Consider the following 230,686-nt stretch of genomic DNA (forward strand, 5'->3'; position numbering starts at 1 on the left):
AGCCGGAGAAACAATTTGCTCGGAAACAAAGCTGCTTTGGGAAATCGCAGCATTCTGACACGGTTTGCAATGAAGATTGCAGCCGGCTGTGCCTACCGAAATAATTTCTGTTCCCGGCATAAAATGATAAAGCGGTTTTTTTTCAATAGGATCTGTCTGGATTACACATGGCCGGCCGTACGTGATGCATTGAATGCGGCCGTTAATGTTTTTCCGAACCCGGCAGTCACCGGTTTCATTCCGTGAAAGTTCGCACCCTTTCGGGCAGATCGTGCATCTGGTTTTAGTGTTCATCCTTTTCTGATTTTGAAAAAAGAGTATCCAGCCCCTCGAAGGCATTGAATCCCCCACCCTGAAAGGAATCATCGGAAATGGTATTGAATCCCTTCATCTTTTGTTTTTCATGTTCGTGGTCATGGCAGTAGACGCAGAGCAGTTCCCAGTTGCTGCCGTCGGGGGATTATTCTGATGGTTGTGGTCTTTATGGTGTACGGTCAGTTCTTTTAATCGGGCTCCTTCGAATTCACGTCCGCAGCTGGCGCAGACATGCGGATACATTTTCAGCGCCTTCGCGCGGTATCCTTTTTCGCGCTCCGCCATTTTCTGGTGGATTCGTTCAAGTTCGTCGCTTCTTTTCATTTCAATACAGCCTTCAGTGCAGATTTAAGATCCGGATGTTTAAAGTGATAATTATTTTCCAATAATACATTCGGGATCACGCGGGTACTGGAAAGAAGCAGTGCATTCGCCATTTCCCCGAAAAGCAGGCGCGCTGCAAATGCCGGGAGCGGCAGGATCGTCGGACGTTTCAGTACATTTCCGAGTATTCTGGTGAAACGGCGATTGGTTTCAGGTTCGGGGGCGGTCAGATTAACCGGCCCCTGAACTGTCGGGGTGTTCAGAATGTGGATGATGGCCCCTACCATGTCCTCAATGGAAATCCAGCTCATGTACTGCCGGCCGTTACCCATTATGCCGCCTGCACCTATTTTAAAAGGGGGCAGCATTTTTTTCAGTGCCCCGCCCTCGCTGGAGAGTACAATACCGGTTCTTATCAATGCTGTTCGTATACCGGATTGCGATGCCGATTCGGCCGCCATTTCCCATTCGGAGCATACATCTGCAAGGAAACCGCAGCCCGCTGTGCTGGTTTCGGTCAGCTTTTCATCTCCCCTGTCCCCATAATAACCTATAGCCGAAGCGGAAATAAAAACTTCGGGACGGTTTGCGGAAGAGCTCAGCTGCAGGCTGAGTGCCTGGGTTCCGTTGATCCGGCTGTCTCGAATGGCTGCTTTTCTGCGGCTGGTCCAGCGGCCGCCCGCAATATTTTCGCCGGCCAAATGAATAACGGCATCCACCCCCGTGAAATCAATGGATTCTGAAAAAACGCGGCCCAGTCGGATGACTTCATTTCCGTCAGATATAAGTCGAGACGTCAATGCATTGCCTATCAGACCATGTGACCCTGAAATCATTACTTTCATCAATACACCTCTTTCTTTTGAATTCGATATTACGCCTCAATATGGAGGTTCTGAATCTTTTTTTAGTATTGTTCGGAATGACCGGAAATAACTGGGATTATTCATATTTTGATCTGACCTATTCTATTGCGGAATATTCATTCTAACCGATGGTTTGTAGCAACTCCTTGTAGACAAAATGGTTGTATGGTGCGAGTATCGCCGCCCGTTAATTGGAAAAGAAAGTATATATTATGAATAAGTCTTTGTATAAAGTAATTGTTGTCGGTGGTGGTCATGCAGGCTATGAAGCGGCTTTGGCTTCCGCGCGTTTAGGAGTTAAAACCCTTTTAATAACGCTGAATAAATCACTTATAGGAAGACTTCCCTGTAATCCTGCTGTTGGAGGTATTGCAAAATCTCATCTTGTATCTGAACTTGATGCATTGGGCGGAGAACTTGGCCGGAATACCGATTATACCGGTATTCAATACCGAATGCTGAATACCCGGAAAGGACCGGCTGTACAGTCCAACCGGGTGCAGTGTGATAAGGATCTTTTTCCGGTTAGAATTCAGGCTGTTCTGGAAAGGCAGCAGAATCTTGATATTCATGATGATATCGTTACAGCAATTCGTACAAAAGGCACGTCAATCTGTGGAGTCACAACGCGTGGTGCTGGTGATATTGATGCCAATGCGGTTGTTATTTGTACAGGAACATTTCTTCGTGGACGTGTTCTGATCGGAATGAAAAGTATTAAAGAGGGTCGCATGGGAGAGGAATCAGCAGAAGAACTTTCGGCGTCCTTTGATCGTTTCGGATTTGAGCTGGCTCGGCTGAAAACGGGTACCCCTCCCCGCATCCATAGGGATTCTGTGGATTACAGTCGAATGGAGATTCAACCAGGCGATAATCCCCCACCCTTTTTCTCACGGATGGCGCGCATGGAGTGGAAAATGTTCCACATGGAACATAATGATCCGGATTCTTCGGTTATGAATCGAATGTTCCACGTGGAACAGGATGAATTGCACCCCTGGGTGCCGGGTTTTGACCAGATACCCTGCTGGTTAACGCATACCAATGAGAATACTCACCAGATCATCGCTGATAATCTTCAGAAAAGCGCTATGTACGGAGGGATGGTAGAGGGTACCGGAGTTCGGTATTGTCCATCGATTGAAGATAAAATTATTAAATTTTCCGGTCGTGATGCGCATCATGTGTTTATTGAGCCTGAAGGGCGTAATAATATCCGTCTTTATCCGAACGGAACATCCAATAGTCTTCCGGAGGATGTGCAGGAACAGATGATCCATTCGATAGAAGGTTTGGAAAATGCTGAAATTATCCGTCCAGGCTATGCAATCGAATATGATTATGCGAATCCAACGCAGCTTTTCCATACATTAGAAACAAAACGCGTGGAAAATCTGTTTTTTGCCGGTCAGTTGAATGGTACGACGGGTTATGAAGAAGCCGCTGGTCAGGGATTTGTTGCCGGAGCTAATGCCGCTTTGAAAGTACTGGGAGAAAATCCGTTTGTTTTAAGCCGAAATGAAAGTTATATCGGGGTGTTGATTGATGATTTGGTGACGAAAGGAACCGATGAGCCATATCGCATGTTTACTTCCCGTTCGGAGCATCGTTTGACGTTGCGTCAGGATAATGTCTATTTTCGTCTTCTGGAAAAGACCAGGCAGCTTAATATTGTCGATTCAGAGGAAATTAATGATATTTCAAGCCACTGGAAGGATATTCATGCAGAAATTGAGCGTCTTGAAAAAGTATTTCATAATGGAAAGTCGCTCGCACAGCTGCTTCGTCAGCCGGAAAATCTGTATTGTAATCTTCCGCAGGCGAACCGGAATCTCTCTGAAGAGGTTATTAAGCAGGTTGAAATTGAAGTTAAATATGCCGGCTATATTAAACGCGAGAAAGAACGTATTGATGCTGCGCGTCGTCAGGAAAAACAAATTTTGCCACCGGATTTCGATTATGATGCTATTCAGAGTCTGCGTTATGAAGCTCGTGAAAAGTTAAAGAAAATACGGCCGGAAAATCTGGGACAGGCAGGGAGAATTTCCGGTGTAAATCCATCTGATATTTCAATTTTAGGTATGTGGTTGAAACGGGAAGCTGCTGAAAAATAAAATATTTTGATACAATTAGCTGGTATCATACATAATGAAAATGAGCCGGGAAACAGGATGTTTCCGGCTTATTTTTTTTAGTCTATCAACGATGTATCAGAGAATAGGAAAATAATTGGGAGTAGCTGAATTCTTGAATCGGTGATATAGGTAGAATATTGCATGAACAGGAGTGAAATATGCTCATCATTGCTACTGTTCTTAACTGATTTTACATCAATTTCATAGATGTACTATGGATGTCATTTTCAGGAGTTATAGGGCGAATCTAGAGTAATTTTCGTTATTTTTACGAAATAGCTAAACTGGATATATAGCTACTAGTTATCTATAATCCGTTGGTTTGTAGATAGAACTGTTGGATAGTGTATATATCAATAAGGTAATCTATGTGCAATAGTATTAGGAACATAAGTAATCCTTTTTTTTAAGATAGTTGTAATACCATGTTTGATTACTTCTCTGTATAAATCCCGCAGTGCAGAACCTCCGAAGTTTCACTACGGAGGACACAGAGGAAGGACTCTGTGCTCTCTGAGTCCTCTAGCGAAGAGGGTGGTAAATATATACCAGTATGTTTTAGTACGTGCTATGAGCTGCAGGGAGATGGGATATTTTATGTAAAAGAATATTTAAGACTTTTTTTTAAAGATTTATATATTTATCAATTGTGGACAGGCAATGTAATAGGGAAATGAGGCTGCTTTTCTTTCGTAAGTTCCTTGAACAAAAAAGTATGAATGAGCACTATTCGCAGTTCCAATCATTGGAAGTTCCAAAGGTTGGAACGCTGGAGAACATATGAGTTTACAGGTTATTGCAATTATTCTTGGAGTATTGGGAACTGTCGGTGGTTTTACGGGGATTTTCCGACCTGATTTAGTTAAACGTTTTGCTGAGTTGTTTCCCCGAAGTACTGTACCGGCCTGGGTGTTGACAGCACTCTGTTGTTTTCTCGGGGCCAGAGAGGCCGGTGCCATGAATATGGGAGCTGTGGATGTGATCAAGCCGTATATTCCGTTTATTGCTGTCGGCGTTTTTGCGGCGAGCGTTATTTATATGAAAGAACTTCTGGCTCCGCGTGCACTGGGTGGATTTCTTTGTCTGATTGCAGTACCCGTTTGCAAGACTGCGGCACAGTCCGGATCACCTTTTTTTCAGGTTGTAACAGCAGTAATGTATATGGCGGTCATTTATGGAATTACCATTCTGATGTCACCGTGGTACTTCAGAAAAATTTATACACCTCTGGTTGAGAATGAGCTGTTGTTCAAGGTGACGGCCATTGCTAAAACGGCGGTGGGGCTGCTTATTCTTATCCTTGGTATTTTTGTCTATTAAGAAAATGGGGTAGGGCAGCTGTAGCTCGTTTATTTTTGGAAGATGATTGTCTTAAACTGAAACCGGGTATCATTCTTCTCCGTCTTCCAGCATTTTCTGGGTGTCCCAGGCGCGTTTACATTTCCGGATCTGTTCATTGTATGCATCAACCTGTTCTTTGGTAACACCCTGAGCATGTTGCGAGGCTTTCCGCGCCATGGTTGTGATCGCATTATAGGCGCGTTCATAATCACCATTAATATAATGGGCTTCCGAAAGTGTACTCCACACGTGGTGATCATCGGGCGCAATGGCCAGGGCCTCCTGCGCATAGCGAACCGCTTTTTCGCCATTGCGGTATTTTAAATCCTCTGCGGTGGCATACAGCCAGGCCAGATTATTCATGAGCTTGAAGTCATCGGGATTTTCATCGATCAGTTCGAGCAGTAAGGCTTCGGCTTTTCCATATTGTTTTGCGTTAATATAAACATGGGCCACCACATAGCGGGCCTGGAAATTTTCCGGATCAATCTCAAGAATGCGTTCATAGGCGTTTACAGCGGAATCATAATCTTCTTCTGCAAAATACGCCTGCGCGACATTGAGCAGAAATTCAATACGCTCTTCATTGGTTCGGTTATCCAGCGTTAAGCCGGATGAAACCTGCGAAACAGATTGTGTATTCTGAGCCATTGCGGTGGTGGCCAGAGAGAGGACACAGAGGTGAAGCGTAAGTTTTGAAATTTTCATACAGTTCCTACTTAACATTGGTAATTTCAACTTGAATGACACTTGGATCGGTTTTTATGGCCTGAACACCTTCAGGCAGATCAATTTTGACCGGTAATTCATAGAAGGCCGCTTCCGGAAGATCATGACAGTCGATATACGCAAACAGTTCTTCTTCGCTGAGTTTTTCAATCTGTTCTTTTCGTCCCTGCACGACAAGGCTTATATATTTCGGGTAGATGTCAATAATACGGTCTTCACCCGGGGATGAGACCACCCGGAGGGGAATTTTTTCAAATTCCGCCGTGCTGTTGCGTTCAACCAGTACCACTTCGATGGATACCCAGTCCGGGTCTACCGCCATTCGACCGACCAGCGGAAGAGCAATGGGTACACTTTCTTTAAAGGAGGCCTGTCGGTTCGTCAGATCGATTTTTTCAGTATGTATATTTTCCATACTGTCGAGCACCTGACGGGCACCTGCAACTTTTACCGATGCCGGTGTTGCTATAATTCTTTCTATTTCAATACCTTCGGGTAAATTTCCGGTGGTGGCCGCTTTTACCGGAAGCAGGCGTTCTCCTTTCTGGTCCATACGGACCACCATTTCGGAAGGACTGAAACTGACAATTTTCGCGCCTGTAGGATTGCGCAGAAACGCGCCTGTAAGTTTAATGGTCATCTCTTCGCCTTGAACGGGGTTCTGAACCGGAACCACAAGATGAAGCTGGTCGCTGTTCAGGTAGCGAATGTCCTCGCGCGAACCGCGGAATACAATATTCACCCGCTGCATCGATTTTTCCCAGACCGCCCAGCCTGAAGGGGCTTCCACATCCACCGGGATGCCGGAAACTGAAACTTCAAACCCAATAGTTTTCCGGATACTCTGCCAGCCCAGAAAAGCGAGGACAAAGCAGAGAAGGATCAGAAAACGATCTTTCCAGAACTGATGCCAGGCGTTGGAAATTCTATTCATCGTTTTTCTCCTCGCCGAAAGGCATCAGTACGGTATCGGAGAGATCCGCTTCACCGGTCTGGATCTTTTCACGGAAGCGCGAGAGGCCGGTACGTTCCCGCCGCAGCATGGACTGCAGAACCCGCCGCAGTCGCTCCTCGCCAAGGCCTCGCCGCAGTCGACCGTTATAGGCAAGGGAAACAGCACCGGTCTCTTCTGAAACCACCACCACAATGGCATCCGTCTCTTCGGTAATGCCGATGGCTGCGCGGTGGCGTGTTCCGAGTGTTTTACTTAATTCCTCTTTCTGGGATAGGGGAAAAAGGCAGCCGGCTGCACAAATCCGGTCTCCGGAAATTATAACACCGCCGTCATGAAGCGGGGTATGCGGGAAGAAAATGGTGGAAAGCAGCTCGGCACTGACCGAACTGTTCATTTTCGTTCCGGTGTCCTGAATGGTGCGTGTACCGATTTCCCGTTCAATAGCAATAAGAGCTCCGATCTTACGTTTTGAAAGCAGTTTTACCGTCTGCATAATAGGTTCAATCAGATTGCGCTGCGAAGCCATACTGTTGGTGCGCCACGGCTGACGGCCGAGCCGCGCCAGAACACGGCGTATTTCCGGCTGGAAAATCACCACAATTGCCAGTGTAATATAGAGCATCAGCTTCGAGAGAATCCAGTTAAGCACCTCCAGATGGCTGAGATTGGTGATGGCATTGAGTGCGCCGAAAAGGATGATAAGGCCGGTGAGAATGGCTGAGCCGCGTGTTCCTTTAAACAACCGGAAGATAAAATAGAGGAGGGCGGCGAGAATCAGAATCTCGACCCAGCCAAGCACATCAGGCAGTTCAAAAGCATCTTTCCATTGCATTATAAGTCACCGTTGCAAAGTGTATCCACGATACGACATACATCGCAAGTGTCTAATACGTCGTGCACCCGCAAAATATGCGCACCGAACGCCGCCGACCATCCGGCAACACCCAGGCTTCCTGCCAGACGCTGATTCGGATCTTCCCGCTCCAGAATTTTTCCGATCATGCTTTTACGTGATGCCCCGATCATAACCGGTGCTGTTGCTGCAAAGTCGGGAATACGGCGCAGTAATTGAAGGTTGTGCTCGAGTGTTTTGCCGAATCCGATCCCGGGATCAATCACGATGTTTTTCCGTTTAACACCACGATCAACGGCAAAAGCGATCCGCTTTTCCAGATAGTGGAACACCTCGCGTACGGGATCTTCATAATCCGGATTGGTCTGCATCGTCTGAGGGGTACCTTTCATATGCATCAGAACAACCCCTGCACCCGATCCGGCCGCAACATCCGCCATCTTTTCATCAAATTCAAATCCGGAAACATCATTAATAATATCCGCGCCGGCTTCCAGAGCCTGGAAAGCGGTTTTCGATTTCATGGTATCGATCGAAATCAGGACATCGGTTTTTGCGCGCAGTTTTTCAATCACCGGAACCGTACGCCGGATTTCTTCTTCCACAGTAACGGGCTGCGCGCCGGGCCGTGTAGATTCCCCGCCGATGTCAATAAGGTCCGCACCTTCAGCAATCATCTGCAGCGCGTGTTCAACCGCTATTTCGGGATCCATAAAAGTCCCTCCATCGGAAAAAGAATCCGGGGTGACATTCAGAATACCCATCACCAACGTTTTTTCACCAAGGCGGACCGTGCGGTTTCCACACCCCCATGAATATGTTTTTCGTTTAGTCACAGCTCAACCTCCAGGCCGTCCCACGGAACGGTAATGGCATCACCCAGCTGGGTCTGCAGCTGTTCGTGATCGGAATCGTGGGTGATGTGGGTGATGTAGGCTTTTTCCGCATCGATTTTATGCAGATGATCGATGCATTCACTGATCGAGAAATGGGTGGGGTGGGGTTTGGGGCGCAGACCATCCAGAATCATGACATTGAGATGCTTCAGAAGCTGAAATGTGGTTTCCGGGATGCCGTTGCAGTCAGGAATGTAAGCCATGCGTCTTTCATCACCCTCAATAAGATAGCCGTAAACCGGATCATTTCCGTGTGAGACAGGCAGGGGGGTAATCCGGGCTCGACCCACCGATACCGTTTCCGTCATCTCCGTAAACTGTACACGGGGAACACTTTCAAATCCATAGCTTGCCCGGTCCACATAATCGAATTTCTTGCGCATCTGTTTGATGGTGCGCGGCTGGGCGTAAACCGGAATGTGCTGTTGCTGCATGGTACTGAAACGGCGGACATCGTCGAACCCGTAAATATGGTCGGCATGCGGATGGGTCAGGAAAACCGAGTCCACCCGCCCGACACCGAACGACAGAACCTGATCGCGAAAGTCCGGGGGCGTGTCAAAAACGAGGTGCTTGTTTTCCGTCACAACATAAATACTGCTTCGCCGGCGATAATTGCGCGGATCGGTGGATGTGCAGACCGCGCAGGAGCATCCAATCATTGGAACCCCGTGAGAGGTTCCGGTTCCGAGAAAAGTCAATTTCATATCAGTCTACCACACAGTGTCTTACCAGAGCCTTGGAACGAGGAAAGATGATATCAAACCGTTCCGACAGTTTCTGATTGGTTTTGAGATTGAGGTCAGGTGAAAACTTCACATTCCGGATCAGAAGATATTTTCCGGAATATTCCTGCAGCAGTCCAGTGAACTCGAGCACCGTTTTATCTTCCGGCATTTCCACCACCACTTTCCGGCCGAGATATTTTTCAAGCACCGGTTCATAAGCACTGGGTACGGTATCGAGCAGGGTGTTTCCGATTTCACCGGCGCGTTTGTCGGCACCGGCAATTTTCCCCATTTTCGTTGTTTTTTTCATACTTCCGATAATGACGGTTAGCGACTGTGAGACCGCATCGCGCAGGGTGTTGAACACATTCCAGATCCAGCGGCGGAAGCGTCGCAATAGAGAGGGGTGGGCAATCGATCGGATTTCACGTTCCCATCGTTTATGTTCCGGTGTTCCCTCGCCGGGAACGGCCTGCAGGATTTTACGGATGCCTTCAATTTCCGGATCATAGAGCACATAGCTGGATTTTCGGATGCCGTTCTCATCTTTTTCCGGAGACTGGAAAACCAGTTCGAGGGTGGCGGGGTAGGCCATAAAGTCGCCCCAGAGCCACTTTCCGTTCTGCATAAGAATCAGGACGGGTTCGTGGTTGAAATATTTCAGGCAGCGGTCGCGCCGCCGCTGTGCAACAATTGCCGTGATGGTTGCCGCCAGAAAAATCAGCGCCATCGGCAGCCAGAAGTCGAGCATGGTTTTCCCTTCGTGTAAAAACTACTCTGGCAATACACGGAACCGGGAAAAAAATAAAGCCCCGTTTGAAAACTCAAACAGGGCGGAGGTTAACCTTATGCTGCATGTTCGTGTTTATAGTAGTGCACATCACGCCAGCACAAAGGCAGCGTTTCTCCCGAAGGGAACACCAGTTCCGTCTTCAGGAAGTTTTTCGGACGCTGGATGATCTCCCCGGTATGCGACCGGGCGCGAATCGTCGGAGAATTCGGATTGATGACATCCGGCAGGTCGATGACTTCGACCAGATCTCCGGTGGGTACATGTTTAAGAAACATTTCAACCTCCTGGTTTCATTTTCTCTCTTCCTACAAAACATTCGACCATGGCTGATGGAAAGAGTTCATTCCGGAGGATGGAATTTAAGACCGGGAACCTATGAAATTCCGAGAGGGATTTATACGTTCCGTGCGGTATCGTTTCCGGCTTTTTTCATCATGAACCATTTCATCGGAAGTCCCAGCGAAGCGGTAATCAGCCCGCGGCCAACGAAAAACATGCAGATGACGCCGATGGTGAACGACGCAATAATCAGCCGTCCGATACTGCGGAATCCGAAACCGTTGATAAAGCCGGCTGAAATCGAGGAGACAATCATGCCGCAGGTCAGCAGCAGGTTCACGACGGTGTCATAGACAAAATGACCGACGGTATAGGATGAGCTCTGTGCTTCGGCCGGATCGACCCCGAAGAAACCGGCCACCAGATTGAGCAGACCGAAAATCGTCGTCAGCAGCAGCAACGTAATCATCACATAGCCACTGGCAAACAGAAAGGCGGCGAACTTGGTTCGTTTCTGAATGGTCCGTGAAAGAAAGAGCTTTTTACCATGTGCCATAAACGCGCGCATCACGCCATAAGCCCAGCGCATCTGCTGTTTAAAGAGATCTCCGGGGGTATATGGCACTTCGCAACGGACCCGCAGGTCGTCAACATAGGCAATACGTTTTCCCGCAGTGATGACCCGCAGTGAATAATCCACATCTTCAGTCAGCGCGCCCATCGTCCAGCCGCCCTGTTCAATCAGCAGGCTCTTTTTCACCAGTTCACCTGATCCGCAGAAAACGCATTGATTGGTGGCGACTTTCAGGAAGGGCAGGATTACAGAGTGAATAATATTCACAATACCGGTTCCCATCAACGTACTTTGGTTGTTGTGGACATTGATAATGCGCCATGCGGCCTGGGCACCAGCCAGTTCCGGATTTTTGATGACCGGAACAACAAGGCGTTTCAGGAAATCCCGTTTCGGCAGAAAGTCGGAATCGAGAATCAGCAGATAATCGCCTTTTGCTTTCGGCAGCATAACATTCAGATTACCCGGTTTGAAACCGATATTCTCGCCACGACGGCTCAGCTCGCATTTCGGGTTGGCGGCAATGAAGGCATCAATCTTTTCAGAAACCTCCGGGTCGTTGGAGTCGTCGCCGATCATGACCTGGAGCTTATCCGCCGGATAGTCGAAATCCAGACAGCGGGCCGCACAGTTCAGTGCCGCCAGTTCATTATACGTTGGAATCTGGACGGTGACGCTTGGGTAGAGCGATTCATCGGCAATAATTTCGGGTTTATTCCGAAGTCTGGAAAGCGCCAAAGCAAAAGCGGTCACCAGGAAATAGCCCAAAGAGAGTATAAAAGCTCCCATCAATGCAGTTTCAAAAATGGTTTTAATAATGGAATGGAATCCCATGTTTTCCCCCGATTTTTTGTAACTCACGTTAATTGTGTGAATTGACGGCGTTGTTTATAGGGATTTTTAAGCCTTGGCAACCCTGCAAGTGAAATAAATTTCCGAATTAAAGGGTGAAAAAAACAGGTTTCCAACCCGTGAAAACCTGTTTACTAAGGTTTGAAACGCTTGAGCAACCGATCTATTTAGTGGTGATATGCAGGAGTTCCTGAATCATTGGCGAGAATTTGACCACCACCGGGGTGAAGACCACTGAAACCATGGTCATCAGTTTGATGAGAATGTTAAGCGACGGACCGGAAGTATCTTTACACGGATCGCCGACCGTGTCGCCGACCACCGCCGCTTTGTGTGCTTCAGATCCTTTACCGCCGTGCGCCCCTTTTTCCACAAACTTTTTGGCGTTGTCCCATGCACCGCCGGCATTGTTGAGCATGGTGGCGAGCACAAAACCGCAGACGAGCCCGCCGGCGAGCAGTCCCATAACACCGGGAACGCCGAGGATCAGGCCGGTTACCACCGGAACAATAATGGCCAGCAGAGAAGGAACCAGCATTTCTTTCTGCGCACCTTTGGTGGAAATGGCTACGCAGGAGGCATAATCCGGCTTGCCGGTTCCTTCCATGATTCCCGGAATCTCTTTAAACTGTCGGCGTACCTCTTCCACCATGGCACCGGCGGCACGGCCGACTGCTTTCATGGTCATGGCGCAGAAGACAAAGGCCATCATGCCGCCTACAAAAAGGCCGCAGAGTAGCAGGGGATTCATGATGTGCAGTTCATAGGCATTCACGAAATCCATGATTTCCGCATGTTCAGCCATCTCTTTAGTGAAGTTAACCACACCCACCGAAAATTCGCCGTCTTCCGCCAGTTTGGCAATCCAGAGTTTCACTTCTTCGATATAAGCGGCCAGCAGAGCCATGGCCGTGAGGGCGGCAGAGCCGATGGCAAATCCTTTACCGGTAGCCGCCGTCGTGTTTCCGAGTGAATCGAGAGCATCGGTGCGTTCGCGGACTTCCGGGGGAAGTCCGGCCATTTCGGCATTTCCGCCGGCATTGTCTGCAATCGGACCATAGGCATCCGTCGCCAGGGTGATGCCCAGTGTCGCCAGCATTCCGACCGCCGCAAAGCCGATACCGTATAGACCCATCGACATATTGGAAAAACCGCCGGCAAAACCGAAAGAACAGATAATAGCGGCCACGATGGTAATCACCGGAATGCCGGCTGAATACATGCCGGTTGCCAAACCATCGATAATGGTGGTGGCCGGACCCATTACCGCCTGATCGGCAATGCCCTGTGTCGGTTTATATTCATCCGAGGTATAGTATTCGGTTGCCTGACCGATGATTACTCCCGCCGCCAGTCCCGCGATAACGGAACCGACGAGTCCCCAGTTCGGGATAATGCCGAAGATTTTCATGATAATCAGTGCAATCACAATGGCAATTGAACTGCCGAGCGTTCCGGTGAGCAGCGCATTCAGGAGGTTTTTCTGAGTGGCACCTTCCTTACATTTCACCATAAACATGCCCATGATGGAGAGCAGGGTTCCGATGCCCGCCACAATCATCGGTGCAGTCACCAGTTTAATGGCATCGGCTTCAGTTCCCGAGCCGTTCATGACATTGTGTGCGCCCACAGCCGCGCCGAGGGTGGCGGTGGCGAGAATCGAGCCGCAGTAGGATTCATAAAGATCGGCTCCCATGCCGGCGACATCGCCTACATTATCGCCTACATTATCCGCAATGGTGGCGGGATTGCGCGGATCATCCTCCGGAATTCCGGCTTCCACTTTACCCACGAGGTCAGCACCGACATCCGCCGCTTTGGTGTAAATACCGCCGCCGACACGCGCAAAAAGCGCCTGGGTGGAAGCTCCCATGCCGAAGGTGATCATTGTGGTCGTGATATGCACCAGTTTTTCAGAAACCGTGCAGCCTTCCTGAACCAGGTTCATGCCCATAATTGAAAAACCGTTGGTCATATTGGCATCCGTATAAACCACTTTATCCAGAATCAGATACCACAGACAGATATCAAGCAGGCCGAAACCGACCACCACCAGGCCCATTACCGCTCCGGACCGGAAAGCCACCTGCAGACCGCGGTTCAGTCCTTCCGAACAGCCCTGTGCCGTCCGTGACGATGCGGCCGTGGCTGTTTTCATTCCGATATAACCGCAGAGGCCGGAGAAAAATCCTCCGGTCAGAAAAGCAATCGGAACAAACGGGTTCTGAATTCCGGCCAGCGCCAGAATCTGAAAGATAATCAGCAGTACTACAAAAACGATGATCACCACCTTATATTGGCGGAACAGGTAAGCCATGGCTCCTTCGCGCACATGGCCCGCAATTTCAATCATGGTTTCATTGCCTTCATTGGCCGCCATCATCTTTCGGTAGAACAGAATAGCAAATAAAAGTGCGAATACGGATGCAACAGGTGCAATCCACCACAGTGTAGTAATAACAGTCATATAACCCCCTGGTTAAACTGGAAAAAAGTTTAAACAGGATACGGAGCGGGGGAGATTGAATCAATGGTAAAGAAGGGGCATTCAGAAAAGGCTGCAGAGTTCATGCGGTAAATAAACCGTTCATCCGGACTTGTTCGACTGCGCCTGATTATAGGAAGGTGCGCGGATGGATTTTACACGGGTTATGGATGTTCTGGTAATCTGCGTTCCGGTGTTTGCTGTACTGGGGCTCGGGAAACTGCTGGGTATTAAGGGAAAGATCAACGAGGACCACTGCCAGTTTATTAACTGGCTGGTGTACACGTTTTCACTGCCTGCACTGATTTTCAATGAAGTGGTTCGGCAGCGTTTTGATATGTTTCTGGATCCGGCCCTTCTTCTTATGCCGCTTCTGGGAATTGCCGTGCTGGTGGGGGGCACGATGGGGATTGCGAAAATCAGTGGCTACCGGGGCGGTTTTGCGGCAGCCTTTGTTTTCGGGACCTTCTGGCCGAATGCCACTTATGTCGGCCTGCCGCTCTGTCAGAATGCATTTGGTTCCGAGGGGCTGGCAAAAGCGGCGATTTATAACGGGTTCGTTCTGCCGTTTGTGATTGTTGCCGGTTATCTGCTCATCGGGTTCTACGGAGCCGGTGACGGCAATATCAGGATCGGCGAACGGATAAAAAACGCGTTTATCAATCCTATCCTGCTTTCCGCAGTGGTCGGTATTGTGATTGCTCTGATCGCGGAACAGTTCCGCACTCTGGAAGGGGATCTGAATCTTCCGATGCCGGTGCTGGCATCGGCTGAGCTTTGCGGATCGTTTCTGAAACTGATCGGCACTATGGGGCTTCCGCTGGCGCTGCTTTCTATCGGCGCCTCGCTGAAGTGGGAGCAGACCCGGTCTCATTTGGGGGCATTAAGCTGGTCGGTGGGTTGTAAACTGCTGGTGCACCCGTTGTTGACGCTGCTGCTCATCCTTTTTCTCTGCCCGGAGGCCGATGCGGCAACAAAAGGGGTTGCTGTGATTCTTTCGGGAACTCCCAGTGCGGTGGCGATGTATGTAATCAGCTGTCAGCTTGGTGTGGAACGCGGATTTGTCTCTTCTATGCTGGTGCTCAGTACCGCGTTGAGCGTCATCACCATTCCGTTATGGGTTTATGTGGTGACGGGGTTGTAGATCACTTAGGTATCTGTCGCGACCGGAAGATCCAGACAGTAGAATTCCGGTGTAGATGAATTTTCCCATAAAAAGGCCAGATGCCCGGAATATACGGTTACATATTGTCCATTGGCCTGTAGCAGATCACAGATGCAGGGCTCGGGCATAATACCGTTTTTTGCTCCAAGTTTGATGGTATCACGGACATATTTCCGCATCTCCGGCGGGATGATGAGTTCAACCAAATCCTTGTTGATGGCCTCTTCGAGGCGATGGCCGTAAAGCGTAACGGATGCATTGTTCCAGTAGAAGATTTTACCGAAGCTGTTATAACCCTGCACAGCAACATGCGGATTCATGGCCAGCATGTCCATAAAGGATTCACGGGTCGGAAATCTGTTTTCCTCATTAAAACAGCACAGTTTTTTTATGATGGTTTTGGCTTCATGAATTGAAAACTGTGTCATCTCTAAATCCCGTGCAAAAGATAGGGATATTAATAGAGGATCAGGCGGTATATTTCAAAAACTTTTATACCCTTAAATCCGTGGTATAATCTGCTGGATAAAATTGCAGATCTAAGCCTTTGTTTGGCGGAAGGAGCGGGGCGATTCGCCCAGAATACGGCGGAACTGACGGGTGAAATAGTTGCTGTCGTTGAAGCCGACCTCCAGTGCAATTTCTGTTATCGTCAGATCCGTATTGCGCAGCATTTCCATGGCTTTCTGGATCCGAAGGCGCACCAGATATTCAATCGGGGTCTGTCCGGTGGCTTTCCGGAAAACGCGCATCAGGTTACTGCGCGACATATGGGCGATATCCAGCAGTTCATTGAGTTTCCAGTCTCTGGCATAATCATTTTCGAGTGCTCCGATGACATTGCCGACGCGGAGCAGGGCATGGGCTTCAGTGGTGTCTGAACTGGTATAGGCTCGCGAAAGAAAAACCATCATTTCGAGCAGTTTGGCCCGCAGGGCGACTTCTTTTCCGGCTTCATCGCGTTCGCACTCGTTCTCCATCTCTTCGGCAAGTCGTTCAACCCGGGCGAGCGGTACGCGCTTGAGATGCAGGCGGCTGGCAAAACGATGCTGCCGGCGGTAGGTCGGTTCGAGCATAAACATGGCGCAATAGCCCGGCATACGGCGAAGCTCCCCTTCCGGCAGTTCGATTTTATCCGGATCATACATGATGTTGATCAGATCGAGGTTATGCCGTTCATAAAAATAGTGTTTCTGGCGGCCCTGCAGCAGAAAAACATCGCCAGCCGTGACCGGAAAGGGGGAACCTTCGAGCATGTGCATGGCACTGCCTTTGGTCACAATCACGAGTTCGCAGAAATCATGACTGTGTTCAATTTCGGTTAGATCGTGCGGGTGTGAGGGGGTGCATTCCGTATCCGTTCGCACACGACGAACTGCCAAAGGAAAGCCTGTAAGGCCGAAATAGTGTATTCCATCTGCAATGGTCGATTTCATAGTTATGGGAATATAGTGCTTAAAATTGGGATGATATTCAAGGCAATCGTTGCTGAACTTTGAAACATTCACCCTAGATTTTTAGCGAGGAATACAGGAATGAGTTACTTACTGGGCATAGATATCGGCAGTTCGTCTGTAAAGGCCTCACTGCTCGACAGTAAAACCGGGAAATGCGCTGGCGACGCACATTATCCGAAAACGGAACAGATCATTGAATCCCCCGAGCCGGGATTTGCTGAACAGGATCCGCAATGCTGGTACGATACGGCAAAACAGTCCATTGCCGATGCCATGGCCGAAGCCGGTGCGAAACCGGATGATGTTAAAGCCATCGGTATTGCCTATCAGATGCACGGACTGGTGTGTGTGGATAAAGATCAGAAAGTACTGCGTCCGGCCATTATCTGGTGCGATTCCCGTGCCGTACCGTACGGTGAAGAAGCATTTAAAACGCTCGGTGCGGAACAGTGTCTGGGTCATCTTATGAATTCACCGGGGAATTTCACCGCTGCAAAACTGGCGTGGGTGAAGGAACATCAGCCGGAAATTTACGGAAAAATCGATAAAATCATGCTGCCCGGCGACTGGATGGCGATGAAACTGACGGGCAAGGCCAGCACGACAGCATCCGGTCTTTCCGAAGGGATGCTCTGGGATTTTAAGGACGAAGCGCCGGCAAAGTTTCTGATGGATTATTGGGGGTTCGACGAAAATCTGCTGGCTGAACTTGTTCCAACCTTTGGAATTCAGGGCACGGTTTCTGCGGAAGCTGCGGCCGATCTCGGTCTGGCGGAAGGCACGCCGGTTGCATACCGCGGCGGCGATCAGCCGAATAATGCGCTTTCGCTCAACGTGCTGAATCCCGGAGAAATTGCCGCAACCGCCGGGACATCCGGTGTAGTGTACGGGGTGACCGAGCAGAAAAAATATGATCCGCAATCGCGCGTTAACACCTTTGCCCATGTGAATCACCGAGCAGAAGATCCGCGCCTGGGCGTGTTGCTCTGCATTAATGGAACCTCCAGTTTTATCGCCTGGCTTAAACGCACGCTCGATAACATCTCCTATAAGGAAATGGATGAAATTATCACAGATATTCCCGTCGGTTCTGAAGGCCTGATTGCGCTTCCGTTCGGAAACGGAGCGGAGCGCGTGCTGGGCAATAAAGAGGTTGGCGCGCAGTTTGCCAATATTGATTTTAAACGACACACCCGTGCCCATATGTGCCGTGCGTTGCAGGAAGGCGTCGTTTTTTCCTTTATTTACGGCATGGAGGTGATGGAACAGGCCGGGATTGAACTGAAAACCATTCGCGCCGGATTTGCCAATATGTTCATGAGTGATGTCTTCTGTGAAACACTCGCAGGCGCCAGCGGAGCTTCTATTGAACTGTATAAAACCGACGGTGCGCTCGGCGCGGCGCGCGGAGCCGGTTACGGGGCCGGTATTTTCCAATCGCTGGAAGAAGCCTTCTCCAATCTGGAACTGAAGAAAAAAATTGAACCGACGGTAGGTCCCTATAAAGAGGCCTACGCCGCATGGAAAGCCCATTTAGAGAATGTGTTAAGTCATTGATTTAAGGAGTTGAGACGCCGGTGCTTAACCCCTAAGTACGTAAAACTTAACGCCGCTATATTAACCTAACGGAGGTACGTGAAATGAGTATTGTAACGGGAAAAAAAGAATATTTTCCGGGCATTGGAAAAATCGCCTATGAAGGAAAAGACAGCGACAATCCGCTGGCATTTAAATGGTACGATGAAAACGCCGTAGTCGGTGGAAAAACCATGAAGGAAGCTCTGCGTTTCGCCGTAGCCTACTGGCATTCGTTCTGCGGTGGCGGTGCAGATCCGTTCGGGGCAGCCACACGTCCGATGCCCTGGAACGAAGGTTCCGATGTTGAAACCCGTGCGAAAAATAAAATGGATGCCGCTTTTGAATTTATTACCAAGCTCGGTGCTGAATATTTCTGTTTCCACGATTTCGACCTGGTTGAAGAAGGAGCGGATCTGGCGGAATCCACGAAACGTCTGGATATGATCACTGATTATGCCAAAGAGAAAATGGATGCTTCCGGTGTTAAACTGCTTTGGGGTACGGCCAATCTTTTCTCTAATCCGCGTTATATGAACGGTGCCGGCACCAATCCCGATTTCAATACGGTGGCTTATGCCGGTGCCCAGCTGAAAAACGCACTCGATGCCACGATCAAACTCGGTGGCGAAAACTATGTTTTCTGGGGTGGACGCGAAGGTTACATGAGCCTCCTTAATACCAACATGAAGCAGGAACTTGATAACTTCGGGAACTTCCTGCGCATGGCACGCGATTATGCCCGCGCACAGGGATTCAAGGGAAATTTCTTTATTGAACCCAAGCCGGCGGAACCGAGCAAACATCAGTATGATGTGGATGCCGCTACCGTGATCGGATTTCTGAATGCACAGGGATTGGCAGACGACTTTAAACTGAATATTGAAGTCAACCATGCAACCCTGGCACAGCACACCTTCCAGCACGAACTGCAGGTTGCGGCCGACAACAATATGCTCGGCAGTATCGATGCAAACCGCGGCGATTATCAGAACGGCTGGGATACAGATGAATTCCCGGTGAATATCCGCGAAACGGTGGAAGCCATGCTGGTGATTCTCGAGGCCGGCGGTCTGCAGGGCGGAGGTACAAACTTCGATGCCAAAGTCCGCCGTAATTCCACTGATCTTGAAGATCTGTTTATCGCGCACATCAGCGGCATGGATACATTTGCCCGTGCACTGGTGATTGCCGACAGAATCCTCAACGAATCTCCCTACCGCAAACTGCGTGCAGACCGCTATGCCAGCTTCAGTGAAGGCAAAGGCGCGGAATTCGCTGCCGGTAAACTGACGCTTGAGGAACTCGCGGCGATTGCGGCCGAAAACGGTGAACCGGCACAGATCAGCGGTAAGCAGGAGCTCTACGAAGCACTGATTAACCGATACATTTAAGATACGGTGCAATAAAAACAGGGGATACCTTTGTGCCGGTATCCCCTGTTCTGTCTTTATCGGGGAGATCGTCTGCTGACAGCATAAAAGGAGAACGTGTAATATGAGTGAAAAACAAGACACAACGAACATGGGCTTTGTCATCCTGATCAGCATTGTTGCCACTATCGGCGGTTTCCTGTTCGGTTTTGACAGCGGTGTGATTAACGGTACGGTTGACGGTCTTTCCGAGGCTTTCGGTTCCAATGCAGCCGGGACCGGTTTTGCAGTGGCATCGATGCTGATCGGTTGTGCCATCGGGGCATTTTTTGCCGGAACGCTGGCCGATAAAGCCGGGCGCCGTGCCATCCTGATTGTTTCGGCGGTTTTCTTCTCGGTCAGTGCCTGGGGATCCGGTATTGCGGGCGGAACTACCGAGTTTATTGTCTACCGGCTGCTGGGCGGTCTGGCGGTAGGGGCGGCTTCGGTTCTGGCACCGGCCTATATTTCGGAAGTGTCGCCGGCAAAATACCGGGGGACCCTTTCCTCTATTCAGCAGATTGCAATTATTTCGGGCCTGTTTGCGGCTGCATTAAGTAACTACATGATCGCAAAATCCGCTGGCGGATCCACCTCCGAATTTGCCTGGGGGTTCCATGCCTGGCGCTGGATGTTCTGGGTTGAGCTTGTTCCGGCGGTCACTTTTTTCTTCGCTTTGCTGGCTATTCCGGAGAGTCCGCGCTTTCTGGTGGCATCGGGTAAACGCGAGAAATCAATCGGGGTTCTCACCCGCCTGATGGGGGCCGAGAGTGCAGAATCCAAATATAACGAGATCAATGATTCTCTGGCTGGGGACCATCATAAGCCGAGTCTGAAAGATATTGTGGATCAGAAACATGGTATTCGCCCGATTGTCTGGGTGGGTATTGGTCTGGCGACATTCCAGCAGTTTGTCGGCATTAACGTGGTATTCTACTACAGCGCGGTCGTTTGGCAGGCTGCCGGATTTTCGGAGGGACAGGCTCTGTTGACAACGGTGATTACCAATGCGTTCAGCATTGCGGCCTGCGTTGGTGCCACCGCACTCGTGGACCGTGTCGGCCGCAAGCCGCTGCTGCTGGTGGGTTCCATCGGAATGTCGGTTTCGCTGGCCATTATTGCGGTTGTATTTGTTACCGCCGGAGTGGTTGATGAAAAACTTGCACTGACGTCCACCACAGGGCCGATTGCACTGGTATCACTTATTGTCTATACCGTTTTCTTCAATATTTCCTGGGGACCGATCATGTGGGTCATGCTTGGGGAAATGTTTCCGAACCAGATCCGCGGTTCCGGACTCGCTATTGCCGGCCTGGCCCAGTGGGGATCCAACTTTCTGGTTACCTGGACGTTTCCGATGCTGCTGGCCGGAATCGGATTGGGCGGTGCATACGGAATCTATACTGCCGGTGCAGTAATTTCGGTTTTCTTCGTTATGAAGTTTGTGAAGGAAACCAAAGGGGTTGAACTCGAGGATATGAAAGGCTGAGTCCTTCAGATCTGGTAAATCTGTAACGTATTACGCCCCGGATTTCCGGGGTGTTTTTTTATTTCCGGGTTTCAATGAATGCATCCCAAAGGGTGCGGTCGATGTGCAGAGAGAGCAGGGTATCCTGGCGGAGTGAGTAGAATTCAGTCAGAAACTCTTCGGGGTCGCTTTCAAAATCCGGTCCCGCAATAACGAGGGACGGTTTGATTTCACCGGGGACTTCGGTGGCATCAGTCCAGTATCCAACATTCGGGAAACGGCGGAGATAGAAAGGTAACGGCCAGGTGGAATCCGGCGCGGCAATCACCTGTACATACATTTCTTTTCCTTCGGGACTGACTGCAGCCATTTCATCGATCCGTCTGATCAGATTCTTGAAATCCGGTGCGGTGTGGGCGTAGACGTAGGGATTCCGGTAGTCTGCTGCATAACGGAAGACCGTGTTTTCTGCAAGGCGATAGGTTTTATATACCGGCCAGCCGAGTAACAGAAAAAGGACGATCTTCACAGAACGAACGGCACTTGGAATGGTGATTTTATCGGCACAGCAGTTGAGGATGGAAGCTACAGCGATGCCGGCCAACAGAATCCAGCCGTGCAGAAAAGAGAGAATACACCATGGGGTTTTGTACGAAATCACAGAATAGGCCAGCGTGAGCAGAATCGTATAAAACATAATGAACCGGGCGAGGCCGAGATCGATTTCCGGCGGAAGTTTTTTCCGAAGAATGGCAATACAGCCCAGAAGGCCCAGACCGAAAAACAGACCTTCGCTCCAGCGGGGTCCGCCATCGAACTGATACCGCGTCAGCATTCGAAGATAAAAATTCCAGGGGTGTACATGATCGGTATCCATACCCGTTCCGCGCGCAAAATAGCCTTTGAAAGCCAGAACAGCATCAACAGGCCCATTCATGTTGGTCATAAAGGAGGAGAACAGCAGAAAGGCGATAAGAAGCGCGAAGATCAGACCAAGCGCCATGTTTTTCAGGGGAAAATGGGTCGTATGCGCCACTAGAGCGCAAAGCAGAGCGGCTCCGAACATGGCGGCATAGGCAATGATAGCCGTCTCTTTGGTGGCAAACATTAAACCGATGGAAAGCCCGGCGACAATGGCCCAGAACCGGGAGCCGATCTGAATGGAGCGCCATCCGCCGGCAATCGCCATAAAAGTAAAAAAAACGAGGAGCGATTCCTGGATATAAAACCGGCTGTAATAGGCCATACCCGGCGAGATCGCGGTAAAAAGGGCGGCGGTGCATACGGATGTTGTTCCGAGTCCGCACCGCAGCAATGGAATGGCAAGAATCAGCAGCAGACCGAATACAACCGGTACTGAACGATAGGTACCCTCAACAGAATCGGCAAAGGTTTTGACACCGGTTATCCAGCTGACCGGCAAGGTGAGATAATAGAGCGTCGGACCATGGTGATCATCGGCATCGTATTCATACACACCGTCTTCAAGAAGCAGACCGAAACGGTAGGCCTGGTTGGCTTCATCATGATGAAGCGGGCGTTCCGCCAACCGTGGAATACGCAGGGCCATACCGGCCAGCAGGATCAGCAGCATGACCAAGGGAAACCATTTATTCATAAAGTAAGCATAGTCCTTTACCGGGGATTGAAAATAAAAAACCCGGAGGGGGATCCTCCGGGTCTACATGCTGAACACTCAGCCGGTTTATTTACCGAAGACTTCCACTTCGATGTAGTGATTCATATCAGATCCGGTCGATCCATTGGAATAAAGGCGAATGTACTGTCCTTTAATACCTTTAGCGTCAACCAGTTTTCCTTTGTAGGTCTCGATGTATTCTTTGCCTTTTCCAACCCCAAGGCCGGCAGAGTTGTCATGGTCGTTATTAAAGATGGTTGTAACACCTTCAACAAACTCAGCATCGTCAGAAACCTGAATGATTACATCGCGGTAAGCGCGGGCCTGTGCATGATAGTGCCACAAAGCAACGGCATAGATTGTTTTGACTTCACCGAGATCAATCTGCACCCACTGAACCCCGGGGCCGAGTTCAACATAGGAACCGTCTGCTCCGTCTTTGTCGCCATCGGTGATGTACTCCAGTTCGCCGATGACCGGAAAGTCGTCCGAACTGGTGACTTCTTTGCCTTCAGCGATATTGACCGTGCCTTTCGGAACCATAATTTCCGGCGGAGGCGTACCCGGCTTTTCAAGATTACGGGTGCGGATCTGTTTCGGGGTACCGGCAAACAACGGTTTCGGCAGCTCGAGTTCGAGTTTTTCCATTTCTTCAGCAATAGCGGATCCGGTGAACAGAATGGCAAGTGCTGCAACAGTTACTGTTTTCAATTGGTTTTTCATTTATATTACCTCCATAAATTCGCGGATAACCTATACCGCATATTGGTTGGTTGTCTTGTATATAAAACGAAGGGGGTTGTACATTTCAGACACCGATTTTAATTAACGATTCATCGGGTTCAACGACATAAGCCGTAATTTCGGGGTGCATTTTACAGAGCGCTTCAATTTTTTTATTCTCCATCATCATAAAGGCTGTTGACAAAGCATCGGCTTTTGCTGCGGAGGGATGAATGGCCCAGGCAGCAAGGTGCCGTTGAGCGGGTTTTCGGGTTTTCGGGTTGATAATATGTGCTCCTTTCACCTCGGTTCCGGAACCGCTCAGTGCCCGGTTTTTAAGGGTGACTTCCGAGAGCCCGACTTTTTCACCCCAGGGGCCGCCGACGCCCAACGTCCATTCACGGCCGAGGGCCAGCACTGTACTTCCGCCGCCGTTGAGCACGACTTCGGTCATATCCCAGTCCTCCAGAATTGTGGTTACATCATCCAGGGCATAGCCTTTTCCGACTCCGCCGAGATCAAGCGAAGCCTTACCTTCGGATTTCCAGCCGACCGTGAAATTTTCGCGGTCGATTTCCAGCCATTGGATACCGGCTCCCAGCGTCGGGTCAAAAAGTCCGCCGGTAACGCTGTGCGCCCATAGGGCCGCTTCAAGGCATTCAATCACTTCGGTTCCCACGCGTATGGATTCTCCGGCATCAAGCAGGTTAATCTGTCCAACATCACTGCCGGCATTATATCGGCTCAGCAGATTTTCAAGATGGTCGATACGGCGGAAAACAGCGTCAGCGGTCTGCCGGGCATATTCCCGGTTTTCAGAATCAATGATGACCTCAAACGAAGTGGTCATTGCTTCATGAGAAAAACTGTGGACGTTTTCGTTCATCGCAGATTAAAGTTCGCGCACCCAGATGTTACGGTAACGAATCGGATTGTTGTGGTCCTGCAGCAGGAGAGGACCCTTTTCAGGATGGGGCCAGTATTTCGGTAGTTTTTTATAGGTTGAAATCCCCAGGAATTCGGTGTTGTTCTGAACCACCACACCATTATGGATCACGGTGGCCGCTGCCGGGGAAATCACTTTGTCGCCTTCAAAGCGCGGTGCCCGGAAAATAATGTCATACGTCTGCCATTGACCGGCCGGTCGGCAGGCATTGGCCAATGCCGGATGCTGGCCGTAAAGCGCAGCGGTCATACCGTCGGCATAGGAGGTATTTTCAAAACAGTCGAGTACCTGAATTTCATATCTTCCCATAATGAAAACACCGCTGTTGCCGCGGCCCTGATCTTTTTTATTTAAACTTTCAGAATCGTTCGGGGTCATCCATTCGAGGTGAATCTGGCAGTCACCGAACTGTTTTCTGCTGATCAGACTGCCGGTACCATTGACTTCCATATATCCGTCCTGCACCTTCCACAACGCTTTTCCGTCCGGATTGTAATATTTCTTTTTATTGGTACTCACCGTACCGACCCATTCTGTCAGATCGGTACCGTCGAACAGGACATAGGCATCAGAAGGAGGCAGGCAGGATTTTTCGCCCGGTGTAACCACAGGAGGAAGAGGCCGACTGTAATCATGCACGCGATATCCGTCCGGCAGGAAAGGATTATCGGCGTGAGGGTTCTTTTTTTCGGCGGCGTTTACAGCAAACGCTGCAGCAACTGCTGTGAAAGTAAGGATTGTTTTTTTCATCTTATCTTTTCCAGTAAAAAAATACCGTCCGAAAAATCGGAATTCGATTTATCGGACGGTATTCAGTTTCAATCCATCAGCCCTTCGTTTTTTTAGCGGACAGACAGCCCATACCCGCAGCAATCAGGCTGATGACCGCAGCGGTTCGGTGTACCACAATCGCGGTGTGCTGCCCGTGTGTTCCCAGAACAGGGAACATTGCCAGCAGTACGCTGAGAATGAGCACAATACCGCTGATCAGCAACACCCAGAACCAGGGGCCGCCGCTTTTTGCACGGACAACGGCATAAACGACCAGAGCAACGGCATAAAGGGCTCCGAAGCCGGTATGGCTCAGCAGCGGGAAGCCGTTCAGCGGATACGAAAACGGCCAGCCGAACAGGAAGCCGGTCAGAGCGAGCACCAGCATGCACACCATCAGCACGATTTTCACCGGGCGGGTGTTGATCTCTTTTTCGCCTGCAATGTTGACGAGTTTATAAACCAGCGGCAGTCCTGCCGCCAGTGCAATCAGCACCAGCAGCAGTGAAAGATTGCTCATGATGCATTTGAACAGACTGCGCACTTTGAACGAGTTTCCGAACAGCTTATTGAAGCCGGCGCTCACGTTCTGGAATTCATGCATCGAAACCGTTTTCGCCTTATCCGTAAGCAAAGGACCGGTGGCGGTTACAGTACCGAACAGGAAGTTTGAATCTTCTGCATGACACTCCGTGCAGGATTTAGCACCGAGAGCCTGTGCCGTACCGCGTACATCATGACCCAGTGGCCAGGAAACCGGTTCGGCGGATTCATGGTCTGAATCCACCAGTGTATCGCCGGAAAGATCAAATTTCCGGCCGTTGGAAATATAGGATGCACCATTGCCGAGTTTTTTCAGCATTTTCACAACCTGCTCTTCGTTGAATGCTTTATCGGTACCGACGATATCGGTCACTGCTTTTTCCACAAACGGATCAACCAGTTTTTTACCGTCTTTGGTGTACCAGCCGTCAACGAGTGTCGTGTTGGTGCCCACCAGCCAGCCATCCTGAACTTCAAACAGTTTTCCCTTTGAAGCCAGAATAATCTCGGTCGGCTCGAAGGCCTTCATGATTCCGAGAATCCGTTCTTCCGCATCGAAATCAAGCTGCTCTGCATTGACGTCAAATTCCGGAATGGTGGATACGATATTACTCGGTGTTTTCCAGGCCCAGGTAACCGGCAGATCGGTCTGGCCGATCAGATCCAGTCCGCCATCGGCATTCTGCACATAGGCATTGCCGGCGGCAATATAGACCGGTTCGCCGATCGGGAACGGCGTGGCATCATCAATACTGCCCCAGATGGCGAGTGTTGAAGCCACCTGCTGAGCGGTATCGAGAATGCCTTCAGCGGCTTCAGCAACCACCTCTTCGGGAAGCGGATTACCTTCGGCATCGGCCCAGAAGGCCGGCCACATCATCCGGCGGGGTTCAATCCTGCCTTCATCGTTCCGGACATAGACCGGCTCAACAATGAATGGCGATTCGGTGTACCATTGTGCACGGCCGTAAATTCCAAGCTTGTTCGCACGTGATGTACGAATCAGCTGAGGTTCTTCCCCCGGTTCCAGACCGGAATGGCAGGCGGTGCAGGTCAGTTCATCGAAGTGCACCGGCGGAAGCCCTTTATGATGGGCAACCGGGGCGCCGGCCTGACCGGCTATCAGCCCGTCTTCCGTATGACAGGCCGCACAGCTCATGGTTTCCGTAGTACCGCGCAGCATTTGATGATCTTCACCGTTGCGGTGGCAGTCCACACACGACAGTCCGGCCGCCGCATGGACATCACCGGGAACATCCATACGGGCTGCCGTTACAGGATGCGTAGAGTGGCACTGTACACAGTTACGGTCCTGCGGTCGTCCGATGTCGAACCACATCCGATGCTTGGAATCGAACAGGGTTTCGTCAAAATCAGCGGAAGGCGGAACCCGGTAGACTTTATCGTCCGGACTGCCGCCCATATACATATTCCACCATTCCGGCATGCGCGACGCCATACCGCTCACCTCGGCCATACCGGATGCTGCAGTGGAAGCCCAGCGGAAGTTTTCGCGGGCAATCTGTTTTGCCCACTCGGTCATATCCTGACGGTGGGAGTTATTATGACATGCCAGACAGTTCATTTCCAGCCCGCCGGAAATTTCCCAGCGTGCATCCGGATCGGCCAGCTTATCTTCCGGATCACTGATGGACCCGCCGGGAAGGTGACTGCCGAACTGTTTGGTGAATTCCCAGGCCGAAAGGCTCATGCGTTCAGCCGGAACCTGAACCCCGATGGTTTCATCGACCACAATCCAGGGTTCTGTTGCCCGACCCTGGCCGGCACCCTTAAAGTGCGATCCGCCATGAATTTTCTCATAGTCATGGCACGCACCGCACGTCATTTTCGACGAAAACGGCAGGTTTTCCGGCAGGGAGGTGTTGATGGGCTGACCATCTTCCGAAAAAAGCGGAATGCGATGAACAGGCGTCGTTCTGCTTCCATCAAAATGATTTGCGAAAACAGATACCGCTGTTCCCAGCAGGGATAGTATCAGATATTTTGTTTTCACACGTGGAAGTCCGATTTCTTGAATTCAATTTTCTGGCTGGTTGCAACAGCCTGGTTTACCGACAGAACAGCAACTGCAGTTTCGTATCCTTTTTCAGCGGGACAGTTCAGCGGGGTTCCGTAGCGGATGGCATTGAAAAAGTTTTCCAGATGCGGCTGGTGGGCCGGTTTTGAAAGGTCAATCGGCAGCGGCCATCCGGTGGCGGCTTCCGTAACACGGACATCGACCGCTTTATTCTTTGTGGCTGTTTTCTTAATGGCCGTCGGTTTGGCTTTGATCAGCCCTTTGGCCGCCAGCTCTTCCCACTGGGATTCCGGAGCGTGTGCTTCACGGAAAACCGCATTGCCCTGAGCCGGGACTTCCGCAATTTCAAGATAGCCGTTGGTTCCGCGGAATGCCTCGGAGAATCCGCCGCGCCCCGTGGTCGTCTGCGTTTCATAAAAAGCACGGGCCGTGCCGGTAGGTGTGTCAAATTCATAAATGGCCATAACATTGTCATACCATTCCCGGTGGGCATAGAAATCGTTGCCACCGGAGGCAATGACGGATTTAGCGTTGGTTTCCCAGACCCATTCAAAAATATCAATCTGGTGTGAACCCAGGTCGACAATCGGACCGCCGCCGTATTTTTTGTACCAGCGCCAGTTACGGAACTCCATCATGGAGTTATAGCCATACTGATCCAGCACTTCCGCCGGAACCGGGTATTTGGCCGGGAAGCCGATATCATCCGCTTTGGCACGGTTCCACTGTGCGGTTGCCGTGGTCACCTGACCCAGCAGTTGTTGTTCGTGAATCAGTAGATCAATGGCATGGAGATAACGCGGATTGGAACGGCGCTGGTGACCGATCTGCAGCAGTTTACCGGTGGCTCGCTGGGTTTTCACCATTGTGGCTGCTTTTTCCAGCGAGTTGGACATTTCCTTTTCGCAGTAAACATGGAGGCCTGCTTCCATGCACGCATTGGCATGTTCGGCATGCATCCAGTCCGGGGAGGCAACCACGACGGCATCAAGCTCATCTTTGTGGTTCGCCAGCATTTCTTTGTAGTCCACATAGCCTTTGGGCATTTCACGCTGCTGACTGTAAATATAGCGTGTTCCATAGCGCAGATTGTATTTTTCCCAGATATCACATACCGCTTTAATACGGATGCCTGGAATACGAACGCAGGACTGCATCAGAATCTGGCCCTGTGCGCCGGCACCGATAAAGGCGATGTTCAGCTGATCCGGATTCTTCCGGGCTGAAAGCTCGGCATTTTCCACCGCACGCGCCTTCAGCGACGCCAGAACGGTTCCGGCCGCAGCCGTTTGCATAAATTGAGTTCTATTCATTATGATCCCCCGACTAATTTGTGTAATAAATTAACAAATAGCGTTTCTACTTGGTCTTATTCTCATCATCAAACAAAAAACACTTCCTCAGCTGTATTTTTCATACCGCAGATCGTTTCTTGTATTTATGCCGGAGAATATATCTCTCGTCCCGGCATAAGTCTTGTAGAATCAACGCCGGGACTTGTACAAAACGGACAACAGACCCTGTGAATAAAAAACAAAAAAGCGCCCCGGATGGAGCGCTTCTCTTCGATCGGCAGCAGAATACGGTTTAATTCATCACCGATTCAATGGTCTGCAGTGCATAGGACTTCATCTGTTCATTTTGGGTGCGTTCTGCATAGTGTTTAAGGTGCGGAACCGCCGGTTTTTTAGTTTTCCAATGCCAGGTCTGTTCGATCATGGCCTGACCGGCTTCATCCACCACTTCGGGATTATCGATGTACGGCGCAATAAACTGAATTACGTCTTCACTTTTGTACCGTTTCACCGTTGAGAGAATCATACGGATTTCCTCGGGCCGCGAGGCCAGGGCCGCCGCATTTCTGCACATCGGCAGCGCTTCCGCCTCCGTATTAAAGGTTCCGGCCAGGCGAATATAACCGCGAAGAGCGAAAAGCTTGTATTTATCTTCCGGCGCATTTTTCGCGAGTTCCAGCAGCTGGTCCGCCACATCCGCATTCGGCCAATTACAAAGTCCACGGATTGCCGCATCCCGCGCCAGCGGATCTTCACTGCTCATGGCCTGTTCAAGAACGCCACGCGCATTTTTTCCTCCGATACTTCCGAGTGAGCGGATAATGGTATAAAGTACTTCGCCTTCCGCTTTATTATAAGCAGCGATCAGTGTTGCTGCACAGGCGTCCGGGTCAGGCATACGCTGGGCGGCCTGGGCAATGGATTTTTCCAGTGCCCCTATTTTCTTTTTACTGTCTGTTTTCAGCAACAGGTCGGCATAGGTACCGAATGTATCCACGTTAACCAGATTGGCCATGCCACTGATGGTCGCCGCGCAGGTGCGGCTCCAGTCTTTGGAAGCCAGTTTCACAAATTCCGGAAGAGCACCTTCGGCCTGACGGGCGGAAAGACAGTTGATATATTGAACTTTCACCTTTTCGTCTTTGGCACTTTTCAGTGCATCAAGAATAGCGGCATCAAGCCCCTCGGCATTTGCAGCACACAAAGCATCGAAGGCGGTCTGATCGGATGCCGCCGCCGGAATCAGCTGAAAAGCCGATGTGCCGCCGATCTGACCCAGCGCATATATCGCCGCTTTCCGAACCGCATCGTTTTCCCGCTGCATTTTTTCAACGGCAAACGCCTCGCCGGCCGCTTCGCGGCGGACCGCCAGTTCATGAAGTACGAGCAGTTCAATTTCAGGATCTTCTGATTCAATATCCGTCAGTGATTGGGTCGGCAGCTGAGGCAGCAGCGAGTATGCAGTTTTCCGAAGATCGGAATTTTCATTTTCCAGGGCCTGGAAAACAGCATCGGCCGCGTCGGCAGGATCGGTCTTCACCATGGCGCCGAGTGCAGCGGAACGGATTGCCGGATCTTCATCCGCCAGCATAGCGGCGTATACCTTTTTATCGGAATTCGCCGAAAAAAGCCCGAAGAAGGAGGGCTTTACACCTTCAACGGCGGCCAGCTGCGCTTCCTTCAAAACCTTCGAAAACTGTGGATTGACCGTAGCCTGAGCCAATGCTTTTACCGCTTTTTTACCACCGATATTTCCCAAAGCACGGATGGAGGAAAACTGGAGATCGGCATTTTCCGATTCCAGGAACGGTATAATTTCAGAAACCGCTTCCGTTGTTCCGCGGGCACTGAGTGTACTGATTATTCCGATTTGGAGGTCAGCCGGAGCCTCCGGCAGGGCGGCCAGCAGGGCGCTGTCCACCGCATCGCTTTCCAGTCCTTGAAAGACCATACGGACGAACGCGGACAGATCCGGGTTCAACAGTTCCTTTTTCAGTACCGGAACACAGGCCTCAGATGCACAGTGGCGTAGCAGACGGCAGGTGTACCGTTTGCCTTCGAGCGTCGTTTCCGGCGATTGGAAAATTTCCAGGAGTTCATTTTCAAGTTTCCGGAAATTTTCCGGTTCCGTTCCAAAAACCCGAGCTTCGATCGGGCGGCGTATTTTCTGATCCTGATCCGGAGTCAGTGTACGGAGTGCTTCGAGCTGTGCACCGGCAACGGATGCGGCGAAAACGAGGCAGAGAGTTGATAAACGTACATTCATATGGTGTATCCTTATTTAATTTCATCCGGGACATCGTAATCGCCGAGGGCATACTGGATTCCGGCGAGATAGTGCTGAAGAATGCGGTTATCCCAGAAGATGTGGTGGTTGTGTCCCATGGAGCAGTAGAACACACGGCCTTTTCCTTCCTGCCGAACCCAGGTGACGCCAAAATCGCCATCCGTGCGGCTCACCTTTGCCGGTTTTCCGCCTTTCACGGCTCTGGTGTCCGGATCATTCATATCAAGGCTCACAAGTACACGTTGATTTTCACGGGAATAGGGTTCTTTAAACTGATAGATCTCGTCTTTCACTTTAAAGGATTCCCCATGAAAGCATTGGTTGATCGGATGGTTTGGTTCATCGAGTTTCATCTGAACCGTGCAGCCGGCCGTCCACGGATGGCCGCAGAAGAGACCGCCCATCATTTCAGCACCTTCCGACCACCCGTAGAAATTATCCGTGGCGGCATGGATGCCGATGATGCCTTTGCCTCCGCGTACAAACTCCAGCAAAGCCTGCTGCTGTTCGGGGGTCGGTTTCAGCTGGGTGGTACTCAGAAACAGGACGGCATCAAAACGGGCCAGATCCTTGTCGTTGAACAGATCAAGTTCCCGTGTTTCCTCCATGGTATAGGCACCGGTTTTTTCCCCCATCAGCCTGACGGCCTCCGTACCGATGGCAATCGAGTCGTGCACAAAACCTTCACAGCGGGTAACAACCAGAATTTTCCGGTTTTTTCCCGGGAGGGCCGGTGCTTTTTCCGGGAGAGCCTTTTTGACCCTGGCCACATGTTCCGGTTTGGCAGGACCCTGATGGTTTTTATTTTTCTGTGCCGCCGCGCCGGCGGAAATGACGGATGCCGTAATGAGTGTAATCCATTTTTTCATCATGAAATTCCCCGCTTGTTAAAGAATCCAGGGTTCGCGAAACGACCGGGTAAGCAGGCCGTTGGCTACCGAATCGTTCGTGATGATCTCGTTTTCCGGATCCCACTTAAGAGTGCGACCGGTGTAGATCGCGAGTTCTCCAAGCAGTCCGGCACTGATGGAGCGGTGTCCGGTTTCGGCCGGGCAGATGCATGGTCGGCGGCTTTTCACGCAGTCGATAAAGTTCCGGTGATGATCCCGGCTTTCATAAAGCCGGATTCCGTTGCTGGGAATCGGATCTTTCAGAATGCCGGGTTTGCTGGCTTCGATTTTTTCGCGGGTGACGAGTATTTCGCCCTCTTCGCCCACAAAACGGGCGCCGGGACCGTATTTACTGGTGACTTTGATCAAAGAGCCGTCGGCATATTTCAGATCGAAATCAAAAGAGGTGATGACATTGAACAGATCGCTGTCTGCAAAGCCTCCGGTTCCGCTGATTTCCACCGGGCCGGTTTCATCGAGCCCGAGTGCCCAGTGGCAGATATCAATATTGTGTCCGGCCCAGTCGGTAATCTGTCCGCCCGAAAAATCGCGCAGCCAGCGCCAGTTCCAGTGCATGGAACCGCCACGGCCCAGATCACGGTGGGGTTGCATCGGGGCTGGTCCCAGCCACATCTCATAGTCCAGTTCCTTCGGAACCGGAACCGTTTTTGCGGAACCGCCGCCATAACCGCCCGGCAGGCGGGCTTCAGCAAACTTTATTTTTCCCAGCCTTCCGTTGCGCACCAGTTCGCAGGCCATCCGGAACCGTCCGTCAGAGCGCTGCTGTGAACCGGTCTGCCAGATTACCCCGTTGCGTTCAACGGCTTCGACAATGGCACGTCCCTCCGGAATGGTACGGGCGAGCGGTTTCTGGCCGTAGATATCTTTTCCGGCATTGGCGGCCGCCACGCAGATTATGCCGTGCCAATGGTCGGGCAGGGCATGGAAAACCGCATCGATGTCATCGCGGGCGAGCAGTTCGCGGAAGTCATTGTATTCAGTGCAGTCGGTGTTTCCGTATTTTGAATCGATGGTTCGTTTGGCATTGGCGCGATGGCGGGAATCCACATCGCACACTGCCAGCAGGCGGGTATCCGGCTGGTTGAGCAGTCCTTTGAGGTTGCCCATGCCCATCGAGCCGGTACCGATACCGCCGATGGTGATTTTATTGCTGGGAGCTGTTGCGCCCAATACAGTAGAAGGGACAATAGCCGGGAATCCGGCCGCCGCTCCGGCAAGGGCTGAGGTTTTCAGCAGGTTACGTCTGGAAAGTTTCGATGTCATAGCAATTCCCATTGTTCCGAAAATCAGAGCCCGCCACGGCGGAACCGGGCGGGCGTTTTCATGAACGATTATCGTTCGAACTCAGTTGTCAAAGGCTTCGTCGAAGACACGGTCGGACTTCTCGAAATCCACTTTTTTGGTGAATGCACAGGATTCGGTTGCGCCGGCAATACGATCCATCGCGGCATCTTCCCACTCAATGGAGAGCGGCCCCTGATAATTCTGGGCATTCAGCGTACGGATAATCTCCTCGAATTTCACATCACCGCGGCCGACACTGCGAAAATCCCAGCCGCGGCCGGGGGTACCGAAATTGAGGTGGGAGCCGAGAATGCCGCTTTCGCCGTCCAGCGTGACCGCTGCATCTTTCATGTGCACGTGGTAGATGCGGTCCGGGAAGGTTTTCAGGAAGCGGACCGGATCCACGCCCTGCCAGACCAGATGCGAGGGATCGAAGTTGAAACCGAATGCTTCACGGTGACCGATGGCTTCGAGTGCGCGTTTTGCGGTGATGATATCGAATGCAATTTCGGTGGGGTGTACTTCGAGGGCAAAACGAACGCCCTGTTTATCGAACACATCCAGAATCGGATTCCACATTTTGGCAAAATATTTAAACCCGTTTTCGATCATCTGCTCGGAGGCCGGCGGGAACGAATACAGCATGTGCCAGATCGAGGAACCGGTGAAGCCGTTTACCACTTTTACGCCCATATTGGCAGCCGCCTTTGCGGTGTTTTTCATGGTTTTAACCGCCCATTTGCGCTGTCCTTCCGGATCGCCGGCAAGTTCCGGCGGTGCAAACATATCGGAGCGTCCGTCGTTGTTGAGATCGCAGACCAGCTGACCGGCGAGATGGTGGCTGATGGCGTAGCATTCGAGCCCGTTGTCTTTCAGCAGTTCTATTTTTTCCTGACAGTATTTTTTGGAACGTGCGGCTTTATCGACTTCCATATGATCGCCCCAGCAGGCGAGTTCAAGACCGTCGAAGCCCATTTCCTTGGCCAACGGGGCCAGTTCTGCGAGCGGGATGTCCGCCCATTGTCCGGTGAAAAGTGTTACAGGTCTTCCCATTGATCTTCTCCTAGGTAATTACCGATTTCCAATTGATGATTGCCGACTGAAATGCAGCAGAACGCGTGCGCTTCAATCGGCAATCGCGAATCATCTATCAGTAGGGGTTAAAGTTTCGTCCATTCGGCATTGTTGTTGGAACTTTCCACAACCGCCTTGATAAATTTCATACCGATAACGCCTTCTTTCACGCCTGGGAAATCTTTTTCCAGGTCGGTGGGTTTGCGTTTGGCTTCCTTTGCCAGAATGGTGTCGGCAAAGTTGCAGTAGTTATTCGCAAAGGCTTCGAGGAAGGCTTCCGGATGACCGAAGGGCAGGCGTGTTGCGCGGCCGGCAGCTTCAGAACGGGCTCCGACATAGTCATTACCGCGTTTCCAGATCTGCGTAGGCTCTCCGAGTTTGTCGACATAGAGCCAGTTCGGATGTTCCTGATGCCATTCCAGCGAGCCGTCTTCTCCGTGAATCCAGATGGCAAGGTTGTTTTCCTGTCCGATGGATACCTGAGATGCATGCAGCAGACCTTTGGCCCCTTTGGAGAAGCGCAGCAGGCAGTTGCCGTCGTCGTCGAGGCGGCGGCCTTTAACAAAGGTGGTCAGGTCGGCAGCCACTTCGCGGATGGTCAGCCCGGTGATGTATTCCGCCAGATTTGCGGCATGTGTTCCGATGTCGCCGATGCAGCCGGCAATCCCGGATTTTTTCGGATCGGTGCGCCAGGAGGCCTGCTGATTGCCTTCTTTTTCGGTGGCGCGCGCCAGCCAGCCCTGCGGATACTGTACGATGACTTTGCGGACTTTTCCGATGTCGCCGTCTTTCACCATGTCTTTGGCCAGTTTGACCATCGGGTAGGCGGTGTAGTTATGCATCAGGCCGAAGACCTTTTTCGATTTCTGGACAATGGTTTTGAGCTCTTCCGCTTCTTCCACGGTAAGGGTCATCGGTTTTTCGCACATAACGTTAAAACCTGCTTCCAGAAACGCTTTGGCGATCGGGAAATGGGTGTGGTTCGGGGTGCAGACGGAAACAAAATCGATCCGTTCATCGGCGGGCAGGGCCAGTTCGCCTTCAATCATCGACTGGACGTCATTGTAGGTACGGCTTTTATCGATGCAGAGTTCTTGGCCCATTGCCCGCGATTTTTTCGGATCGATGTCAAAGGCACCGGCCACGATGTCGATTTTACCGTCGAGGCGCGCGGCTTTTCGGTGTACGTCGCCGATGAAAGCGCCGGGGCCTCCGCCGACCATTCCCATTTTGAGTTTTCTATCCATGATTGACCTCCTGTGTTAGTTAAAGATTATTTAAGGAATCCGAGCGCAACGGCAAGGATGATAAGAAGTAGGCAGGCCGGAAGCAGAAGCTTGAGGCTTTTCTGAATGGTTGAATTGCCGGCCATATTACCGATGGTTTTCGGAATGATTACGCCACCGAGCAGGCCGACCGCGAAAATGATGCCGAAGATGCTGCCGTAAAGTTCCGGTGAAAACTTGGAAAAGGTGACCCCGACGGTGGTGGGGAAACAGGGTGCAAATGAGAACCCGGCTGCTGCGGCGAGAAGATTTGCCGTTTTTGCGCTTTTGCATCGAGTCATCGCCAAAATGATCAGTCCGGCCACCAGGGCCGCACCGGCGATGTAGTAACCGCCGAAAAAAGTGACTTTCGGAAGGGCACTGAAAACAAGACGACCGACCATCATGGCGATGGCGAACATGGAAAGCAGATTCTGAGCAGATGCATCCGCTTTGGTTTCATCCGTATCCGGCGTTTCGTTCATGATCACTTCCTTGCCGAAAGCCGGCAGCCAGTTGCAGAACGAGGATTCGAGCGCGATATAGCAGAACAGAACAAATGCGGCCAGAAGGACGGCCGGCTTGGCCAGTAGGGCGACCGCATCGCCAATGGCGAAAGCGTTGGCGGATTCGGGATACGTTGCCGTTGCCGCGAACACTACGGGAATCAGAATAATGACGCCGAGGGCGGAAACCGCTTTTTCATAACTGGTTTTACGGAAAAGAAAACTGACGATCATCGGCGTCAGGAACAGGCCGAGGCCGAAAAATACATTGCCCATATTGCTGGCTTCCGCCGGTTTTTCACCGCCGAAAAGCACCTGAGGAATCAGCGTGTTTCCGGCCGTGTTGAGCGCCATGGCCCCGAAGCCGAGCAGCAGACAGGCAATGAGCGTAGTGGTATAGCTTTTAGCGTAGGCCAGCAGGAAAATGACCACCGCAGTAACGGCAAAACCGAATATGGCCACCGGTTTATACCCCAGCTGATCGGTTACGACTCCCATAATCAGTGATGCGACCAACGAGGTGAACATGAAGGCAGAAATCAGAGAGCCGAATCTGCCCTGATCGATCTTCAACCGGGGCATCAGTTTAACACTGACCGATCCCAGCAGGGCAAAGCACATACCCAGTCCGAACACACCCAGCAATGCTACAATTTTCACCATCATTTTCTCTCTCCTTATCCCTTAGCTTCCCCTGAAAAGGCACTGTGCCTTTTTATAATTGTTAATCACAATGCAGGTTACGCAAAGAAGAGTCTTGTAAATGCTGGGTACAGATTTGTATATTCTGCGCACTCTGGTGGAGTAGGATGCATGGATAAGGAAAAGTTTAAATCAGAATTTCTCGCGAAGATGCATAGTCCGGAGCAGGTAAAGCTCCTGTTTAATCATCTTCCCGATGTCTGGTATTTTTTAAAGGACAGTCAGGGACGTTTCATTCTCGGAAATGATCAGTTTGTGCGCCAGTGCGGAGTTGAAAGCGAGGAGGAGATTATCGGTAAAACCGACTTCGATTTTTTCCCGCTCGGCCGCGCCGAGAGTTATGTGAATGACGACCGGTATGTGTTTAAAACCGGGCAGAGTATTATTGACCGGGTTGAACTTGCACCGGACCCGGGAAACTCCATCAATTGGTTTATCACCACCAAAGTACCGGTTTTTTCTGCCGACGGTGAAATTATCGGTCTCGCCGGCACCGCTCGCGACATCACGCGTGCGGGTCTGGCACTGCAGCCCTACACCGAAATGCGCGTTGTCCTCGAATATGTACGCGACAATTATGCCCAGCCGATTGAAATTAAAGAGCTCGCGTCACTTGTACACCTTTCCGTCAGCCAGTTTGAACGCCGATTCCGTAAGGTATTTCAGATTTCGCCGCTCAAGCACATCATGCGCGTGCGTATCCGTGCCGCCAGTCTGCGCCTGACCACCACCAATGATACCATCGCCGCTATTGCCCTTGACTGCGGGTTCTACGACCACTCCCATTTTACACGGAATTTCCGTAAAATTATGGGCACTTCCCCCAAGGAATACCGGAAGCAGTATATGGCATAGCAAGCTAGGTTCCGCGGTGTTCAGAAACGGATGACGCTGGTGGGGAGCTCCGTTTCTTTTGGCTAGCTGACCGATTAAAAATCCAAGGTCACTACTGTAAAGTCCAACCCCTGATCCGGTTTTTACCATAGGATTACAGCGATTATTTCAAGAGCCACCAGAAGATGAATGAGAAGGAACAGTGTTGCTGAAAGAGGAATCTATTGAAAAATAGGCAGAACTTTTCTGCTGTGAAAATAAGATATTAAGTTTCGTCCGGATTCAGCTGCGGGCCGGGCGGCGTTTCCCGGGAATTGGAAAAAGGGGCGGGGTTCAGAGGCCGAGAAACTGAATGGCCATGCCGGAGAGGCCGATAGCGGCGCCGGCCAGAGCATGGGTATATCGTTCGAGCATGCCGAGGGGTACAAAGCGAATCCCCCAGCTGGCGCCAAGCACCACGACCATCATGGTTCCAATGGTTGAAACCGCAAAGATTCCGGCAACCAGCAGCATCCCCCACCAGCTGTGCTCTGCCGCCGGATACATGATCAGCGGAATAAGCGGCTCGCATGGACCCAGCACAAAGATGGTGAAGAGAATCCAGGGGGTGACATTGCGTGATTTGAGGCCGTGTGGATGCGCATGTTCTTCGACATGTGAATGGTTATGCGCATGGATGCTGCCGTCCTCATGAACATGTGCATGGGAATGCGACTTGTTTTTAACGGCCCGGTGAATGCCCCAGATACAATAGGTGAAGCCGAAAATGATCAGCAGCTGGGCGGCGAGGTTGCCGCGCCAGGCTTCGAACCATTCCAGTTTCCCGAGGGCAATGCCCAGCGCAGCGCCGATTAAACCGAGCGCAATGGAGCCGACAACGTGGCCGATGCCGCAGAGAAAGGTGATTCCCATGGTTTTACCGATGGACCAGTTGCGCGCTTTGCCCATGACGATGAACGGGAGATAGTGGTCGGGACCGGCGAGGGTGTGGCCGAGTCCGATCAGGGCGGCGGTGCCGGCTAGAATGGATATGGCGTCTGTCATATGCCGGCGTAGATTGAAGATCTCGAAATTGAAAGTCGATTACATAATTCACTTTGCGATTTGAATAAAATCTCTTTAATGTGCGCCCATGCCAACAGGGAAAACAGTTCAGGTCGGGCTGATCACCGATATTCATTACGATGGATCTGCGGTGGCGCTGAATCGTTTATATAATCATATCAACCAATTAAATGCGGGTAAGGCCGAGGCGCTGGTGCTGATGGGGGATCTGGTCAACGGTACCGGGGAAACCAATGCGAAGCGTCTGCTGCGCGAGGTTTCCGCTCTGTGTGATGCCTTCAAGGGTAAAACTTATTTTATGCCCGGCAATCACGACCTGGACCATCTCTCGAAACCGGAATTTTATAATGCACTTGGGCGGGCGGGAGATCCGTCGCGTTTTCATTTTGAGGCCGGCGGTTATACCTTTATCTGTGTTGACTGCAATTTCACGCCCGATGGAGAGGAGTATGAACTCGGGAATTTCAACTGGGAGGAATCGTGTATGCCGCTGGAGGAGATCGAGTGGATGCGCGCCCGTATTGCGGCTTCGCTGAATCCTGTGATTCTGATCAGCCATCAGCGGATCGATAAAGAGACCCGTTTTGCGATCCGTAACCATGATCTGGTGCGTGAAACCATTGCGATGTCTGATAAAGTGAAGGCGGTATTTCAGGGACACAACCATACGGATGATCTGCTCAGTGTGGATGGAACGTCCTATTATACACTGAGCGCCCATATTGATGATGCCGGTCCGGCGATGCTGGAGCTTGCTCCTGTAAAGGTGCGCCTGATCCGGGATTTCCAATCTTTGGAAACGGTATAAATGACGAGCTGCGATTTACATGGGCATAATTTTCTGCATGCGCAGGAGCACGGGGAGCGGCGCATTTTTATCGTGTTGGCGTTGACGCTGATCACCATGGCCGCCGAAATTGCGGCCGGACTGCTGTTCAATTCCATGGCCCTGACAGCCGACGGCTGGCATATGGGCACGCACGCCGCCGCCTTCGGGATCACCATTTTTGCCTATCACTATGCCCGGAAGCATGCTCGAAATCCGCGCTTCAGCTTTGGTACCGGTAAAGTCAGTGTACTTGGTGGTTTTGCCAGTGCGGTAGCACTGGGGGTTGTGGCACTTCTGATGGCGGCCGAATCGATTCACCGTATCATCGATCCGCAGATCATCCGTTTTAATGAGGCCATTCTGGTGGCCGTGATCGGTCTCCTTGTGAATCTGGCATCGGCTTTTCTGCTTAAAGGAGAGCATCACGGGCACGACCACCATCACAGTCACGATGAAGATCATAATCTGAAAGCCGCCTATTTTCATGTGCTCGCCGATGCTGTCACTTCGATTGCCGCCATTGTGGCACTGATCTTCGGGCGGGCCTTCGGTTGGACGGTGCTGGATCCGGTCATGGGTATTGTCGGTTCGCTGGTGATTACAAAATGGGCTGTCGGGCTTATGAAGGAAACCAGCGGCATTCTGCTCGACGGCAGTGTGGATCCCGCCTTCTGCGATAAAATTCAGCAGACGGTTGAAGATGAAAAAAGCCTGAAAGTCACCGATCTGCATGTCTGGGCTGTAGCCCCCGGGCACCATGCGGTTATTCTTTCCGTTGATTCCTCCAACGATTGGAATCCTCAGCGGGTGAAAGCTCTTTTGGTCGGTATCAGACATCTGGTGCATGTGAACGTGGAGGTACATCAGGTATGATGAAGGTGCTCCGATCTGCGATTGCGGTTTTGATTCTGGGAGGGTTGGCCTTTGTGGGCGGTACTTTTTATTTCGGCACCAGAACCGTTCACGATCTGCTGGCTGAAAGTGAAGAGCTCAAGGCCGCCCTTTCAACGCTCACACACGAAGACCAGATCGGGTTTGCTAAAGTGGTTAAACAGGAAGAGCGTGACGGCACGCTTTATACAACCGTTAAATTTGTCGAAACCGCGCGCGACGACATGCTGAACCGTGTACTGGAAAAGGAATTTGAAATCGAAGGCGATGTGGTGCACTTCGATGCGCTGATTATCACGTTTTCCGATCAGGCGGTGCTGGATGGAAAAAAGCGCTCGCTTTATCTCTGGCGGCGCGTTTACGGCGAAACCATGAATCCGGCCGAGGGCTTCGATATTACCACCCCGGGGTCACACCCCGAACGTTATGCCGATCTGCTGCGCAACCTGAAACAGTCTGAGCAGGATCTGTTCTGGGAGGCCATCTGGAATCTGTCCAATAACCCGAATGCCCTGCAGGAACACGGCGTGAAAGCCATCTACGGCAACGACATTTACAAACGTCTGCGCCCCGGCTTCATCTATGTTTTTAAAATCGGCACTGACGGCCAGATCTATCCCGAAACCGTGCTGGATATGTGAGGGGGTGGGGTTGAAGGCCGCTTACTGAACGGGGATTATTCGTTGTTTATTGAACGGTATCCGTATGCACTGAACAGGTGCACTCCATACCGACGGGGTTGATGGAATAGGTTCCGCCGTTCGGGCAGACCAGCGCGTTGAAACCGCCCGGGATATATTCGGAAATATCGGCTTCGGTCACCGGGGTGCCTACCGGTTTTCCGTTTTCCATGGCCCATTGTTCTTTGGCGGATTCAATAATGCGGCGATTGTTCCGGCAGGTGCTTTCCTGCGCAGTGCTCCGTGCTTTCTGGAAGCTGGGGATTGCGATGGCCGAGAGCAGGCCGAAATAGGATGAAGCTGCAAGTTCCAGGGGGTTTGCGCTGCCGTAGTTGATATAGGATTCTGAATAGAATCCGGTTGGTGTTTTCAGCGTATAACTGCCGAAATACAGATTTCTAAAGGATTCCGTCGTTATGTCCATCATGGATTCAAGTTCCGGATCGCCGGTGCCGATTACGATTTTTTTGAGCACATCGAGATAGGTGGTCATGAAACGCGGCGAGATAAATTCCAGTGATGTGGTTTCGTCGGGCGCGTTATTCAGCAGTTGTTTATAGAGCGGGGTTGCAACGAGACCGGTTTTATTTTTCGCGCAGCCGAGGGCTCCTTTAACGAGATCGAGGGTAGAGCCGATCAGCAGATAATCGTCGGTCATCACGAGTGTAGGAGAAAGCGGGAAGGGGGAGGAAGCGCTAAGATGTACAGTATAGAGCTCGTTTTCACCGTGCATGGATTTTACGGGGTGCAGATTGGCCTGTTGCAGTTTCTGCAGTATAATATTTCCTGCCAGAGGATCATTAATGCCGAATCCGATCAGGAGGCTCGGTTCCGGAAAATTGAAGTCTGTTCCGGTGTGTTGCGGAAGGGTGACGGTTTTAGCGTTCGAAAGCTGAAGCGAAATCAGGATGTCGTTTTCAATGGATTCTGTGATGGCACTGATGTTGGTGCCGATCAGCATCTGGGCCATCATGATCTGCTGATCAAATGCCGCCGCGGCTTCCGGTCCGCCGAATTCGTTGACCGCTTCGTTAACGATTTTCCATGTTTCATCAAGACTTATGCTGGAGTTTGCGGTGTAGACGGCGTTGGATGGAACAAATTCAATACCTTTGAGTTGGTGCGGTGCGGAACCCAGCAGTCGCCAGATTGGTTTGCCGGCATCTTTTTCTGCATGCTGACCGATGGAAATGACGCGGCTCAAACTTTTTTCCGCAGGGGCCATACTCATGGCATATGCTTTGAGTGAGAACAGGCCGCTCCACTCAATCGTTTTTTTGATGGTTTCAACGCCGTCTCCCACAACCCGGACATTTTCCGGGGTGGAACCGGTCATTGATTTCATCACCATTTGGCCCATCTTATCGATATGATCCAGAATACGCTGTTCAAGGGTTTCGGTATTCAGAAAAAGGACCATGTCGCCATCGAGATCGAGCTTTTCGACCGCCGGGTGCATCGGTTTTTCTGCTTTTACCGAAATCGTGAAAATTCCGGTCAGCACGATGAAAAGTAAGAAGATAGAAATATTTTTCCGGCTCATAACGGTCCTTTTGTTATTATATTCTTTCTTAAAAGAAGATTAAATAAACCGTAATCCGACGATGAAATCGATCTCTATTTTTCTGATTATTGGAATCGTTTGATCCTTCCGGCTTCGGTATAGCTTTTCCAATGTTGGATATTGTATTTCAGGATGAAGCACTTGTTGCGGTGGATAAACCGACGGGTCTGTTATCGGTGCCGGGGCGGGGGCCGGATAAGCAGGACTGCTGTTTCAGTCGCGTGAAAAAAGTGTTTCCGGAGGCGCTGATGGTGCACCGGCTGGATATGGATACGTCCGGTCTGATTCTTTTTGCGCGGTCGCCGGCCGTACAGCGTGTGCTTTCGCTGCAGTTTGAAAAGCGTGAAATCTGTAAAACCTATACGGCGCTCGTGGAAGGGATTGTTGAGCAGGATGAGGGATTGGTCGATTTTCCGATGCGCAAAGATATGGAGCAACGTCTGCCGCCGAAACATATAGTGGACTGTGTGCGTGGAAAGAAGGCTGTTACCCGGTGGAAAGTGCTGGAACGGGGGAGCATTCAACGCGTGTAGCGCTGTTTCCAGAGACCGGACGTTCGCATCAGCTTCGGGTGCATATGAGTGCAATCGGTTTTCCAATCGTTGGAGATAATATCTATGGTACAGCCGGTGAACGGCTGATGCTGCATGCACAGCATCTGACGCTGGCTCATCCGGTTTCCGGAGAGCCGGTCAGATTTGAATGTCCGGTTCCGTTTTAGGGAGTGGTCATGCCTTCGGTCATGATGGCCTGAATTTTGGCCTGGAATACAGCCTGATGTTTCATCGCCACCTGTTGGCCGACCATGGCTCCTTCCTGCATGAGCCGGGGCAGTTCTTCGAGGGTTTTCTTGCCGATCGGTGTTTTATAAAAAGCAATCAGTTCTTTCAGTTCGGTTTCGCTGAAAGCACCCTGATAAATGGTGATCATCCGGGCGGTCAGTTCGGGGTCGTTGGCGACTGCGGAACCGAACTCTTTGGATGCGACAATGATTTTATCAATTTTTTCCTGATCCAGCCCCATCTGTCTGAACTGGTCAACCTGTGCTGCGAAAACCGAGTTGAAACTTTCCATGAACATTTCTTTCGGAGCAACCATGGAAATGAGTTCTTCGGCGGCCGCCTTGTGGCTTTCAGCATCTGCGAATCCATTGGTAATACAGGTGGTCAGTGCGAGCAGTGCGATCAGTTTTTTCATTTTGTATTCCTTTTGAGGTTATGTATGCCTGTATGATTTTCTGACAAACTTTTAAACAGTTTTGTGTTTAATCTGCGGAAGGGCAAGGCGAATCCGCTTGAATGTGCCGCCCGATTCTGAACAATCCGGTGCCATGGACGATTTACTCTACAAAGGACATTTCAAGGGACTGGACATTGCGTTCACCTATGTGGTTGCCACGAAAGCCGTGAATGAAAGTGTGGTTCGGCACGATTGCGATCCGGCCGGTGCGCATATACTGGGTCGTGCAACGGCGGCCGGACTGCTTGCGGCGGCACTGCTGCCGGAACAACGCCGGCTTAACGCCTGCTGGAAATATGAGGGCGGACTGAAAACGGTGGTGGTTGATGCGGGGAACGACGGTACGGTACGGTCGCTGATTTCGCCGAATCATCTGCATGAATTTGAAGATGCGCATGAAGCGCTTTACGGAAATGAAGGGCAGCTTCAGGTCATTACCACGGAAAAAGGCGGTATTGTGAATTCCGGCACGACACCGATTGCACTGCATGATGTGGTGAATGATCTGGCGTATCACTATTCAATTTCCGATCAGGTGGAAACCGGGATGAGTGTGATGATCGGGTTTGATGCGGATCCGGAGAAGCCGGTGGCACTGTGTCAGGGCTGGATGATTCAGGCACTGCCGAATACCGATCTTGAACGGTTCGACCGCATCCGCAACCACATGGGCGGCCATGGATTCCGTGAATTACTGGGCCATGAAAGCGCGGCGGAGAGTTATTTTGAGCAGATTGCTCAGGTCCTGGTCGGGAATGAGCAGGATTACGAAGGTGTACATATGGACGTCTGTCCGACTCCGGAATACCGATGTACCTGCAGTCGGGAGAAAATGGCCGCCGTTTTGCGCTCCATCCCGATTCCCGACCGCATGACCATCGTAAAGAAAAATGAGCCGCTGGGGATCAGCTGTCAGTTCTGCAACAAACGCTATGAACTCTCCATTCCCGAATGCATTGCGGCCTGGAATGAGAAGATTCAGGGTTGAACGGTTTCCGGGAGGGAAGCGTTTCGCACAGTCATATGGATATGCCGAAGGCCATACAAGGCACTTTAATTAAACGATATAAGCGCTTTCTGGCGGATGTGAAACTGGATGATGGAACGGTGATTACCGCCCACTGTCCGAATACCGGCCGGATGACGACGTGTGCCGAACCGGGATACCGCGTGGTTCTTTCCGACTCGGAAAATCCCAAAAGAAAATACCGCTATACCTGGGAGCTGGCGCATAACGGCGATTGCTGGATCTGCGTCAATACCGGTCGCGCGAATGAAATGGCGTTTGAAGCGGTTTCTGAAGGCCGGATTCCGGAACTGACCGGTTATGAAGAGGTGGTCCGTGAGCGGAAATTCGGAAACAGCCGCTTTGACCTGTTTTTAAAAACAGGTGATAATCTATGCTATGTGGAAGTCAAAAGCGTGACACTGCTGGCGGATGACGGCCGGTATGCGTTTCCGGATGCTGTTACCGAGCGCGGCCGCAAACATTTGAATGAACTGATCGAAGTGGTGAAGGCCGGACACCGCGCCGCTATGCTTTTTGTTATTTCCCGCTCAGACGGTTCCGGCTTTCGGGCTGCGCACGAAATTGATCCGGCATATGCGGAAATGCTGAAAATCGCAGCAGGAAACGGCGTGGAACTTCATGCCTGGCAGGCCGATCTGTCGCCGGAAGCGATCCGGCTGAATCAGGCGGTTCCTATTATTGCTTAAAAACTTTAGGTTATCCGGCTGAGCGTTATTATCTTCCTCCAAAGATGTTGAGTAATAGGAGCTCCATTGAAAGAGGATAAGACGATGATGTATCGCAGAAGAATTGTTCTTGGTGCCGGGATCGTTCTGGGCCTTTTGTCCGCAGTTTATCTGTTTCGCTTACGGGAAACCGGAGTACTGCGACCGCCGATGTCTTCATCTTTTTCCGTTTCGGCAGAAGTTCTGTTAAAACCTTCCGGAAAGTGGATTGAGCAGGTTTCGGCAGCGGAACCGGATGAAGCCATGGAGCTGGCAAAATTACGCGGCCGGCAAATGAAGGAACTGATTCGGACCGATCCGGAAAAGGCCTTGTCTCTGGCCTTATCGTGGGCGGAATGGCAGGCGCTTTCCCCTGAACTCCGGGCACATGTGGAGCAGCCTTTCAGTATGCAGGCTGATGTTGAAGTACTGGTGGCCTGCGGCGAACAGAGCCGATCTTTCATCGAAACCGATTTCCCCGGTCTTGGGAAAATGGAGACGTATGTGTACGGCCGCCGCAATGAGGTGAATACCAAAAAAGGGCTTCCGGTTCAGGGGATTCGTGTGGGAACAGTGGGTGCGCTTCGGGAGGAAACATTCCAGCTGTTGAAACGCAACGATGAAATTGCAGTGCTTAATCTGTTCCCGGTTGCGGGGACCAAGCCGGCATCGGATGCGGTTGCGGCCCTCGCCGGCGGATACCTTTTTTATTTTGAAAACGAAGCCGCACTGGAAGCGGCGAACCGTAAACTGGCGGAGCTGGAGGCCCTGCCTGGTCCGGATGCGGGCCTGCAGCAGCTTTTCGAGAAACTGGACGCCTATCTTTACGACGAGGGCGGAATCGATTTCGAGGCGCTGGAAACCGCAGTGCGTTCTGCTTCAGCCGAATGGACCGGAACGCCGCGCGAGGTCTATGTGATTCTGGTCGATTTTCCTGATATTTCCGGCCAGCCGGTGGATCCGGTTGAATTTTCGAACCGGCTGAATAATGCGGTATCGGAGCAGATCTGGGAAATGTCCTATAAAAAAACGCATATTGTCGCCGAGGTGAATCCAAAGACCTATCGCCTTACCCAGACAAGTATGAATTATACGAATAAAACGAGTGCTTTGCACAGCGAAGCGAAAGCTCTTGCTGAAGTGGAGGTGGGTTCGCTGGACGGCTATGACACCATTTGCGTCGTATTTCCTCACGTGGCGGGCATGGGGTTTGCCGGACTCGCCAGCGTCGGCGGACAGAATCTGTGGCTGAACGGAACCATGAATAACGATGTAGTGATCCATGAACTGGGGCACAACTACGGTTCGTATCATGCTTCATTCTGGCAGGTGGCGGGCAGCGATCCGGTCGATCCGGCCGGTGAAAAAATCGAATACGGCGATTTTACGGATATTATGGGGGGTGGTGACTCGCCGGAGGGGCACTTTAATCATTGGCATAAAAAGCACATCGGCTGGCTGGAAAGTACCAACTGGACGGCGGCAACGACCTCCGGAACGTATCGTATTCATCGTTTTGATCATCCGGATACCACGGCCGCCATTCGGGGACTTCAAATCCCGAAAACGGGAAATGATAATTACTGGCTCGGTCTGCGGCAGGAATATACTGCATACGATGCCTTCGGTCGCGGGGCTTATCTGCTCTGGAAAAAATCGGTTGACAACCGCTCCTATCTGGTCGACACCACGCCGGACTCCGCTGATGGAAAATATGACGGCGGTCTCGCGCTGGGCCGGACCTATTCCGATGTTGCAGCCGGCGTGCACATTACGCCGGTTGCGCGCGGCGGACGGTCGCCGAATGAATGGATGGATATTCGGGTGAACTTCGGCAGTTTCCCCGGAAATTCCGCGCCGATGGCATCAATCAGCGGACCGGCGACCGGTTCCGTTCAGGAGAGTATGATTTTCAGTGTTTCCGCTTCCGATGCGGACGGCGATGAGTTGGCCTATTATTGGAACACGGGCGATGGCCTGGTGAAACCGAACAGCCCGACGATCGCCACCGCCTGGCTTTCCGGCAGTACCGTGACCGTCAGTTGCGTGGTCTCGGACATGAAAGGCGGTACCGTTGAGGTTTCTCAGGAGGTCGTTCTCTCCAGTCCGCTGGATAACTGGACGCAGCGGACGTCGGGGGTGACCGCTCAGTTAAATGATCTTGCTGTCGGGAACGGCCGGGTGGTGGCTGTTGGGGAAACAATGGAACTACTGCATATTCAGACGATGGTATAAACTGGACTGTTCATACCAGCGGCAGTCATTGGTTGGGCAATGTGTATTTATCCGGAGTAATATATGATGGATCTCAGTTTGTTGCCGTTGGTATGGATCATGACGAAAGCGGATGGGAGCAGGTGATCTACACTTCTGCTGATGGTACGTATTGGACAAAAAGGTACGAGTCAAATTCTGCCAGTACCAATAACATTCGGCTGTATGATGTTGCCTATGGAAATGGCGTTTATGTGGCGGTGGGTGATAATGGAACCATTGTGCGGTCTACGGATAGTGTTACCTGGAGTCCTGTTGTCTCCGGTACAACGACCACCCTAGCGGGGATAAGCTATGGAGACGGTGTGTTTGTTGCTGTTGGACCAAAATATTCCGGAGCTTCAGCCATTGCTTTGACTTCTTTGGATGGACTTTCATGGACGAATAATGCATCGGGAATAGATCTTGATAGCTGGAAGCTATTGAGTGATATCGAATATTTTAACGGACAGTTTCTGGCTGGAGGTTTTTATGCTCGGATTCTTACTTCTAGGGATCAGGGACAGACATTTACTACGACTATGGCGGATGATCGCTATACCATTTATGGTTTGGCTCATGGTGGAGATATCTTTTTCGCTACTGGTATCAATGAAGATACCGGAGGAGTCGATATCAACCTGATTTCGGCGGATGGAGTGAACTGGTCGGAACTTTTCACGGCCCAGAAGGATAATCAGAATGCGGCTGTTTATTTTAACGGAACGTTTATCACGGTCGGCGATAACGGATCGATCTGGCAGTCGGGTGCGGTGGAAGGTTTGGCGCAGGGATTTGCCGGATGGCAGCTGGAACACGGGGATGATCTTGGTTTTAACCGGGATCCGATGGATGATGCGGATTTTGACGGGGAAGTGAATCTGGTGGAATATGCACTGGGTTCAGTGGCGACCGATGCGGAGTCCCGTCCTTCGGTCCGGTCGGAGGTGAACGCCGGGTATTTTCAGGTGAACTATCCGCGCACCGCCAAACGGGATGATATTGCCTACACGGTTGAGCGTGCCTCCAATCTGATTTCCAATGACTGGAGTGCGGCGGAAGCGGTGGTGGTGGAAAATTCGGAGACGAATCTGGCCGCCCGGTCTGTTTACACGATTGATGCACAAACGAATGAATATCTGCGTCTGAAGGTGGAACTCTCCGATTAAGCATACTTAACGACAGCGTTATTCCGCGCAGCGACGCAGAGAGCGCGGAGCCGTTTATGACTGAATTTCTCTGCGTCCTCAGCACCTCTGTGAGGGATCAAATTTATACCGGATAGCTTTAACGTTTGGTATTACATGCTATTGGGTTTGGTTTGTGTACAAAAAAGTCGTAATTTATTACCTTATTGTTAATGCATTATAATGAGTTGCTTATAAAACCGTTCTGAAAAATCCACCGTTGAATATGGGAAAATTCACCGAAACCGGTGGGCGCGTCCGCGATCCATTTCAAACCGTATCGGGAAAACAGGCTGTGTGAATGCTGCATTTCAGGTAGTTTGACGATTATGACGAAAATTTCAGAACAAATGAGGGTCGTGGTGCTTGGGGCGAGTCCGAAGCCGGAGCGGTATGCCAATAAAGCTGTGCACCTTCTGCTCGAACATGGTTATTCAGTATTGCCGGTGCATCCGGCGGCGGCGGAAATTGCAGGACAGAACGTCTATGCCGGGCTGCGGGATATTGAGACCGCCGTTCATACGGTTACGGTTTATCTTTCAGCTTCTCAGTCCGCATTGCTGGCGGCGGATCTCATGGCATTGCGGCCCCGCCGGGTGATCTTCAATCCCGGTGCGGAAAATCGGGAACTTCAGCACATGCTGCAGGAGAACGGGATTGAAGTAGAGGAAGCCTGCACGCTGGTATTGCTGAATACAGGACAGTTTTAATGAAGGATTCCGGGTACTGGAAAAAGGAAATCGGTCTGGAACCGCATCCGGAGGGCGGATGGTACCGGCGTGTTTTTGAGTCGGATATCCGACTGGAAAACGGCCGCCCGGCCATGACCTCCATTTATTATCTCCTGGAGGCGCCCGGTTTTTCTGCGCTGCATCGGTTGAAGTCGGATGAACAGTGGCATTTTTATTATGGACAGCCGATCACCATTCACGAGCTGACCGCCGGCGGAGTGGTGCATACCCGGCTGGGCGGGACCCGGTTCCAGCATAGCGTGAAAGCCGGAACGGTTTTCGGGGCAACGGTTGAAACGGGATATGCCCTGGTGGGCTGTGCGGTGGCTCCCGGCTTTGATTTTTCGGATTTTGAATTGCCTGCGCGTGAGGAACTGCTGAAAGAATTTCCAGATCAATATGACTTTATTGTAAGCCTATCTTATTGAATGTTAATCATTTATTTAAAATTTGACATCGATCGTTATCGGCATAAAATTCTTTCAACAGCGAAAGGAGCATCATATGCCATTCAATCAGACGAAGGATGTATTCGAGCAGGCCTGTAAATTCCACCACAAGCTGAGTGAGTTTTATGAAAATCTCAAGGACTCGGCTGCAAAAGAACGGACAAAGGCACTGCTGGATTATCTCAGCCGGCATGAACAGTATCTGGAGGACTGTCTCAAGGAATTTATGCAGGATGTTTCCAGAAATGTTGCAGATTCTTTTCTGCAATACGGACCGGATGCGTCGACACTTAAGGAAATTAACGATTTTCAGATCAAGTCCTCCATGGAGGTGGAGGATGTGGTGGCCGCCGCGATGCATTTCGACGCGTGCCTGATCAAATTCTACCGCGAAATGGCGGAAAAGACACAGAACAGTAAAGTGCGTGAGATTTTCGAAAATCTCCTGATTATGGAAGAGCATGAGCAGATCGAGCTCAGCAAAACCACGATGGAGTTCGGCCTGCTGGATGAAAAACTGGTGGTTGATGAGACGATATGATTTCCAATGCCAGGAACTTTCAGTAGTTTTCCGGGCATGATATATCAGTTCAAAGAGGTAAAACCGTCACTGCCGGATGAATATTATATTGCGGAAAACGCCACGGTGATCGGTGATGTGGTGCTGAAAAATCAGTCCAGCGTCTGGTTTGGAACGGTGTTGCGGGGCGATATTGAACCCATCGTTCTGGGTGAACGTTCCAATATTCAGGATAATTCCGTGGCCCACACCGGAAAAGGAGCTCCGACCATTATCGGCGACGATGTAACCGTCGGCCATAAGGTGACTTTGCATGGCTGCACTGTTGGAAATAACTGCCTGATCGGCATGGGAGCCATTCTTCTTGATAACTGTGAGATCGGCGATAACTGCATTATCGGTGCAGGTTCGATTATTACGCAGGGTAAAAAAATTCCGCCCGGTTCGCTGGCTGTCGGTTCGCCGGCGCGGGTGATCCGTAAACTGACGGAAGCTGATTTTATCAATATCCGGAGTTATGCTGAGCGGTATGTTGAAAACATGCGGCGGTACCGGGGCGGGATCATTAAGCCATGCTGAACGTGCTGAAAGATTTCAGCGAGCGGATAGGGCTGGGGGGTGGAAAACCGGTTTTCAATCCGGAGGTGTTTAACGATCCCGTTGCTCTGCAGACCGCCTGGTCACCGTTGAAAAAAGGCGGAGCCAGTTTCAGAACACAGAAACTGGTGGAAATTGATCCGGATCGCCTGGAACTTAGAACAACAGCGGGAGCGATTCTGTTTTCCGTGTTGTTTGCGGGAATGGGGCTGCTGGCTATCGGCGGCGGGATTGCAATTTATATTCAATCGGACTTTTCTTCATTTAAAAGCATACTGCCGGTACTCATCGGGCTGGTCTTTACCGGCGCGGGGGGGTGTATGCTGTATTATTTTTCCACACCGTCGGTGTTTGACCGGCGCAATGGATTTTTCTGGAAAGGGCGCAAATCACCCGACGAAGTGGTGAACCGGAGCCGTCTGAAGCAGTTCGTTGAATTTGATCGGATTTATGCGCTGCAGCTGATTTCGGAATACTGCAGGAGCGATAAAAGCAGTTTTTACAGTTATGAACTCAACCTGATTTTAAAGGACGGCAGCCGGATCAACGTTTTCGACCATGGGAAACTGGACGCCGCCCGGGCGGATGCGGAGAAGCTGTCGGCTTTTCTGAACCGGCCATACTGGGAAGGTCCGGTCGGTTAGTCTGCTCAGGCGGATTCCAGGGTTGTGCGGATGGCCTGGCTGAGCGTGGGGGAAAAATAGGGTTTGTGCAGCAGGTTGCAGCGGCCGGTGGAGAGCAGGGGTTCCAGATCGGATTCCACGGAAAATCCGGTGGCGATCAGAATATGGATATGCGGATCAATTTCGCGCAGTTTCCGGAAGCAGTCGCGGCCGTTCATTACAGGCATCATCATATCGAGAATCACCAGATTGATTTCATGCCGTCCGGCTTTGAATTTTTCGAGGGCATCCGCACCGTTTTCGGCGCAGCGCACCCGATAGCCGAGTCTGCCGAGCAGTTCCCGGGTGGTTTGCAGCACATGAATGTCGTCGTCTACCAGCAGAATGGTTTCATTGCCGCGGAAAACGCTGACGGAGGTTGCGTGCTCTTCTTCGGCTTCGGTGATCGGCAGGTAGAGATGAAAACATGTTCCGGCATTTTCCACGCTCCTGAAATCGATTGCACCATGATGCTGCTGCACGGTTCCGAGTACGCTGGCGAGACCCAGACCGGTACCTTTTCCGATATCCTTGGTTGTGAAAAAGGGTTCGAAAATACGGCTTTGTAAATCGGCGGACATTCCGCAGCCGGTATCGGCGATGGAGATTTTAAGAAATGTTCCCGGAGTAATATCAAACGTTCCGCATTGGAATACGGCTTCTTCGAGTTCCACAAGCTCGGTTTTAATATCAATGGTTCCCCCTTCCGGCATGGCGTGGTCGCAGTTGATGCCGATATTGAGCAGGGTGTTTTGCAGTTGGGAGGCATCTCCGTATACGTTGGCTTCTTCGGCATCGAGATGAAGTTTCACCCGGCTTCGCTTATCGATGGAACTGCGTAGCAGAACCGCGGCATCGCAGATCAGTGAATGCAGATTGATGACCTGTGAGCTTAGCTGCTGTTTTCTGGAAAAGGATAGCAGGTTCTGTGTCAGTTTAGCCGCCCGTCGGGTGGTTTTGAGGACAATGTTATGATATTCGAGGGCTTCGGGGTCATCCTTGATGCGCATGCCCAGGAGTTCGGTTGCGCCGGATATTCCGCTGAGCATATTGTTGAAGTCGTGTGCAACACCGCCGGCGAGCTGACCGATTGCCTTCATTTTTTCAGATTGATGAAGTGATTCCTCCAGCTGAATGCGCGGGGTGATATCCTGCAGAATGCCGACCAGATGGGCCGGATGTCTGTCGGATATTTGAATAGGACGGCATTGCAGATGTACGTGCCTGATGGAGTCATCGTGGCGTATAATACGGAAATCCCCGGACATGGCTTCATTTTCATTGCGCGCTTTTGCGCAGAGGTGCTGAACCAGCAGGGCATCATCCGGATGAGCGAGCGTCTCAAACAGTTTGCTGTCGGCAGGCTCCTGAGCGGGGTCGAGGGCAAGAATTCTGTAGACTTCATCGGAGAATGTGGTGATCCCGGTTTTCAAATCCACCTTCCAGTGGCCGAGCGAGGCGATTTCCTCCGCTTCTTTAAGCAGCAGTTTTTCAGATTCCAGTGCAAAGGTCCGGCGTCTCACCTCCCGCTTGAGCAGAATATTCCAGGCAATCACCCCGAGGGTCAGCAGAGCACCGGGAAGAGAGATTTTCCAGAAGATGGAATAATCGTAAGGTTTGGGGGTGCGCGGCACCCACCGGGCATAAATCTGTTCCTTCTGGTGGGGATGGATAAGGCCGAGTGCTTTTGTAAGGACAGAAGACAGCATCGGCCAGTCTTCGCGGGAGGCCATTGAGAGTGACGTGATATAGGGAGAAACTCCGCCGGGTTTTATGGTGTGCAGATGGAGTTCGGCGATCTGTTGACCGACCTGGAGAGCATCTCCGGCCAGTGCATCAATGCGGCCGGCATCAAGCGCCTTGACTGCTTCGGCGGGCGATTCGAATTCCGTCAGTTTTAACAGCGGAAATTCGCGGTGGAGTTCTTCAGCATAATACCGGCCGTTCAGCAGCCCCACCGTTTTGCCGTTCAGGTCGGACAGGCTGCGGATATAGACGTCGCCTTCACGAATATAGATTTTAATATCCTGAGAAAAATAGGGCGGGGTCAGATTGAGTGCGGCCTCGGTTTCCGGAGCCCGGTAAACACCGGGAACCAGATCGACGCGGCGCTGTCGGAGCAGGTCGAGGCTTTCGTCGGGCCCGGATGACGGAACAAACTCAAGATTCATGCCCAGATTTTTTTTAAGCAGATCGAGATAGTCGATGTTCAGTCCGCGCCAGCGGCCTTCTGCATTTTTCCAGGAAAACGGTTTTCGTTTTTTTTCCACAGCAACCCGGAAAGTCAGGTGTTCGGCCAGCCATTCGCGCTCTTCCGGCGTCAGTTCCATGGCCAGCAGTTGATAATGCGGATCTCCGGGGGAAATGTTCCATTTTTTGAGCAGTCCTGCCCGTTCTTCCGGGGTGAATGTGCGCAGGACTTTGTTGAGCATGTCGTGAAATGGCCGGTAGTCGTTTCGGGTGAGTACCGTAATCGGCATGCCGTATGGCGATACCCGGATCAGGCGCATATCATTCAGCTGATGATTAAGAATGACAAAGGACTGCAGTGCGGCGACTTCAAAAACCGCATCAGCCCTTCCGTCGATGACCATTTTTGCGCAGTCAAGATCGGTTTCCCCGAAAATAAGCTCACATCCGCCGAGGGAAAGCAGGGCCGGATGTTCGGCTTCCCATCCTTCGATAACCGCCACTTTTTTTCCTGCCATATGCTTCGGGGTAAATTCATCCGGATCGCGGTGACTGAGTGCAAAAAGGGCAAAAGGCAGAAAGGTGATGTCGTCGGATTTATAATAAACATTGGTGTAGGCGGGATAATCCGGCGGGTCAAACCCGGTGATAACCGGGCGGTCCGCATGTGCAACATGCATGACAATATCGTCGTAAAGTGCCGGTTCATAAATGATCTCAGTGCCGGTCAGCGTTGAGAACCGGTCCAGAACATCGCAAAGCAGGCCTGCAAATTCTCCGCGATCATTCATATGCGTGTAGGGCACACCGTCCGGATCGGCCACAACCGGAAGCTCCGGATGAGTACGTAACCAGTTCTTTTCTTCCGGACTCAGATTCAGCGGCGGTATTTCCGCTGTATTGATTCCGTATACTGCCGGTCGGGATAGGACGGTTAACAGGAGGATCAGTCCCGGTTTAAGGACGGGGATACCGTTGGAGGGGAAGTTCATGGATGGGGGGATCAAGGGCGGTTATGTTCAGTATGAGCTTTTATCACGGATGAGAGGGTATTATGACCGGGGGAATAATCAAGTTTAATGTGATCATTAAAACAGGGTATAGCGCGGGGATGCTGCGGGATTTCAGAATGTATGCTGCAGGGCGTGCCTTGAGACCTTTAAATCAAATTCCGGCCGTAATTTTGTTCTATTATAAATTGTGGCTTCAGCCGGTATCGCGGCCGATTTTGACCCCTAATTGATTTTGAGGCACATTATGAGGGATTTTGACGGCTTTTGCCCTTTTGAGGACGCAATGGTTCTGGTAGTGTTTTCAGATTAATTCCCATGAAAGGAACAGGACAACTATGTCTGATGCAGAAAACGATTTAAAGGCTGATGAAGCAACCAGAAATCGCGCCGCCGATAATCCCGATGCCGCCGGGTATGGTGCCGACCACATTACCGTTCTTGAAGGTATTGAAGCAGTTCGTAAACGCCCGGCCATGTATATCGGTGATACGGGTACGCGGGGATACCATCACTGTGTATACGAAGTGGTTGATAACTCAATCGACGAAGCACTGGCGGGCTACTGCTCGAACGTCGAAGTCTGTATTAACGAAGACGGTTCGCTGAGCGTCATCGACGACGGCCGCGGCATCCCGGTGGATATGCATCCGACCGAAGGCAAGCCGGCGGTAACGGTAGTGATGACCGTACTGCACGCCGGCGGTAAATTTGATTCCGACACCTATAAAGTGTCCGGCGGTCTGCATGGCGTGGGGGTTTCCTGTGTGAATGCGCTTTCGGAATGGCTCGAAGTGGAAGTGAAACGCGACGGCCAGATCTATCATCAGCGTTTCGAACGCGGGGTCGAAGTGACTGAACTGGTGACTATCGGGAAAACCGATGAAACCGGCACCAAGGTGACGTTCATGCCCGACCACAGCATCTTCACGCATGAAGGCGGTTTTCAGTGGGACATTCTTTCCGCCCGGCTGCGCGAACTGGCTTTTTTGAACCGCGGCGCAAAAATCACGCTGAAAGAGGAAGCCACCGGCCGGGATGAGGTGTTCAAATATGACGGCGGTATTCTGGAGTTTGTTCAGCATCTGAACCGGAACAAAGCGCCGATGCATCCGGAAGTCATCTATTTCGAGCGTGAAAAAGATGATGTCGTGGTTGAAATCGCGATGCAGTATTCCGATGCGTTCAACGAAACAATTTTCAGCTTCGCCAATAACATCAACACCATCGAAGGCGGTACGCATCTTTCCGGTTTCCGCTCGGCCCTGACCCGTACGGTCAATGCCTACGCCAAGCAGAACAAACTGATCAAGGATGATAAGCAGACGATGGGCGGCGACGATATCCGCGAAGGACTCACGGCGGTCATTTCCGTCAAAATTCCGGATCCGCAGTTTGAAGGACAGACCAAAACCAAACTGGGCAACGGTGAGGTGGAAGGTATTGTGCAGCAGATTGTCAACGAGGAACTCGGCACCTGCTTTGAAGAAAATCCGACCATTGCGCGTACGATTATTGATAAAGCCGTGGTTGCGGCACGTGCCCGGATGGCGGCGCGGAAAGCGCGGGATCTGGCCCGCCGTAAAGGTGCGCTGGAGAGCGGGGGACTTCCCGGTAAACTGGCCGACTGTTCCAGCCGCGATCCTTCCCGTACCGAAATTTATATTGTGGAGGGCGATTCCGCAGGCGGTTCGGCCAAGCAGGGCCGGGACCGGGAATTTCAGGCGATTCTTCCGGTGAAGGGTAAAGTGATCAATGTGCAGAAGGCCCGTCTTGATAAGGTGCTGGCCAACGATGAAATCCGCACGATGATCACCGCCATCGGTACAGGCATCGGTGAGGATGATTTCGATATTGAAAAAGCCCGTTATCATAAAATCATTATTATGACCGACGCGGATGTTGACGGTGCACATATCCGTACACTGCTGCTGACGTTCTTCTATCGTCAGATGCCGCAGCTGATCGAACACGGTTATATTTATATTGCCCAGCCGCCGCTCTATAAGGTGACGCGCCGCAAGCGTGAAGAGTATGTTGAATCCGACGCGCATCTTACGCAGATTCTGCTCGACCTTGGTGCCGACGGGCTCCAGCTGGAAAAAGCGGACGGCACAGAACTGCTCGATACCAAGGGATTGCGGGAGCTGCTCGATAATCTCGTGAAGATTGAGGATATTGCCGACAAATTGCGCCGTCGCGGTATCCTGCCGATGAACTATCTGGCTGCACGGGACCCGGAAACCGGGAATTTCCCGCAATACTGTGTCTACATGAATGAGGTCGGCGAAGAACTGGATATTCGTTTCGCGTCGGATGAAAAAGGGCTGCGCGCCATTTTTGACGAAGTGCAGGCCGGTATTGAAACTGTCGACGGTGAAGTGCCGGAAGAGAAAAAGGTCCGCTATAAGGAGCTTTATTTTGCCAAAGAGCTGAAGGCTGTTTTCCACACGCTCAAGGAAAACGGTTATACGATTGAGCAGCTTGTTGGAACGGAAGAGCCGCAGTTCAATATCAATGATAAAGGCTCCCGGATCCCGGCGAATTCGCTGATGGATCTGCTGGGCATTGTCCGCGATCTCGGCCGTAAAGGCATGAGCATTCAGCGCTATAAAGGTCTGGGGGAAATGAATCCGGAACAGCTTTGGGAAACCACGCTTGATCCGGAAAAGCGCCGCATGACCAAGGTGGTGCTGGAGGACGCGGTGAAGGCCGATGAAATGTTCACCATCCTGATGGGTGATGAAGTGGAACCCCGCCGCGAATTCATTCAGGAAAACGCACTGAACGTCACCAACCTCGACATCTAACGAAAGCGCATTATGGACAACATTCTCAACGAACGCATTGACCTGATTAATATTGAAGATGAGATGCAGCGCGCCTACATCGACTACTCGATGTCGGTGATTGTCGGCCGCGCACTGCCGGACGCCCGCGACGGTCTCAAGCCGGGCAACCGCCGTATTCTCTACGCGATGAAGGAACGCGGCTGGACGCACAACAAAGCTTTCGTGAAATGCGCGAAGGTGGTGGGTGAAGTGATCGGTAACTACCACCCGCACGGTGATACGGCGGTATACGATACGCTGGTCCGTATGGCCCAGGAGTGGGCGATGCGCGGCATGCTCATCGATGGTCAGGGTAACTTCGGTTCAATCGACGGCGACCGCGCGGCGGCCTATCGATACACCGAGTGCCGTCTCCGCCCGCTTGCGGAAGAGATGCTGGCCGATATCGACAAAAACACGGTTGATATGCGTCCGAACTTCGACGAATCGCTCATGGAGCCGTCGGTGTTGCCGGCACGTATTCCAAACCTGCTGGTCAACGGTTCAACCGGGATCGCGGTCGGCATGGCCACCAATATTCCGCCGCACAACCTCGGCGAAGTGATTGATGGAACGATTCGACTGATCGACAATCCGGATGCCACCATCGATGAACTGCACGAACTGATCAAAGGGCCGGACTTTCCAACCGGTGGTACCGTCTACGGTCTGAATGCCGTACGTGAATTCTATACCACTGGTCGCGGGAAAATCAAAGTACGCGGTAAAGCCGAAATCGAAGAGGAAGATAACGGCAAGGCGCGGATCATTATCACGGAAATTCCGTATGCACTGAATAAAACGCTGCTTATTCAGAAGATGGTTCATCTGGTGCGGGATAAAAAACTGGAAGGTATTTCCGATATCCGTGACGAGTCCGGTAAAGAGGGCATTCGACTGGTGATTGAGCTGAAGCGCAATGCTGTGCCGAATGTGCTGCTCAACAACATTTATAAACACACGCAGATGGAACAGACCTTCGGCGGCATTATGCTGGCGATTGACAAAGGTAAACCGCGTGTGATGAATCTGAAAGAAGCACTGCAGTGCTTTATCGATCATCGTTTTGAAGTGATTACCCGCCGCACGCAGTTTGATCTGGAAAAAGCGCAGGCCCGGGCCCATATCCTGGAGGGTTATCTGCTCGCCATGGACAACATGGATGATGTGGTTCGGATTATCCGCGATTCCAAAAACCGGGAAGAGGCACAGGAGCGCCTGATATCTAAATTCGGATTTTCCGAAATTCAGGCCAAGGCCATTCTCGATATGCGTCTGTATCAGCTGACCGGCCTGGAACGTGAAAAGGTGGAAGCTGAATATGCCGAGCTCAAGAAGCTGATTGAATATCTCGAGGATCTGCTGGCTCATCCGGCAAAAATCTACGGAGTCATTAAAGAAGACCTTGAGCAGATTCGCGCAAAATACGGCGATCATCGTAAAACCGATCTTTCCATTGATGAGGGGGAGATCGACATTGAAGATCTCATTGCGGATGAACCGTGTGTGATCACCCTTTCCAATACCGGATATATTAAACGGGTGCCGACCGATACCTATCGGCAGCAGCGTCGCGGTGGTAAAGGCGTGGTTGGAATGAGCACGAAGGATGAGGATTTTGTGGAGCACATTTTCTCGGCTTCGACGCATGATTATCTGCTCTGCTTCACCGAAGAAGGACGTATGTATTGGCTGAAAGCCTACTATGTGCCGGAAGGTACGCGTCAGAGCCGCGGGCGTTCGCTGGCTAATGTGCTGCAGATGGGCCAGGATGAAAAACTTGCGGCGATTCTCTGTGTTCGTGAGTTGGATGATGATTCGCACAACCTGATCATGGCAACCAAAAAAGGCACTGTGAAAAAGACCGTGCTTTCGGCCTATAAAAATGTCCGTGCCGCCGGAATCAATGCCATCAATATTGATGAGGGCGACCAGCTGATCGGTGTGAAAATGACCAGCGGTGATGATGAAATCATCCTGAGTATGCGCAACGGTAAAGCGATCCGGTTCAACGAAAAAGATGCGCGTCCGATGGGTCGCGTAGCCCGCGGGGTTCGCGGGGTCCGCCTGGAAGGTGACGATGAAGTCGTGACCATCGAAATTGTGAATAATGAAGCCACCATGATGGCCATCACTGAAAACGGCTACGGTAAACGTACAAGTTTCGATGAATACCGTACGCAGTCCCGCGGCGGTAAGGGTATCATCAGTATCCAGACCACAGAACGGAACGGCAAAGTGGTCAGTGCGCATGCCGTGACCGATGAGCATAAACTGATGCTGATTTCCGAAGGCGGGCAGATGATCTGTATTGGCGCCAGCGATCTTCGTGTCATCGGCCGTAATACCCAGGGCGTTCGACTCTTTAATTTGAAAGAGGGCGATAAGCTGGTTTCGGCGGCGGTTCTGGAGCCGGAAGAGGAACTTCCGGCAGCCGAGGAAAATACGGAAAATGCCGAAGGTCAGGCTCCGGCCGAAGCCGTGGAAGGTGAAACCCCTGTTGCGGATGATACGCCGGAAAATGATATGCCGGATCGCCCAGACGAAGATTAAATCCTGTACAGGAGATCGACGGCCACGAAAAGGCACAGAATACATGAAGGCTGATGGGAATCGGCCTTCGTGTTTTTGAGCTGTTTTGCAGCCGGTTTTTGTTCCGATGAAAACCACGCTTAAACAGATTGGATGGATACTGTTGATGAGTGGTTTTCTTGCATTTGCGGCAAACTCTGTGCATCCCCGGAAGCTACCCTGGGTGCAGAACTGGTCGGATCAGGTTGAAGCAAAAGCGAAGAAAGCGGGCCTCCGGGTCATTCCCTTTTCGACGGCACTGAAAAAGTTCCGGTTTTCGGAAGCCCTTTTTATTGATGCGCGTCTGAGGAAGACGTTTGAGGAGCGTCATATTCCCGGTGCACTTTCCATTCCCTTCGAATCGCTGGAAGATCAGTTTTCTGCGATTGGAGATCTTCTGGATTCCGGGAATGAGCTGATTGTCTATTGCACCAATCGCAACTGCGACGATGCGCTGCTGCTGGCCATTGAATTAAAGGCCATGGGTGCGGAAGATCTGAGTCTGTTTATTGACGGCTTCGAAGTCTGGGAAACATATGGCGGGAGCGTGGAACCGTGACGAAGGATCGGAAAATATACCGCCTGGCCTATTGGTGCTGTTGTGCAGTGCTGGCGGTTACATTTTTATCGGGATACCACAAAATCCTTTATCCGGACCGTTTTGCATTGGCGGTTTACCGGTTTCATCTGCTGCCGGATGCGCTGGTCAATATCAGCGCGCTTTTTGTTCCGTGGTTGGAAATGGTGTGTGCCGCCTGTCTTCTGCTGTTTCCGAAATTCCGGATTGCCGCACTCTGGATTACGTTGTTTCTGCTGGCTGCCTTCACGACAGCCATTGGCATCAACCTGATTCAGGGTACTGCGTTCAGCTGCGGCTGCTTCAGCAATGCGCCGGATGCCGAACCGATGAACGGAATGAGTATTGTGCGCAATTTTATGTTGATGGCACTGACGGGGCTGGCGTTTGCTGCTGAAAAAAGAAGCCGGCCGAGCGCCGGCAATATGATGGTTTAACCGTATTCTTCGATGTAGTCTTCCATCGATGCGGCAATAACTTTAAGGGCGTGTTCGCGGCCGTAGATTTCAGGAATGTTGACATCGGACGGCTGCCCGGGAACCAGTTTGTAGGTTTCAAAATAGTGGCGCATGCGTTCGATGAGGGCGTGCGATACATCCGCGATGTCATTTGCATGTTCCCAGAACTGATCGTTATCGAGTACGGCAATGATTTTATCGTCGGCTTCACCGCTGTCGACCATTTGCATGCCGCCGATGACGCGGGCACGGAGGATCACTTCGCCTCGATTGATCGGGCGCTCTGTGATCACGCAGATATCGAGCGGATCACCGTCACCCTTTTCGGATGAGGGGGAGAGTGCGTGAACCCGGCTGGAGCAGTAGGTCTGCGGAATAAATCCGTACAGTGTAGGGGTTGTGGATGACGTCAGCTGAGGGCGGTCCACACGGAGATAACCGGTGGTTTTGTCCACTTCATATTTTACCGCATCGAATTCGGTCATTTCGATATATGCATTAACCACACCTTCAATGCCTTCATGGGCTTCAAGTCCATGCCAGGGGTGCGGCCGCCAGCGGTAGAATGTTTTCGGGAATGCCATATTCTCCTTCTTTCCTGTTAGTCTTCTCGAATGATATCTGCTCCGAGTGCGGTTAGTCGATCTTCAATTGTTTCGTATCCGCGGTCAATCACCTGGGCGTTGTGGACCACGCTTTTTCCTTCGGCACAGCAGGCGGCGATGAGCATGGCCATGCCGGCGCGGATATCCGGGCTGGTCAGGTTTCCGCCGCGCAGTTCGGTGGGGCCGATGACGACGACGCGGTGGGGGTCGCACTGGATGATGTTGGCGCCCATGCCCATGAGGTGGTCGACGAAATACATGCGGCTTTCGAACATTTTTTCAAAGAAGAGTGCGGTGCCCCGAGTCTGTGTTGCCAGCACAATGCAGACCGACATCAGGTCGGAGGGGAAGGCCGGCCATATGCCGTCTTCAATTTTCGGGGTGGCGTTCCCTTCGTCGGGAAGAATGGTCCGGTCGGGCTGTTCCGGAACCATCAGGTTTCGTCCGTCGCGGGTCCATTCGACGCCGAGTTTGGAGAATGCGCGCTGCATAACCTGCAGGGTGCGCGGTTCGCCGGCATCTGGAATGGTGAGCGATCCGCCGGTGACGACGGAGGCGGCGATGTAGCTGCCGACTTCAATATAATCCGGTTGTACGGTGTATTCCGCGCCGTGCAGTTTTTCCACGCCCCGGATGGTGATGTTGTTGGTTCCAATACCTGTAATTGCTGCTCCCATGGCATTGAGCAGTTTTGCGAGGTCCTGCACGTGCGGTTCGCAGGCGGCGTTGTAAATGGTGGATTCGCCGGCGGCGAGCGTGGCGGCCATCATGACATTTTCGGTTGCGGTTACGCTGGCTTCGTCGAAAACCATGGGCCAGGCGGTGAGCGGACCGGCTTTAAAACGGTAGGCGGTGTCGGTGGTAATTTCGGCACCGAGCGAGCGCAGGCCGTAAAAATGAGTGTCGAGGCGCCGGCGGCCGATGACATCGCCGCCCGGCGGATGAATGACGGCACTGCCGTGTCGGGCGACAAGGGGGCCGGCGAGCAGAATGGAGGTTCGGACTTTTGAGCAGAGATCTTCGCTGAGTGCTGTGGTTTTCAGCTTTTCAGCACACAGCGTTACGGTGTGACCGCTGAGTGAAACCGCCACGCCGATGCTTTCCAGCAGCTGGAGCATGACGTTGACGTCGTTAATGCGCGGCACATTATGGAGAATCAGGGGCTCGTCGGTCAGCAGACAGCTGGCGAGCATAGGGAGTACTGCATTTTTATTGCCGCGCGGATGGAAGGTCCCGCCGATGGGGTTTCCGCCTTTGATGATAAATTTTGCCACTGCTTTTCTTTCCTCAAAACGTGAAAGATTAATGTTCCAGACCTTGGAGGGAATAGAAAGCATTTTCCAAGGGCTGAAAACAGGAATGATGAATAGGTGTTCGAATATAGTGGTATTTTGGTTCCATTTTATTATGGTGTGCGCATAGGCTGAAATAACCTGTTGGTAAAATGCGAATGATCAGATCTTTTAAAGAAGATGGCGCTTCATTTGAGGAGCGCAGGCGGACCGGTGCAGCCGTTGGTTTCGGGACCTCGTTTGCCGCCGGCATGGTGATTTTCGGGCTGGGCGGGCATTGGCTGGATACAAAATCCGGCAGGGAACCGCTGTTTACACTGATCGGAATCGGGCTGGGTCTTTTTTACGGAGCGTATGAAATCTGGAAGCTGATTCTGATGATGAACCGGCAGAACGATGAGATGGAAATGAGCACAAATGATGAAAAGGAATGCCGGAAATGATTCATCCGATAGATCCCATGACGCTGGTCTGGACACGCGCTTTGGCGGTCTCAATGGGCCTTTTTTTAGGGGTGACGGCGTTAATTGCAGGAATAGATGATCAGAATACCCCTAGAAAAGAGTTATTTTATAGTTGGATACTCGTTTTGGTTAATGCATATATCGGTATCTTTATAGCGAATAAGGCCATAAAGCAGCAATTCGGCGGTTTTTTTGTGTGGGGTTTCCTGCTCAACGGCGTCCGGGCGGCTGTTTTTCTTTGCGCACTGCTGGCCATTGTGGAATGGCAGTGTGTGGAAGTAACGAGTTTTGTGCTGATGTCAAAGTTCGGATATATGGCTTTTATTGCGGCGGAAATTTATGGATGGCACGTTTTTACGTTGAAGGGCGGGTTGCCGGCAACCGGTGAAAAGAACGGATGACGAACGATTTGCATATAGTGGAGGATTTGCAGCATGCGGCGCATGAAACCGCTGATCGCGCGCATTATGTAAACCAGTGGGTGATGCATCACGTAACGGATTCCGGGGAATGGCATACCCCGCTGTGGAGCCTGCATCTGCCGCCGTGGATGAGTAATAACGCTGTCATGCTGATTGTTGCCAGCCTTCTGCTTATCGTGAGCTTCGGTGCTTTTTACCGCTATCAGAAAGGAAAAGCGCCGCGCGGCTGGACCAATGCATTGGAGGCGTTGGTGCTTTTTGTACGCAACGAAATCAGTATTGCCTATCTAGGGGAAAAAGACGGCCGGAAAATGGCTCCGCTTTTTCTGACCTTCTTCTTCTTTATTCTTACCAGTAATCTGATGGGGCTCTGCCCGCTTTTTTCCACGGCAACAGGCAATATCAATGTCACCTTCGGCCTGGCCTCGGTCACCTTCTTTTTTATGGTTTTCGGGGCGATGTATGTGAACGGCCCGATCAGCTTTTTCAAGGCTTTTGCGCCGGAGGGCGTGCCGTGGCCGATTCTGGTGATTCTGATGCCGATCGAGATGATCGGGCTGGTAATCAAATGCGTGGCGCTGACCATTCGTCTTTTTGCCAACATGCTGGCCGGACATATTGTGGTTTTTTCGTTGGTCGGGCTGCTTGTGACCTTCGGTTACTGGGCACTGCCGGCATTGGGTATGGCGCTGGCGATTAATCTGTTGGAAGTCTTTATTGCTTTCCTGCAGGCGTATGTGTTCACGGTGCTCTCTGCGATGTTTATCGGCGAGATGTATCATCCGGCTCATTGATGAATTGATTTTGAATAAAGTAACGTAAACAAAATAGACTCAGGAGAACATTATGAACTTAGCAGTACTCGGTGCAGGACTTGTTGTTTTTGCTGCGGCATTCGGTATCGGCTGGATTGGATCTTCCGCTATGAAAGCGATGGCCCGTCAGCCGGAAGCAGCTCCGAAAATTCAGACGGCGATGCTGATTGCCTGCGCCCTGATTGAAGGTGTTGCCCTGTTCGGTGCGGTGATCTGCTTCCTGGCGAACTAATTCAACGTTAAAGCGGCATTGTCAAGGAGTGCGTATGGCCGATTCGGCAAAAAATACCGAACAATCTCAGGGGCTGGCAGAGATCATTGAAGCGCATGCCGTGCATGAGGGAGATCACCATGAGGGAGTGAATCCCATGGAAATCTCCGGCGGGATGGTTATCTGGACCTGGGTCCTGTTCGCGATCACATTGCTGGCACTCTATAAAATCGCCTGGAAACCGATTCTCAGTGCGCTCGATAAGCGCGAAGAGGAGATTCAGGAATCGATCGATAATGCCGAAAAGCTCCGGCAGGAAATGGAGCAGCTTGAGGCGTTCAAAGCAGAACAGATCAAACAGGCGGAGAGCAAAGCCAGAGCGATTGTGGAATCCGGGCGGAAAGCCGCGTATGAACAGGCCAGAGTGATTGAGGAAAAAGCGCATGATGCCGCACAGATTCTGACCGAAAACGCGGCCCGCGATATTGAATCCTCCCGGGCCATTGCAGAAGAAACGCTCCGTATGGAGAGTGCAAAGTGGGCCCGCGAGCTCGCGGAGAAACTGATCGATGCCAATCTGGACGATGAGAAAAACCGGGCACTGACGGATAAACTGATTCAGGAGCTGTAACCCCGATGGAAGTGACATCCGTTTCCAGAAGATATGCGAGTGCGCTCTTTGATTTTGCCGGAGAGCAGCATGCAAAAGACGAGGTTCGTGCGGATTGTGCGGGAATTGCCGCACTCTATGATGCTTCCCGGGAGTTTTCGGATTTTGCGCTCAATCCGACCATTCCTCCGGCAGAAGCGGAGAAGACGATCGTGGCGTTGTTTGAAGCAACAGCGCATCCGGTTACCCTGCGGTTTCTCCGTTTTCTGGTTGCGCGGAACCGGCTGGCGGAACTGCGGGCGATCTGTGAGGTGTTTGAAGAGATGACCTGTGAGGAGCAGGAGATTATCAAAGTGAGTATTACAGCCGCTCATGAACTGACTGAACAGCAGCTTGACGCGATGCTTGCGAAACTGCGCGAACAGTATCAGAAAACGATTGAAGCCGATGTGCAGGTGGACCGTTCACTCATCGGTGGTTTTAAAATCAGGGTTGGAGATCATATCCGGGACTTCAGCCTGTTGAGTAAACTGGATCAGTTTGAACAATCTGTGATCCGTGCATAGTGCGAATGAGTCTTAAGTAGTAGAAGGTAAAACCATGGCGATAGATATCAAGCCAGACGAAGTTTCAGCCATTCTGAAGCAGCAGCTCAGAGATTTCAGCGGGAAGGTCATCGATTATGAAGTCGGTACTGTGCTCAGTGTGGGCGACGGAATCGCCCGTGTACACGGCCTTTCCCAGGTGATGTCCGGTGAGCTGGTTGAATTTGCCAACGGCATGAAAGGTATGGCACTCAATCTCGAAGAGGATAATGTCGGTGTGGCCATTTTCGGTGTGGATTCCGGTATTAAAGAGGGCGATCTTGTAAAACGCACCGAGCAGATTGCTTCGGTTCCGGCCGGTGATGCCCTGATCGGCCGGGTGGTGGATGCGCTTGGGGTTCCGATCGACGGTGGTCCCGCACTGCAGGACATTGAATACCGCCGGATTGAAGTCAAGGCTCCGGGGATTATCGACCGCCAGGATGTACATGAACCGATGCAGACCGGGATTAAAGTCATCGATGCGCTGACCCCCGTCGGCCGCGGGCAGCGCGAGCTGATTATCGGCGACCGTAAAACCGGAAAGACTGCGCTGGCGATTGATACCATCATCAACCAGCGCGGTGAAGATGTGCACTGTTTCTACGTGGCGATCGGTCAGAAGCGTTCCACCGTTGTTCAGGTGGCGGAAACGCTGCGCAGCCACGGAGCACTGGAATATACCACCATTATTGCGGCTACGGCCTCCGATCCCGCGCCGATGCAGTTTCTGGCTCCGTTCTCCGGCACTGCGATGGCCGAATTCTACCGTGACAGCGGAAAACATGCGCTCATCATTTATGACGATCTCACTAAACAGGCTCAGGCCTATCGTCAGCTTTCGCTGCTGCTCCGCCGGCCGCCGGGCCGCGAAGCCTATCCGGGGATGTGTTTTATCTGCATTCCCGCCTGCTCGAACGCTCCGCCAAAATGAGCGCCGAAAAAGGGGGAGGCAGTCTGACTTCTCTTCCGATTATTGAAACGCAGGATGGTGACGTTTCGGCCTATATTCCGACCAATGTAATATCGATTACCGACGGTCAGATTTTTCTGGAATCGGATCTGTTTAATTCCGGGCAGCGTCCGGCCATTAACCCGGGACTTTCGGTTTCGCGTGTCGGCGGCGATGCGCAGATCAAAGCGATGAAACAGACCGCCGGTACGCTCCGTCTGGATCTGGCCCAGTATAGGGAGCTGGCTGCTTTCTCCCAGTTTGCTTCGGACCTCGATGAATCGACGCGGAAGCTGCTGGAACGCGGACAGCGACTGATGGAAATCATTAAGCAGGGTGTTCATGTTCCGCTTGAAGCGGCGAAACAGATCGTGATTATTTTTGCGGGAACAGAGGGTTTTCTGGACGATATTCCGGTCGATAAAGTCGGTGCTTTTGAGGCTGCGCTGTATGAGGCGATGGATTCAAATTATGCCGATGTACTGCGCCGTATCCGCGAAGAAAAAGCCATGAGCGACGATCTTAAGGAAGAGCTTCGGGCGGCTCTGGAAGCATTTAAAAAAACTACACCGTATAAAAAGATCCGGTAAAAACGCATGGCGAGCATTAAGGAATATAACCGCAAACTCAGCAGTCTGAAAAATACGGTTAAAATCACCAAAACCATGAAAATGGTTTCGGCGAGTAAGTTGCGGCGTGCGCAGGAAGCGGAAAACCGGGCCAAGGATTATGCGCACGAGGTCAACAACCTGATCTACCGCGTGGCCGGATCGGTGAAAGAGGATATGCATCCGCTGCTGCAGCCGGCGGCCGAAACAAAAAACATCCTGCTGCTGGTGTTTTCCTCTGATAAGGGACTGTGCGGCGGATTCAATAATACACTGATCAAATATGTTGAAGGCCGGTGTGCCGCTTTTGAAGCCGAAGGGAAAGCGGTCAGTATGGCCTTTTGCGGTCGCCGCGGATTTCTGCATTTCGGAAACCGGGCGCCCGTTTTCAAAAATTATGCCGGGGTAACGGCTGCCCCGAATTCCCGCGATGCCGCGGAAATTGCCGAGGAGCTTGAAGCGGCATTTGTAAGCGGCCGGGTTGATGAGGTGCATATGATTTATAACCACTTTGTCAGTCCGCTTTCGCAGGTGCCGCAGATGGATCAGCTGATGCCGCTGCCGATGTCCACGCTGGATGATCATGATTCGGTTGAAACTATCCGGGAGGAGGATTTCATCTCCGAGCCACCGCTTTCCGAACTGCTGGAGCGGCTGATTCCCCGGCTGGTGGTGTTCAAGGTGTTCTATGCACTGCTGGAAAATGCGGCCGGAGAGCACGGTGCACGAATGACGGCTATGGATAATGCTACAACCAATGCGAATAAGATGATTGATGAATATACGCTGTTGCGCAACCGGGCTCGCCAGGCGGCGATTACCACGGAATTGATAGAGATTATTTCCGGTGCGGAAGCACTGTAAGAAACAGGAGCGGACTTATGACTACAGCCACCACAACGGGTAAAATTTCCCAGATTCTGGGCGCGGTGATTGATGTGAAATTTCCGGAAGGGCATCTTCCGGACATTCTCTCTGCCCTCAAACTTTCCAACCCGAGCATCGGCGATGAACCGGATAACCTGACGCTCGAAGTGGCGCAGCACCTGGGAGATAATACGGTCCGCTGCATTGCTATGGATACCACCGAAGGGCTGGTACGCGGCGCCGAGGTTCGTGATACCGGTGATATGATTCGTGTGCCGGTCGGCACTGCAACACTCGGCCGTGTAATGAATCTGCTGGGAGAGCCGATTGATCAGGCCGGGCCGATTTCCAGCGATTCCACTTCGCCGATTCATCGCGATGCCCCGGCATTTGATCAGCAGGATACGGCGGACAACATGCTGATTACCGGAATCAAGGTAATCGACCTGCTGGCGCCGTATAAAAAAGGCGGAAAAGTTGGTCTGTTCGGCGGGGCGGGCGTTGGTAAAACCGTATTGATTCAGGAGCTGATCAACAACATTGCCAAAGGGCATGGGGGGTATTCCGTATTTGCCGGCGTCGGCGAACGTACCCGTGAAGGTACTGCACTTTACCGTGAAATGGGCGAAGCCGGAGTGATGGATAAAACCGCAATGGTTTACGGCCAGATGAACGAGCCGCCCGGCGCCCGCGCCCGGGTCGCGCTTTCGGCACTGACCATGGCGGAATATTTCCGCGATGAAATGAATCAGGATGTCCTGCTTTTTGTGGATAATATTTTCCGGTTCACCCAGGCCGGGTCCGAGGTTTCCGCACTGCTCGGCCGGATTCCTTCCGCCGTGGGCTATCAGCCGACGCTCGGAACGGATATGGGCGCGCTGCAGGAACGTATTACCTCGACTAAAAGCGGATCGATTACTTCGATTCAGGCGGTCTACGTTCCGGCCGACGACTATACCGACCCGGCCCCGGCTACTACTTTTGCCCATCTGGATGCCACCACTGAACTGTCCCGCCCGATTTCCGAACTGGGCATTTATCCGGCGGTGGATCCGCTGACGTCGACCTCGACCATTCTCAACCCGAACATTGTCGGCGAAGAACACTACAATGTTGCTCGCGGCGTGCAGGAAATTCTGCAGAAATATAAAAACCTGCAGGATATCATCGCCATTCTGGGGATGGATGAACTTTCAGAAGAAGACCGGCTGATCGTTAACCGGGCGCGTAAAGTGCAGAAGTTTCTGTCGCAGCCGTTTGATGTGGCCAAACAGTTCAGCGGTATTGACGGTATTTTTGTTCCGCTCGAAGATACGATCCGTTCCTTTAAAGAACTGCTTGAGGGTAAGCATGACGATGTCCCGGAAACGGCATTCTATATGGCCGGTGATATTGACGACGTGCTCGAAAAAGCGAAGAAGCTCTGATTATGGCAATGTTTCCCGTACAGATTATCAGTCCCGAAGGAACCGTCTGGTCCGGTTCTGCGGAAGCGGTTCAGGCATTCGGTATTGACGGGTCGTTCGGCGTAATGGCGAATCATCGGCCGATGATTGCCGCTCTGATTCCCGGAGCACTGAAGATTACAGAAGCCGGGGGTCGGCTTCTCCATTATGCCGTCGGCGAAGGTATTCTTGAGGTACGCGATGATAAGCGAGTGGTTCTGCTGGTGGATTATGCCGAAGCCTTTGAATCCGCTGAAGAAGCCCGGCTCAAAGCCAAAGCGCTGCAGCACATGCTGTAGAAAAAGATGGACGTTTCGCAGAAATACTGACGTTTTATGTTCCTTTCCTGCAGCTGTCCGTGTTAGCCCAAAAACCGTCAATAAACGGGTTTTTACTTAATAGCCGCTGCTTCCGCTGATGCCGGGTATGGAGCGGGAGCCCTCCCAGTCCTGAGGCGTATTCCAGGGCATATTGGAATATTCCTGCTCGTCCTGATATTCATCATGTGTTGCACAGCCGCTGAATGTGAGAGCACCTGCTGCTGTGATGAGGGCGAAAATAGTTTTTATTGTTTTCATCGGTAAAAAAGAACCGTCCTGAAAACAGGACGGTGCATTTCATGCAAAGCGGTGATTAGAGTACTGCGTCTTTTGCAGCTTTCGCGATGCGGAATTTCAGCACGGTTTTAGCCGGAATCTGAATGGTTTCACCGGTAGCCGGGTTACGGCCCTGACGTGCAGCACGTTCAACTTTAACCAGTTTGCCGATGCCGGGGATGGTGAAGCCGTCAGCGGCACCTTCGTATGCGAGTTCGGCGAGGCCTTCGAGGGCGTCTTTGGCCTGAGCTTTAGAAATATCTGCTTTTTCAGCAACGGCTGCGATGATTTGCGATTTGGTCATAGGTTTTCCCATTTTATGAACTCCTCATACTTTCCTGGTTAAAATTTCCAACAACTGAAGGCTGACTCCGTATCAGCCCATGTGACCGCAATTTCTAAGGTATTCAGAAGCGGTTCGCAACAGCAAAATGGCTAAAAAGCCAATATTTACAGGGGTGATATGAATGTTTTGGCCGGAACAGGACGCCGTTCGGAAGAAGGATCATGCCGCCCGGCGACCGGGATCGGCCACAGGAAGGAGGCGGGGGAGTCTGCTGTGGAACGCGGTAATGGCGTCACTATTCCGAGTCGGAACCATAAAACTATTGACCTTGTGCGTAATCTCATCAAAATGTTCTGCTAACTTTGCCAAGGTAGGGGCTGGCGGGAATGAATCTGAAAAAAGTGTTAACACCGGAAACCGTATGGATCGATCTGAAGAGCGATTCAAAATCGGGGTTATTGAGGAGATGGTGGACCGTCTTGTAGATGCAGGAAAAGTGCAGGAACGCGATGCGGTGCTGAAAGCGGTACTGGACCGCGAATCCAAAATGTCGACCGGGATGCAGAACGGGGTGGCTATACCGCATGGAAAAACCGATGCGGTGAGTGAGCTGGTTGCGGCCATCGGCGTACATAAGGAGGGCGTGGATTTTGACTCCATGGACGGTATGCCCTCGCATATTTTCATCATGACGCTGTCGCCGGAAAAGCGTACCGGTCCGCATATTCAGTTTCTGGCCGAAGTCAGCCGGGCCATCAGTCAGCCGGCAGAACGGGAAAAGCTGCTGCAGGCGAAAACGCGCGCTGAAATGTACGAACTCCTCACGGGAAAATAAGCTGATGTTCAAAAGTCTTCTCGCCGCGTTCCTGATCATTCTTCCATTAACCGGGTCCGTCAGCGCGGCAGACGGGGTGCATCGGGACCGGGAAATCCATGCGGTTGAACTGCAGGAACATGCCGGGGCCGAGCGATCAGCCGATGAGCGGGGGGGGGCTGCTGAACAGCAGGCCATCGAGACCGAACTGGAAGAACATTTTGCCGCCGAAGCTGAACACGGCATTACCCACATGATGATGCATCTGATCATCCAGCTTGCGGTGATCATTGTCTTTGCAAAAATCGGCGGTTTTTTTGCGCAGCATTATTTCAGAATGCCGTCTGTTCTGGGCGAGCTTGCTTCCGGGATGATTATCGGTCCTTATGCGCTTGGCGGTCTGATTCATCTTCCGGTTCTGGGACAGCTTTTTGTGGAAAATCATGGGTTTGCTGCGTCGGCGGAGCTTTACGGTATTGCCACGCTGGCTTCGATCATTCTTCTGTTTCTTGCCGGGCTCGAAACCGATATTGCGGCGTTTCTCCGGTATTCCGTTGTGGGTTCCATTGTCGGTCTGGGCGGTCTGGTTACGGCGTTTGTAATCGGAGATCTCGTGGCGGTTGTGTGGCCGGGGAACGGGATCGATCATTTCATGCAGCCGCCTGCGCTGTTTCTGGGGGTCATTTCGGTGGCGACTTCTGTGGGAATCACGGCGCGAATTCTGGCGGAAAAACGGAAAATGGCCTCACCGGAAGGAGTGACAATTCTGGCCGGGGCGGTATTTGATGATGTTTTCGGGATTATTACGCTGGCAATTGTCATGGGGATGGCGAAGGCGGGTTCGGGCGGTGGACCTGTGGCGTGGGGGGCTATCGGACTGATTGCGCTTAAAGCCGTAGGCTTTTTTGTGGTGGTTACCGGGATGGGGCTCGCTTTCAGCCGCAGAATCACGGCATTGATTAAACGCTTTAAATCCAAAGATATGATTGTGGCGATCTGTTTCGGGCTGGCTTTGCTGCTGGCCGGGCTGGCGGAAATGGCGGGGCTTGCGATGATCATCGGGGCCTACATTATGGGGCTGGCTCTTTCCCGGACGGATCTGGTGAACGAAATCGAACATCATCTTCAGGGCGTATATAATATTCTTGTTCCGATTTTTTTCTGTGTAATGGGAATGATGGTCGATTTTACCGCCATGAAACCGGTGCTGTTTTTCGGCTCCGTTTATTCGCTGTTCGCAGTGTTTTCAAAGGTTTTCGGCTGCGGTCTGCCGGCACTGCTGACGCGGTTCAATCTGCGCGGGGCGCTGCGTATCGGTCTGGGTATGCTGCCGCGTGGTGAAGTGGCCCTGATTGTGGCCGGGATCGGTCTGGCGGGCGGTGTGATTGACCAGGGGATTTTCGGCGTGGCCATTATGATGACGGTGGTGACGACGATGCTTGCGCCGCCGCTGCTGGTGAAATCGTTTGAAGGCGGGTCCGGGCTGCGGAAAGAGATGGCGGAGGGTGATGAGGATATTGAGGTGATTGAACTTGAATTTCCGTCGCACGATATTGCCGAATTTCTGGTGAACCGGTTTGTTCGGGCTCTGCAGCGCGAAGAATTCTTTGTTCACCATCTGCACACGGATGAACCGACTTTCCGGGTACTTAAAGACGATATTGCGTTTACTCTGGTGGAGGGAAAAAACCGGATCATTATCCATGTGCCGAAACCGAACCAGCATGTCGCCCGGATGATCCTGCTTGAAGAGCTGCTTTCGCTCACCGACCTGCTCGAATCGACCAAACAGATGAAATCGGTTGATGAAATGGGCAGCGACCTGATGAAGGGTCTGTTTGCCTGACCGCTCCGGAAACCATAAAGCTCCCGCGTTTTCGCGGAAGCTTTACGGCCGGGATTTTCTGTTCGGAATGGCTTAAAAACTCTGAATCAGAGCCAGATAGAGTTCGTTTGAACTGCTCCATTCATGTGTTGCGCTGGAGGAGCGGGAGGCGACCCAGCGGTACGCGACGCGAATTTTTGTTTTGTCCGCCGGTTTAAAATAAACACCGCCGGTGAGCCAGTTCTGATGAATGTTGTCGGCATTGAAGCTGTAGAAGAATTCTTCTTCGAGGTAGGGCTTCACGCCGTAAATACCCCACGGAAATTCGGCCCGGGTCTGGTTCCGGAAGCGCACATCGTCATCGCGGTCAAAATCATAATAGCGGAATTCAAACCGGCAGCGGTTACGAAGACTGATATCGGCCACCTTACCGAACCAGTGGCCCTGAATCATCGGACGGTTTTCCGCCTCCCATTCGCCTCCGACACGGTATTCGAGATAACGGTATGCCGCACCGATATTGAAGTTTTTGTGAAATCTGTAGTGTGCCCCGATATCCGCAAACCACATATTGAAGGTGTCGAAATCCTCGCCGAAGCGAAGGCGGGAATTGGAGAAGATCTGCCATTCCGGATTGATGTTATACAGCAGAATCAGCTCGCTGGTCGAAGCCCACGGCCGTTCTGCAATGGTGGTTGTTGATATGGATGCGAGTGACAACAGTGCGAGTAGTGCCGTTCTTTTAAACATTTTCCTTTAATCCCTTAATTAGTTTTTCCGATCCCGCCCCACACGAGATCACTGAACGCATGGCATCCTCCACCGAAACATCGACGGGATGCACATATTTTTCATTGAGATGATAAATAAAACCGGAAGTCGGATTCGGTCCTGTCGGAACAAATACCGTAACGGTTCCATCGTCATGCCGATCTGTAATGAAGGCCGTGACCTTTACATCATTTTCAAAAATACGGACCAGTGCTACCGAGGAAAAGGGCGAGCCCTTTTTCTGCAACAGCTGATTAATGGTTTCCTTGACCATTTTATAGCCGGGTGCCCGGTTCAGTATGCTGTTTTCGAGGCCGTTGAAAATCCACTGGCCGAGCCGCGTGCGGACAAACAGTCCGACCAGAAAGCAGCCGAGAATAATGACCGAAATTACAAGGGCTTTGGCGATGGCTTCGTCGTAGCGGCTCGGGAGATCAATATTTCGAATCACCAGATCGGTCAAAGGGCGAATGCCTTCGCTGACGATCCCGAAAAGCCAGCGGAATGCAAAAACCAGGACCATTGTCGGCAGGATGACAATCACTCCACCGATAATCGTGGTCCGAAAGAAATTTTTTGTTCTGCTGAGCATGAAAATCTCCATGTAAGCGGCGCAGTGTATCTAAACCGTTCCCGGCGAAAAGATAAAATTGTATCGATTGAGCTGAAAATAAGCGAACGCAATTCTGTTTTGCGCTCATCGGGGGAATGGTGTCTATTGTCACATTATGAAGATTTTGCTGAACGAACGGAAACTTGAGGTGGATGAACAGGAAACGCTCCTGGGCATTAAGCAAAAAATCAAGCCGGATGCAGATGTCATCATCTATAACGGTGCCGCTGTGACCGATGACCATTGGCTGAAAGAGGGAGACCGCGTAAACCTCATTAAACGGGGAGAGGTTCCGCCGCCGGAGGAGCTGGAGGCCCTTATGGTTTCGCGCCACACCCCCGGGGTGCATGAGAAAATCAAAAAAGCAACGGTCGGGATTGCCGGTCTCGGCGGTCTCGGTTCCGCCATTGCCGTGGCTCTTGCGCGCATCGGAGTCGGCAGACTGATTCTTGCTGATTTTGATGTGGTGGAGCCCAGTAACCTCAACCGGCAGCAGTTTTTTATTGATCAGCTCGGTATGACCAAAACCGAGGCTCTGGAGGCCAATCTGAAGCGGATTAATCCCTATGTCACTTACGAAACCCACTGCGTGAAAGTTACACCGGAAAATATTCCGGATCTTTTCGGATCGGTTGACGTCATGGTCGAGGCTTTCGACCGGGCGGATCAGAAAGCGATGCTCATGCAGCATTTCAAATCGGCTCCGCTGGTTGCCGCCTCCGGCCTGGCGGGTTACGGTCCGGGCGAAACGATCGGTGTGCGTAAAATGGGGGACCGGCTTTATATTGTCGGTGATCTGGAAACCGGGGCCGTTCCCGGCTGCGGTCTGATGGCGCCGCGAGTCGGTATTGCCGCTCATATGCAGGCCAATACCGTGCTCAGAATTCTGTTAGGCGAAGCATGAACCTGTTTGAAGATATTCCCGGGCAACTGCCGGAGGAGCTGGTGGACGTACTGGCTGAAGGTTCCGGAATCCGGATTGAACGGATTGTTTCCGATGGCCACGCTTCGCCGGCCGGTTTCTGGTATGATCAGGATCAGAATGAATGGGTGCTTTTAATTTCGGGGTCCGCTGTTCTGGAATTTGAAGATCGGAAACTTGAAATGAATCCCGGTGACCACATACTCATACCCGCTCATGAAAAACACCGTGTAGCTTCAACCGCGCAAACCGGAAAAACGGTCTGGCTGGCGGTGTTCTTCTGAACACGCGGTATTTATTGATTCTGTTTTTCGGATTCCGGAAAGGTTTCGCTGCCGTCGGCTCCAAAGGGGAAGGCGCCGTTCGGCATCAGCTCGCGAAGCTCCGGAGTAACCCGTTCGGTAATATCTTCGTTCGTGGCATCCGGATGTTGATAGAGGTATTTATATAATGCGGTGCGGTCCGCCTCATTCAGGCCCAGGCTGTTGGCGAGTTCATTGGTTCGTTTGTAGGCGGCCTCTTCTTTCTTTCGGTTTTTCTGTTCTTCGATTTGGATAGCCAGCTCTTCCTGCTGCTCTATGGTCAGGTTTTCATTCAGCGAATCAATTACCTCTTCTACCTCATACCATTGGCGCGGGGCTTGAGTGTTTCCTGCATCCAGACCCATATGGACATTGTTTTCCGCCATTTTTTTTGTGTAGGTCTGAACATATTCTTCCTGCGCCGCCGAGAGGGGCTGTCCGGCTTTCTGCATGGTTTGCAGTGCAACGAAATTCACTAATCCTTCCCGGTCTGTTTTCAGAAGGTTTTTCAGGGCTTCAGAGGATGCCGTTACGGCATCCTGCAAGCGTTGCTTTTCTGTTGCGGCATGTTCGGCCAGAATTTCATCAAATCGTTCGACCGCTTCCGGATCAAGTGAAAGCCGGTGCCGGAGTTTTTTGGAAGGATTTTCGATCTGTTTTGCCAACGCGGCCTGTACCATTTGATTACCCATCATGGGCAGGGCCATTTCCAGGATACCGGTGGCCTGTTCTGCCTGCCGGTAATAGACCGGATCAATGTCGAGTGATGCAGGCTCAGGTTCGGGAATAAACGCATCTGTGGTTTCTGCTTTTACGGTTTTCTGGATTGCTGCCGGCTCTACCCTTGCAGGCTCGACCGCTGCGGGAGGAGCAGAAACGGAAGGATGATCAGTATGGGCTGTTTCTGTATGTCGGGAGGATAGGTAAACTCCGGTTCCGGTGATAGCCGTTGTCGCGACAACGGCTGAGATAAGTACGGTCTTTGTTTTCATGATGGTAATGACTGCTCCTGTTAGGGTTGAGGTTCCTGAAAGCGTGACTCCTGCACCGGCAAGAACGGAAGTTGAAATGGTTTTGGCCAACTCTGCCGGTGCCGCGACCATGGCATGCGTTGGAAGGGCTGCGGCCAGTGCTGCCGCCGTTGAGGAGATTCCGCGCAGGGCCATCTGGCGGTTCAGTCGCTCCAGCGCCCGGTTCAGCCGCATACGTGCGGCATCGGCCGTAATGCCGAGAACCGAGCCCACTTCGGCCAGACTTTTCTGCTGGAAGAATCGCAGCAGAATGGCCTCACGCTCGGCGGCATTAAGTTGATCAATAGCTTCGTGGATCTCCGGCATCAGCCGGCTCCAATCCGGTTCACGGTCCTGCTGCATATTCATATCGTCCACATATCGTTGTTCGCGTGTTTGGCGGCGTGCTTCCGAGTGCTGGATTTTTTTGGAGAAATGACGGGCCGTCGCATGAATCCATCCGCCCAGTTGAACGGAGTCCGACAGTTTTCCGGCTTTTTTAGACAGTTCCAGGAAGGTGAGCTGACAGGCATCTCCGGCCTGGTCTGCATTGCCCAGGCAGGAAAGAGCGGCCGAGTAGGCCAGATTGATGTAGCTTTCGACGATCTGCGCAAAGGCGGTCTGGTCGCCATGCTCTGCATACTGTTTCAATAATTCGATGTTTTCATTCATTTGATTGATAATCCCCGCTCAAAGGTTAAACCGAACGGAAATTATTTAATATTTTTTGAGCGGCCGAAGTATGTTCATGTTTTTTACGTGTGTTTTGTGTATTTCGTGGTTCAATCCAGAACATGATTCGAGCAACATATTCTATTGGAGTCTATAAACTCATTGTGGTGCAGGTGCTGCTGGATTCTTACGAAACCTTCAATTATCTGCTCTGCAAAGACGGGCGGGCCATTCTTATCGACTGCGGGGAAGCGGAACCGGTTTTTCAGGCGCTGGAAAAAGGAGCGTTTCAGCTGACCGATATTCTGATCACACATAACCACGGGGACCACGTCGGTGGATGCCGTGCCGTGCAGGATCGGCTGGGCGTGCTGTCCATCAGTCCGGCAGTGGAGAGTCGTACGCTTGAAATCCTCGGAACAACGTGTCGGTCATTGGCCACGCCGGGACATCTGGATGTCTGTAAAAGTTACTATTTTCCGGATCTTAAGCTCCTGTTTGCCGGGGACACGATTATCGGCGGTGCTGTGGGACGGATGATGGGGGAACGGCGGAGCAGTTTTTTCAGTCCTTGGAAACCATTAAAGCCCTACCGGATGAAACCGTTGTTTTCGGAGGGCATGATTATCTGGAGGAAAATGCGGCGTTTGCGCTTTCGGTCAATCCGGAGAATGAAGCTATAAAAGAGCGGTTGGAGCTGTACGAAGCGGAACCGCTGGCCGCGGTTTTCCAGACCCTGGGCCATGAAAAAAAATCCAACCCGTTTCTTCAGGTGAAATCGCCGGAGGAATTTGCTGTGTTACGTGCAAAGAAAGATGTGTTTGGGTAAGGCGTGACTGCCGCCGGTCAGTTTCCGCTTCTTACAGTCCGCGTTCTTTTTTGATGACGTCGTAGGCTTCGTTGACCTTGGCGAGCTGTTCGTGGGCATAGGTCATGAATTCTTCCGGCAGGCCTTTTGAGGCCAGTTTGTCGGGATGGAATTCCATGCATTTCTGACGGTAGATTTTTTTGATTTCCGCGTCGGATGCATCGGGGGAAACATCGAGTACTTTATAGGCGTTTTCAACTGCATTGACCTGTGCCGGCCGGGTTCCGCCTGCACTGCCGCCGCCGAACCCGCCGTTGAGCATGGCATCGATGGTGCCGGGACGCAGGCGGAAGGCGCGTTCGGCCTGCAGCAGAATTTCGCGTTCATTGGCATGAATGGCACCGTCGGCCGCGGCTACGGCGTGCAGTGCGCCGATAAAGGTCATGGCAATCTGCGGATTAAACTGAATGACGTCGGCGAGCTGGTTGATGTAATCCGCCGCCGTGTGCGGATCGTCTTTAGCGCGGCGGAAAATTTCGATGGCCTGTTTGCGGGTTTCGCCGGTGTAGCGGAACCGGGCCATAATGGCTTCAACCGCATCGATCTCGTCCTGTGTAATTTTTCCGTCGGCCCGCGCCATTTTGGCCAGACAGCCGAAGAAGGCGACCTGGAAGGTCTGGGAAATCTGTTTAACTTTACTGGTACCTTTGTCGAACTGATGGCCGATGCCAACGCCGACGACGGTGCCGATCGGGCCGAGCAGTGAGCCGAGTACGCCGCCGATAATTTTACCTGTCCATGCCATAGAAAAATCCTGTTCGTTGCAGCCGGCTGGAAACCGGCAGTACGTATCTCCGCCATTCTGACGGTTTCGTAAAAAGAAGATACATCGTAGCGGTTTAGCTGGTTCTTTCAACGGCAATCCTTCAGCATGCTTTCATGAATATATACGGATTTGCATTCAACCGGCGGGGAATTTTCCGATGGGCCCAGGTGGGGGCTTCCGCTTCTCTGCTGTTTTTAACGGGCTGTGCCGCGCCGGAGATGCAGATTGTCGGCGGCGGCTTCCGTAATCTCACCGATTTTCCGATCAGGGATGTTGAACTGTGTGTGATTGAAAACCATAGGGTGGTTTCCTGCAGTTACATTGGAGCCCGGGGTTTCTTTTCCACACTTATTCCGGTGCGGGCGTATGAGCAGAACGAGGTGGAAGTGAGCTGGAACTTCAGAGGCAGAACTCTGAAATCCGGCCCTTTTAAGGTAGAGGTTCCCGATCCGGTGCCCTCCGAGCCGGTTGTGGCGGTGATCCGTTTTTATCCAACCGGTCGGGTTTCGGCAATTTTCGTTCCGAAGTCGGTTATCCCTCCGGAATATATGGCGCATTAGTTCCGGACAGTGGAGAAGAAAGAATGGACAAACAACCGAATAATCCATTGCATGGCATTACGCTGGAAAAACTGCTGATCCGTCTGGTTGATCATTATGGTTGGGAAAAGCTGGGGCAGCAGATTGATATCCGTTGTTTCAACTGGGAACCGAGCATTAAATCGAGTCTGAAATTTCTGCGTAAACACCAATGGGCGCGGGATGAAGTTGAAGCGCTGTATCTGAATACCGAGTGGTGAAAATGCCGGTGGGTACCGATTGGCCGTTTTCGGATGATCCTTTATCGAAGTCCTTCAAGGTGTGTTGTGAGCGGTTGACCTTTGTGGTCGATTGCATCGGGAAAATGGTTTTTCAGCTCTTCAAACAGCTGTGCAGCCTTTTCTTTTTTACCGTCTTTAAGATAGCGCATTCCGAGATAGAGGCGGGCATAGGCGCCGACATTTACGCCGTTTAAAAAGTAGCAGGTACCGTGTTCGTTGATGGCTTTTTCCAGCAGTTCGATCTGTTCGTTTCCGGATTTGGTCTGGGCCATACTCAGCACCGCGCAGCCGGTCCGGTTTGCCTGCGGATATTTTTCGATGAGCAGTTTAAAAGCTCGGGCGGCTTCTTCTGTGGTCCAGTCTTTACTGCCGGTCTGATACGCTTTTTCAATGAGGTTGAGATCAATGCGTTTCAGGTATTCCGCATCAAGCAGCATGCGTTCTCGGGCGAGGGCTTTCTGTTCCTCCGCAATGGCTTTAACCCGTTCTTCTTCCAGAACCGGTGCCAGTTTTTCCTCCAGTTCGGCCACCCGTTTTTCGAGGGCGACAATGCGCTGTAGCAGAATGCTTTCATCGGCGTAAACCGACACGGTGAGCAGACAGGTCAATGCAATAAGCGGTTTCATATCAGTTTCCCAGCTTCGGGGGTTCGATGACACCGGCCTGCACCAGAAAATAAACTACGAACAGAAGCATCACAAAAATGACCGCGAGTTTCAGCAGGAATTTCACCGCCTTGTTGAACAGTACAAAGGTGCTGATCAGCACAGCAGCTCCGATGATTATCCATATCATGGGTGTGATTGATTGTAGTTTCTCCATGACGGCACCTTTAGGTTAAACGGGGGAAGTGTAGACGGAACCCGCCCGTATGTCTGTCCGTTAATCAGAATTTTGAAGGCGTTTCCGCACGCCGGTTTCCGGGATGTGAGTCAGAAGTTCTTTCGTTGGTTTTCACCGGGTTTCTCTATTACAAATATGTCGAGGTTGCTCAAAGTTGTCTGATAAGTTCCGGTGCCGGGCGGTGAGGATATATTGTATATTATCCTTAGTCTACAACGGGTTAGGTCAAAATAAGGCCGAATTTCGGAAATCCTTTTCCGGAAAGACCGGATACACTTTTTTCGGTGAACAGGAGATATGATCAATCGCGGGTTTTTCCGGAAATATGTTATTAGCTGTTGTAAAACAGGTGGTTAAAATAGTTTGTTTAAATATAAATCTTGACGATCTTTTCTTTATGAAAAAGTGATCAACATATGTGGGATTTGGCGTATTGTTTGCTAGGATTCAGTCTAAAGAAACGTACATTCTATGTTAGGAGATCAAATGAAAAATTCCACCTTTGCAGGTTTGGCCCTGCTGTGTTCTGTTGTTCCCGCAGTCTATTCAGAGGTTGATTTCTGGGAAGTGACGAAAGCGGAGATTTATGATCAGACGGCTGATCACACCGTTCCGGAGTCAGCGGTCAACTGGGTGCTGTATGCCGCTGTGGAGACGATGGATCCCGGAGATGCGACTTCGGTTGTGCTGGAGGGCGGGAATATTTCCGGATCGTATGCGTTTGATCAGGATGGAGCGTATTGGGAGCTGCTGGTGGAGTATTCTTCAGCAGCGGCGATGGAGAGCGAGCTTCCGGGTGAGGATGACTATCGCCTGATTCTTACAGGTGCGGGAGGATCGATTACTCAGGAATTTTCATTCGGTGAGAATAATTTCCCGGAAATTCCGTTTCTGATCGGGGAAGGTTTTTCTCAGGCTGCGGAGCTGGATCTGGCTGATCCGCTGGAGCTGTACTGGAATAATCCGGAATCTGAAACTGCGATGACGGTACAGATCAGTGAAGGTTCATTGCTCGAAGGGGATGAATTTTTTTATGAGGAGATGGATGAAAATCATATTGGAAGCTGGGATCTGGGACCGGGTCTTACCAATGAACTGTATACCGGTGCGATTGAGTTTGTCCATGGAACCAACTATTTCGGAAGCGGCTTTTCGGCGGACGGCGAAATTACGTTTAATCGTCTGACGCAGTTCCCTGTGCAGTGGGTGAATCATGCCGTGCAGGGAGATGATTTTAACGATAATACAGTGGATACCGGAAAGTGGCAGGAGCTGTTTGCCGATGAAGGGCAGTCTCTGAGCGAAACGAACGGGCAGCTGGAATGCAGCAGCAACCTCAATTCCGAGGGTGACGTTGCCTGGAAATGGAACGCAGGAAATCTGAGCCTGACCCAGGACTGGTCGGTGGCTCTGGATGTCAACTGCCTGGTGGATTCCGCATCGATGACCAATCGCGAATTCTGGTTTGGTCTGGCGCTGCTGGCTGATGGCGATCTGGACGGGGTGATGACCATGGAGTATCTGCTGAATGAGTGGGGGCAGAGGTGAAAACCTATGTGACCACTAACGAGACGGATGTTATTGAGGCGGAAGAGAATCATGATTTTGAAAAACTTTCGTTGAAACTCTCGTATGATTCCAAAGCGGGGATGCTGAGCAGTGCATACAGTTCCGGAGGGGATTATATTGTGCATACGAATGTATCGGTTGAAGCGTTTTCCTCTATTGATCCGGAAGGATTCTGTCCGGCCGTTTTCTTCGGTGCGGAAAACAGTCCGGAAATTGCGGGACAGGTTTTTGTGGATAATTTCCGCATCTACGGGGGGCAGACGCTGAGCAACCATGTGGAACTGGTGCAGATTGAATATACCAAGGCATTCGGCACTCCGGGAGCATTGGATGATGAGCAGATTTACGACATTGAGGTGCTGACCGGGTACGGCGTTACTTCGGTCCGTCTGGAAACCTCAGCCGGTGACGTGGTGGAGGAATTCGAGCAGGAGTTTGCAGATGCGGGTGTGGTTGAGTGGGACTTTGAAGCGTCGGATCCGATGAGTGAACCTTATGCGTCGGCCCGGGACGGTGAGTGGCTGGTTACGCTCGGCTTAAACAACGGGACTTTTGTTTCAACCTATATCCCGTTTCTACAGCAGAATGACGCGCCGATTCCGGACATCGGAACGGCACCTGAATTTACGGTTCCGGTAGATCTGCATGGATCGCTTACCGCGGCATCGGCAATCGATGTAGAATGGAGTGAGCCGGATTCCAACGCGGTGCTGATTGGCCTTGAAGTTACGTCCGAATACGATGACCAGGAATTTCTTTACTACGATGCGCTGGATGATGCGGTCGGGCTTGCCCCGTCCGCAGAGGGGCCGCTCAGTACCCGTGCGCAGGGTTCCGTTCCGCTTGAGGAAGGTGAAAATGAGCTGCTGATTTATAACGGCTGGGTACGCACCGGTTTTAATGAAGACAACGTGGCTTTTGTGGTCGGTAAATATGCGGAATCAATGGCGGTTGTTATTCGGACGGATGCGTCGGATGCCGATGCCGACCTATTACCGGATGCCTGGGAAATTCAGTATTTCGGTTCGACGAATGCATTGAATGGGGGCACTTATGAGGATTATGACGGCGATGCTTCCGGGAACCTGGATGAATATATTGCCGGAACGAATCCAACAAATGCCGCCTCGTATTTCAAAATCTCGCAGATCGAGGCGGATCCTTATGCCTTTACCCTTCAGTGGCCTTCTGTAGAGGGCCGGGAATATGAGGTATACTGGAAATCGAGCCTGACCAACAGCAGCGCGGAATCGCTCGGCACCGTTCAGTGGCCGCAGTCGGAATTCACCGATTGGTCGAAAATTTATGATGAACCGCAGGGCTTTTATCTGATTCGTGTCCGGCTGGCGGAATAATCGGGTGAAATTTATTCTTCATTTCCGCATGGGGGCCGCCCTTCTGTTTCTGGCAGGGGCGGCGGTCGGCATAGATACCGCGTTTGCCGGAGTAACGGAATTCAAGGGACGCTTCCGGCAGGAGGGGCTGGAAGCGGGGCTGGTGGATTCCAATGGGAAGGGTTGCGGTAAAGCGGTTTTTAAATTCACCGATTTCCGTTACAGTTTTTTTATCCTCATGGGTGAGCTGTGCGAGGTGTTTCAGTTTAATCATGAGTTCCGGTATCTGAAGTATCGATGCCCGATGAACGGGCATACGATTTATATTGAACCGACAGACGAGCCGGAAGCGGTCTATGAGCCATCGTATGCGACAGGCCATCACGGTACACTGAAACTGCCGCGTGCGGATTTCCTTCGGCTGAAGGTGACGGATTTTAATTTTACGCTTCATTTTTTCGATGCGGATCTGCCGCTTCTCATCATCCGGGATTTCCCGGGGTACATTAAAGCGCAGCGGAAAGGTTCGTTTGACGTGCCGGGATCGCCTAACTGGGATTCGTGGGGGAATTTGCCTGTATTTTTGCGGATACCGGGCAAAGAGTTTATCGAGGAGGACCATGCCAAGGCGGCTTTTGCACGACAGGTGGTTAAGCATAAAGGTTCGACCGTCATTCACGGGAATTTTTCCTGGGGCCGAACCCTTGAGCTGAAAGATTTTGAGTTCAGTTACAGCGAACTGGTTTCGATCTGCGCGAAGTATGGTCTGCTGGATGTGCTCTATGAAAAGGATGCACCGGAGGTTGAATATCAGGCCTTAATCCGCAGTTTTGCGCAAGGGGCGGAATCGCCCGAGCGGCAGCTGAAAACCTATGAGGCAGTCAGGCAGGTACTGGATACAGCCGGTGCGCCGGCATCTACACTTGAAATGGTCGGGCAACTGAACCGGGAGTGGTTCAACGGCTACATCAGCCAGCGTGCTCCGATGAGTTTTGACGGCGACAGCTATACGCAGCCGGAAAAGATGAATACCTTACTGGATCTGTATGAGGAAAAGTACGGCGAGTGGCTGCCCTATTCGGATCTGTCGTTTGATTTCAGCCTTCAAATGAACGTTTCGTTCCGGATGACCGCTTATCTGTATTACCGTCAGGGTCTTACATTGCAGACCGAGTCCTATGCCAAGCTGCCTGAAGAGGAAAAGCGGCGGCGAAAAGAAAGAGCAGCTGAAAAACGGCGGCGCCTCAAAGCGAATTATCCGCCGCCGGAACCTTACGTCAGTAAAGAATATACCGTAACGATTCCGTATCAGGCGATGGGGGATAAAGAATCTGCGGTCAAACATAATGAGGCATTGAATAAGGAAATTAATGAAATCCGCAAACGCTGGCAGCAGCGCCCTAAACCCGAAGGCTGGAACTGGGAATGGGTTGTGGATGTTGAGTGGATGTTTTCGGAAGAGGACTCGGATGTTGAGGAGAAATGAAATGTTACAGAACAGCGTGAAAAAAAGCTTCGTTGCTGCAGGCGGAATGGCACTGCTGCTGGTTGCCGGGTGCACCACAAAAACCGTGGAACCGTGGAGTAAATGGCGGGAGAGCAGTCGGAAGCAGGTTTCGCTTCAGCCGGAAGGGGGATATCCGGTGGAAATCCGTGCGCTGGAGATAGAAGAGAGCTGGACATCATCGGAGCGTCCGGAACCGGTGCTGATCTCGGAGCTTGCGGTGCAGTGCATCGTTGAAGAGGATGTGCGTTTCAGACGGTCGCGCACCCACACCACTAAAAAACACATTCCTCTGGTAGGAAAACCCAGCACCGGCAATATCATTTCCTTCTACCTGGATATCGCGGTGAATATCGTTACGTATCCGCTGAGATGGAAATCATATGAATATAATTCCACCGACTATGATTATGAAAATGAAGAAAAGACCGAGCGCGAGAGCGATGTCCGCTGGATCAGTGCTGGCGATCTTCCCGTGGAGGAACGTCCGTATGTTAATCTGCCGGACCTGAAAAAGCATGCTGTGCAAAACTATAATAGCATGCGCTGGAATCTTTCTTCGTATGAGGAGGACCTGCTGGAACTTTCCGTATTGAATGTGGAAATCAGCCGGCCGCTTCCGGATGATCAGCGGGAGGTTGTAGCCACGGATACTGTAGAGCTGAAAGCCTACCAGGAAGCAGTGGCCGCTTACCGGAAACATCAGGAGCAGCTCATTGCCGCCGAGGCGGAACGCAAGGCGGAGCGCAGCCGGAAGATTGCCGGGTGGATCAGTCATGCGCGTGAAGAGCAGGAGGCCATCATCCGCTTTGAGGAAAACGGGGAGTATAAAAAGGCGCTGGATGCTGTGTCGGACCTGTTGCGTTTTCTGGACCAGGACACCGGGTACGATTTTGAGATGGCGACGCTGATTCGGGAGGAAACAGGAATTACAAAAGCCGATCTGAAAGCGCGCCGGCTTGAGCTTGCCGGCCTGTCGGGCGATCTGGATCTGCTGATGAAACTGCAGCAGGAGTAGATTTTATCCGGCTCGTATGAATGCGGCTTCCGGTTCCCGGGCGCCGCGTTTTTTATTTCTGCTTCGGGCGGGAGCGGGCAACGAGCTTGATAAAGATCGGGGCGCCCTCCAGACCGAAGGCTTCGCGGAACTGGTTCTGCAGATAGGCCAGCCAGTTGGAACGGGCGTTGGCAGGATCGTTGACGAAAATTTTGAAATAGATCGGGTTGGTTCCCGACTGCGTGGCGTAGAAAATCTTGAGGCGTTTGCCTTTGGCGATCGGCGGGGGATATTTGGCGACCGCCTGTTCAATGACGCGGTTGAGGACGCCGGTGGTGATTTCGGTGCGGGTCATGGCGGCGACATAGTCGATGGCCTCGACGGAGCGTTTGATGTTGTAGCCGCTTTTAGCGGAAACAAACAGCACCGGAGCAAATCCCATAAACGGCAGTGCTTCGCGCAAGGCCGGAAGATACTGTGTCTGCGTGATTTCCTGGTCCGCTTCTTCGGCGAGGTCCCATTTGTTGCAGAGAATCAGGCAGCCTTTCTGGGCATCGATGATTTTTGCCGCAACCTTTTTATCCCGACTGGTCGGGCCGGTTTCGGCATCGAGAATCATGACCACGACGTCAGCCCGCTCAATGGCCTTATCTGTTCGGAGATTGGAAAACCAGTCAACGGCCCCTTTGCCCCGCGTATCTTTCTGGACACCTGCGGTGTCGATTAACTCATAGTGCCGGGCGCTTTCGCCTTTCCCGATCGTGAAAGGAACTTCGATGCTGTCGCGTGTCGTTCCCGGAATATCGGAGACAATCACACGTTCATCTTTCAGCAGGCGGTTAATATAGGACGATTTGCCGGCATTCGGTCGGCCGACCACGGCGACACGCAACGGTTTTTTTTCTGTCGGATTGTCTTCTTTCGGCAGCTGGGGAATCAGTGCGTCCATCAAATCACTAATCCCGCGGTTCTGAATGGCGGAAACCGGATAGGTAGGGAAACCGAGCTGATCAAAATCATAGATATGCTCTTCACGTTCCGGATTATCGGTTTTGTTGGCGGCCAGCAGAACAGGAATTCCGCTTTCGTGCAGAATACGTGCAACTTCTTCGTCGAGCGGTGTGAGTCCGGCGGTGATATCGGTGACGAATATAATGAAAGAGGCATCGGCAATGGCGATTTTCGCCTGTGCCTCTGTGCCGGCCACAATCTGGTCATCGGAAACCTGTTTATCAAAATGGCCCAGTCCACCGGTATCGATCAGCTCAAAGCGTTCATTATTCCAGCGGGCTTCGCACGCCACGCGGTCGCGTGTAACACCGACCTCTTCGTGCACGATGGACACACGACGGCCCACGAGCCGGTTGAACAGTGCTGATTTTCCAACATTCGGCCGGCCTACAATTGCCACAACTCTTTTGCTTTTCGTCTCTTCCATAGCGCGAAGGGTGATACGTGAATCCGCTTCAGCGGTCAACGGGAAAGGGAAAAAGAATGGATTAATGAAGACGGCAGGAAATGGATTGTGCATCCCGTCAGTGGCGGTTCTGTTATCCGGTATTTCGTTAATTCATACTGACGGGAGTAACCCAGGGCGGGACGGGGCAGTCGAGCGTGGCGGCAACAGCGCGGAAGAGCTCAACTTCAGAAACAGAGATTTCGTGGTCGTGCATCATGCAGGCGAGAGCGGCAGCAAGAAGCTCCTTTTTTACCTGGCTGGAGGATTCATTGAATTTGGTCAGGGCGGTTTCAAGCTGTTTCCAGGTACATTGTTCCGGTTCTGTCATCTGCAGTTCGGCTCTCGGATCCTGAATGATGTTTTTACCGGCGTGGAAGGCGGATGCGGCTTCTTCTTCGGTGTCATGGCATTTCCGGGCAAGCATCGAAAGCAGTACAGAGGCTTCGGGCAGGAGGCCCCGAATGGCATAATAATTTACCACCGGTTTTTTTCCGACCTTTTCAAAAACGGGGTCCAGATGGTGTTTCAGGACACGCTGCAGCGCAAACTCAAAGACATCGGTTTGCTGATCGGCCTCAACCAGCGCCTTCACCACCTGCATGAAGGTGTCGTACTGGGCTTCCGAGAGAAAACGTAACGAGGGAATGGTGAGGTCGATAACCGGAAGCCGGAGCGCGGGATCGAGTTTTCCAAGGTTTGGAAGCGCACGTTCCAGGGTCTGGAAAACCTCGGTTTCGGCCTGGGTTTTCAGCAGCTCCATTTGTGCATCGAGAATTTCTTTACGTGAATCGAGCAGAAGGAAATAGATGAGCATGCGTGCACCGTAGGGGCTGGAGGCATGTTCACGTATGGTTTCCGGAATGGACGCAATGAGTGCTTTTGCGGTTTCCGCATGTTTTTCCATAGGTCGGCCGATGGATTCAAGCAGCTGGTGTCCGTTTAGTTTAGGACTGTTTTTCCGGGATTTTCCCGGCTTTCTTTTTGCGGTGCGCACTTGTGCGGGGGAAGGGGGTATTGTTTGGGCGACGCAGGAATAATTTTCCGTAAGACCGGCGATCCCTTCCTCCGGCAGCGGCGCACCTTCGATGGTATGCAGGTGTTGATGCAGTGTTTCAAGATTTACCGGTTCAAAGGTTCCTGAAAAACCGGGTTCCAGCCATTGGATCCGCTGTCTGAGCGGCGGATGGGTCGAAAACATACTGCGGACGCCGCTGCCGAAAAACATATGGCTGGCCTGTCCGGCCTGAGGAGATTGTATATGTGAACCATGGACCAGCCCGCCGATCTTTTTCAGAGCCGCTGCCAAACCGTCGGGATTCCGCGTAAACTGAACGGCCGAGGCATCGGCCAGGCGTTCGCGGTGCCGGGAGATGGAGGCTTTAATCAGATTACCGAAAAAGTAGCCGGTGAATCCGACCGCGATCAGTATGAGCCCGGCGGCCAGGAGGGGAGCGGCCGCTCTGGCTCCGTCACGGGAGCGGCCGATATCGCCACTGAAATGCAGCAGCACCCGTCCGGTGAGGCCGATGATCAGCAACCCGTGGAGAAAACCGATCAGCTGGATATTCAGGGCCATATCCTTATTGAGAATATGGCTGAATTCATGGGCGATCACCCCCTGCAGTTCATCGCGGGAAAGGCCGGTCATCGTACCGTAGGTTACCGCAACAACGGCATCATTTATTCCGAAACCGGCAGCAAAAGCATTAATACCTTTTTCATGTGGCATCACATAGACCGGAGGAACGGGAACGCCGGAGGCAATTGCCATCTCTTCAACCACATTGCGCAGACGGCGCTCGAAAAAGTCATCGGTGGATGGAAGAATCTCGCGTCCACCGAGCATCATAGCTACCGATGATCCCCCGCCCCGTCGCAGTTCAGCGATTTTCAGTAGCGCTCCGCCGAGTACCACCATCAGCGTGACACCGCATACGCCGATAAACAGATGGGGATACCACCACTGAAAATCCGGTGGCACGGTGGCCTGCGCAGTTTTGTAGAAGTGCCAGAAGGCAACCGGCAGAAAATAGACGAGCAGAATGGTTCCGGCCACTGCAATTGAAAACTGCACCGTCAGCAGCAGTGTGCTCCGCCGTGCCTGATCCTGTTGGGCAAAAAAATCCATGGGAATGGAAGGTGAAACTGAAATCGGAAATGTGAATATGGACTTTGAACTACGGAAACGCGTGATTTATTTCAGATTTCAGATTTCAGATTTCAGATTTCAGATTTCAGATTTCCGGTTTCCGGTTTCGATTAGAAACTCACTTTCGGGGCATCTTTGACGGCGCTGTCTTCGACTTCGAACAGTACGGCCGGAGTAAAGTTGAACATGCCGGCGATGATGTTGGAAGGGAATACTTCGCGCTTTGTATTGTATACGGTAACCGCGTCGTTATAGGCCTGACGGGCGAAGGAGATTTTATTTTCGGTGGAGGTCAGCTCCTCAGTCAGCTGCATCATGTTCTGATTGGCTTTGAGATCCGGATAGGCTTCGGAGAGCGCGAACAGTTTGCCGAGGGCACCGGTCAGCATGCCTTCCGCACCGAGCAGACCGGCCATGGCCCCGGCATCGCCCGGATTTGTCGCGGCGGCTTTGCCGGCTGATGCCGCCTGGTTACGAGCCTGAATGACGGCCTCGAGCGTTTCGCGCTCGTGCTCCATATAGCCCTTGGCGGTTTCAACGAGATTGGGAATCAGGTCGTAGCGGCGTTTCAGTTGGACATCAATCTGGGCAAAGGCGTTTTTAAAGCGGTTGCGCAGCACCACGAGGCCATTGTACATCCCGACGATCCACAGAGCCAGCACTACGATGAGTCCGAGCAGTACGAGTAAAGCAATCATGTCTCCTCCTTGGTTAATAACGTGTCGGCATAGTAGATAAAGCACCGCATATTTTCACTTATAAAAGCTGTAGGTATTTGTAATTCATTTTTCCCGGGCAGGTGCCGAAAGTCTGCCGATCAGGAGTGATACTGTGCCGGGCTGTGCAGCACAGTGTGATGGATGAGGAAGCAAAAAAGGAGCCGCTCGGGCTCCTTTATCGTTACCAAAAAACGCTGGTTATTTCTTTTTCGGCGGGACGATGGCGTCCTGACAGGCTTTGAGGGTTTTGATTTTAACAATAGTTTTCGCAGCGATTTTGATGGTTTCGCCGGTAGCGGGGTTGCGGCCTTTACGGGCTTTACGACGGGATTTAGTGATTTTTCCAATACCCGGGATGGTGAAGCCGTCTTTGGACTTTCCGCCTTTATAGGCCTGTGCAACGAGCGATTCGAGTGCGGCTTTGGCCTGTACTTTTGTAATGCCGGCGTCATCCGCCATTTTGGCGATGATGTCACTTTTGGTTGCTGCCATGTAATTACTCCTTGTTATGATTTATGGCTTTCTGCAGATGTCCTCTCCACCCTCTGGTGAAATAAGCATCCTTATAGAGAGGTATAGAAGATTTGTTTGTCTTTCTGCAAGAACAGAAATGCCTTGAAAGGCGTTTTTTTCAGGTTGTCGGTTTCGGAATCCTCAATACAGGCGGGGGGATCGAAGGGCCTGCTCTGCGAAGAGTTAATAAAATCAAGCATGAAAGGATACCGGTGCTGCGAAAAAAAGAAGAGAGCGCCCCGCGGAGGACTCTCCCTTTTTGTTTTCAACCACTGAAAAACGAAAGGGCTTTGCTGCCGCGCTCACCGGTGCGGATACGCTTTTCAAACGGGGTGATGGACATCTTGCCGTCGCCCACTCTTTCGTCTTCGCTATGCCGGCGCAGGCGAGTGAGACGGGGCGCCGCCGCATCGTAAAAGGAGCCGATTAACATAGATACCATTTACTAAAACATTCGGGTCTTAACGACAGCGTTATTCCGCGCAGCGACGCAGAGCGCGCGGAGCCATTTATGACTGAATTTCTCTGCGCTCTCTGCGCCTCTGCGAGGGATCAAATTTATAACGGATAGTTTTAACGTTTGGTATGAGATGTTTCCCCAAAGGTTGACTGTGCTGTAACCTACCTGTTTTTATACTGAATAATATAAACGAATAAAAATAAACCCTCTCTAAACACCGGAGCAAACCGAAGTGCTGAGGTTTATAAAATACAAATGTACGGGAATCCGTCCGCGATCAGAAGCGTGAGAACAGATCTGCCGTTCAGGGAACGGATAAACATCATGTTTTCCAAACGCAGGAAGTGTATCGAATTGTGCGCCACAACACCGGGGTTGAATATTCCGGTAAAAAACGATTGATTTTCCTGCCGTTCCCGTTATCTTCTTCGCTCTTTCGGTTGGTGATTGTAGCTCAGTTGGTTAGAGCGCCTGGTTGTGGCCCAGGAGGTCGCGGGTTCGAATCCCGTCTTTCACCCCAGTTTTCAGCTCCCTCGCAACCGCGCGGGAGCTTTTTTTGGCTCTTTTGCAAATTACGGTGCAGAGCTTGTTTTGTACCTTACTTTGAAAGCATCTTCAGCAGGTAGACATAGCTGATGGCGGTGGATTGGGCGCGCTGTTCGTTGGTGACGCCGGCGCCGTGGCCGCCTTCGGTGTTTTCAAAGTAGAAAACGGGGTGGCCCATGGCGGCCATTTTCGCGGCCATTTTACGGGCGTGGCCGGGATGGACCCGATCGTCGCGCGTGGTGGTTTTGAAGAAGATTTCCGGATATTTCCGATCCTTGGACAACTTCTGGTAGGGCGAATATTTTTTGATGTAGGCCCATTCGTCGGGGTTGTCGGGATCGCCGTATTCCGCCATCCAGCTGGCCCCGGCGAGCAGTTTGTGATAGCGCTTCATATCCAGCAGGGGCACTTCGCAGACCACTGCGCGGAAAAGGTCGGGCCGCTGCATGGTGACGGCCCCGACGAGCAGGCCGCCGTTGCTGCCGCCCTGAATGCCGAGGGTTTCCGGCGAGGCATAGCCGTGTTTGATCAGGTCTTCCGAAACGGCGATAAAATCATCGTAGGATTTCTGTTTGTTTTCTTTCCGGGCGGCTTCGTGCCAGGCCGGGCCGAACTCGCCGCCGCCGCGGATATTGGCCACCGCAAACGCGCCGCCGTTGGCCAGCCAGGTGGAGCCCATGACCGGGGAATAGAACGGACGCAGAGAAACTTCAAATCCGCCGTAACCGTAGAGCAGGGTCGGGGTGGAGCCATCCATTTTTCCGGATTTTGGAAAGACGATGGAGTAGGGGATTTTTGTGCCGTCTTTGGAAACCGCTTCATGCAGTTTGACTTCGAATCCGGAGGGATCAAAAAATTCCGGCATACTTTTCATTTTCACGATTTCGGATTCCGGCTTTTCCGAAAAGTAGAGGGCGCGTGCCCGCAGAGCGCTTTCGTGGGTGAAGAAAAAGCGGTCGGAATAATCGTCGGCCGAAACCACGGAAAGCGTGCCGAATTCCGGGGCATCGATTTTTTCCGCCGCCCATTTTCCATTGCTGAACGTATGGCGCTCAAATTCATCGAAACGGCCGCCTTTGAAGATCCGTACAATCAGCTGGTTTTCCGTGGAGGAGACATCGCCGAGGCTGTCCTTTTCCGAGGGCTGGAAAAGGATGGAAACCGCATGTTTTCCCTTCAGCAAGGCCTCGTAATCCAGCGCAACCAGCGATCCCGCCGCAATGGTTTTTCCCGCGACGTTCCACTCTTTTTTCGGGGTTACCAGCAGATGGTTTTTAAAGATACCGCTGAGGTCGGCGGTCAGCGGAATATCGAGCGGGATCAGTTTCCCGTTTTCATAGGCGCGGTATTTCGATTCATAAAATGAAATTCCCCGGTAAACCATCACATAGTTCCGCTCTGCGGTCCGCTGCACATAGGCCCCGACGCTGACGTCGGAGCTTTCCCCTTCAAAGATCAGTTCCGCTTCACTCAGCGGGGTGCCGCGTTTCCACTTTTTCACCTGGCGCGGATAGCCGGACGACGTCAGGGAACCTTCGCCGAAATCGGTGCCGACCAGCAGGGTGTCGCGGTCCAGCCAGCTGACGCGTGTTTTGGCTTCATCGAGTTTAAAGCCGTTTTCAATGAAGGCTTTTTTATGCATATCAAATTCGCGCACCACGACGGCATCTCCGCCGCCGCGCGACAGTTTAACCAGCGCAACGTCAAAGTCCGGGGCCAGCACATCAACGCCCTTGTAGGACCATTTTTCATTTTCTTTTTCGGCCAGTTCGGCGACGTCGAGCATCACTTCCCACTCAGGATTTTTCTTTGCATATTCGGTCGGCGTGGTGCGCCGCCAGACGCCGCGCGGGTATTCGGCGTCCTGCCAGAAATTATAATAATACCCGTCGCGGATTCCGGGATAGGCGATACGCTCCTGCGAGTTCAGAATTTCCAGTGTCTTTTCATAGACCGCTTTATATTTCGGATAGTTGGTCAGCACATTGAGGGTGTCAGCATTCTGCTGCTCCACCCACGCCATCGCTTTTTCGCTGTCGACCTCTTCCAGCCATTGGAAAGGGTCATTCTGTGCCGTTGCCGCTATCGTCATGATCAGTAGTCCCGTTGTCAGTTGTTTCATCATTATTCAGATCCTTTGGAAAATAGGTTATGCGTCGCGCCTGCTGAAAAAGGCCGTCCACAGGCCGCCGCATTCACGCGTCAGCAAACCGCCTGTTCACGGCTGTATCTGTTCCTTCAGTTGAATCACCCGGCGGGCCAGCTCCGGATCGGTTGCAAACAGAATGCCGACGCGGTTGAACCGGTTATATTCGGCATTAAAATTCAGGGGATTGCCGCTCATATCGGAAACGACCGCCCCGATTTCGGTATACATGCAGGCCGTTGCGGCATAATCCCAGAAGCAGCCGCCGCCCGGCTGCTCTTTCGGAAATTTGAAATAGCAGGCCGGCGGACTTTCCAGGCACCAGAGGGCATTCATGACGCCGCCGCCCTGAGCTTTTACACGTGCTCCGAGCGCATCGGCAACCTGCCCGCAATATGGAAATTCCGCCACGCTGCGGTCGGTAATGATTTGTAGCTGCGATCCATGAACGCGGATCTTCCAGGGTTTGGAATTCCGAAATGCGCCGCCGCCCCGGACGGCATGATAAAGCGTGTGTTCCACCGGGTCATACACCACACCGATCTCAGGAATACCGGTTTTCGAAACCAGCGCAATCGAAACCGAATAGCCCGGTACGGCCTCAATAAACGGAAGCGTTCCATCGATGGGATCAATGCACCAGAAATAATCCTTTTCCAGCCGGCTGCCGTCATCCGGGCTCTCCTCGGTCAGCAGCGCGAGATCAAATTCGGCAAACGTCGGCTCCAGTATCCGCAGCACGATGTCCTGACTCTGGCCGTCGACTTCCGTCAGCACCTGCGACGCCAGATTATCGCCTTCTTTATCCTGCCGGATGTCCAGCGGCCGTGTTTCGGCAATATGCTTTCCCGCCGCCTCTGCGGCTTCAATGGCGATACTGCACAGCGAATTCAAGTGGTTTGCATTCAGTTTCATGGGAAAGAAGAGTAGCAACGAATGAATAGAAAGCAACGAATCAGCAGGTATAGATTTGCGGGCATGATGCAGGCTGCTGCAGTACTTCGTGCGCCGGCTTTTCCAATGATTGGAAAATAAGATCGGCAATCGGAAAGCCCGCGGGAAGCAGGGCAGTGCGTCGGGAACGCCGTTTTGTTATTGCTTCCCTTTTCCTCTTTCTGAAAAAAGTAAATGCAGCGCAAAAAGATTTTTTCAATCCAAGTCTTTAAGTTGTTATGGGCATGCTCTACACTGCATTTCATTCATTGACGGAACCGGTTACCGGGGATATACAGCGCGGACTGCTGAATGCATACATCGATGCAACGTATACTCCATACATCGCATCCGTTTAACACACTGTTATGTAAAAAAATAAAGGACAAATATGGCCTCTGAAATAAATAGAATACGCGATCAATTTCAATCAGGGCTTTGGCCTCAGTTTGTTGAGCACATAGAGCTTGAAAACCTAAGAAGTTGGAAACAACAGGGAGTAAACTTTAAGTTCCCAGTAACAGCGGTTGTTGGAGAGAATGGAACAGGAAAGAGCACCTTACTCAAAGCTCTTGCTTGTGCATATGAAAATCCTGTTGATGTGAAAAAAAGTAAGCGTCTTTTGGATCACCCCCTATGCAGCCTCGCGAGATGCTGATAAGGTCTTGGATGATGGAGCAGGTTCGGCGTTTTCCCGGCGCGCCTTCCATTGGGCTGGCGTCCAGTCGGGGGCATCCCGACTGTCCATGGTCGGCAGGGCGTCCAGGACTTCTCTCAGATAGTCGGCGGGGTTGATATCGAGTTTGCGACAGGTTTCGACCAGGCTGTAAATGACTGCGCTGGTCTGTCCGGAGTCCGGGCTGCCGAAGAACAGGAAGTTCTTCTTGCCGATGGCCGTGGGCCGGATGGCATTCTCCACGAGGTTGTTGTCGATTTCCAGGCGGCTGTGATCGACATAATGAGTGAGGCTGTCCCACCGGCTCAGAGTGTAGCGAATGGCTTCGCCGAGTTTGCTTTTCGGGAGCTGACGTGTCTTTTCTCGCTCCAGAATGGTTTTCAGTTTTTCCAGGATGGGTGATGCGTCCTTCTGACGAACTGCGGATCGGTCGAGTTCAGGCGTCTTCCGCAGGTCGGTTTCGATGCGGTAGAGCTTGGCGATGTGTTTGACGATTTTGCGCGAGATGGAGTCGCCGGCCTCTACGAACTTGCGACGTGCATGGGCCCAGCACCCTGCATGGATGATGGATTCTTTTTCTTCAGTGTGGTCCGGTTTATTCAACCAGCATGGATACGCTTCGTAGCCGTCGCTTTGCAGATAGCCGGAAAAATCCGTGAGCATTCCGTCCAGACACTCATTGGCCCGGCTTGCGAACCATTCGAACAGCGCGCCGACCCCCGGGCTGTGATAAACCCATAGGTATCCGTTAGGACAGTAGTCCTTTTGCTTGTCCTGATGCTTGATAACAGTTTCGTCGGCCTGAATATATCCACTTTGTCGAATTTCATTTCGAAGGGATTCATAAATCATCGTCAGCCAATTGGCCGTCAGATACATCCAGTTGCCCATCGTTTTCCGACTGACTTCGATATCGTACCGATACTTTAAAATCCATTCCTGTCGATACAGGGGAAGATGGTCGCAGTATTTGTTCAGAATAATCTGTGCGATGAGTCCGGCTGAGGCATAGCTGTTTTGAATCAGTCGCTCCGGGGCCGGGGCAATCACCGGAGCGGCTTCACGATCATCGATCAGGACATATTTTTCGCGGACAATAATACGACGAAAGTAACGGGACGGAACCACGTCGAGTTCTTCAACCGTTTCTTCGCCAATTTTCTTATAGAGCTCCGGTTCTTCCTGTACTTCATCCGGAATGATCACAACCCGTTCAACAGGCAGATCTTCCGGCACCCGTTCTTTCAGTGGTTTACGTTTCCCGCGACGAGAGTCTTTTGGATCCTCCGGTTGCGGCATCTCATCCGCCGACTCTTCGGCCTCCTCCAGCTGCTTCTGCAATGCGTAGAGTTCTTCAAAGGCCAGCTCCATCTGATCCGGACTCAGTTTTTCCGAACTGCGCCCGAACAGTTTCTTCAGCAGATACTGAACCTTCTCTTCCAGGATTTTTATTTTGGATTTAAGCTGCTCACTTTCGGATTCGAGCGCTTCAAAAGAAGCGCTCTTCTCCAGCAGCAGATCGAAGTTTTCCCGATTAAAATCCATGGGATGTATTATACCAAAACCCGGCGGAAAATCTGATAGAAACTTCAATAATTATCGCTGATACCACGGCTTGAGAGAGCCGCGTCTGAGATCCACTCCGTCCAGTAGAAGCGATAGGGATTCCGGGGCAAGCTCCAGCTTTTTATCATCGCCCGTTACGCCTTTCGGCCAGGTAAAGCGCCCCTGCTCCAACCGCTTAATCATCACCCACATTCCCGTTCCATCCCAGTAAAGCGATTTGATCAAGGTTCTTCGCCGGTTCGTAAAAACAAACAACGCCCCGGAACAGGGATCTTCCTTCAGTTGTTCGAGCACAACGGTATGCAACCCGTTAAAACTCTTCCGCAAATCAACCGGCTCCACGGCAAGAAACACCCGCAGCGATCCTGTTAGGCTCAGCATTGTGCAGCCTCACGAAACACTGTCCCCAATGCCGAGGGAGAATCCACCTGCATGCGAACCTCCACCTGATTGGGGAAACAGACCCGAACTTCCAGTCTCGGAGTAGGCAGATTCACTTGAACTTCCTGCATCGGCGGTGAGTTCTTGCGCTCTTTTGCGAGCCAGCTGTAGAACGTCTGCAGATTGATCTCGTGCTCCGCACAGAACTTCACCGCCGAAAGGCCGCTCCGATGAAACTGAGCTACGAACTCCTGACGAACTGCCGCGCTGCGGTAAACTCGTCTCCGACATGTTTCTTGAGTATTGTTATCCATGCCGATACCGTATCAGCGAATCGCAAGCCTGACTACGGGGTCGACGAAGAGACGTTTACGAAAAAAACATACTATCCATCTCAATTTTTCATTGATACTCAGTGGGAAACTTTAACGAATTGCAAAATATCATACAGAGTAAAGCTGGGTGATACGATTCGATCATTCAATATCAGAAAGCCTTCCCAAAGGTGGAAATATCCCAAGGAACGGTTACAGCGAAATGTTTTCATTTTAGACATATCCAGAACACTCCCTTTAGATGCTACCGTTGGATATGCTAAGTTAGCAAAACAAGCGCAAGAAGAGGTTTCTGATGTAGCATTAAGCAAAGAGAATAGAGATTATTTATCCTTTATTCTAGGAAGAAAGTATTCAAGCGCCAGATTCGCAACCACAGACTTTGATGATAGTAAGCAAGTCGGCTTGCTTACACGTGAGTTTGGAGAAATGTCTCAATTTCATCAAGGCGCAGGAGAAGATGCTACGCTTGACTTGTTTCAGTTATTCGAGACTCTTCCAAATCATTCTCTACTGATTATTGATGAGGTTGAAGCATCGCTTCATCCCAAGGCGCAAAGGCGCTTAACTAAATACCTCTTGTCTCTTTCTAGATTAAAAAGAATTCAAGTCGTTCTTAGCACCCATAGCCCGTATGTTTTAGAAGAATTACCTTCTGAGGCAAGAATACTCCTAACTCCAAATGAGCAAGGTTCAATAAGTGTTGTTCCCAATGTTTCAACTGAATTCTCAATGAGTAAAATGGATGATTCTGATAATCCCGAATTGCACATATATGTTGAGGATAGTGACGCTCAAATTTTAGCTTATGAAATATTGAAAAAGCATGATCCTGACGATCAGGTTTTGCCTAGAGCAAAATGCGTAGTAGTCGGGCCTGCCAATGTTGTTCAGACTATGGGTATGCTGTCACATAGAAAACAGCTTCCCTATTCTGGATTAGGTTTACTAGATGGTGATATCGAGGAATCTGAAGGATGCATCAATTTACCAGGCACGACACCACCAGAAATACTGGTTTTTAATGATCTAAAAATAATGAACTGGCCAAATCTAGATTCGAGATTTGGTGTCGGAGCAGGAACTTTGTTTACAATCCTCGACGAATCAATGCTAGAGCCTGATCATCATAATTGGACAAGAATCGTCGGAGATAAAATCCGAATGAGCGCGAAGAACGTATGGCAAATACTCTGCAAGGAATGGGTTTATGAATGTATGGATCAAACAACTGGAGAAACAATAAAAGAAGCCATTCTTGCTAAACTCAATGCAGCATAACAGTGCACATAACCAGTGGTTGGAGCCTACGCATAAAACGTCCGCAGTTTTAATGTTTGAGAGCATACATCTAAACCACTCTCCACCCTCTGCGAGGCTCACCCATAACGTTCGCAAGAAAAATATGAGGATCAAAAGATGAAACGACTATTTCTCCTAACTCTTTCTTTGTTTAGCATGTCCGCAGTTTTGGCAGCTGATTACCGTCTATTCACAGATCAGGATGGTCGAACAATAGAAGCAAAAATTATCAAGCTCGATGCGAGCATGAAGAAGGTAACGCTTGAGCGAAGGAATAAGAAAAAAGCCACTGTTCCTGTCAATGTTTTCTCAGAAGAAGACCAAAAATATATATTAGCGTGGAAGCCAGATACTTCTTTAAGGGAAGCTCCGCAAACTGAAAACCCTAAGCCATTGAAAAAAAGTGAGCTAAAACAAATTGCGAAGAGATATGAAGAGGAAATGAATAATAAGGAGTGGCGTATAAGCGACAGCAGGTCGATCTACGTACTTCAGGTATTGAACGATGCAAAATACTATTATGATGTCGGTACAAAGACCATCAGCGTGATCGATATTGAAGACTCTGCGTTCGAATTAGAACTGGAAATTAATGCAACTCCAAAAAGAAATGTAGTAGAGCAAGGTAAACACGATAGAGTTTACCGTGGCTGGGCTATTCTCTGTTCCAATGGAGATGTTAAGTACAATTCATTTATCAACCCTCACCCTGTCGAAATAGCAACTCATGTCATATCAAAAACAGGATGGAAGTATAAATTTAAGGAACCAATCGATATAGGAGCCTTTGTAGGCACATTAGAGTCATGTGGCATTCCAACATTTAATTTAACCTCTAACAGCACAAGAGAAGATTTAATTGATGAAGTACCTAAAATTGCTGACTGGGTAATGGAAAATGGACACAAACACGACACAACACAGCCTATCGCCTATTACCCTGAAGATTTAATTGAAGATAAATTAAAGAAGGTTGATCAGTACTTCTAACCAAGGTTTGATTAATGGAAAAACATACAAGGATACAGAGAAACACAGGGGAAGGACTCTGTGTTCTCCGAGTCCTCCAGCGGAGAGGGGATAAAAATATACCTGGATGTTTTAGCAAACCGTATTCTTTGATGAATCCGCGATGGAGTTTTTCAACTCTGACCATTCAGAAATTGAAGATCGATTTTTACTCTTAGGTCAGAGTTTCAGTTTAAGAACATTAATGGTGTGTCACTGTTACAGAGAAGATGAATCGGTAATCCGAATCATCTCTGCCCGAAAAGCAACGACCAAGGAACGAAATATTTACCGGAGGAACAAGCGATGAAAAAAGAATATGATTTAGAAAATATGGAATGGAGAAGAAATCCATACGCCAAACAGTTGAAAAAGCAAATCACAATCCGGATGGGTGTTGATATTATTGATTACTTTAAATCATTGGCAGAGGAAACGGGTATCCCCTACCAAAACCTGATCAATTCATACCTTCGTGATTGTGTTGTCCATCACAAGAAACCATCCATGAAATGGGCATCATAAAATTCGCAGAACCAGTGGTTTGAGCTGACACGGTATGACGCACAGTTTTCATGCCTGAAGTTTTAACCCCGTGTCAGCTCACCCATAACGTTGGAACGAAAGGGAAATGAAATGATCGTTAACACATTGTCGGCATGCATAGCCACAGAGAAGGTTGAAGAATCACGCGATTTCTATGTGAAGTATTTCGATGCCGAAGTCACATTTGATTGCGGGTGGTATGTGAATCTGCAGTTTGGAAAAGAAACATCGGAACTGCAGTTTATGGCCCCTCAAGATCCCGCTCCGCCGGCCTGTAATCCGGCCGGGTTGATTTATAATTTTTCCGTAGATGATGTTGATTCAGAATATCAACGTCTCACGGAGGCGGGCCTCACTCCGGTTATGCCTCTCGAAGATCATCCCTGGGGCGATCGAGGCTTTTCCGTCCTCGATCCCAATGGAGTCAGCCTTTACATCTTTTCTGAACGAGAACCCTCTGAGGAATTCAAACACTATTACAAAAACCCGGTGGGTGACGTTTGAGCGGCAGCAACAGCTCGAGGAAAAACTGAGCACCGTGGATTCGTTGTCATTCCTGCATTCGCTGGCGGTTTACAGCTGTTCCAGCACTTCGCGGGCGAGCCGTTTGCTGTAGGCATGGATTTTCCAGTGCCCCGGACTCCAGCCCTGCAGGAAGCGGAAAAAATCGGTCCAGGCCACGGGGTACAACGCGCGCCAGTTTTTTTCCAATGATTGGAAGTCGATGTTTTTTCCGCGTTTTTCCAGCGCCTTTTCCAGGCATTGGAAATAAACATCAAGCAGCCGGGTTTCCTGCTGTTCGCATTCATCTTCGCTCAGGCAGCTGCTGATAAAATAGGCAACGTCTTTCATGCCGCACCCGCCGCCGACATATTGAAAATCGACCGCCGCGACGTCCCCGTTTTCCGCAAAACAGAAATTGGCCAGTTTGGCATCGCCGTGCACAAAGGTCTGGAAGGGCGAATTTTTCAGTTGCTGATCGATCGCAGCGGCGGCGTTTTTCAGCTTCAGATCATCGAGTTCCTGCAATTCGTCGGGGCGGGTTTCGAGGTGCCAGTAGGTGCCGGTTTTCCAAAGGTTGGAAGGTTCCTCGTGCATAAACTCGGCGTGAAAGTGGGCGAGCCACGAAAGGCAGGTTTCGATGTCGTCCTGCGTCACATGGCTTTTCCGCAAATGAAACCCGGATGCATCGAGGTCTTCCATCACCATGAACACTTCATCGCCGCGGGTTTCGAGGGCATAGCATTCCGGAACGCGGCAGGAATCATCGCAGCGCGTGGCGAAATCGCGATAAAACGCAGTTTCCACCTGATAGGATTTCACTTTGCGTTCGTGCGAACGTCCCGTATTCCAGCCGCGCGGATGGCGGTTTGATGTCGGCCACTGCACATGTTTGACGACGACGCTGGCAGGGGTAGGGCGCGATCGCCGAGCGCGCTTATCGGTACCGGGAACAGCCCGGCGGTCTGTTCCTACCTCATATTCCAGGCCTACACGCACAATTTTTCCATAGCCGCTCCACAGATTCTGGATGATTGCCGATTCAGCAAGCGCGGAAGCGCCGGTGGCATTCAGGGTGATTTCTGTAAAATGTTGATTCATATGGCGGGGGAGCGTTGCAGAATCCAGGACGATAGAAAAGAAGAGGGCAGGAAAATCATGCAGCGAGAAGCGGTGTTTTGGAGTACTCCGACCCTTGAAGGCAGGGTTCAGAGGGCATGTTTGAGTTCGCCGGGAGTTGCTCCGAGTGCGAGATTGGCACGCACAAGCAGATCGATGGATACAGTTTTTTCAGCGTGTTCCATCTTCGCGAAACGGCTCTGACTGGTGTGCATCAGTTTAGCGGCCTGGCTCTGGGTAAGTTTTTTCGACTTCCGTTTTTCACGTAGGTGCTGGCTGAGGGCGCGCTTAATTTCGATATAGGCCATCTCCTCATCGGTCAGATTCAGGAATTCCTGTGCATCTCCTACGGTAAATCCAGCAGCTTCAAGTTTTTTTATTTTTTCGGCGTTCATGATGCTTTTCTCCTGTCTAGATCAGATCGTATTGTTTGAGCCTGCGTTTGCTTTCGTCGACCACTCGCTTGGGTGTTTGCTGTGTTTTCTTTTGAAATACATCAGCAATGACGATGGCATCAGGATCTATACGGTAGACAATTCTCCAAATCGAATTTTCATCTGTGATTCTCAACTCATGGCACCTTTTCCCGATTGCGGGCATTGGGCGTGAATGGGGCAGGGAGAGACGAATTCCTTCCTGCAAATCTCTCAGCAGGCAGCCAGCTTCAATCCGGGCTTCCTTGCTGAGGGGTGGCGTTTTAATTTCGCCCTTCAGCCATACAAGCGGTTTGGGGTGCTTGTTCATGGTTATAAATATGTCATATATGACATATTCCGCAAGTTCTTTATGGCAGCAATTGAAGCCACTTCCGTTTCATGCGAAGCATGGATTCTTCATGGGTAAATTTTTCCAGGGATTGGATGTCGACCCATTGGAGATCGTGCGATTCTTCGGATACGATGTAGTCCTCGTTTTCCAGACATTGGAACACAAAGCGGATATCGTGGTGAAAATGTGCCGGTTCATTTTTACGCTCAGGAATCCGGTGAATATCGATGTCGAAGATTTCGGGATTCCACAGGGTCAGATTGCGGATGCCGGATTCTTCGAGGGCTTCCAGCCGGGCGGCATCGATGATGTCGGTGTTGCCGTCGGCATGTCCGCCGAGCTGCAGCCACATATCGAGTTTTCTGTGATGGGTGAGCAGGACGTGCGTTCCCGCCTTATTCACCAGCCAGGCGGAGCCGGTAACGTGGCCAACCTGCAAAGAGCGTTCAAAACAGTCGGGATGGGTTTCAACAAAACCGATCAGCCGGTCCGCTGTGTCTTTTTCATTCGGCCACGTTTTGCGATAGTTCCGGAGTCTGGAAAGCAGGTCATTGCGGTGCATCGTTTTCCTCAATGTTCCGGATGACCTTTGCAGGATTGCCTACGGCCAATGCATCGGAAGGGATATCCTTTGTGACGACAGAACCGGCTCCGATCACCACGCGGTCACCGATCGTGACGCCCGGAAGGACAATGACGTTCCCGCCCAGCCAGCAGTCTTTGCCGATGGTGATGGGTTGGCCGAATTCCAGTTCGGCCGCCCGCTGCGTGGCGGATAAGGGATGGCCGGCGGTGTAGAGCTGCACATTCGGGGCGAAAAGGGTCCGTGCACCGATGCGGATTTCGCAGACATCGAGAAAAACGCAGTTGAAATTCAGGTAAACCTTTTCTTCGCAGTGAATATTATAGCCGTAATCGCAATAGAAGGGCGGGGTCACATAAATATCATCCGCGCAGTTGGGCAGCAGCTTCCGAAGGGTTTCCCGGCGTCCTTCGGGGTCATCGAACTGCTCGATATTCATTTTTTTCAGCAGCGCCCGGGCCGTTTCGCGTTCGGCAGCCAGTTCGCCGCCCATGGAATAATAGGGTTCGCCGGCGAGCATTTTTTCTTTTTCGGATTTCATCATCAGGCCGGATTAAAGAGGGGATAAAGAATATCATACTGTTCGAGCAGGGCCTGCGGCATCACGCGGGTGTCGGCCAGCACCGGCATAAAATTGGTGTCACCGGTCCAGCGCGGTACAATGTGCTGGTGGATATGATCCTTCAATCCGGCTCCGGCGGGTTCGCCCAGATTAAACCCGAGGTTGAGGCCTTGCGGATGCAGTTCCGCCTTTAAAATATCCACGGCTTCGGCGGTGAGATCCATCAGTTCCAGCCGCTCCTCCGCCGTGAGATCCGACAGATTGTCAAGGTGGCGGTACGGAGTGACCATCAGATGCCCGGAATTATAGGGATAGCGGTTCATGACCACGGCACAGGTTTTTCCGCGTTTAAGCAGCAGGTTTCCACGGTCGTCGTTTTCCGCAAACATGCGGCAGAGAAAACAGCCGCCTTCTTTTTCGCCCAGAATGTATTCAATGCGCCACGGCGCCCAGATCGTTTTGTTCATATTTTCTGCTCTACAGTTTTACTTGCATTCATTTAATAAAATCGATTTATTCAATTTGAACCACTGAAAGCGCGAATGCGTCGTAGGTGGTGTTTTTATTTAGGGTACATGACAATTCCAAATGGATTATCGGTCGACGCTTCCGTATTGAGCGTAGGTTTAATGAGCTCTAACCAATCCTCGATTTTCTCTGAAGTGACTAAATCAGGAATACGATTCCCGAATTTATGGCCTATCTTTCCCAAAGAATACAAGTGAACTATGTAAGAGATGAAATCGGAAATCTGTATGAAGTACGATTCCTTGGAATCCTTTTGTAAGGGGTCTTCTATTAAGCTTTTGATTTCTTCTCTGTAAGGGGCATTTCCGAATCTACTCGGTATATAATTTATTCGTTGTATTTTCCGTGAAGTCTTACGCATCTTACCAACCCTACCTGGGTCAGTAATTATCATAAACCTCTTTTCGGGCCGATTTTCTGAAGATGATTCTCAATACGTTGAATTGAGTAGGTGAATGCTCTGTCTAATATCTCGTACTTCAGACTTCTAATATTTGGTTTAAGGATAGCGACATTGACGACATCAGCTTGAAGGCCGGCAATCATTTTGTAAAAGAGATCCATGATCTCTATCCGTTCAGCATCAGATAGATTTAATTGTCGATAGGGTTGTTTGTTTAACAGAAATTTCTTTGTGTGCATTTCCCATTTAACTGGAAATGCAAAATCAGTATGAAGCTGTTTTCGGAACGAGTGGACATGTTCATAGTTCGATTTCCAATTCTGAAAATGAGTGTAAACCGTTGATAGTACGAAAAGCGGTGATGAATAGTCAGGAAATCCATCATCACCAGCTTCATCATAATAAGCTAAATACATATCAATACCTGATGCAGTATAATTTCATTTTCAAATGCGGAGATTAAATCATATCTTCCGGGGATTGGAAGTTTGGAAGGACCTATGGCGGACAACGTATATTTTTACTGCGGAAACGATGAATACCTGGTGGCGACGAATGCGCGCAAAAAGGTGGATCAGATCTGCCCTGCGGAGGAGCAGTCGCTCTCGCTGGAAGTGATCGACGGCAGTGCATCGAAGGTGGACGAGGCCATTGCGGCGATTGATCAATGTGTGGCGGCATTCCGGACCGTGGGGCTTTTCGGCGGCAGAAAAGTGGTCTGGCTGCGCGATGCCGGGTTTCTTAAAAATCAGGTCATGATGAAGAATGCCGATGTGAAACGGCTGCTGGCTGAACTTTCCAATGACCTGAAAGCGGGGCTGTCGCCGGACCAGTTTCTGATAGTTTCCGCGCCGGGGATTTACAAGGTTTCGGGTTTTTATAAGGCGATTAAGGATATCGTTGAATTCGAGGAGTATGATATTCCCGAACGCGACTATGAGGCGCGGCCGGTGGCGTTGAAACGGGCGAAATCGTTGTTTAAGCGCGAAGGGTACAGCATCGATTCCGATGCGATGGATCTGTTCATTGACCGCGCCGGTTTTGAAACCCGTCAGATCATGAATGAGGTGGAGAAGCTGGTGCTCTATAAAGGCGAGGATAAGAACATCGTATTGCAGGATGTACAGCTGATGACGGCGGCTTCTCATGAAGCGGTGGCCTGGGATTTTACGGATGCCATCGCCGAACGCAAACTCGGGGAGGCGATCCGGATTTTCCGGCAGCTGCTGTTTCAGAAACAGACGGCAATCGGTCTGATTATCCAGATCGAAAATCTGTTTCAGAATCTGCTGCGCTTCCGGGAATATATGGAAATCGGCTGGTTGCGCATGAACGGCAACCGGATTCAGTGGGCGAATGATCCAGAGATTGATGACTATTTTGCGGCTATGCCGGATGATCCGCGGAAAATGCACTGGTTCCGGGCTTCGAAATTTGCCAACCAGGCGGCTCCCTACACGGTCGCCCGCCTGGCGGCGAGCAAGCGGCTGGTGGTGGATACCCACGAAAAAATGCTCTCCGGCGGCGGCGCTGTTTCGCATGAGCTGATGCTCGAAACGCTGCTGGCCAAACTCTGTGCCCCACCGCGGCGCCGGCGTGCCTGATGCGGGTTGGCTTCCGGCTACACCCTTCGGATGAAAAAACGTTGTAGGCCCGGTCCCCGACCGGGTGGTCCGTGCATTATCCTGCCTGAAGACAATGATTCGGGGTTGATTTTGTGCGACGAAAAAAAACCGCCTCCGATGAATCGGGGCGGCTTTTCCTATGCGTTTAATTCAGGGCTGAATTATTCGCCGAAGGTCCAGTTGGCAATAATCATGCCTTTTGAAAGATCACTCGGGAAATCGGTAAACCATTCGTTGTCGGAAATAATGTTTACGAGACCGAGCTGGAACAGGTTATGGGCGGTTTCTGCATAGTTTACAAATCCCCACTGGAAGGCTCCGTCCACTTCTTTACCGATATTCACGAAGCCCAGCTGTGCGCCGGTCAGTGCTTGTGCATAGTTTACAAATCCCCACTGGAGACCGACGAATTCGCCGGAGGCATAGTTGACCAGACCGAGGGAAGCACCGGTGTAGTCTTCTGCGTAGTTGTAAATGGTCGGAAGGAATACGAACCATTTCACGCCTACACTGTCGCCGGTTGAACCGTTTACAAAACCGAACTGCCACTGGAATTCCGGGCTTGGGTTTTCGTTCCAGACCCCGATCGATACCCCTTTGATTTCAGTTGCACGATCCTGAAGGGCGATATCGGGGGTCAGCGAAAGCTGGAAACCTGCGGTTTCAGCAAACGATCCTGCGGTGAGTGCACACGCTGCAGCTGCAATCATCAATTTTTTCATACTCTCTTCTCCTTATGGTTTACGTACTACTTATGAATTCAGTGCATAAGAGCATAGGAACAACAGAAAGAGACTGCAACCGCTTTTCATTTATTTTACGGGGTGAAGGTTACATCTATTTGTCGCAATCACATGTTTGGCGCCAGGTATTGTAACGTGTAGAGGGGAAGGGTGTTAGCTTATTCAAGCTTCGGTCGCTTGGCGGAATACTTCCGGTAAACGGGGATGACGGCCCGAAGGACTGGATGTCGGATCCGGTTGTTTTAAGCGGGATATGTGCTCCGATCTGCAGAGCCGGCTGAAATTCCGCTGTAGTGTTTTCGGTATGATATGAAGCTGGTGAGTTTCGCGGTTTTCCTGCTTTATTCGCCCTCGATTCCCCGGTAAAGCTGTTGGGTCGAAAAGGACGTGAATTATGGAAACAACATTTGCAGATCGACTGGAACTGGTGGAGCAGCGGATTCGCGCCGCCTGTGAAAAAGCGGGGCGGGCGCGTGAAGAGGTGACGTTGCTTGCCGTCTCCAAAACCAAACCGCCGGAAGCGGTGCGCGAGGCCGCGGAATGCGGGCTGCGGCTGTTCGGTGAAAATAAAGTGCAGGAGGCGCAGTCGAAAATTTCGATGTGTCCTTCCGGGCTGGAGTGGCATCTGATCGGACATCTTCAGAGCAACAAGGCCAGGATAGCGGCCAATCTGTTTCATATGATTCATTCGGTGGATTCTCTGAAACTGCTTCAGACCCTGGACAACCATGCAAACACTACATTGCCGGTATTGCTCCAGGTTAATATTGCGGGTGAGGCGGCGAAGTATGGTTTAAAACCCGACGAAGTGGCCGGAGTCATTGAGGCCGCCAACCGGATGAGCAAATGCGAGGTGCACGGTCTGATGCTCATTCCGCCGTTTTCGCCGGATCCCGAAAAAACGCGCGCTCATTTTGCCGACCTCCGTAAACTGCGCGATCAGCTGCAGGACGAAACCGGCACGCCGCTGCCTGAGCTTTCCATGGGGATGTCGCACGACCTGGAAGTGGCAGTTGAAGAGGGCAGCACCTGGGTCCGCATCGGCACCGATCTGTTCGGGCATAGAGACTGAATAACCTCAGAGGACACCGAGAGCTCAGAGAATGGATAAGGATCCACTAACTGAAAAAGTTATAGGTTGTGCCGTTGAAGTGCATCTGACTGTCGGCTCGATAGGTTGTTGAAGGTTCTTTAAGTTCAATGTTGTGTGCTTAATAGACGGTATTAAACGTATAAGTAATTAATCAAAACACCCTCTGTGCTCTCTGTGGCCTCTGTGGTAGAAAGTTTCATTATGAATATTGTATTTATCGGAGCGGGTAACATGGCTGAAGCCATTGTTGCGGGAATCATCAGACAGAACGTGGTAGAACCGTCGGACGTCTGTGTAACGGATATCAGCGAAGAGCGGCTTGACCATTTTTCGCAACAGTACGGTGTCGGCCGTTCCACGGATAATGCTGCCGCGGTGGCGCAGGCGGATGTGGTGGTGCTTTCGGTCAAACCGCAGATTTTTCCGGACGTCTGGCCGGGAATTGAGGGTGCACTTAAATCCGATGCGCTGGTCGTCAGCATTATGGCCGGGATTCCCTCCGCAAAAATCGCCAAAGATAAACCGATCCGTGTGGTGCGGGTGATGCCCAATACGCCGGCGTTGATCGGTGAAGGGGCAGCGGGCATCGCCGCCGGTGAATATGCCACGGAAGCCGATGTAAAAATCGCAGAAAAACTGCTCGGTGCGGTTGGAGTTGCCGTGGTGGTGAAAGAAGAGGAAATCGATGCGGTAACGGCGCTGAGCGGCAGCGGCCCGGCCTATGTCTTTTATCTGCTCGAAAGTATGCTTGAAGCCGCGGAACAGATGGGGCTCGAAAAAGGAGTTTCCCGCGATCTCGCACTCGCAACCGTCATTGGAGCCGCAAAGCTGATGAAAGAGTCGGGTGAGGATGCGGCCGATCTGCGAGCAAAGGTAACGTCGAAGGGCGGCACCACACATGCCGCGATTTCCACAATGGAAGAACACGGCGTGAAGGATTCCGTTGTTGCGGCACTCAAAGCTGCGCAGACACGGTCCGTCGAACTGGCAAATGGCTAAAAAAAAAGCAGCTCCACCGAAAAAGAACCGCTGGCAGCGGTTTAAACGCAACGCCGTAACGGCGCTGATCATTCTGATTATTCTCTATATCGGCGGCCATGTGATTTCGCGGCTCGAGGGAACGCGGCAGGCTATTGCGGATAAACTTTCCAACGGCAGCCGCCAGCCGATCTCCATCGAAAAAGCCGGTATGACACTCTTGTGCGGGCTGCGGCTTCAGGGGGTCCGTTTTCAGGGGTGGAAATACCCGATGTGAAAATGAAGTTCAACGGGCTGTTCTTTCTTTCCAAAGAGACGCCGTTTGTGCGGGAATTAAACATCAGGGATATGGAAATGACGTTCCGGCAGGTTCCGTCGACCGGAAACTGGGAACCGCTGATTCTCAGCGGCATCGGTCGGCGGCTCGGGGCCGTGGTGGGGTTTCACCCGCCGGATAAACCGGATGATTCGCTGCCCGAATTTCCGCCCTATGCCATCAATACCAAAACGCTGCTGCAGCTCGAAAACGCCAAAGTGGTCTGGAAAGATGTCAACGGGCGCGAGGTGGCCTATATCACCGATGCCCATCTTCGGTTTAAAACCGGCCGTTTTATTAAACGCAAAGTGATCCAGACTATTTTTCAATGCGAGCATCTGAAGCTGGCCAACGGCCGGAGTCTCCGGAAGTTCCGTCTTGAAGCTTTCAGGGTTGACGGCTCTCCGTGGGTCACCGTCATGGATATGGCGGATATTACCGGACAGTATGAGGAGTTTGCCACCGCTACTCTCTGGCAGGATTTGAACAATCATCTGAACCTGCTTTCCTCGATGCATTGATCCCGGCTTTCCTCAGCTTTCAATGGTTTTCAGTTATTCGGCGGAAGAGGACCGGAACGTGGAAATATGCTGATCGACAGCATTCTGCGGTCTGAACTCGGCCTCTGCTGCAAGAGCAAAAGGGTTCTTCCATAAGGCTTGAAAAGGCGGTGCATCAGATTTTAGACATTCATACTTGCAAACATGTGCATACGTGTAATTATCGCGCGGTCGTTTTTAAATTAACCCTTAAACAAGGCTGAAAAATGAATGCTGAAAAACTGACTGTTGCATTAGAAGAATTCGTTCATGTGGGCGGAGCCCTCGTTATCGTTATTGCTGTGGTATCGGTGCTGACCGGGTTTATGCGGGAATATATTCCGCAGGATAAACTGCAGAAAAAACTGACTAAACATGAAAAATTCGGTCCGCTGCTCGGGGCCTTTCTGGGCATGCTTACGCCGTTCTGCAGCGCTTCCGTTGTACCGCTGACGATGGGAATGGCCACAATGGGGGTAAATCTGGGCACAGTGCTGAGTTTTCTGATTTCGGCCCCGCTCTGTAATTTTGTTGTTGTGGCTATGGTGTACACCGTTTTCGGACTTAAAATTACCGCCGGCTATTTTGCGATCACCTTCATTGCGGCAGTTATCGGCGGCTGGCTGATCACGAAAACCCCCTGGAGAAATGAGATCCGACGGGGCGAAGAGCTGGGCGATAAAAAGGCGGATTCCGGTTGTGCTCCTGCGTCCTGCTGTGGCGAGCAGCCCAAACCGCAGCCGAGCTGCTGTCCGGGCAGTGCTGCTGGTTCCGGCGAGGTGAAAAAGCCGGTGCTGGCGATGCGTTTTGCTTGGGTGCTGTTCAAAAAAATCATTCCCTACGTCCTGATCGGTGCGTTGATCAGCGGGGTTTCTGCGGCCTATCTTCCGCCGGACGTGGTTGAAAAATATGTCGGTGGCGACAGTCTGCTTTCGATTATTATTGCTGCTGTAATCGGAGTGCCTGTGTATCTGCGCATCGAAATGGCAGTTCCGCTGCTGAAGGTGCTGATTGCAAAAGGCATGGGGCTCGGTCCGGCCATTGCCCTGATTATCGGGGGAACCGGAGCCAGTCTGCCGGAAATTGCCCTGGTCTCCTCCGTGCTCAAACCCAAAGCCGTGGCGGCCTTTATTACCATTGTGCTGATCACCGCGGTAATCGGAGGGGTGCTTATTCAATACGTGCTCTAGGCCGGAAATGAATCCCTCTTTCCGTCGGCCTGCTGGCGGAGGGAGGGCTTTGTGTTTCTCACATTGATCTGAAAAAGGAGTCGTATGAAATGCCAAGGTAATGATGAACTAAAAACCGGAAAACGGGGTCTGTTGGGTTTTCGCAGGTGGTGTGCATATCACCACCTCTACAACGTGATTTCCGCCCTCATCAAAGGAGAGAAATTATCCGCACAGATTAAAGCCGGCCGGAATATCGCGCTGCTCGGAATCTTCTGCCCCTTTTTCTGGATGGCCCTGCTCTCCGGAGAACGGGGGTCCGCACTTGCTTTTCATGCTCTGCATTCCGGGATGGTATGTTTAATCGGAATTGCTATCATGATTGCAGGTTTAGCGAATCAGAAGGACCGCTCATGAATGAACAATTTATCGATGCGCTGAAAGCCCTGGCAGAGCCCCACCGGCTGCGTCTGTTCTGGCTGCTCATCCATGTGGATCAATGCATTACCGTTGCTGAAGCCATGGATGTGACCGGCGACACGCAATACAACGCTTCACGCAATCTGAAAATGCTGTATAAAGCCGGTCTGCTCACCCAGATGAAATCCGGCAAATGGGTTTACTATCAGCTGGCGGAACAGAATGAACCGCAATGGAAAGCCTTGGTCGAATCCATCGGCGCCATTCCGCCGGACGAATTTTCCGATGTCGTTTCAAAATGCAGAAAACGCCTTGCCATGCGGGTGAATAACGAATGTGTGGTCGGTCCCAACAGCGAAGCATGGCAGGCGGCGATTTCATCCCGATAAAACACCGACATCCCGATATAACCCGTGAAAACCGCATATTTTCGGGGGAATATTTCAAGAAAGATAAAGCATCTGCTCGATCCGGTTTGCGGCCCGGCATGAAAATGCGTGAAAACCGGGTTGACCCGCCCCGCCGATTTTCGTAAACACTCAGGCCTTCTTTCAAGTGGCCAATGTAGCTCAGTTGGTAGAGCAATTCACTCGTAATGAATAGGTCATCGGTTCGACTCCGATCATTGGCTCCACTTTCTCCTTCTTTTTTTTCTGGAATAACGCGTTGTTTCGAACGTTCAAGTTCCGGCTTTGTCATCGGCGCTTCGGTTGGGCTTGTTTACAGCCTCCATCTTGCTCCGGAGGAGGATCCGTCCCGAATATTTCATGAGTGGGTATTTTCAACCTTGAAGCTGTCCCCGGCACCGGAAAAACAACGGAGGGCGACGGACGGAGTCTGCCCAAATCCGGTAAATTCTGCTCATTCCACCCAAAACTCACCAGCAAAAAAGCTTTCCTCGCGTCCTTCGGATCTTGGTGGTCATAAATGACTGCTCATGAAATATCCGGGTTAGATGTGCCTTGTTTATATTAATTAATTATTTGTTGATATTTGCATGGTTTAATTAAAGGATTCATCAGAATGATAAAAGATAACTTTATTTATGTGCTTTCTGTTGATGACGATCCGATCCACTGCCATGTGTTGGGGCTCATATGTGCGAATATTCCTTTGATTGTGTTGAATTCAGTTCCGGAATTCGGGTGGGTGGAAAACATTCCGCCGGATTTGATTTTAATCCATTTGAATCATCAAAAATCCTGTGTTCGTCATTTGCTGGGATTGTCTGCGGATCGTTTTCCTGATGTTCCAATCATTGGGTACCTGCATTCATTCAATGCTGATGCATTGAGTGATTATTCTGAGATGATCTCAGGTTCTTTCATTTTGATGACCTATCAGGAAATTCTTCTGCAGCTCAAAGAATATATCAGCCTGTTTCATGCGACAGGTGCTCTGCAGGAAAGTTCTGTTACGAGAAGTGATGGGGTAACAACGGATTTTATGAGGTTTAAGAACCTTTCGCCGCGGGAAAAAGATGTGTTTTGCTTAATGGGCAAAGGTCTTAGTTCGCCTGAGATCGCGGAAATGCTGCATTGCTCTCCCCGCACAGTGGAAACACATCAGCGAAAAATTGGTTATAAACTGAATGTCTCCGGCCAGTTTGAAATACGCCGTATGGCATTCAGCTTGATGCGTGGAAGCTCCTGTCATGTGCTCTCCCGAACTGAAAATCATTACTGCGATTATATCGGAGACTCCATAGGTCACTGCCCCTATTTAAAAGCGCAGTGATGTGGTGCAGAGATGGAGAGAACGGCCTGATTTTTCCGGATTAGTAAAAAATATTACGTAAATTCCCTGACTGTTCGACTCTGCTACCTATGGCTATTCTCAATTGCGATGCTGTCTGGAAGGATAAGTACTCTTTCGTTTTCGTGAGCGGAATTTCTATGGAGCGTTGCTGTTTCAACCGGGTATTCTGAAGATGCGGGGTTGACGTGAACCGGGTCGACGGATTCGGGATCGGATGTGTTTTTTGTACACCGGCCGGATGACAGCCGCTTTGTTTGGTGGGGTAAATGATATCAGGGGAAGGGAATGAATAAATTAAGCGGATTTCCAGGGTGGCAATATTTGCGTCTGATTTTCGGAACCGCGGGGATGATAGGGTGCATTGTCGTACCTATGGCCGGAACGGATTCCGGAGGATGGGTCGATGACGTGACGGGATCGGCTGCAGAGGCTGAGGATACTCGCGTGCTGTATCTGGACGGTATGCTGTTTGGTATTTCAACGAATAGCGGAAGCTGTTGCTGGCGGCTGAACGGCACTGTTCCCGGCCACGTTTATGAATTCTATTTTGCACAGAGTCTGAGCATCGGACATCCGGATGGGTACTTTGCATCACAGTATGATGGACATCGGTTTGCGTTGGCCGAACGCGGATTTCCCGGAACAGATAATGGAATAATCGACTGGTATACCTGGGATGAAGGACCGGGACGAAATCCATCAATGAATCAGTTTTATCTGTATGCCGGAGTTGCAGATGATTCCGATGGTGACGGATTAAGCGACGGTTATGAAACGGGATTGCTCGGAACAAGTCCGGATGTGGTGGATACCGATACGCTGAGCCGTCCGGAAGGCAACGGGATTTCCGATGCCGATGAGGATTTCGACGGTGATGGACTCAGTAATCTCGAAGAGTACATCGGTACGCCATATGGAGGCGCCTCGAGTCCGAAGCATCCGGATACCGATCTGGACGGAATATGTGACGGGCCGACCGTTCCCGAAGGATGGGAACATCTGGTTCCCGGTCCGGATGCCTTTCCGCTCGATCCCGCAGCAGGCATTGATACAGACGGCGACGGCATGCCGGATGAGCTGACCGGAAGCTCAAATAGTAATCCTCCGTTGGTTGCCGACGATGACGATGATAACGATGGAATGCCTGACTTGTGGGAAATAGCGCATGACCTCGATCTGAAAGATCCAGCGGATGCAGCAGATGATCAGGATCAGGACGGCCTCACCAACCTTGCCGAATATCTCAACCAGACGGATCCGGGGCTGGCGGATTCGGATGGAGATGGGTTGGGGGATGGTTTTGAGGTAGAGAGCGATTTTAATCCCTTATCTCTTCCGGGGCAGAGCGAAATTGATGAAGACATTGATGAGGATGGTTTGCCTGATTCTTTGGAATATCTCTTTTTTACCAATTTAAATCAAAGTGCAACCAACGATTTCGACGGGGATGGATTGCTGAATAATGAAGAACTCAGTTTTTCTAAAAGTAACGGCACTCCTATCGAGATTGAATCCAGCTGGGTATTTGATGCTTCGGCGACAAATGTGATTTTCTGGACTAATGGTGTAGAGATTATTTCTGATCGGGATGGATATACGGATTATGAGCCGGATGATGAGGGGGCAAAACTGCTGAATCTTGGATTTGGATTTCCATTCTTTGGTGAAATTCACAGTAATGCTTATATTGGAGTGAACGGAACGATATCTTTCGGCAGTCCATTTGGATCCTACGACTATATAGTTGAGATTGATTCGACGGGTGAGCTTTCCGAATTTTTCCCTTCAAATTATCCCGGATTTCTAGCGCCTTTCTGGTGTGATATGGAGGTTATGGATGGTCAGGTGTTCTGGCAGTCAAACAGTTCTCATTCTTCATCGAACAGTATGGTAATCACGTGGAGCGGGGTGTCATTTTATGATTGCACAAACTCTTCGCTGACCTTCCAGGCAGAACTGTTCGAGTCCGGTGATGTCATCTATCGTTACGGCAATATGGAGTTCGATGAAGCAGAATTTCAGTATGTGGATGCTGCAGGTGAAACAAACTACTGGTGGTATGATGCAGTTTCTGCTCTGACGGGTTCCAACGGCAATGACTGGGTTGTCTGGAGTTATGAAGAAGAGGCTCCCGGATCACTGACAAACGGTCTTGAGGTCTCGATGTTCCCGACTGAATATTCGTTCTCCCTTAACTCCTACCCTCATATACAAGATTCGGATGCTGACGGCTTGGGCGACTATGAAGAGAGTCGCATTTATTCCACCGATGCAATGATTTTTGACACCGATTCTGACGGCTTGGGAGACGGAGAAGAGGTGTTCCGGCAAAATCCAACCGATCCGCTCGACTGGGACACAGATGATGATCTACTGTCCGATGGAGATGAGGTTCATCGGACTGTAACTGATCCTTTAGACGCAGATACCGACGGCGATTTAATGAGTGACGGATGGGAAGATGCGTATGGTCAGGATCCAACGACGAATTCGGTTGATGAGGCTTATGCGGATGTGGACGGCGACGGGCTTAACAGTTACGAAGAGTTTCTGCAGGGTAGCAATCCGGAGATGCGGGATAGCGATTCAGACGGAATGGATGACGGTGTGGATGTTTGTCCTGTTGAATACTCTTATGTCAGCAGCGCAAGTACGCCCTTTATTGTGACGGCGGATAGTTACGTGAAAAGTTGGGGCGTTGGAAACGGATTTTGGAACCCTTTATCAGAGACTGAATATGCTGCTGTTTCCATTGAATGGGAGGATAGCTGGTGGCATGGAACGGAAACAAATGAATCCATCCTGTGTGCAGGATCCGAAACGATTTATTATGATGAAAGCAGTGAGAGCTTTTGGGTGCAGGGGTTTTTGCAAGACATGATCCCGTATGAGTTGTATTTTCATGAGGATGCTTACAGCCAGGAACTTTCCGAAGAGTATGGGTTTTCGGTTTGGGTGATTGATGAGAGTTATGATGATGAGGATGTGCTTATTGGCCGGGAGTGCATTGCAGTCCCCGAAATCGAATATCTGAACCCTGTTCCCGCAAATTGTTTTACATTTGATTATAACGATCTTGAGCCTTGGGAAAGTCATGAACTTTACGCGTATAAATATTCATCAGGTTTGTATTTGGGCGGGGATGATGAACGGAGGGTTCGGTTCCAGTTTATGTTCCCGAATCCGGTGACCAACCACACCGTGAAATGGGTGGAATATGATGTGGTCAACGATGAACGCACTAATCCGCAGGTTCAGTCCTTAACGGTCACCGGAACCAATAGTACCGTAGTGGAACTGGCGGCTGATTCCGGCTGTGAGGTAGAAGCGGTAATTCCCCATGTGGTGCTGATCGGGGATCTTGATCATAACGGAAGCATTGGAGATCTTGATGAGGCTCTGCAGCAGGCGGCAAGCGGGGAACCGCTCATGCTGCCTCCGCCGACAGAAGAGACTTTGGATTCTTCCGTAGAGCGTTGCGTGAACCTCTATGTTGATGCAATAGGTTTTGAGGAACCTTGGAATGAGGAGCGCACGGTGATCGAGTTTTACGGCGTTGATCCCGGCGAACGCTTCAGGCTCTGGGGCTCACCCGCGGCGACGGCAAGCATCGGTACAGTGTTTCAGGCGGGAGAACCCCTGACGCTGGATACCGACGAGGCGCTGGCGGCCGAATGGATCTACTCCAGCAATACCTATACATACGCGGCATTCCCCGACCGCATTCAGTGCGTCTCCTGTGCGGCAACCAACGACGGCTATGCCGTGGTTGAGCTCAGGCACGAACTGGCCGACGGCACCCTCTATGCCGTCTCACTGCCCGTTCAGGTTGCCAAAGCGCGCCTCGCACCTGATTTCGACCGCGACGGCGAAATCGACGAAGGCGACGACCTTCGCGCCTTAACCAACGAGATTTTCCGCTTCTGGGTCAACGACGATAATGACGATCCCGATTCCGAGGTTGAGGGGGATGACCTGCCGGGGCAGGAGGAGTCGTCAGCCGACGCGCACTACGATCACAACTCCCAAGTAGACGGCATGCGCGATCTGGTTGACTTTTTTCCGCTTAAAATCGAAATCGACGAACTGCTGTGTGATACCGAGAAGTATGAGTACTGGATCGGAAACGAGGGCAGTGAACTGTATCTGGGCCTCAACTATATCCTCACCGATCTGCAGAAAGACGATGTTTCGGCCTATCTCTTCGATCCGGAAACGGCGGCGGATTTTGCCGATGCCGAAGTTCAGCGGCTGGGGGCCGGTGGAAATGTTCTGGACGATGCGGCCTTCCTGCAGAGCATCCAGGATAACGGGACTGCGGTTCTGCTGGTCGAGGCCTGGGCAGAGGCCGACCCCGATACGCCGCTGGTATTCGAGGTGCGGGAAAAGAATTACGGCTTCATCGCCGCATCAGCGGAACTTCAGCTCTCGATTTCGAGTGTAACGAATATGTTCCGGTTTAAAAGTTTGCGCGGCGATAGAACGGATAACCTCGAAGAACCGGAGAATTATCCCGACCATCTGACCGACGGGAACGATTTCGTGTTTATCCACGGCTACAACGTCGATGCCGACTCCGGTGATGCCACGCACGCCGAAGTATTCAAGCGGATGTACCAGAGCGGGTTCGATGGAAAGTTCTGGGGCGTTTCGTGGTATGGGGATCCTTATGCCCCGTTACTGGATACCGCCCATTATCACCATGCAGTTGTTGAAGCATTTTCTGCAGCCTATGGTTTAAGAGGTTTTCTGGAGGGATTCAGCTCTCCTCCGGATTTGGCGGCGCATAGTCTGGGTAACGGTGTTGTGGGAATCGCGCTGAATGATGCCGATGGCACAAGTGCTCTGATCCGAAACTATTTTGCACTGGATGCGGCGATGCCGCTGGAGGCCTACGGGGAAACCAATACCGCCACGCACATGACCTTCGGCAATTCGATTGATGTGACCGACGAAGACACACTGGCGATTGATTATCGAACATGGTCAGAATACCCGGAGGCTACATGGGCAAGCGAGTGGTATCGACTGTTTGACTCCTCAGATGCGCGCAGCGGGCTGACGTGGAGAAACCGAATGAGTAATGCAGTCAACAGGGTAGAGTCAGCCTATAACTTTTACTCATCTACCGAAGAGGTGCTTCGGGTTGATGACGGATGCGACAGTTATATCTCATCTGCCATACAGCCCGGCTACTATTCGTGGATGATCCAGGAGTGGTACAAAGGCTTGAAGGGGTACCGCTGGTGGCTCGATAATTCCCTTGCAGACTGGGTCGCGGGCGGTTCCAGCGAACAGTGCGGGTGGGCGTTTACACGGGATCCAAATTCCGGCAACACCTATCTGGCTCATGACGGCAGATGGTTTTATGACACACTGCGCCCGCCTGAGTGGGTGGCCGGGCAATTGTCAACCAATGCGGCTGCTTACAAGGAAACGCTCAAAACCGATCCGCTGTTTAAGGCGGAGCCAAGCATTCTGTTCACGGCCTCTGGAAACAGTTTCGTAAACAGTTTTGTAACGGAGCAGGCTGCACATCTGGACTATACTGAAAGCTGGTTGGATAATGTTCTGGTGCGCGACTGGCTGCTGGCGAAAGGTTTTCCGGCACGGACACGACCGATGGGGTCGACGAGAAGTTTATCAGTAGATTGGGCAAACTATAACATGGCCTCAGACGACCCTTACGATAACGGTTTGATGCTCCATGGTTGGCCGCGGGATACTGAGTACAATGGATTATTGGAATGGTTTCATGGTGATTATAAGGATGTGGCTTATCCATATGTCCAAGAGCTATATAAGAAGTGGGTTCAAATAATTGAGGAGTAGAAAATGAAGAATATTTTATTACTGAGTGTATGTTTTTGTCTGAGTAGTTGTGGATTAGCTACGCCGGAAGGCTTTGTGAAGATTGCTGTCGTTGACGAGGACGGCCAGCGAATAGAAGGTTGTCATATTACGGTTTCTTTTGAAAAGGAGGGGAAGTATATCCGGAAAACTGGTTTCAGCCAAACAAATGCTTTTTTTGAAGCACAGGCGTCAGCCGACCTTCCAAGATGTACCGTCATTATAAATAAAGATGGATATTATGAATCCCGCCAGACAAAAATGTTTACAGGAAGAGATCGAACTAAGAATCGTTATGAACCTTGGGGAGAGGTACGTACTTTGGTTTTGCGCAAAATCATTGATCCCAATGATGGGATAAAAGGTGGTGTAAACGACCGAATTCCTAAGATGGATACTCCTCTGGGTTTTGACCTTATGGAAAATGATTGGGTTGCTCCGTTTGGAAAAGGAGTAAACTCGGATTTTTTTATTACCTGTTCATACGATGACGAAGGAAAAGTCGCATCATATAGTTTGTTGTTCCCAAATAAAGGGGATGGGGTTTTTACGTATCACCGTAAGAAAGGTATTCAGAGCACCTTTATATGGCCGCACAAGGCTCCTGCTAACGGATACCTACAAATGCTAAAGGCCAAACGTACCTATGCTTCAGGCGATAAAACAAAACTTCCTGATTTTATTGAACTTCCACGTGAGGCATCAGCCCTCCCGTATATTTTTAGAATACGCACAGAGTATGACGATGAAGGTAATATCATTTCAGCTTATTATGGAAAAATGCGCAGTGCTGTTCAGGTGAACTGGAACAAAACCGTTCAGTTTGGATATTGGTTAAACGATGATTCTCAATCCCGAAGTTTGGAAAGCACTCATCCAACATCACCATAATGATTTTCCCCGCGCCCTTTGCCCTGTCTTCCGATGGTGAGAGTTTTAGTTAAAGGGGTCGGTCCGATATTTTAATATTCCCCAATTGCCTGCTGAGAATTGATTCGGTATAAATCCCTTATGCCAAGGAAGCCGCGTATAGAGTTTGAGGGAGCGATCTATCATGTCATGAGCCGGGGAAACCGGGGTGATTCTGTTTTTCTGGATGATAAGGATCGTGAGATATTCCTGGATACGCTGGATGAGGCATGTGGCCGCTGCGGTTGGCGGATACATGCTTTTGTTTTAATGGGTAATCATTATCACCTGCTGCTTGAAACTCCGGAGGCCAACCTTGTTGCAGGCATGAAGTGGCTGCAGGGCACGTATACCCAACGCTTTAATTCGCGGCATAAACAATGGGGCCATCTGTTTCAGGGGCGGTATAAAGCCCTGTTGGTAGACGGTTCGTCCGGAGAATATTTTCAGACGCTGGGCAGTTATATCCACCTGAATCCTGCGCGGGCAAAGTTGTTTGATTTAACGAACGGGAAATTAACAGATTATTCCTGGAGCAGCTATCCGTTGTATTTCCGGCGCACTCAAAGACCGTCCTGGCTATGTGTGGATCGGTTGCTGGGTACTATGGGGGCTGCTGATGATCGCACCGGCCATGCGGCATTTCGGTCAATGATGCAGAAGCGGGTTTTTGAGATAGCGCATGCGGATAATCCCATGGAGGCTGATTCAGCATGGCGGCGTATCAGACGGGGCTGGTACTTTGGTTCGGATACTTTTCGGGATGACCTGCTTGAAAAGCTGGATGATGAAGACCGCCGGACATTTATAAATACGTTGGAGGAGGCCTGTTCACAAACCGGCTGGCGGCTTCCGGATTTTGGCGCTTTGCCTCTTGACGGGAGACGGGCGCGGGCGTAGTTTCCTTATCTTGTTGATATTTATGGCTCTGGTAAAGAGTGGCCCCATCGGCCGCTCTTTTTCGGTAAAGGGGCCGGTTATTTGAAATTGAAGGTTGAGTGAAGGAGGTAGCGGTTATGAATCCTGCAGAGCTGAAAGCCGTTGTCGAGTACATGGAAAGCGAACGCGGTGTTGAGCGCGACGTGATTGTTCGTGCCATTGAGCTGGCGCTTCAGAGCGTAGCCGAAAAGAATGGCGTGGAAGACGATACCCTGCGTATTTCCATTGATCGTAAAACATTTGAACAGAAGGCTTATCGGAAGCTTTCAGACGGTTCTGAAATTGAAACCACTCCTCCGCGTCTTGGACGTATTGCTGCACAGACGGCCAAACAGGTGATCATGCAGAAAATACGCAATGCTGAGAAAGAACAGATCTTCGATGAGTATAAAGACCGCATCGGTGAAATTGTCACCGGTACCGTTACCCGCTTCGATCGTTCAGATGTGGTCATTGAGCTTGAGCACGGCGAGGCGATTATGCCTTCTAAAGAACGTGTTCCGACGGAAGAGTATGAAGTCGGCGAACGGATCCGTGCCATCATCCAGAATGTGCGTGAACGGGAACGCGGACCTGAAATTGTACTTTCGCGCAATCATCCCGATTTTGTCCGGCGCCTGTTTGAGCTGGAGGTGTCGGAGATTTCCGATGGTACGATGGAGATTAAGGGCATTGCCCGTGAGGCGGGTTACCGTTCCAAAGTGGCGGTGATTTCCTATGACGAACGTGTCGATCCGGTTGGTGCCTGTGTGGGCATGCGCGGTATGCGGGTTAAAAATATTGTGCGGGAACTCTCCGGTGAGAAAATTGATATTGTCCGCTGGAGCGATGACATCCATACGCTGATCACCAATGCGCTGGCGCCGGCACGCCTGAAAAGCGTGGATGCCGATGAAGAGACACAGACCGTTCAGGTTACGGTAGAGCCGGATCAGCTTTCGCTGGCGATCGGTAAGCGCGGCCAGAATGCGCGCCTGACCTCCAAACTGACGGGCTGGCGGGTCGATATCCAGAAGGATGAAGAAAGCATGGACTTTGAAGAGCGCGTTGCTGTTGCGGTCACAAAGCTGGCTGCAATCCCGGGCATCGGCGACGAATTTGCAGAAAAGCTGGTTTTCTCCGGCTTCCTGACCCTGGAAGGAATTCTGGCCGCCGATATGGACGACCTCTCTTCCATCGAGGGCATTTCCCGCGAGCAGGCCAAGTCGATCTGGTATGCTGCCGAAGGTGAATACATTAAAGAACATGGTGAGATTTCAGAATGATGACCGTATTACAAACCGCAAAAGATGTCGGCGTTTCAGCCGATGAACTGATCGAGATCCTTGGAGATATCGATATTGCCGTCGATGGCCCGGATGCCGAACTGAACGACGAACAGATTGCCCAGGTCTGCGATGAACTGGGCTATGCCTCGATAGAGGAGGCCCGCGCAGATAATGCCGGTTCCGAGGAGGAACCGGAAGCCCCTGCCGCCGAAAAGCCGGCGGAGGAAGTTGCTCCGGAACCTGCAGCACCGGCCGCTGAAAAAGCCGCCCTGGCGGAGGAGGTTCCTACCGCGGCGAAAACCGCTCCGGCTGCTGAAAAATCTGTTCCGTCAAAGGAACCCGGCCTGATCGAGCTGAAGAAGCCGAAGGTGGTCGTGAAAGAGTTCGCTGAGATGATGGATCTTAAGCCGAACGTCGTGATTGCCGAGCTGATGAAGATGAACGTCTTTGCTTCAATCAATGCAGAGATTGATCTGAAAGTGGCGAAGGAGATCGGCCAGAAGCACGGCTTTACTGTCCGTAAAGAAGAGAAGAAGAAAGCGCCGCCGCAGCCCAAAGCATCTGCGAAAAAAGCCGCGGCCAGGAAAAAGCAGGATGTTCCCGATACGCCGGATGCATTGCTTCCGCGTCCGCCGGTGGTTACGTTTATGGGCCACGTTGACCATGGTAAAACATCGTTGCTCGATAAAGTGCGTCATACACGGGTTACTGCCGGTGAGTCGGGAGGAATTACCCAGCATATCGGTGCCTACACGGTAGAACTTAATGATAATAAAATCACGTTTCTTGACACACCGGGCCATGCTGCTTTCACTGCAATGCGCGCCCGTGGAGCAAACCTGACGGATATTGTTGTGCTGGTGGTTGCGGCCGACGATGGCGTGATGCCTCAGACGCTGGAAGCGCTGCGCCATGCAAAAGCGGCCGGCGTCTGCATTATTATTGCCATGAACAAAATGGACCTGCGTTCGGCCAATCCTGACCGCGTGAAACAGCAGTTGCAGGAACATGAAGTGATGGTTGAAGACTGGGGTGGCGATATTGGCTGCATTCCGGTCAGCGCTCAGACCGGCGAAGGAATTGACAGTCTGCTTGAACGCATTCTGCTTGAAGCTGAAATGCTCGAACTGAAAGCCAATCCCAATAAACCGGCCAGCGGTTTTGTGGTGGAAGCTCAGATGGAACAGGGTATGGGACCGACGGCTTCCGTGCTGGTTAAAGAGGGTACTTTGAAGGTCGGCGATCCGGTGGTCTGCGGTAAATACTGGGGGCGCATCAAGGCATTGATTTCCGACCAGGGCAAAAAGATTCGTGCGGCCGGTCCTTCGACTGCGGTAAAAATTCTGGGTCTGACTAATGCGCCGGGAGCCGGTGATGAATTCCAGACGATGAGCAGTGATAAAGAAGCCCGGGCCATTTCCGAAGAGCTTCAGGCTGAAGAACGCCGGAATCAGCTGGGTGGTGCCGGAGCGGCTGCGCCGAAGAAGATGTCGCTGGATGATCTGTTCGGCACGGCCGGTGTCGGTGGTGAAAAGAAAGAGCTCAAGGTTATCATTAAAGCTGATGTGCAGGGATCGGTTGAGGCCATTGCCCATTCGCTCAGCGGCATTAAAAGCGATAAGGTTGAAATCAATATTATCTCCAATGATGTCGGCAATATCACTGTCAACGACGTTATGCTGGCGAGTGCTTCGGATGCCATTATTCTCGGTTTCCATACCGGGAAGGAAAGCGGAGCCAATGCCGCTGCGAAACGCGAGGGCGTTGAGATTCGCCTGTACAGCATTATCTATGAGCTGATCGAAGATGTTGAAAGCGCAATGAAGGGGCTGCTTGAACCGGAGCTGCGTGAACAGGTGATCGGCGAGGCGGAAATCAAGGAAGTGTTCGAGCTGAGTAAGAAGAGCAAGATTGCCGGCTGTATGGTAATGAGCGGACGGGTTACAGCGAAAGCCAGTATCCGGATTAAACGGGGCAGAGACATTCTGTTCGAAGGCCTTATCGGTTCGCTCAAGCGATTCCAGAACGATGCCGCTGAAGTGCGTCAGGGACAGGAGTGCGGTATTCGCCCGGACAACTTCACCAACTTTGAAGTCGGTGATACGATCGAAGCGTACATCGTTGAAAAGATAACACAGGAACTCTGATCAGCACGTCATGCTGTCCGATAAAAACCGTTCGTACTGCGAGCGGTTTTTTTTGTCTGCATCCGGTGAGTTGAAGGGGAGATAAGAGCATCGGCTGAGTTGTCGTAACTCCAAGATCATCATGAGTTTTTATAGCTCAAACCGTTTGCATAAAATTAACATTGTGCTTATAAACGTTTTTCAGAAAGACGATCATTCAAGCATCTTTAATAGCGTGCAACTCGGACAAGGCACACAGGGATGGGGGTGGTTGTCAGTCAGGAGTAAAACTAAGGAGGCAACAATGGCAGCAAAGAAAAAAACAGCGAAGAAGAAGGCTGTGAAAAAGAAAGCGGTGAAAAAAGCCCCGGCAAAAAAGAAAGCCGCCAAGAAAGCACCGGCGAAAAAGAAGGCGGTGAAGAAAGCTCCGGTGAAAAAGAAAACCGCGAAGAAAACACCGGCAAAAAAGAAGGCGGTTAAAAAAGCCCCGGCTAAGAAAAAAGCTGCCAAGAAGGCTCCGGCCAGGAAAAAAGCCACGAAGAAAAAGGCGACTAAAAAGAAGGTCGTGAAAAAGGCGCCGGCGAAGAAGAAAGCCGCTAAGAAAAAAGTGATTAAAAAAGCACCGGCGAAAAAGAAGGCGGCCAAAAAGAAAGCGGTGAAGAAGGCTCCCGCTAAGAAAAAAGCTCCGGCGAAGAAGAAAGCCGCTAAGAAAAAAGCGGCCGGGAAGGCACCGGCCAAGAAAACAGCCACGAAGAAAAAGGCGACGAAAAAGAAAGTTGTGAAGAAGGCGCCGGCGAAGAAGAAAGCCACTAAGAAAAAAGCGGTGAAGAAAGCTCCGGCGAAAAAGAAAGCGGTGAAAAAGGCGCCGGCAAAGAAAGCTCCGGCGAAAAAGAAAGCGGTGAAAAAGGCGCCGGCAAAGAAGAAAGCCACCCGCCGAAAATAAAGTACAGTATAGAGCTGAGGTTAAAAACGCCCTGCATTCGCGGGGCGTTTTTTATTGTTCGTATTCAGGCTTTAGGTCTATCTTCTGCCCAAATTAGCGAAGGGGTATGCTCCATGAGATGTCCGAAATGTGAAGGTCGTGAAAACCGCGTGATTGACAGCCGGGAAGTGCGTAATGGCGATGCCATTCGACGGCGGCGGGTCTGTGTGGGGTGCGGTCATCGCTTCACAACCTATGAAGAAATTCAGCGTGCACAGCTTCAGGTGACCAAACGGGATGGACGTCGGGAGGAGCTCAGCCGGGATAAACTGGTGAAGAGTCTGAACATCGCCTGTCGTAAACGGCACATCAGTGTTGAGCAGATTGAGCGTGTCGCCGATGCGATTATTATGGAGGCTGAATCCGAATTTGAAAAAGAGATTCCTTCCATCATGCTCGGCAAGAAGGTGATGACTGCACTCGAGAAAATTGATGAAGTGGCTTACATCCGCTATGCCTCGGTTTACCGTCGGTTCCGGGATGCAGGACAGTTTATGAACGAGGTTGAGCGCCTCATTGGACGCGAATGAGGTCCGCCGCTTTCCAGACATTGGATCTGCAGGATGCCTGGATGGCACATCTGCAGGAGATTTTCCGGTTCCTTGAAATTCCGAGCGGTCCTCTGGCGGATAATGTGGCGGCGAGTGTTGCGATGTATTGCCGGCAGTTTCATCCGCAGGGCTTGCAGCGGGAGGATCTGGTGCTGCTGATTGCGCGCGCCTTTTCTGCGATCAATGACCGTCATATTGCAAAGCGGGCGCTGACTTCGATGAAGCCGCACAGCCGGCATGTTGAGCGGTGGCTTGATATTCTTTCCGAGCTGGATCACTTCCCGCAGCTGCTGCCGTATTTCTCTTTAGGGGTGATCCGTCCGGCCGACTGGGCAGGGGCACAGCTTGACCGGATGTGGACACTGGATTTTTCGCTGCTGAAACTGAGTGATGCCGAGAAGCATGAGATGATGCTGTATAAAACCATCCGTGCGATTGTGGACCATATGTATGTATTCTGGGATGCCACATCCGGTGAGGGGGTGCTTGGTCTGAAAGGGCTGGATTCATTCAATATAGAACCGGATCGCAAATTGAAGCAGACGCTTACACAGCGGCATGACCTGCTCGAGTATATCGCCGATCTGTTCGCCCGGCAGAAAACCGGGCGTGACTGGAAAGCGATACCTGCGCTGCTGAATCTTGATTTATAACAACCACGGATTTTCGATGATTGGATCGTTTAAACAACTTGATGCAAAGCGGCGTGAGCGCGAAGCCGGAAAGCCGGGGATTAACCTGGAGCATCCGCTACTGAAGTCGCCGATTCTGCCATACGTTGGAAGTATTCTTTCGGGCATTTTTCTGGCGCTGGGATTTCCGGGTTTCGGGAACGCAACGCTGATGTTTGTTGCGCTGGTTCCGCTGATGTTTGCGGTGCATTCGGCTTCGGTGAAGCGTGCTGCGGGGCTATCGCTGCTGTCGGGGTTTGTCTTTTTTACCATGTCGCTCTGGTGGCTGACGAATCTGACAGCCCGTGTGGAGGGAACGGGACTGAAGATCAGTGCGGTTCTCGGATTTGCGGTGCTGGCACTGTACTGTGCAATTTACTTTATTCCGTTTGGCATTGCTGTTGCGCTGGGTACGCGGAAATGGGTGGGCAATGTGCTGTGGAAAAATGTCCGGTTCATGTTTGCGGTTTCGCTGGTCTGGGTCGGTTCGGAGTATCTGCGCGGCATTCTGTTTACCGGTTTTCCGTGGAACCCGCTCGGCGTTTCGCAATATGCCAACGCCACGCTGATTCAGGTGGCGGAGTGGGGCGGGGTTTCCATTGTTTCGGCCTACATTGTTTTTATGAACGCCGGCGCGTTTATTACTTTCCGTCAGTATACGCATGGCAGCCGGGCGAAAATATACAAACCGCACTTTGAACTGATGATCGGTCTTGTTCCGATTGCACTTTCCGTTGCGCAGGGCATGAATACGCTGATGAACCGTCAGCCCCGGCATGAAAATGTTACTGTGGCGCTGGTTCAGCCGAATATTGAACAGCAGGCGAAATGGGATTCGGCCATGGAGCCGGAAATTAAAAAGCGTCTTTCCGAGCTTACTGCTACAGCATCGCGGCTGGGGGAAGTGGATCTGATTATCTGGCCGGAGACTGCGCTGCCGCAGACAGTTAATCTGAGTGTCGGAAACCGCGACCGGCTTTCGTTTGCTGCCGGAGAGGGGATCCCGCTTCTGATCGGAGCGAATTCCTATCAGGACGGAAAGTATTTCAACAGTTCCATTCTGTTCGACAGTAAAGGTGAATATGCCGGGCACTACGACAAACAGCATCTGGTGCCGTTCGGGGAATATGTGCCGTTTCCGGGGTTGATGCGGAAGTTCACGCCGATTGAAATCGATTTCGGCCACGGGGCGGGAAGCAGCGTGATTCCGTTGCAGGGCAAAGCTTCGTTTTCTCCGCTCATCTGTTTTGAGGATATTGTCGCTCCGCTTTCACGCAACGCTGTACTGGCTGGTGCGCGCTGGCTGGTGAACCAGACGAACGACGGCTGGTTCGATCCGTCGGCGCAGTCGGAACAGCATCTTGCTCATGCGGTTTTCCGCTGTGTGGAAAACCGTGTTCCCATGGCGCGCTGCACCAATACCGGTGTGAGCGGAATCATTGACGCGTACGGGGTGGTTGACCGTCAGCTTAAACCCATGAGCGAAGGTTTTACGGCGGGCCTGCTTTATCCGCGGCCGATCGGTCAGGAAAAAACGTTCTACACTCGCAAGGGCAATGTGGTCGGTAAAACGGGGCTGATCGGCGGCATCGGCGTACTTGTCATTCTGCGCGGCGGTATTCGTATAAAGCGGCGGAAAAATGAAGCTGAATAAGAGCCGGTTCTTTTTGATGCGCCGGTGTGTTTTCCGAACTTTTCTTTATTGGGAGGTTTAGAACCGGGAGCGGTTCGGCTATATTTATGAGTTCCAACGATTGGAAGAATTTTATGCAGGATGAACTGAAAACTAAAATTGCGGCCTTTCGGGAACAGCTGTCCGAAATGGAGGGCTATCTGGAAATTGCCGCTAAACGTGAAGAGCTGGCAAAACTGGAGGCGGTGGCGGCGGAGCCGGATTTCTGGAATGACCAGCAGAAGGCGCAGAAAAATATTGCGGCCACAAAGTCGCTGAAAATGGTGCTTGATCCGTTTGATACGATCAGTGCCGGTTTGGATGATGCCGAGATCATGCTGGAGCTGGCGGAGGCCGGTGAAGCGGAGGCGGTTGAGGAGGCGGCGACAGAGCTCGAAAAGGTGGAGAGCGGTTTCCAGTCTCTGGAAATGCAGTCGCTGCTCGGCAATGAGTTTGATGGAAACAGTGCCTATCTCACACTGCATGCCGGTGCGGGCGGCACGGAGAGCTGTGACTGGGCGGATATGCTTTACCGCATGTTTACGCGGTATGCGGAGAAAAAGGATTTCAAGGTTCAGGTTCTTGATTATCAGTCGGGCGAAGAGGCGGGTATTAAAAGTGTGTCGCTGCTGATTCAGGGGCGTATGCCTACGGCCTGCTGAAGTCGGAGCGCGGGGTGCATCGTCTGGTGCGCATCAGCCCGTTCGATTCGCAGTCGCGCCGTCACACATCGTTTGTTGCGGCGGATGTTACGCCGGAGATTGATGATGATATCGATATTGAAATTGTGGAATCCGATCTGCGTATTGATACCTACCGGGCGCAGGGTGCCGGCGGGCAGCATGTGAATACAACGGATTCGGCGGTGCGGATTGTGCATCTGCCGACCGGCGTGGTGGTGCAGTGTCAGGCGGAACGGTCGCAGCATAAAAATAAAGCCGCGGCGATGAAGATGCTGAAAGCGCGTCTTTATGAACGGGAACAGGACCTGAAACGTCAGGCCGTGGATCAGCTTTATGGCGATAAAGGCGAGATTGCCTGGGGTTCGCAGATCCGGTCGTATGTGATGCAGCCATACACGATGGTGAAAGACCATCGCACCGATGTGCAGGTGGGGAATGTGCAGGGTGTGCTCGACGGAAATATTGATCCTTTTATTGAAGCCTATTTGAAAAAGAACCGGTAAGCCGTTTACTTAGGAGTGTTGTGATGATCAGAAAAACAGTTATTGCTGTGATGTTCGTATGTTTTGGTCTGACGGCCTTTGCTGAAAAAGACCTTCCCGAGATCAAAGTGAGAGATCTGGAGCTGGAAGGGCTGATGGTCAAAAACGGACCGCTGTCGTTGATTGCGACCTTTGATGTAAGAAAAGAGGCCATCGTTGATGATCTTGTATTTGATTTTTATCTGTGGCTTGAGCCCCGCAATGATGATTATCCTGCCCAGTATTTCCATTGCCGAACGGTGCACCGCTTTCTAGAGGAGCAAAGCAATTATATCAGTGCAGTTGAGCTGAATGCAATGGCACTGAAAATCATCAGTCCACGCAGGAGTAAATATGCGCTGGTCGTCAGTTATAAAGGCGAAGAGGTGGCTGTTGAAAATTCCGAAAACGAAAAGCGTTGGTGGGAAGAGCCTTCGATGGGGACTCCTATTGAAAACATGTTGAGTCGCAGTTCAACGGCACCCATTGTCCGGATATGGGAGAGCGCAGGAAATCAGTAGTATGAATATTCTCGAACAGATCTGTGCGGATAAGCGTATTGAGATTGAAGAGCGGAAAAAGGTTCAGCCTTTGGAAGAACTGCAGGCAAAACTTTCTGCGCTTGGCAACTGTCCGGATTTTACAGCGTCGTTGCGGTCAATGCCGATGGGGCTGATTGCGGAAGTAAAGCGTAAATCGCCTTCGGCGGGGCTGATTCGCGAACCGTTCAGTCCATCTGAAATTGCAAAAGGGTATGAAGTGAACGGGGCGAGTGCGGTTTCGTGCCTGATGGATCATAAATATTTCGGCGGCGGAGACTCGGATTTTTCCGAGGTCCGGAATGCGATTGAACTTCCGATGCTCTATAAAGAGTTCGTAGTGGATTCCTGGCAGATTACGCATGCCCGAGCCATGGGGGCGTCGGCTGTGCTGCTGATTGTCGGGGCGTTGAACGACGCCGAGTTGAGGGGTTTCATCGGAGAGATCCGCACACTGGGACTTCAGCCGCTGGTGGAGGTGCATGATCGCGAGGAAATGCTGCGTGCGATTGATGCGGGGGCCGACTGTATCGGGATCAATAACCGGAATCTCAAGACCTTTGTGACTACGTTGGAGACGACCTTTGAGCTGGCGGCGATGGCCCCGGAAGGCTGTACGCTGGTGAGCGAGAGTGGCATCAAAACACCGGAAGATGTGGTTGAGCTGAAGGCGGCCGGGGCGCATGCCATTCTGGTGGGCGAAAGTCTCCTGCGCGCAGCGGATCCGGGGAAAGCCGCGGCGGACCTGCTGAGCCTGATTTAGTTTCTTTTTTCTTTTTTATATCTGCCTTTGATTGCAGGATTTCCAATTACGGAACGAAGGATTGGAATCGTGAAGGCAGACCGGATACTCACTCTCGATATTGGTACGGACGGCATTCGTATGGCCGTGGTGGCCGATGGGGCAACGGGTTCGCCGCGTATACTGGATTCCGGGTTCGCCGCTTTTGATGCATCGTTGTCGCTGCCCAGAGAGGCCGTTACGGCAATAACGCTGAAACAATTGCTGGATGAAAAGAAGCCGGCGGTTAAAAACGCGGTACTTTCGGTTGAGGGACAGGCGGTTTTTTCGCGGCTGGTGAAACTTCCGAAGGTTGGAGCAGAGCGGGTACAACAGACGATTCGGCATGAGGCGGTGCAGAACATACCGTTTCCGATTGATGAGGTTGTGTGGGATGCGCATGTGGTCGGTCCGGATCCGGACGAACCGGAAGTGCTGCTGGTGGCTGTGAAGTCGGATCTGGTTGACGGTCTGGTGCATGCTGTGAAGGCGAACGGACTTTCTATTGAGCGGATAACTGCGGCACCGGTTGCGCTGGCGAATCTGGCTTATGTATTCTGCAGAGCATCCGAGGGGGTGTTGCTGGTCGATGCGGAAGAAGAGTCCACCAATCTGATTTTTGTTGATGACCGGCGTGTATTTTTTCGGTCACTGCCGATTCCGGAATCCGATGAAGTGCGCAGGCAGCAGGAGATAGAACGCTCTATTTCATTTTATACCGGCCAGCAGGGCGGTCGGGTGCCGGCACAGATTGTTGAAGGGATTCCGGGAATCGACAGGGGTTTTGCTGTATGCGTCGGGCTGGCCTGTGCCCCCGTGGTCGGGATTGAGCTGGTACCGGCGGCTTTGGCGAATGAACGCGGGCTGAGACAGCGTTTTCCACTGTGGCTGGCGTCGGCGGTAGTGCTGATGCTGATTCTCGGGGTATGGATTTTTGCGTTGGGACGGCGTGCTGATCAGATCCGTCTGGACGCGGAATCAATGGCAGCGACAGTTTCCGGTCTACAGAATTTTGAACGGCAGCTTAAGCCTATGGAAGCGGAGATTGACGTTTTGCGAGAACAGGCGGCCGAATACCGGCGTGTGGCCGAGTCGCGAACGCAATGGATTGAAATGCTGGCGGAGATGAACCGGCTGCTGCCTGAGGGGATGTTTCTGAGGGAGAGTGAACCGATTGAAGGCGGCATGCGGATTTCGGTGGTGAGTTATCTGGATAAAGAGACACCCGGGCAGGATTCGGTCAAACTGTTGCGGGATGCTTTGCGGGCGAGTCCGTTGTTCGGTGCAGAGACAAAGGTGCAAAGCCGTCCGTCGAAAAAGGAATTTGCACGTGGTTTTGTGCTGGATGTCTATTTTGAGGGGGACCGGTCGTGAGTCTGCGGACAAATAAACTGTTGATGACCGTCGGGGGAATCTGTTGTGTGATTCTAGTGGTGGAAGTTGTGCTGCTGGTGATACAGGGTGTTCGGTTGTCCGCAGCACGGAAGGGTTATGCAGCGCTTTGCAGAAGCCGTGAACGGCTGGTACAGCGTGATCCTTATCCTTCGGCCGGGAATGTGAGGCGGGTTGAAGAGCATCTGGATGATCTTTCATATTACATTGGGGAGCTGGCCGGAGAACTGAATGGAGATCCGTTTCCGGCGGAGGCGATAGAGGCGGCGGAGTTTTCGGCGCGGACGCAGGGGGTGATTGAGCGTTTTCGGAAAAAGGCGGTACAGGCCGGCGTAGAATTACCCGAAAAGTTTGAGGTGGGGTTCAGTCGCTATGCAAGTGGCGGTGCTGTACCTGAAATGGATTATGTACTGCGTCTGACGCGGCAGCTCTATTCGGTTGAACGGGTGGCGGATGTTCTGGTGCAAAGCGGGGTGCATTCCATTACGGCGATGACGCGTGATGTTTTTGAGGTGGCTGACCCGGATACTCCTCGCCGTCGCCGGTCGCGGAACCTTCCTGCAGCGAGAAAGCTGACACAGGAATCTGCGGCTTCCTGGACGGGACCCGGCGGATTGTATTATGTGGAGCAGATCCGTGTAACTTTTACCGCGGATGAGAAGGGCGTCTGGCGGGTTTTGCAGGGCTTTTCCCGGGCACCGCATTTTATGCGGATTTCGGCGTTTGGACACCGGACGCTCACGGATATTATGCAATACAGTCCGACTGCCGTGAAACGGGGTGGAGAAAGTGATGATGAGGCACTGAAATATCTTGCTGAAGGGATTCTTTCCGGAGAAAACGCGTTATCACGTCCGGAGCGGATTATTGCAGGGAATGATCGGGTAGCGGTTGAGCTGGCGGTTGATGTTTATCATTTTAATCCGGAAGGGATGGATGAATGAATACGCCACAGCGGAAAAAGCGTAATATTGATTTGTTGTTGCTGGTTGTTTTGCTGGTTGTGCTGCTGCTTTCATGTATTTTTGCATTCAGGCAGGGTCCGGTCGAAATTCCTGAGGTAGTTGAGCGGGAGGCGGTATTGTTAAAATTCAAGTCCCCGGAAATCAGAGAGGCCGTAATGGATGGTGTCCGGGATCTGTTCACCGGGCCGCTGCGGGTTGTTGCTGTGGGGAGTGCGTATCCGATTCCGTATGAGGCGGCGATCTGCCCTTTTTCCGGGTTCCCGCAACCCGGGCTGGATCAACTGGACCGTGATGGCGACGGTATGACCGATGACTGGGAGATGGAGTTCGGGCTGGATCGGTATAATAAGGCCGATGCCGGGGCTGATGCAGACGGTGACGGCTTTTCGAATCTGGAGGAATTTCGGGCTTCAACCGATCCGCTTCACGCGGAATTACACCCTCCTTATGCAGAAAAATTACGCTTTGTTGAACGAAAAGAGATTGTTTTCCCTCTTGTTTTTCAAGGCTACATGGAGCGCTCGGACGGGAAGATGATGTTTCAACTGAATAATCCGAACACCGGAAAAACTCATTTTGCAGCAGTTGGCGAGGCTGTGGAAGGCGTTGTTTTACAACGATTTAAAATTGATGAGAACGGTCGCGATCACCGACTTTATGTGATGCGTGGCGGTGTTGAAATAGAATTGCTGCGAGGTGAAATTGCGTTGGATCCAGAAAGTACAGCTGAGTTGATTAATATACTTGATCACACCCCGATAATAGTTACTATGGGCACGTTATTATCTTTGCATAATGATAAGTATACCGTTCTTGGTGTGCATGCGGACAGGGTAGTCCTGAAAGATGTTGCATCGGGAAAAGTGTACGACATTGTCGGTTTTGCCGATGGAGATCAGTAATGGTTTCCGGAGGAAATGTTATAGGGTGACTGTTTGTTGGTAAATGCTCTCCGTGGACCCTGGTGAACTTGCGGGTAAAGTGGCATTTGTATGTATGAGAAGTAGAGGGGAAGGAAAAATGAATAAAACCTATATCTCGTCTCTATTGGTTGCGTTGGTAGCAACACAATCAATCCGAGCCCAGGAAAGCCTGGATGACGTATTCGCGCAGTTGGACGCGGCTCAGGGAGGGACTGAGCAGGCTGCACCCGCAACACAAGCACCTGCGGTAGCTCCGGCACCTGCGGCCGCTCCGGCAACAGCTACTGTTGAAACTGCACCGCCTGCAACGGTTCAATCTGCACCAGTTGCGGTTCCGGCACCGGAAGCAAATTCGGCAGAAGAAGATCTGTTCACGAAAGGTATGAACGCTTACAAAGCGGGCGATCTGGTACTGGCAGAAGCGATCTTCGAGCGTGTGCTGGACGAAGATCCTTATGATCGTCGTGCCATGGAATACCTCAAGCGAACTGCACAGAAGATTTCTGCGAATGAGCGGGCTCTTCAGCGTGCAACCCGTGCACAGGCTCTGTCTGATGTGGAGGAAGCGTGGAATCCGGATGTGAAAATTCCGAAAGTGGGTATTCCGGATGAAGGAGATTCGGATCAGGATCCCAAAGCAGCAGCTATTGCTGCAATGACTGCAAAACTGGAACAGATCACGATTCCCAGTCTTGATTTCCGTGAAGCGAATATCAAAGACGTAGTTCTTTTCCTCACTGAAACTGCACGTCGTCAGGATCCGGCAAAACAGGGTGTAAATATTCTCCTGATGGGCATGGAGGATTCTATGATGGCTGATGCGAATAACATCACCATTTCCATCCGTGACATGAGTTTACTGGAATCTTTGCAGTACATCGTGGAAATGGCATCGCTGAAGTTTGATGTCCGGGAGAAAGCGGTAGCCATTATGCCGGTAAACTTTGTTCCTGCTGAAGATCTCAAACTGGTTATCTATGATGTCATTCCTGAAGTAGGTGCTGAGCTTGAATCCATGGCCGGTGGCGGCGGTGGTGGCGTGGATGATCTCTTCGGGGATGCATCCGCAGCAGAATCCACTGGTCCTACTGATGTGGCTGAATTTTTCTCTATCGTTAATTGGCCGGAAGGTTCTTCCGCAGTCTATCAGCCGAACTTCCACAAGCTGTTTGTTAAGAATACGCCGAAAAATCTGGAAGCCGTTGAAGAAATCCTCAACGACCTCGAAGACGAAGCGATTAACAAACGTTCGCAGCAGGTTTCCATCGAAGCCAAATTTGTTGAATACAACGAAGGCGCGCTGGAAGAACTTGGCTTTAACTGGACGCTCTATGACGACGGTACTTTTGCCGGTCTCAGCTTTGCTGACGACAGCAATCAGACCTTCTACCAGCCGGGACAGGGGCTGACGTCCTCTACGACCCTGCCGGGAGGCGGTACCCTCTACAGTGATCCGACTACAGGATACACTGCAATCAACAGCACTACTGGTGTCGGACAGAGTCTGTTCGGTTCCAATCAGCGCAATAACAGCACGGCTTTTGAAGTTATGCAGTCCGGTATTCTGTCTACCATGGGTGGTGCTCCGGCTGAAATGATTCTGAGTAACACTTCCAGTTTCCCGTTCGACCTCGCGATCACCGCGATGGAACAGGAAGGTACAGCTGACGTACTGAATGCGCCGAAAGTGACCACTAAATCCGGTAATCCGGCGGTTATTCGTGTCGTTGAAGTTCACCGTTATCCGCAGGACTACGATGTGGAAACCGGTCAGCGTACTGCTCCGGTTGTAAAACCGCAGGACTGGGAAGAGTACGACCTGGGTGTTGTTCTCAGTGTCACTCCCGTTGTTGATGCGGAAGCCAATACCATCGACCTTGATCTTCAGCCGGAAATCAAAGAGTTTGTTGGTTATGACAGCTACATTGCCGGTTATAACTCCTATGAATCCGGGGATAGCAATACCAGTGAAATCTATGGTAACAGCGCTCCGTTGCTGATTGAGATGCCCTACTTTGAAACCCGTGCGATTGAAACACAGGTTACTGTTGCTGATGGTCAGACCATCGTTATGGGCGGTCTTGTAAGCGAGCAGACGGATACCTTCCGCGATCAGGTTCCGTTCCTGGGTGATATCCCGTATATTGGACGTCTGTTCCGTTCAGAAGGTTCCCGTACCTCCAAGAAAAATCTCATCATCTCTGTTAAAGCTACGATGGTTGACGATAAAGGTATGACTCGCGAACAGCGTGAACTGGCCCGTCAGGCTGCTAACTAATCAGTGGTTCTGATGAACTGAAAGACCCGCCCGGTTTTCCTGGGCGGGTTTTTTGTTGTCCTTTTGCATCGAAAATTTGAGTATGATCCTTTAAGGGTATAACCATGAAATTTGTTGCATTTGATTTGGAAACAACGGGGACGAAGCCTACTGAGGATATGATTGTTGAAGTAGGTGCGGTAATGTTCGATGGGAATCGGGCTGTGAAAGGTTATGGTGCTCTTGTGGATCCGGGGATTCCGATTCCTGCGGAAGCTTCTGCGGTGAACGGGATTACGGATGACATGCTCAAGGGGAAACCGAAGATCGTTGATGTGTTGAAGGAGTTTGCCGAGTTTTGCGGGGATCTTCCTCTGGTGGCGCACAATGCGCCGTTCGATTATAAATTTCTTCTGGAAGATGTGAAGCTGCACAAGTCAGTGGCTCCCGGCGGTGTTGTTCTTGATACGCTTCCGCTGGCCCGCAAAGTCTTTCCCGGGCTTCCAAATTATAAACTATGGACGCTTACCCGTCATTTTAATTTTCCAAGCGGAACCTTCCACCGTGCGGAAGAGGACAGTTCGTATTGCGGTCTTCTTTTTGCAAAAATTGTGGAAACGCTGGAAATGCGTGGCGAACCTTGTGGAGAATCGGATCTGGTTAAGCTGATGGGAAACAAGGAGGAAATGCGGTTTCCGGAATTCAAAGCTGAGGTTGATCAGCTCGATCTCTTTTAGGGACTGTCCGGGTTTTCCTGTTCGAGTTCGCGCATGATGAGCTCGGCCGGTGTCAAATATTTTTTGTTGTTATTACATTCTTTGCAACATACAACGCAGTTGCTTTTGGTGCTTTTGCCACCGCGAACTACGGGAAGAATATGATCCATGGTCAATTCGTCCGGATCAAAATGTCCGCCGCAATAATGACAGCTACCGCTTGCAAGCTGCTGTTTCCACCAGGCACTTTTCCGTAGCTCTTTGGCCCGGGCCCTTTCACGTTTTACGTGAGCAGGGTCCTTTTTAATATCTATCCAGTCATCGTTCATCATATTTCCGATCACTGAAAACTAGTTATGTAGGGCCTTTGTTTCAATCCAAAGCTTCCTCTGTTTTGAAAAGTGGATTAGATTGCAATTGAACAGAAAGCAGACTCTTTTGGTCTTTTATGGCGGAGGCGCATCATGAACATTCAAAATATTCTGTTGTTCGTAATCGGAATGACGGTGACTGCCTGTGCGGAAAAGGAGGTATCGGCCGTGAAAACAGATCCTGATAAAGTGGTAAAAACCGAGGCTGAATGGAAGGCTCAGCTTGATGAAATGCAGTATTATGTGACCCGTCAGAAGGGGACGGAGCGTGCGTTTACCGGAGAATACTGGAATCATAAAGAGTTTGGTGTTTATTCCTGTGTCTGTTGCGGTACGGACCTTTTTCTGTCGGACACTAAATTTGATTCCGGCTGTGGCTGGCCCAGTTATTTTAAACCGGTTAACGATAAAGTGATCACAGAACACCGTGATACATCGCACGGCATGGTTCGGACCGAGGTGGTCTGTTCCAAGTGCGATGCCCATCTGGGTCATGTTTTTCCTGACGGTCCGCCGCCGACCGGTCTTCGTTATTGCATTAATTCGGCTTCGATCCGTTTCCGGGCGGCTGAAACTTCCGGAAAATCAGAAGAATAGATCGCTGTTTCAGTCGGAATTTCCGGATCTTTCTGATCCGGCTATTCCGTGGTTTTTATGTAAACATTGTGTGAGGTAAGATGTCTGACTCCAAGTTGGAGCTATCGGAGGCCTGGGTGGATGAGCATGGAGATGCTCTGTTCAGCTATGCTTTAAGCCGGCTTCAAAACCGTGCTTCGGCTGAGGATGCGGTGCAGGAAACGTTTTTGGCGGCCATACGCATACAGGATCAATTCTCTGGTAAATCTTCGATTCGGACCTGGCTTATCGGGATTCTGAAGCATAAAATTGTGGACCTCATCCGCAAAGAGAATCGAGAGCAACCTTTGGATGATACAGAATCTATAGAGGTGGCGACTGAACTTTTTTTTGATCGTAAAGGGCGGTGGCGGGTTAAACCCCCTGAATGGAACTCCCATCCTGGCCGGTTGTTAGAACAGAAAGAGTTTATGGCGGTGTTACACCAGTGCCTGATGCATTTGCCCGGCCGGCTTCACCGGCTGTTTGTTTTACGGGAACTTGAATGCATGGATTCGGAAGAAATCTGTAAGGATATGGGCATAACTTCGACCAACCTATGGGTCATGCTTTACCGCGCCCGCATGCAATTGCGGGATTGTCTGACCCGGAACTGGTTTGAAGAGAGGAGCTGACATGCTCTCGTGCAAAGAAGTATCCAGACTGATATCTGAGTCACTGGACCGCAAACTGCCGTTCCGGCAGCGTATCGGTGTGCGGATGCATCTGATGATGTGTTCGCTGTGCCGAAGGTACAGGGCGCAGGCTGTATATCTCCGGTATCTGTTTACTCATATCGCTGGAGATGACAGGAAGGGAACATTTCCGGAGGAGCGGCTTTCTGAGCCGGCGCGTGAACGCATTAAACAGATACTCCGAAACAACCGGAATTAGATTTCTGTGGTAAAGTTATCTTTTTTTGTAAGGCCGGGTGCGTTGAAACGACTACGGATTGCCGGGGGCAGTAATTCCGGCCAAACAAAAAAGGATAGGTATGAAAATCACGGTTGTTTTATGGATGCTGGCTGGAAGCTGGTTTATTCCCGCAGTTCATGCATTTGATCATACGTATGAATCGTATAATCAGATGCTAACGGATTATGTGGAAGCGGGTTCTGTACATTATGCAGGGCTGAAAGCCGATCCGGAGTTGCTGCAGGATGTGCTGGAGAAAATGGGGCATGTGAAAAAGACAGAATTCAATCAATGGAGCATGAAGCATCAACTCGCTTATCTGATTAATCTCTACAATGTATCAACACTGCAGCTGGTGACTCTGCATTATCCGGTTAAATCCATTAAGGATATCGGTAGCTTTTTTAAAGGACCATGGGATCAAAAGATTGTGCCGTTATTCGGTGAAATGATCACACTTAATACCCTGGAGCATAAAATTATCCGCCGTTGGTATAGAGAACCCCGCGTACACATGGCGCTGGTCTGTGCGGCCAGGGGGTGCCCGCCGCTTCGTTCCGAAGCTTATACCGCTGTATTGCTGGATGCGCAGCTGGATGATCAAAGCCGTACGTATCTTTCTTCACCGGAGGGATTGGTGATCGATCGTGTGCAGGGTGTGGTTTATCTCTCGGCTATTTTCAAATGGTACGGGGACGATTTCGAATCCGTTGAAGGTTTTGTTGAGCAGTATGGGCGGCATGCCTTAACAAATCTAAAAATCACCTATATCGATTATGACTGGTCGCTGAACAAACAGGAGGATTGAATGGAACCAGTAAATGATGTCGTTATCCATCGGGATTTCAGCCGCTGGAACGTTACTCCGACCGGCGAACCGCGCGGCTATATTCAGCCGAAAGTGCTTGATGAGCTCTGGTTCCACACCGGGACGATCTGCAACCTGAGCTGTCCGTTCTGCCTTGAAGGTTCGAAACCGGGAGATAATCGACTTAATCCAATAACGTTGGATGATGTGAAACCATTTATTGACGAAGCGCTGAGTATGGGCGTGGAGCAGTTTTCTTTCACCGGGGGAGAGCCGTTCATTATTCCGGAAATTATTGAGATCCTCGATTATGCGCTCAATTTTAAACCCTGCTTGGTGTTGACGAATGCTACGGAACCACTGGTCAATCGCCTGGGTCGGCTTATTTCTTTGACGACGAAACCGCATCCGCTCAGTCTGCGCGTCAGCCTGGATTATCCTGATCCGGAAAAACATGATGCCGGGCGCGGACGCGGCAATTTCAATTTGGCGCTTAAAACCATGAAGCAGGTTCACCGGTTCGGATTCAGGATATCTATTGCGCGTCAGCGTTCAGAAAATGAAAACGTCGAAGCTGTTAATCAGGCCTACCGTCCCTTCTTTGAGAAAGCCGGTCTCCCGGCAGATACCCATATTGTGGTTTTCCCCGAATTTCATGAACCGGGCTCTCATCCTGGCGTTCCGCATATTACGGAATCGTGCATGACAACCTATAAAACGGCTGCAGAGCGTGACCGGTTTATGTGCAGTTTCAGTAAAATGGTGGTAAAGCAGGCCGGGCGTATGCGTGTTTATGCCTGCACGTTGGTTGATGACGACGAGGATTATGATCTTGGCGGCAGTCTGTCGGAAGCGATGCAGGTTCGAGTGATGCTCAAGCACCACCGTTGTTATACCTGCTTTGCCGCCGGTGCTTCTTGCAGTGAATTATAGAAAGGGAATACCGATGAATGGAATTGCCAAAACAGATAAGCATGATGAAGTCAGCCGTTACTATGGAAAAACGCTGCAACATTCAGATGATCTTAAAACGAATGCCTGTTGTACAATTCAAGCATATCCTGACTATATCCAGACTCCGCTTAGTATGATTCATGAAGAGGTAAGCGCCAAATATTATGGCTGTGGTCTGACACTTCCTTTCGAGCTGGAGAATTGTCGTATTCTCGATTTGGGTTCCGGTTCCGGCCGAGACTGCTTTATTGCGTCGTACCTCACTGGTCCGGAAGGTTATGTCGTAGGCATCGATATGACAGATGAGCAACTGGAAGTGGCCAATCGTCACATTGATTATCAGATGAATCGATTCGGTTACGATCATCCGAATGTGGAATTTCGTAAAGGATTGATTGAGAAACTGGATGAGGCCGGACTGGAGGACGAGTCCTTCGATATTGTGATTTCAAATTGTGTGATCAATCTCTGTCCTGATAAAGAAGCGGCCCTGCGTGAGATTTACCGCGTACTTAAGCCCGGTGGTGAATTCTATTTCTCTGATGTCTATGCGGACCGCCGTATTCCGCCGAATCTGAGCGATGATCCAGTACTTTACGGGGAATGTCTCAGTGGTGCGTTGTATGAGCACGATTTCATCCGTCTTGCTCGACGGCAAGGTTTCAACGATCCGCGTGAAGTGACTCGTGATCCAATTCGCATCGAAAACAACCATATCCAAGATCGGGTAGGCCATATTCGTTTCGGTTCCATTACCTATCGACTCTTCAAACTCTCCGAGTTGGAGGACGCTTGCGAGAACTATGGGCAGGCGGTTCGCTACAACGGAACGCTGCTTTATTCACCAGATATTTTTGAGCTGGATGCCAGGAATCGCTTTGAAAAAGGCCGGATGTACCAAGTCTGTGGGAACACCTTCAACATGCTGGTGTTTTGCCTCAGATGGAATTGGACAAAACCTTCGTTCAAGTTAGATAGTACGAATGGAGGACAGAATGCCAAAGAGAAGACACTTCACGGCCGAACAGAAGGCCGACATTGTTATGAGTCACCTGGTCGACCAGGTGCCGGTTTCCGATATCTGTGTAAAGCATGATATTCAGCCGAATATGTTTTACCGATGGCAGGCCGAATTCAGAGCGAATGCCTCTGCCGCCTTCGAGAAAACGGACACGCGTAAACAGAAGGCCCGGCGAAGACAGACCGAGCAGCTCGAAGTGCAATTGCAGAAGAAAGACAGCATTATTGCCTATGTGACAACAGAGCTGATGAAATCAAAAAAAAAGAATGGGGAGATTTAAAAGGTTGGGTGGAGCCGGATCTGCGGGATCGAATTATTGATGACGTATTTGAAATCCGGGAACAGACCGGGCTGGCCCTGAGCTGGCTTCTTGCTAAAGCATCTCTTGGTAAAAGCCGGTTTTATGACTGGCGTAAACGATACGGAAAACTCAATGAGCACAATGGTAAAATACCTCGGGACAACTGGTTGCTGGCGAATGAAACCGAAAAGATTGTTAACTGGTATAAAGAGCATCCGTTTGATGGATATCGCAGGTGCTGCTATATGATGATGGATGCGGATGTTGTTGCGGTCAGTCCGGCCACGGTGTACAGAGTCCTTTCAAAAGCAGGGATGCTGAACAATCGGAACGTACGCCCGTCCAGGAAGGGAACCGGCTTCACTCAGCCATTAAAAGCCCATGCTCATTGGCATATTGATATTTCCTACATCAACTGTGGCGGCACCTTTTATTATCTGTGCACGGTACTCGATGGATTCAGCCGGTTGATCGTTCACTATGAGCTCAAGGAACAGATGAAAGAGGCCGACGTAGAGCTGATTCTTCAGCGTGCGAGAGAAAAATATCCTGATGCGGCTCCGAGAATTATAAGTGATAACGGCCCGCAGTTCATCGCCCGGGATTTCAAGGAGTTTATTCGTCTGACAGGCATGACGCATGTGAGAACCAGCCCGTATTATCCGCAGAGCAACGGTAAGCTTGAGCGTTATCATAAAAGTCTGAAAACCGAATGCATTCGTCCCAGAAGTGCAGAAACTCAGGATGAAGCTCGTCGGAATATTGATGAATATGTTACCTATTACAACACGATCCGCTTACACAGTTCGCTTGGATTTATCACACCCGGGCAAATGCTGGATGGGAAGCAGAAAGAAATATTTGAAGAGCGGGAAATGAAGTTATCGAAAGCCCGGGAAGAGCGCCGAATAAAGCGGAGCAAAATCCGGGAGTTAACCAACTAAAATCGAACCGAGGTTTTTCCAATTCCCGGTGAACCATTACACTGGCAAAGACACGCTTTGCCAAACACTTTGATTATTTTGGTGACGGATCGGTTCATCTGGGTCGTATGGCTGACTGCGCACAGGAAGCAGTGTCCGATTGTACTTCTGATGCGCATTGCAGTTGCTGAAAGACGGGTAAATTATGAAGTGGATTAAGCCTCTAATGGGCATTATGGCAATTATCGCGATATTGTTTCTGGGCGCAAAATATTCAGGTTTGCAACAATGGTTGGCAGATGCTCTGGCATGGACCGGGGAACTGGGTCCAGTGGGCATGGGCATTTTCCTGCTGCTCTATATAACAGCCTGTGTCTTCTTTATTCCCGGTTCATTACTGACACTGGGTGCTGGTGCTATTTACGGCCTTGCAGTGGGATCGGTTTTAGTTTCGGTTTCATCAACACTGGGGGCAACAGCGGCCTTTTTGATCGGGCGCTATTTTGCACGCGACTGGATTGTCAGAAAAATTGAAGGGAATCGACGGTTCACTGCGATTGATGATGCGGTGGCAGAAGAGGGGTGGCGCATTGTCGGGCTTACCCGGTTGTCGCCGGTGTTTTCGTTCAACTTGTTGAATTATGCCTATGGCCTAACGCGGGTTTCTTTGCGCGAGTATGTATTGGCCTCCTGGATTGGTATGATGCCCGGAACTGTGATGTATGTGTATATCGGTTCATTGGCCGGTGATCTTGCAGGCCTTGGTGCGGAAACCGCAGAAGCCCCTTCGGGGGTTCAATGGGCAATCAATCTTGTGGCCTTTCTGGCTACCATACTCGTTACGGTTTATGTCACGAAAATTGCGAAAAAGAGTCTGTCGGAGAAAATTGATGCGTGAAGAATGGAATATTCAGCCCGAACCAAAGGATCAGTATAATAAACGTTTGATTGAAAATGTGCATCCGCTGAACTGGCGGAATCCGGTTCCGGACGGGATCTATAATCTTGTTGTGGTCGGTGCCGGTACAGCTGGACTGATTTCGGCCATCGGCACTGCTGGTCTTGGCGGGAAGGTGGCTTTGATTGAGCGGCACCTGATGGGCGGTGATTGCCTTAATATCGGCTGTGTGCCTTCTAAAGCATTGATTGCACCTTCGCACCTTGCCGCAAAAATGCGTCGGGCTGCGGAGTTTGGTTTGACAGCTTCTGAAGTTTCTGAGGGTGATTTCCCGAAGGTGATGGAGCGCCTCCGTAAAATTCGCGCTGAGATCAGTGTCAACGATTCTGCGCAGCGCTATTCCGGTAAAGGCGTCGATCTGTTTTTCGGCGAAGGGAAATTTACCGGGCGCAATACCATTGAGGTCAATGGGCAAACGCTTACCTTCAGGAAAGCGGTCATTGCCACCGGTGCCCGTGCACGGCATCCTGAAATTGTTGGTTTAGATGACGCTGGATTTTTGACCAACGAAACCGTTTTTAATCTGACAGAACGGCCGGAGCACCTGATCGTAATTGGCGGAGGACCGATTGGCTGTGAGCTGGCACAGGCCTTTCGTCGTCTGGGATCGCAGGTGACAATCATTGAAAAATCGCGGTTTCTGCCGCGCGAGGATCCCGAGGCATCAGCTATTCTGGCGGAATCGTTCCGCCGGGATGGTATAGAAGTCCTGCCGGACTCGGAGGTGACCGGCGTTTCACAAGAAGGTGGAAATAAAAGAATACATCTCATCCGGAACGGAACAGCATCGACGTTGGAAGGAGATCAGATTTTAATCGGAGCTGGACGGGTTCCGAATGTTAAAAATCTTGGGCTGGAAAAAGCCGGTATTGCGTTTGATGAACGTGTCGGGATAAAAGTAAACGATTATTTACGCACAACCAATCCGCGGGTATTTGCGGCGGGCGACTGCTGTATGTCGTGGAAATTCACCCATGCTGCTGATGTTGCTGCACAAATGGTGATTCAGAATGCACTCTTCGGCGGGCGGAAAAAATGGTCCGATGTCAACATGGTCTGGTGCACGTATACCGATCCTGAAATTGCTCATGTTGGAATGTACGAACACGAAGCTGAAAAGAAGGGAATTAAAACCGGTTCGTATAAATTCGAAATGGCAGAAAATGATCGTGCGCAGGCAGAAGGTGAGACGGTCGGGTTTGTGAAGGTCGTCGTAAAAAAAGGAACCGATAAAATTCTGGGAGCGACTATTGTGGCCGCACATGCGGGCGAAATGATCAGCGAAATATCGGTTGCGATGGCTGCCGGAATGGGCCTTGGAAAAATTGGCCGCGTTATCCATCCTTATCCGACACAGTCGGAAGCAATCAAGCGGGTCGCCGGTCTCTACAATCAGACCCGTCTAACCCCGACCCTTACAAAATTGATGCGGGTATGGTTCAGGTTTGCGCGGCGATGAATCTTCGGCTGATTATTTTCACCCGGTTTCCAGTACCCGGAAAAACAAAGACACGGCTGATTTCTTCCATTGGAAAAGATGCGGCGGCAGTGCTGCAACGTGAAATGACGGAGCACACGGTTCGGCAGGCCCGTAAAACCGGTGTTGAGATTGAAATTCGTTATACCGGGGGAACGGTGGAGCAGATGCGCCATTGGCTGGGTGCTGACCTGATCTATACGGAGCAGGGCGAAGGGGATTTGGGTGAGCGGATGCAACGTGCCTGTGAAGATGCTTTTAGCGAAGGGTTGAGCAAGGCAGTTATCGTTGGTTCAGACTGTCCTTTCAATGACGGAAAGAATCTAAACGATGCATTCCGCTCATTGGAAAGCCATGAACTGGTCATTGGACCGGCAAATGATGGGGGCTATTATCTGATCGGGTTGGATCGGGCAGTTGCGATGACGCCGCTGTTTAAAAACATTGAGTGGGGCGGGGAATATGTTTTTGCGCAAACCATGAGGGCTGCGTCCGGGTTGTCAGTCTATCAGCTTCCAAAACGGAACGATGTGGATCGCGTTGAAGATATTCCTCCGAAGATTTCCGTTATCGTTCCGACGCTGAACGAAGAGGCCCATCTTTCTCCAACCCTGGAAAAAGTTCGTGAAGGGTTCGGTGTGGAAATCATTGTGGTGGACGGCGGCAGTTCGGATGGTACGCGGTCGATTTTTCCGAATACGATCGAATGTAAGAGCGGACGGGCCGCACAGCAGAATTTTGGGGCGGAAAAAGCTTCCGGTGATATCCTGTTATTTCTGCATGCCGATACGATTCTCCCCGACGCATGGGACCGGCTGGTGCGGGAAACTCTGGCGGATGCATCGGTTGCAGTCGGAGCGTTCCGTTTTAAAGTCAGGGAAACTTTTCCTGGACAGAAATTTATTGAAGATACGGCAAACTGGCGCTCTGTAAAGGGCGGACTTCCCTTCGGTGATCAGGGGTTGTTTCTGCGAAAAGAGACCTTTGAAGCGGTTGGCGGATTCCCGGATATGCCCATTATGGAGGACTATGCTTTTGTACGCAGCCTTCGTCATGTCGGAGCGGTTGTCACCCGTCCGGAGGCAGCGATCACCTCCGGTCGGCGCTGGCAGCAGCATGGAGTTTTAAAAGTAACTCTGGTCAATAAGCTGATGATCCTTGGTTATCGGCTGGGCATTTCTCCAGAACGGCTGGCGCGGTTTTATCGAGGCAGATAAAAGGGGCGATTCAGCGTTTGGCTAGTGTGTATTCAGAGCGGTCTGCCATTTGATCCAGAGGGATTGCAGTTCGCCGGGGTTTTCGAGCCCGATGCCATTTACGGCAGATTTAAACAATCCTTTTCCGGATTGGCTGAATGCAGGATCTTTTTCGATAATTTTTGAGGAGAGACCGAGATTTTCAGATACCATTTTGTTTCCGGCTAAAAGATTTCTTCCTTTGATATCCATATCGGGCTCGCGGTCTTTTTCAGCAGAAAAACCTACCAGCCCCTTTTCATTGTCCGCGATAATGTTGTTTTCGACTTTCAGTTTTGCGGTATCGGCAATGGCCAGTCCGGCATGGCTGGAACGAATAATGACGTTATGCTCAATTCCCAGCTTTGAGAGGACAAAGACACTGATTCCGGTGCCGTTGTCGACGATCAGATTATTGCTGAGTTCGCCGGTTGCTGAGCGGTTTCCGATATAAAATCCTCGGTTTTTATTTTGAATCACGAGATTGGAGTCCGCCTCAATTTTGCCGCCGGTGCAGCGGATGCCGTGATACCGTGAACCGGCCACGATATTATGTTTCAGTTCAGCACTTGATCCATGGCCGATGGTGATGCCGCAATGGCCCGGATTCATGATAAGGCAGTTTTCAATGTCACCTTCGGCTCCGTTCCAGATCTGAATGGTATATTCAAAACCGTCGAACCGGCAGTTGCGGATGTTCACTTCGGATTTATCCCGGGCTGAAACGGCTCCGGGAGATGCGGTACTGTTGTCCAGAGCTTCGAAGACACAGTTTTTAATTTCAATTTCTCCATTCCGGATGAAGACGGCATAGGGGGTGTCGCTCTTTTTCGGTTTATGTGCTGTTTTATAACGAAAGGTTATTCCTTCAAGAAGTACCGGTTTATGGGTATTAATCAGAATGGCCGGTTGGTTGGATTCCACTTCGAGCACCGCATTCTCTCCTGAGAGGGTCAGGCCCTGCTTGATTTGAATCGGAGTGCGATAGGTTCCTGCCGGAATGGAAATAACGGTTCCGGGTTTTGAGGTGTCGATGGCTTCCTGAATATCAAAGTCAGCGTAGGTTGCGGTTGCGCCGAGCAGTGCGAGGTATACGTGTTTCATAATCAGGCTCCTTGTGTTGTCTTGGTGCGGGTATGGATATGATCAGGATGAACGCCGTTTTCTCCATGAGAGCCGGCAGTTTGGGCTCTCTTCAATCGTTTGATTCAGTTGTTTGTTTAATAATTTTCTATGGAATCGTAATCTGAAACAATCTACGGAATGTACTTCGAATATACAAGTCGGATAGAAACGATAATTGACCATCTTTGAAAGAATGATATTATAAAATAATGAATGTGCGACTGTTTCTGGGGATGCTGCTATCCGGCATGCTGTGCCGGGGAGAGACCTATGAGCAGTTGAGCTCGCAGCTTAAAAATGCCGTTGAAAAACAGGAGATTCACCGGTTGAAATCACAGATTGCCGGTGCTGCGATTGGGCGACTGGAAACCGGAACCCTTTCGAAGAAGGATAAGAAGAAACTGCGTGCACAGATTAAGGACTGCTGCGCTGATGTGCAGCTGGGATCTATGGATGTGTGGTACGGTGAAAGTGTTGTAACCTGGGGACGTCTGCTGCTGCTTGACGGGAAGTGGAAAGAGGCGCGTATGCAGTTGCTGGATCAGGCTGAAGTGCTGCAGAATATAGAGCGGAATCTGAAAGCCAACGCCATTCCGGTATCCTCGATCAGTCCCGTCGCCGGATGCCGGTATATACTGGGTGAAACCTATCGTGAAGAATACGAAAGGTTTCAGACCTTGGAATCGGCCGTTGAAGCTTTCCGTCATTTCTACAATGTATACATCAAATACAGTGACGGTCCCTGGGGAGAAAAGGCTCAGGCCGCTGCCGAAGCGATGCAGGCCGAACTGGAGCGACATGGTAAACAGGTGCGGATTGACCTCGGTTCGCATAAAGATTCATTTATCGCCGCTCAATTCAGACTGGGATCAAGACGAATGGCGGAGGAACGATATGCCGATGCCGTGGAAGCGATCGAAACCGCCATCAACTATTTTCCGGAGACGGTGAAATCAGTGCAGGCACTGCGTAATCTGGCGGTCTGTAAACAGGAGCTCGGGCGGCCTGATGAGGTCTATATGATTGCTGAATACTGCTGTGAACGTTTTGCTGCTGATACCAACGCTCCGATAGGGATTCTGAGTCTGGGCCGTCGTGCAGTGGATGCCGGGAATGAAGAGTTGGGCGAACAGCTGTTTCAGCTTTATCTAACCACTTTTCCGGAACATGAAAAGCGGGCCGATATTCTTTCATGGTTTGCATGGCGTGCTTATGAGGCAGAAGAGATGGAAGAGGCCATGTCTTTTTTTCAGTTGCTGGAAAGCGAACTGCGCCGTTTCGGGGAGGCCGGGGAACGACTGGAAAAAGTAGTTTACCTTCAGGCGACTATGCTGTCCGATCTGGAAAAGCTGGACGATTTTCTGGTGGAATTTCCCCGTTCGAAATGGGCGGCACAGGCCATGAGTGAAAAGGCGCAGGCTCTTTTGGTGGCGGGGGATTTTGAAGCTGCGTTTCAGACGCTGGAAACACTGGAAGAGGATTTCCCGGAAGCAGCGGCGTCAAAAAAAGCACTGGCCGGACTGATTGTTGCGGCAGTTGATGCGGGGCGTTTCAACGTTGCTGAACAGGTGCTTGGCCGGATGCTCGAAGATCAGGATGCCTATGGTCACGACGTTTATCTTGCAACGGGTGAAGGCCTGTTGTCGGCTGAACAGTTTGCGTTGGCGGAAAAGGCTTTTGCGGCAGTGCCCGATGATGAGCGTGCTGTGTTCGGTGCGGCGGCCTGTAAATTCGGTATCGCAGATTTTGAGGGAAGTTTCCGGACATTGGAAGCACTGCTCGAGGACTATCCGGACACGGGGAGATTTTATGATGCGCGGCTGATGCAGGCACGCTGTCTGGTTGAACTGGGTCGGACAAATGCAGCGGTTGCGGCCTATTCGGAAGCTGCCCGTGAAAATTATGCGGTGACGCTGGAGATGGCCGGTGTGTTAAGCGATCCGGAAGAAAAGCTGTCGGCCTATCAGCGGGTGGCGTTGCTGGCCGACCCGGAGCATGCGGAACATCAGCCGCTGATTGCTGAGAGTATTATGCAGAGTCTGCCGCTTTGCATGGAGCTGGGTAAATATGAACTGGTGCTTGACGCGTGTGACCAGTTCACTGCGCTTTTTCCGGAGCATAAGCAGAGTCAGGTTGTCAGGAAATACCGGAAGGAGGCGGAGCGTGCGCTGGCGGATTAATGTTGTTTTGCTGCTGTGCAGTTCGGTGCATGCGGCCTATGTGGTGAATAATGCCGGCCGGCAGATTAACGGGACAGAAATTTCCGCTGCGGCTGACGGCCGGATTACACTGAAGACGGCGGGAGGTCAGTTGATGGAGTTTCAGAAGGGTCAGTATAAACACGCGGTGGCGGATCGTCCAAAGGAGCTTGATATTGCGAGGCAGCTGATCGAAACGGGGCAGGGTGAAAAAGCGGTTCCTTACTTGAAGCTGGCAAAAAAGAAGTGCCGGTTTCTGAAATGGGATCAGGAGGCGGTTCAACTGCTGGCCGATTATTATTTTGCGGCAGAACAGTATGATCTCGCGGTTGAGGCGTTTCTGGAATTGGAAGATCAGTCGGTTCCGCAGAACCGACAACGTCTGCTTCAAGCGATGGTGAAAAGCGGAGAGGTGGAAAATGCGCTGCATATGCTGGACGAGGACATCCGCTCCGGTTCCCGGGCAGCTGCGGCGCAGGCTTATCTGCTGCGGGGGAAGCTGAAAGCGGGACAGGGGGATCCGGCCGGAGCGCGGCGGGACCGGCAGAAGGTGGCGATGTTTTTCAGAGCGCAGAAAGCGCTTGCTGAAGAGGCCGGAAATTTATTGAAGGAGACTGAGGAATGAAGCGGTGGATTATGGTTTTACTGATTGCCGGAAGTGCGGTTTTTGCGGAAGAGGCGGAAATCGTAAAAAGTGAAGCGGTGCAGGCGGCGGAGGCCGCGCCGGAAGAGGTTTCGGGTTTTCTGGATGTAGTGAAGGGCGGCGGGGCTTTCGGCATGGTGTTATGGATCGGGCTGGCAGGGCTTTCGCTGGCGGCCGGGTCACTGATTATCGACTCACTGCTGAATATTCAGGAAAAAAAGATTATTCCGAAAACGCTGGTTTCGCTGGTCCGTGAGGCGATTGAAGAGGGGAGTCTTAAAAAAGCGGCACAACGGTGCCGGGATGTTCCCGGCCCCTATTCCAATATTCTGCTGGCTGGATTTGAAAATGTTGAGGATGGTTTTGATGCGGCGCAGGAAGCCATTGGTATCGCGGCCGATATGGAGAGCGAGAAGATGCTGCAGCGGGTGAACTATCTGAATGTGGTGGGGAATCTTGCGCCGATGCTCGGGCTGCTGGGCACTGTGCAGGGGATGATTCTGGCTTTTGCCACGCTGGGCACGACATCGGGGGCGGCCAAAAATGCGCTGCTGGCCATTAATATTTCGCAGGCGCTTTATACGACAGCCGCCGGGCTCGTCATTGCCGTTCCGGCGATCGGGGCCTACTTCTTTTTCCGTAATCGTGCGGCCAAGGTGATTCTGACCATGGAAAGTCTGACCATGGAAGTGATGAAGGGGCTGAAGAGCCGGAAACCGGATTAATGGCGAGGCGTACGTTCCAGAAAAACAAAGCCGGCGGTATCAACATGACCCCGATGATTGATGTGGTTTTCCAGATGATTATTTTTTTCGTCTGTACCGCACAGCTCGAACGGGAACAGTTTTCGGAGTGGATTAACCTGCCCGATTCTCCGAACGCTCCGGAAATGGCACAGGAGAAGGATCCGCGTACTATCACGATTGAAGTCGATGATCAGGGAAAAATCATGATCGGGCGAACGCCGCTGTCGGTTTCCAGACTCCGGAAGATTCTGAAGAAGACGGTTGCCGACTATGGGGTGTATGGACCGTCGATTCCGATCCGGATTCGGGCGGATGCCGCGTCGCAGCATTCCAATGTCCGGAAAGTCATGGATGTGTGCACCGAATCAGGGCTCTATAAAATTGCATTTATTGCTGTCAAAGACCGTGTTGATTAATCGCGAAAGAACGCAGGATGAGAAGAACGAAGACAGGTAGATTTGCAGGAACGGAGGTCGAGGTTGAGGTGTCGATGACGCCGATGATTGATGTGGTGTTTCAGTTGCTGATCTATTTTCTGGTGACGTTCAGTGCGGCGGAGGTGCTGTCGTTTCTGGATATTTCACGGCCTGCGCCGGATGCTGCCCAGGCGCAGCCGTCTTCTGCGGATATGATCAGAATCGGGGTACGTGGCGATGGATTTGCGATCAACAGCCGCAAGGTGAGTGATGAGGAATTAAGCCGTCTGATCCGACGGCTGGCTGCAGTGAGTACACAGCAGACCGTCCTGGTGAACTGCTCTGATGAGTCGCTGCATGGCCGCCTGATCAGCGTGCTGGATCTCTGTGCTGAAAACGGGCTGACGCAGATTGCGGTGATGAGCGGAAAATAAATGAAAGATGGATTGAACAGAAAACGGGGAAAAGTGCGGATCAGCGGGGCACTGCTTTCTGTGCTGCTCCATACGGGCATCATCATTTTGCTCGTGAAGGTACTGGTTTTCCGGTCGCCGGTTGAAGAGCGGGCGATTGATGTCCGGGTGGTGGAGGAACAGGTTCGGAAGGCGGACCCCCTTGAAAAGGAGAAGCCGGTTGAAGAGCAGGCGGGCGAGGAGGAATTTCCGGAAGTATCGGAGGAGCCGGCGGAAGTGCTGCCTGAAGATGTATTGGCGGAGGATTCCATGCTGGAATCGGAGCTGGATCTGAGTGGGCTTGATGCGGTGGCGACTCTGGAAAGTCCGCTGGTGCTGAAAGGATTGATGGTGGGCCGATCGGAAGCGGGGCGGAAAAAAATGCTCCGTGAATTCGGGGGAAGATATGGCGGTCAGGTGGAGAAGGCTGTGCTTAAAGGTCTGGACTGGCTGCAGAAAAATCAGCGGGAGGACGGGGCCTGGGGCGTGGGGAACAGTCGAAGTATGACGGCGAAACAGGAGCGGGCGCGGCTGACCGGTCTGGCGTTGTTGTGCTATCTGGCGCATGGCGAAACGGGGCAGTCGGAAAGGTACGGGGAAACGGTGCGGCAGGCCATCCGGTATCTGCTCGAACAGCAGGATGAAAAGAGCGGCAGTTTTGTGCCGTTTTCAAAGACGGTGGGATCGCACGATGATATCGGGGTTTACGGGCATGCGATTTCCACGTATGCGCTTTGCGAGGCGTATGCCATGACCCGCATGCCGATGTTGAAGGAACCGGTGGAAAAGGCGGTGCAGCTGATTATCGATGGACAGCAGAAAAAAGGTGGATGGGATCACCGGTATCAGCATGAAAAGTGGAGCGATTTATCGGTCGGAGGCTGGCAGGTGCAGGCATTGAAGGCGGCGGAGGCCGCCGGGGTTCAGAAAGAAGGGATTGTTCCGGCATTGAAGAAGTCTGTGCCGTTTGTTCAGGGTATGCATGCCGGCGAGGGGAAGTTTTATTATCGGTTGGGTAACAAGATGCCGAATGGAGATCTGGATTATATGACGGGTGTGGCAGTGCTCTGTATGCAGCTGGCGGGCAGCAACGAAGTGGCGGAGGTGAAGGCCGGGCTGGACTATCTGAAAGACGTTGAGTGTACCGACTGGGATGAGGGCTGGGAGAAGACGGGAAAAAACAAAAGCTTCAATATTGCCTATGAGTGGTACTACAACACGCAGGCAATTTTTCAGAAAGGCGGTTCGAAATGGCAGAGCTGGAACAATAAATTTGCGCCGATGCTCATCAAGGCACAGGATGTTTCCGGAGCCTGGAAGCCGCCATCCGAAACGGATGAAGCGTTGACCAAAGATATCATTTACACGACTGAATTCTGCTGTCTTTCTCTGCAGGTCTACTATCGAATTCTGCCTTCCTTCAAAAAGGCCGCCCGGAATGAGCGGCCTTTTGAATTTGAAGATGATGTTAAGATTGTTGTCTATTAATGTGCCATACTGACGAAGAGGTTGATCGCAGAGAGCAGACCGACGACCCACATGACCGGAGAGATTTTTTTTAAGTCGCCGCAACAGACCGTGATCAGAATGTAGGAAAGAAATCCAACGGTCAGGCCGGTGGCGATGCTGAACGTGAGCGGCATCAGGATCATAGTCAGGAACGAAGGTACGGCCACCTTGAGGTCGGAAAAGTCGATTTCCCGGATGTTACGGAACATATAAACGCCGACGATGATCAGGGCCGGAGCGGTTGCAAAAGACGGAACAATCTTGATGAGCGGTGCCAGGAAGAGGGCCAGCAGAAAAAGGGCTCCGGTGACTACGGAGGCCAGACCGGTGCGCGCGCCGTCACCGATGCCGGACGCGGATTCGATGTAGGTTGTGGTGGTGGACGTGCCGAGTAGTGAGCCGGCAATGGTGGCTACGGCGTCGGCTTCAAGTACTTTGTCGATTTTCTGAATGGTTCCGTCGGGTTCCACATAACCCGCTTCGTAGGAGCAGGCCACGATGGTGCCGATGGAGTCGAACAGGTCGACAAACATGAAGGAGAAAATGGCACCGAGGAGTCCGAATTGCAGAGCGGCCACGATGTTGAGCTTGAAAGCAATCGGGCAATGCTCGGCGGGGCCGAGACCCATTTTTCAGGCAGGCTGACCTCACCGAACAGGGCGCCGACAATGGTTGCAAAAATGATGCCGATCAGAATGCCGCCTTTGATTTTGCGGGCTTCAAGTACGGTGATCAGCAGCAGGGCGGCCAGACCGATCAGCACCGGTTTGGTCAGCGGTCCGATGGAAACCAGCGTGGCCGGGTTGTCGACAATCAGCCCGAGGTTTTTCATGCCGATGAAAGTAATGAACAGGCCGATGCCGGCGGCGGTGGCAATCCGCAATCCGACCGGAATGGCGGTGACCACTTTTTCTCGGATGCCGACTACGGTCAGGACCAAAAAGGCGATACCGGAAATAAAGACCACGCCCAGCGCAGTCTGCCAGTCGAGGCCCTGACCCATCACCAGCGTGTAGGTGAAAAAAGCGTTAAGTCCCATGCCCGGGGCCATGGCAAACGGAACGTTTGCCCAGAGGCCGACGAGAAAGGTGCCGAGCGCCGCCGCCAGGCAGGTGACGGTGATCAGGGCGGGTTTATCCATGCCGGCTGCACTCAGAATCATAGGATTCACGAAGATGATATAGGCCATGGTCAGGAAGGTGGTTAACCCTCCGATGATTTCGGTTTTTGTATCGGTACCGTGTTCTTTGAGTTTGAAAAAGCCGGTCATGGTGTTCTCCCGTTAGACGATTAGAAGTGATACTGCACGATACCGCTGGCAGCGAATTGGTCGGTTTTGAATCCTGAGGAATCCTTGATGCCGTATTTGTTGGTCCAGTAGTCGAGTTCGGTACCGGCCAGCAGAGAGCCGGCTTCCATATTGAAAAAGACACCGATATCAAATTTGAACTGGGGGCAGACGTGCAGGTTTTTTTCATAGGCGCCGTCGCTGTTGACTACCCAGTCAATGAAGCCGTCGCAGATCAGTGAAGATTGACCCATGGGGAACGATATTTTCCAGACCGGAGTGATCTGAACAGTGTCGCCGTCGCCTGAGCCTGCAAAGCGCTGATAGACATTCAGCTGGAAAAAATCGAAGCCCGGGATATCGAGATCTACGCCGGCACCGATGAGATAATTGTCACCAAAGGCATCGCCGTTAAGCCAGCGGCCATATTCGTAGCAGGTGGCTACGAGTACATCCTTGACGAAGAGAACAGACAGGTCCTGATTCAGCATTTTGCCAAAACTGAAGCGCGGCGCAATTTCACCATAGTAGGAGGAACTGTCATCGGCACTGCTTTGGTCTCCGTTGAAATAGATAAAATCATTAAAGAAGAAGAAATCGCCGTATTTCCAGCCGTTGGCATGTTCGATGGTCAGCGTGGTCTGGTCTTCCGGATCAACTTCGAAACCGGAGCCTTCCAGTACTGTCAGACTGGTATCGGTCCATTGAATAAAATCTCCGCCGAAGGTGAGAGATGCGGTGAATGCCAGAGCGGCAGTCAGTGTACGTTTCATGTATTTGCCCCTTAAGTTTGTAACGCTGTTTTTTATCTGCGCCGTATGTTTCAGTTAACGCGGGGAACCATATGCTCATATTCGGGGTCCTCCAAAGCACATAGTAAAAAATATTATTACGGTATACCGGCATAATATTATATGCCATTACGTCGCGAAAAAGGGTGGATCGTACACCGCGATTAAAGGAGGAAAAAGCTGTCAAGCAGAGCACAAGAACTCTGAGAAACGGTGTTATTTTTTATAATACAAACTCTGCAATACAGTTCCTTCATTGTTGTCGAAGGTGTTGTATTTGCCGAGTTGGTATGCAGTCGTTCCGGGCTCTGGAAATATTCAGACTTTTTCCACCACAGCCGCACCAAAGGTGAAACCGCCGCCGAAGGCGGTCGCACCGATCTTGGCTCCTTTTTCAAGGGTCGGAACCAGTTCGCAGAGGGCAATCGGAATTGTGTTCGAAGAGGTGTTTCCATATTTGCGGATATGGTTGAACATTTTTTCCGGCGGGAATTTGATGGTTTTCCGAATGGCTTCGATAATGCGTTCGTTGGCCTGATGCGGCACCACCTTGTCGAGGGCCTCCAGCGGAATGCCACGTTCCTGACAGGCACTGTCGAGCACATCGATCATTTTACGGACCGCCAGCTTGAAGACGGTGAGCCCTTCCATTTCAATGACTTCGCCGCTGCCCATGTTCGGAACATAAAGCACTTTCTGATCGACACCGGTAGCGGAGAGGAACGGACGGTTCAGTTTTACTTCAATATTGCCCGGTCGGCGTTCGCAGCTCACCAGCGAAGCTGTCGCGGCATCGCCGAACAGGGCCATGGTTTTCTGATCATCCATGTTGACCATCGGCGAAAGCGTTTCGGCGGTGATGACGATCACCTTTTTATCCGGCGCATTGGTCAGGAAATCGAAGGCTGACTGCAGGGCATACATATAGCCCGAGCAGGCGGCATTCACATCGTGCGCCTGCATCAGCACTTCGCCTTTAGCCGGGCTGAGTGCATGCAGCACCTGACAGGCCAGTGAAGGTGTCATGGTTTTCGGGGTTCCGGTGGAGCAGATAATGGCTCCGATATCAGAAATCGTGAGGTTTTCCTTTTCCAGCAGCTGGCGGGTGGCATTCACCGCTAGGCTGAGCACATCTTCGTCGCCGTCGATCCAGTAGCGTTCTTCAATGCCGGTCCGTTTCCGAATGGCATCGGAATCCCATTCGTGGCGGCCCTGCAGCAGTTCCTCGTTGGTAATATGGCGGGAACCGAATACTTTGGTGATGTTGGAAATATAGATCGGTTTCTGTTCAATGGCCGGGGCTATGGGGGCGACCTTAGGCCCGCCCGAACTGCGCCTCCGCTCCATAACCGGTGTGCCGGGATCTTCTTTCGTGATCGGTTTGAGCTGGGCGGCTTCATCCGACGCGATGCGCAGCATCGGCGTTCCAACCGTCAGGGTATCTCCTTCTTCAACCAGCACTTCTGATATTTTTCCGGAAACCGGTGCAGAGATATCCATGGAGGCTTTATCGGCTTCGACGGAGGCAATCAGGTCGCCTTCTTTGATTTCCTCTCCTTCAGCGACCAGCAGGTCGGCGACGGTGATGGTTTCATCAGAGGGGCTTGACCCGATGGCTTTAACGGTGATGATGCCGGCTTCGTCTTCAACGGGTTTATTCCAGTGAATATCGATGTCGAGCATCTCGCAGCATTTTTCGAGCGTACGTTTGAATGACGGCAGTACCTCGATCTGGCAGGAGAAATCGTAGGGAATATAGGTGTCCGGACGGGTGATGCGGGCCACCTGTACTTCGGCACCGGCTTTTTCCGCAATTTCGGCGGCGACTTCCGCGCCCATGCCCGAGGTTTTATTGTCTTCGTGGACGACAACAAGTTTTCCGGTCTTTCGGGCCGAAGAGAGCACGGTTTCTTCATCCCACGGGAAGATGGTGCGCAAATCGATCACTTCGGCATTGATTCCGACTTCCTTCAGAGCTTCGGCGGTGCGTTCAACCACCGGCATGGAGCCGCCCCAGCTGACGAGCGTGATATCCTGGCCAACGCGGGTAACGCGGGCCTTTCCAATCGGGACATAGTGTTTATCGATGTCGGCCGAGGTGGTATTGGAGCGGTCGTTGATCAGGCTTTTCGGGAAGAGAAAAACCGACGGCCGGCCGGATTCGGCTATGGCATTCAGCAACCCGGCGGCATCCGCGGCGGTGGACGGCATAAAGACGTCAACACCGGGAATATGTGCACAGATCGATTCCATGGTCTGGGCATGATACGGCCCGAGCCCTGGCCGGTAGCCGCCGGAAATGGACATGATCAGAACCGGAGCTTCCCATTGACCATTAGTACGCCAGTACATGGCTCCGATTTCAGAAAGAATGTGGTTATACGCCACCGGCATAAAGTCGGCAAACTGCATGAAGGCCACCGGTTTTCCGCCGGCGAGGGCCTGACCGGTGGAGACACCGAGAATGGTGTTTTCCGCCAGTGCTGCGTTGCTGACCTGTTCCGGGAATGTCCGGGAAAGACCCCGGGTCAAGCCGAAAACATCGCCTTTGGGGTCTTCGATATCCTGACCGAGCAGGGTGGTTTTCCGATCGTTGGAAAGCCGGTGTTTCAGCGCCTCGCGCATGGCTTCGAGCATGCTGAGTGTTCGGTTGTCTTCGGTTCCACGATATTCCTGTCGCGGTTCCGGAAGCGGTTTTTTGGCAGTAAGATCGGCTTTCGGTGCCGTTCCGCCGCGTGCCGTCTGGAAGGCGGCATCCACCTGGATTTTTACATCATCTTCGATGGCTTTGATGGCAGCGGCATCGATGCCGTTGGCCAGCAGGTAATCGCGGAGCTTGGCGCAGGGGTCGGCATTTTCCAGCGCAGCTTTCAGTTCGGCCTCGGTACGGTAAACGGACTGGTCGTCGGCATTGGTGTGGCTTTCGAGGCGCTCAACATTCATGACGACGATCCGGGGTTCGCGGGTTTCCCGGATTTCGGAAACCGCTTGGCCGAATGTGTTGAAGGTGGCAATCGTGTCGGAGCCGTCGACCCGCTGGATCGGAAGGCCGAGGAAGGAATCGGCTTCGCCGTCCGGCAGAGAATAAAACGTGTTTCCTTTGGTCGGTGTGGAGAGGGCAAAGCGGTTGTCTTCAATCAGGAAGAGGACCGGCAGATTGGCGCGAACGGCTTCGGCCACGGCTTCATAGAAATCGCCCTGCTGGGTGGCGCCGTCGCCGACGGAAACCACCACGAAGGGATTGTCCGGCTCATTTTTAAGCATTGTTGCTGCGCCCACGGCCTGGAGCACATTGCTGCCGACGAGGGTCGGGGTGCTCATAATGTTGAGGGTCGGATCACACGGGAAGGCGGGCATACGGCGTCCGGCAGAGTTGGATTCCTCTTTCGAGAAGAGGCCGTAAAAGACGGTTTCGTAGGAAACTCCCCGGGCGTAGGCCAGTGCACGATCACGGTAATGGAGATGCAGCCAGTCGCTTTCGATCATATGCGGTGCCAGCGCGGCGGCGGCCTCGTGACCGGAGGAGGGGATGTAAAAAAAGACTTCGCCCCGCTGAGCCGCGGCGGATTGAAGCTGGTCCGTGTAGCGCGAGGCCACCATCGGGCGATAAAGTTCGAGCAGTTGTTCGACTGAAGGTGTGTTCATTTTCATGGCTTTCCAATTGAAGAAAAATATTACGAAAGGGCCCGGGCGTGGGCGAGGGTTAAATTGGATTATCTGTTACCTTTGACTATCTGCATTCCGGCGGATATGTTCCAACTTTAGGAAGTAGTTTATGCCTATGATGAAAAAAAGAAATGTAGATCTGGTTTGCGACATTGCGGAATTGATATCGCTGGCTGAGGGAGGACGCGACCGGCGTGAGCTGCTGCAGCAGGTGGTGACGTCTGTGGCGTCGCATATGCAGGCGGATGTCTGTTCGATCTATATTTATGATGAAGAGGACAAGGAGCTGACGCTGCGGGCGACGCAGGGGCTGGATGAGCGGGCCATTGGTACCGTGAAGCTGAAGCTTGGTGAGGGAATTACCGGCCGGGCGGTTCGTGAGCTACGGCCGATCTGTGTCGGAACAGCTTCGCAGAGTGATTCTTACAAATTTTTCCCGGGCATTCATGAAGAGGAGTATGAAGCCTTTCTGGCGGTTCCTATTCTGCGCGGACTGCGTCGGATCGGTGCTCTTGTGGTGCAGGCGGATGAGGCAAACTATTTCACACCGAATGATGTGAAGGCGCTGCGGGCGATTGCCGCACAACTGGCGACGATGATTGAAAATGTGCAGCTGCTCAGTGAAGCGCGTGTTGAAGCGGCTTCGCAGGAGGCGGCCGCGCCGAAAAAGGTGATTACCGATTCGCTGATCAAAGGGCGGTCGGCCAGTTCGGGAACGGCACGCGGTAGAGCCTTTCCGCTGGATTCCGGGAAAAGCGACTCCTGTGTGCTGCCTGATCCCGATGCGGAGCCGCATACGCTCGAGGATTTTGAGCTGGCGGTGGAAAAAACGGCGGAACAGATCAACCGGCTTCAGCGGCAGACCAGCGAGGAGCTGGCGGATGTGGCTGTACTTATTTTCAGTGCCCATCTGCTTATTCTGGAAGATGATCAGTTTACAGGGCGGATTAAGAACCTGATTGTAGAGGGCTGCGAGCCCGTCAAGGCCATTGCTACGGTCGTGGATGAATATGTGGCGGTTTTTTCGAAGAGCAAAATGCCGCTCATCCGCGAAAAAGTGCTCGATGTGAAGGATCTGGGGAACCGGCTGACGCGCAATCTCCTGAACGAGGAAGCCGATGAGGCCGACTATCGAGGACAGATCATTATTGCTCATGAGCTGCTGCCTTCGGACATTCTGAAGCTTTCTGCGGAAAATGTGGAAGGTTTCATTGTGAGCAGTGGGGTGACCTCGCACAATGCGATTATTTCCCGGTCGCTGGGCATTCCGATGGTGGCGATCAGTCGCGAGCAGGCCGATGCTATTCCGGATGGCGAAGAGATGCTGATGGATGCGGAGCAGGGGATTATTTATCTGCGTCCCGGCCCGGAAGTGTATGCAAAATACCGCGATCTTGATCAGGCCTGGATCGCGCTGCATGACGCGTCGGACATGAAAGATGAAACGCTGACGAAATGCGGTCAGCGCGTCAGTATTTTCGCCAATATCAACCTGCTGAGCGATCTCAAGCCGGCGCGAAAATTTAAAGTTGAAGGGGTCGGGCTCTATCGCTCCGAGTTTCCGTTTATTGTGCGGAATGATTTCCCGACGGAAGAAGAGCAGTATGTAATTTATAAAAAGCTGGTTGATCAGATGGAAGGGCGCATGGTGACCTTCCGGACTCTGGATATCGGCGGCGATAAGATGCTCTCCTATTATTCCAATGTGAACGAGGCGAATCCTTTTCTCGGGATGCGGGCCATTCGTTTTTCGCTGCAGAACAAAGATATTTTCGCGCAGCAGCTCCGTGCCTTTCTGCGGGCCGGTGCCGAAGCGGATACCCGGATCATGTTTCCGCTGGTTTCCTCGGTGGACGACTTTCTTGCGGCGCGGAATATTGCCTATGAGTGCATGAGCAGCCTGGATGCAGAGGGTGTTGCTTTTAATCCGGATACAAAATTCGGGGTTATGATGGAGCTGCCTTCTGCTGTCGAGGTGGTTGATGAGCTGGCGCAGGAAGCGGACTTTCTGTCGATTGGTTCAAACGATCTGATTCAGTATATGCTGGCGGTTGACCGGACCAATGAAATGGTTTCGAGTCTGTATCTGGCTCACCATCCCGCGATCCTGCGTGCTATCAACCGTATCGTTTCGGCGGGGCTGACACATGGAAAAGAAGTGTCCATTTGCGGAGATCTTTCGGCGGATCCGCGTATGCTGCCTTTCCTGCTTGGTGTGGGACTGCGAAAATTCAGTATTGACAGTGTCCATGCTCCAACGGTTCAGCGGCTGGTGAATGCCATGGATCTGGCTGAGGCCGAAAAGATTGCCAATGCGATGCTGAATTTTGGACGGATCAGCGAAGTAGAGGCCTTTCTGCTTGAGCAGAATCTCACCCCGGAGAACGAGGCCTGATTTCCGGTCTGTTGATCTGAGAACAATACGTGCGCCGTGGTCGGTCTGCAGGCATCGGTGCGGAACCGGGAATGCGCCTGAAGTCAGTCGGTAATCACTGTTTTATAGCCGGAATGGGGCGCTGTGTTTTTTTATGAAAATGTCGGCTTCACCTTTTATTGCTGGAGCATTGCCGCATTTGATTGTTCCGTTGGGGTCCGCCAAAAATGTTTCAATCGTCGGATAACAGTTTTTCCGAGTGTATTTGCCAACAATAATGTCGAAAAATCACATATTAAGACAGAATTGTTTTAAATTATCAAAATACAAATTTGTTATGTCATATGTTATATTTTGTTTATAAACGGGTTACGGCATCTTCAGTTCGATGGCATACCTTGTGCAAATAGGAGGAACTCGGTTTCAAAGGCCGATGTAATGTTTGAAGTCAACGAATGAGAGGATGCAAAAGATGTATAAACTGAAAAAGTACGCGATGTTCGCTTTCGCGCTCGGAGCTTTGGCGGCGGTACCCGTCATGGCAGGAGAAGCGCCGGAAGTGACAGCGGCAGATGCCTTGGCAGCGGCGGATAATGCTTTGTTTACTGCCAATAATGTTTGGATGATGGTGGCCACGTTCCTTGTGTTCATTATGCATCTGGGCTTTGCCATGGTCGAAACGGGCCTGACCCGGGCAAAAAACTCGGTAAATATTCTGTTTAAAAATACGGCTATTCCGGCCATCGGGCTGCTGACCTATGCGCTGGTCGGCTTTAATCTGATGTATCCTGGTTTTGCCGAGGATTCCGCCGGTCTCTTCGGCTTTGGCGGATTCGGTATTTCTTCTCCGGAAGGTGCTGCGGGGCTGATTGCCTATGCAGACGGCGGTTATGCCTACTGGACCGATTTCCTGTTCCAGGGCATGTTTGCCGCAACGGCGGCCACCATTGTTTCGGGAGCGGTTGCAGGGCGTGTTAAACTTGGTCCGTTCCTGATTTTTTCGACGGTTTACGTCGGTCTCGTCTATCCGTGGGTCGGTTCCTGGAAATGGGGCGGCGGCTGGCTTGACGGGATTGGATTCTACGATTTCGCCGGCTCTACGCTGGTGCACTCCGTCGGTGGATGGGGCGCTCTGGCCGGGATCATTCTGCTCGGGCCGCGCCTGGGTAAATATGTAAACGGCAAAGTGAAGGCCATTCAGGGCCACAATATGCCGTTGCTGACTATCGGTGTGTTTCTCCTGTGGCTCGGCTGGTTCGGGTTCAACGGCGGTTCGGTACTGTCGGCCGATCCGGGACTGGTGTCCTATGTTCTCGTAACCACTTCTCTTGCTGCGGCGGCTGGTATTATCGGTTCCATGGCGGCGTCGTGGACAATTCAGAAACATCCGGACCTCACCATGGTTCTCAACGGGTGTCTGGCCGGTCTTGTGGGGATCACTGCAGGTGCGGATGTACTTTCCATTCCGTGGGCGGTTGTGGTCGGGCTGGTCTGTGGTTCCATTGCAGTAGTTTCCGTCATGATTTTTGACCGCTTTAAACTGGATGACCCGGTGGGTGCCACTACGGTCCATCTGGTCTGTGGTATTCTCGGTACCCTGTTTGTTGCCCTCAGTCCGGAGCATACGATTGTACCGCAGCTGATCGGCATCGTGTCCTACGCGGTGGTCTGTTTCCCGGCCGCCTTCATTATCTTTCTGGTTCTGAAGCTTACCGTGGGTATCCGCGTGAGCAAAGAAGAGGAAATGAAGGGGCTCGATCTGGGCGAACACGGTATGGAAGCCTATCATGGATTCCAGTTCTTTACGAACGTCTAATCTGAAAGGACACGGTTATGAAATTACTTATTGCATACATTCAGCCCGAAGCACTTAACGACGTGAAGCAGTCTCTATATGATGCTGAAGTCTACAAAATGTCTGTCACCAACGCGATGGGATGCGGGCAGCAGAAGGGTTATCACGAAACCTATCGCGGCGCGGATATCGAAGTGAACCTCCTAAAGAAGGTTCGCATTGAAATCGCTGTGAATGATGAATTTGTCGAAGCCACCACCGATGCGATTATCAAAGGTGCACGTACAGGAAATATCGGTGACGGAAAAATCTTCGTCCTCGACCTTCCGGCGTGCATTCGGATCCGCACCGGGGAAAAAGGCCCGGAGGCTGTGGGTTAGACCTGAATCTCTCTCCTCCCAGCACCCTGCAACGGGGTGCGATGTACCCGACCGTCGCGAGACGGGCGGGTATTTTTTTGACTGCATATTTTCATTTTCAACTTTAAAGTCCTTCTAAAAGAAGGGGTGTGACAATTGATGAATAAAACGGCAATGAAAAAACGGTGATCGCGGGAGCGGCTTTGCTGTCGGCTGCGGCCGGTGCCGCACTGGACGATCGAGGGTTTCCGGATACGCGTGCCGTTGGTATGGGCGGGGCCGATTCCGCCGTCATTGAGGGTTCCGCTGCCGTGATTGCCAATCCGGCTGCGCTGGGTTTCATGTCGCGGTCCAACAATAACGAAAAGGTGGACAATCTGTTGTACGCCCGGCAGAAGTTCGGCTGGAGCGGGTTCGATGCCGGACTTTCGGCAAGCCTGACCGGAGAGCTCGGGACCTATCTGCAACGGCTCGCTGATGTGGATTTCGCCCGTTTTGAATCGTCCACGCTGCAGGAGCCGGAAAACATCCGATCGCTGCTCACGCTGGCCGGAACCATCGGCAATATCAATGACAAGGATACCATTGTGGTCAGTGCAAACGTTGCGACGACTATGCAGATCGGTCATTTCGGAACCGGGTTCCGCATGTATGGACAGGTTGGCGGGTGGATCAACGACCTGGACCTGAAAAATCTCGGGCTGCAGCTGGCTGCTGCTGAAATCGTCAATGAGCTGGAGGATGCACTTGCGTCCGACCTCGGCTTTAATCCTGCGGGATACCAGTTGCAGACCTTTGATAGCGCGAATGTGGACAAGCTCAGGGAGGCCTTCGGGCCGGAGTGCTTTCTGACGATGCTTTGGCTTATCTCGATTATAAGTCCACGGAGCTGCTGGACGACCGGGAATTCAATCGCGATCAGATCAGTGCTGCTGTCGAAACATTGGCTTCCATGGTGGCGGCGTCCGACATCGGTGATGCGCTGACCAACAACACTTCCTCTATAACCGGGCGCGGTTTTCTGGCGGCGGAAATCCCTTTCAGCTACGGTCATGCACTCAATGATCATTTTTCGGTGGGTATAACGGTTCGTGCTATTTTCGGCCGCGTATACGGAACCCAGATCTGGGCGTTTAATGAGGATAATGAAGAAATTATTGAAGAGTCGCTCGATTCTTCGGCCGACAGCTTCAATATCGGGCTCGATGCCGCCGTGATGTATCGTCTATCGCACGTGCAGTTTGCGCTTACCGGCTCGAATCTGAATGCTCCGACGTTTGATGGGTATGAACAGGACGTGCAGATCAACGGTACGTCCCGGACCATTGATGTGCCCAGTGTGCGGATTGATCCGCAGCTGACGCTGGGCGGGGCGTGGATTCCGTTCCGGCGGCTTATGCTCGTTACCGATATTGAGTTGCTTGAAACCGGAACATTGCTGAACAGCTATGATGTTCAGCGGGTTTCCTTCGGTTCTGAAGTGGATCTGTCTCTGGTGCAGCTGCGGCTGGGAACCTATAAAAATATTGCGGAATCAGATATTGGCTGGGTGCTGACTGCCGGCCTCGGTTTTCAGCTCTGGGCGCTGTCGGCAGAGCTGGCGGCCGCCGTTTCCATTGATGATACTGTGGAATACGACGGGGTGGATTATCCGCGTACCGCCCGCCTGAATTTCGGCGTTTCGATGGATTTCTAGCGAGGGAGGCCTGCGCTATAATTCACCCGCCAGTTTCCATATGGCTTTCGCTGCCGGGCGTTTCAGGTTGCGTTCATTTGAAACCAGGCCCACAACATAGGGTTTCAGTTTCGGGGTATTCCGGATAACGGTTACCTCATCGCGGAACGGGCTGCGTTCGAGTACAAGTTTCGGAACCACGCCGATTCCGGTACCCAGCCGTACCATGGCAATCAGGGCCTCGTTGCCTGAAACCTCCAGAGCGATGTTCGGGTTCAGTCCGTTCGCCCTGAACCATTCGTCCAGCCGGTTGCGGGCGGTGCCGGACTGGGGAACGACGAGCGGTTCCTGTCCGGTGAATGTTCCCGTTTTCGGAGGTGCGGACTGTTTTGACCGAATGAATACCAGCGGAGTTTCAGCCAGCGGCATGAATTCAAGCCGCTGGAGTTTGCGGTCGGGCAGAGCGGCAACGGCCAGATCGATTTCGCCATTGAGAACCTGTTCAATCGCCTGTTCCGCCGCACCGGTGCGCAGCCCGAGATGGACGTTCGGAAATTTGGTGCGGTACGCCTCCAGCAGTTCCGGAAGCAGGCTGTAAACGGCTGTGATCGAGGCATAGATGGATATGGTGCCGGAAACCGATGCCTCAATGGCCAGTTCTTCGCGGAAACGATTCCACTCGTGCACGGCTTTGCGGGCATAATTGAGCAGCTGATAGCCCGCCTCTGTCAGTGCCACGCTGCGGTTATCCCGCAGAAACAGGGGCTGTCCGATCTCCTCTTCCAGTCGCTGAATGGTTCTTGTGAGTGCCGACGGACTCAGGTTGCAGGCCCGGCTCGCCCGACCGAAATGCAGCAGTTCCGCAGTTTTGATGAATGTGGTGAGCGCTTCTGTATCCATGGTCGCTATACTTTCTTTTACCGATACGGCCTGTTCCGCATTAAAACTGCAGGAGTTCCTTGTCTTGTATTCCTTAAATTGCAATATAGTATGCCGAACAATTCAATTTACGCAACGTACTTATTCCGATAGGTTTCGCGGACTTTTTAAACCAACAAGGAGATCAGACCATGGGTCAGAATTATTTCAACTCGCTTACGATGAAGCAGAAACTCGCGGAAATCGGTACCTGCCGGTTTATGGATGCGTCGGAATTTGCCAACGGTATTGAAGCCGCTAAAGGCAAGAAAATCGTTATCGTCGGTTGCGGAGCTCAGGGGCTCAATCAGGGGCTGAACATGCGCGACAGTGGACTTGATGTATCCTATACGCTCCGCGCTTCGGCCATTGAAGAGAAGCGTCAGTCTTATCTGAACGCCACCGAAAACGGTTTCAAAGTAGGAACCTATGAAGAAATGCTTCCGACGGCAGACATCGTGATGAACCTTGCGCCCGATAAACAGCACACCAATGTTTGCGAAACGGTTATTCCGCTGATGAAGAAAGGGGCCACATTCTGCTATGCCCATGGGTTCAACATTGTGGAAGAAGGTATGCAGATCCGCAAAGACCTGACGGTGATCATGGTGGCTCCGAAATCTCCGGGTTCCGAAGTGCGCGAAGAGTACAAACGCGGATTCGGTGTTCCGACGCTGATTGCCTGCCATGTGGCCAACGACCCGAACGGGGATGGCATAGAAACGGCGAAAGCACTTGCGGTTGCACAGGGCGGTCATCATGCCGGTGTACTGGAATCCAACTTTGTGGCGGAAGTAAAATCCGACCTTATGGGTGAGCAGACTATCCTCTGCGGGTTGCTGCAGGCCGGCTCGCTGCTCTGTTTTGACAAAATGGTCGAAAAAGGCATCGATCCCGGTTATGCCTCCAAGCTTATTCAGTATGGCTGGGAAACCATCACCGAAGGTTTGAAACAGGGCGGTATCACCAACATGATGGATCGCCTCTCCAATCCGGCTAAACTGAAGGCATTCGAACTGGCCGAGGATCTGAAGCTGATCATGCGTCCGTTGTTTGAAAAACATATGGACGATATCATCACCGGCGAGTTTTCCAAAACCATGATGGAAGACTGGGCAAACGATGACGAAAAGCTGCTGACCTGGCGTGCTGAAACTGCGGAAACGGCCTTTGAAAAGACTCCGGCCGCTGATGTTGAAATCACTGAACAGGAATACTACGACAAGGGTATTCTGATGGTGGCGATGGTGAAGGCCGGTGTTGAGCTTGCTTTCGAAGAAATGGTGGATGTCGGTATCAAACCCGAATCCGCCTATTATGAATCGCTGCATGAAACCCCGCTTATCGCCAATACCATTGCACGTAAAAAACTGTTCGAAATGAACCGTGTGATTTCCGATACGGCGGAATACGGCTGCTATCTGTTCTCTCACGCCTGTGTGCCGCTGCTGCAGGATTTCATGAAGGGCATTGATACCGATGTCATCGGTAAAGGACTTGAGCTGAAAGATAACGGAGTCGATAACAAGACTCTGGTTGCGGTTAATGCCGAGATCCGTTATCACGAAGTGGAAATTGTCGGAGAAGAGCTGCGTGCCGCCATGAGCAATATGAAACCGCTCTAGGTTTTTCTCCCATTGGATATGCTGAACGCCCCGCTGATTGCAGCGGGGCGTTTTTGGTGAAAGCCATTGACATCAACCGCAGAACGTCGCTCCATAGATGCATTATGAAAATTTATACCTATAAGAAATGCAGCACCTGTCGTAAGGCCGTTAAATGGCTGAAGGAACAAAAGCTCGATGTTGAGGAAATTCCGATTCGTGAAACGCCGCCGAGCGTTGAAGAACTGCGGCAGATGCTGGAGTATGTCGGCGATCTGAAAAAGTTATTCAATGCCTCCGGACAGGATTACCGCGCTCTTGGAATGAAAGATAAACTGCCCGGCATGGATACTGAAGAAGCTTTGAAACTGTTGGCTTCCAACGGAAATCTGATTAAACGACCGTTTCTGATCGGTTCGGATAAAGGAGCAACCGGGTTCAAAGAAGAAGTCTGGGAAGCTTTGCTGAAATAGCCTGTGGTTTTCGCACATTGAATGTGCGAGCCGTGTGATTGAGAGCGAATAGCGATCAGTTTCGCGAAGACCACGAAGTTTTTTCTCAGTTGAAAACAAGGTCGGAAACGTCTGGTCTTAGGCGTCCGCCGGGTTGGGGACCCGGCTATAGAATCAGTTTTCTGAATGGGCGCAGGCCCGATGTCTCATCGGGCTTTTTTGTTTGGATGTCCCTGAAAACGGAAATTTTTGTCAGCGTTTCTGTAATCTTCTTTTAATCATCGGGTTGTATCTGTACTTGTGCTGAGAAGCGTTCCGTTCCGACATTTTTTTCCATACGCCGCAAATATGGATAATATTGTAACCCTTTGACATAAGGCGGGTTCTGCAGAGTCTGAATGCTGGCACACCTTGTGATATAGAAGAGAGGTATGTTTTTTTAGGGGAAGTTAAACCGTAATTCCAAGGAGAAAGACCTATGTCAAAAAAAGAAGTAGAGCGTCTGCTCATCGATGGTGGAGACAGCCGCGAACTGAGACTGAAATATGATACACTGGAACCGAAGTCCGCCTTTGTGGCTGAAGCCAATAAAGACGGCTATGATTTTACGGAAGAGGAGCTTGACGAAGTACTGCGGGAATCCGGAGACGATTTTGCCTCGTTCGGCAATCCGCGGAAACGCGCCATCTGGTGGTATTAATTTAGAGCGGATAACAGGAAGTTCAGGGCCTGATCCTGTTTTTTTCCTGTTATCCGGTCAGCATTATAGGTTCCGGAGAAATTCCAGGACTTTGGCGGGATGTGCTTCCGCCTTTGTGACTTTTTTCCAGTGTTTGATGACCTTGCCCTTTTCATCGACGATCACGGTGGAGCGGATGCAGCCGATGGATTTTTTGCCGTAGAGCACCTTTTCGCCCCAGGCGCCGTATTTTTCCATCATTTTCGTTTCCGGATCGGAAAGCAGGGTGAAAGGCAGGTTGAATTTTTCAATAAATTTATCGTGTGAGGCGAGACTGTCTTTGCTGACGCCGAGCACCACGGTGTTGAGATCGCTGATTTCCTGATTTATATCCCGGAAACCGCACGATTCTTTGGTGCAGCCGGGGGTGTTGTCGCGCGGGTAGAAATAAATGACCACGCGTTTTCCGAGATAATCCTCAATAGAATGCTTTTTCCCGTCGCTGCCCTCCAGCGTAAATGCCGGGGCCTTTTTTCCTTCAAGTGAATCCATAATCCGTCCTTTCATTCAATAGGGAGGGATTATAGGAGTAAAACAGTGCTGTTGAAACTGTAATTTATTTTTTAAACAGTGCGGTACGTTATTTTAATGTATGGTATTAATATTGCTTAGTTTACAGGTTATGAATGATATCAAAACGTTAATTGAGTCTGCAGGGGATGACCGGGAACTTGCCGTGGATCTGCTGGAATTATTTAAAGAGCAGGCGATAGAGGGAATCGCCGCCTTAAGTGATGCGGTGCAAAAAGAGGATTCCAAAGAGGCTGTACATTTGGCCCATAAGCTGGTCGGATCTGCCATTGCGTGTGGTTTTATTGATTTATCGCAGGAATTGCGGTTTATCGAAACGGAATGCCAGCGCGAAGTTCCTGACGATATCGAGCAGCGGTTACAGACTGTCAGTCAGTTGCTCGAACGGGGCTGCAATGAAATGGGTCGGGTGCTGGCAGATGAGAAATTGTATGAAAAAGGTGCTTATAATTGATGATGATGTTTTTTTAACCGGGCTCTATGAAAAACTGCTCAGGAAGGAAGGGCTTGATGTTGCAGTTGCCAACTCAGGTTCAGCGGGTATCGAACAGATTGCCCGTTATCTCCCCGACCTGGTTATTCTGGATCTGCATATGCCCGATATGCACGGATCTGATGTTCTAAAGACCGTTAGAAATGATCTCAGACTGCATCATATCCGCGTGATCGTATTTGCGACGGGATATATTCAGAAGCTGGCCGATGCTGTGGCGGATCTGGGGGCCTATAAAGTGCTTTCAAAAATGAAGTGCAAGCCACGGGATCTTGTCCAGGAAGTGCTGCAGTCCCTGAACGATACAACGCACATTCCGGAAGCTCCGGCGGAACAGGAACATTTCAGTTCCCTTGAGGACGGCGCGGCAAAGTTGGATGATCCGGGGATTGATAAACTGCCGCTATGGATCGAACGTCTGGAGACTGATTCTCGGGATGAGGCCCGCCGCGTTTGTCTGATCCATCTGTACCGCATGATTCAGGACAATATCGATTTTGCGCTGAATTTTGATAAAATGTCGGCCGAATATAAACTGAGTACCACACTCAAAAAGCTGATGCAGGATTTGTTTGATCATCCGCAGCTGGTGAGCGGGTCCTCGGTAAAATCGCTCGAAGAAGCTATTGAAAAACTGTTGCATCTCACCCAGAAACACCGTGAAACCGAGAGGGATCTCGAAGCCGAGCTACAGCAGCTTCTGAAGAAACTTTAAGCGGCCTACACTTTCGGGTTCCGAGTGAACGTGAAGTCCGTCATGACATATTTTTTAATCAGATTCACTGTCTGCTGAATTTTTAGGATATTGTCATCGATGCTCTGCAGTTTTTCCCGGGGAGCATTAGCGATTCATGGTCATCCAGCCTGACTGTAATGCGGTCGATGAGGTTGACAAACTGATCGATGGAAAGACCGAAAGGGGCGGAAACCGGCATGGTTTCGTATTCAACATCAAGATTGCCGGCCACATGAGCCAGTAAGGGATAGGCCTGCTGGAAGGCTTCCCGGCAGTCGGGCCAGGCTTCTTCAATATCGATGGGCTGCATAAAGTGAATGGTTGGAGATCGAACCACTTTTTTCTGACGGAAACCTCGGATTTCGAGCAGCGATACACGGATGCTGTCCAGATGCTCTTCGAGCAGCTTGAGATTTATTGTTTCCAGTTTTCTTTTTCCTGACTTTTTAAGTTTTCGTAACTTGCGAAGCATGATGTCCTACCTTTTCTTAATAATACGGACTTTTAGTACGTATTTGAGCACAGTTGATCCGGTAAGTAAAACCCAATTTAATGCGGCACAGGCCGGGCAATGGAGTCAGCGTAAGCGATCGAACAGGTGTTCAAGTCCGTTGGCTTTGACGACATAGACGGTTTCGAGCTGCTGTCCGAGTTTGCCGTTGGGAAAGCCTTTCTGCCTGAACCAAACCACATAGGGCTCAGGGAGGTCAATCAGCAGACGGCCTTTATATTTGCCGAACGGCATGCGGGCTTCAGCGAGTTCGAAAAAGGCTTCGGGATCGGGGGTCAGTTCTTCCATGGAGAGAGACGATTAACGTTTCGCGGGTCATTGTAAAATATTTTCCGCCTCAGGTCTGCAGCTCCAGTTCGTTGAGCATGAGCTGGTGAATATGCTGAATTTTCGTGATGGATTCGGGAATCGGGCGGTTGGAGGAAAGCGAAGCCTTGGAATCGGGATCTACGGGATCAAAACCGTGCATGCCGGCGCAGGGTTTGATGCTCATGAAGCTCGGGGCAATCTGTATGCCGGAATTCATCAGGAAAATCAGTTCGCCATACTGGCTGTTTTCAAAAAAGACGCCGTACTGTTTTAATTCCTTTTCGGTAAGAATCCGGCCCAGCGGATGGTTTTCCAGATATTGGGAAATTTGAGTGCGCGCGTTTTCATGCTTAAACCAGAAGCGGGCCATGGTGGAATCGTAAAAGGCGCAATAGTCGCTATTCCACTGGAGTTTCAGGGATTGGATATCCGACATGAGATCGTATGAGCCGGTGACGTTGTGCATGCCGTGATCGGTGAAAATATACCAGACGACTTCGTCGTAGTTGTTTTCGGCGGCGGCGAACAGTTTGCGGAATTCGGTGTCATACCAGTTCATCAGTTTTTCAATATCCGGATGGGTGCTGCCTTTGGCGTGCATCAGGCCGTCGAGTTTGCCGAAAGAGCAGTAGGCAAAATCGATGTTCCGGTTTTCGATGTGCTGCCGGAGGTTTTCCATTCGGGCTTCATCGGGCAGATTGCTGTCGTGGACATAGTAGGGAATGCCCAGTCGGCTCATCCGGTCAAAGATGGAGGTTCCGCAGGGCAGTCCGCCGGGTTCCCAGATGCGTTTCTGTTCGGCATAATTGAAGAGAGGAAGTTGGCTGAAGGGAACGGCGAAGAGCTGGAAATAGCCGGTGAAACCGCATTTTTTTTTGATCCATCGGCTGAGGCGGCCGCGGATGCGGCCGCGATTGAATATAAAACCGGGCAGGAGGCTCAACGGTTTAGTCCATCTGAACGGGGAATGTTCCGGGTCGTAGTAGTAGGATGACCAGAGTCCGTGTTCGGAAGGGGTTAGGCCGGAGATGATCGAGGGATCGCAGGCGGAGGAATAGCCGAGTATGGTTTCCAGCGGTTTGCTGTCGAGAATCAGGTCGTTGAGAAAATCGGGGTTACGCTGTTTGACTTCCCATCCGAAAGCATCGATGAAAAGAAAGAGGCTGAGCTTTTTCTTTTTCACTATGAAAATCTCCGCTGGAGCTCGTAGAAGCGTTCGTGCGACATGTCTGATTTATCCTGAAGCAGTTCTCCGAGGGCGTCGTAGAGGGCTTCGCGCGGGTGGCGTGTTGAAAAGCGTTTATTCCATACGGCATTGAGGGCGATGGCTTTGGGAATGGAGCATTCGCGCATATCGTACTGCTTTCGGTACCAGGGAAGAAAGCGGCAGAAGACGTCGATGGTTTTCCGGGTCTGTTCTTCAATATCGAGGGCCTGGAGGGCGTGGTAGTCGCCCCACTCCTTGAGGTCGACGGCGCACATATAGCCGGCAATAATGAAGTCGCGGTCGGGCGGGTCTCCAATTTTTGAAATCCGGGTTTTCTTCATTTCATAGGAGATATCGTAGAGTCCGGCCGCAAGCAGGGCGCAGTCACCGAAGGCGAGGAGCACTTTGGCGATGAATTTAATGAAACGGATACGTTCTTCTTCGCTGAAGGGTCTGGCAGTGGCGAGCCGCCGTTTAATGTCAAGCAGCAGTTTTCCGCGGTTCATGAGCAGGCGGGTGCCTTCGGAGAGCGGAATGGCCTGTGTGCGGTAGACGGGCATGGCATCGAGGATATTTTCGTTGCCCCAGATCACCATATGGTTGTGTTTCATTTCATAATTGAGCAGAGAAAACTCGCAGGTCGGCAGTTTATGCCGTGCATAGGGAAAGAGGTCGACACGCAGGCCGACGGCCTCTGTGAGCTGTGTTTCGAGCTGCTGGAAATGGGCTTTTATTACACTGTTTACCCTGTCAACAATGACGATTATATCGTAATCGTTGAACGGTTCCTGCGATCCATCGGCTTTAATGAAGGGGGTTCCTTCGCCACGTCCATAGCCGCCGAGCAGAATGCCGGCCTCACAATGAGGGGCCGCAACCCGGCGGATCAGCTCAAGATCATCATCGATCCGGGCGTCGAGCTCCTCCGATCCTCTTATAGTGTATTTGGCCATGCCGCGTTGCTCTGCCGTAAAAGAGCAGGCACTTTGCAGGAAAAGGCTGAACAATTCAAGGTTGCGGTTGCGATACCGGGCGAAAGCAGGCCGTATGGCTATAAATCGGCGGTTATGCAGCAATGTGTCGGTCCAAATGCATGACGAAGGCCGGAGTAAGATGTACGAACCGGTGCGCCGGCTATGCCGCGAGCCTGATCCATTCCGGGGAACCGTTTTGTACCGCAGGGTTCATGTGTTTCAGAGCGACGTTGAATACAGGGTGTACCTCCTGTCTGCTTTTTCGGATGGTGTCATCTATTTCTGGATAGACTTGTCATAAGATCTGTACCTATAGTGAAACTATGAACATTCTTGGTATCAATTATTTCTATCATGATTCCACGGCCTGTATTGTGGTTGACGGTAAACTGGTGACCGCCATTGAAGAGGAGCGTCTGACGCGGCAGAAGCATACGGATGAATTTCCGGTGCATGCGATTGAGCGCTGCATGAAAATTGCCGGACTCGAGGATAAGGATATTGATGCGGTGGCCGTTTCAATTAAACCTTCGATGCACTGGCGGAAAAAAGCCGTGTATGCGTTGGGCATCGGCAAAGGGATTAAACCGTTTCTCGGGCACGAAGTCGGTACCTCGCGCTACCGCCAGGATCAGTTCTGGAGCTGGTATCTGAGCTGTTGGCCGAAAGGGTCAAAACAGCCGCCGGTTCACTGGGTGTCGCACCATCTGGCGCACATTGCAGGGAGTTTTTATGTTTCACCGTATGAAGAAGCGGCTCTGCTTTCGATCGACGGTTCGGGCGAGTGGGCGACGTCGTTTGTCGGTTATGGCAAAGGCACTCAGATTGAGCAGTATAACGAGAGCTATTTCCCGAATTCATTCGGTTCCTTCTATGAAGCGGCGACCGAATTCTGCGGATTCCGCCCGAATTATGATGAAGGTAAAACCATGGGACTGGCTCCGTTCGGGGATCCGGAGATTTTTAAAGACAAGGTGTCCGAGATTATTTCGATCGGTGAAGACGGATCGATTACGGTGGATACCTCGATGTTTAATTTTCAGTACTGGCGGCGACCGTACTGCAATCGTAAATTCTATGAAACCTTCGGTGCACCGCGTCGTCACGGCGAGGAATTTCAGAAACATCATGAAGATGTGGCTGCAGCCTTTCAGTATGTGCTTGAGGAATCGGCGCTGAAGATCTGCCGGGATCTGAAAAAGAAGACGGGAGCAAAGCATCTGGTGATTGCGGGCGGGGTTTCGCTGAACAGTGTGATGAACGGGCGGATTGTCCGGGAATCGGGTTTTGAGGATCTTTATGTCATGCCGGCGGCCGGCGATAACGGTACGGCCATCGGCGCAGCGTTTTATGTCTGGAACGGCATTCACGGAAAAGAACGCAGCTTTGTGCATATGAATCCGTATGTCGGAACGAGCTACAGTGACGCGGACTATCAGGCGATCATTAAAGAGTGCAAACTGAATGCCGAACACCATGAGCATATTGAAGAGGTAACGGCCCGGCTGCTTGCGGAAGGGCATATTGTCGGCTGGTATCAGGGAGCGATGGAGATCGGACCGCGGGCGCTGGGCAACCGGAGTATTCTGGCGGATCCTTCAAAACCGGATATGAAGGATAAGATCAACGCGGATGTAAAACACCGCGAGGCCTACCGTCCGTTTGCGCCTTCGGTACCGGTGGAGCATGCAAAGGATTATTTTGATATCGAGGTTGAAGCGCCGTTTATGCTGAAAGTGTGTGATGTTTTTCCGGATAAACGCGATTGTGTTCCGGCGATTACCCATGTGGACGGCAGTGCCCGGGTGCAGACGGTTCGCAGGGAGACCAATCCGCGGTATCATAAGCTGATGATGGAGCTGGGGAAAATCACCGGTGTGCCGGTGGTGCTGAACACCAGCTTTAATGTGATGGGTGAGCCGATTGTGGAATCGCCGATGGATGCCATCCGCTGTTTCTTTTCCACCGGGCTGGATAAGCTGGTGATCGGGAACTATCTGATCGGGAAATAAGTGTGGAACCGCCAGGCTCAAAACCCAGTTATTTGCAGAAGCTTTATAAGCGGCTGGATAAACATCCCCGGTTGCGGAAACTGTATGAACAGCTGGTTGAGGCTCAGGTTTTTTATCAGAGTAAAATCTTCCGCCCGCCTCCGAAAGGAAAGTTTCCGCCGATCTGGATGTCGTATCGCGAGCCGTTCTGCGGTTTGCTGGCGTACGGCGGTGAAATGACGGCGGACAGCCTGCTTTATGCCTATTCCAAAGGCATTTATCCGCTTTATGACAAGCATCCCATTGAGTGGTATTCGTGTGATCCGCGCATGGTGCTTTTTCTGGAAAAGATGAAGCTGAAGAAGGGGCTGCGTCCGCTGATCAAATCGGGGAAATATACGGTTACGTTTGATACGGCTTTTGAACGCGTCGTGCACGAGTGCGGAAAGGGTGGTGATCGCGATGAGTGGACCTGGATTATTCCCGAGCGGATTGCGGTGGCGCTGGAACTGCATGAAAAGGGGCGGAATCATTCTGTAGAGGTCTGGAATGCGGACGGCGATCTTGTCGGCGGCCTGTTCGGGATGGATATGGGAAAGATGTTTCTGTCTGAGTCGGCTTTTCATCATGAACCGAATGCGAGCAAGGTGGCGGTGGCCGTTTTGAACTGTCATCTGCAGCACTGGGGTTTTGTGATGAATGACATTCAATGGTTCTGGGAGCATTACCGTCGGCTCGGCTATGAAAATATTTCGCGTAAAGAATATCTGAGTCGGCTGAAGACGTTAGTGACGGAGCCGGAACGTCTTGGAAAATGGACGGTGGATGAACGGCTTGATGTTGGAAACTGGGTGCCGTCCGAACCGGGCAGCCAGGTCCGGACATAACGGTTTTCGCATTCAGATCCGTTTGAGTTTTCTCCGGAAAATTCTCAGATAGTGGAAAAAATAGTCGGCAACCAGTGGCAGCGAGGGTAGGCTGTCGAGATTGACCAGACAGTAATCGAAAGGCTCTCCGGTACCTTCCCAGTTCTCGGTGGTGTGCAGGATTTCGCAGGAAGCACGGTAGGCCAGCAGGCGGGAGAGTCCGTGCCGTTTTCTGACATAGGCGACAAAATAGCGGTAACCGATACTTTTCAGGAGGGTGTTGGTTTCGTGAATCAGAAATTCAAGGGTTTTGATGGAGCGATGCTCTTTTAAAATGGCCAGGCTGGAGATATAAAAAATTTCGTCCTGATGCTCCCGGATAAATTCATTTTCTTTCAGTGCCCGTGCGGAGTTTTCTTCGCAGATATGCCGGCCGGTAATATAGCCGATGGGCGTCCGGTCATCATAGAGAATCATCCCGGAGCCGAACTCGTCGTCAAGAAAGTCTTCAAAATCGCTCTGCTCCTCCTGCATCAGCATGGGAAAACAGGCTTTTTCCAGTTCAACCAGAATGGGAATCTGCCTTTTATCTGTGATCAGTTCCGCAAACAGATTAAGGGGATATCGATACGCATTTTTCTGGTTTTTTCTCTGCTTTGCGGCTACGGAGGCGGGGGAGCAAACTGCACTATTACGGTTGCTTTCAGGCTTATTTTTATGGTTAGCATCCTCGCGCATGCAGGCATGTTAGTTAAATCAAACGATAAATAACAAGAAAAGAAGGAGTTGCTGGATGAATTTAAAGTTCTTCACACTCGTAACCGTATTGGCGGCCACAGCGGCTCAGGCTCAGACGGTCGTGATTGATTCGCTGGATAGTAATGGAATCTTAACGGCCACGCTACCGTCGAACTCCGTGTACACTATTGAGTGGAAGGGCGCGCTGGACGGGCCGGGTGACTGGAAGGACAGCTGGTTTCAGCACCGGGATGTATTGAGCACAAACGGTACGATTGAAGTCGAGGTTCCGATGTTTTTCCGTCTGACTTGCCGGACCAACAATGCGCTCATTCATGTTCCGGTCGGCCGGACTTATCACTATCACGTCACGAATCAGGATCCCGGAAGTGATTTCTGGAGAAGGGATGTCCATATTATGGGGGACACCTATATGCCCCATCTGACCAATAACTACCGCACCATCTGGACCGAGGATTGGTATTCTGCGCCGAATGTCATTCCGGTCGGAGCTCAGGCCAGGAGTTCGTCCTATCTGCGTGTAGACGAAAATGGAGTATATGTACTCGATTCCGAGTTCGATCGCGGCCCGATGCAGGAGGATCTTCTCTGGTCTAACGGAACTGTGGGAACCACGTGGTCGTATGCGGCTTCAACGCCTCACACGACGATTCAGTCGGAGATTGTTGCCACGAACGTTACTGTCACGATAGGCACCACCAACTATACCGGTTGTATTCAGATCGAAAGTATCGGCGTGGATCAGACATGGCTTTCGGATTATCCGGATCGCAGATATATTGAGTGGATTCAGCCTAATGGTTATCTGGTCCGGAGTGAGAATTACTGGGTTGAAGAACAGTATACGAACCTGACTCCGATCGTCACCGAGCTTCAGGGCTGGACCGACGAATAACCTGATTTTGTTAGAAGGGCGGCAGGGTTTATGCTCTGCGGCCTTTTTGTATGACCGACGAATCACATACCGTTTCGACAGATCGATTCCAGCTTCTGGGAAAGCTTCGGATTATATTCGAGCTTCTTGATGCGGCTGATCGACGTAAATTATTGCTGATCTTCATCCTTTCTCTGATGAACGGTGTGGTAAATGCCGTGGGGATTGCATCGATCCTTCCGTTCATCGGCCTGATCTCCGATCCGGCGATTCTGGAAACCAACAAATATGTGCTGTATTTTAAAGAACTGACCGGCATCACAGGTTATGCCGGCGTGGTGGTTTCGTTCGGATTTATCTCGTTAGGGATGCTGATTCTGAGCAATTCCATTTCAGCGGTTGAAACCTGGCAGGGCGTCTGGTTCAGCGCGGATAAAACCAAGGATCTTTCTGCACGGCTGCTCAGTAATTATCTGAATATCGATGTGCTCGAATTTGAGAAAAAACAGAGCGCAGAGCGGGCCAAGGAGGTGCTGACGGATGTCAGTCGGGTCGTGATCGGTACCCTGTTTGCAACGCTCGACCTCATATCAGATATCATTGTTTCTCTGTGTATTGTAGTGTTGCTGCTCTGGATTGACTGGAAGGTCACGCTGGTGGTGGCGGCGGTACTGGTTTTTGTTCACTTTTTAATCAACCTTGTAACCACCGGCCGGCTGGATCATCTGGGGAAACGCTATGCCTCACTGCAGGCTTCGCTCTACAGCCATGTGCTGGAAGCGCTGAAGCTGAATAAGGAAATCAAGATGAACAGTCTGGCTTCCTATTTTGTGAACCGTTTTTCCGTGACGGCCGGTGAAATGGCGAGAAATACGGTACGCAGTTCGATGATCAGTCAGCTTCCGCAACAGGCGCTTGAGGTGATGGCGTTTGCGGTCATTATGTCTGTGGCACTTTATTTTGCGGTGTTTTCCGGAGATGGCGGACAGCCGGTAACAATTATCGGCATGTATGCCGTTGCCGCATATCGGCTGATTCCCACGGTCAACAGCATTTTCCGGAAGGTGAAGGATATCTGGTACGATACCGCCATTCTGGAAAATGTGGCCGGTTCTCTGCAACTGTCGGAACCCGAGGCCGAGTGCTGGGATGCCGCCCGTTGGCCGAAGGAAAGCATCGCACTGGACCATGTACAGTTTTCCTATTCTACAGACGGACCGCTTCTGCTCGACGGCATGAACCTGGAATTCGGCATCGGGCAGTTTACCTGCATAAAGGGGCAGACCGGGTGTGGGAAATCCACGGTAATGCATCTCATTGCGGGACTTTTCCGTCCTTCCGGCGGACGGATCTGTGCGGATGGGGTGGAGGTGGATGCCTACAGCAGCAGGGAATGGAAAAAGCAGATCGGTCTGGTGCCGGCGGATGTGAATATTATCCAGGCCAGTTTATATGAAAATATTGCGCTGGGACTTGAGCCCGATGAAATCAACCGCGATCTGGTTCATGAAGTCTGCCGTATGGTGGAGTTGCATGACCTGTTCATCGGGCTGCCGGCCGGCTATGAAACCGTCTATGGAGATGAGGGACTTCGCTTCAGCAGTGGACAGGTGCTGAAGGTCGGTATTGCCCGGGCACTTTACCGTCGGCCGGCCCTTCTGCTGCTGGATGAAAGTACTGATGCATTTGATCTGGCTACGGAAAGCCGGATTCTGAATAATCTCAAGGCCATTCATAATCTGACTATCATTTTTATATCGCATCGGCCGTCGGTGATGGATCACGCCGACCGGGTGATCGATCTTGAAGATTTACTGGGGAGAGGGGCTTGAGTAAACGGATCTATGTGGAAAAGCGTAACCACGATGCATCGGTTGCCGGGCTGGAAGAGATCTGGGAGCAGTTACTGCAGGAAAGTGTGCGGCCGACGCTGTTTGCCTCGTTTGATTATGTGCAGATTTCTATCCGGCATCTGAACCGGGGCGAAGAGGTATTTTATCTTCTGATGCGGGAAGAGGATAACGATGGCCGGCTGCTGGCCATTTTCCCGCTCTGTATCCGGAAGCGGAAAGAGCATGGCGTCAGGCTGAACGTCGTCATGCATGCCTTGCCGCCCCAGACAACTGAAGTGGATAAACCCTGCCCGATTATACATAAGGACTATGAAGCGGCCTGCTGGGAAGCCTTCGCCGACTATATGAAGAAAGAGTTTCGGGCGTGGGACATTATTGATCTTGAAGAACTTATTGCGGGCTCCTATTTCCCGAAGCATGTGAACGCGCTGTTTAAAATGCCCACGGCGTTGCCACGCGTAAAAAAGGGGCCCGATTCACCGATGGTTGATCTTTCCGTTTCATGGGAGGATTTCTGGGGGCACCACCGGAAGCTGCGGAAAAAATGCGGCCGGCTGGAACGTAGGATTGAACAGTTGCGCCATGAAATCACCAATGATTCCAAAGACATCATCCGCTGTCTGGAAAACTATATTGAAGTGGAGAACATCAGCTGGAAAGAGGGGGAAATGGTGGCGTATCACCGTGATTTTTATGCGGATCTGCTACCAAAGCTGGCGGAAAAGGGCCGGGTTTGGTTTTCCACGCTCTATGATGGCGATACGCTGGTTTCACTGGAAATGGCCTACACGTATCTGGATCGGGTCTATTTCTGCCATGGTACGTATGCACCCGATTATGCCGTGCATTCCCCGGGAATGGTGAATTCCAGCTGGTTTATCCGCCATTTTTGTGGAGGAGCATATGCTGAGGGTGATTATCTGGCCGGGTTTGCCTCCTACGTGGATCCATGGGCATACCGGCAGGAGCATACCAGACAGGTTGTGGTCTACCGGACGGGGTGGAAGCTGGGGGCGCTTCTGCTTTTTCATGCGGCCAGAAAGGTGAAGTTTTTCATCAAAAAGGTGAGAAAGAAATAGACAGATATTTGTTATTATATCACCGTCGATTTCCAGAGTGGTACCTAAAATGCTATGAGTGTATCCAAACAGGAGCGCCAGGCAGGCAGAATGATCATCAATACAGAGAAAAAAGGATATGCATCGCGGGCGTATGCGGAATCGCTGTCGGAATTCGGTGAGGTCGTACATCTGAAGCACAGTAATGGATATCTGCTGAAGAAGCCGGTTCCCGGGTGTGCCGGCTATTTTGATGCAATCGGGCTTTATCCGCTTTTTTTCTGTTCCGACTGGTCGCTGCTTCATAAAGATTTCAAGGAACTTCCGGACAACATTATCAGCGTCGGGCTGGTGGCTGATCCTTTCGGGAATTTTACGGAGGAACTGCTCAACGATACGTTTGATGTTGTGAACCCTTATAAAAAGCACTTTACCGTGGATATCACCCGCGATATCACCGAAATCGGGAGCCGTCATCATCGGCGTGAGGCCCGGAAAGCCTATCGTTCCCTGAGTGTTCAGGTATGCCCGAATCCGGTTGAATTTGTCGATATATGGGAAGGGCTGTATAAAACCCTGCGCCGCCGCTATTCCATTCAGGGGATCCGCGGTTTTTCGCATGAGGCTTTTCAGAAACAGCTTGCGATGCCTGAAATTGTTGTACATCAGGCTGTTTATGAAGACCGGATTATCGGGGCGCAGCTGTTTTATCAACAGGATACGGTGGTTCATTGCCATCTGGGAGCGGTCAGCCCGATCGGCTATGAACTCAATGCGTTTTACGCACTCGATCAGTTTTCGTTCCGCTATTTTTCGGATAAAGCTGAAAAACTGGATCTGGGTGGCGGAATCGGCCTTAATTCCGGCGGCAATGACGGCTTGAGCTATTACAAAAGAGGCTGGTCTTCGGATCTGCAGCAGGTTTATTTCTGTGGTCGGATTATTAATTCCGAAATGTACGAAATAATGGCCGGCAAAGCGAAACAGATCCATTCCACTTATTTCCCGACGTATCGCGCCGGCGAATATATTTAAATTCAGCGGGCGTCTTTGTGCCCCCGGTAAACCGCCCGGTGAATCGTCAGCCGATAGGCTACGTTGTAGGGGATACTCAGCAGACGGAACCGGATAACCGCATAGGCGAGATCACGGATAACTTCCCGCAGGCAATGCTCCAGCTGTTTTCCGAAGGAAGGAATCTGGTTGGAAACAAGTGCCTGACGATAACGTTTCTGAAAGAGTGCGGGCAGCGAATAATTATGTGAATGCTCCACAACCGATTCCTCAAGCAACTGGAAACGGGCCCCTTTTTCAGTATGTTCCCGCGCCCAGCGCGCATCCTCGGCATAGCCGGATTCAGGAAACGGATATGTTGCCCACAGACTCCGTTTAAATGCACAGGCCACGGCCGAAAAAAAGCCGGGCTCGAGGTTTTTGCACCGGTAGGCCCGTTCATAATCGTATTTGACGATAAATGCAGCGTCCGGACGGGCGATCTGTCTGCTGAACGTGGCGTCGGCCTCGTTTCCAAGGATGGGCGCAATCAGTTTTTCCAGCCAGTCATCTTGCTGCGGAACGGCATCGGCATTGAGCAGTACGATGATTTCATGGCGGGTCCGGGCAATGGCATGGTTCAGTACGCGGCCGGGCACATATTCATCCGGAGAAATCCGCTGCAGGCTGCATCCTGATTTTTCCAGGGCCTGGAAGGTTCCGTCGGTTGAGCCGGAATCGACGGCAAAAAGATCAAAAGTGCGAAAAGTCTGCTGTTCAAGCATGTTCAGTGCCTGCTCGACATACGGCATTTCGTTTTTGGCCCGCATGATGATGGCAACAGAAGGCGGCATGGTGTTTACTCAATCAGGTCCGGGTCTTCATCCACCAGATCCGGGGATTTAAACTTCGGCGGGCGGCCCAGTTCGGCGAGCAGGTCATTGATCATCCGTTTGAGCTCAATGATGCGGCGCTCGCGTCCCATGGCCATTTTGTTGAAGCGCGACATTTCCTCGATTTTATCGGTGAGCTCTTTGGTTCTGCGCTCAACCTCCTGCTCCAGTTTTTCCTGATATTCCTGATTGCGGGTTAATGCGCGGGAGCGCTCGAGCACCTGCTGAATCGTGTGTTCGAGAATGTTCAGATCGGGAATCGGTTTCAGGATATAATCCCAGGCTCCGAGGTGCAGTGCTTCCACGGCATCGGTAATATTTCCGGTTCCGGAAACCACAATAAGAGGAGTTGCAGGCGACTGTTCGGATAGACGCTGCATAACCTCGTGTCCGTTCATCCGGGGCATACGCAGGTCGAGAATCACCACATCGGGCTTAAAACGCTCAAACAGAGAGAGACCTTCATTGCCGTCTTCGGCCTCCGCCACCCGGTAATTTAGATCTTCCAGAAAAAGGCGGAAGCTTTCACGGACCGGCCGCTCATCTTCCATAATGAGTATTTTAATGGGGGGATCCTGACTCATATGTTCAGTTTTTCGGCCGCCAGTTCTTTAATGCATTTAACGAGCAGCGACAGGACGCGGACCGGTTTGAGGAATACATGCTCGGGGCGCATGCCCAGTTCTTTGAGCTGTTCTGAAAGATTATAAGAGATCGAGCCGGTGTAAATGATGTGACGCTGTTCCGGGTAGCGTTTGCGGGCGGCAATAATCAGATCTTCGCCGCTCATTCCCGGCAGGCGCATATCAACGATGCAGACATCATAGACATTGTTTTCCATCAGTTCCAGCGCCTCCTCCGCACTTTCTGCCGCGGATGCGCGGAAACCGTAATCCTCAAGAAAAGCTGTAAGGCTCGTACAGATGGCGGGCTCGTCATCAATAACCAAAACACGAATAGAAGAGTAGTCCGACATAGTTAATCCTTAGATGAAAACCGGATCTTATAATGTTCGCTTACCGGAACCCAAGCCGAATATGAGCGGGAAACCTGAATTTCCCCGGAGGAACTGCCGGTTTCGCTCCGCATTTAAAGCCGCAATCCCCACCGTTCCTTACGGTGTTCATAGGGGATTCGTATGCTGAAACGTGCACCCATGCCCGGGGCGGACACCAGATTCATGGTTCCGCCATGATTTTCGGTGATGATGAAATATGACACGGAAAGGCCCAGTCCGGTTCCGTGTCCGACATCCTTGGTGGTGAAAAACGGTTCAAACACACGTTTCCGTGTTTCGGCATCCATGCCGGGGCCGTTGTCCTCCACTTCAATGAGCACCATTTCATCCTCGAGTTTCAGGCGGATAATGATCTGTGGATTTTGCTGCTGCTCATTTGCGGCCATAGCCTGGGCGCTGTTGCTCAGCAGATTCAGCAGTACCTGCTGAATCTGACTGCCTTCACATGCAATTTCAGGAACGTTTTCATATTCGCGGACAATGCTGATGTGGCGGAAATCGAACCGTTTTTTAAGGTTATAATCGTTGGAAGCCAGTTCAATGCTGCGTTCAATAATACTCACCAGATCATTCGGGAGGAAATGGGCCTCATCCTTGCGGCTGAAACTGAGCATGTTGTCCACAATTTTAGCAGCCCGCCGCCCGGCCTCGGACACGCTGTCCATCATCTGCAGAATACCCCGCTCCTCCATATAGGTGTGGATGGCTTCGAACGATGTGCCGGCTTTCGCGGCGGCCTCGGTATTGCGTTCGGTTGCATCCGAGACACGGTTTTTCATTACCTGCAGATTCTGCAGAATTCCGGCCAGGGGGTTGTTGATTTCGTGGGCCATACCGGCGGCGAGCCCGCCGACGGACATCATTTTCTCCGACTGCACCATCATCTCCTCAATCCGTACGCGGTCGGTAACATCGTCGATCCGGATCACAGCGCCTTCGGAGCCGTCGGAGGTAATCGGGTACACTGTTACATCAATAATGCGCTGTTCTCCCTGAATAGTGCAGTGCACATGTTCATGCCGCTGAATATCCTGCTGATGCATGGCTTTAAATACCGCATTCATATCATTTCCAAGGTCAGGAAAAACATGAAGAATCGGCTGGTCATGCGCCTGCTCCGCATCGATGCCGGTCAGTTTTTCAGCCTGTGCATTCCATTGCATCACATGGCCTTCCGAGTCGATGCCGATGATGATGGACGGCATGGAATTAATGATGTTTTCAAGCAGGTTGCGCAGGGCAACCAGCTCTTTGGTCGCCTGAAGCCGCTCAAGTTCCGCCGCTGTACGGCCGGCAAATACCTGAAGAATCGAGGTGGCAAAATCAACCTGCTCAACCGGTTTCCGGTAAAGCGCCACCATGACCCCGAGTGCCCGATTTTCGGAATCCATCAGCGGAATGCCGATGAAACTCCGGATGCCCATGTCCTGCAGGAGTTTGATCTTCGGGAACATATCGGGGGCTTCGGTAAAGTGGACGCAGTGATCGCCCCGGAGTACCGCTTCGCATGGAGTGCCCTGAAGTTCATAGTCGAAATTTCCCCCCGATTCACCAGCAACAGAAACCGCGATGGTGCGCATGGTTTCCCGGGAATCATCGATGAATTCACTGATGTAGGTCAGATCAGCACCCAGGGTTTTGGCCAGCTGGTCCACCATTGAACTGAAGAAACTCCGGCCTACTGCGGAAACACCTTCAACAATGTTACGGATGCTGTCTTCGATCATCACACGGTCGGTAACATCGTCCACCCGGATCACCGCGCCCTCTTCGCGGCCTTCAAGCAACGGATATACGGTGATGTCCTGATAACGCGTTCGGCCGCCGCGCTGTACCGGAATGCGTTCTTCCTTCTGGGTTCTGCGCTCGCGGATCGCCCGTTCCACTTTGGTCATCTCTTTGCTGAGTTCCGGATAAACCTTGTGCAGCGGTGCGCCGAGGGTATCGATCGGCAGCAGTCCGGTCTGTTCCACAGCCTGGCGGTTCCATTGCATGACCCGACCGATGGCATCAACGCCGATCAGAACAGACGGCATGGAATCAATGGTATTACTCAGCAGTGCCCGCAGCTGCCGCAGCTGTTCTTCCGCTAATTTACGATAGGTGATATTCCATGAAGTACCGAAGGTGCCGATTACCTTGCCCTCCTCATCATAACGGGGAACTTTCGTGGTCAGATACCAGCGATCGCCATCGGCCGTGGTGGCCATTTCCTCTTTCTGAATCGGTTCCCGGGTACGCATCACTTCCTGTTCATCTTCGAAACGGATACGGGCCTGCTCTTCCGGGAAATAGTCGAAGTCAGTCCGCCCGATCAAATCCTCCGGCGCAAGGCGAAGCTCTTCCGCTTTTGCAGCATTCACTTCAATAAAGCGGCCTTCAGTGTCCTTAAAATAGATGAGATCCGGGGCATGCTGCATAAAGGATCGGAACAGATTGCGTTCAAATTCAAGCTGTTTTTCCGCCTTCACGCGGTCGGTGATATCGCGGCTGATGCCGCGGTAGCCCAGAATCTTCCAATCACCGTCATAAAAAGGAACGGCACTGGTTTCCAGCATGACTGTCCGTCCATCCTTGTGACGGTTTGTGGTGATCAAAGAATGTGCCGAAGCTCCCCGGGCCAGGGCCTCCTCAAACCGGGCGGTGATTTTGAGACTGTCCTCCGGCGACATCAGGTTGGTGAAATGCTGTCCGAGCAGTTCATCGGCGGTATAGCCGAGCAGCTCTGCGGCCTGCGGGCTGGCATACTGGTAGCGGCCTTCGGTATCAATTTCCCAGATCCAGTCCGATGTGGTCTCCACCAGATTCCTGAACCGTTCCTCACTCTGACGGAGTGCATTTTCGTTTTTGATTCGTTCGGTGATATCGCGGGAAACGCCCCGGAATCCGGCGAGTTGTCCGTTGGCATCGGCAAAGGCGCGGCCGCTGGATTCGAGCATCACGCGATGTCCGTCTTTATGCAGATAGGTATTCACTTCGCAATCAATGATCGAATGCACTGTACGGGTCCGCAGCGCTTCCATATTGCGGGCGGAATCCGGCTGGATCATTAGGGAAAGTGAGTTCCGGCCCTGCAGCTCTGCCGGCGTATAACCCAGGATATCTCTGACTTTCGGACTGACATAAAGGTAGGCCCCGTAGAGATCCATCTCCCAGATGATGTCGTTGGACGATTCCACCAGCATCCGGAAGCGCTCTTCACTTTCGCCCAGCGCCCGCGAGGTCTGTTCGTGGCGTTGCCGTACCTGGCCGAGTTCCGTCGAATGCCGGGTCACCTCTTTGCGGAGTGTCCGGTTCCGGAATATAATGGAGCCGATAACCAGCAACGTAATCATCAGTGCACCGCCGATTATTTTAAGGTAGAAATCCCGTGAAAAATGCACGTGGTCGTCCAGCGTGATCCACCGTTTTTTGATGGTTTCGCGCTGCGCGGCATCGATGGTGGCCAGCGCTTTGTTCAGGATGCTGTTGAGCCGCGGCCAGTCCCTGCGCGAGGCCATGCAGAGAGTCCAGGGATAATCAATATTTCCGGCCACCCGCAGGTTCGAAATGCCCAGCTGCTCCATGGTGTATGAAGCCACGCCAATGTCCGCCACCATGGCATCGACCTCGTTAAAGGAAACCATGCGGAAACCGATGGGCGCATTACTCACTGGAATCAGCTGGTATTCCGGATGTTTTTCACGGATGTAGTCAAACGTGGCGGAGCCGTCGACCACGGCAATACTCATATTCTGCAGGGTATCGAGTGAAAAGCGGCCTTTCCGGGTTTTGCGCGTGAGGATCACATTTTCTACACTCTGGTAGGGTGCTGTGAAGCGGAGAAACTCCCGGCGTTCACGGGTGTTCTGAATGGAACCGACCATATCAATTTCGCGGTTTTTGAGTTTTTCGATGATCTCTTTCCAGCTGCTGCACCGCACTTCAATGAAGTCTACTCCGATTCTTCGCTCAATTTCGCGGATATAGTCCGAGGTCAGCCCCTGATGTTCACCGTTTGCATCAATGTAGTCCAGCGGCGGGGAGTCGGGCAGGGGGGCATAGCGGATATGGTCTCCGTGTTTTTTCAGCCACAGAAATTCCTGACGGGTCAGCTCCACTTCGGCCGGTGCTCGCGGAAGTTCCAGATAAACCAAGGCCGCCGCCGTAACCATTGATGCCGCGATGACTATCCAGATCAGGAGCTTTGTGATTACTTTCATATGTTTCAACCGCAAGCTCAGTAGACCGACCTGTAAATCTCCACAACCCGTTCCGCCGTCGTCCGCCAGTCAAAGGTTTTCGCATAGGCCATGCCTTCGGCCCGTTTCTGCTCTGTCCAGTCTTTGGAAAGTGTATTTTCCAGGGTATGGAAAATCGACTCCGGGCTCTCGGGGTCAAAGGTCGGGATGAGATCCCCGGCCAGTTCTTTCATGGAGGATGTGTTTGAACAGATCACCGGAGCTCCGCACGCAAGGGCTTCAATAATCGGCAGGCCGAAACCTTCAAACAGCGAAGGAAAAATCATCAGGTCGCAGGCGGAATAGAGCAGCGTCAGCGATTTAATCGGCACATAGCCCGCAAACAGAATATCGTCTTTCACCGGACTTTCCGCAGCCCGGTTTTTGATTGTGCCGGCGCCGGTCCAGTCGGCTCCCGCCAGAATCAGTTGGTGCGCACTGTCGTTTTCCAGTTTGAAGCGCTCGAAGGCTTCAATCAGCCGGATATGGTTTTTACCCGGATGCTCCAGGCGGGAAACATATATGAAAAACGGTTTTTCAAAACCGTGCAGCAGTTCGAGACGTTCGCGAGCCTCCTGTTTGTCAAGCGGCTGGAGAAAATCGAGGTTGATCCCGGGATAAATTACGGAGATTTTTTCGGCGGGATAGCGGACGTACCGTATGAGATCGTTTTTAGTGGATTCACTGACCGTAATCACGTGGTCGGCATTACGGATCATCGCCGGAATCAGTTTCCGGTTGAAGAGCATGCGTGCGGGATCGTATTTTCCGTCAATGGCAAAAGCCGCCAGGTCATGTACCGTGGCCACCACGCGGCTTTTTTTCAGCAGGGGAATGCGCCGGGCCGTCGGAATATGCACAACATCATATTTTCCAATGCGGGGAAGCGCGGTATTGTGCCAGATGATATTCAGCAGCGCCCGTTCCGTATACGAAGAAAAGATCCGCTTGGTGAAATGGGGGTTGGTAAGCGGTATCAGATCTTCATCTTTTCGCGACATCAGCAGTTCATACCGGTTTTCCGTATCCGACAACTGCAGAAAGCGGATCAGCTCGCGGATATAGGTTGAAATTCCGGATCTGCCTCCGGCCAGAACGAAAGTGGAAAATCCAATATTCATGATGCCGCAGTCTGGAGCTTCCAAAGGCTGGAAACAAGGCTGAATGTGCGGCTTAGGGCGGTCGCGGTAAGCGGGTGCTGCCCGGCATTCCGGAACATGGAAAAAGCCGGCGAAAGAACCGGCTTTTCATGCTGTAGCGTCAGAAAATTCATCTCTTATTCGAGACCGAATTTATAGATACTGGTCTGTTGGTAGACTTCTCCGGGAGCGAGTTCCGTGGAGGGGAATTCCGGATGATTCGGGCTGTCGGGCCAATGCTGGGCCTCCAGGCAGAAGCTTTCCTGAATATTATAAACGGCACCGCCTTTGCCGGGCACATTTTCGACATAGTTAGCGGCATAAAACTGCACGCCGGGTTCGGTGGTCCAGCATTCCATGCGCCGGCCGCTGCGCGGATCGGTGACCTCTGCCGCCAGGGTGAGTGCTCCGGCTTCAGACTGATTGATACAGTAATTGTGGTCGTAACCGCGGCCCTGTACTTCGGCAATTCTTTTCCCGATCGGAGTCGGTACGGTCAGATCCATTTCGGTTCCGGCCACAGGAAGGATTCTTCCGGTGGGCGTGGCGTTGTCGTCCACTTCGGTATAATGATCGGCATGGATTCGGATCATCTGATCATGAACTGAGCCGCTGTTGTGGCCGCCGAGGTTGAAATAGCTGTGGTTGGTGAGGTTCAGAACGGTTTTTTTGTCGGTGGAAGCCTCATAGTCGAGCCGGAGTTCTCCGGCTGCGCTCAGGCTGTAGGTCAGATGAACCGTCAGTGTTCCGGGATAACCTTCTTCACCGTCGGGACTGACGAGTGTCATTCTGACGGCATCGCCGACGATTTCCGCGTCCCAGACTTTTTTATCGAATCCAGCGAGGCCGCCGTGCAGTGCGTTCGGAGGATTATTGACGGTGAGGGCATATTCTTTGCCGTCCAGCGTGAAACTGCCCTGTGCAATACGGTTTGCATAGCGGCCGCAGCAGGCGCCGAAATAGGGGTTGATATCGCTCTGATATTCGCCCAGCGAATCGAAACCGCATACTACATCCGCCGGATTTCCGTCGCGGTCCGGACATTCAATGGAGAGAATGGTGGCCCCGTAGTTCATGATTCTGGCTTTAACGGAGCCGTGTTCAAGGGTGAATGCAGTGACTTCCTGCCCCTCGCGGGTTGTTCCGAAATGTGCTGTTGTGATTGTCATGTTTAGATTCCTTTTATACACGAAGAGCGCATAATCCTTAAAAAAGGAGCGGCTGAAAAGCCAAAATACGGGATAACGTGCCCGGAATCGTATTAAATGGGTTGAACCAGTTTCTGCAGATTTTTCACCGCACTGTTTTTGATCGGCAGCGGTTCGGCAATGCCCCTGAGCCAGAGCAGAGCTTTGCGTTCTCTGACCTCCAGCCGGTCAAGGCTGTCAATATTGATCAACTGCTGGCGGCTTATCCGGGCAAAAAGGTCGGGTGGCAATTGCTGCTCCCATGCGGTCATGGTTTTTTTCATGACAAACCGTTTTTCAAGGGAGCAGATGATGTGGGTGTAGTTTTCGTCACTCAGAATGGCGCGGATTTCTGAAACGCGGATAAAATAGCGGTATTTATTCCGGCAGATCACCACCAGATCATCTTTTTTCAAGGCCGGCAGTTTTTCGGTTTCGTCGGCCGGAGGAGCTTCCAGCCGGTCGAGGGCCAGTCGCAGCCGTTCGATGGAGATGGGTTTCTGGATATAGTCCAGTGCATTGACTTCGAAAGCGCTCAGGGCATATTTTTCGTGTCCGGTGATAAAGAGCAGTTTCGGAAGCTGATTAAAGCGGCTGATGATATCGAAGCAGGTGCCGTCGGCCAGTTCCACATCGAGAATAAGCAGGTCGGCCTCCGGATGGTCGCGGATCAGCTGTACGCCATCCTCGACATCAGCGGCTTCGCCGATCACTTCGATATTTCCGATCTCCTGGAGGAGCCCTTTGAGCTGAACCAGTGCGACCGCTTCGTCTTCTATCAGTAAACATTTCACAGTCTGAAGTGATAGCACGAACAGCGAGGTGGCTGAAACAGGTTAATTGCTTTTAGTTTATCCCCGCCGAACTGCCGTTCATCCACCAAAAAAAGCAGTTCATCATTCCGGCGTGGCTGAGGGGAGGGTTATTCCGTAGAAAACTACCTGTTATTAAAGGAGCTAAGTATGTGTCCGGAATTAATTAAAAAGCGAATTGTTTCAGGACTTATCGGCTGTGCAGCGGTGCTGACTGTTGCCGTTGCCGCATATTTTCATTTCAGTACCGGAGCGGATGCCGCCGAATTCAACAGTGGCTGGCGTGCAGGAGTGATCGTGGTTGGCGGGCTGTCGGCATTGCTGTTGGTCGGCCTGCTCGGAGCATATTTCTTTGCCTATCGCTGGCTGGGCATCAGCCGGACACATTGGCGCCGTGGCCGGGCGATGACCCTGCTGGATGGTGCAGCCGGTCATCAGCCGCGTGGCGAATCCTGGTTTTTTCTCAGTGTGAATGAATGCCTGTATCTCATCTCTGTTCTGGCGGTGGTGTCTGTAACAGCAGGATTCATTCATCATTTACACACCCCGTCGGCATTTGCCTGTGTCGAACATGGAACGGTGCAGGAGCTGAAGGATGTACTGGGCCGCTATCCGGAACAGTTGAACGGAAGAAACCGCCGGGGAGCAACACTGCTGATTCAGGCGATCCGTAGCGGGCGGCAGGATATGGTGGATTTTCTGCTGATTCGCAGGCCGGATGTAAATACCGCTGATCGTGACGGGAAAAGCGCTCTGATGTATGCCGTCGGAGAACCGGATCTGGTTGAGCGGTTACTGGAAGCCGGGGCTTCTCCGAATGCGGTGGATAACGCCGGAAATACGCCGCTGCTTTTGGCGGTACAGGAGAGGGCCGAGAGAAGCTGTGCGCTGCTGCTGTGTTATGGGGCTGATCCGGAATCCGCAGATTCCGCAGGCGATACGCCGCTGCATACAGCGGCCCGCTATAATCATCCGGCTGCAGCCCGGCTGCTGTTACAGGCCGGAAGTGATCCCGCCAGATTATCTCAGCAGGGCTGGTCTCCTCTTCATCTGGCGGTCCTATGCGGCTCAACCGAAGTCGTGGAATTTTTTCTGAAAGAAGGTGTCGATGTGAATCTGGTTAATGCGCGGAAACAGACTCCGCTTAACTGCGCGGTTCACAGTAACAATGCCGCTCTGGTTAAACTGCTGCTGGATCACGGAGCCGACATCGGGGCATTGGATCAGCGGAATAATACGGTGCTGCATGAAGCGCTGCTGGATGATCATCGCGAGCTGGTGGACCTGTTGATCCAGTACGGGGCGGATCCGGATGCGAGAAACAGCGCGGGGATCAGCCCGAGGCTGCTTTTGGAAGAGCAGTATAATGATGTTGTTGAAAACACGGTTACTCTGGTGGAGATGGAAAATGGCTAACCGCAGGTTGAATCTGAGACATCCGGCGGCGGCTGTTTTATTTGAAGGTATGTATTTTTATGAAAGGGGCAGAACATGAGAGTTAAATCATGGGTTACATCATTGCGGCAACTCGACGCACTCCAACAGGCCAAACTGGCCACCGTACTCATGGCGGTGGTTCCGCCTCTTGCATTTTTTTATATCGGTGCGGTGCGGTCGGGAACCGTTGGGCATGAACTGCCGTTTTACGCTGAGATTATTGCCGTTGTCTGTACGTTGATTATTGCGTTCAGCGGATATCGCATTCTGAGTAAGTTTCCGCGGAATATTCTAAAAATCCGATCGCATATTCGTTCGGCGGCTACCGGGGTTCTTCCAGAGAAGTTTATTCTGGAGCAGAGCACGCACAGCGACGATCTCCTGTATATTGAGAATAATCTCAATGCTATGCTCTATGAAATGAATCACCGTCTTTCCATTATTAAAGGGCAGCTGGCCGCTGAATCGAAATTGCGGGAGGAGCTGGAAAAGCAGAGAGAACGTGAGCTGAAAAACAGTTCCTGTCCTCCGGCCTTTCAGCGGATGTTCAGAGTCTGGCAGAAACTGTCGCGCCTGACGTGTTCGCTGAAAACACATCTGTTCCATCTCAGTGAAAATGCGGCTTCGCTGAATGAACTACGTAAAATCAATGTGATGGTTCAGGAAGTCAGAGAAATCAGTATTGTACTTGAGAATTTCAAGGAATTCAGCGAGCTTAAAAATGACAACCGAACAAAGGCCGAAGCGACGAAGCCGCAGACTGACCCGGTGCCGCAGAACGGGGCGCCGAGTTCAGTTGAGAAGCAGCAGTATCAGGCAGGATAATCGGTGAAGGCTCCGGTGGATGTGCACACTATGATGAATCAGCCGTTTAATGAAAACTCCAACAGTACCGGAAACCGGATGACTGATGATCCGCTGTCCCGGATTGAAGGTCTGGATTTTACCCGGGGGCTTTATCTGGCCGCAGGCAAACGGGAACTCTATGCGGCGATTCTTACGGCATTTCTGAAAAACAACGCTGATGTGGTCGAGCGGGTGCGTGAGGCATGTGCTGTCCATGATATGAAAACCGCAACCCGGCTGGTCCATTCGCTGAAAGGTGCCGCCGGAACGATCGGTGCGGTCCGTTTGCAGGAGACGTCGCTGGCTGCAGAACGGGCATTATCCGAGGGGGAAGCGCAGGCCGCTGAAACGGAAATCCGGGAAATTGAACGACAGATGATGCCTCTGCTTTCCCAGCTGCGTGAAGCGTTGCTCTGACTGTACTCGAAACTTGGCCGTGCAGTCGAACGCGTTGTCGGAACAGCGCAGAAATCACTTTGTATGAATCTATGGTGAAAAAAATTGATTTATTAAATTCTTTTCGGTACAATATAAAAATCAGAGAGGATAATGATGCCGTCAGGCAGAAGCATAATGCAATTACCGTTGATACACGGACGTTCGGTCGATTCGATCCTTTCCGGTATGGCGACGAGTGAACGGGAAAAGCGTGAAAATTTTCGATTCCTCTGTCCGTCCACCCGCCTTTTCCCGGCACTCCTGCTTTCGGGGTTATGCGTTTGTTATCCCCTCGGGGCAAAAGCGTACAGCATTCAGAAACACACGATTAGTCAGGCGGGTTATCACGAAGCAAATAAATTTCTGGATGAATGGTTTTCTGTTCCGTTGTATCTTCAGATCAGTGCGGCGGAACCGTTTGAATCCCATGCGGAGACTACGTTCGGCGAATATATTTCGGGACACCGGTTATGGCTGCCGCTCCTGTCCGCAATTATACTGCTGCTTTCAACGTCAATCCTGATTGTATTTTACCTGAATCGACGGCTGCGGATCAACAGAGCTCGTCTTGATCTTGCGCTGTCGGCCGGCGGCATCGGGGTGTGGGACCTTGATCTGGAAAAAGACCGATTGATCTGGGATGACCGGATGTTTGAGATTTTCGGTGTGGATCGCAAGGATTTTGATGAAACCTATTCATCCGGGTTGAAATATCTCCATCCTGCCGACCTTGAAAAGTCTTCCAGGGAATTTATTGATCGTTGTAATTCCAATGAATCATTTAAAACTTCATACCGTATCAAGCGTCCGGACGGGCAGGTTCGTCATATTGCGGTATATGGTAAGGTGGTCGAATCGGCCCGGGGAAAAGCGCAGCGTGTGATCGGTTGCAATCAGGACATTACGGACCGGTTGCGGAATGAACAGGCACTGGACAGTTTTTTCGAGCAGTCGACCAATCTGCATCTGATTGCCGGTTTGGACGGTACGATTCAGCGGATGAATACCGGCTGGGAAGCTGTGCTGGGTCAAACGACGGAAGAACTGGAAGGAAGTAGATTTTTCGATCTGGTGCATCCTGATGATCTGGATGCAACCGTGCACGAAATGATACGGTTGTCGGCCGGAGAAAGCGTGGATCGTTTTGAAAACCGTTACCGGCATAGTAACGGGGAGTACCGGACCATAGAGTGGGCTTCGGTGGCTACGGCAGAAGACGGTCTGGTTTTTGCCGCCGCGAAGGATATCACCGATCGTAAAAGAGCGGAACAGCTGGCGCAGGCCGCTCTGGATGCGCTGTCGGCAAATATCGCGATTCTGGACCACGAAGGACGATTTCTTGCAGTAAACCGTATGTGGAAAAGTTTTGCGGAGAAAAACGGTTCCGCGCCGGAAAGCTATGCGGTTGGATCCTCTTATCTTTCATTCTGTAAGGCTGCCGTCGGCGATGATGCTGAAGAGGCGAACCGTTTTGCTGATGGGCTCCAGTCTGTGCTGTCCGGGGAAACGTCATCCTTTTCAATGGAGTATTCGTTTGTGCTGGAGGAGGAGCTGGTCTGGTTTGTGGTTAATGTTACGGCTTTTCCGGAAGAGGATGATTCGCGGATCGTTGTGGCTCATACGGATATCACCGCCCGTAAACGCGCGGAATTTGCAGAGAAAGAGAGTCAGGAACGGTACCGGGCATTGTATGAAAATGCGCCGATCTGTTATCAGTCGCTCCGGGAAGACGGCACGATTCTGGATGTCAACCCGGCCTGGCTGCGGCATCTTGGATATGAACATGAGGAAGTGGTTGAAAAATGGTTCGGGGATTTTCTGCATCCGGATTCCCTTCCGGATTTTAAGGCGAATTTTTCAAAATTCAAAGGGTGCGGTCATATCGACGGAATCGATTATCTGGTCCTTCATAAAGCAGGAAATGTCTGCCGCATCCGGATCGAAGGCTGTATCGGGTATCATCCGGACGGCCGTTTCAAACAGACCTATTGTGTGTTTCAGGATATTACCGAACAGTATGAGGCGATCGAGGCGCTGCGGCGCAGTGAGCAGGAGTTCAGAATGCTGGCGGAAACGTTGCCGCTGGGGATCTATTTTTCGAGAACGGAGGATCAGGTTTGTGATTATCTGAATCCGGCGTTTACCGAGATTACGGGGTATACCATGGCGGAGGTACCTGCCGTTGATAAGGTTTTTCAGAAGATTTATCCCGATGCTGAGTATCGGGATTCGGTCAGAGATGAATGGCGCCGGCGTGTTGCTGCATCGGACGAATCGGGGCAGGGGGTTGAACCGTTGGAAACGGAGGTGACCCGGAAAGACGGCAGCAGCCGAACTGTGGAGTGGGGACAGGTTAGAGTCGGGGGAAAAGAATATATTTTCGGCCGAGATCTGACGGAACAGAAAAAAGCCCGATCCGCGATGGAGGAATACACCCGTTCGCTGGAGCGGTTCAACCGGGCGAGCACCGGCCGGGAGCTGCGGATGGTGGAGCTGAAGGAAGAAATCAATTCGCTGCGTAGAAAACTGGGGCAGGATGAGATCTATACGATTTGTAAAAGAAAATAAAAGTTAAGCGAAGGTATTGATGGGTAAAGGGAGTTCAATTCATCCGTCTCCGAAAAGTAGAGGGGACCGGTTTTTAATGGCCTGGTTTATCAGCCTGTATTATCTGCTGTTCGGGGTGGTATGGATTTCCTGTTCGGACATGATTGCGGCGACGGTTGCTACCTCCGAAGAGCAACTGAAAACCTTTTCTCTTATCAAAGGCTGGCTTTTTATCGGGATTACAGCGGTGCTGTTATGGATTCTGCTTAAAAAAGAAACCGGCAAAATCAGCGTTCAACAGAAACAGATAGAGGAAACTGCCGTACATCTGAAAACCGCCCAGTCTATTGCGCATCTCGGCAGCTGGGAACTTTCCGGAGAGGAGAACCGTCTGATCTGGTCCGAGAGTGTGTATGATCTGTTCGGCCTTCCTTTCGAGGAAGAGCCTACTGTGGAATCGTCTATGGAAGTGGTTCATCCGGATGACCGCGATTCGGTTATCCAGTCTTTTCAGGCGTCGCTGAAATCCTGCAGTCCCCATGATGTGGTGCATCGGATTATTCGGCCGGATACCGGTGAAACCAGATATATGCACGAATACTGCGAACATGTACTTCGGCCCGACGGCACGATATTGAAAACGATAGGTACAGTTCGGGATGTGACCGATCAGGAGGTTCAGAAACAGCTGCTGGAAGAGCGTGAGTTGAAATATCGTTCGCTGGTTGAGGATACTCCGGTAATGCTCTGCAATTTTTCGCCGGATGGAACCATCCTTTTTGTAAACCGGGCCTACGGCGCGTATTTCGGAACAGATGCCCAGGCGTTGATCGGCTCCTCGTTCATAGATATTCTTCCGGAGGAGCACCGGGAGCAGTTGAGGGATAGAATCCAGTCGCTGACACCGGCGGATCCATTGCTGGTGAATGAGCATCCTGTACAGTGCCCGTCCGGGGAAGTTGCCTGGCACCGCTGGACCCATCGGGCTCTGTTTGATGATTCCGGAATACTGCAGTCCTGTCAGTCGTTCGGTGAGGATATTACCGGGCAGAGAAATAATCTGATGGAGCTCAACCTGAACCGGAAACTGCTGAACGATGTGGTCAGCGCGGTTCCCGGCCTGATGTGGCTTAAGGATGAAAACGGGATCTATCTGTTCTGTAATCCAAGGTTTGAAGAACTGTACGGTCAGGAGAAAGAACAGATTGTGGGTCGGACCGATTATGATTTTGTTGATAAGGAGACGGCTGACCTGTTCCGCCACTATGATCAGAAAGTAGTAGAGACGGGGAGTGTATCGGTGAACGAAGAACTGCTGACGTTTGCCTCGGACGGTCATCAGGAGCTGCTGGAAACGATCAAGACGCCGATGTATGATGACGATGGTCGGCTCATTGGAATTTTAGGCATGAGTCGGGATATCACTGACCGCAAGCGGGTGGAGGAGCAGATCGCTAATCATCAGAAGGAACTGGAAGAAGAGGTTCTGGAACGTACGAAAGAACTCCGCACGATCGTTAATGCTATGGCCGGCCGGGAAAACCGTATGGCGGAGCTGAAAGCCATTAATAAAACGCTGTGCAGTCAGCTCGAAGCTGCCGGAATTGTTCCGGACGTTACAGATCCGCTGCAGCAGTTTCGTGCCGATAATCCGGATGAAGGGCAGATATGAAATTTTTTCTGAGCACATACGGATTTCAACGTTTTTTTGATGGGCTGCACATACCGCATGTTCGGGGATTCCGCATGTACGGGATGCTTCATCTAGTGGTACAGGTGCTGATGCTGCACCTTTTTGTTCCGCATACAGTAGTCGCGGAGGAACCGGTTCCGGATACATACCGTATTTTATTTGTGAGTCATAAAACGGAGCTTCCTCCCTGGAACCTCGCTATGTTTTCGGAGTGTCGTTCCGAATTTGAACGGCTCTCCGGTCGTCCCGTCAGTATGATCATCAAAAGTATGGACCGCAAGGGGCCGGAAACGCCGGCTGCTGCGGGGAATCAGTTGTATCTGAGTGACCGGGTGGAGGGGGTCGATTTCATGGTCTATCGCAATCCGCTCAGCAGTCCGCCTCTGCACCTTGCCGCTGAAGAAGGGGTTCCGCTGATTGTGCCGGCCTGCGATACCGCGAGCCTTACTGAGCCCGGAAAACTTCCGGCGAATGTTTACCTTAAAACGGTTACGCTTTCCCCCGCCCGTACCGCCGGGCTGGTTAAACGGCTCTGTCCTGACGTTGGCAAACTGATTGTGATCGGCGGAGATCATGAAACGGATCGCTTTCTGATGCGACGGGCCCGGGAGGAACTCGGGGAGAACTACGGCGGTCTTGCCGTTGAGTATTGGGAGGGTCTCAGGCCGGCAGATCTGAAAAAACGGGCGGCGGCTCTTTCCCGCGATACCGCTATTCTTTTTCTTAAAATGACCCTTGATCCGAATGGGGCCATCCATATCTCCAGCGATATTGTGCGCGATTTGCTGGCGTATACTCCGGTTCCGGTGTTCGGTATTTCCGACACCTTTGTTGAAGAAGGTATTCTGGGGGGTTATGTGGCCTCGTCCCGGATGGAAGGGCGTCGGGCAGCGCAGATGCTCGCCCTGCTGGCAGACGGGAACAGTGTGCCGCCGATTGAACATGTGGAGGACTATGGCGAATATCAGTTCAATTGGCATCAGCTTAAGCGCTGGGGGATTCGGGAAAGTCAGCTGCCCGTCGGTTCCAGAATTCTGTACCGTCCGGACAGCCTTTTTGAACGCCATCCCTGGTTGCTGCAGGCGATCTGGAGCAGTTTTATCGGGCTGGTTCTGATTCTGTGCGTCACTCTGCTGTTCCTGCTCAGCCGCCGGAAGACGCTCAGGGTGCTTCGGGAAAATGAGGAATGGCTTCGGCTCAGCACGGGAACGGCCGGAGTGGTGGCCTGGGAATATGATTGGGTCAACGATCGAATGGCCTGTTCGCAGCATCATGAACTGCTCTATGGACTGAAGCCGCAGTCACCCTGGACGAAAGTCGATTTTCTAAATGCCATTCATCCGGATGACCGTGAATTTGTCGACGGAGCCATTGCTCAATCCATCGCGCCCGGAAGCTCCGGGGAGTTTCGTTTTGATTGCCGTACGCTCTGGCCGGACGGGAGTGTGCACTGGCTTTTGATGACCGGTGAGGCTACAGCGCGGAATGCAGAGGGCGGTGCAGTCCTGATGCGCGGCTGTATGATGGATATCACTGAACGCAAAATGATGGAAATGGCTTTGCGGGCCAGTAAGGAAAAAGAACGGCTGATGGCAAAACTGGTGATGGATTCCAATCAGCCGGTTGCGATCGGTTTTGCCGACGGCCGTCTGGGAAGGTTTAATCCTGCATTCTGCGAATTGACCGGGTATACTGAAGAGGAGTTGAAACACATCGACTGGGCGACTGAGCTGACACCGCCGGAATGGCTGGAGGCCGAGCGCCGGGCATTGGCCGTACTCGTACGTACCGGTGAGCCGGTTCGTTACGAAAAAGAGTACATCCGGAAGGATGGTTCTCGCGTATCGGTTTCGTTGTTTACTCATCTGAGTCGCTCCGTCGACGGAATACCCGATTATTTTTATGCTTTTATCTCCGATATCACTGAACTGAAACGGGTACGGGAAGAGGTACTGAAAGAAAAAAACCGGCTCCAGTTCGCTTTGGAAGTCAGTCATATGGGGGCATGGGATCTGAATTTGTCTGATTTAAGTTCTCATCGGACGAAAACACACGATGAGGTGTTCGGGTATAAAACTCCGGTGCCTGAATGGACGTATGAAATGTTTCTGGAACATGTCCTTCCGGAAGAACGGGAAGAGGTGAACCGGAAGTTTCAGACCGCGATTACGACCGGTGAGGACTGGAGTTTCGAGTGCCGGATTCGCCGGGCAGACGGGAAAGTACGCTGGATCTGGGCGGTTGGTCGTCCGGCTGGTGGAAATCAAGGGCTGATGGGGGGAGTGGTTCAGGACATAACAGAACGGAAACAGACTGAACTGGCCTTGAAGGAGTCGCATGACCTCCTCGAAGTACGGGTTGAAGAGAGAACGGCAGAACTGAAAGAGCGCCGGGATGAAGCGGAGCAGTTGAACCGGGCCATGATCAACCTGCTGCAGGATCTGAAGCAGACCAACCGGGGACTGAAAGCGGCGGAAGAGTCGTTGCGCACGACGAATAAAGAGCTGGAGGCTTTCTCCTATTCGGTATCACATGACCTGCGTGCACCGTTGCGTCATATTGCCGGTTTTGTGGAGCTGTTGCTTAAAAGAGAAAAGGGGCGTTTGGATGAGCGATCGGAGCATTACCTCTTGACGATTGACCAATCGGTTAAACGGATGGGGCAACTGATCGATGACCTGCTGGCCCTGTCCCGGATGAGCCGGTCGGATATGCATTTTTGCGATGTCGATATGAATGAGGTGGTTAGAAATGCCTTAAAAGAACTTGCTCATATGAAAAAAGAACGAAGTATAGTGTGGAATATCGTGCCGATGCCTTCGGTGACGGCCGATCCGCGGCTTTTGCTGCAGGTGTGGATCAATCTGATTGGGAATGCCTTGAAATTTACAGCCCGGAAGAAGGAAGCGGTCATTGAGATCGGGATCCTGGATAAAGAAGAAGTGAAAGAGGAGAATCAGGCGGTATTTTATATCCGCGATAACGGCGCCGGATTTGAGCCGGAATATGCCCATAAGCTGTTCGGCGTGTTCCAACGGCTGCACCGGGAGGATGAATTTGAGGGGACCGGCATTGGACTGGCTACGGTGAGAAGGATTATCCATCGCCATGGCGGTAAGGTCTGGGCTGAAGGGGCGGTTGACCGGGGGGCCGCATTTTATTTTACCCTGGGGAAAAACAAAGGGGAAAAATGATGGAAATGAAAAAAATATTGCTGGTAGAGGATGATATTCGGGATGTCGAACTGGCGATCTCTTCGCTGGATGAGCATAACCTTTCCAATGAAGTGGCGGTTGCGCGCGATGGGGCGGAGGCGCTGGACTATCTGTATCGGCGGGGTGCCTTTTCGGATCGTCCGCCGGGAAACCCGGTTGTGGTTTTTCTTGATCTTAAAATGCCGAAGGTGGATGGGCATGAGGTATTGCAGCAGATCAAAAATGATCCTGAGCTCTGTACGATACCGGTTGTGATTCTGACCTCTTCGCGTGAAGAGCAGGATCTGGCACAAAGCTATGAGGCGCATGCAAATGCCTATGTGGTCAAACCGGTGCTCTTTGAGGCGTTTACCAAAGCGGTGCAGGATCTGGGATTATTCTGGGTGCTGACCAATGAGCCTCCGCCTCAGGTCCGGAAATAAGACTGTGATTGCCAAAGGAGGAAACCATGAACAAGCCGATTGATTTACGATTGCTCATTGTTGAAGACGATCCGAATGATGCCGAACTTGAAATTGCAGAGTTGGAGGCGAATGGATTTCATTGTCAGTGGGATCGGGTGGAAACCCGAGAGGCTTATCTGGAGGGGCTTACCCGTACCGATTATGATCTGATTCTTTCTGATTATACACTGCCTGCGTTTGATGGTCTGACTGCCCTCGGTCTGCTGTCACAGCAGAAACAGGAGATCCCGTTCATTCTGGTTTCGGGAACCGTCGGGGAAGAGTTTGCTATTAACAGTCTTAAAGCCGGCGCAACCGATTATGTACTCAAGGAGCGGATTTCCCGCCTGGCTCCCGTTGTACACCGTGCTTTGGAGGAGCACCGGGAACGTCAGGAACGAAAGCAGGCGCAGCAACAGCTGCTGTCCGTGAATGCCCGTTTCCGGGCCATTGTGGAAACTGCGAATGATGCGATCATTACAACCGACAGCATGGGGATTGTTCAGGATTGGAATCCGGCAGCCAAACAGGTATTCGGTTATTCCGCAAAGGAAATGGAAGGTCGGACGGTGACCTGTATTCTTCCGGAGCGCTATCGCAATGACCGGTACCATAATCTGCGCGAACTGATTTCGGACTGTGAGCAGGAGAGAGTTGGAAATACGATGGAACTGACCGGGATCCGGAAGGACGGTACGGAATTTCCCATGGACCTCTCTCTGGCTTCGTGGACCGATTCCGAGGAGATTTATTATACGGCGATCATTCGGGATATTACCGAGCGGAAACAGGTGGAGGAATCGCTGCGGCAGCATAATCTGGAACTGGAGCAGTTCAATAAAATGGCTACCGGTCGGGAACTGCGGATGATCGAACTGAAGCAGGAAATTAACGCGCTGTGCCGTGAACTCGGTCGGGAAGCGCCCTACGCCTGATCGGGAAAAGGGAAACGGGATTTCATGGTCGATGTTTTACAGAAAACCGGATCGGCACTCGCGTGCCGATGGATGCGTTCAGCTTTAATCACGGAGCTGCCGGAATTCAGCCGGCTCGAAGAGCTGGCGAGTCACATGTGTGAACACCTCTATGCGCTGACGGGTACAACGGCAGTTGCCTTTTATCTTCATTCGAACAATGACTCCGACTGTCGGCCGGTTTCGGTATATCCGCCGCAGAGCAGCTCGCAGGTTGAGCTGGACCGCCTGTCGGGTCTGTGTCCGGTGTGCCGCCCGGCTCCGCTTCCCTTTCTGGTGAAAGATCTGGCGCCGGAGGACCCCCTGTATGATCCGCTGAAGAAGGGAGGAATTGAAAATCTGCTGCGCGTTCCTGTTCACAGTGCACATATGCTTGCCGGACAGTTTGTGCTGTTCAATGTACAGGATAAAAACTGTGCCGTCGCATTTGAAGCTGCACTGAATCAGCTGGAACCGACTATCGGTCTTGCATTGCAGTATTGCGCGGCACGCCGGGAAATCAAGCAGCAGAAAAGTATGCTCGAAGAGCTGGTTGAGTTGCGTACGGCGGAGCTTCAGCGTGTGAATGCTGAGCTGGCCGATTCGCGTCTCGCGGCATTGAATATGATGGAGGATGCCATTTTATCGGGCGAAAAAATGGCGTATCAGAATAATCTGTTCAATTCCTTCATGGACTCGTTGCCTTCACTGGTTTTATTCAAAGATACAGAGGGCCGGTTGCTCACGGTGAATAAGGCATTTGCTGAGTGGAAAAAGGAAGATCCGGAAAACCTGCTCGGAAAAACCGTATATGATTTTCTTCCGCAGGATGAGGCGGAACAGATTGAAAAAGATGATCGTTATGTCATGGAAACCGGTGAAACTCTCCAGAAGGAGCAGTTTATCGGTCGGCGCTGGTGGATGGTTATCAAGGTTCCGCGTTACAATGAAGCCGGAGCTGTGGTCGGTAGTTACGAAGTGATCTGGGATATTACCGATCGTAAAGAGGCGGAAAAACAGCTGGAGCTGAGTCGTTTTGCCATGGATCACTCCAGTCTGGCTATTTTTCTGGCGGATGAAAACGGGCGGTTTCACTATACCAACAAACGGGCAACCGAACTGCTGGGCTATTCACCGGAGGAATTTCTGAATATGTCCGTTGCGGATATTGAGAGGGAGAACGTCTCGTCTTCCGGGGGGTGGGAGGCAATCTGGAATTCGGTGAAACAGAAAAGCCGGTCGAATTTTGAAGCATTGCACCGGGCTAAAAACGGTACTGTAATTCCTGTGGAAGTCGCGGCCAACTATCTGACCTGGGGAGATCGGGAATATGTGATCGGCTTTACCGCAGACATCACTGAACGCAAAGCCGCCAGGGAGCAGCTTGAGGCCAGCGAGGCTCAGTTCCGCAGTTATATCGAACATGCTCCGCACGGTATTTTTATCAGCGATGAAACCGGAAACTATCTTGATGTCAACGGCGCGGCGGCGACCATGACCGGTTATCCTGTTGAGGAATTGCGGCAGATGCATCTGCTGGATTTTTATGAAGATGTAAAGGTGCGGACAAAGGCGGAAAAGAGCTTTCGGTCCGTGCTGGAAGGTGAAAATGTGCAGGTGGAACTGCCGTTCCGGACCAAAAGCGGGGATGAACGATGGTGGTCGATTTCAACAGCACCGTTACCGAACCATCGTTTTATCGGATTTGCCGAGGATATTACCTCGCGGGTTCGAATAACTGCAGCGCTGAAAGCATCGCGGGAGCAGTATTCCACATTGCTCTCAAACCTGCCCGGTATGGCCTATCTGTGCAGTGATGATGAGAGCTGGACCATGCGGTTTATCAGTAGCGGGTGCCTGGATATTACAGGATATGCGCCGCAGGCTATTATCGGAAACCGGCTGGTATCTTTTGCGGATCTGATGCATCCCGAAGATCGTGAACGGGTGAACGAGGCTGTGAAAACGAGCCTGCGGATTCAGGCGCATTTCGAACAGGAATACCGGATTCATACGCGTACCGGCGAGGAAAAATGGGTTTGGGAACGGGGTATCGGGCGGAAGGATTCCGAAGGAAATACGGTTATTGAAGGATTCATTTCAGATATCACCGAACGAAAAAAAGCCGAAGAGCAGCTGCGTAAAGTCAGCGAAGAACAGAACATGATTCTCAGCAACAGTACGCTGGGTATTGCGTTGGTGCGGAACCGGATGTTTGAGTGGGTGAATCCCCGGATGTCCGAAATTCTGGGGATTCCTATTGAGGAAATTCAGGACCACTCCACCCGGCTGCTGTATATGTCGGATGAGGATTACAGCAGAAAGTCTGCAGAAGCATATGAGACGTTGTCCAGAAATAAACTTTATGACCGGACGGTGCAGTTTAAACACGCTAAGGGTCATAGTTTCTGGGGACGCCTGACCGGAAAGGCGCTGAACCCTGAAAATCCTGATGACGGATCGATCTGGATGCTCGAAGACATTACCGTTCGCCGGGAAAGCGAAGAGGAGCTGCTGCGTCTTTCGACTGCCCTGGAGCAGACTCCCGATTCTATTGTGATTACCGATATTGACGGTACCATACAGTATGTTAACCCGGCTTTTGAAATAAGTACCGGGTATACACGTAATGAGGTGATAGGCACGAATCCGAGGCTGCTGAAGAGCGGGGAGCATCGGGACAGAATTTATGAAACGCTGTGGAAAACGGTTGCCGGCGGAAGGATCTGGGAGGGTCGGCTGATCAACCGGAGAAAAGACGGGTCGCTCATTACCGAAGAAGTCTCTATTGCACCGGTTAAGGATGATACCGGCCAAATCATTAATTATGTAGCCATCCAACGGGATATTACGGCAGACCTGGCGCGCGAAGAGGAATTGCGGCAGAGCCAGAAAATGGAGGCCATCGGTCTGCTGGCCGGCGGGGTGGCTCACGACTTTAACAACATTCTTCAGGCCATTCAGGGATTCTGCGAACTGTTGCTCTACGATCTCGCACCGGAATCGCAGCAGTATCAGAATGCACTGGAAATCAAACAGTCTGCAGCAAAAGCGGTTGGTCTGACCAGACAGCTTCTGGCGTTCGGCCGTAAGCAGCCGCTGGATGCCCGTCTGCTGGATGTGCAGACGGTGCTGCAGGAAAACGAGGCCCTGCTGCATATCCTGCTGGGAGAACACTATGCGTTGCAGATGGATTGCAAACCCGCACTTCCCCGGATACGCATGGATGCCGGACAGTTGACTCAGATCATCATGAATCTGGCGGTTAATGCGCGCGATGCCATGCCGGAAGGCGGACTTTTTTCTGTTTCAGCGGAACAGATTGTTCTGGAGCAGCAGGAAACAGGGATGCCCGGAAGCCGGCCGGGGTCATTCATCCGGTTGTCATTTTCCGATACCGGCAGTGGGATTGAACCCCGGATTCTTTCGCGTCTGTTCGAGCCGTTTTTCACGACGAAGGATGTAGGTAAAGGCACCGGCCTCGGTCTTTCTGTGGTTTACGGAATTATGCAGCAGAATAACGGATGGGTGAATGTAAGCAGTGAAAAGGGGAGCGGAACCACTTTCTCGCTCTATTTTCCCGTGGCGGAAACACATGGAGGTGATGATCCGGACCGGGCCGGATCGCAGGAAAGCGATTTCCTTCGGATTCTGGTGGTGGAGGACGACCCCCAGCTTCAGCCCCTGTTTAAGGAGGTTCTTGAAGCCGCAGAGTTTTCAGTATACATAGCCGGCTCGATCAAGGAGGCCATGCGTTGGCTCCAGCGTCTGGAAAACAGAATCGATCTTTTATTGACCGATATGCAGCTTTCGGATGGGTACGGTATCGATCTGGCAGACCGGTTGCGAAAAGATTACCCGCATCTTCCGGTGCTGCTCTGCAGCGGCTATCCGGAGCAGGAGCAACGCTGGGAGAATCTTGAACAAAGCAGTTACGTTTTTTTGCATAAACCTTTCACTGCAGTCGGGTTGATGAATTCGATCCAGAAGGCGGTGATTAAAATTGAACAGGAGAACAGGGATGGCGACCATTATCGTTATTGATGACGACAAAACTATTCAGACGGTTTTTGAACAGTTTTTAGTCCGTAAAGGCCATGAGGTCATGTTGGCGGATGACGGCCGAAAAGGGATGAAGATGATCGAAGAGGGGGCTCCGGATCTGGTCATCACGGATATTATGATGCCGGAGATGGATGGACTGGAAATTCTGCTGAAGATCCGGGGAGCCGACCGGAACCTTCCGATTATTGCCATATCAGGCGGTATGCGGGATCTTCCGATCAATTTTCTGCGGCAGGCCAAGCTGTTTGGAGCGCAGGAAGTCTTTGAAAAACCGGTTCCGCTGGACGTACTGGGGGAAGCTGTAGACCGGGCGCTGACGGCTGAAGTGGATACTGTGGCAGAATAGGCGTTTTCTCCGCCCGTCACACGGAAAAGGCCGGATTCATCCGGCCTTTTCACAGGGTGTGCGGGACCAGCAGGGCCGATCAGTTTTCCGCACTGCTGAAAAGCACTTTACCGTTATCATCGTTTGTAATGGTGAATTCCTCGATGTGGAAATGGGCGTCTGAAACAAACGTCAGGTGACCGTGGAATTCCTGTTCCATATCAATCAGTGCCTGTTCATCCTCTTTACGAAGCCGGTCCAGCACCTGCGGATTCACTGTCACACGCATGGAATGCGTACCGTTCCGGTCTTTACGCATGCACTCGCTCACCCGACGCTGAATTTCCACACTCATCGAGAGCGGGGATTTCACACGGCCGCGGCCCCGGCAGTAATGGCAGTCCACATAGCCCGAGGTGAAAATCGATTCCTCCACCCGCTGGCGGGTCATTTCCAGCAGACCAAGCTGAGAAATCTGCAGCACATTGGTCCGTGCCCGGTCCTTTTTCAGCGCCTCTTTCAGTGCCCGGTAAACCGCGTTCTGATCCTTCTTCGATTTCATATCGATGAAGTCGACAATCACCAGTCCGCCGACATTCCGCAGCCGCAGCTGACGGGCGACCTCTTCGGCCGATTCGAGGTTGACCTGGAGAATGGATTCATCCTGTGATTTGCTGCCTTTATGACGGCCGGTATTCACATCGATCGCCACCAGAGCTTCGGTTTCATCGAAGATCAGGTAGGCCCCGGACTTCATCCAGACCTTTCGGCGGTAGGCGGATTCAATCTGTTTCTCCACATCAAAATAATCGAAGATGGGTTCTTCTCCGCCATACATCTGCACCCAGTTCCGCGAGCGGCGCGAAAACTTGGCAATGATCTGGCGGGTCTTTTCAAACAGCTCGCGGTTGTCGATGTAGATGCGGTCGATATCTTCGGTCAGGTAATCCCGGACTACGCGCTCCGCCAGTTTCGGTTCGGAATAGAGTTCGCACGGAGCCGGCTTGTTTTTGATGCCGTCTTCGATATCGTTCCAGATTTCGAACAGCGTGCGGGCATCACGTGCGAAGCTGACTTTGCGCGTGCCGGAACCGGCGGTGCGCACAATCAGGCCGATATTATCCGGAACCGGCAGGCGGCTCAGGATTTTTTTCAGGCGGTTGCGTTCCTTTACATCATCGATTTTACGGGAAATCCCTTTCAGGTGGGTGCCCGGCATCATCACCAGATAACGTCCCGGAATACTCAGGTTGGCGGTAACACGCGGCCCTTTGGTGCCGATGGCATCCTTGGTGACCTGCACAATAATTTCCGAACCGATCGGGAAGATTTTCTGCATCTCACCGGGTTTGTATTTTTTCCGCCGGCGCGTCGAGCTTTTGGCCCGGACTCCCTCTTCGCGCTCAAGCCGGGCGGCATCTTCCGGAATCATATCCCAGTAGTGAATAAAGGCGTTTTTCTTCAGGCCGATATCCACAAAAGCCGCCTGCAGACCGTCTTCCAGATTCTGGATTTTGCCTTTAAAAATACTGCCGACGATACGGTTGTCTTCCTGTCGTTCAATGTGGAAATTATCCAGTTTTCCATCTTCAAGCACCGCCACCCGGGTTTCGAGTTTTTCGATGTTGATGATGATCTCCTTTTTTTCCCGCTTATTGCCTCCAAAGGCTTTCAGTTTTTTAAGCATGGTTGTTCTCCTATTCTAATTTCTTATTCTCCGCCGTTGGTACACACTTTGCACCAGGCCGAGTGCGATAAGGGTGCTCACCATGAAAGACCCGCCATAGCTCATCAGCGGCAGCGGCAGTCCGGTGATCGGCAGAACACCAATCGTCATCGCAATGTTTACAAACACATGGCAGAACAGCATGACGCCGATTCCCAGCGCCATGAGTCGCCCAAACTCATCACGGGATCGTAACGATACCCGCATACAACGTCCTAACAGCACGGCATAGAGCGTCAGAATAAACGCACTGCCAATAAATCCGGTCTCTTCCGAGATGACACAGAAAATAAAATCCGACTGCGCAACCGCCGAGGGCAGGAACCCGAGAATATTCTGGGTACCGTGCAAATAGCCCTTTCCGTGCAGTCCGCCCGATCCCACCGCAATCTGCGACTGCAGTTTATTCCAGCCGGCGTCGGCGATGTCGTGGCCGTCGCGCACAAAAACGCGGATGCGGTCTTTCTGATAATCCTGCAGAATCGGCATACGCGGCAGGATTTCGGTTTTGTCGGGGACATAGCCGTTATCGAGCTGCTCCTGCGTGGGCCGCTCATATTTAATCCATAGGCAGGCCGTCGCCCCGGCCAGCACAACCACTGCGAGGCCGATCAGCAGCAGCTTCCGTTTAACCCCTGCATAAAGCATGATGGCCAGTGTGATCGGTGCAAGGGTCAGCGAGGTGCTCAGATCCGGCTCAATGGCAATCAGTACAAACGGCAGCCCCGCAATCGCTGCACAGACAAAAAACGTTTTCCATTCATCCACATCACGATCCGGAGCGGAAAGGTAGGCTCCGAGTTTAATCGCCACCGCAATTTTTCCCAGTTCCGAAGGTTGCAGCGTGAAACCGGGCAGCGGAATCCACCGTTGCGCACCGTTGTTCGGCGGAAAGAGGAAAACCGCCAGCAGCAGGATAATCGCCCCCGCATAAATCCACCACGAGAGTGTGGAAATCACTTTATAATCAAACCAGACCAGCGCCGCATACACGCCCATACCGAGCAGGGCAAACAGCAGCTGCTTTTCCCAGGTGTCACCATAGAGATCCGCCGATTTAAACCGTGCACTGAACACAAAAGCCACGCTCATGGTGATCAGCAGGAAGATGGTGCTCAGCATAGTCCAGTCCAGACGTCTGGCTTCAATGCCGTTCATCAGCTCTCCTCCTTTCCGAGCGTTCCATCGTACTCAAATATTTTTGTATACAGATCATGCAGACGCGGGCCGATGGAGCGGCCGCCGGAAACGCCGTCTTCAACCAGCATGGCGACGGCATATTTCGGAAAATGGTAGGGAGCATAGGAAATCATCCAGGTGTGCACACTGCTGACCACTTCGCCGTCGACCAGCTTTTTATACTGCGCCGACCCGGTCTTGCCCGCAATCAGAACCCCGTCAACCGCCGCCGCTTTGGCGGAGCCTTCAGGATGGTTGACCACATCGTGCATGCCGCCGCGCACCACTTCGAGGGCTTCAATCGGAACGTCGAGCTGCCGGTAGGCCCAGGTGGGATTGGTGTTATAGGGGTCATCCGGGCTGTTGCGCCACTTTTTGACCAGGCGCGGACGGTAGACCCGGCCGCCGTTGGCGATGGTGGCGGCTACCATGGCCATCTGCAGCGGGCTTGCCAGAATGGCTCCCTGGCCGATTGACATATTGCATGCATCAACCGTATTGATCGCATGGTCCGGCAGGTTGCCGTATTTGACATTCTTCTGTTCCGGCGGGTCATCCAGGTTCGGGAAGAGACCGGCATACTGGCCGATGCCGAATTCGTGCGCCATCTCGCGAATGGGTTCATACCCCACGTCCTGTACCATTTCAAACATATACACATTGCACGAAACCATCAGGGCCTGGCGTGCATTGATCACGCCGTGTTCGCCATAGCGCGAATGGATCCAGCATTTCATACGGCGTTTACCCACATAGTAGGGATTATGACAGTCGTGATAGACTTCGGCATAATCCGGATTTTCCCGCAGCGCACCGAGTACAGCAATCGGTTTAAAGGTCGAACCCGGCGGATACTGGCCGAATACCGCCCGGTGGAACGTCCGCGAAAAAGGATCCTTATTCAGAGCCATCCGGTATTTTGCCGAAGCCATATAGGCATTGGGATCGAATGAAGGCGCGCTGACCATGGCCAGCACATCGCCGTTATTGGGATCAAGCACCACGCACGCGCCCTTCACCGGAAGATGCGGATCCTCACCGTCCTGTTTGGTCAGCAGGGCCTCCATGGCAAACTGCTGGATATTCTGATCGATGGTCAGCTGCAGGTCACCGCCGGCCTTCGGGCGCCGGGTCTGAAGGTCGGAGTGGTGGTATCCGGAGGCATCAATACGCACGAGTTTATACCCCGGTTCTCCTTCCAGCAGATCATTATACGTGCCTTCGAGCCCTTTGCGGCCCTCAATGCCGCGCATATCATAGTGGATCTTTTCGCCGGTATCCTCCGCTTCGTTGATGGCATCCGCCGCCAGGGTGAATCCGATGAGATGGGCATTGGTTTCCCCGAAGGGATAGGTACGCGCCGGCTGATAATAGATATCCGTTCCGGGCAGCATTGAGCAGGTGTCGGCCCATTTGGCGATGGTGGCATCGTTCAGGTGCTGCCAGGCCAGCAGCGGCAGCGGTTTCTGCAGGATGATGTGGTCCACGATCTGCTGATAACGCACCTTGCGCGGAATGCCGATACGTTCCGAAATTTCATACACCAGCTCCAGCGTATTGGCTGCCGTCGACGTCGGCGTTTTAATCAACTCCTTTGTATTAAAGACAATCCGGTCCGTGCTCAGCGGATCATGTTTTTTCAGGCCGGGGATTTTCCGCTCATCATTCCAGCGTCCGAAAACGCCCTGCCAGACGCCCAGCGTTTTATCATCCAGTTTATTCCACACCACCAGCGGTTCATTCGGCGTCAGCGCAAAATGGCGTTTGATATCGCGGTAGCTGATGTCCGGTTTCACGCCGATCGACTGCCAGATGCGGTGCATCAGTTCAAGGGTGTTGGCAACAGCCGAACGCGGTGCGCGCATTTCTTCGGTATAGATCGCAATGCAATAGTTCGGAACGCTGTCGGCCAGCACCTCGCCGTTGGTATCGAAAATCTTGCCGCGTACTGCCGGAAGCCGGACGCGCCGAACCGACTGGTCATGGAAAACCTCATCAAATCCGCTTTTGCCGCGCACCTGCAGATTCCAGAGTCTGGTACCCAGAAAGAACAGAGACGCCATCATGATACCGAACACCGCCCAGATCACCACCGGGCTCGACTCCTGTTTCTGTTTCACTTTTATTGCCATCCGTAATCCCTCCGTTGGGGCAGCAGGGCTTCAAGCCGGATAATGGCATGGGAAACAGGCGGCAGGGTAACCATGCCGAGCAGAAAAGCGCCGATCAACCGGTGCAGGGTCTGCCCGAAATGGAACGGACGCTGGCCGGAGGCCGTAAAAATAAGCAGCGCGACAACGGTACAGAAAACCCCGATCACCGCACCGAGAAAAAGCTGCGTAAACAGGCCGTCCACAAAGATTTCATTACGGATGCGGTTTGCAAGTATTCCAATAGCAGGAAAGGCCAGCAGTGCCGGGCCGAACGATCCCGGTTCCAGACCGTCCTGCATAATGGCCGCGGCAAAAACCGCCAGCCACATATCGCGGTTGTCCCGCCGCAGCGCATAATGCAGCACCAGCGCCGCAAGAATCGGGGGTTTCATTCCGCCGAAAAGCGGCCACGAAGGCAGCACCATCTGCAGCAGCGCGCCAAACAGAATAATGAACAGCATCAGCACCCGGCGTTTCATCGCTTACCTCCGGAGAGGTGGGGGATTTCCGATTGCTGATTGCCGGTTTTTGATGGGGTTCCAATGCATACACCTGCGTGGTCCCGTGCAATCGGCAATCGGCAGTCAGTCATCAGAAACCGAAGGTCACAGAGGAACATCATTTTTCCTCCTGTCCGGTTTCGGAAACGACAAAAACGTAGTCCAGCAGGCCGACAGTTGCGCGCGGGACGATTTCCGCATATTGAAAAAGGCCGGAATCATCCGTGTAGATTTTCTCAATATAGCCGATATGCACGCCCTTCGGAAACCGGCCGTCGCCACTGGACAGGCCTGATGTCACCACTTCATCGCCGATTCGGATTTCGGCATCTTTATTGATAAATTCCATGCGGGCCTGCGGTTCGCCGCGCAGATTACTGCCCGTTCCGCGAACGAGCCCGAACACGTTTGCACGTGCCAGTTTGGCGGAAACCCGGCAGGCAGGGTCGGAAACCAGCAGAACATCGCTGGTCAGCGGGGTGACTTCGGTGGTCCGGCCGACCAGCCCGTCGGGGCTGATCACCGCACGGTTTTCCCGAATGCCGTTTTTATAGCCCTTGCCCAGCCGGACCGTATTCCACCATCCGGAAATATTGCGGCTTACCACATCGCAGGGAATCATCCGGTGGGGGCTGGCCTGGTGAAATTCGAGGGCTCGGCGCAGGCGCAGATTATCCGCCTCGATATCACGGAGCCGGTTGAGTTCGGCCTGTACGCGCACAAGTTCATGCGACAGTTCGCGGTTTTTTTCCACCGCGCCGCCTATGCCCCGTATCGCTGCAGCTGTTTCTGTCAGGCGCTGCCAGATTCTGGAAGCCCCTTTTTCAGCCGGTGCCATAGCACCGCGTACCGCCCCTTTACCCTTAAGGGTCAATGAAGGAAGCGGAACAAACACCACAATCAGCACAAAGCCGATTGCTGCGGCATACATCAATTTTCTGTTCCTCAACACGTTCCGTCCCTACCGGGAGGACGAGCGCATCAGCCGATGCAGGGAACGGGTCTTATCGATCCGTATTAACTGTTCGGACCCGCCATTTTACGTAGGAAGTTAATTTCGTGCAGGACAATGCCGGTGCCTTCGGCCACAGCGCTCAGCGGATCATCCGCCACATGCACGGGCAGGGCGGTTTTTTCCGAAATAAGCACATCCAGACCGCGGAGCAGTGCTCCGCCGCCGGCCAGCACCATGCCCCGATCGACCAGGTCGGCCGACAGTTCCGGAAGACAGCGCTCGAGTGTAACACGCACCGCCTCCACAATGGCATTCACCGGTTCCTGCAAAGCCTGGCGCACCTCTTCGGAGCTGATTGTCAGCGTCCGCGGCAGGCCGGCCACCAGATCCCGTCCCTTCACTTCCATGGTGCTCTCATCACCGGAAGTCAGGGCGGATCCCATCGTAATCTTAATTTCCTCGGCGGTTCTCTCTCCAATCAGCAAGTTATATTCCCTTTTTATATGCTGAATTATCGCCTCATCCATCTCATCGCCACCGACGCGCACACTCCGGCTGTATACAATACCGGCGAGGGAAATCACGGCAACCTCGGTCGTGCCTCCCCCGATATCCACGATCATATTACCGGCGGGTTCCTGTACAGGCAGGCCCACTCCAATCGCGGCAGCCATCGGCTCTTCTATTAAAAACACATCGCGCGCGCCCGCATGCATTGCGGAATCCTTCACCGCGCGCTTCTCAACTTCCGTAATACCGCTGGGTACAGCAATCACGACTCGCGGCCGTACCAGGCGGCTCCGGTTATGCACCTTCTGAATAAAATAGCGGAGCATCGCCTCGGTAACCTCAAAATCCGCGATCACTCCGCTCTTCAGCGGGCGGATAGCCACAATGTTGCCTGGGGTACGACCGAGCATTCGTTTCGCCTCGTCGCCTACCGCCAGAACCCGGTTCGTGCCGGCCTGCACCGCCACTACCGAGGGTTCGCGAATCACGATGCCGCGATCCCGCGCGTACACCAATGTATTCGCAGTTCCCAGATCGATTCCTATATCGCTGGAAAACATTCCCATGGCCCGGTTCAACATATTGACTTTTCCTTTAACTAAAATGGTCTGGTGTAAAATCGAGAAACAATGTGACAAAACGCCGCAAATGGTCAAGGCCTAAACGTTAGCATCGGATGTGCCAGCTGCATATTTTTTAAAAACTTTAACCCGATGTGGTGTCCGTATCCCCGCCGCCGCGTTTGCCGGACTGCGGAAGCGAGGCGTCTTAACTGCGAAAAGGCACAAAGATATACCGGGATCCATTGCGTGAAAACTGCAGCGGCAAGCAAATGCCCGGAATAACCGGCAACGCACCGAAACAGGGAGGCCGCTCATGCTCAAAAAACCGGGGTGCATAAGCCCGCCCGGCGGTCGGGCGCTACCTGAACGGCACTGAACGGGGTGTAATACCAAACGTTAAAACTATCCGGTATAAATTTGATCCCTCGCAGAGGACGCAGAAAAATTCAGTCATAAAGGGCTCCGCGTTCTGCGTCTCTGCGCGGAAAAACGCTGTCGTTAAGACCGGAATGTTGTAGTAAAGGGTATAAATCATTCTCTTTCCGAAGCAGATCGGTGGTCTGCGACCCCCGCCGTTTTGGTTGATTCGGGTACCGCAGGAAGCGGGTGATGCGGCAGCTGTACCGCAGGCGGCCCGCCTGCTCTCCCAGAGATGAAGCACATTCAAATATCCTTAACGCAGTGCGACTCGGGCACTGCCACGAAATCTGCGAACGGCCCATGTATTACAATATTGTAGCCTTTTGACTCCGCCGAACCGCCGGCGATAAATCCGGATTATTTCGGTCTCGTATATCGGCACGCAGGAAATTCCGGGCAGCCCCGGAAAGGCCGGCCGCTATTCGGGCCTTTCCGCGCTGTCTTGGTAACGCCGCTCCGGAAATTGTCCCCAGAATAAGTAACAGCAAAATCAGGATGACGATTAATAACTCTAAAATCTAAACTTCTGCGGCTAAGTGAGTAGTCTATATTGCTCCGCCCACGCCTTTAAACTTCTCCACGAAAGCGGAAATCTTCTCGAACACGGTCTGCTTCTTAGTTCTGTATTCCGGATTGAGAGGACTCATTTTGGGCAGTGTGGCGTTGAGTGCGGTGCCGTTTTCGGTCGCGAATTCGCGCTTTAACGAGGCCGTGATATAACGCCGCGTCTCTTCCGGATTCAGTCCCTCCGACTGGATCAGTTTCTCGGCTTCGCGTTTTTGTTCTGCCTGAGCAAATTGGAAGAAGGCGTCGATCACACTGGCCTTGTCGCCGAGATCGTCAAGATTGGTTTGATTAATGAAGTCCACAATCAGGCTCTCTTTGGCCCGGTTCCCGATGCTGGCCCGAATGACCCGTCTTACCTCATCAATAAGATGATCCTTGTTGTCGGTGTTCTTGTGGTGCTCAAAAATAAGCTCCAGAATATAATCGAGATTAATTTCCTGGGATTTCAGCAAATCCACCTCAAAGATCACATCGTCCCAATCTACGGAGGATTTTTCTTTTTGGTCCCCTTGTTTCCGCTGCCGCAACCAGTCGCGGGTGTCGTTGTAGGTGGACCGGTAATCCTGGACCAGTCGTTCGGAAGGAACATCTATTTTTTGCATCGCCTTGATGTCATCATCGCTCAGGTAATGTTTCGCTTTAAATTCCTCGACCGCTTCGGGATCTTTCAGATCGACCGACTGCAGGGCTGTGAGTCCGGTAAATTCATCGAAGTTTCGCAGAATGTTCTCCACCCGCAGGTATTCTCCAAACAGTTTTACGAACTCCTTTTTATCCTTTTCTTTGATGATTGCGCTCGGGTCAGGAAAACGGCTTTGCAGTTCTTTCACCACCTCCGCATAGCCCCGGCAGGCCCTGCCGGTGACGATGTCGGTAAAGCCCTCCATGTATTCTTTGTAGCTCTTTTCCAATACCACGTTTTTGGTGTTTGCATCGCCAAAGAGGGTGATGGTGTCGATGGTGTTTTTCTCTAAATCGCGGAAGGTGACAATGTTGCCGAAGGTTTTGGTGGCATCATAAATCCGGTTGGTGCGCGAAAACGCCTGCAGCAGTCCGTGGTAGCGCAGGTTCTTATCGACAAAGAGGGTGTTAAGGGCCGGCGCATCGAAGCCGGTCAGGAACATTCCCACTACAATCAGTAGGTCCACCTCCTGTTTCTGTACTCTCAGTGCCAAATCGCGGTAATAGTTCTGGAAGCCTTTGCTGTCGACCCCGTAGTTCGTTTTGAACGCGGCGTTGTAGTCGGCGATGGCGGCGCCGAGAAATTCCTTGGCGCTGCTGTTCATGGCCGACACCTCGAAACTTTCGTCGGGAATGTCACCAATGGCATCCTGTTCCTCGTTGGCCGCGAAAGAGAAAATGGTGGCCACTTTGAGGCGTTTCTGCTCTTCAACATCTTCCTGCAGCTCGCGGAAGGCCTCATAATACGCTTTAGCCGCATCCACACTGCTCACGGCAAACATGGCATTGAAGCCTTTCGCTCCCCGATGGACGCGATGCGTCTTCTGGGAGAAATTTTTCAGAATGTAGCCGGTGATCTCGCGAATCCGATCCGGATGGAGCAGAGCCTGTTTATTCTCGGCAGCGCTGAGTTTTTTCTCATCCTGCTCGGTTTCGATGGCTTTGAATCTCGGGCGCACATCATTGTAGTCCACCTTGAACTTCAACACCTTCTCATCGCGAATGGCATCGGTAATCACGTAGGAATGCAGCTCTTGTCCAAAAACGCTTCCGGTGGTTTCGGCCCCCAGAGCGTTCTGGGGAAAGATCGGCGTACCGGTGAACCCGAATTGATAATAGCGTTTGAACTTCTTCTGCAGATTTTTCTGCGCCTCGCCGAACTGGCTGCGGTGGCACTCATCAAAGATGAAAACCACTTGTTTACGGTAGACGGGCAGATCTTTTTCTCCCCGCATCAGATTGTTGAGCTTCTGGATGGTGGTGACGATGATCTTGTTATCGTCCTTCTCCAGATTCCGTTTCAGTCCGGCGGTGTTTTCAGAACCGTTGACGCTATCGGGAGAGAAACGCTGGTATTCCTTCATCGTCTGGTAATCGAGATCCTTGCGGTCGACGACGAAGAGGACTTTGTCGATGAATTCCAGCTCGGTGGCCAAGCGTGCGGCCTTGAAGCTGGTGAGGGTTTTGCCGGATCCGGTGGTGTGCCAGATGAAACCGCCGCCTTCGGGCCTGCTCCAGTTCTTGGCCTGATAAGCACTCTTGATTTTCCAGAGAATGCGTTCCGCGGCGGCAATCTGATAAGGGCGCATGACCAGCAGGGTGTGGTCCACACTCAGAACGGAATATTTCAGAAGCACTTCCAGCAGGGTGTTCTTCTGGAAAAAAGTGGTCGTAAAGTCTTTCAGATCTCGGATCGGCGAGTTGTCGGCCAGCGCCCAGTTCATGGTGAAATCGAAGCTGTTCTTATCCCGTTTCGTCGTATTGGCGAAGTAGCGGGTGTCGGTGCCGTTGGAGATGACGAAAAGCTGCAGGAACTTATAGAGGGAGTTCTCCGAATTGAAGCTCTCCTTGCTGTAGCGGTGCACCTGGTTAAAGGCTTCCCGAATGGCGACCCCGCGTTTTTTGAGCTCAACCTGCACCAGCGGCAGCCCGTTCACCAGAATGGTGACATCGTAGCGGTTGGCCTGAGTGCCGCTTTGCTCAAACTGCCTGATTACCTGCAGCTTGTTTTTGAGCACGTTTTTCTTATCCAGCAGGTAGATGTTTTCGATGTGTCCATCATCAAAGACAAAGTCATGAATGTAGTCTTCATGGATTTTACGGGCTTTGTCTGTGCTGTTCTCGCTGGCCGGGTCGAGATAGCTGTCCGTAAAACGTTTCCATTCTTCGTCGGTGAACTGAACATCATTCAGTTTCTCAAGCTGGACACGGACATTGGCCCGCATGGCTTCAGGACTGCGGATTTCCGGAGCATAGCTGTAGCCCTGGGCTTCCAGATCACGGACAAATTCCTGTTCCAGCGCGTCTTCGCTCTGATAGCCTTCGTTGACCGCGCTGTCCCGCTGATAACGGTCGAGGACGATGAAGTTTTTAGTTTCGGCGATAGTGTTGTAATTGATCATGAAGCGCTTTCTTCCTGCCAGTAGCTGTAGTTTTCGATTAAGTGATTAAATAAAACTCCGACTGTGTTTTTTTCCGGATCGCTTGGCTGTGCGACGGCTTCGTTGGATAACGTATTGTGGTTGGCGAATTGAACCACCCGCCTATAATACGTTTCCTTATCATCGGGCAGGAGCTCAGACCATCTTGGGTAACCCAGAAAGCTAGCGGTTTTTTCATAGAGATTACGCAGCAATGTAAAATGGTACCGTTCCACTTTGTTTGCCTCTATCGCCGCTTTAATCGTTTCTTTCAGATAGAGATGATAGGAAAAACTCTTGTTAGAATCCCCGTATTTCACCTCAAGGTTAAAAGTCCCGTCTTCGAGGCTTTCTAACAGGTAGCACCCTTCTTTTTTAGTCCCTTTTTTTAGTCCCAGCTCATTGTAGAGAACATTGTAAAATAGAGGGTTGTGGGTCGTTATGATAAACTTCAGGCCTGACTCACTGGATTTAATCAGCTCGGCGATGTTAACGGTCAATTCGATCAAATGATTATCGTCGAGGGAGCTCACGGGATCATCGATGAATACGTATTGTAATTCATTATAACTGTCAGTGTCCCGTTCGCTCTCTTCGGGAATATTCAGAATGCCGATGACTTGCTCAATGAGGTTGTAAAATATGCTCCAGATAAAAACACTCTCTTCCCCTTTTGATATTTTGACGTATTCTCTTGGCTCTTCATTTCCGCGTTCGTAGGAGAAGGTAACTTCGGAAAATGCTTTTACCATAATCTGATTACCTTGTTGGTCTTGCGTGGTATATTCCTGATTAAAGTGAGGCGTTAGTTTGTTGCCGGTATGCAACTGAAAGTAAGCGATGATATTTTGATCAAGTCCCTGATCCTGTAGAATCCAAAAGGTGTAGGCGTTGGGCTGTATTTTCAGTTTTCGTTTAGTGTCTTTTTCTAGGTCGTTGTCCCAGTAGTACAGATCTTCAGTGAAGGCATTGTAATAGAGTATTTTTGATTTGTGATCCTCATCGTTGTCTGTTTCCGCTGCGGACTTGGGTGATACCAGCTCCTTGAATTCGCGTGACAAGCGGGTCTTTCCGCTTCCATTGAATGCATAAATCAGCTGCACCTTCTTGTCGCTCGCCCGAAGTTGCTCGGCGATTTCTCTTAAAGTCTGGCTCATTTCAGGCCATCACCTCCGTTTTTTCTTCGGGTTTGGGGAAGTTCAGCAGCAGGTCGCGGTAATACTCGTATTGCTTTCGGCGCAGTTCAATTTCCCGCGGGAGCCCTTCGCTGATGGAATGGGTCAGGGTGTCGAATTTGTCGAGGATGGCGACGATGCGTTTTTTCTCTTCCAAAGGAGGGGAGGGAATGCCGATGCTGTTTAGATTCTTTTTATTAAGCTTGGGCTGCGCGGCGCCTGATATGTATGGAGTCAGATCAATACTGTTTAGATAATATTCTACGTATTTTCGTTCAGCGTAAGTATTAAACTCAAGCACATGGGCGTGATTATTAACCCAAGATTTGCCATGAATGCTAAATGCAATCGGAGTGTTTCGTGCAATTAAGTTTGCCCCATCTTCCGACACGAGTAGGTAGTCGCCATCAAAGATGAAGCCCTTAACGTAATCAACAATTCCAGAGGCTCCGTAATACGGAATTTCGCCAGGCTCTCTAGATCCACTAGTGATTGGCTTCCTCTTTGAATCACGGTTTTCTGCGATCTCCCCCAGCGTCTTCCACTCCACGTCTCCGTCTTTGAAGGAGAGGAGCTGGTCGCGGTAGTAGTTGTATTGCTTTTTGCGGGCATTAAGCTCGGTTGTCAGCTCGGTTGTCAGCTCGGTTGTCAGCTCGGTGAAGCGGTCCAGGATGCGCACGATTTCCCCCTGGATGGCCAGCGATTTCTCCGGATTCTCCGGACAGGGAATGGGGATGGGGATTTTGGAAAAACTAGTCTTTGATAATCTTGGAATACTTGCTCTGCGGACTCTCGAAAGGAGTATATGCTGTTGTGTTAGAAGGAAGTGATAGAGGTATTTGCTACTAAGCCTTCGGTTCTTTTTGAAATAATAAACATCATCAGCCGCCCAAAAATTGACATCACTATAGCCGATTTCTCCTGCAGCACCTGCACAGATAATAAATGCTGTATCGTAATCAACATTACTTTCGTGGTAATATCCTAACGGGGTCATACAATTTTGATAAACCGCATATTTCCCAGTTGCTTCGAGTTGGCTTTTTGTTAGCCTTTTCCCTCGTTTAATCTCTGCGACCTCCCCCAGCGGCACCCACTCGACCTTCGCACCATCAAGCAGTTTTTTCAGGAAAGCGGATTCGTGTTGATTCGTGTCCATTGGTGGTTTCGTTAGTGTGCTCCCGTTCACGCGTCAGCCCCTTCGATTTCCGCCACGATGGCGTCAATGTCTGCACGCAGCCCGTCGATTTTGCTTACGGTCGTTTTAATTTCCTGATTCAGTTCAGTGATGTCGATCACCTCGCGGGTGTCCCTGGCCTCCACGTAGGAACTGACCGAAAGGTTGTAGTCGTTTTCGGCGATCTTTTCCGTGGGCACGCACTTCGCGACATGGGGCACGTCCTCCTTGCGATCGAAAAGCTTTACGATTTCGGCCACGTGGTCATCGGTTAAGAAGTTGTTGTTGGTGCCTTTTTTGAAGAAATCCTCGCCGGAGGCATCGATGAACTGAACCCGAGTGTCGGGCTTATGTTTGGAGAGGACGAGGATGTTCACGGCAATGGTGGTGCCGTAGAAGAGGTTGGGCGCCAACGAAATGACGGTTTCCACGAAATTATTTTCCACCAGGTAGCGGCGGATTTTCTGCTCTGCGCCGCCCCGGTAGAAAATCCCCGGAAAGCAGACGATGGCCGCCCGTCCCCTGGCGGAGAGATAATTGAGGCTGTGGAGCACGAAGGCGAAGTCGGCCTTGGACTTGGGAGCCAGCACGCTGGCCGGAGCAAAGCGCTCGTCATTGATGAGAGTGGGATCATCACTGCCGATCCATTTTACCGAATAGGGGGGATTGGAGACGATGGCGTCAAAGGGCTTGTCCTCGCGGAAATGGGGTTCGGTGAGGGTGCTGCCCAGCTGGATGTTGAATTTGTCGTAGTTCACATTGTGCAGGAACATGTTCATCCGTGCCAGGTTGTACGTGGTGTGGTTGATTTCCTGACCGAAGAAACCCTCTTCGATGAAGTAGTCATTTCCCGTGATCTTTTTTGCCTGGAGCAGCAGGGAACCGGAACCGCAGGCGGGGTCGTAAATTTTGTTCACGCTCTGCTGCCCGTGAATGGCCAGCCGGGCAATGAGCTTGGAAACATGCTGGGGGGTGAAGAATTCGCCGCCCGACTTGCCGGCGTTGGCCGCGTAGTTGCCGATCAGGTATTCATAGGCATCGCCGAAGAGGTCGATCTGGCTGTCCTCAAAATGGCCGAAGTCGAGTTCGTTCACGCCCTTCAGCACGGCGGCGAGGCGGCTGTTCTTGTCTTTCACCGTCCGACCCAGACGATTGCTGGTGGTGTCGAAATCGTCAAAGAGGCCTTTGATGTCCTCCTCCGAGGCATAACCGGAGGCCGAAGCTTCAATGGCAGTGAAGATGGCTTTCAGGTCGGTGTTGAGATTTTCATTTTCATGGGCCCGGGCCACAACGTTTTCAAAGAGCTGACTGGGGTAGATGAAGTAGCCCTTGGTTTTCACTGCATCGTCGATGATGTCATCGGTGAGCACATCGTCTTCAAGCGCGGCGTAGCGGATACTCTCATCCCCGCCCTCAATGTAGCGGGAAAAATTTTCGCTGATGAAGCGGTAGAACAGGGCGCCAAGCACATACTGCTTGAAGTCCCATCCGTCCACGGTGCCGCGTACATCATTGGCAATCTGCCAGATACGCCGTTTCAGTTCGTCAAATTGCTGGATGCTTGTCATTCAGTTTACCTTTTCCAATTCAAATAAAACAGATCGGTTTAGTGAGCGCATAACATTAAGGGGACTTTCAGAGAAAATAAACCTCAACTTAATGAACCGGACATTTTTCAGCTGGTGCCGCCCTTTGGAGAAATCCAGCCTCCGGTTGTTTAAGCGCTTTCATGCGGTCGAACAGTAACTAAAGCATCCGGTTATATCAATGCCGGCTCCGTGGGAAGTCGTGGAAACGATGATGAAGATCATTACGGTTAGCCGGAGGGCAGTGCAGCCATCCTAAGGGAAACAGGTGATTTGCTGTCACCTTCGGTTTCTGCGTTCGATGCGCATACGGGTCATTTTTTCGCGCATGCCGCCGTTTTCCAGAAACTCTTTTTCGAGGGCTTTGAGCTGACGGTAGAGGAGATAGTCTGTTTGTTTGATGAGGATGATGACCATATTGGCGATGGTTTCGGGCGGGCGCGTTTTTACCATTTTCATAAAAAAAGCGGAGTCGTTGTGTTGGCGTCCCAGCTTGCGCATGGCATTCCATTCCCTGGAATTTTCTGCCCACTGCTGATGTTCGCGGGTGCGTAGATAATCTTCATAATCGACCAGCAGTTCATGCAGGCTGGCCTTGGCTACGCTGACGAGTTTGATCTCTGTTTCGCTGGAGGTGGCGGAGGCTGCGGAACCTTCTACAATATTCTGTTTTCCAGAGCGCGCGGCCTGAATCATCTGGTCGACGGTACGGTCGCCTCGCTGCAGGAAGCGGGAGCAAAAATAATAGGTCATGTCATAAATGGCTTCGGCCTTTTGGTAGGTAATCAGTGCTTTGTAGTTTCCTTTGCGGGGAATGAGCTCCTCAGGCGAATGCGGGTCCGCGGCATTATAGGCTTTAGTGACTTTAGCGCCATTCATGCCGCCCGTTGTGTTTTTGTCCTTATTCATGGGTCCTTTAATGCCGGTTGATCGGTGTAATGTGTCCATTCATCCGCAACACGGATTTTGTGTTTATACTATTTTCAAACAAGGAGATGGATCAAGCTATGGTTCTTGGAAAGATGGCCGAGTTTGTAGAAAGAGGAAAGATGCTGTCTGTACCGAAAAGGAGGGGGCCGGTATTTTAATATTTCGGGGATTATACTGCGGAAGTTAATAACCCGAGACCCTCAAAAATTATCCGCAAACCGCTCCAGATGTTCAGCGAGGTTTTGCGGGCTGGGACGGTGGTTTCTATTCCGGGGTAGCTTTATTTCCTGACCGTTGAATTGTTGGATGGAGTAGGTGCTGGTGACGGGTTCGGTCATGCGGGTGGAGACGAGGACTCGGTAATTTTCGGGTTCAATGGCGATAAGGCCGCGGTCGAAGGCGCGGTGCAGGGTGGGGCAGAGGGCAAGGCCGTTGGTGACGGTGTCGTCGTGCGACTGGCTGAACGGCACGATATGGCAGGCGTCGATGAGCGAGGCACTGATGCTGGTTTCGATTTTGAGCCCGGAGATGCAGCAGGTATTATCATAGATCATCGGTATCTGTTTTTTGAAAATGCCGCTGCGAACGAAGACCTCTTCTTCGTAGGAATCTGAATCGAGTGTTTTCTGAAGGGTTCTTATTTCGGCCTGATAATCGGCAGATGATCCGGTGAGGATCTGCCCTTCAACTTCAGTCAAATAGTTCATTCCGTCCGACAGTTCGGCACCTGGAAAGTAGTGTTTGAGTATCGTCTGCCGCAAAACTTCCCGCTCCACAGGGGAGGCCATTAAAGCAAACAGCTCGGGATCGAGTTGAGCATGGCTGATCGCACGATGCAGCACACTGATCGTTTGACAGCTGCGCGTGATTTTCACCCATGTTTCGAATCCGGGGTTGGGAATGTGGTGCCAGAATTTCTCATTGCGCAGATGGAAAAACGGCTGGGCAATCAGGGGTGAATGCGCGGTGGATACCACCTGCTGCCAGATCGATTTAAAAGCGCCGGCGAGTTCCGGTGTGAGCGCAATGCGGTTTTCAGAAATCCAGCCTTCCTCCAGACCGCGCATGACCGCCAGCAGCAGAACCGGCTTGTGCGGTGCGGGGCCGTATTGCGTTGTGCCCTGCCGCAAGTGCGTCAGTTTATGTTCAAATTTACGGAGTGTCTTTTTCATTGCGATAACAATAAATAAAATTACCGAAAGCATATGGATCAGCTTAAGGTTAAACAAGTGCAGCGTAAGGTAAACTGCTCCCCGTGAAACCGTTGAATCTTTATGTTGTTAACGACGGCTCGGATCGCGGAAATTTTTATTCCGGTCATTGGAAAGTAGGAGGGTCGGCTCGTTTCCGGAATGACTAACATTTTATAGGGGAGCGGGTTTTGTGAGTTAAAGTGATTAAAGGGAGGAAAAAAGTTGTGACTAAAATTGCGCTGAGTTGGCAATACTGAGTAGACCGTTCTCAACGTTTATGTGTTGGTTTGCAGGATACATCTGTTTTAGCGCTGAAATAAAAATGAAAAGCGTTGAAAGGCGGATGAAATACGAATCAATCATCATGTTTCCGGTCTCCGTGGAGGGTAATCCGGCCGGCGGCCGGGTGGGTAAAAAAGATTAAGAGGAGAGAGACTATGAAGAAGTATCTTGTGGTATCCGTCTGCGCGCTTGCGGCGGCGTTCAGTGCAGGATCGGCCCGGGCAGCGTCGTACAGTTATGATGCGACGACCGATTTCACCAACCTCAGTTCGGGTGAGGTTCCTTATTATGTGCACGGCGCTGAAAATGCGCTGGCGATTAATGCGGCCAACGCATCTTATCGCGGTAAGTTTGCCAAGGCGCAGCTGACGTTTAACGGTACGGCGGGAACGTATGATATTGCGATTACGGCGCTGCGTGAACTGGACGGGGAGTGTTCGTATCGGTTGTCGGTGAACGGTGTGCTGATCGGTGAACGGCAGAACGGAACGACGGCCACGGATTATAATCCGCAGGATCATGTCTTTAAAAATGTAACGGTTCCGGCGGGGGCGTTGATTGAGGTCGAGTCGAACACGCACTCCAACGGGCAGATTCCGGAAAACGACGGGTTTGCCTGGGCGCGGGGGCGCTGGACGACGCTGAAGCTGGAAACGCCGCCGGCGGTATCAGTGAGCGGGGAACTGAAACGCTGGCATAAGGTGACGCTTACGCTGGATGGACCGACGGCCTCCGAAGTGGCGTCGACGTTTACTGACTACCGGATGAATGTTGAGTTTACGCATCGCGATTCCGGTAAGAGCTATCTGGTTCCGGGCTATTTTGCGGCCGACGGGAATGCGGCCAACACCAGTGCTTCGTCGGGCAATAAATGGCGTGCCCACCTGGCACCGGATCTGATCGGGGAATGGGATTATGAAATCAAATTCCGCACCGGATCGAACGTTGCCGTGGATCTGGGCGAATGGGCCGGCTCGGCATTGTTCCCGTATAATGCAACCACCGGCAGTTTTTTCGTGGCTGAAACCGACAAGTCTGCCGATGACTTCCGTTTTAAAGGCCGTCTGGTTTATGACGGGTCCCGTTATCTGAAACATGCGGCCACAGGGGGCGCATTCATTAAAACCGGTGCAGACGCGCCTGAAAATTTTCTGAACTACAAAGATTTCGATAACACATACACCCATGCCGGAACGGATTACCGCCGCGACTGGGCGGCTCATATGGCCGACTGGCAGAGTGGCGATCCGACCTGGGGCGCGGATAAAGGCAAAGGAATGATCGGCGCGATCAACTATCTCGCTTCCGAGGGCCAGAATGTATTTTCCTTCCTGACCTATAACGCCGGCGGTGACTCGAAGGATGTCTGGCCGTTTGTCAGTCACGACGATCCCTATGTGTATGATTGCTCCAAACTCGACCAGTGGGAAATTGTATTCGACCATGGCCAGAATAAAGGCATGTATCTGCACTTTAAATTGCAGGAGCGCGAAAACGATGACCTCAGCGGTCCGGGCTCCGCTTTTGCTCTGGATGACGGTAACACGGGTACCGAACGCAAACTCTATCTGCGAGAACTGGTGGCCCGGTTCGGACACCATCTGGCACTGAACTGGAATCTGGGCGAGGAAAACTCGCAGTCCACTTCGCAGCAGATGGATATGTTCCAGTATATAGCCGATCTTGATCCCTACAATAATCATCGTGTACTGCATACGTATCCGAACGAATGGGAGGATGTCTATCGTCCGCTGCTCGGCAGCAATTCCGAAATGCTCGGGGTTTCTCTGCAGTGCCGCTATGACCAGGTTCATTCCAGAACGATTCAGTGGATCAATGAATCCAAAAATGCCGGCAAACCTTGGGTGGTTGCCAATGATGAGCAGGGGCCGTCCGACAAAGCCAATCCGCCGGATTCCGTTTCGCAGACCAACCCTTCGCAGGAACAGATGCGTGAAAATGCAGTGTGGGGCAACCTGATGGCCGGCGGGGCCGGTGTTGAGCTGTATGCGGGGTATCAGAATCCGCACAGCGACCTAAACCTGACTGACTTCCGTTCCCGTGACCGCATGTGGGATTACTGCCGTTTTGCGAAACAGTTTTTTTATGATCACCTCATGTTTTCCGAAATGTGGAATATGAATGGAAAGATCGGAAACAGCGGGAACAGCAACAGTAAATATGCCTTCGGTAAAACGAACAGTAAGTATGCAATCTATCTGGCGAGCGGCGGCTCCACCACCATTGATCTGACCGATGCCACGGGTACCTTTGAAGTCTGGTGGTTCGATCCGCGTAACGGCGGTGAACTGCAGCGCGGTACCGTTACTCAGGTCAATGGCGGCGGTTCGCCTTCTGTCGGCAACGCCCCGAACAACACCGGCCAGGACTGGGCGGTGCTGCTCTGCCGGGCCGGCGAAGAGTACATCGGTGAAGGTAATGTGAGTATTATTCCTGCTGTAAATGCCGGTCAGGACACGTTCATTCATCTGCCGAATGATTCGATTATGCTGAACGGTATTGCAACTGACCAGGACGGCACCATTGTTTCCTATCTCTGGACGCAGGAGTCCGGCCCGAATACGGCCGATCTCTACGGGGCGGAAACAGCCGACCTTACGGTGTCCAATCTGGTTGAAGGCATCTATGAATTCAGCCTGACAGCGATTGACAATGACGGCGGTGAAGGCAGCGATTCAATACAGGTTGTGGTGCTCGACCCGAACAACACGGTTGATCCGACGGCGGATGCCGGAACGGATAAAACCATCCAGCTGCCGGTGAACTCCGTTGTGATTAACGGTCTGGCCGGCGATGACAGTCTGTTCTCGGTGGAATGGACCCAGACCTCCGGCCCTTCCTCTGCCGTTCTGAGCGGAGCGGATACGGCTGCGCTGACTGCGTCCGGATTGATTGAAGGT

General features: G+C 51.6%; 204 protein-coding genes, 2 tRNA genes and 6 pseudogenes (2 of these 212 running past the window's edge). 123 read left to right on the plus strand and 89 right to left on the minus strand.

The annotated features are described in order from the left end of the window. The 3 genes and pseudogenes from amrS to EGM51_14720 form a co-directional block, all read right to left on the minus strand. Window positions 1-294 carry the 5' portion of an AmmeMemoRadiSam system radical SAM enzyme gene (gene amrS / locus EGM51_14710; GenBank protein ID QBG48592.1) on the minus strand. Its footprint begins 678 nt before the window's first position, so the window shows 294 of its 972 coding nt (coding positions 1-294); it begins with the start codon at window positions 292-294; its stop codon lies beyond the left edge, outside the window. Beyond that, window positions 284-639: pseudogene (locus tag EGM51_14715) on the minus strand (HNH nuclease family protein). Before EGM51_14715 ends, amrS begins: the two are co-directional and overlap by 11 nt. Then, a complete protein-coding gene (locus EGM51_14720) occupies window positions 636-1,484 on the minus strand; it encodes a TIGR01777 family protein (protein QBG48593.1) in 849 nt (282 codons plus the stop codon). Before EGM51_14720 ends, EGM51_14715 begins: the two are co-directional and overlap by 4 nt. Window positions 1,485-1,717: 233 nt before the next feature. Here EGM51_14720 and mnmG point away from each other — a divergent pair, with 233 nt between their 5' ends. Continuing rightward, window positions 1,718-3,619 carry a tRNA uridine-5-carboxymethylaminomethyl(34) synthesis enzyme MnmG gene (mnmG, locus tag EGM51_14725; GenBank protein QBG48594.1) on the plus strand — a complete coding sequence of 634 codons (1,902 nt, stop codon included), beginning with the start codon at window positions 1,718-1,720 and terminating at the stop codon, window positions 3,617-3,619. Window positions 3,620-4,420: 801 nt separating this feature from the next. Continuing rightward, window positions 4,421-4,960, plus strand: a complete 540-nt coding sequence (locus tag EGM51_14730; GenBank protein ID QBG48595.1) for a hypothetical protein — start codon at window positions 4,421-4,423, stop codon at window positions 4,958-4,960. A 69-nt stretch (window positions 4,961-5,029) separates the two neighbouring features. Here the strand turns inward: EGM51_14730 and EGM51_14735 are convergent, their stop codons facing one another. The 9 genes from EGM51_14735 to EGM51_14775 form a co-directional block, all read right to left on the minus strand. Continuing rightward, entirely contained in the window at window positions 5,030-5,707 is a 678-nt protein-coding gene (locus EGM51_14735; GenBank protein QBG48596.1) for a tetratricopeptide repeat protein, read from the minus strand. After that, window positions 5,697-6,644, minus strand: coding sequence for a hypothetical protein (locus EGM51_14740; GenBank protein QBG48597.1), 948 nt, complete (start codon window positions 6,642-6,644; stop codon window positions 5,697-5,699). Before EGM51_14740 ends, EGM51_14735 begins: the two co-directional genes overlap by 11 nt. Further along, window positions 6,637-7,497, minus strand: a complete 861-nt coding sequence (locus tag EGM51_14745; GenBank protein QBG48598.1) for a TIGR00159 family protein — start codon at window positions 7,495-7,497, stop codon at window positions 6,637-6,639. Before EGM51_14745 ends, EGM51_14740 begins: the two co-directional genes overlap by 8 nt. Then, window positions 7,497-8,282, minus strand: coding sequence for a dihydropteroate synthase (gene folP, locus EGM51_14750; protein ID QBG49322.1), 786 nt, complete (start codon window positions 8,280-8,282; stop codon window positions 7,497-7,499). Before folP ends, EGM51_14745 begins: the two co-directional genes overlap by 1 nt. Window positions 8,283-8,350: 68 nt before the next feature. Then, window positions 8,351-9,121 (minus strand): MBL fold metallo-hydrolase, encoded by a 771-nt coding sequence (locus EGM51_14755; protein ID QBG48599.1) that lies wholly within the window; start codon window positions 9,119-9,121, stop codon window positions 8,351-8,353. Window position 9,122: 1 nt separating this feature from the next. Then, entirely contained in the window at window positions 9,123-9,893 is a 771-nt protein-coding gene (locus tag EGM51_14760; GenBank protein ID QBG48600.1) for a hypothetical protein, read from the minus strand. A gap of 95 nt (window positions 9,894-9,988) precedes the next feature. After that, window positions 9,989-10,210, minus strand: a complete 222-nt coding sequence (locus tag EGM51_14765; GenBank protein QBG48601.1) for an acetyltransferase — start codon at window positions 10,208-10,210, stop codon at window positions 9,989-9,991. Window positions 10,211-10,329: 119 nt separating this feature from the next. Continuing rightward, complete coding sequence (locus EGM51_14770) at window positions 10,330-11,622, minus strand: glycosyltransferase (protein ID QBG48602.1); 1,293 nt, start codon at window positions 11,620-11,622, stop codon at window positions 10,330-10,332. A gap of 181 nt (window positions 11,623-11,803) precedes the next feature. Continuing rightward, entirely contained in the window at window positions 11,804-14,107 is a 2,304-nt protein-coding gene (locus EGM51_14775; protein ID QBG48603.1) for a sodium-translocating pyrophosphatase, read from the minus strand. Window positions 14,108-14,273: 166 nt separating this feature from the next. Between EGM51_14775 and EGM51_14780 the strand changes: the two genes are divergently transcribed. Continuing rightward, complete coding sequence (locus EGM51_14780) at window positions 14,274-15,269, plus strand: AEC family transporter (GenBank protein QBG48604.1); 996 nt, start codon at window positions 14,274-14,276, stop codon at window positions 15,267-15,269. 5 nt (window positions 15,270-15,274) lie between these two features. Here the strand turns inward: EGM51_14780 and EGM51_14785 are convergent, their stop codons facing one another. Both EGM51_14785 and EGM51_14790 read right to left on the minus strand, forming a co-directional pair. Beyond that, a complete protein-coding gene (locus EGM51_14785) occupies window positions 15,275-15,718 on the minus strand; it encodes a PAS domain-containing protein (protein ID QBG48605.1) in 444 nt (147 codons plus the stop codon). A gap of 111 nt (window positions 15,719-15,829) precedes the next feature. After that, window positions 15,830-16,726 carry a helix-turn-helix domain-containing protein gene (locus tag EGM51_14790; protein QBG48606.1) on the minus strand — a complete coding sequence of 299 codons (897 nt, stop codon included), beginning with the start codon at window positions 16,724-16,726 and terminating at the stop codon, window positions 15,830-15,832. A gap of 99 nt (window positions 16,727-16,825) precedes the next feature. Here EGM51_14790 and EGM51_14795 point away from each other — a divergent pair, with 99 nt between their 5' ends. The 3 genes from EGM51_14795 to EGM51_14805 all read left to right on the plus strand — a co-directional run bounded on the left by EGM51_14795 (window position 16,826) and on the right by EGM51_14805 (window position 21,223). Next, window positions 16,826-18,304: a carbohydrate kinase gene (locus EGM51_14795; GenBank protein QBG48607.1), complete on the plus strand. Its 1,479-nt coding sequence runs from the start codon at window positions 16,826-16,828 to the stop codon at window positions 18,302-18,304. Between the two features lie 83 nt (window positions 18,305-18,387). Next, window positions 18,388-19,716, plus strand: coding sequence for a xylose isomerase (gene xylA, locus EGM51_14800; protein QBG48608.1), 1,329 nt, complete (start codon window positions 18,388-18,390; stop codon window positions 19,714-19,716). Window positions 19,717-19,819: 103 nt separating this feature from the next. Further along, window positions 19,820-21,223 (plus strand): MFS transporter, encoded by a 1,404-nt coding sequence (locus EGM51_14805; GenBank protein ID QBG48609.1) that lies wholly within the window; start codon window positions 19,820-19,822, stop codon window positions 21,221-21,223. A gap of 58 nt (window positions 21,224-21,281) precedes the next feature. On the opposite strand, the gene EGM51_14810 is transcribed toward EGM51_14805, so the two are convergent. The 12 genes from EGM51_14810 to EGM51_14865 form a co-directional block, all read right to left on the minus strand. Then, a complete protein-coding gene (locus tag EGM51_14810) occupies window positions 21,282-22,820 on the minus strand; it encodes a TIGR03663 family protein (GenBank protein ID QBG48610.1) in 1,539 nt (512 codons plus the stop codon). Between the two features lie 87 nt (window positions 22,821-22,907). Continuing rightward, window positions 22,908-23,564: a discoidin domain-containing protein gene (locus tag EGM51_14815; protein QBG48611.1), complete on the minus strand. Its 657-nt coding sequence runs from the start codon at window positions 23,562-23,564 to the stop codon at window positions 22,908-22,910. Window positions 23,565-23,649: 85 nt separating this feature from the next. Further along, window positions 23,650-24,450 (minus strand): FAD:protein FMN transferase, encoded by an 801-nt coding sequence (locus tag EGM51_14820; protein QBG48612.1) that lies wholly within the window; start codon window positions 24,448-24,450, stop codon window positions 23,650-23,652. A gap of 6 nt (window positions 24,451-24,456) precedes the next feature. After that, the gene (locus EGM51_14825) at window positions 24,457-25,260 is read right to left on the minus strand and encodes a DUF1080 domain-containing protein (GenBank protein ID QBG48613.1); all 804 of its coding nucleotides are present in this window, start codon (window positions 25,258-25,260) and stop codon (window positions 24,457-24,459) included. A 76-nt stretch (window positions 25,261-25,336) separates the two neighbouring features. Further along, window positions 25,337-27,838, minus strand: coding sequence for a hypothetical protein (locus tag EGM51_14830; protein ID QBG48614.1), 2,502 nt, complete (start codon window positions 27,836-27,838; stop codon window positions 25,337-25,339). Beyond that, entirely contained in the window at window positions 27,835-29,175 is a 1,341-nt protein-coding gene (locus EGM51_14835) for a Gfo/Idh/MocA family oxidoreductase (protein ID QBG48615.1), read from the minus strand. Before EGM51_14835 ends, EGM51_14830 begins: the two co-directional genes overlap by 4 nt. A gap of 274 nt (window positions 29,176-29,449) precedes the next feature. Continuing rightward, window positions 29,450-31,423: a HEAT repeat domain-containing protein gene (locus tag EGM51_14840; protein QBG48616.1), complete on the minus strand. Its 1,974-nt coding sequence runs from the start codon at window positions 31,421-31,423 to the stop codon at window positions 29,450-29,452. A gap of 11 nt (window positions 31,424-31,434) precedes the next feature. After that, entirely contained in the window at window positions 31,435-32,316 is an 882-nt protein-coding gene (locus EGM51_14845) for a ThuA domain-containing protein (GenBank protein ID QBG48617.1), read from the minus strand. Window positions 32,317-32,331: 15 nt separating this feature from the next. Then, window positions 32,332-33,630, minus strand: coding sequence for a twin-arginine translocation signal domain-containing protein (locus EGM51_14850; GenBank protein QBG48618.1), 1,299 nt, complete (start codon window positions 33,628-33,630; stop codon window positions 32,332-32,334). Window positions 33,631-33,699: 69 nt separating this feature from the next. Then, window positions 33,700-34,692, minus strand: a complete 993-nt coding sequence (locus EGM51_14855; GenBank protein ID QBG48619.1) for a sugar phosphate isomerase/epimerase — start codon at window positions 34,690-34,692, stop codon at window positions 33,700-33,702. Between the two features lie 107 nt (window positions 34,693-34,799). Then, entirely contained in the window at window positions 34,800-35,960 is a 1,161-nt protein-coding gene (locus tag EGM51_14860) for a Gfo/Idh/MocA family oxidoreductase (GenBank protein QBG48620.1), read from the minus strand. A 26-nt stretch (window positions 35,961-35,986) separates the two neighbouring features. Then, entirely contained in the window at window positions 35,987-37,150 is a 1,164-nt protein-coding gene (locus EGM51_14865) for an MFS transporter (protein ID QBG48621.1), read from the minus strand. Window positions 37,151-37,297: 147 nt separating this feature from the next. Between EGM51_14865 and EGM51_14870 the strand changes: the two genes are divergently transcribed. After that, complete coding sequence (locus EGM51_14870) at window positions 37,298-38,041, plus strand: AraC family transcriptional regulator (GenBank protein ID QBG48622.1); 744 nt, start codon at window positions 37,298-37,300, stop codon at window positions 38,039-38,041. A 312-nt stretch (window positions 38,042-38,353) separates the two neighbouring features. Here EGM51_14870 and EGM51_14875 read toward each other — a convergent pair whose 3' ends face one another. Next, window positions 38,354-39,064, minus strand: coding sequence for a hypothetical protein (locus tag EGM51_14875; GenBank protein QBG48623.1), 711 nt, complete (start codon window positions 39,062-39,064; stop codon window positions 38,354-38,356). A gap of 88 nt (window positions 39,065-39,152) precedes the next feature. On the opposite strand from EGM51_14875, the gene EGM51_14880 reads away from it, so the two are divergent. From EGM51_14880 to EGM51_14890, 3 genes are read left to right on the plus strand one after another with little or no spacing between them, the layout of a single operon-like run. Beyond that, a complete protein-coding gene (locus EGM51_14880; GenBank protein ID QBG48624.1) occupies window positions 39,153-39,893 on the plus strand; it encodes a hypothetical protein in 741 nt (246 codons plus the stop codon). Beyond that, window positions 39,894-40,787 (plus strand): cation transporter, encoded by an 894-nt coding sequence (locus tag EGM51_14885; GenBank protein QBG48625.1) that lies wholly within the window; start codon window positions 39,894-39,896, stop codon window positions 40,785-40,787. Next, window positions 40,784-41,446 (plus strand): hypothetical protein, encoded by a 663-nt coding sequence (locus EGM51_14890; GenBank protein ID QBG48626.1) that lies wholly within the window; start codon window positions 40,784-40,786, stop codon window positions 41,444-41,446. Before EGM51_14885 ends, EGM51_14890 begins: the two co-directional genes overlap by 4 nt. 46 nt (window positions 41,447-41,492) lie before the next feature. Here EGM51_14890 and EGM51_14895 read toward each other — a convergent pair whose 3' ends face one another. Beyond that, a complete protein-coding gene (locus tag EGM51_14895) occupies window positions 41,493-43,028 on the minus strand; it encodes a hypothetical protein (GenBank protein ID QBG48627.1) in 1,536 nt (511 codons plus the stop codon). A gap of 131 nt (window positions 43,029-43,159) precedes the next feature. Here EGM51_14895 and EGM51_14900 point away from each other — a divergent pair. Then, window positions 43,160-43,770 (plus strand): annotated as a pseudogene (locus EGM51_14900) (RluA family pseudouridine synthase). On the opposite strand, the gene EGM51_14905 reads toward EGM51_14900, so the two are convergent. Then, a complete protein-coding gene (locus EGM51_14905; protein QBG48628.1) occupies window positions 43,767-44,246 on the minus strand; it encodes a DUF2059 domain-containing protein in 480 nt (159 codons plus the stop codon). The pseudogene EGM51_14900 and the gene EGM51_14905 overlap by 4 nt on opposite strands. 133 nt (window positions 44,247-44,379) lie before the next feature. Between EGM51_14905 and EGM51_14910 the strand changes: the two genes are divergently transcribed. The 9 genes from EGM51_14910 to EGM51_14950 all read left to right on the plus strand — a co-directional run bounded on the left by EGM51_14910 (window position 44,380) and on the right by EGM51_14950 (window position 52,403). Then, a complete protein-coding gene (locus tag EGM51_14910; protein ID QBG48629.1) occupies window positions 44,380-45,276 on the plus strand; it encodes an Hsp33 family molecular chaperone HslO in 897 nt (298 codons plus the stop codon). Between the two features lie 35 nt (window positions 45,277-45,311). Then, entirely contained in the window at window positions 45,312-46,004 is a 693-nt protein-coding gene (sfsA, locus tag EGM51_14915) for a DNA/RNA nuclease SfsA (protein ID QBG48630.1), read from the plus strand. 84 nt (window positions 46,005-46,088) lie between these two features. Beyond that, window positions 46,089-48,257 (plus strand): hypothetical protein, encoded by a 2,169-nt coding sequence (locus EGM51_14920; protein QBG48631.1) that lies wholly within the window; start codon window positions 46,089-46,091, stop codon window positions 48,255-48,257. A gap of 92 nt (window positions 48,258-48,349) precedes the next feature. Next, entirely contained in the window at window positions 48,350-49,444 is a 1,095-nt protein-coding gene (locus EGM51_14925) for a hypothetical protein (GenBank protein QBG48632.1), read from the plus strand. 368 nt (window positions 49,445-49,812) lie between these two features. After that, complete coding sequence (locus EGM51_14930; protein QBG49323.1) at window positions 49,813-50,172, plus strand: CoA-binding protein; 360 nt, start codon at window positions 49,813-49,815, stop codon at window positions 50,170-50,172. After that, window positions 50,172-50,621 carry a cupin domain-containing protein gene (locus tag EGM51_14935; protein QBG48633.1) on the plus strand — a complete coding sequence of 150 codons (450 nt, stop codon included), beginning with the start codon at window positions 50,172-50,174 and terminating at the stop codon, window positions 50,619-50,621. Before EGM51_14930 ends, EGM51_14935 begins: the two co-directional genes overlap by 1 nt. A 76-nt stretch (window positions 50,622-50,697) precedes the next feature. Then, the gene (locus EGM51_14940) at window positions 50,698-51,183 is read left to right on the plus strand and encodes a hypothetical protein (protein QBG48634.1); all 486 of its coding nucleotides are present in this window, start codon (window positions 50,698-50,700) and stop codon (window positions 51,181-51,183) included. 36 nt (window positions 51,184-51,219) lie between these two features. Beyond that, a complete protein-coding gene (locus EGM51_14945; protein ID QBG48635.1) occupies window positions 51,220-51,741 on the plus strand; it encodes a gamma carbonic anhydrase family protein in 522 nt (173 codons plus the stop codon). Further along, a complete protein-coding gene (locus tag EGM51_14950; GenBank protein ID QBG48636.1) occupies window positions 51,735-52,403 on the plus strand; it encodes a hypothetical protein in 669 nt (222 codons plus the stop codon). The genes EGM51_14945 and EGM51_14950 overlap by 7 nt, the downstream gene beginning before the upstream one ends. Window positions 52,404-52,408: 5 nt before the next feature. Here the strand turns inward: EGM51_14950 and EGM51_14955 are convergent, their stop codons facing one another. Next, window positions 52,409-55,603, minus strand: a complete 3,195-nt coding sequence (locus EGM51_14955; GenBank protein ID QBG48637.1) for a transporter substrate-binding domain-containing protein — start codon at window positions 55,601-55,603, stop codon at window positions 52,409-52,411. Window positions 55,604-55,959: 356 nt separating this feature from the next. Between EGM51_14955 and gyrB the strand changes: the two genes are divergently transcribed. The 4 genes from gyrB (at window position 55,960) to EGM51_14975 (ending at window position 62,037) form a co-directional block, all read left to right on the plus strand. Next, window positions 55,960-58,431, plus strand: a complete 2,472-nt coding sequence (gene gyrB / locus EGM51_14960; protein ID QBG48638.1) for a DNA topoisomerase (ATP-hydrolyzing) subunit B — start codon at window positions 55,960-55,962, stop codon at window positions 58,429-58,431. A gap of 12 nt (window positions 58,432-58,443) precedes the next feature. Next, entirely contained in the window at window positions 58,444-61,005 is a 2,562-nt protein-coding gene (gyrA, locus tag EGM51_14965; GenBank protein ID QBG48639.1) for a DNA gyrase subunit A, read from the plus strand. Between the two features lie 106 nt (window positions 61,006-61,111). Further along, window positions 61,112-61,582: a rhodanese-like domain-containing protein gene (locus tag EGM51_14970; GenBank protein QBG48640.1), complete on the plus strand. Its 471-nt coding sequence runs from the start codon at window positions 61,112-61,114 to the stop codon at window positions 61,580-61,582. Then, window positions 61,549-62,037: a hypothetical protein gene (locus EGM51_14975; GenBank protein QBG48641.1), complete on the plus strand. Its 489-nt coding sequence runs from the start codon at window positions 61,549-61,551 to the stop codon at window positions 62,035-62,037. The genes EGM51_14970 and EGM51_14975 overlap by 34 nt, the downstream gene beginning before the upstream one ends. Here the strand turns inward: EGM51_14975 and EGM51_14980 are convergent. Next, a complete protein-coding gene (locus EGM51_14980) occupies window positions 62,034-62,642 on the minus strand; it encodes an inorganic pyrophosphatase (protein ID QBG48642.1) in 609 nt (202 codons plus the stop codon). The genes EGM51_14975 and EGM51_14980 overlap by 4 nt on opposite strands. A gap of 17 nt (window positions 62,643-62,659) precedes the next feature. After that, window positions 62,660-63,937, minus strand: coding sequence for a UDP-N-acetylglucosamine 1-carboxyvinyltransferase (murA, locus tag EGM51_14985; GenBank protein ID QBG48643.1), 1,278 nt, complete (start codon window positions 63,935-63,937; stop codon window positions 62,660-62,662). 170 nt (window positions 63,938-64,107) lie between these two features. Here murA and EGM51_14990 point away from each other — a divergent pair, with 170 nt between their 5' ends. The 10 genes and pseudogenes from EGM51_14990 to atpC all read left to right on the plus strand — a co-directional run bounded on the left by EGM51_14990 (window position 64,108) and on the right by atpC (window position 71,232). Further along, window positions 64,108-64,398, plus strand: a complete 291-nt coding sequence (locus tag EGM51_14990) for an AtpZ/AtpI family protein (protein QBG48644.1) — start codon at window positions 64,108-64,110, stop codon at window positions 64,396-64,398. After that, window positions 64,386-64,820, plus strand: a complete 435-nt coding sequence (locus EGM51_14995) for a hypothetical protein (protein QBG48645.1) — start codon at window positions 64,386-64,388, stop codon at window positions 64,818-64,820. Before EGM51_14990 ends, EGM51_14995 begins: the two co-directional genes overlap by 13 nt. Continuing rightward, window positions 64,817-65,635 carry an ATP synthase F0 subunit A gene (gene atpB, locus EGM51_15000; protein QBG48646.1) on the plus strand — a complete coding sequence of 273 codons (819 nt, stop codon included), beginning with the start codon at window positions 64,817-64,819 and terminating at the stop codon, window positions 65,633-65,635. Before EGM51_14995 ends, atpB begins: the two co-directional genes overlap by 4 nt. Before the next feature lie 52 nt (window positions 65,636-65,687). Then, window positions 65,688-65,888: an ATP synthase F0 subunit C gene (gene atpE, locus EGM51_15005; GenBank protein ID QBG48647.1), complete on the plus strand. Its 201-nt coding sequence runs from the start codon at window positions 65,688-65,690 to the stop codon at window positions 65,886-65,888. Between the two features lie 34 nt (window positions 65,889-65,922). Continuing rightward, entirely contained in the window at window positions 65,923-66,498 is a 576-nt protein-coding gene (atpF, locus tag EGM51_15010) for an ATP synthase F0 subunit B (protein QBG48648.1), read from the plus strand. A 5-nt stretch (window positions 66,499-66,503) separates the two neighbouring features. Next, window positions 66,504-67,043 carry an ATP synthase F1 subunit delta gene (gene atpH, locus EGM51_15015; GenBank protein QBG48649.1) on the plus strand — a complete coding sequence of 180 codons (540 nt, stop codon included), beginning with the start codon at window positions 66,504-66,506 and terminating at the stop codon, window positions 67,041-67,043. A gap of 40 nt (window positions 67,044-67,083) precedes the next feature. Next, window positions 67,084-68,603 (plus strand): annotated as a pseudogene (locus EGM51_15020) (F0F1 ATP synthase subunit alpha). A gap of 6 nt (window positions 68,604-68,609) precedes the next feature. Then, a complete protein-coding gene (gene atpG / locus EGM51_15025) occupies window positions 68,610-69,485 on the plus strand; it encodes an ATP synthase F1 subunit gamma (GenBank protein ID QBG48650.1) in 876 nt (291 codons plus the stop codon). 17 nt (window positions 69,486-69,502) lie between these two features. After that, window positions 69,503-70,915 (plus strand): F0F1 ATP synthase subunit beta, encoded by a 1,413-nt coding sequence (gene atpD / locus EGM51_15030; protein ID QBG48651.1) that lies wholly within the window; start codon window positions 69,503-69,505, stop codon window positions 70,913-70,915. 2 nt (window positions 70,916-70,917) lie between these two features. After that, a complete protein-coding gene (atpC, locus tag EGM51_15035) occupies window positions 70,918-71,232 on the plus strand; it encodes an ATP synthase F1 subunit epsilon (protein QBG48652.1) in 315 nt (104 codons plus the stop codon). 96 nt (window positions 71,233-71,328) lie between these two features. Here the strand turns inward: atpC and EGM51_15040 are convergent, their stop codons facing one another. After that, complete coding sequence (locus EGM51_15040) at window positions 71,329-71,511, minus strand: hypothetical protein (GenBank protein ID QBG48653.1); 183 nt, start codon at window positions 71,509-71,511, stop codon at window positions 71,329-71,331. A gap of 55 nt (window positions 71,512-71,566) precedes the next feature. Beyond that, entirely contained in the window at window positions 71,567-71,845 is a 279-nt protein-coding gene (locus EGM51_15045; GenBank protein QBG48654.1) for an HU family DNA-binding protein, read from the minus strand. 356 nt (window positions 71,846-72,201) lie between these two features. Here EGM51_15045 and EGM51_15050 point away from each other — a divergent pair. Beyond that, a pseudogene (locus EGM51_15050) lies at window positions 72,202-72,650 on the plus strand (PTS sugar transporter subunit IIA). A gap of 4 nt (window positions 72,651-72,654) precedes the next feature. After that, a complete protein-coding gene (locus tag EGM51_15055) occupies window positions 72,655-74,475 on the plus strand; it encodes a cation:proton antiporter (protein ID QBG48655.1) in 1,821 nt (606 codons plus the stop codon). 72 nt (window positions 74,476-74,547) lie between these two features. Here the strand turns inward: EGM51_15055 and EGM51_15060 are convergent, their stop codons facing one another. Both EGM51_15060 and EGM51_15065 read right to left on the minus strand, forming a co-directional pair. Next, window positions 74,548-75,204, minus strand: coding sequence for a DUF2490 domain-containing protein (locus EGM51_15060; protein QBG48656.1), 657 nt, complete (start codon window positions 75,202-75,204; stop codon window positions 74,548-74,550). After that, window positions 75,197-75,829, minus strand: coding sequence for a DUF502 domain-containing protein (locus EGM51_15065; protein ID QBG48657.1), 633 nt, complete (start codon window positions 75,827-75,829; stop codon window positions 75,197-75,199). Before EGM51_15065 ends, EGM51_15060 begins: the two co-directional genes overlap by 8 nt. Window positions 75,830-75,953: 124 nt before the next feature. On the opposite strand from EGM51_15065, the gene thiF reads away from it, so the two are divergent. Further along, a complete protein-coding gene (gene thiF / locus EGM51_15070) occupies window positions 75,954-76,742 on the plus strand; it encodes a sulfur carrier protein ThiS adenylyltransferase ThiF (protein ID QBG48658.1) in 789 nt (262 codons plus the stop codon). Then, entirely contained in the window at window positions 76,739-77,044 is a 306-nt protein-coding gene (locus tag EGM51_15075; GenBank protein ID QBG48659.1) for a cupin domain-containing protein, read from the plus strand. The genes thiF and EGM51_15075 overlap by 4 nt, the downstream gene beginning before the upstream one ends. An 11-nt stretch (window positions 77,045-77,055) precedes the next feature. Here the strand turns inward: EGM51_15075 and EGM51_15080 are convergent, their stop codons facing one another. Further along, a complete protein-coding gene (locus EGM51_15080; protein QBG48660.1) occupies window positions 77,056-78,744 on the minus strand; it encodes a sigma-70 family RNA polymerase sigma factor in 1,689 nt (562 codons plus the stop codon). Window positions 78,745-78,866: 122 nt separating this feature from the next. On the opposite strand from EGM51_15080, the gene EGM51_15085 reads away from it, so the two are divergent. Continuing rightward, window positions 78,867-79,427: an MBL fold metallo-hydrolase gene (locus EGM51_15085; protein QBG48661.1), complete on the plus strand. Its 561-nt coding sequence runs from the start codon at window positions 78,867-78,869 to the stop codon at window positions 79,425-79,427. Further along, on the plus strand, window positions 79,316-79,573 hold the full coding sequence (locus tag EGM51_15090; GenBank protein ID QBG48662.1) for a hypothetical protein: 258 nt from the start codon (window positions 79,316-79,318) through the stop codon (window positions 79,571-79,573). The genes EGM51_15085 and EGM51_15090 overlap by 112 nt, the downstream gene beginning before the upstream one ends. Before the next feature lie 31 nt (window positions 79,574-79,604). Here EGM51_15090 and djlA read toward each other — a convergent pair whose 3' ends face one another. Beyond that, complete coding sequence (gene djlA, locus EGM51_15095; protein QBG48663.1) at window positions 79,605-80,357, minus strand: co-chaperone DjlA; 753 nt, start codon at window positions 80,355-80,357, stop codon at window positions 79,605-79,607. A 134-nt stretch (window positions 80,358-80,491) separates the two neighbouring features. Here djlA and EGM51_15100 point away from each other — a divergent pair, with 134 nt between their 5' ends. Together EGM51_15100 and EGM51_15105 are read left to right on the plus strand one after the other, a co-directional pair. Further along, window positions 80,492-80,938 (plus strand): hypothetical protein, encoded by a 447-nt coding sequence (locus tag EGM51_15100; GenBank protein QBG48664.1) that lies wholly within the window; start codon window positions 80,492-80,494, stop codon window positions 80,936-80,938. Window positions 80,939-80,961: 23 nt separating this feature from the next. Next, on the plus strand, window positions 80,962-81,177 hold the full coding sequence (locus tag EGM51_15105; protein ID QBG48665.1) for a DUF2132 domain-containing protein: 216 nt from the start codon (window positions 80,962-80,964) through the stop codon (window positions 81,175-81,177). Between the two features lie 41 nt (window positions 81,178-81,218). On the opposite strand, the gene EGM51_15110 is transcribed toward EGM51_15105, so the two are convergent. Both EGM51_15110 and EGM51_15115 read right to left on the minus strand, forming a co-directional pair. Continuing rightward, the gene (locus tag EGM51_15110) at window positions 81,219-81,824 is read right to left on the minus strand and encodes a tetratricopeptide repeat protein (GenBank protein QBG48666.1); all 606 of its coding nucleotides are present in this window, start codon (window positions 81,822-81,824) and stop codon (window positions 81,219-81,221) included. A gap of 1 nt (window position 81,825) precedes the next feature. Further along, window positions 81,826-82,020: a hypothetical protein gene (locus tag EGM51_15115; GenBank protein QBG48667.1), complete on the minus strand. Its 195-nt coding sequence runs from the start codon at window positions 82,018-82,020 to the stop codon at window positions 81,826-81,828. Window positions 82,021-82,527: 507 nt separating this feature from the next. Between EGM51_15115 and EGM51_15120 the strand changes: the two genes are divergently transcribed. The 4 genes from EGM51_15120 to EGM51_15135 are packed head-to-tail and all read left to right on the plus strand — an operon-like array spanning window position 82,528 to window position 87,466. After that, window positions 82,528-83,589 carry a hypothetical protein gene (locus tag EGM51_15120; protein ID QBG48668.1) on the plus strand — a complete coding sequence of 354 codons (1,062 nt, stop codon included), beginning with the start codon at window positions 82,528-82,530 and terminating at the stop codon, window positions 83,587-83,589. After that, the gene (locus tag EGM51_15125; protein QBG48669.1) at window positions 83,586-84,965 is read left to right on the plus strand and encodes a hypothetical protein; all 1,380 of its coding nucleotides are present in this window, start codon (window positions 83,586-83,588) and stop codon (window positions 84,963-84,965) included. The genes EGM51_15120 and EGM51_15125 overlap by 4 nt, the downstream gene beginning before the upstream one ends. Before the next feature lie 4 nt (window positions 84,966-84,969). Then, window positions 84,970-86,430 (plus strand): hypothetical protein, encoded by a 1,461-nt coding sequence (locus tag EGM51_15130; protein QBG48670.1) that lies wholly within the window; start codon window positions 84,970-84,972, stop codon window positions 86,428-86,430. 1 nt (window position 86,431) lies between these two features. Then, on the plus strand, window positions 86,432-87,466 hold the full coding sequence (locus EGM51_15135) for a hypothetical protein (protein QBG48671.1): 1,035 nt from the start codon (window positions 86,432-86,434) through the stop codon (window positions 87,464-87,466). 52 nt (window positions 87,467-87,518) lie between these two features. On the opposite strand, the gene der is transcribed toward EGM51_15135, so the two are convergent. The 4 genes from der to EGM51_15155 all read right to left on the minus strand — a co-directional run bounded on the left by der (window position 87,519) and on the right by EGM51_15155 (window position 92,264). Next, the gene (der, locus tag EGM51_15140; protein ID QBG48672.1) at window positions 87,519-88,976 is read right to left on the minus strand and encodes a ribosome biogenesis GTPase Der; all 1,458 of its coding nucleotides are present in this window, start codon (window positions 88,974-88,976) and stop codon (window positions 87,519-87,521) included. A gap of 34 nt (window positions 88,977-89,010) precedes the next feature. Then, window positions 89,011-91,032: a hypothetical protein gene (locus tag EGM51_15145; GenBank protein QBG48673.1), complete on the minus strand. Its 2,022-nt coding sequence runs from the start codon at window positions 91,030-91,032 to the stop codon at window positions 89,011-89,013. Between the two features lie 131 nt (window positions 91,033-91,163). Continuing rightward, window positions 91,164-91,751 carry a LemA family protein gene (locus tag EGM51_15150; GenBank protein QBG48674.1) on the minus strand — a complete coding sequence of 196 codons (588 nt, stop codon included), beginning with the start codon at window positions 91,749-91,751 and terminating at the stop codon, window positions 91,164-91,166. A gap of 219 nt (window positions 91,752-91,970) precedes the next feature. Then, on the minus strand, window positions 91,971-92,264 hold the full coding sequence (locus tag EGM51_15155; GenBank protein ID QBG48675.1) for an HU family DNA-binding protein: 294 nt from the start codon (window positions 92,262-92,264) through the stop codon (window positions 91,971-91,973). Window positions 92,265-93,188: 924 nt separating this feature from the next. Between EGM51_15155 and EGM51_15160 the strand changes: the two genes are divergently transcribed. After that, window positions 93,189-93,265, plus strand: a tRNA-His gene (locus EGM51_15160). 78 nt (window positions 93,266-93,343) lie between these two features. Here the strand turns inward: EGM51_15160 and EGM51_15165 are convergent. Together EGM51_15165 and EGM51_15170 are read right to left on the minus strand one after the other, a co-directional pair. Further along, entirely contained in the window at window positions 93,344-95,416 is a 2,073-nt protein-coding gene (locus tag EGM51_15165) for a S9 family peptidase (protein ID QBG48676.1), read from the minus strand. A gap of 93 nt (window positions 95,417-95,509) precedes the next feature. Next, the gene (locus tag EGM51_15170; GenBank protein ID QBG48677.1) at window positions 95,510-96,352 is read right to left on the minus strand and encodes an inositol monophosphatase; all 843 of its coding nucleotides are present in this window, start codon (window positions 96,350-96,352) and stop codon (window positions 95,510-95,512) included. 409 nt (window positions 96,353-96,761) lie between these two features. Here EGM51_15170 and EGM51_15175 point away from each other — a divergent pair, with 409 nt between their 5' ends. Further along, window positions 96,762-97,028, plus strand: coding sequence for an ATP-binding cassette domain-containing protein (locus EGM51_15175; protein ID QBG48678.1), 267 nt, complete (start codon window positions 96,762-96,764; stop codon window positions 97,026-97,028). On the opposite strand, the gene EGM51_15180 is transcribed toward EGM51_15175, so the two are convergent. The 3 genes from EGM51_15180 to EGM51_15190 are packed head-to-tail and all read right to left on the minus strand — an operon-like array spanning window position 97,005 to window position 99,205. After that, the gene (locus EGM51_15180; protein QBG48679.1) at window positions 97,005-98,591 is read right to left on the minus strand and encodes an IS66 family transposase; all 1,587 of its coding nucleotides are present in this window, start codon (window positions 98,589-98,591) and stop codon (window positions 97,005-97,007) included. The two genes, EGM51_15175 and EGM51_15180, sit on opposite strands and share 24 nt — an antisense overlap. Window positions 98,592-98,642: 51 nt before the next feature. After that, window positions 98,643-98,993, minus strand: a complete 351-nt coding sequence (locus EGM51_15185) for a transposase (GenBank protein ID QBG48680.1) — start codon at window positions 98,991-98,993, stop codon at window positions 98,643-98,645. Beyond that, window positions 98,987-99,205, minus strand: a complete 219-nt coding sequence (locus EGM51_15190) for a hypothetical protein (GenBank protein ID QBG48681.1) — start codon at window positions 99,203-99,205, stop codon at window positions 98,987-98,989. Before EGM51_15190 ends, EGM51_15185 begins: the two co-directional genes overlap by 7 nt. Before the next feature lie 18 nt (window positions 99,206-99,223). Between EGM51_15190 and EGM51_15195 the strand changes: the two genes are divergently transcribed. The 5 genes from EGM51_15195 to EGM51_15215 all read left to right on the plus strand — a co-directional run bounded on the left by EGM51_15195 (window position 99,224) and on the right by EGM51_15215 (window position 102,688). Continuing rightward, on the plus strand, window positions 99,224-100,609 hold the full coding sequence (locus EGM51_15195; GenBank protein ID QBG48682.1) for an ATP-binding protein: 1,386 nt from the start codon (window positions 99,224-99,226) through the stop codon (window positions 100,607-100,609). Between the two features lie 138 nt (window positions 100,610-100,747). Then, window positions 100,748-101,620 (plus strand): hypothetical protein, encoded by an 873-nt coding sequence (locus EGM51_15200; protein QBG48683.1) that lies wholly within the window; start codon window positions 100,748-100,750, stop codon window positions 101,618-101,620. A 142-nt stretch (window positions 101,621-101,762) separates the two neighbouring features. Continuing rightward, complete coding sequence (locus EGM51_15205; GenBank protein QBG48684.1) at window positions 101,763-101,948, plus strand: BrnT family toxin; 186 nt, start codon at window positions 101,763-101,765, stop codon at window positions 101,946-101,948. Next, window positions 101,945-102,163: an antitoxin gene (locus EGM51_15210; protein ID QBG48685.1), complete on the plus strand. Its 219-nt coding sequence runs from the start codon at window positions 101,945-101,947 to the stop codon at window positions 102,161-102,163. Before EGM51_15205 ends, EGM51_15210 begins: the two co-directional genes overlap by 4 nt. A gap of 111 nt (window positions 102,164-102,274) precedes the next feature. Continuing rightward, window positions 102,275-102,688, plus strand: coding sequence for a glyoxalase (locus EGM51_15215; GenBank protein ID QBG48686.1), 414 nt, complete (start codon window positions 102,275-102,277; stop codon window positions 102,686-102,688). A gap of 69 nt (window positions 102,689-102,757) precedes the next feature. Here the strand turns inward: EGM51_15215 and EGM51_15220 are convergent, their stop codons facing one another. The 8 genes from EGM51_15220 to EGM51_15255 all read right to left on the minus strand — a co-directional run bounded on the left by EGM51_15220 (window position 102,758) and on the right by EGM51_15255 (window position 107,064). After that, a complete protein-coding gene (locus EGM51_15220) occupies window positions 102,758-103,786 on the minus strand; it encodes a DUF1679 domain-containing protein (GenBank protein QBG48687.1) in 1,029 nt (342 codons plus the stop codon). A gap of 107 nt (window positions 103,787-103,893) precedes the next feature. Beyond that, window positions 103,894-104,199 (minus strand): XRE family transcriptional regulator, encoded by a 306-nt coding sequence (locus EGM51_15225; GenBank protein QBG48688.1) that lies wholly within the window; start codon window positions 104,197-104,199, stop codon window positions 103,894-103,896. 16 nt (window positions 104,200-104,215) lie between these two features. Continuing rightward, window positions 104,216-104,548 carry a type II toxin-antitoxin system RelE/ParE family toxin gene (locus EGM51_15230; GenBank protein ID QBG48689.1) on the minus strand — a complete coding sequence of 111 codons (333 nt, stop codon included), beginning with the start codon at window positions 104,546-104,548 and terminating at the stop codon, window positions 104,216-104,218. 40 nt (window positions 104,549-104,588) lie between these two features. Then, window positions 104,589-105,134 carry an NUDIX domain-containing protein gene (locus tag EGM51_15235; GenBank protein QBG48690.1) on the minus strand — a complete coding sequence of 182 codons (546 nt, stop codon included), beginning with the start codon at window positions 105,132-105,134 and terminating at the stop codon, window positions 104,589-104,591. Beyond that, entirely contained in the window at window positions 105,121-105,696 is a 576-nt protein-coding gene (locus tag EGM51_15240) for a sugar O-acetyltransferase (GenBank protein QBG49324.1), read from the minus strand. The genes EGM51_15235 and EGM51_15240 overlap by 14 nt, the downstream gene beginning before the upstream one ends. Before the next feature lie 2 nt (window positions 105,697-105,698). Further along, window positions 105,699-106,184, minus strand: a complete 486-nt coding sequence (locus EGM51_15245) for an HIT domain-containing protein (GenBank protein QBG48691.1) — start codon at window positions 106,182-106,184, stop codon at window positions 105,699-105,701. A gap of 95 nt (window positions 106,185-106,279) precedes the next feature. After that, window positions 106,280-106,639 carry a DUF3800 domain-containing protein gene (locus tag EGM51_15250; protein QBG48692.1) on the minus strand — a complete coding sequence of 120 codons (360 nt, stop codon included), beginning with the start codon at window positions 106,637-106,639 and terminating at the stop codon, window positions 106,280-106,282. Further along, window positions 106,636-107,064, minus strand: a complete 429-nt coding sequence (locus tag EGM51_15255) for a DUF3800 domain-containing protein (protein QBG48693.1) — start codon at window positions 107,062-107,064, stop codon at window positions 106,636-106,638. Before EGM51_15255 ends, EGM51_15250 begins: the two co-directional genes overlap by 4 nt. An 84-nt stretch (window positions 107,065-107,148) precedes the next feature. Here EGM51_15255 and EGM51_15260 point away from each other — a divergent pair, with 84 nt between their 5' ends. Further along, complete coding sequence (locus tag EGM51_15260; GenBank protein QBG48694.1) at window positions 107,149-108,252, plus strand: hypothetical protein; 1,104 nt, start codon at window positions 107,149-107,151, stop codon at window positions 108,250-108,252. A gap of 182 nt (window positions 108,253-108,434) precedes the next feature. On the opposite strand, the gene EGM51_15265 is transcribed toward EGM51_15260, so the two are convergent. Next, on the minus strand, window positions 108,435-108,995 hold the full coding sequence (locus tag EGM51_15265) for a hypothetical protein (protein ID QBG48695.1): 561 nt from the start codon (window positions 108,993-108,995) through the stop codon (window positions 108,435-108,437). A 415-nt stretch (window positions 108,996-109,410) separates the two neighbouring features. Here EGM51_15265 and EGM51_15270 point away from each other — a divergent pair, with 415 nt between their 5' ends. The 26 genes from EGM51_15270 (at window position 109,411) to EGM51_15395 (ending at window position 139,055) form a co-directional block, all read left to right on the plus strand. After that, window positions 109,411-110,088: a YggS family pyridoxal phosphate-dependent enzyme gene (locus tag EGM51_15270; GenBank protein QBG48696.1), complete on the plus strand. Its 678-nt coding sequence runs from the start codon at window positions 109,411-109,413 to the stop codon at window positions 110,086-110,088. Window positions 110,089-110,310: 222 nt separating this feature from the next. Continuing rightward, window positions 110,311-111,108, plus strand: a complete 798-nt coding sequence (locus EGM51_15275; protein ID QBG48697.1) for a pyrroline-5-carboxylate reductase — start codon at window positions 110,311-110,313, stop codon at window positions 111,106-111,108. Continuing rightward, a complete protein-coding gene (locus EGM51_15280; GenBank protein QBG48698.1) occupies window positions 111,101-111,364 on the plus strand; it encodes a hypothetical protein in 264 nt (87 codons plus the stop codon). Before EGM51_15275 ends, EGM51_15280 begins: the two co-directional genes overlap by 8 nt. Continuing rightward, window positions 111,361-111,924 (plus strand): hypothetical protein, encoded by a 564-nt coding sequence (locus EGM51_15285; protein ID QBG48699.1) that lies wholly within the window; start codon window positions 111,361-111,363, stop codon window positions 111,922-111,924. The genes EGM51_15280 and EGM51_15285 overlap by 4 nt, the downstream gene beginning before the upstream one ends. Before the next feature lie 245 nt (window positions 111,925-112,169). Continuing rightward, window positions 112,170-113,132 (plus strand): permease, encoded by a 963-nt coding sequence (locus EGM51_15290; protein ID QBG48700.1) that lies wholly within the window; start codon window positions 112,170-112,172, stop codon window positions 113,130-113,132. A gap of 84 nt (window positions 113,133-113,216) precedes the next feature. Then, window positions 113,217-113,528 (plus strand): hypothetical protein, encoded by a 312-nt coding sequence (locus tag EGM51_15295; GenBank protein QBG48701.1) that lies wholly within the window; start codon window positions 113,217-113,219, stop codon window positions 113,526-113,528. After that, entirely contained in the window at window positions 113,525-113,920 is a 396-nt protein-coding gene (locus EGM51_15300) for an ArsR family transcriptional regulator (protein ID QBG48702.1), read from the plus strand. Before EGM51_15295 ends, EGM51_15300 begins: the two co-directional genes overlap by 4 nt. A 169-nt stretch (window positions 113,921-114,089) precedes the next feature. Beyond that, a tRNA-Thr gene (locus EGM51_15305) sits at window positions 114,090-114,165 on the plus strand. Window positions 114,166-114,554: 389 nt separating this feature from the next. Next, a complete protein-coding gene (locus EGM51_15310; GenBank protein QBG48703.1) occupies window positions 114,555-115,268 on the plus strand; it encodes a helix-turn-helix transcriptional regulator in 714 nt (237 codons plus the stop codon). A gap of 306 nt (window positions 115,269-115,574) precedes the next feature. After that, complete coding sequence (locus tag EGM51_15315; protein ID QBG48704.1) at window positions 115,575-121,121, plus strand: hypothetical protein; 5,547 nt, start codon at window positions 115,575-115,577, stop codon at window positions 121,119-121,121. 3 nt (window positions 121,122-121,124) lie between these two features. After that, window positions 121,125-122,030: a hypothetical protein gene (locus tag EGM51_15320; GenBank protein QBG48705.1), complete on the plus strand. Its 906-nt coding sequence runs from the start codon at window positions 121,125-121,127 to the stop codon at window positions 122,028-122,030. Window positions 122,031-122,150: 120 nt separating this feature from the next. Next, window positions 122,151-122,948 carry a hypothetical protein gene (locus tag EGM51_15325; protein ID QBG48706.1) on the plus strand — a complete coding sequence of 266 codons (798 nt, stop codon included), beginning with the start codon at window positions 122,151-122,153 and terminating at the stop codon, window positions 122,946-122,948. A gap of 116 nt (window positions 122,949-123,064) precedes the next feature. Next, the gene (gene nusA, locus EGM51_15330) at window positions 123,065-124,252 is read left to right on the plus strand and encodes a transcription termination/antitermination protein NusA (GenBank protein QBG48707.1); all 1,188 of its coding nucleotides are present in this window, start codon (window positions 123,065-123,067) and stop codon (window positions 124,250-124,252) included. Next, window positions 124,249-126,402 (plus strand): translation initiation factor IF-2, encoded by a 2,154-nt coding sequence (locus tag EGM51_15335; protein QBG48708.1) that lies wholly within the window; start codon window positions 124,249-124,251, stop codon window positions 126,400-126,402. Before nusA ends, EGM51_15335 begins: the two co-directional genes overlap by 4 nt. Window positions 126,403-126,685: 283 nt before the next feature. Next, a complete protein-coding gene (locus tag EGM51_15340) occupies window positions 126,686-127,324 on the plus strand; it encodes a hypothetical protein (protein ID QBG48709.1) in 639 nt (212 codons plus the stop codon). A 113-nt stretch (window positions 127,325-127,437) separates the two neighbouring features. Further along, entirely contained in the window at window positions 127,438-127,893 is a 456-nt protein-coding gene (gene nrdR, locus EGM51_15345; GenBank protein ID QBG48710.1) for a transcriptional repressor NrdR, read from the plus strand. 41 nt (window positions 127,894-127,934) lie between these two features. Further along, entirely contained in the window at window positions 127,935-128,567 is a 633-nt protein-coding gene (locus EGM51_15350; protein ID QBG48711.1) for a hypothetical protein, read from the plus strand. Between the two features lie 16 nt (window positions 128,568-128,583). Next, window positions 128,584-130,239 (plus strand): apolipoprotein N-acyltransferase, encoded by a 1,656-nt coding sequence (lnt, locus tag EGM51_15355; GenBank protein ID QBG48712.1) that lies wholly within the window; start codon window positions 128,584-128,586, stop codon window positions 130,237-130,239. A gap of 113 nt (window positions 130,240-130,352) precedes the next feature. Beyond that, a protein-coding gene (prfB, locus tag EGM51_15360) for a peptide chain release factor 2 (protein ID QBG49325.1) occupies window positions 130,353-131,443 on the plus strand; the annotation gives its coding sequence in 2 pieces (ribosomal slippage) (window positions 130,353-130,902 and window positions 130,902-131,443; 1,092 coding nt in all). Window positions 131,444-131,466: 23 nt separating this feature from the next. Further along, the gene (locus EGM51_15365) at window positions 131,467-131,982 is read left to right on the plus strand and encodes a hypothetical protein (GenBank protein ID QBG48713.1); all 516 of its coding nucleotides are present in this window, start codon (window positions 131,467-131,469) and stop codon (window positions 131,980-131,982) included. 1 nt (window position 131,983) lies between these two features. Next, window positions 131,984-132,763 carry an indole-3-glycerol phosphate synthase TrpC gene (trpC, locus tag EGM51_15370; protein ID QBG48714.1) on the plus strand — a complete coding sequence of 260 codons (780 nt, stop codon included), beginning with the start codon at window positions 131,984-131,986 and terminating at the stop codon, window positions 132,761-132,763. A 69-nt stretch (window positions 132,764-132,832) separates the two neighbouring features. Continuing rightward, window positions 132,833-134,155 carry a hypothetical protein gene (locus EGM51_15375; GenBank protein QBG48715.1) on the plus strand — a complete coding sequence of 441 codons (1,323 nt, stop codon included), beginning with the start codon at window positions 132,833-132,835 and terminating at the stop codon, window positions 134,153-134,155. Continuing rightward, window positions 134,152-135,117, plus strand: a complete 966-nt coding sequence (locus EGM51_15380) for a hypothetical protein (GenBank protein QBG48716.1) — start codon at window positions 134,152-134,154, stop codon at window positions 135,115-135,117. Before EGM51_15375 ends, EGM51_15380 begins: the two co-directional genes overlap by 4 nt. Then, window positions 135,114-136,040, plus strand: coding sequence for a hypothetical protein (locus EGM51_15385; protein QBG48717.1), 927 nt, complete (start codon window positions 135,114-135,116; stop codon window positions 136,038-136,040). The genes EGM51_15380 and EGM51_15385 overlap by 4 nt, the downstream gene beginning before the upstream one ends. Before the next feature lie 118 nt (window positions 136,041-136,158). Further along, window positions 136,159-138,339: a hypothetical protein gene (locus EGM51_15390; protein QBG48718.1), complete on the plus strand. Its 2,181-nt coding sequence runs from the start codon at window positions 136,159-136,161 to the stop codon at window positions 138,337-138,339. Between the two features lie 104 nt (window positions 138,340-138,443). Further along, window positions 138,444-139,055, plus strand: a complete 612-nt coding sequence (locus EGM51_15395) for a 3'-5' exonuclease (GenBank protein ID QBG48719.1) — start codon at window positions 138,444-138,446, stop codon at window positions 139,053-139,055. On the opposite strand, the gene EGM51_15400 is transcribed toward EGM51_15395, so the two are convergent. Further along, complete coding sequence (locus EGM51_15400; protein QBG49326.1) at window positions 139,052-139,363, minus strand: HNH endonuclease; 312 nt, start codon at window positions 139,361-139,363, stop codon at window positions 139,052-139,054. The genes EGM51_15395 and EGM51_15400 overlap by 4 nt on opposite strands. Window positions 139,364-139,534: 171 nt before the next feature. Here EGM51_15400 and msrB point away from each other — a divergent pair, with 171 nt between their 5' ends. From msrB to EGM51_15455, 11 genes and pseudogenes are all read left to right on the plus strand, one after another. Next, window positions 139,535-140,002 (plus strand): peptide-methionine (R)-S-oxide reductase, encoded by a 468-nt coding sequence (msrB, locus tag EGM51_15405; GenBank protein QBG49327.1) that lies wholly within the window; start codon window positions 139,535-139,537, stop codon window positions 140,000-140,002. 80 nt (window positions 140,003-140,082) lie between these two features. Further along, window positions 140,083-140,655, plus strand: coding sequence for a sigma-70 family RNA polymerase sigma factor (locus EGM51_15410; protein QBG48720.1), 573 nt, complete (start codon window positions 140,083-140,085; stop codon window positions 140,653-140,655). A gap of 1 nt (window position 140,656) precedes the next feature. Then, window positions 140,657-140,914, plus strand: a complete 258-nt coding sequence (locus EGM51_15415; protein QBG48721.1) for a zf-HC2 domain-containing protein — start codon at window positions 140,657-140,659, stop codon at window positions 140,912-140,914. 100 nt (window positions 140,915-141,014) lie between these two features. Then, on the plus strand, window positions 141,015-141,743 hold the full coding sequence (locus EGM51_15420) for a DUF547 domain-containing protein (protein QBG48722.1): 729 nt from the start codon (window positions 141,015-141,017) through the stop codon (window positions 141,741-141,743). Further along, complete coding sequence (locus EGM51_15425; GenBank protein QBG48723.1) at window positions 141,744-142,676, plus strand: radical SAM protein; 933 nt, start codon at window positions 141,744-141,746, stop codon at window positions 142,674-142,676. A gap of 13 nt (window positions 142,677-142,689) precedes the next feature. Next, on the plus strand, window positions 142,690-143,793 hold the full coding sequence (locus EGM51_15430) for a methyltransferase domain-containing protein (protein ID QBG48724.1): 1,104 nt from the start codon (window positions 142,690-142,692) through the stop codon (window positions 143,791-143,793). Beyond that, window positions 143,693-143,926 (plus strand): annotated as a pseudogene (locus tag EGM51_15435) (transposase). The gene EGM51_15430 and the pseudogene EGM51_15435 overlap by 101 nt, the downstream one beginning before the upstream one ends. Before the next feature lie 125 nt (window positions 143,927-144,051). Further along, window positions 144,052-144,963 carry an IS3 family transposase gene (locus EGM51_15440; GenBank protein QBG49328.1) on the plus strand — a complete coding sequence of 304 codons (912 nt, stop codon included), beginning with the start codon at window positions 144,052-144,054 and terminating at the stop codon, window positions 144,961-144,963. Between the two features lie 184 nt (window positions 144,964-145,147). Next, entirely contained in the window at window positions 145,148-145,840 is a 693-nt protein-coding gene (locus EGM51_15445) for a TVP38/TMEM64 family protein (GenBank protein QBG48725.1), read from the plus strand. Further along, window positions 145,833-147,359 (plus strand): mercuric reductase, encoded by a 1,527-nt coding sequence (locus EGM51_15450; protein QBG48726.1) that lies wholly within the window; start codon window positions 145,833-145,835, stop codon window positions 147,357-147,359. Before EGM51_15445 ends, EGM51_15450 begins: the two co-directional genes overlap by 8 nt. After that, window positions 147,356-148,594, plus strand: a complete 1,239-nt coding sequence (locus tag EGM51_15455) for a DUF2064 domain-containing protein (protein QBG48727.1) — start codon at window positions 147,356-147,358, stop codon at window positions 148,592-148,594. Before EGM51_15450 ends, EGM51_15455 begins: the two co-directional genes overlap by 4 nt. Window positions 148,595-148,615: 21 nt before the next feature. Here the strand turns inward: EGM51_15455 and EGM51_15460 are convergent, their stop codons facing one another. Then, window positions 148,616-149,716 (minus strand): hypothetical protein, encoded by a 1,101-nt coding sequence (locus tag EGM51_15460; GenBank protein QBG48728.1) that lies wholly within the window; start codon window positions 149,714-149,716, stop codon window positions 148,616-148,618. Window positions 149,717-149,946: 230 nt separating this feature from the next. On the opposite strand from EGM51_15460, the gene EGM51_15465 reads away from it, so the two are divergent. The 6 genes from EGM51_15465 to EGM51_15490 are packed head-to-tail and all read left to right on the plus strand — an operon-like array spanning window position 149,947 to window position 155,680. Next, window positions 149,947-151,917: a tetratricopeptide repeat protein gene (locus EGM51_15465; GenBank protein QBG48729.1), complete on the plus strand. Its 1,971-nt coding sequence runs from the start codon at window positions 149,947-149,949 to the stop codon at window positions 151,915-151,917. Next, entirely contained in the window at window positions 151,901-152,560 is a 660-nt protein-coding gene (locus tag EGM51_15470) for a hypothetical protein (GenBank protein ID QBG48730.1), read from the plus strand. Before EGM51_15465 ends, EGM51_15470 begins: the two co-directional genes overlap by 17 nt. Then, entirely contained in the window at window positions 152,557-153,303 is a 747-nt protein-coding gene (locus tag EGM51_15475; GenBank protein QBG48731.1) for a MotA/TolQ/ExbB proton channel family protein, read from the plus strand. Before EGM51_15470 ends, EGM51_15475 begins: the two co-directional genes overlap by 4 nt. Then, complete coding sequence (locus EGM51_15480) at window positions 153,303-153,740, plus strand: biopolymer transporter ExbD (protein ID QBG48732.1); 438 nt, start codon at window positions 153,303-153,305, stop codon at window positions 153,738-153,740. The genes EGM51_15475 and EGM51_15480 overlap by 1 nt, the downstream gene beginning before the upstream one ends. A 17-nt stretch (window positions 153,741-153,757) precedes the next feature. Then, complete coding sequence (locus EGM51_15485) at window positions 153,758-154,174, plus strand: biopolymer transporter ExbD (GenBank protein QBG48733.1); 417 nt, start codon at window positions 153,758-153,760, stop codon at window positions 154,172-154,174. After that, window positions 154,175-155,680, plus strand: coding sequence for a hypothetical protein (locus EGM51_15490; GenBank protein QBG48734.1), 1,506 nt, complete (start codon window positions 154,175-154,177; stop codon window positions 155,678-155,680). Here the strand turns inward: EGM51_15490 and EGM51_15495 are convergent. The 3 genes and pseudogenes from EGM51_15495 to EGM51_15505 form a co-directional block, all read right to left on the minus strand. Then, a pseudogene (locus EGM51_15495) lies at window positions 155,677-156,971 on the minus strand (NCS2 family permease). The gene EGM51_15490 and the pseudogene EGM51_15495 sit on opposite strands and share 4 nt — an antisense overlap. A 20-nt stretch (window positions 156,972-156,991) precedes the next feature. After that, the gene (locus tag EGM51_15500) at window positions 156,992-157,762 is read right to left on the minus strand and encodes a DUF5020 family protein (GenBank protein QBG48735.1); all 771 of its coding nucleotides are present in this window, start codon (window positions 157,760-157,762) and stop codon (window positions 156,992-156,994) included. 336 nt (window positions 157,763-158,098) lie between these two features. Then, window positions 158,099-161,431 (minus strand): beta-ketoacyl-ACP synthase 3, encoded by a 3,333-nt coding sequence (locus EGM51_15505; protein QBG48736.1) that lies wholly within the window; start codon window positions 161,429-161,431, stop codon window positions 158,099-158,101. Between the two features lie 124 nt (window positions 161,432-161,555). Here EGM51_15505 and ptsP point away from each other — a divergent pair, with 124 nt between their 5' ends. The 4 genes from ptsP to EGM51_15525 all read left to right on the plus strand — a co-directional run bounded on the left by ptsP (window position 161,556) and on the right by EGM51_15525 (window position 167,670). Continuing rightward, window positions 161,556-163,841: a phosphoenolpyruvate--protein phosphotransferase gene (ptsP, locus tag EGM51_15510; protein QBG48737.1), complete on the plus strand. Its 2,286-nt coding sequence runs from the start codon at window positions 161,556-161,558 to the stop codon at window positions 163,839-163,841. Window positions 163,842-164,358: 517 nt separating this feature from the next. After that, entirely contained in the window at window positions 164,359-165,636 is a 1,278-nt protein-coding gene (gene amt, locus EGM51_15515) for an ammonium transporter (GenBank protein ID QBG49329.1), read from the plus strand. 17 nt (window positions 165,637-165,653) lie between these two features. Beyond that, window positions 165,654-165,995 (plus strand): P-II family nitrogen regulator, encoded by a 342-nt coding sequence (locus EGM51_15520; GenBank protein QBG48738.1) that lies wholly within the window; start codon window positions 165,654-165,656, stop codon window positions 165,993-165,995. 820 nt (window positions 165,996-166,815) lie between these two features. Beyond that, window positions 166,816-167,670 carry a hypothetical protein gene (locus EGM51_15525; protein ID QBG48739.1) on the plus strand — a complete coding sequence of 285 codons (855 nt, stop codon included), beginning with the start codon at window positions 166,816-166,818 and terminating at the stop codon, window positions 167,668-167,670. 15 nt (window positions 167,671-167,685) lie between these two features. On the opposite strand, the gene ilvY is transcribed toward EGM51_15525, so the two are convergent. Further along, a complete protein-coding gene (gene ilvY, locus EGM51_15530; protein QBG48740.1) occupies window positions 167,686-168,549 on the minus strand; it encodes an HTH-type transcriptional activator IlvY in 864 nt (287 codons plus the stop codon). Between the two features lie 170 nt (window positions 168,550-168,719). On the opposite strand from ilvY, the gene ilvC reads away from it, so the two are divergent. The 3 genes from ilvC (at window position 168,720) to EGM51_15545 (ending at window position 171,323) form a co-directional block, all read left to right on the plus strand. After that, complete coding sequence (ilvC, locus tag EGM51_15535; GenBank protein ID QBG48741.1) at window positions 168,720-170,192, plus strand: ketol-acid reductoisomerase; 1,473 nt, start codon at window positions 168,720-168,722, stop codon at window positions 170,190-170,192. Window positions 170,193-170,296: 104 nt separating this feature from the next. Next, window positions 170,297-170,644: an arsenate reductase family protein gene (locus EGM51_15540; GenBank protein ID QBG48742.1), complete on the plus strand. Its 348-nt coding sequence runs from the start codon at window positions 170,297-170,299 to the stop codon at window positions 170,642-170,644. Window positions 170,645-171,101: 457 nt separating this feature from the next. Then, on the plus strand, window positions 171,102-171,323 hold the full coding sequence (locus EGM51_15545; protein QBG48743.1) for a Nif11 family protein: 222 nt from the start codon (window positions 171,102-171,104) through the stop codon (window positions 171,321-171,323). A gap of 63 nt (window positions 171,324-171,386) precedes the next feature. Here the strand turns inward: EGM51_15545 and EGM51_15550 are convergent, their stop codons facing one another. Then, the gene (locus tag EGM51_15550; GenBank protein QBG48744.1) at window positions 171,387-171,854 is read right to left on the minus strand and encodes a peroxiredoxin; all 468 of its coding nucleotides are present in this window, start codon (window positions 171,852-171,854) and stop codon (window positions 171,387-171,389) included. A gap of 100 nt (window positions 171,855-171,954) precedes the next feature. Here EGM51_15550 and EGM51_15555 point away from each other — a divergent pair, with 100 nt between their 5' ends. Next, window positions 171,955-172,347: an Hpt domain-containing protein gene (locus EGM51_15555; protein ID QBG48745.1), complete on the plus strand. Its 393-nt coding sequence runs from the start codon at window positions 171,955-171,957 to the stop codon at window positions 172,345-172,347. Then, window positions 172,289-173,101 (plus strand): response regulator, encoded by an 813-nt coding sequence (locus tag EGM51_15560; protein ID QBG48746.1) that lies wholly within the window; start codon window positions 172,289-172,291, stop codon window positions 173,099-173,101. Before EGM51_15555 ends, EGM51_15560 begins: the two co-directional genes overlap by 59 nt. Window positions 173,102-173,183: 82 nt before the next feature. Here EGM51_15560 and EGM51_15565 read toward each other — a convergent pair whose 3' ends face one another. The 4 genes from EGM51_15565 to EGM51_15580 all read right to left on the minus strand — a co-directional run bounded on the left by EGM51_15565 (window position 173,184) and on the right by EGM51_15580 (window position 176,102). After that, complete coding sequence (locus tag EGM51_15565) at window positions 173,184-173,594, minus strand: hypothetical protein (GenBank protein QBG48747.1); 411 nt, start codon at window positions 173,592-173,594, stop codon at window positions 173,184-173,186. 105 nt (window positions 173,595-173,699) lie between these two features. Next, window positions 173,700-173,921 carry a hypothetical protein gene (locus EGM51_15570; GenBank protein QBG48748.1) on the minus strand — a complete coding sequence of 74 codons (222 nt, stop codon included), beginning with the start codon at window positions 173,919-173,921 and terminating at the stop codon, window positions 173,700-173,702. A gap of 49 nt (window positions 173,922-173,970) precedes the next feature. Next, complete coding sequence (locus tag EGM51_15575) at window positions 173,971-175,176, minus strand: hypothetical protein (protein QBG48749.1); 1,206 nt, start codon at window positions 175,174-175,176, stop codon at window positions 173,971-173,973. Then, on the minus strand, window positions 175,125-176,102 hold the full coding sequence (locus EGM51_15580) for a hypothetical protein (protein ID QBG48750.1): 978 nt from the start codon (window positions 176,100-176,102) through the stop codon (window positions 175,125-175,127). Before EGM51_15580 ends, EGM51_15575 begins: the two co-directional genes overlap by 52 nt. Window positions 176,103-176,446: 344 nt before the next feature. Here EGM51_15580 and EGM51_15585 point away from each other — a divergent pair, with 344 nt between their 5' ends. Next, the gene (locus EGM51_15585) at window positions 176,447-178,135 is read left to right on the plus strand and encodes a carbamoyltransferase (protein ID QBG48751.1); all 1,689 of its coding nucleotides are present in this window, start codon (window positions 176,447-176,449) and stop codon (window positions 178,133-178,135) included. A 2-nt stretch (window positions 178,136-178,137) separates the two neighbouring features. Then, complete coding sequence (locus EGM51_15590) at window positions 178,138-179,001, plus strand: leucyl/phenylalanyl-tRNA--protein transferase (GenBank protein QBG48752.1); 864 nt, start codon at window positions 178,138-178,140, stop codon at window positions 178,999-179,001. Between the two features lie 12 nt (window positions 179,002-179,013). Here EGM51_15590 and EGM51_15595 read toward each other — a convergent pair whose 3' ends face one another. After that, window positions 179,014-179,718 carry a hypothetical protein gene (locus EGM51_15595; GenBank protein QBG48753.1) on the minus strand — a complete coding sequence of 235 codons (705 nt, stop codon included), beginning with the start codon at window positions 179,716-179,718 and terminating at the stop codon, window positions 179,014-179,016. 55 nt (window positions 179,719-179,773) lie between these two features. Between EGM51_15595 and EGM51_15600 the strand changes: the two genes are divergently transcribed. The 4 genes from EGM51_15600 to EGM51_15615 all read left to right on the plus strand — a co-directional run bounded on the left by EGM51_15600 (window position 179,774) and on the right by EGM51_15615 (window position 184,559). After that, on the plus strand, window positions 179,774-180,634 hold the full coding sequence (locus tag EGM51_15600; protein QBG48754.1) for a hypothetical protein: 861 nt from the start codon (window positions 179,774-179,776) through the stop codon (window positions 180,632-180,634). Between the two features lie 50 nt (window positions 180,635-180,684). Further along, on the plus strand, window positions 180,685-182,445 hold the full coding sequence (locus tag EGM51_15605) for an ABC transporter ATP-binding protein (GenBank protein QBG48755.1): 1,761 nt from the start codon (window positions 180,685-180,687) through the stop codon (window positions 182,443-182,445). Next, the gene (locus EGM51_15610; protein ID QBG48756.1) at window positions 182,442-183,545 is read left to right on the plus strand and encodes a GNAT family N-acetyltransferase; all 1,104 of its coding nucleotides are present in this window, start codon (window positions 182,442-182,444) and stop codon (window positions 183,543-183,545) included. The genes EGM51_15605 and EGM51_15610 overlap by 4 nt, the downstream gene beginning before the upstream one ends. A 90-nt stretch (window positions 183,546-183,635) precedes the next feature. After that, entirely contained in the window at window positions 183,636-184,559 is a 924-nt protein-coding gene (locus tag EGM51_15615; GenBank protein ID QBG48757.1) for a hypothetical protein, read from the plus strand. A gap of 2 nt (window positions 184,560-184,561) precedes the next feature. Here the strand turns inward: EGM51_15615 and EGM51_15620 are convergent, their stop codons facing one another. The 7 genes from EGM51_15620 to EGM51_15650 all read right to left on the minus strand — a co-directional run bounded on the left by EGM51_15620 (window position 184,562) and on the right by EGM51_15650 (window position 193,768). After that, window positions 184,562-185,371 (minus strand): glycosyltransferase family 2 protein, encoded by an 810-nt coding sequence (locus EGM51_15620; GenBank protein ID QBG48758.1) that lies wholly within the window; start codon window positions 185,369-185,371, stop codon window positions 184,562-184,564. Between the two features lie 5 nt (window positions 185,372-185,376). Further along, on the minus strand, window positions 185,377-185,994 hold the full coding sequence (locus EGM51_15625; protein QBG48759.1) for a response regulator: 618 nt from the start codon (window positions 185,992-185,994) through the stop codon (window positions 185,377-185,379). Beyond that, window positions 185,991-186,386, minus strand: a complete 396-nt coding sequence (locus EGM51_15630; GenBank protein QBG48760.1) for a response regulator — start codon at window positions 186,384-186,386, stop codon at window positions 185,991-185,993. The genes EGM51_15625 and EGM51_15630 overlap by 4 nt, the downstream gene beginning before the upstream one ends. 113 nt (window positions 186,387-186,499) lie before the next feature. Next, window positions 186,500-190,630: a PAS domain S-box protein gene (locus tag EGM51_15635; protein QBG48761.1), complete on the minus strand. Its 4,131-nt coding sequence runs from the start codon at window positions 190,628-190,630 to the stop codon at window positions 186,500-186,502. Window positions 190,631-190,647: 17 nt separating this feature from the next. After that, a complete protein-coding gene (locus EGM51_15640; protein ID QBG48762.1) occupies window positions 190,648-191,769 on the minus strand; it encodes a glycosyltransferase family 1 protein in 1,122 nt (373 codons plus the stop codon). A gap of 155 nt (window positions 191,770-191,924) precedes the next feature. Beyond that, a complete protein-coding gene (locus tag EGM51_15645) occupies window positions 191,925-192,956 on the minus strand; it encodes a galactose mutarotase (GenBank protein ID QBG48763.1) in 1,032 nt (343 codons plus the stop codon). A gap of 92 nt (window positions 192,957-193,048) precedes the next feature. After that, window positions 193,049-193,768, minus strand: a complete 720-nt coding sequence (locus EGM51_15650; protein ID QBG48764.1) for a response regulator transcription factor — start codon at window positions 193,766-193,768, stop codon at window positions 193,049-193,051. 168 nt (window positions 193,769-193,936) lie between these two features. On the opposite strand from EGM51_15650, the gene EGM51_15655 reads away from it, so the two are divergent. The 10 genes from EGM51_15655 (at window position 193,937) to EGM51_15700 (ending at window position 209,769) form a co-directional block, all read left to right on the plus strand. Next, window positions 193,937-195,202: an ankyrin repeat domain-containing protein gene (locus EGM51_15655; protein ID QBG48765.1), complete on the plus strand. Its 1,266-nt coding sequence runs from the start codon at window positions 193,937-193,939 to the stop codon at window positions 195,200-195,202. A 75-nt stretch (window positions 195,203-195,277) separates the two neighbouring features. Continuing rightward, on the plus strand, window positions 195,278-196,048 hold the full coding sequence (locus EGM51_15660) for a hypothetical protein (GenBank protein ID QBG48766.1): 771 nt from the start codon (window positions 195,278-195,280) through the stop codon (window positions 196,046-196,048). A 3-nt stretch (window positions 196,049-196,051) separates the two neighbouring features. Then, complete coding sequence (locus tag EGM51_15665) at window positions 196,052-196,486, plus strand: Hpt domain-containing protein (GenBank protein ID QBG48767.1); 435 nt, start codon at window positions 196,052-196,054, stop codon at window positions 196,484-196,486. Between the two features lie 132 nt (window positions 196,487-196,618). After that, the gene (locus EGM51_15670) at window positions 196,619-199,075 is read left to right on the plus strand and encodes a PAS domain S-box protein (protein ID QBG48768.1); all 2,457 of its coding nucleotides are present in this window, start codon (window positions 196,619-196,621) and stop codon (window positions 199,073-199,075) included. 19 nt (window positions 199,076-199,094) lie between these two features. Next, window positions 199,095-200,726 carry a PAS domain S-box protein gene (locus EGM51_15675; protein ID QBG48769.1) on the plus strand — a complete coding sequence of 544 codons (1,632 nt, stop codon included), beginning with the start codon at window positions 199,095-199,097 and terminating at the stop codon, window positions 200,724-200,726. Then, window positions 200,723-203,941, plus strand: coding sequence for a PAS domain S-box protein (locus EGM51_15680; protein QBG48770.1), 3,219 nt, complete (start codon window positions 200,723-200,725; stop codon window positions 203,939-203,941). Before EGM51_15675 ends, EGM51_15680 begins: the two co-directional genes overlap by 4 nt. Further along, window positions 203,941-204,384, plus strand: a complete 444-nt coding sequence (locus tag EGM51_15685) for a response regulator (GenBank protein ID QBG49330.1) — start codon at window positions 203,941-203,943, stop codon at window positions 204,382-204,384. Before EGM51_15680 ends, EGM51_15685 begins: the two co-directional genes overlap by 1 nt. 26 nt (window positions 204,385-204,410) lie before the next feature. Continuing rightward, window positions 204,411-205,340, plus strand: coding sequence for a PAS domain S-box protein (locus tag EGM51_15690; GenBank protein QBG48771.1), 930 nt, complete (start codon window positions 204,411-204,413; stop codon window positions 205,338-205,340). A gap of 24 nt (window positions 205,341-205,364) precedes the next feature. Then, complete coding sequence (locus tag EGM51_15695) at window positions 205,365-209,402, plus strand: PAS domain S-box protein (protein ID QBG48772.1); 4,038 nt, start codon at window positions 205,365-205,367, stop codon at window positions 209,400-209,402. After that, complete coding sequence (locus tag EGM51_15700) at window positions 209,380-209,769, plus strand: response regulator (GenBank protein QBG48773.1); 390 nt, start codon at window positions 209,380-209,382, stop codon at window positions 209,767-209,769. Before EGM51_15695 ends, EGM51_15700 begins: the two co-directional genes overlap by 23 nt. 79 nt (window positions 209,770-209,848) lie before the next feature. Here EGM51_15700 and EGM51_15705 read toward each other — a convergent pair whose 3' ends face one another. The 12 genes from EGM51_15705 to EGM51_15760 all read right to left on the minus strand — a co-directional run bounded on the left by EGM51_15705 (window position 209,849) and on the right by EGM51_15760 (window position 227,495). After that, complete coding sequence (locus EGM51_15705; GenBank protein QBG48774.1) at window positions 209,849-211,435, minus strand: Rne/Rng family ribonuclease; 1,587 nt, start codon at window positions 211,433-211,435, stop codon at window positions 209,849-209,851. 15 nt (window positions 211,436-211,450) lie between these two features. Next, window positions 211,451-212,632 (minus strand): rod shape-determining protein RodA, encoded by a 1,182-nt coding sequence (rodA, locus tag EGM51_15710; protein QBG48775.1) that lies wholly within the window; start codon window positions 212,630-212,632, stop codon window positions 211,451-211,453. Next, window positions 212,632-214,785, minus strand: a complete 2,154-nt coding sequence (locus EGM51_15715) for a hypothetical protein (protein ID QBG48776.1) — start codon at window positions 214,783-214,785, stop codon at window positions 212,632-212,634. Before EGM51_15715 ends, rodA begins: the two co-directional genes overlap by 1 nt. Next, entirely contained in the window at window positions 214,776-215,285 is a 510-nt protein-coding gene (gene mreD, locus EGM51_15720; GenBank protein QBG48777.1) for a rod shape-determining protein MreD, read from the minus strand. Before mreD ends, EGM51_15715 begins: the two co-directional genes overlap by 10 nt. Before the next feature lie 139 nt (window positions 215,286-215,424). Beyond that, window positions 215,425-216,237, minus strand: coding sequence for a rod shape-determining protein MreC (gene mreC, locus EGM51_15725; GenBank protein QBG48778.1), 813 nt, complete (start codon window positions 216,235-216,237; stop codon window positions 215,425-215,427). Between the two features lie 86 nt (window positions 216,238-216,323). Beyond that, window positions 216,324-217,352, minus strand: coding sequence for a rod shape-determining protein (locus tag EGM51_15730; GenBank protein ID QBG48779.1), 1,029 nt, complete (start codon window positions 217,350-217,352; stop codon window positions 216,324-216,326). 947 nt (window positions 217,353-218,299) lie between these two features. Then, window positions 218,300-221,404, minus strand: coding sequence for a type I restriction endonuclease subunit R (locus tag EGM51_15735; protein QBG48780.1), 3,105 nt, complete (start codon window positions 221,402-221,404; stop codon window positions 218,300-218,302). Further along, window positions 221,401-222,579, minus strand: coding sequence for an anticodon nuclease (locus EGM51_15740; GenBank protein QBG48781.1), 1,179 nt, complete (start codon window positions 222,577-222,579; stop codon window positions 221,401-221,403). Before EGM51_15740 ends, EGM51_15735 begins: the two co-directional genes overlap by 4 nt. A 1-nt stretch (window position 222,580) precedes the next feature. Then, window positions 222,581-223,756: a restriction endonuclease subunit S gene (locus EGM51_15745; protein ID QBG48782.1), complete on the minus strand. Its 1,176-nt coding sequence runs from the start codon at window positions 223,754-223,756 to the stop codon at window positions 222,581-222,583. 26 nt (window positions 223,757-223,782) lie between these two features. Then, window positions 223,783-225,342 (minus strand): type I restriction-modification system subunit M, encoded by a 1,560-nt coding sequence (locus tag EGM51_15750; protein QBG48783.1) that lies wholly within the window; start codon window positions 225,340-225,342, stop codon window positions 223,783-223,785. 297 nt (window positions 225,343-225,639) lie between these two features. After that, window positions 225,640-226,239 (minus strand): four helix bundle protein, encoded by a 600-nt coding sequence (locus tag EGM51_15755; protein QBG49331.1) that lies wholly within the window; start codon window positions 226,237-226,239, stop codon window positions 225,640-225,642. A 251-nt stretch (window positions 226,240-226,490) separates the two neighbouring features. Next, entirely contained in the window at window positions 226,491-227,495 is a 1,005-nt protein-coding gene (locus tag EGM51_15760) for an HNH endonuclease (protein QBG48784.1), read from the minus strand. Between the two features lie 425 nt (window positions 227,496-227,920). Between EGM51_15760 and EGM51_15765 the strand changes: the two genes are divergently transcribed. Further along, window positions 227,921-230,686, plus strand: partial view of a DUF5060 domain-containing protein gene (locus EGM51_15765; GenBank protein ID QBG48785.1) — the start only. 3,681 nt of this gene lie beyond the right edge of the window; only the first 2,766 of its 6,447 coding nucleotides appear in the window; it begins with the start codon at window positions 227,921-227,923; its stop codon lies beyond the right edge, outside the window.

This window comes from Verrucomicrobia bacterium S94 (genome assembly GCA_004299845.1).
Taxonomy (GTDB): Bacteria; Verrucomicrobiota; Kiritimatiellia; order Kiritimatiellales; family Pontiellaceae; genus Pontiella.

Excerpts from the sequence above, each read along its gene's own strand:
- EGM51_14720 (QBG48593.1), bottom strand. The coding sequence starts at position 1,484 with ATGAAAGTAATGATTTCAGGGTCACATGGTCTGATAGGCAATGCATTG.
- mnmG (QBG48594.1), top strand. The coding sequence starts at position 1,718 with ATGAATAAGTCTTTGTATAAAGTAATTGTTGTCGGTGGTGGTCATGCA.
- EGM51_14730 (QBG48595.1), top strand. The coding sequence starts at position 4,421 with ATGAGTTTACAGGTTATTGCAATTATTCTTGGAGTATTGGGAACTGTC.
- EGM51_14735 (QBG48596.1), bottom strand. The coding sequence starts at position 5,707 with ATGTTAAGTAGGAACTGTATGAAAATTTCAAAACTTACGCTTCACCTC.
- EGM51_14740 (QBG48597.1), bottom strand. The coding sequence starts at position 6,644 with ATGAATAGAATTTCCAACGCCTGGCATCAGTTCTGGAAAGATCGTTTT.
- EGM51_14745 (QBG48598.1), bottom strand. The coding sequence starts at position 7,497 with ATGCAATGGAAAGATGCTTTTGAACTGCCTGATGTGCTTGGCTGGGTC.
- folP (QBG49322.1), bottom strand. The coding sequence starts at position 8,282 with ATGGGTATTCTGAATGTCACCCCGGATTCTTTTTCCGATGGAGGGACT.
- EGM51_14755 (QBG48599.1), bottom strand. The coding sequence starts at position 9,121 with ATGAAATTGACTTTTCTCGGAACCGGAACCTCTCACGGGGTTCCAATG.
- EGM51_14760 (QBG48600.1), bottom strand. The coding sequence starts at position 9,893 with ATGCTCGACTTCTGGCTGCCGATGGCGCTGATTTTTCTGGCGGCAACC.
- EGM51_14765 (QBG48601.1), bottom strand. The coding sequence starts at position 10,210 with ATGTTTCTTAAACATGTACCCACCGGAGATCTGGTCGAAGTCATCGAC.
- EGM51_14770 (QBG48602.1), bottom strand. The coding sequence starts at position 11,622 with ATGGGATTCCATTCCATTATTAAAACCATTTTTGAAACTGCATTGATG.
- EGM51_14775 (QBG48603.1), bottom strand. The coding sequence starts at position 14,107 with ATGACTGTTATTACTACACTGTGGTGGATTGCACCTGTTGCATCCGTA.
- EGM51_14780 (QBG48604.1), top strand. The coding sequence starts at position 14,274 with ATGGATTTTACACGGGTTATGGATGTTCTGGTAATCTGCGTTCCGGTG.
- EGM51_14785 (QBG48605.1), bottom strand. The coding sequence starts at position 15,718 with ATGACACAGTTTTCAATTCATGAAGCCAAAACCATCATAAAAAAACTG.
- EGM51_14790 (QBG48606.1), bottom strand. The coding sequence starts at position 16,726 with ATGAAATCGACCATTGCAGATGGAATACACTATTTCGGCCTTACAGGC.
- EGM51_14795 (QBG48607.1), top strand. The coding sequence starts at position 16,826 with ATGAGTTACTTACTGGGCATAGATATCGGCAGTTCGTCTGTAAAGGCC.
- xylA (QBG48608.1), top strand. The coding sequence starts at position 18,388 with ATGAGTATTGTAACGGGAAAAAAAGAATATTTTCCGGGCATTGGAAAA.
- EGM51_14805 (QBG48609.1), top strand. The coding sequence starts at position 19,820 with ATGAGTGAAAAACAAGACACAACGAACATGGGCTTTGTCATCCTGATC.
- EGM51_14810 (QBG48610.1), bottom strand. The coding sequence starts at position 22,820 with ATGAATAAATGGTTTCCCTTGGTCATGCTGCTGATCCTGCTGGCCGGT.
- EGM51_14815 (QBG48611.1), bottom strand. The coding sequence starts at position 23,564 with ATGAAAAACCAATTGAAAACAGTAACTGTTGCAGCACTTGCCATTCTG.
- EGM51_14820 (QBG48612.1), bottom strand. The coding sequence starts at position 24,450 with ATGAACGAAAACGTCCACAGTTTTTCTCATGAAGCAATGACCACTTCG.
- EGM51_14825 (QBG48613.1), bottom strand. The coding sequence starts at position 25,260 with ATGAAAAAAACAATCCTTACTTTCACAGCAGTTGCTGCAGCGTTTGCT.
- EGM51_14835 (QBG48615.1), bottom strand. The coding sequence starts at position 29,175 with ATGAATAGAACTCAATTTATGCAAACGGCTGCGGCCGGAACCGTTCTG.
- EGM51_14840 (QBG48616.1), bottom strand. The coding sequence starts at position 31,423 with ATGAATGTACGTTTATCAACTCTCTGCCTCGTTTTCGCCGCATCCGTT.
- EGM51_14845 (QBG48617.1), bottom strand. The coding sequence starts at position 32,316 with ATGATGAAAAAATGGATTACACTCATTACGGCATCCGTCATTTCCGCC.
- EGM51_14850 (QBG48618.1), bottom strand. The coding sequence starts at position 33,630 with ATGGGAATTGCTATGACATCGAAACTTTCCAGACGTAACCTGCTGAAA.
- EGM51_14855 (QBG48619.1), bottom strand. The coding sequence starts at position 34,692 with ATGGGAAGACCTGTAACACTTTTCACCGGACAATGGGCGGACATCCCG.
- EGM51_14860 (QBG48620.1), bottom strand. The coding sequence starts at position 35,960 with ATGGATAGAAAACTCAAAATGGGAATGGTCGGCGGAGGCCCCGGCGCT.
- EGM51_14865 (QBG48621.1), bottom strand. The coding sequence starts at position 37,150 with ATGATGGTGAAAATTGTAGCATTGCTGGGTGTGTTCGGACTGGGTATG.
- EGM51_14870 (QBG48622.1), top strand. The coding sequence starts at position 37,298 with ATGGATAAGGAAAAGTTTAAATCAGAATTTCTCGCGAAGATGCATAGT.
- EGM51_14875 (QBG48623.1), bottom strand. The coding sequence starts at position 39,064 with ATGACAGACGCCATATCCATTCTAGCCGGCACCGCCGCCCTGATCGGA.
- EGM51_14880 (QBG48624.1), top strand. The coding sequence starts at position 39,153 with ATGCCAACAGGGAAAACAGTTCAGGTCGGGCTGATCACCGATATTCAT.
- EGM51_14885 (QBG48625.1), top strand. The coding sequence starts at position 39,894 with ATGACGAGCTGCGATTTACATGGGCATAATTTTCTGCATGCGCAGGAG.
- EGM51_14890 (QBG48626.1), top strand. The coding sequence starts at position 40,784 with ATGATGAAGGTGCTCCGATCTGCGATTGCGGTTTTGATTCTGGGAGGG.
- EGM51_14895 (QBG48627.1), bottom strand. The coding sequence starts at position 43,028 with ATGAGCCGGAAAAATATTTCTATCTTCTTACTTTTCATCGTGCTGACC.
- EGM51_14905 (QBG48628.1), bottom strand. The coding sequence starts at position 44,246 with ATGAAAAAACTGATCGCACTGCTCGCACTGACCACCTGTATTACCAAT.
- EGM51_14910 (QBG48629.1), top strand. The coding sequence starts at position 44,380 with ATGGACGATTTACTCTACAAAGGACATTTCAAGGGACTGGACATTGCG.
- sfsA (QBG48630.1), top strand. The coding sequence starts at position 45,312 with ATGGATATGCCGAAGGCCATACAAGGCACTTTAATTAAACGATATAAG.
- EGM51_14920 (QBG48631.1), top strand. The coding sequence starts at position 46,089 with ATGATGTATCGCAGAAGAATTGTTCTTGGTGCCGGGATCGTTCTGGGC.
- EGM51_14925 (QBG48632.1), top strand. The coding sequence starts at position 48,350 with ATGGATCATGACGAAAGCGGATGGGAGCAGGTGATCTACACTTCTGCT.
- EGM51_14930 (QBG49323.1), top strand. The coding sequence starts at position 49,813 with ATGAGGGTCGTGGTGCTTGGGGCGAGTCCGAAGCCGGAGCGGTATGCC.
- EGM51_14935 (QBG48633.1), top strand. The coding sequence starts at position 50,172 with ATGAAGGATTCCGGGTACTGGAAAAAGGAAATCGGTCTGGAACCGCAT.
- EGM51_14940 (QBG48634.1), top strand. The coding sequence starts at position 50,698 with ATGCCATTCAATCAGACGAAGGATGTATTCGAGCAGGCCTGTAAATTC.
- EGM51_14945 (QBG48635.1), top strand. The coding sequence starts at position 51,220 with ATGATATATCAGTTCAAAGAGGTAAAACCGTCACTGCCGGATGAATAT.
- EGM51_14950 (QBG48636.1), top strand. The coding sequence starts at position 51,735 with ATGCTGAACGTGCTGAAAGATTTCAGCGAGCGGATAGGGCTGGGGGGT.
- EGM51_14955 (QBG48637.1), bottom strand. The coding sequence starts at position 55,603 with ATGAACTTCCCCTCCAACGGTATCCCCGTCCTTAAACCGGGACTGATC.
- gyrB (QBG48638.1), top strand. The coding sequence starts at position 55,960 with ATGTCTGATGCAGAAAACGATTTAAAGGCTGATGAAGCAACCAGAAAT.
- gyrA (QBG48639.1), top strand. The coding sequence starts at position 58,444 with ATGGACAACATTCTCAACGAACGCATTGACCTGATTAATATTGAAGAT.
- EGM51_14970 (QBG48640.1), top strand. The coding sequence starts at position 61,112 with ATGAAAACCACGCTTAAACAGATTGGATGGATACTGTTGATGAGTGGT.
- EGM51_14980 (QBG48642.1), bottom strand. The coding sequence starts at position 62,642 with ATGGCATTCCCGAAAACATTCTACCGCTGGCGGCCGCACCCCTGGCAT.
- EGM51_14990 (QBG48644.1), top strand. The coding sequence starts at position 64,108 with ATGCGAATGATCAGATCTTTTAAAGAAGATGGCGCTTCATTTGAGGAG.
- EGM51_14995 (QBG48645.1), top strand. The coding sequence starts at position 64,386 with ATGCCGGAAATGATTCATCCGATAGATCCCATGACGCTGGTCTGGACA.
- atpB (QBG48646.1), top strand. The coding sequence starts at position 64,817 with ATGACGAACGATTTGCATATAGTGGAGGATTTGCAGCATGCGGCGCAT.
- atpE (QBG48647.1), top strand. The coding sequence starts at position 65,688 with ATGAACTTAGCAGTACTCGGTGCAGGACTTGTTGTTTTTGCTGCGGCA.
- atpF (QBG48648.1), top strand. The coding sequence starts at position 65,923 with ATGGCCGATTCGGCAAAAAATACCGAACAATCTCAGGGGCTGGCAGAG.
- atpH (QBG48649.1), top strand. The coding sequence starts at position 66,504 with ATGGAAGTGACATCCGTTTCCAGAAGATATGCGAGTGCGCTCTTTGAT.
- atpG (QBG48650.1), top strand. The coding sequence starts at position 68,610 with ATGGCGAGCATTAAGGAATATAACCGCAAACTCAGCAGTCTGAAAAAT.
- atpD (QBG48651.1), top strand. The coding sequence starts at position 69,503 with ATGACTACAGCCACCACAACGGGTAAAATTTCCCAGATTCTGGGCGCG.
- atpC (QBG48652.1), top strand. The coding sequence starts at position 70,918 with ATGGCAATGTTTCCCGTACAGATTATCAGTCCCGAAGGAACCGTCTGG.
- EGM51_15040 (QBG48653.1), bottom strand. The coding sequence starts at position 71,511 with ATGAAAACAATAAAAACTATTTTCGCCCTCATCACAGCAGCAGGTGCT.
- EGM51_15045 (QBG48654.1), bottom strand. The coding sequence starts at position 71,845 with ATGGGAAAACCTATGACCAAATCGCAAATCATCGCAGCCGTTGCTGAA.
- EGM51_15055 (QBG48655.1), top strand. The coding sequence starts at position 72,655 with ATGTTCAAAAGTCTTCTCGCCGCGTTCCTGATCATTCTTCCATTAACC.
- EGM51_15060 (QBG48656.1), bottom strand. The coding sequence starts at position 75,204 with ATGTTTAAAAGAACGGCACTACTCGCACTGTTGTCACTCGCATCCATA.
- EGM51_15065 (QBG48657.1), bottom strand. The coding sequence starts at position 75,829 with ATGGAGATTTTCATGCTCAGCAGAACAAAAAATTTCTTTCGGACCACG.
- thiF (QBG48658.1), top strand. The coding sequence starts at position 75,954 with ATGAAGATTTTGCTGAACGAACGGAAACTTGAGGTGGATGAACAGGAA.
- EGM51_15075 (QBG48659.1), top strand. The coding sequence starts at position 76,739 with ATGAACCTGTTTGAAGATATTCCCGGGCAACTGCCGGAGGAGCTGGTG.
- EGM51_15080 (QBG48660.1), bottom strand. The coding sequence starts at position 78,744 with ATGAATGAAAACATCGAATTATTGAAACAGTATGCAGAGCATGGCGAC.
- EGM51_15085 (QBG48661.1), top strand. The coding sequence starts at position 78,867 with ATGATTCGAGCAACATATTCTATTGGAGTCTATAAACTCATTGTGGTG.
- djlA (QBG48663.1), bottom strand. The coding sequence starts at position 80,357 with ATGGCATGGACAGGTAAAATTATCGGCGGCGTACTCGGCTCACTGCTC.
- EGM51_15100 (QBG48664.1), top strand. The coding sequence starts at position 80,492 with ATGAATATATACGGATTTGCATTCAACCGGCGGGGAATTTTCCGATGG.
- EGM51_15105 (QBG48665.1), top strand. The coding sequence starts at position 80,962 with ATGGACAAACAACCGAATAATCCATTGCATGGCATTACGCTGGAAAAA.
- EGM51_15110 (QBG48666.1), bottom strand. The coding sequence starts at position 81,824 with ATGAAACCGCTTATTGCATTGACCTGTCTGCTCACCGTGTCGGTTTAC.
- EGM51_15115 (QBG48667.1), bottom strand. The coding sequence starts at position 82,020 with ATGGAGAAACTACAATCAATCACACCCATGATATGGATAATCATCGGA.
- EGM51_15120 (QBG48668.1), top strand. The coding sequence starts at position 82,528 with ATGAAAAATTCCACCTTTGCAGGTTTGGCCCTGCTGTGTTCTGTTGTT.
- EGM51_15135 (QBG48671.1), top strand. The coding sequence starts at position 86,432 with ATGTTACAGAACAGCGTGAAAAAAAGCTTCGTTGCTGCAGGCGGAATG.
- der (QBG48672.1), bottom strand. The coding sequence starts at position 88,976 with ATGCACAATCCATTTCCTGCCGTCTTCATTAATCCATTCTTTTTCCCT.
- EGM51_15145 (QBG48673.1), bottom strand. The coding sequence starts at position 91,032 with ATGGATTTTTTTGCCCAACAGGATCAGGCACGGCGGAGCACACTGCTG.
- EGM51_15150 (QBG48674.1), bottom strand. The coding sequence starts at position 91,751 with ATGATTGCTTTACTCGTACTGCTCGGACTCATCGTAGTGCTGGCTCTG.
- EGM51_15155 (QBG48675.1), bottom strand. The coding sequence starts at position 92,264 with ATGGCAGCAACCAAAAGTGACATCATCGCCAAAATGGCGGATGACGCC.
- EGM51_15165 (QBG48676.1), bottom strand. The coding sequence starts at position 95,416 with ATGATGAAACAACTGACAACGGGACTACTGATCATGACGATAGCGGCA.
- EGM51_15170 (QBG48677.1), bottom strand. The coding sequence starts at position 96,352 with ATGAAACTGAATGCAAACCACTTGAATTCGCTGTGCAGTATCGCCATT.
- EGM51_15175 (QBG48678.1), top strand. The coding sequence starts at position 96,762 with ATGGCCTCTGAAATAAATAGAATACGCGATCAATTTCAATCAGGGCTT.
- EGM51_15180 (QBG48679.1), bottom strand. The coding sequence starts at position 98,591 with ATGGATTTTAATCGGGAAAACTTCGATCTGCTGCTGGAGAAGAGCGCT.
- EGM51_15185 (QBG48680.1), bottom strand. The coding sequence starts at position 98,993 with ATGCTGAGCCTAACAGGATCGCTGCGGGTGTTTCTTGCCGTGGAGCCG.
- EGM51_15195 (QBG48682.1), top strand. The coding sequence starts at position 99,224 with ATGAAACTGAGCTACGAACTCCTGACGAACTGCCGCGCTGCGGTAAAC.
- EGM51_15200 (QBG48683.1), top strand. The coding sequence starts at position 100,748 with ATGAAACGACTATTTCTCCTAACTCTTTCTTTGTTTAGCATGTCCGCA.
- EGM51_15205 (QBG48684.1), top strand. The coding sequence starts at position 101,763 with ATGGAGTTTTTCAACTCTGACCATTCAGAAATTGAAGATCGATTTTTA.
- EGM51_15210 (QBG48685.1), top strand. The coding sequence starts at position 101,945 with ATGAAAAAAGAATATGATTTAGAAAATATGGAATGGAGAAGAAATCCA.
- EGM51_15215 (QBG48686.1), top strand. The coding sequence starts at position 102,275 with ATGATCGTTAACACATTGTCGGCATGCATAGCCACAGAGAAGGTTGAA.
- EGM51_15220 (QBG48687.1), bottom strand. The coding sequence starts at position 103,786 with ATGAATCAACATTTTACAGAAATCACCCTGAATGCCACCGGCGCTTCC.
- EGM51_15225 (QBG48688.1), bottom strand. The coding sequence starts at position 104,199 with ATGAACGCCGAAAAAATAAAAAAACTTGAAGCTGCTGGATTTACCGTA.
- EGM51_15230 (QBG48689.1), bottom strand. The coding sequence starts at position 104,548 with ATGAACAAGCACCCCAAACCGCTTGTATGGCTGAAGGGCGAAATTAAA.
- EGM51_15235 (QBG48690.1), bottom strand. The coding sequence starts at position 105,134 with ATGCACCGCAATGACCTGCTTTCCAGACTCCGGAACTATCGCAAAACG.
- EGM51_15240 (QBG49324.1), bottom strand. The coding sequence starts at position 105,696 with ATGAAATCCGAAAAAGAAAAAATGCTCGCCGGCGAACCCTATTATTCC.
- EGM51_15245 (QBG48691.1), bottom strand. The coding sequence starts at position 106,184 with ATGAACAAAACGATCTGGGCGCCGTGGCGCATTGAATACATTCTGGGC.
- EGM51_15250 (QBG48692.1), bottom strand. The coding sequence starts at position 106,639 with ATGATAATTACTGACCCAGGTAGGGTTGGTAAGATGCGTAAGACTTCA.
- EGM51_15255 (QBG48693.1), bottom strand. The coding sequence starts at position 107,064 with ATGTATTTAGCTTATTATGATGAAGCTGGTGATGATGGATTTCCTGAC.
- EGM51_15260 (QBG48694.1), top strand. The coding sequence starts at position 107,149 with ATGGCGGACAACGTATATTTTTACTGCGGAAACGATGAATACCTGGTG.
- EGM51_15265 (QBG48695.1), bottom strand. The coding sequence starts at position 108,995 with ATGAAAAAATTGATGATTGCAGCTGCAGCGTGTGCACTCACCGCAGGA.
- EGM51_15270 (QBG48696.1), top strand. The coding sequence starts at position 109,411 with ATGGAAACAACATTTGCAGATCGACTGGAACTGGTGGAGCAGCGGATT.
- EGM51_15275 (QBG48697.1), top strand. The coding sequence starts at position 110,311 with ATGAATATTGTATTTATCGGAGCGGGTAACATGGCTGAAGCCATTGTT.
- EGM51_15280 (QBG48698.1), top strand. The coding sequence starts at position 111,101 with ATGGCTAAAAAAAAAGCAGCTCCACCGAAAAAGAACCGCTGGCAGCGG.
- EGM51_15290 (QBG48700.1), top strand. The coding sequence starts at position 112,170 with ATGAATGCTGAAAAACTGACTGTTGCATTAGAAGAATTCGTTCATGTG.
- EGM51_15295 (QBG48701.1), top strand. The coding sequence starts at position 113,217 with ATGAAATGCCAAGGTAATGATGAACTAAAAACCGGAAAACGGGGTCTG.
- EGM51_15300 (QBG48702.1), top strand. The coding sequence starts at position 113,525 with ATGAATGAACAATTTATCGATGCGCTGAAAGCCCTGGCAGAGCCCCAC.
- EGM51_15310 (QBG48703.1), top strand. The coding sequence starts at position 114,555 with ATGATAAAAGATAACTTTATTTATGTGCTTTCTGTTGATGACGATCCG.
- EGM51_15315 (QBG48704.1), top strand. The coding sequence starts at position 115,575 with ATGAATAAATTAAGCGGATTTCCAGGGTGGCAATATTTGCGTCTGATT.
- EGM51_15320 (QBG48705.1), top strand. The coding sequence starts at position 121,125 with ATGAAGAATATTTTATTACTGAGTGTATGTTTTTGTCTGAGTAGTTGT.
- EGM51_15325 (QBG48706.1), top strand. The coding sequence starts at position 122,151 with ATGCCAAGGAAGCCGCGTATAGAGTTTGAGGGAGCGATCTATCATGTC.
- nusA (QBG48707.1), top strand. The coding sequence starts at position 123,065 with ATGAATCCTGCAGAGCTGAAAGCCGTTGTCGAGTACATGGAAAGCGAA.
- EGM51_15335 (QBG48708.1), top strand. The coding sequence starts at position 124,249 with ATGATGACCGTATTACAAACCGCAAAAGATGTCGGCGTTTCAGCCGAT.
- EGM51_15340 (QBG48709.1), top strand. The coding sequence starts at position 126,686 with ATGGCAGCAAAGAAAAAAACAGCGAAGAAGAAGGCTGTGAAAAAGAAA.
- nrdR (QBG48710.1), top strand. The coding sequence starts at position 127,438 with ATGAGATGTCCGAAATGTGAAGGTCGTGAAAACCGCGTGATTGACAGC.
- EGM51_15350 (QBG48711.1), top strand. The coding sequence starts at position 127,935 with ATGGCACATCTGCAGGAGATTTTCCGGTTCCTTGAAATTCCGAGCGGT.
- lnt (QBG48712.1), top strand. The coding sequence starts at position 128,584 with ATGATTGGATCGTTTAAACAACTTGATGCAAAGCGGCGTGAGCGCGAA.
- EGM51_15365 (QBG48713.1), top strand. The coding sequence starts at position 131,467 with ATGATCAGAAAAACAGTTATTGCTGTGATGTTCGTATGTTTTGGTCTG.
- trpC (QBG48714.1), top strand. The coding sequence starts at position 131,984 with ATGAATATTCTCGAACAGATCTGTGCGGATAAGCGTATTGAGATTGAA.
- EGM51_15385 (QBG48717.1), top strand. The coding sequence starts at position 135,114 with ATGAATACGCCACAGCGGAAAAAGCGTAATATTGATTTGTTGTTGCTG.
- EGM51_15390 (QBG48718.1), top strand. The coding sequence starts at position 136,159 with ATGAATAAAACCTATATCTCGTCTCTATTGGTTGCGTTGGTAGCAACA.
- EGM51_15395 (QBG48719.1), top strand. The coding sequence starts at position 138,444 with ATGAAATTTGTTGCATTTGATTTGGAAACAACGGGGACGAAGCCTACT.
- EGM51_15400 (QBG49326.1), bottom strand. The coding sequence starts at position 139,363 with ATGAACGATGACTGGATAGATATTAAAAAGGACCCTGCTCACGTAAAA.
- msrB (QBG49327.1), top strand. The coding sequence starts at position 139,535 with ATGACGGTGACTGCCTGTGCGGAAAAGGAGGTATCGGCCGTGAAAACA.
- EGM51_15410 (QBG48720.1), top strand. The coding sequence starts at position 140,083 with ATGTCTGACTCCAAGTTGGAGCTATCGGAGGCCTGGGTGGATGAGCAT.
- EGM51_15415 (QBG48721.1), top strand. The coding sequence starts at position 140,657 with ATGCTCTCGTGCAAAGAAGTATCCAGACTGATATCTGAGTCACTGGAC.
- EGM51_15420 (QBG48722.1), top strand. The coding sequence starts at position 141,015 with ATGAAAATCACGGTTGTTTTATGGATGCTGGCTGGAAGCTGGTTTATT.
- EGM51_15425 (QBG48723.1), top strand. The coding sequence starts at position 141,744 with ATGGAACCAGTAAATGATGTCGTTATCCATCGGGATTTCAGCCGCTGG.
- EGM51_15430 (QBG48724.1), top strand. The coding sequence starts at position 142,690 with ATGAATGGAATTGCCAAAACAGATAAGCATGATGAAGTCAGCCGTTAC.
- EGM51_15445 (QBG48725.1), top strand. The coding sequence starts at position 145,148 with ATGAAGTGGATTAAGCCTCTAATGGGCATTATGGCAATTATCGCGATA.
- EGM51_15450 (QBG48726.1), top strand. The coding sequence starts at position 145,833 with ATGCGTGAAGAATGGAATATTCAGCCCGAACCAAAGGATCAGTATAAT.
- EGM51_15455 (QBG48727.1), top strand. The coding sequence starts at position 147,356 with ATGAATCTTCGGCTGATTATTTTCACCCGGTTTCCAGTACCCGGAAAA.
- EGM51_15460 (QBG48728.1), bottom strand. The coding sequence starts at position 149,716 with ATGAAACACGTATACCTCGCACTGCTCGGCGCAACCGCAACCTACGCT.
- EGM51_15465 (QBG48729.1), top strand. The coding sequence starts at position 149,947 with ATGAATGTGCGACTGTTTCTGGGGATGCTGCTATCCGGCATGCTGTGC.
- EGM51_15475 (QBG48731.1), top strand. The coding sequence starts at position 152,557 with ATGAAGCGGTGGATTATGGTTTTACTGATTGCCGGAAGTGCGGTTTTT.
- EGM51_15480 (QBG48732.1), top strand. The coding sequence starts at position 153,303 with ATGGCGAGGCGTACGTTCCAGAAAAACAAAGCCGGCGGTATCAACATG.
- EGM51_15485 (QBG48733.1), top strand. The coding sequence starts at position 153,758 with ATGAGAAGAACGAAGACAGGTAGATTTGCAGGAACGGAGGTCGAGGTT.
- EGM51_15490 (QBG48734.1), top strand. The coding sequence starts at position 154,175 with ATGAAAGATGGATTGAACAGAAAACGGGGAAAAGTGCGGATCAGCGGG.
- EGM51_15500 (QBG48735.1), bottom strand. The coding sequence starts at position 157,762 with ATGAAACGTACACTGACTGCCGCTCTGGCATTCACCGCATCTCTCACC.
- EGM51_15505 (QBG48736.1), bottom strand. The coding sequence starts at position 161,431 with ATGAAAATGAACACACCTTCAGTCGAACAACTGCTCGAACTTTATCGC.
- ptsP (QBG48737.1), top strand. The coding sequence starts at position 161,556 with ATGCCTATGATGAAAAAAAGAAATGTAGATCTGGTTTGCGACATTGCG.
- amt (QBG49329.1), top strand. The coding sequence starts at position 164,359 with ATGGCAGGAGAAGCGCCGGAAGTGACAGCGGCAGATGCCTTGGCAGCG.
- EGM51_15520 (QBG48738.1), top strand. The coding sequence starts at position 165,654 with ATGAAATTACTTATTGCATACATTCAGCCCGAAGCACTTAACGACGTG.
- ilvY (QBG48740.1), bottom strand. The coding sequence starts at position 168,549 with ATGGATACAGAAGCGCTCACCACATTCATCAAAACTGCGGAACTGCTG.
- ilvC (QBG48741.1), top strand. The coding sequence starts at position 168,720 with ATGGGTCAGAATTATTTCAACTCGCTTACGATGAAGCAGAAACTCGCG.
- EGM51_15540 (QBG48742.1), top strand. The coding sequence starts at position 170,297 with ATGAAAATTTATACCTATAAGAAATGCAGCACCTGTCGTAAGGCCGTT.
- EGM51_15545 (QBG48743.1), top strand. The coding sequence starts at position 171,102 with ATGTCAAAAAAAGAAGTAGAGCGTCTGCTCATCGATGGTGGAGACAGC.
- EGM51_15550 (QBG48744.1), bottom strand. The coding sequence starts at position 171,854 with ATGGATTCACTTGAAGGAAAAAAGGCCCCGGCATTTACGCTGGAGGGC.
- EGM51_15555 (QBG48745.1), top strand. The coding sequence starts at position 171,955 with ATGGTATTAATATTGCTTAGTTTACAGGTTATGAATGATATCAAAACG.
- EGM51_15560 (QBG48746.1), top strand. The coding sequence starts at position 172,289 with ATGAAATGGGTCGGGTGCTGGCAGATGAGAAATTGTATGAAAAAGGTG.
- EGM51_15565 (QBG48747.1), bottom strand. The coding sequence starts at position 173,594 with ATGCTTCGCAAGTTACGAAAACTTAAAAAGTCAGGAAAAAGAAAACTG.
- EGM51_15570 (QBG48748.1), bottom strand. The coding sequence starts at position 173,921 with ATGGAAGAACTGACCCCCGATCCCGAAGCCTTTTTCGAACTCGCTGAA.
- EGM51_15580 (QBG48750.1), bottom strand. The coding sequence starts at position 176,102 with ATGGCCAAATACACTATAAGAGGATCGGAGGAGCTCGACGCCCGGATC.
- EGM51_15585 (QBG48751.1), top strand. The coding sequence starts at position 176,447 with ATGAACATTCTTGGTATCAATTATTTCTATCATGATTCCACGGCCTGT.
- EGM51_15595 (QBG48753.1), bottom strand. The coding sequence starts at position 179,718 with ATGCGCGAGGATGCTAACCATAAAAATAAGCCTGAAAGCAACCGTAAT.
- EGM51_15600 (QBG48754.1), top strand. The coding sequence starts at position 179,774 with ATGAATTTAAAGTTCTTCACACTCGTAACCGTATTGGCGGCCACAGCG.
- EGM51_15605 (QBG48755.1), top strand. The coding sequence starts at position 180,685 with ATGACCGACGAATCACATACCGTTTCGACAGATCGATTCCAGCTTCTG.
- EGM51_15615 (QBG48757.1), top strand. The coding sequence starts at position 183,636 with ATGATCATCAATACAGAGAAAAAAGGATATGCATCGCGGGCGTATGCG.
- EGM51_15620 (QBG48758.1), bottom strand. The coding sequence starts at position 185,371 with ATGCCGCCTTCTGTTGCCATCATCATGCGGGCCAAAAACGAAATGCCG.
- EGM51_15625 (QBG48759.1), bottom strand. The coding sequence starts at position 185,994 with ATGAGTCAGGATCCCCCCATTAAAATACTCATTATGGAAGATGAGCGG.
- EGM51_15630 (QBG48760.1), bottom strand. The coding sequence starts at position 186,386 with ATGTCGGACTACTCTTCTATTCGTGTTTTGGTTATTGATGACGAGCCC.
- EGM51_15635 (QBG48761.1), bottom strand. The coding sequence starts at position 190,630 with ATGAAAGTAATCACAAAGCTCCTGATCTGGATAGTCATCGCGGCATCA.
- EGM51_15640 (QBG48762.1), bottom strand. The coding sequence starts at position 191,769 with ATGAATATTGGATTTTCCACTTTCGTTCTGGCCGGAGGCAGATCCGGA.
- EGM51_15645 (QBG48763.1), bottom strand. The coding sequence starts at position 192,956 with ATGACAATCACAACAGCACATTTCGGAACAACCCGCGAGGGGCAGGAA.
- EGM51_15655 (QBG48765.1), top strand. The coding sequence starts at position 193,937 with ATGTGTCCGGAATTAATTAAAAAGCGAATTGTTTCAGGACTTATCGGC.
- EGM51_15660 (QBG48766.1), top strand. The coding sequence starts at position 195,278 with ATGAGAGTTAAATCATGGGTTACATCATTGCGGCAACTCGACGCACTC.
- EGM51_15670 (QBG48768.1), top strand. The coding sequence starts at position 196,619 with ATGATGCCGTCAGGCAGAAGCATAATGCAATTACCGTTGATACACGGA.
- EGM51_15675 (QBG48769.1), top strand. The coding sequence starts at position 199,095 with ATGGGTAAAGGGAGTTCAATTCATCCGTCTCCGAAAAGTAGAGGGGAC.
- EGM51_15680 (QBG48770.1), top strand. The coding sequence starts at position 200,723 with ATGAAATTTTTTCTGAGCACATACGGATTTCAACGTTTTTTTGATGGG.
- EGM51_15685 (QBG49330.1), top strand. The coding sequence starts at position 203,941 with ATGGAAATGAAAAAAATATTGCTGGTAGAGGATGATATTCGGGATGTC.
- EGM51_15690 (QBG48771.1), top strand. The coding sequence starts at position 204,411 with ATGAACAAGCCGATTGATTTACGATTGCTCATTGTTGAAGACGATCCG.
- EGM51_15695 (QBG48772.1), top strand. The coding sequence starts at position 205,365 with ATGGTCGATGTTTTACAGAAAACCGGATCGGCACTCGCGTGCCGATGG.
- EGM51_15700 (QBG48773.1), top strand. The coding sequence starts at position 209,380 with ATGGCGACCATTATCGTTATTGATGACGACAAAACTATTCAGACGGTT.
- EGM51_15705 (QBG48774.1), bottom strand. The coding sequence starts at position 211,435 with ATGCTTAAAAAACTGAAAGCCTTTGGAGGCAATAAGCGGGAAAAAAAG.
- rodA (QBG48775.1), bottom strand. The coding sequence starts at position 212,632 with ATGAACGGCATTGAAGCCAGACGTCTGGACTGGACTATGCTGAGCACC.
- EGM51_15715 (QBG48776.1), bottom strand. The coding sequence starts at position 214,785 with ATGGCAATAAAAGTGAAACAGAAACAGGAGTCGAGCCCGGTGGTGATC.
- mreD (QBG48777.1), bottom strand. The coding sequence starts at position 215,285 with ATGAAACGCCGGGTGCTGATGCTGTTCATTATTCTGTTTGGCGCGCTG.
- mreC (QBG48778.1), bottom strand. The coding sequence starts at position 216,237 with ATGTATGCCGCAGCAATCGGCTTTGTGCTGATTGTGGTGTTTGTTCCG.
- EGM51_15730 (QBG48779.1), bottom strand. The coding sequence starts at position 217,352 with ATGTTGAACCGGGCCATGGGAATGTTTTCCAGCGATATAGGAATCGAT.
- EGM51_15735 (QBG48780.1), bottom strand. The coding sequence starts at position 221,404 with ATGATCAATTACAACACTATCGCCGAAACTAAAAACTTCATCGTCCTC.
- EGM51_15740 (QBG48781.1), bottom strand. The coding sequence starts at position 222,579 with ATGAGCCAGACTTTAAGAGAAATCGCCGAGCAACTTCGGGCGAGCGAC.
- EGM51_15745 (QBG48782.1), bottom strand. The coding sequence starts at position 223,756 with ATGGACACGAATCAACACGAATCCGCTTTCCTGAAAAAACTGCTTGAT.
- EGM51_15750 (QBG48783.1), bottom strand. The coding sequence starts at position 225,342 with ATGACAAGCATCCAGCAATTTGACGAACTGAAACGGCGTATCTGGCAG.
- EGM51_15755 (QBG49331.1), bottom strand. The coding sequence starts at position 226,239 with ATGAATGGCGCTAAAGTCACTAAAGCCTATAATGCCGCGGACCCGCAT.
- EGM51_15760 (QBG48784.1), bottom strand. The coding sequence starts at position 227,495 with ATGCTTTCGGTAATTTTATTTATTGTTATCGCAATGAAAAAGACACTC.